Genomic DNA, 176,899 nt, shown 5'->3' with positions numbered 1-176,899 from the left:
AACAATCGGCCAAGCCTGATAAAACAAGCTGCAAAGAAAAACCCCGCCGAAAATCGACGGGGTTTGTCAGTGGTCTGAGGGGCGCATGAGAGTGCGCCCCTTTTTCGTGCCACGCCTGGCATGCCAGACGTCCGAGTGAGAATACCGCCGGCGCAAGACACGAGATCAGAAGGAACGCGATAAACGTCAGAAATACTGACTTTCTTTATTGATCGGCGGGCCCTTATATCACCGTTTCTGCGTTGACAACTGGCATACAGTATACCAATCTTGCGCTTACAAGATCGATCCTCAGCCGATCAGCCAAGGGAGGTTATTGCCATGCAAGTCGGAGATATCCTGCGTAGGAAGAGCACCCGCATCGCCACTGTCCGCATGAACGAGACTGTCGCCGTCGCGGCGCAGTTGCTCAGGACGGGCAATATCAGCGCCCTCGTCGTGAAGGACGTATGCCGCACCGAAGGCAACACCGCGGTTGGCATGTTCTCCGAACGCGACGTGGTTCGCGCAATCGCCGATCACGGCGCTGCCGGCGTCAATCGCAAGGTCTCGGATATGATCTCCGTGCAGGAGCTGATCTCCTGCCGTTCGACCGACACGCTCGAACATGTGCGACACCTGATGAACGGCCATCACATTCGCCACGTTCCGGTCATCGACGATTACACGCTGATCGGCGTGATCAGCATCCGCGACATCAGCAGGGCTCTCGACCATGAGGATGCACCGCAAGCACATGCCGCGGTGGCCTGAGGTCTAGCCTCAAACTCACTTCGCGTTTCATGACGATATCGACACGGACCGCCAGCGGTCCGTGATGCCAGTTCTTTTGCCTTGTCCGTGCTCATTGCCTTGGTGACATCTCATGAAGATCTGCATCTACGGCGCTGGCGCCATTGGTGGCTATCTCGGGGTTCAGCTCGCGCTGGCTGGCGCCGATGTCAGCCTTGTCGCGCGCGGCGCGCATCTGGCCGCCATGCGCGCGCATGGGCTGAAGCTGCTGATCTCGGGTGAAGAGCGCGTCGTACATATCCCCTGCACCGACGATCCCGCCGAGCTCGGCGAGCAGGACTACGTCATCATCTGCCTGAAGGCCCATTCGATCACCGGTGTGATCGAACAGATGCGGCCGCTATTAGGTCCGAAGACGCGCATCGTCACCGCCGTGAACGGCATTCCCTACTGGTACTTCCACAGGCACGGCAATCAGTTCGAAGGCACGGCGCTGGAAAGCGTTGATCCCGGCGGGCGGCAGTGGGAAGAAATCGGCGCCGCGCGTGCGATCGGCTGCATCGTCTATCCCGCTACCGAGATCGAAGCGCCCGGCGTGATCCGGCATGTCTATGGCGACAAGTTTCCGCTCGGCGAGCCATCGGGCGAGCGCACCGCCGACGTCGAACGATTGGCGGCCATGTTCGAAAAGGCGGGTTTGAGGGCACCCGTCCTCGATCGCATTCGTGACGAGATCTGGCTGAAACTCTGGGGCAATGTCTGCTTCAATCCGATCAGCGCCCTCACCCATGCGACACTGGACGTGATCTGCACCGATCCGGCGACACGCGCGCTGTCAAAAGCGATGATGCTGGAAGCGCAGTCCATCGCCGAGAGTTTTGGCATCGGTTTTCGCGTCGATGTCGAGCGCCGCATCGACGGCGCGCGCAAGGTCGGCGCGCACAAGACATCGATGCTGCAGGACCTGGAGCGCGGGCGGCCGATGGAGATCGATCCGCTCGTCACCGTGGTGCAGGAAATGGGGCGCCTCACCGGCATCCCGACGCCGACCATCGATTCCGTGCTGGCACTGGTCGCCCAGCGCGCCAAGGTCGCCGGCCTCTATTAGTGCAGGACGCAATAAGATGACGAACTGGGTTCGCTTCCGCCATCATGACCATATGTGTTTCGGCACACTCGCGGACGATGGCGAGATTGCCGTGCACAACGGCTATATGTTTGGCGCGGCCAAGCCGACCGGCCAGTATCTCAAGCTTTCCGATGTTGCGCTGCTGGCGCCCTGTGCGCCGTCGAAGATGATCGCGCTCTGGAATAACTTTCACGCCCTCGCCGCGAAGTTGAACGTCCCCGAGCCGAAGGAGCCGCTCTATCTCCTGAAATCGCCATCCAGCATGGCGGCGCCCGGCGCGGTCGTGCGCAAGCCCGTTAGCTACGAGGGCAAGACCACCTATGAAGGCGAGCTTGGCATCGTCATCGGCAAGACCTGCAGCAATATCTCGCCGGATCAGGCCGATGCCGTCATCTTTGGCTATACCTGCCTCAACGATATCACCGCGTCCGATGTCCTCAACCGCGATGCGACCTTCCCGCAATGGGCGCGCGCCAAGAGTTTTGACGGCTACGGCCCGTTCGGTCCCGTCATCACGACCGGCATCGATCCGGCGACGCTCCATATCCGCACCATCCTTAATGGTGAAGAGCGGCAGAACTATCCCATATCGGACATGATCTTCAGCGCGCAGCGGCTCGTATCGGCGATCTCCCACGACATGACCCTGCTGCCGGGCGATCTGATCTGTTGCGGCACCTCCGTCGGAGTCGGCGTGATGAAAGAGCCGGTCAACACGGTGACCATCGCGATCGCAGGTATCGGCGAGTTGCATAACGAATTCCACCAATAGGAATTAGGCGCCCGCCCCGCCAAATGCGCATGGCGCACCTCCGGCTGTCCGATGGACATTCCGCCGGTGCAACGGCATCCTCCGCCCCCGAAAGATCAACAAGCCACATCGGGCCCACCCGATGCGCCTGCGAGGGAACAGAGGACCAATCATGATCAAGACGCGCTTCACCAAGCTCGCGGGTGTGGAACACCCCATCGTCCAGGGCGGCATGCAGTGGGTCGGCCGCGCCGAGCTCGTCGCCGCCGTGGCCAATGCCGGTGCGCTCGGCCTGATCACCGCACTGACCCAGCCGACGCCGGAAGACCTCACCAAGGAAATCGCACGCTGCCGCGACATGACCGACAAGCCGTTCGGCGTGAATCTCACGATCCTGCCGACCATCAAACCGCCGCCCTATGCGGAATATCGCCAGGCCATTATCGAGGCCGGCATCAAGGTGGTGGAGACCGCCGGCAACAAGCCGCAGGAGCACGTCGACGAGTTCAAGAAGCATGGCGTCAAGGTCATCCACAAATGCACCAGCGTGCGTCACGGCCTCTCTGCCGAGCGTATGGGCGTCGATGCGATCTCGATCGATGGTTTCGAATGCGCCGGACATCCCGGCGAGGATGACACCCCCGGCCTGATCCTGATTCCGGCCGCCGCCGACAAGATCAAGATCCCGATGATCGCCTCGGGCGGTTTCGCCGATGGTCGCGGCCTTGTGGCTGCGCTGGCGCTAGGGGCCGAGGGCATCAATATGGGCACCCGCTTCATGTGCACCAAGGAAAGCCCGATCCATCAGCTGGTGAAGGAGCGCATCGTCGCCAATGACGAGCGCGAGACCGAGCTGATCTTCCGCACCATGCGCAACACCTCGCGCGTCGCCAAGAATGCGGTCAGCCGGCAGGTGGTCGCCATGGAGAAGGAAGGCGCCACTTTCGAGCAGATCAAGGAACTCGTCGCCGGCGCCCGCGGCAAGCTGGTCTATTCGCACGGCGATGCCGAGGACGGCATTTGGTCGGCCGGCCAGGTCCAGGGCCTGATCCACGACATCCCGAGTTGCCAGGAGCTCGTCTCGCGCATCATGCATGATGCCGAGACGATTATCCGCGCACGCCTCGAAACCATGCTTGGTGGCGGCCAGCGCCAGGCCGCTGAATAAACGGAACGGAAAGCAGAGCCATGAAAGCCTATGTCTACGGCGCCAATGGCGCTGCGATCAGTGACGCCCCGAAACCTTCGCCCGTCGGCACGCAGGTGCTGGTCAGGGTGAAGGCCTGCGGCCTCAACCGCGCCGACCTCGGCATGACCAAGGGCCATGCCCACGGCGCTGCCGGCGGCGTCGGCACGGTGCTGGGAATGGAATGGGCGGGCGAGATTGCCGAGCTTGGTCCGGAGGCCAAGGGCGTCAAGGTCGGGGATCGCGTGATGGGGTCCGGCGGGGCTGCCTTTGCCGAATTTGCCGTCACCGATCACGGCCGGCTGTTCCACATGCCGGCCAGCATGAGTTTCGAGGATGGCTGCACCCTGCCCGTCGCCATCACCACGATGCACAATGCGCTGGTGACGAATGGCGGACTGCAGCCGGGCCAATCGGTGTTGATCCAGGGCGCCAGCTCCGGCGTCGGCCTGATGGCGCTGCAGATCGCCAGGCTCAAGGGCGCCAAGACGGTGATCGGTTCATCCACCGACGCCGCACGCCGCGCCAGGCTGAAGGACTTCGGCGCGGACCTCGCCATCGATTCGAAGGATGCCGGCTGGGTCGATCAGGTGCTCAACGCCACCGATGGGAACGGAGTCGATCTCATTATCGATCAGATCTCCGGCCCCGTCGCCAACCAGAACCTGAAGGCCACGAAAGTGATGGGTCGGATTGTGAATGTCGGCCGGCTCGGCGGCACGCATGGCGATTTCAATTTCGATCTCCATGCCGCACGCCGCATCAACTATATCGGCGTGACTTTCCGCACGAGGTCGATGCAGGAAGTTCGCGACATCTTCAGCGCGGTGCGCGCGGACATCTGGCCCGCCGTCGAAGCGGGCCAACTGAAGCTGCCGATCGACAAGGTCTACGCATTCGACGACATCGGAACGGCGTTCGATCGCATGGAAGCCAACAAGCATCTCGGCAAGATCGTGGTGACGCTGTAACACGCGCTCTGCGAGTCTTCGATTTCAACGCCGCGCATGATTCTCATGCGCGGCGTTCCTGTTTCGGACTCACACAAGTGCGAACAACGACGAAACTCTTCGGTGGATACAAATAAATTCACGTTAACGTTTCGTTGACTCTCGACAGCCCTCGCAAAGTGGATTCTTATTGGTCTTGCGATTCGAAGTGGCGGGGCAGTTGTTTCGAGCGACGCGAGCGAGATTCTTCCGAGGGGGCTAAGTATGGCGCGTGCGCATGCGGACAACGCATGCGTCCAATCCGATTCGATCAAAGGATTGGCGCAGTCGATTGCGAAGCCGGCCTATCACAGGCTACTGATCGCAGAGCCGGCGCTTCGCCGGGCGGTTCCTACACTCATCATCGCTTTTCTCATTACCATCTTCTTCGGCGCCTTCGTGCAGGTGGTCGATCAGAACCGTCAGAAACAGTCGTCGATGAAGCGCGATCTCGCAGCGCTCGCCGATCTGCTCGCCGAGCGTCTCGAACGCAATGGCACCATTCGCCAGGACCGTCCTGCTGCCGTCGAGCGCCTGCAGAGCCTGTTGCCCAGCCTGATTCCATCCTGGGGGATCGCCAGCGGCCGCCACGTCATCGTGCTCGGTGCTGACCAGAGCATTCTGGCGCGCGTGCCAATCGATCTTACGCCCGGCAATGCCAATCGTATCCTCGACGTCATCAATGCCAAGCTGCCCGACAACAGCCACGCATTGACAACCCGCCGCATCGTCAAGGCGCTGCCGGGTCAGGTGGTCGTCATTCAGGAGAACGGCGAGCCGATCTGGCGGTCGGACTCCGCGCTGTCGATCACGCTCTCGGCCACAACCGGCTTCGTGGTGTTGATCCTCGGCTTTGCGTTCCACTGGCAATCGACCCGCGCCCGTGAAGGCGATGCCATCAACGATGCCGTCCGTGGTCGCATCGACACCGCGCTCAATCGCGGCCGCTGCGGTTTGTGGGACTGGGATCTGTCACGCGGTCGCATCTTCTGGTCGCAGTCGATGTTCACCATGCTCGGCCTCGATAGCCGCAGCGATCTCCTGACCTTCGGCGAAGTGAATGCGCTGGTGCAGCCGGACGACATCAATCTGTTCGAGATCGCCGATCAGTTGATCTCCTTCAAGATCGGTCATATCGACCAGACCTTCCGCATGCAGCACAGCAACGGCCACTGGATCTGGCTGCAGTTGCGTTGCGAACTCGCCCAGGGTCAGAACGACGGCAGCCAGCACCTGATCGGCATTGCCATCGACGTCACCGAACAGAAGAGCCTGGCCGAGAAGACTATCGAAGCCGATGTCCGGCTGCGCGACGCCATCGAGACCATTCCTGAAGCCTTCGTGCTGTGGGACGCGGAAGATCGCCTGGTGCTCTGCAACTCGCATTTCCAGCGCCTGCACAAGCTGCCGGACTCGGCGGTGTCACCCGGGACGTCCTACGAGACCGTGCTCGAAGTCGGCAGCATGCCCGAGGTTCACTCGCGTCTGGCGGAAGCCGGCGGCGCGGCGCCTGGCGCCCGGACCTTCGAAGCACAGATCGAGGACGGCAGTTGGCTGCATATCAGCGAACGCCGCACCAAGGACGGTGGCTACGTCTCCGTCGGCACCGACATCACCCGCATCAAGGAGCACGAGCGGAAGCTCGTCGATAACGATCTGCGCCTTCGCGCCAGCGTCATCGATCTCAAGCACTCCCAGGCCGCGCTGGAGAAACAGGCGCTCGAACTCGCCGACCTCGCGCAGAAATACTCCGACGAGAAGAACCGCGCCGAGGAAGCCAACCAGACCAAGTCGAAATTCCTGGCCAATATGAGCCACGAACTGCGCACGCCGCTGAATGCCATCATCGGCTTCTCGGAAATCATGGGCAGCGGCATGTTCGGCAATCTCGGCTCCGACAAATATGCCGAATACTGCCACGACATTCTCACCAGCGGTCACTACCTGCTCGAAGTCATCAATGACATTCTCGATATGTCGAAGATCGAGGCGGGTCGCATGAAGCTGGACCTCGAGCCCCTCGATCTCGGACAGACGCTGTCCGAAGCACTGCGTGTCGTCTCCGGGCGCGCGGACGACAAGAATCTGACGCTCAGCGCCGATATCGCGGCTGATGCGCCGGTGGTGGCGGACCGCCGCGCCATCAAGCAGATCCTGGTCAATCTGCTCTCGAATGCCGTGAAGTTCACGCCCGATGGCGGCCGTGTCACCGTGCGCAGCCGTGTCCTGCGCGACTCCGTCGCATTGATGATCGCCGATAGCGGTATCGGCATCGCCCCGCATTCGCTGAAGCGGCTTGGTCGCCCGTTCGAACAGGTCGAGAGCCAGCTCACCAAAACCTATCACGGCTCGGGCCTCGGCCTCGCCATCGCGAAGTCGCTGACCACCCTGCACGGCGGATCGATGAAGCTGCGCTCCAAGCTCGGCACCGGCACGGTAGTCTGCGTCACCATCCCGCTCGAGACCAGGCAAAAGCCCCAGCACGTAGCGGAAGCCGCCTAGCGCTCAGCAAAAAACGCTGCTGAATGCCCCTCCCGCGCCGCGCGGTTCGACAGATACGGCTACGTCTGACCTTCGACCACGGCGCGGAACACCTGACGCACGTCAGACTGCGTCTCACGCACGCGTGCCTGCAGCGAGGAGAAGTCCGGTTCGTTGCTCACGCGTGCAAGCATTCGCAACAGATCCGTGCCTGCGGTCTCCGGCTTGAACTTGTCGCTCACGCATAGCCGCAGCACCTGCGTGAGGTCGTGATAGAGCCTCACCGCCGGACGCAGCACATCGGCGGCGGATGGCGGCAGAACGCCCAGCCGCGCCGCGTTTTCCAGCACCTGTTGTGTGTTGATGCTGAGGATCTCGGGCTTCGCTGCAGCATGCACCAGCTGCAAATATTGCGCGATGAATTCGATATCGACCATGCCACCCGCGGCATGTTTCAGGTCCCAGATATCGTCTTCGCCCTTCTCCTCGGCGATGGCCTGACGCATCTCGGCAACGTCATTGGCGATGATCGTGGTTTCACGCGGACGCGTCAGCACGTCGCGGATGACCCGTTCGATCTTCTCACGGAACGCAGGCGTCGCCGAAATCACCCGCGCGCGCGTCAGCGCCATGTGCTCCCAGGTCCAGGCCTCGGTCTCCTGATATTCAGCAAAGGAATCGATGCGCGACGCCAGCGGACCGGCCCGGCCCGACGGGCGAAGCCGCATATCGACCTCATAGAGCACGCCGTAATTGGTGCGCGTGGTGAACGCGCTGATCAGGCGCTGCGTCAGCCGCGCGAAATATTGCGCGCCGTGCAGCGGGCGTGGTCCATCGGAATCCGGCGCGTCATGATCGAAGTCGTAGATCAGGATCAGATCGAGATCGGAGGCGGCGGTCATCTCGCGGCTGCCGAGCTTGCCCATGGCGACGATGGCGGTCTGCTGATCCTTGATGCGGCCATGCTGGGCCACGAACTGATCCAGCACCAGCCCGTGCAGCGTATGTGCAATGCCTTCGGCGACGTCGGCGAAGGCAATCCCCGCTTGCTGCGCGGAAACGGTGCCCGAGAGAATGCGCGTACCGATCAGGAACAGGCTCTCCTGCCCGAACAATCTGAGACGATCGAGAAACTCTTCATAGGAATTGGCGTCTTCGAGGGTCGCCGCAAGGCGCGTCGAGAGTTCGCGCTGGTCCGGCATGGCGCCGAAGAACCGCGGATCGATGAGCCCGTCCATGATCTGCGGCTGCCGCGCCAGCATGTCACCCAGACGCGGCGCCGCGCCGAGCACCAGCGCCACCAGAGCGACGAGATCGCGATGCTGGCTGAGGAGCGAGATCAGCCGGCCGCCGCGCTGCAGCGCCTGCAGAAACCGGTCGAAGGCCATAACTGCGAGATCCGGCTCTTCGGCATCGGCCAGCCCGGCGATCAGCGCTGGCACGAATTCCATGAATGCCAGCCGCGTCCCCTCATATTTAAGGGCCCGATAGTCGTCGGTCATCCAGTGTTGCACCGTCTCCGCCACCATGGCCGGCTTGCGAAAACCCAGCTTGGTGAAATGTTCGAGCAACCGCTGGTCCGTTGCACCGGCCTTGTAGTCGACAGCCGGAAGATGCGCGTCGTCGATCGGGTCCCCTTCAAACAGGCGACCGTAGTGCCCCTGCACGCAATTGAGGTGCACCAGAAGATCGCGGGCAAAGGCCTCGCGGCTCTCATAGCCGAAGAAGCGCGCAAAGCGTTCCATGGCGCCGACATCATCGGGCAGCGAATGCGTCTGCTCGTCGGCAATCATCTGCAGCCGATGCTCGACGCGTCGCAGGAATTCATAGGCGAGCGTCAGTTCGTCGCGCGCCTCGTAAGTGATCCAGTTGCTCGCAGCGAGAATATTCAGCGCCTCGAGCGTCGGCCGCACGCGCAATTCGGGATGACGTCCGCCGGCAATCAGCTGCTGGGTCTGCGCGAAGAATTCGATCTCACGAATGCCGCCGCGCCCGACTTTGACATTGTGGCCCTCGACGGAGATTTCATTCTGCCCGCGAAACGTCTGCATCTGCCGTTTCATGTCATGGACATCGGCCAGTGCGGCGAAATCCAGATGCTTGCGCCAGACGAAAGGCGCGATCTCGGCCAGCAGCGCCTCTCCGGCCTTGAAGTCACCGGCGCAAGGCAGCGCCTTGATCATGGCCGCGCGCTCCCACGTGCGGCCTTCGCGCTCGTAGTAATGCAGCGCCGACGCCGTCGAGACGGCTACCGGCGTCGAGGCCGGATCCGGCCGCAGCCGTAGATCGACGCGGAACACATAGCCATCGCCGGTGCGCTGCTGCAGCAGCCGCGACACGCCCTGCGCGATGCGCACGAAGAATGAATTCGGCTCGATATCCTCGGCCAGCGTATGCGCTTCGAGATCGAAGAAAACGATCAGGTCGATGTCGCTGGAATAGTTCAACTCGCCAGCGCCCATCTTGCCCATCGCCAGCACGATCAGGCCGCTGCCCTGCTCCGGATTCTCGGGATCCGGCGGCAGGATGCGCTTGCGTGCCGCGTCCTGGCGCAGCAGATAGCGCACCGTCGTCTGGACGGAGGATACGGCAAGATCGGTCAGTGCCCGCGTGACGCGCATCACCGGCCAGACGCCGCCGATGTCGCACAGCGCAATCAACAGCGCCGCTTCGGATTTCATCCGTCGCAGCAGATGCATGACATCGGGATCGCCCCCGGCGGCAGCGACATTCGCTGCGGTCTCGGCGATCAGGCCGGCAAGATGGCGCTCGGGATCGCAACGCAGCAGACGCAAGGCACGTCCCGCATCGGCGCGGATCAGATCAAACAGATAGGGCGACGCCTCGGCAATACCGAGCAGGATCGCCTGAGCATGCGGGAATTGCCCGGTAACCGCACGAAATGCGGCGGCATCGTCCGGAGCGAGATCGACGAGCCATTCACCGAAGCGCCGTTCGGCATCGGCGGGGGCGAACAGCTGCGGTCCGCTGACGAATTGCGCGGCCAGCGCGAGCTGGCCCTCGCCTGTTGCGGCTGAGGTCATGCCGACTTCTGTGGCACATTCCCCGTTTGGCCTGCAAGGCCTTCGGCGGCCGCCGCAGGCAGCGCCAGCGTGACCCGCAGCCCCGGATGGTTGTCGCCGAGCTGCAATTCGCCGCCATGCAGTGTGGCCACGGCAGATGCGAGGCTGAGGCCGAGGCCAGACCCCGGCAGTGTACGGCTTGCTTCCAGCCGCACGAAGCGTTCCACCGCATGTTTCCGGTCGGCTTCGGGAATGCCGGGCCCATGATCGGACACGCTGAGCAGCACCTGATCGCCCTCGCGCCGCGCCTCGATCACGATGTCCCTGGCAGCCGCAGCGCCCGCGCCATCGTTATTTTCGTCCGTGATCGCTGGTTTGCCATATTTGATGGCGTTTTCGACGAGATTGGCGAGCGCCTGGCTGATCAGCTCGCGATTGCCATGCAGCGGCGCAGTCGCGGTCTTGACGGTCAGCGTAAGGTCGCTGTCTTCAGCCAGCGGTTCATAGAGTTCGTGGATCCCCTCGGCGACCTCGGCGGCATCGAAATTGTCCATATTGCCGCGCGCCTGACCCGACTCGGCCCGGGCGATCATCAGCAGCGCATTGAAGGTCCGGATCAGGCCATCGGATTCCTCGATGGTCCGTTCCAGCGCCGCGCGATATTCGGCCTCGTTGCTGGATCGCGCCAGCGCCTCTTCCGCACGATTGCGGAGCCGCGTGAGCGGCGTCTTGAGGTCATGGGCGATATTGTCCGAGACTTCCTTCAGTCCCGTCATCAGCGCTTCAATGCGCTCCAGCATGGCATTGAGATTTTCCGCGAGACGGTCGAGTTCGTCGCCGCTCCGTCCGACCGGCAGACGGCCGGAGAGATCGCCCGCCATGATTCGCTGTGTCGTGCCGGTCATCGCATCGATCCGTCGCAGCACGCGGCTCGCAACGAAGATGCCGCCGCCGAGCCCGAGGACGACGACGATCAACACCGACCACTTCGCGGCATCGCCGACGATGTCGAACAGGCGCCGGCGCTCTTCCAGATCGTGGCCGATCAGCAGCCGGAAGCCGCTGCTCAACTGCGTCACCTTCACCAGCGCGCGATGGTTGGACGAGTCGGGATCGTCGAGCCGACGATAGGCCGTTTCCGACCAGCCCGTGGTGGCCATCACGCCCGGCGCCAGCGAGGAGACGTTGCCGGCGATGGATTGGCCTGCCGGTGTCGTGATCAGATAGAGGTTGGCGCCAGGCCGCAAGGCCCGGTTCTCAATCGCAAAAACGATGCCGCGCAAGCCGCGCCGCGCAAACAGGTCGCTCAGCTCGGTTATTTCGCCATCGACCGTGGTGGTGATCTGATCGTTGATCAGCCGGTGGGTATTCCAGGCGAAATAGACGAGCAGCGATGCCGCAAACAGCGCGAACAGCAGCAGATAGGCCAGCGTCAGCCGAAAGGCCGTCGTGCGAAACAGTTTACCGATGGCCGTCACGGAATGTCTCTGGAAGATAGGTCCCTGTAGCCCTGAAGAGCGGAGCGATATCCGGGGACCGGCGTTTCAAAAATCTCGACATCCCCGCATGTCGCTACGCTCACTTCATCCCGTCCCGGACCATATAGCCGGCGCCGCGAATGGTATGCAGCAGCGGACGCTCAAACCCCTTGTCGATCTTCGAGCGCAGGCGCGAGATATGAACATCGATCACATTGGTTTGCGGATCGAAATGATAGTCCCAGACGTTTTCCAGGAGCATGGTGCGGGTGACCACCTGCCCGGCATGTTTCATGAGATATTCGAGCAGGCGAAATTCGCGGGGCTGCAAGATCAGTTCCTGGCCACCGCGCGTTACGCCATGCGACAGCCGGTCGAGTTCGAGATCACCGACGCGATAGGTGGTTTCTTCGGCGGGACCGCCCTGGCGGCGCGACAACACTTCGACGCGCGCGAGCAGTTCGGCAAATGAATAGGGCTTTGGCAGATAATCGTCGCCGCCGGCGCGCAGGCCCTTGATGCGATCATCGACCTGCCCCAGCGCGGAGAGGATCAGCGCAGGCGTCCGGTTCCCCTTGTCGCGCAGGCCACCGATCACTGAAAGGCCGTCGCGCTTCGGCAGCATGCGATCGACCACCAGCACGTCGTAATCGCCGGATTCGGCGAGCGCGAAACCTTCCTCGCCATCACTGGCGTGATCCGCGACATGGCCAACCTCACGGAAGGCCTTGACCAGATAGTCGGCGGATTCGCGGTCGTCTTCGATGATGAGCAGACGCATCTGGGGATCGGATTCGCTGTGGATCTTGTGGGTCTCGGTCACCATGGCGCGCACTGGGCTCTCATGCAAGGTGTCGGAATGCCCCTTGGCTCTGATAGAAAATAGGCGGTGAAGCTGGGGGAAACTTCACCGCCCATTGGCCTTCCGACGGAAGGGGGCTGTTTTTTCCATCGAAAGGAAGCAGTGGGAGCGAGTTTGTGGCTCGCCCCCTGGAAAGAGCCGTCAGCGGGGGCGACTATGCCGGCGACACTCTCCGTTCATGTGCGGTGATCAGCCCTTCGCGAGAGGAACGGCGACGAACTTCGAGGAGCCGTTCGAGCGAACCCTGATCAGCACGCTGTTCTTGTTTTCGTTATGCGCGGCGACGATCGCCTCACGCACATCGCCGGGACTAGTTACGCTCTTGCCGGCAACTTCGAGAATGACGTCACCTTCCTTGAAGCCGCGTTCAGCGGCGGCGCTCTTCGGATCGACGCCGGTCACAATGACGCCGTCCTTGCCGGCGCCGGCGACGCTGCTGGCAGGTGAGACCGTAAGGCCAAGCCGTGGAACATCCGAGCCGCGTGTTGCGTTGCCGCGGTCACCGCCATCGATGTCGGCCTTCGCCTCCACCGTGTTCGGCAACTGGCCGAGGGTCATGGACAGAACCTTGTCCTCACCCTTGTGCAGCACGTTGAGCTTCACCGTGTTGCCCGGCGCGAAGCCGCCAATGGTACGGGCGAGTTCGCGCGCATCCTTCACCGGCGTGCCGTTCACCGCAGTGATGACGTCGCCCGACTTGATGCCGGCCTTGGCTGCCGGACCATCGGCCTGCGGCTCGGCGACAAGCGCGCCTTCCGCCTTCTTCAGTCCGAGACTGTCGGCGATATCCTGGGTCACCGGCTGAATCTGCACGCCGATCCAGCCACGCGACACTGAGCCCTTGTCCTTGAGCTGCGCCACCACTGTCTTCACGGTCGAGGCTGGGATCGAGAACGCGATGCCGACGCTGCCGCCCGACGGCGAATAGATCGCGGTGTTGACGCCCATCACCTCACCGGAGGTGTCGAAAGCCGGACCACCCGAATTGCCCTTGTTCACGGGCGCATCGATCTGGATAAAATCGTCATACGGTCCGTTGCCGATGTCGCGGCCCGAGGCCGACACGATGCCGGCGGTCACGGTACCGCCGAGGCCGAACGGATTGCCGACTGCCAGCACCCAGTCACCGATCCGCGGCTTGCCGTCGGCAAGCTTGGCGAACGGGAAGTCGGTGCGGCCTTCGACCTTGATCAGCGCCAGATCGGTGCGCGGATCGGTGCCGATGACCTTGGCCTGATAGGTCTTGCCGTCGTCGGTCGACACCTCGACCTTGTCGGCGCCATCGACCACATGATTGTTGGTCACGGCGAAACCGTCAGCCGAAATGAAGAAGCCAGAGCCTTGACCGCTGACGATGCCGCGGCCACCACGCGGACCACCGCGCATGCCCGGCGGCAGACCATCCTGTCCGAAGCGCTTGAAGAAGCGCTCCATCGGCGAGCCCGGCTGGAACGGCGAGTCGCTGTTGTTGTCGTCATCCTTCGATGCGACCTTCTCTTTCATGTTGACCTTGACCGAGATGACCGAGGGCTTCACGCGCTCGACGATGTCGGCAAAGCCGATCGGCTGCGCAGCCTGCGACTTCACCTGCTTGTCGACCTGCGCATGCGCAGTGGTGGTGAAGATGTCGACGGGGCCATTGGACGGCGACAGGCCGTAAGCGGCGACACCAAGGCCGGCAACGACTGACGCCATCAGCGCGAACTTGCGCGCAGAGAACAGCGAGCGGCGGGGTGCCTTGTAGGACGGCAGTTCGGAAAAATCGGTGGGGCGGTCGGACATCGAGAAAATCTCCAGAGCAACGGCGCGGGGGGCAAGGCGCCTTGTGTGGTCTGAAGATGGAGGTTTCCACCTTACCGCCGGCTGGCAGGGGAATTAAGCTTTTGTAATCTGGCGGATGCGGGGTGTGGCGGGATGACGCGGGGGACAACGCGCCTGAATTATCCCGGTATCGGCAGATACAGCGGCGGTATCAGCCGCCGGTCTTTTGACCCGTCTCCGGGAACAGACCGGCCAGGATTTCGCCGGCCATGTTGAAGGCTGCAACGCCGCGGAACAGCGCCGCGATTCCGGCGCTTGCGTGCAGTTCCTCAAGCGTGGCGCCGGCCTTGATCGCAGCCTTTGCGTGATTGGCAGCAGCTTCGGACGTCTGGACCAGCAGGATCGCGAACGACATCAATTGGACGGTCTTCTGGTCCAGCGCATCCGGCGTCAACGCCGCAATCCGCCAGTCCTCCAGCGCCGTGACCAGAGCGGGATCGACGCGCATGCCCAGTTCCAGTCGCTTGGCGATCTTCGGCGGCGTGAAGCCAATCATGGTCTCGTAGCGGGATTTCAGCTCGTCGAGTTCAGCAATTTTCTTCGTCATATGATTCCCGTTTTCAAATCGATTACGGCCCGAGGTCCTACTCGACGTTGGCACCCGCTGTCTTGACCACCTGGCCCCATTTTTCCGACTCGGCGCGCAGAAACGCGGCGAACGCGTCGCCGGATAACGTGCCGGGCTCGGCGCCTACATCGGCGAGACGCTTCACCATGTCGGGGTCCTTCAGCACCTTGGTCACCCCGTCGATCAGCACCTTCGTCACATCCGGCGGCATCTTGGCCGGCGCGACGAGGCCAAACCATGACGACGCCTCGAAATTGGTGACACCCGCTTCCGCCATGGTCGGCAGCTCCGGGAATAGAGGCGAGCGCGCTGCACCCGCCACGGCAATCGCGCGGATCGTACCGCCCTGAACCTGCGGACGAACGGCCGGCATGTTGTCGAACATCATCGGGATCTGACCGGCGATCAGGTCATTCATCGCCGGCGCCGCGCCGCGATATGGCACATGGACGATATCGATGCCGGCGCGCGCCTTCAGCAGTTCGCCCGCCAGATGATTGGTCGAGCCAAGGCCAGACGAGCCGAAATTGAGTTTGCCCGGCGAGGCCTTGGCGAGCGCGATCAGTTCGGCCACGGTCTTGGCCTTCACGCCCGGATTGACCGCCAACACGATCGGAACCGATGCGATCAACGCCACCGGCGTGAAATCCTGGGCGGGATTGAAGGGGAGTTGCGCGTAGAGCGACTGATTGACAGCGAGCGGTCCGGGCGCCGTCAGCAGCAACGTATAGCCGTCGGCCGGCGAGCGCACGACGGCATCCGCGCCAATGTTGCCGCCCCCGCCGCCACGGTTGTCGATCACCACCGGCTGTCCCCAGAGTTCCTGCAGCTTGGTGCCAAGCAAGCGGGCAACGACGTCGTTCGATCCGCCGGCGGGAAACGGCACCACGATCTTGATGCCGCGTTCGGGAAACCCTGCATGGGCAACCTGGCCAACCAGCGAAACGCTGACCAGAGCCACCAGCGCAGAAACCACGTGCCGCATGCGAACCTCCAAATAATCGATTTTTCTTGCTTCGTCGATTTTATGTTGGCACTACTTAAGGCTGTCGTCAAATCGGCTGATTGCCACCGTTTATTTTCAGCGAACAAAGATCGCTTATTTGAAGGAAGTTGCCACGATGAGTGCGCAAACGCCTGGCGCCGCACGGAAGCCCTCCCCCGGTCCCGATCGCCATCCGAAGCGGCCGGCATTCGTGATGCCGCGTGGTGCCTGCGATACCCACGTCCACGTCTTCGGCCCGCAGGCCGAATTTCCATTCAGCGAACAGCGCAGCTACACGCCCGAAGACTGCACCTATGACGATCTGATGCAGCTCCACGAAACGCTCGGGATCGACCGCGCCGTCATCGTGCATGGCGGTGCTCACGGCACCGACAACAGTGCGACCCTTGCGGCCCTCGACCTGAATCCGAAACGACTGCGCGGGGTGGCCGTGATTCCATCGGGCCTGCCACAGCAGGAGCTTGAAGACATGCACCTTCGCGGGATGCGGGGCTGCCGGATGTCCACCGTCGTGAGCGGCGGCGCATCCTTTGCGCATCTAGCGGGTCTCGCGGACGAGACGTTCGATTTCGGCTGGCACCTCGTGCTGCATTTCAACAGAGCGAGCGAGCTGGTCGATGTCGCGCCACAACTCATGCAGGTCCGTAGTCCGTTCGTGCTGGATCACCTCGCCCGGATCAGCGCCACGGAAGGCGTCGACTCCGAACCGTTCCAAACCTTGCTGCGATTGCTCGATACCGACCGCTGCTGGATCAAGCTCGCCAGTCTGTATCGCCTCTCTGCAGAGCTCTATCCGCATCGCGACATGCTGCCGATGATCACGCGCGTGGTCGAAGCGCGTCCCGACCGCATTCTCTGGGGCAGCAACTGGCCACATCCGATCTGCCCGGTCGCAATGCCGAACGACGGCGACCTCGTTGATCTCATCCCGCTCTGGCTGCCGGATTCCGAAGCGCAACAATTGGTACTGGTGGACAATCCGGCTTCGCTCTACGGTTTCGAGAGCATCGGATAAGCCATCATGAGCACCGCACGCACCACCACGGCCGCCGCGATCCCGACCACATTGTCCACCACGCTCGTCGCCCGCTTACGGCACTCCATCATGCGCGGCGACCTACTGCCGGGCAGCAAACTCAATCTTGATCGCCTGCGCACCGCCTTCGGCGTCAGCCTCAGCCCGCTGCGCGAAGCGCTGTGTCGTCTGGAGAATGACGGGCTCGTCGCGCTGATCGATCAGCGCGGCTATCGCGTCACGCCGGTCTCGGCTGACAATCTGACGGAGATCATTCGGCTGCGCGTCGAGCTCGAAGGCCTTGCCATCAAGGAGGCCATCGAACATGGCGATGTCGCCTGGGAAGGACGCGTGCTCGGCTCGCTGCATCAGCTCAGCCGCTGCAAGCGCGGCTCACGCTCGGCCGCCGAGCAGGAAGCCTGGGAGATTGCGCATCGCGCCTTCCACGCCGAACTGATCTCGGCGTGCCAGATGCCGCTGCTGCGGCAGTTCTGTGCGACGCTGCACGACCAGAGCGATCGCTATCGCCGCATTTTCCTGAAGAAACATAAGCCCGATCGCGACGTGCCTGCAGAACACACGGCGATGGCCCGTGCGATGATCGAGCGGCGCACACGCGATGCAACGCGCATCCTGCGGGAGCATATTGAACGCACGGGTCGGAATATCCAGGCCGTATTGCCGGCCGAATAGACGCCGGCAACGACCGGCCTAGGTCGACTTCGTCTCGGTCTGCGCCGCGATCAACTTTTCGATCCGCGCCTCTTCCTCGGCGGTGAGTTTCATCACGGCGTCATCGCTGTCGCCTGCACTCCCTCGCCGCCGGTTGTGCCACCATAGCGCAACACCGCCACCGATCAGCACCAGTGGCGTCAGCAGCCACAGCAGCAACGTGTGCAGATTGAGCCGCGGTTTCAGCAGCACGAATTCACCATAGCGCGCCACCAGGAAATCCAGCACCTGTTGGTCGCTCTCGCCAGTGGCGATGCGCTCGCGCACCAGGAGACGCAGGTCGCGCGCCAGCGGCGCATCTGAATCATCGATGGACTGGTTCTGACAGACCATGCAGCGCAGCTCCTTCGACAGGTTGCGCGCGCGGCCTTCCTGGGCCGGGTCCTTCATGATCTCGTCGGGCTGCACCGCATGCGCCAGCGGCGCAGCGAGCAGAAACATGACGGCGAACAGGCTTGCGACAATACGTGTCACGCCATCACTCCGCCGGCTGCAATGCGCGCGGGGCCTTTGCCGGCTTCGGTGCACCAACGCGTAGCCGCCGGTCGGACAGCGACAGCAGACCGCCAAAGGCCATCAGCACCGGTCCCCACCAGATCATCAGCACCAGCGGCTTGTGATATATCCGCACGGCAACCGCGCCACCGGCGGCCTCCTCGCCAAGCGATATGTAGAGCTGGCTGGCGCCGCGCGACAGCAGCGCGGCTTCCGTCGTCGAGGACTGCCGCGCGGTGAAGTTGCGCTTCGATGGCGTCATCTCGCCGATGTCGTCGCCGCCGCGCGTTACCCTGAAGCGCGCGAGGCTTTCACGGAAATTGGGCCCCTGCCGCTGCGTCACGTCCTTGAGGGTCAGTTCATAGCCCGCGAGCCTGGCCACATCATTCGGCTGCATGGTGCCGATATATTCGGTATTCCACGTGCTCTCGCAGACAATACCGATCAGCGCCACGCCGATGCCGGCATGGGCGAAGGCCGTGCCCCAGGCCGCGCGCGGCAATCCGCGGGCGCGCCGAAACGCAACACCGAATGGCAGACGAAACAGCATGGTGCGCTCGGCGATATCGACGATCGATCCGGCAATGACGAACACGCCGAGGCCGATCGCCAGCGGCGCCAGCGCCGCGCCGCCGGTCGTCCATGCCCAGACCAGCGCCACCGCCAGCAGCGCGGCAATACCGGCCGCCAGCAGCCGCTGTGTGACGCCCCTGAGATCGCCGCGCTTCCACGCCAGCAACGGCCCGAACGGCATCGCCAGCAGCAACGGCACGAACAGCGGGCCGAAGGTGAGATTGAAGAACGGCGCTCCCACCGAGATTTTCTCGCCGGTCAGCATTTCCAGCGCCAGCGGATACAGCGTGCCGATAAACACCGTCGCGCAGGCCGTGGTGAGGAACAGGTTGTTCAGCACCAGCGCGCCCTCGCGCGAGATCGGCGCGAACAATCCGCCCTGCTTCAGCGACGATGCCCGCCACAGATACAGCGTCAGGCTGCCACCGATGAATACGCACAGAATCAGCAGGATGAACACGCCGCGCGTCGGGTCGGTCGCGAAGGCATGGACAGAGGTGAGCACGCCGGAGCGTACCAGGAATGTCCCGAGCAGCGACAGCGAGAAGGTCAGGATCGCGAGAAGTATGGTCCAGACCTTCAGCGCGTTACGTTTCTCCATCACCACGGCGGAGTGCAGCAGCGCGGTGCCGGACAGCCATGGCATCAGCGAGGCATTCTCGACGGGATCCCAGAACCACCAGCCGCCCCAGCCGAGTTCGTAATAGGCCCAGTAGGAGCCCATCGCGATGCCCAGCGTCAGGAAGATCCACGCCACCAGCGTCCAGGGCCGCACCCAGCGCGCCCAGGCCGCGTCGATGCGCCCTTCGATCAGCGCGGCGACGGCGAAGGAGAACGCGATGGAGAAGCCGACATAGCCGAGATAGAGCATCGGCGGATGCACCGCGAGGCCGATATCCTGCAGCACCGGATTGAGATCGCGTCCCTCGAACGGCGGCTGCGCCAGCCGCAGGAACGGATTCGAGGTCATCAGGATGAACAGATAGAACGCCGTGGCAATCCAGCCCTGCACCGCCAGCACATGCGCGCGCAGCGACAGCGGCAGATTATTGCCGAAGGCGGCGACGAGCCCGCCGAACAAAGCGAGGATCGACACCCACAGCAGCATCGAGCCTTCGTGGTTCCCCCATACGCCGGTGATCTTGTAGAGCAGCGGCTTCATCGAATGCGAATTCTCGAACACGTTGGCGACCGAGAAATCCGACGTCACATAGAGCGTCGTCAGCGCGAGAAACGACAGCCCGGCGAACAGGAGCTGCGCCAGCGCCGTGGAGCGCGCTACATTCATCAATGCGGGATCGCGCAGCCGAGCACCGACGATCGGCACGGTCGACTGGATCAGCGCCAAAGCCAGCGCCAGAACGAGTGCGTAATGTCCGGCTTCGGCGATCATTGCGTCAGACTCGGCTTGGCGGACGAGGCGCCCTGCGACATCACAGGTTTGCCGCCCTCGCCTTCCTGCCAGCGTCCCTGCTTCTTCAGCGCGTCGGCGACTTCCTTCGGCATGTAGTTCTCGTCATGCTTTGCCAGCACGGTGTCGGCCTTGAACACGCCCGACGCATCCAGCGCGCCTTCGGCGACGACGCCCTGCCCCTCGCGGAACAGATCCGGCAGGATGCCCTTGTAATTCACCGGCAGCGTTGCGCCGCCATCGGACACCTTGAAGCTGACGGCCAGATTATCGCCGCGCACCAGCGAGCCCTGCTCCACCATGCCGCCCAGACGGAAGCGTTTGCCGGCAGGAATCTGCTTTTCGGCAACCATCTGCGGCGTCGAGAAGAACACAATGGAGTCGCGCAGCGCGTTCAGCACAAGCCCGGCCGCGATGGCGAGCACTACGAGCGCTCCACCGATCATCGTCAATCGTCGCTGCTTGCGCGTCATGCTTCACCTTCAAGACGCATGATGTTGTCCGAAAACTGCTTCACACTTTTCGGCATCATGCGTCTACCAATCCAGCCCCGTGTCTTTCAGGCCATCGTTCAGCTTGCGCAGTCGCTCGGCATCGGTGCCGACCGCCTCCCGTGCATCTGCCAGCGCGCTCTTTGCCTTGTCGCGCTCACCGAGCACCATATAGGCGCGCACCAGCCGCAACCATCCCTCGACGTCGCTGCCATCCTGCTTCAGCCGCGTCGCAAGCCGGTCGACCATGCCCTGGATCATCGCATTGCGGTCGCCTGCATTTATGCCCTGCACCGACGCGATCGTGTCTTCCGACAGCGCCGGCAGGTTCGTGCCTGATTTCGGAACGCTGCCGCCGACGCGCGCCAGGGCCGCCGTGACCACCGGGCGCCACGGCGCATCCGCAGGTCCCTTTGCCAGCATATCGCGCCAGATCACCGCTGCGTCGCTGCCACGCCCGTCCTGCTCGGCCGCCAGGCCCAGGAAGTAGCGTGCCTTGACCTCGCCGGCATCGAGCGCGACGGCGCGTTCGAATTCGGTCTTGGCATCCGCGGTGATCACGCCATTGGCGGCCATCGCCATGGCCTCGCCGAGATCGGCACGGCGCGCGGCCGTATCGCCGGCATAGGTGATCGCGTTGCGGAACGCCCGCACCGCATCGTCGGTACGGCCGATCTTCGCCAGCACCGGCGCAAGCACGGTCCAGCCACGGCCGTCGGTGGGGTTCTTCTCGAGATGCTGCTCAACCTGAGCGACAAGATTGTCCAGCGGCTGGGTGGGACTGGGCGACTGGTTGCGCGCGGCGAGCGGAAAGTCCGGCATGGCAGGCGAACCGAGCGGCAGATAGAAGCCGACGGCCAGCAGCGGCAGGCCGATCAACGCCACCAGCGACACGGCGCGGCGAAACCCGGGACTGCTGCCTACGGCCGCCGCGCCCTCGGCATCGACCGCGGCCAGCAGACGACGGCTGATCTCGATACGCGCCGCCTCGGCCTCGCTCGGCCCGATCAGGCCTGCGGCGGTGTCACGGGTAATTTCGGCGAGTTGATCCCGGTAGACGCTGGCTTCAGTGCCACCGGCATTGGAGCGGGTCCGGCCAAGCGGCCACAGCACAGCGAAAATCGCCGCGGCGGTCATCAAGGCGAACACAAACCATAAGGCCATCAATGGGTTCCGGCGCAATCTTTGAGTCGATCTAAACGACGTCTTTGCCGGGTTACACCATGGCCACCGACGCCGCGCAATTGACTTTTATGCCATCGCGACGTCCGGCCGCTTGTTCTGGATCAAGGATTTGGCCGATGGCGTTTTCGGGGGAACTGGATGCCGGTTCGCGCGAAGAAAACGCGTCAAGGCAAAACGGCCTAGCCGGCCCGCTTCGGCTTGCGCTCCACCACGACCATGGCCTGCTCGGCGGCGCGGCTCATCAGCGAGGCATATTCCTGACCGAACAAGACCTGGCAAAAGCGGATCGCCGCCTTGGCCTGCATCTGCCGGTAATTGCGCACGCGGGGCTCGCCGGCGCGGAGCGACTGCACCAGCGACTCCGTGGACTTCTCGACATATTGCTGCAGGTCGGAATAGGTCCGCAGCGTCACCTCGTTGATGGCGAGTTCGCTGGCATAGGTCCGGCACACCGCGACGAAATTGATCAGCGCCACGGTCTCCTCGACCTCGGCGAAATCGACCGTCGCCGTCGCGGCAATGTCCTTGTCCGGGCGCTGGCGCAGCAGGCGCCGCACCCTGCCCGGCACGCTCTCGATCTCCGACTGCAGCGTCGAGGAAATCTCCACCCGGATCGCCGCCATCTGGCGCCCCCAGGTGGAGTCGTTGCGCATGTCGAGTTCGGTGCGCAGACCGCGCACGCCGTCATGGACGACCTTGAGATGTTCGGGGACGCTGTCGAACTTGCCGCGCCTGATATCGGAGCGCAGTTCGGCCGCCACGCGATTGAGATCGGACAGCGCCATGGTCACGGCGACGCCATACGGCGTGGCGGCGACGCGGATCTCGTCGTCAGAGGCCGCAATCTTCACGGCCAGCCGGATGATCTGCCACGGCGCCGCCAGCCGTTGCATCACCAGCGACAGCGCGAATGGCAGCAATTGCGGCGTGGTCAGCGTCGGCACGTTCAGCGCGCTGTTGACCGAGGCGATCTGGGAGTCGCCGAAGCTGCGGAGCACGCTCGGCAGCTTGCCGGCAAAGCCGTCGAGTGGTTCGCGCGCCTTCAGCACCGCGCCGATGGACGGCAGGTCCTCGACGGCATGGGTCGGCCCGATGCGGGCCGCCCCGCGATTGCCCGACGTGACAGCGGCAATGGCAGCTGCTGCTGCCTGCTGGAATTTCCTGACGGCGCGCTCGATGTCCGAAGCGCCCGGCTCGGGCGATGCGGTAACGACCGCCTCGAACTCGCGCACAGCATCTGCGGCGTCGCGCTCCAGCCACTGCCAGATCGGCAGCAGGGAGGCGCGCCGGATCTGACCGGGGCGGACATTGCCGACGCCCTCGACCAGGAACGGCTCGAGCGACTTGAACACCAGTCGGCTGGGATCCTCGACCCGCGGGCGCACGGCATTCTCGTGGCCACGCACCACGCCACGCAGCAGTTCGAGCACGAAATTGGCGACCTTGACGTCCTCGCCGCGCTCGATAGCGCGCTCATATTCGCGCATCAGCAGCATCTGCGACTGCCCAGGCAGTTGCGCAAGATACTCCCGCAAGCGATCGATCGACGTTTTGTTCATGCAGCCTGAGAATTCTGTGCTTTCCGGTCGTCCTACAACCGAAAACCGCCACCGGTTTTTGTAGCAGGCGCCCCGTTAAGAAGGCGTTGAGGAACCGGGATCAGGCCGCCGCCCATGTGCCTTCAGGAGTGCGGCAGGCAGTGCCGCGGGCGGTCTTGAGGTCGCCATTCACCGTGATCGTGTGGGAAAAGCCCCGGCACTCCCGGCCCTTCTGGTTGTAGGCCGGTCCGGCGACGATGTTGCCATAGCGCCCCGAAGTGGTGTTGCGCCACGGCACCGGGGCGCCGGGCGCGCCGCGGTCAAGGGCAGTTATCTGAGCTTCATAGGCCAGCCGGCGATCCTCGTCGTTGAGCTGGGCTCCGAGCCTGGCGCCGATCATACCGCCAAAGGCGGCATTGGTCACGGCCGTCGCCGCGTTCTCCTCGGACAGGCCAACGGCCGACTTGGTGCTGGTATAGGCCCGGGCGATCGTATCGGTGCCGAGGCTCAGGCCGCCATCCGACGTGGTCACGTCACAACCACCCAGCGCCAGCGCAACAGCGACAACACAGAAGGCGTTGAACTTGAACATGGACTTTAGGCCTCGAACGCAAACCGGGACACAGGAGACGTCAAAGACGTTACGAACGGGATAATTCGGGCGAGATCGGGGCGCAAGCAAGCCGGAACTCAGACTCCCGGCAGCACCAGTTCTGCCCGCAGCCCGCCGATCGGCGCCTTGCCGAGTGCCAGGCTGCCGCCATAGAGCGCTGCCAGATCGACGACGATGGACAGGCCGAGGCCGGAGCCCGGCTTGGTTTCGTCGAGGCGTTGGCCGCGGCGGGCAACCTGGGCGCGCTCGGTGTCCGACAACCCGCGCCCGTCGTCGTCGACGACGAGCCGCAGCTTCGACGCCGGGTCGGTGCCGCCAGTGCGCTCGACCTTGACGCTGATGGTGACCTGCGTCTCCGCCCATTTGCAGGCGTTGTCGACGAGATTGCCGGCCATCTCCTCGAGGTCCTGCTTCTCGCCGCGGAATTTCGCTGATGCGTCCGCGTCCAGATCGATGCTGATGCCGCGGTTGCGATGGATCTTCTCCATCGTCCGGCACAATGCTTCCAGCGTCGGCGCGACCTCGGTGACGGTGCCGACGATGGTGACGCGCGCAGCAATCCGCGCACGCTCCAGATGATGCGTCACCTGATCGCGCATCACGTCGGCCTGCTCCAGCACCTTGGTCGCGAACGGATCGACGCCCCTGCTGTTCGCCTCGTTGACGATCACCGACAGCGGCGTCTTGATCGCATGGGCGAGATTGCCGACATGGGTGCGCGCGCGCTCGACAATGGCGCGGTTGGCATCGAGCAGCGCGTTCATCTCGCGCGCCAAGGGCGAGATCTCGACGGGGAATGTGCCCTCGAGCCGTTCGGCGCGGCCGGACCGGATATCGGCGATGGCATCGGACATGCGTTTCAGCGGCGCGAGGCCGAAGCGGACCTGAAAGATTGTGGTGAGGACGAGAACGATGGATAGAGCGGCAAAGGTGCCGCCGAGATAATAGTCGAAGCTACGCGTTTCCTCGAAGATTTCGGTGGCATCGCCGGCGACGCTGACACGGAATTTACCGTCGGCGCCGAGATCGACGGGACGCTCCACCATGCGCAGCCGCTGGTCTTCGGGCCCATCGACATAGCCCTGCCGGATGCCGGACGCCGTGAGTTCGATACCCTGGTCCTCGAGCTTCGGCAGCTTCTTGTCCCATAGCGAGCGCGACCCGCGGGTCTCGGTCTTCTCGGACTCGATCGGCGCTATTTCCCAGTACCAGCCGGACAGCGGCAGTTCGAACAGGGGCTCGCCGAGCGACGGCGTCTCGTGATCCGGCGCGTCCGGCGGATTGGCGACTTCGGCCACCAGGGTACGGAGATAGAGATTGAGGCGGCGATCGAAGGCGCGCTCGGTGGCGCTGCGATAGACCGAAGACAAAATGATGCCGGTGATCAACAGGATCAACACCACCCAGGCCGTCGCCGACAGGAACAGCCGCGTTGCAAGCGAGCTGTTGCGCATCAGGGCATGATCCCGAAAAGTGCGCAGCGGTCTTCGGACAAGATCATGCCAAAACGATCCTGACCGCGCTCACTGCTGCGGCGGCGTGAGCAGATAGCCGAGACCGCGCACGGTCTGGATGATATCGACGTCGAGCTTCTTGCGGATGCGGCCGACGAACACCTCGATGGTGTTGCTGTCGCGATCGAAATCCTGGTCGTAGAGATGCTCGACCAGTTCGGTGCGCGAGATCACGCGGCCGGTATGGTGCATCAGATAGGACAGCAGCCGGTACTCGTGTGATGTCATCTTGATCGGATTGCCGGAGACGCTGACGCGCCCGGTGCGGGTATCCAGCGACACAGGTCCGCAAGTGAGTTCGGACTGGGCGTGGCCAGTGGAGCGGCGCAGCAGCGCGCGGATGCGGGCCAGGACCTCTTCGAGATGGAACGGCTTGGCGACGTAATCGTCGGCGCCCGCATCAAAGCCCTGCACCTTGTCACTCCAGCGGTCGCGCGCCGTGAGGATCAGCACCGGCATGATGCGGTTGTTGCGGCGCCAGGCTTCCAGCACCGAAATGCCGTCCATCTTCGGCAGGCCGATATCCAGCACCACGGCGTCATAAGGCTCGCTGTCGCCGAGGAAGTGCCCCTCCTCGCCATCGAAGGCGCGATCGACGACATAGCCGGCATCTGTCAGCGCCGTGGTGAGCTGACGGTTGAGATCTGGATCATCTTCGACAACGAGCAGGCGCAACTGACTTCTCCGCGTTCATAACCCCGAATTGATGCCCGGGCGCGTGAACGCTTCATGAATGGCGGCAGCCGCCAACCTTACTTTTTCTTCACACCGTCTTTGACCAGAACCGCCTTGACCAGCTTCCCGACCATGCCGGGCGAATCCTGCCCGGTGAGTGCACTGACCTTTTCGCGGGTGCGGCCGCTGATATAGACGCCTAGCACGCCGAAACGGAACCCCCAATAGGTCACAAGCAGCGCGGTGGCGTTGACCAGCGCGGCCGCACGGCGCAGTATTCGGCGCCCAGATCGGACCCGAACCACGCCACCACCACGGCCACCCGTTGCAGGTTCGGGCACAGCCCCTGCAAATCGTCCAGCGCCGCCACCACATCGGACCGCGCCGAGCCGTGATGGCGGTTCTCCGGCGCCGATTGTCCGGGACCGAGCAGCTGCACCACCGTGGACGGTTCATAGCCGAATTCGGTGGTGCCGGGGATCAGCGTCACCGCGCGCACCATCTGTTCGAGCAGACCGATCGGCCGGATGATCTCGAAGGACAGTTGCGGAATCCGGTTGCCGAGATTCGCCAGCGGCAGGCGTTCGAACAGGACATAGGCGAGCCCGCGATAGGCCGGCGCATTGCCCGCGCCCTCCTTCGCGATGATCAGCCCATCCGGCATCTGATCTTCGGTGCCGCGATAGACGCGAAAATTGATACCCTCGAGATCGAGTGGCTTGCCGTCGGCCCAGATCCGCCCGACGCGGCCGATCACGCCCTCACATAGCCCCACTGCGAAATTCGCGAAGTAGCTGTAGGTCGTGGTCGTGGCGGTCGGCCCGCCGCCGAGGCCCTTGCCACCATCCGTCGGCACTATCTCCGACGTCCCGACTTCCTCCAGCGGTGTCGCCCAGATCACCTGCCCGCTCAGTCGCGCACGGCCATAGACGCGCGGGATCGGCGCGCCTTCGGTGGAGGCCATCACATCGAGATCGGCGAGCTGCGGACCGCTCCTTGTCTGATCGCCGGCGCCGAACAGCGCGTTGTCAATCGCGCCGCCGAGCGCCGCGCCGGCAAGCTGACCCTCGATCGCGCCGATGGGGCCGAACATGCCGCCGATGGCGCCGCCGGCCGTGGAGAGGATGAGTTGCGACATCAGCTCACTCCGGGAAAGCGGAACGCATGGGCCAGACACCGCGCGTACGCGGGCACCTGCTACAAATTCTCTCGTCTTGTTATCGGAGTGCCGACACGCGCAGTTCACCCATCAGGAGATTTCTGCACGCATGCGAAGCCCGAGGCGCGATGGACAGGCGCGATCTCTCGTTGCTCTCGGCTGGGCGGACGGGGAGCAGTTCGCAATCAATCTCCGCAGGGCCCGGCTGGCGAAGCTGCCGCCTCAGCTCTGGAGCTCAACATCGCGGGTCGGCCGCGCATGCTGGAGGGCGAGCCCCATGGCCAATACGCTTCGCACGACGTTCACGGGCACGTCTGGCTTGACGGGACGCTCATCAGGATCGAATGCGATTCCCAAAACGGCATTGCTGTCCCCGGCAGCCTGTACAGGCCAGAAGTCAAAGCGCGAGGCGATGTCCGGGTAGACGCCGCCGCGCATGGTGCCTCCGGTCGCGAGCGATGCACGCGCCGCCTCCAGTTCGGGCTCCTGCAGTTCTGCGTCGCCGGTTTTCTCAAGAAGAATAACTTTGTCACCTGACACGAGCATCACCACCACAGGAGCGTGAAACAGCGCGGCAAGAGCCCGGCATGTGAGCGAGACGATCGCTTTCACGCTGTCGGCTGCAGCGACGTCACGGCTGTAGCCTTGCAAGACGATCGCCTGCCGATTTAACCGAGATACCTCGGCCGCTCTCTGGTGAGAGGTGAAGGCCACGCCGCTTACGACAAGTCCAACGACGAACAGAAGTCCAATCGCCCAGATATTGGCCGGGTCATCGACGCTGAGACTGTAGCGAGGTTCCGTGAGAAAGAAATTAAATGCGAGAGCACCGAGTACTGCGGAAAGGAACGACGGGCCCAAACCGAAGCTCAGTCCCGCGACGATGACGGGAATGACAAATACCAGCGAGAGATTGGGTATCGCCACCTTGCTATTGATACCAACCGCCGCCACAGTCGCGAGGGCGGTCATGGCGAATGAAGCGAGATATCGCAACATCGCGGATGCTGCCGGGCCGAGAACAGGATTCGCAGCGGCCGCTGCGTCGATGTCCGTTGGTTCGATGACCGTTGGTGCGATGTCCTGGCGCATATTCGCTTCAATACCGGCCATCGGTTCATCTCCCGTTTGGTGTTCGGTAACGCCTCTTCGCACACATTGAAGCAGTCAGATCGAAATCCCGGCCCGATAAAGCCGGTATGTCGGCGCGATCTCCCTCAGAGCCGAAGCGCGAATAACAAACATGGCAATTCCCATATAGGAAATCCAGATGAGAAGACCGTGGGCGGTATAAACAAGGAAGCGAATTCGCCTGCTTTAGGCTGCCACGCGCAGGCCGTCCTGCCATCGCGCCATCCTTCCGAGCGCGGAAGGACCGGCGTCCGGTGAATCAGAGAGTGACCGCACGCCATTCAACGGAGGGGACCGCGTCGTGCGATCCCCTCGATATTCGACCTCCGGCCATCAGGCGACAAGCAGCGTGGTGGCTCTATCGAGCGATACCGGACCGTCGTTGAGCAGCAGGTCAATGGCTTCTTCTTCCCACTTCAGCGAAGCGATGTTGAGTGGCGCATTGTTCTGCAGCCGATGTTCGAGAACGAAACGTGCGAGCAGAAGGCGGCGCGCATCGCCGCCTGCCGCTGCAGCGCGCAGTCCCTCTTCAGCCATAAGCACCATGGTGACCGCATGGTACAACTGACCGGCGGCGAGACGGCAGAACCGTTCATTGTCCGGCTCGGCGGCGATTTCGGCCGCGAAGGCAAATGCCTGTCGCACGCTGTTTTCGAGGCGGGTCCGGAACTGGCCCGGAAGGCCTTCGGCGCGCTTGAGGCGGCTCTCGAGATCCTGTTGAAGGACAAGATGCGCCTGCTCCTTCTTGATCGATCGATGGATGGCATCGAGCGCGTTGATGTTGCTCGTGCCGTCCCACAGCACGCCGAGATGCGCGTCGCGAACGAGCTTTGCGTTTGGCCAATCCTCGATATAGCCGTTGCCGCCGCGGGCCTCCATCGATCCGGTCGCGACCGTCACATTGTCCCGGCAAGCGCGATACTTGCAGATCGGCGTCATGATCCGCAGAATCTTCTGTGCGTCCGGCTGGTCCTCATTGGCCGAGACCGATGCGGTAAACAGCAGTGCTGACAACGCCTGCTCGGTCGGTACCATGAGTTTCAGCAACTGCCGGCGCATCAGGGGATGGTCGATGACGCTCTTGCCGAAGGCGTTTCTGTTGCGAGTGGCAACCATTGCCTCGTTGAGGCAGCGCCGCATCATGCCGGCGGCGCGTGCCAGGTGCGAGGCCCGGCTCGAATTCACCATCTCCAGCATCTGCTTGAGCCCGCGATTGAGGTCACCCAGCTGGTAGGCGACCGCGCCCTCCAGCCGGACTTCACCGCTGGCCATCGACTTGCTGCCGAGCTTGTCCTTGATGCGGACGATCCGATAGGCGTTACGCGTGCCATCCGCGAGATGTTTGGGCATGGCGAACAGGCCAAGGCCCTTGCCGCCAGCCTGGGCCCCTTCGGGCCTTGCCAGCACCACGACCACGTCGCCGCTGACATTGGAACAGAACCATTTCTCGCCCCACAGCCGCCAGTTTTCGCCATCCCGGACCGCCGTCAGTTCGGCCGCGCCAACGTCGGAGCCGCCGGCCTTTTCGGTCATGAACTGTGCCGCACGGGACAGCTGGTTCATATCCTGCGACAGCATGCGGTCGACGAAGCGGGCACGAACCTCGTCGCTTCCGTAGCGACGAATGAGTTCTGAAGAACTGCCGGCGATGTTGACCGGGCACATCAATCCGAATTCGGTCTGCGAGAAGATGTACTGGAAGACGTATTTGACGATCGGCGGAAACTTCGCGGGCCAGCCAAGCACCCCCGGCCGATACGACATGGCATGGATGCCGTAGCGCGCGTAGGCGATTTCTTCCATGCGTTGAAAGGCCGGGTGATACTCCACCGTTTCATCGTCGCGCCCGTATCGATCGCGCTGCCGCAGGACGGGCGGGTGCCGTTCGGAGGCGTCGGCCAGATCGTGGAGCTCGTTGCCGCACAGTTCACCGAGGCTGTCGAGATGCGGACGGATGTGATCCAGCAGCGCGGCGTCGATATATTGCAGCAGCAACGCTTGCAGATTGTGATCCATGTCAAAGAAGTTGCTGCCCGCACAGTCCGGCGCAAGCTTCTTCGAGCGCTCGGCTGTGGCCTCGCGACTGGCCAGCCGCTCTGACGGCATGGAGAAATTGGACGAAGGATGCTGATAGTTCATGTCGATATCTCTTTTCTGAATTCTCTTACTGCTGTTCGAATCCGACCTGCGCGAGAACGCTGCGCCAGTGAAGCGTCTCCGATGCCATGAACTCGGCCAGATAGCCCGGGGTGAGTGACTGGGCGGGAATAATGCCTTGCTGGTCCATGGCAGCCTTGATGGCGGGATCCTTGATGGCCTCCCGGAATGCCGCGTTGAGCGTGGCAATGACCTCGGGCGGCGTTCCCTTCGGAACGACAATTCCAAAGAAAACACTCACGTCAAAACCTTTGAGCCCAAGTTCGTTGAGCGTGGGAACGTCGGGGAGCAGCGGGGTGCGCTCAAGTGTCGTGACACCGATCGCGCGAATCGCCCCGGCCTTGATGTGCGGAGCGGACGAGTAGACGTCCGAGAAGCTGAGCGGGACCTGTCCGCCCAGCAGATCGGTCATGGCTGGCGCGGCGCCGCGATACGGGACGTGCTGCAGATCGACGCCGGCTTCCGCATTGAACAGAATTCCCGACAGATGCGTCGAGGCGCCGACACCCGAGGACGAATAGTTCAGCTTGTTGCCGGCCTTGGCATAGGCGATCAGTTCCTTGAGGTCCCTGACCGGCAATCCCGGACCTGCGGAAAGCACGTTCGGGAGTTTGCCGAGCATGATGACGGGATCGAAACTCTTGATCGGGTCGTAATTGAGTTTCTTGTAGAGACTGACATTGATGGCCAGAGGCCCTGACGTTCCGAACATCAAGGTATAGCCGTCGGCCGGCGAATTGGCTGTATTCGGCGCCGATATTGGCGCCGGCTCCGCCCTTGTTTTCAACCACCACTGTCTGTTTGAGCTGGACGCGCAGTCCTTCGGCGAGATTGCGGGCCAGCGCATCGGTGGGGCCGCCCGCAGCGAAGGGGACAATGAGTTTGACGGGGCGATCCGGATATTCGGCTCTCGCCGCCGAGCTGCACGCCATTGCGAGGCTCGCAGCAACCATCGCCATGGCGAAGCCAGCCATCCTCGGTCGATTCATTCGATGTCCTCCCGGATTTTTTTGCTTTCTGGGAGTCAGTTGACCGCGGCGGACCGATAGCGTCCAATACTATTGTGTGTTGATCGATCCACAGAACATATCAATCCGCGGAGACGGCGATGGAACTGCGATTGCTGCGGTACTTTCTGGTTCTGGCCGAGGAACGCCATTTCCGGCGCGCCGCCCAGAGGCTCTCCATCTCTCAACCGCCTCTCAGTCTGGCCATCAGGCAGCTTGAGGAAAGCCTCGGCACCAAGCTCTTTCAACGCAACAGCCGCAATGTCGAGCTGACGGTTGCGGGGCGCGCACTTCAATCGGAGGCGACTTTTCTGCTCCGTCGCGTCGAGGAAGTTCGCGACTTTGTGCGAGCAGTCGACCATGAGAAAGGCGGCTTGTTGCGCGTCGGCTTTGGCGGCTCGACCCTTTATCGCGGCCTGCCTGCCATCATTCGATCGTTCCGACAGCTGCATCCCGGCATCGAGTTGCGGTTGCAGGAACTGAATACGGCTGAGCAGATAACCGCCCTCAAGCGCGACGAGATTGATTTCGGCTTTATCAACGGTCTTGAGACGCCCGATGGCCTTGACGGATTTCGCTTTTGCCGGGAGCCGCTTCTTGCCTGTCTTCCCAGCGATCATCGCTACGCCACCAAACGATCCGTACAACTCGATAAATTGGCCGGCGAGGAGTTTATCCTGTTCGGTCGCTCGGCTTCGCCCGCCTATTTCAATTCCATTCTGGAGGCCTGTCAGTCTGCCGGCTTTTCGCCGACGGTCATTCATGAGGTGCGGCATTGGGTCAGCGTGATCTCGGCCGTCGCTCACGGTCTTGGCGTCGCCCTGGTTCCACGCGCCATGACATCCGCGCATATTGCAGGTGTCGTTCTTCTTCCGCTGAAAGGCGGTAATGTCTTTTCGGAGACGCGATGTGTCTGGAAAGCCGACAGCGATCGATATGACGCCCAGAAATCATTCGCGATGCTGGTACAGGAACGTGTCGCGATGAATGAAGATGCAGCCGGAAGCGACGTTACGCGTGTGATGGATTCCGCCCCACGCGCCCGGCATCAAGTGACTCCGGGAAACCGAAACGCATAGGCCAGACGCCGCCGCCACCACGGCGTCAGCGCGACTTCGCAGACGGCGGCGCCGTCATGGGCGTGGATCATGGTGCCCTCGCCGCTCGCAATCGCCGCGTGCTTGGCCACATAGCCGTCGCGCCAGCGAAACAGCAGCACGTCGCCGGCGCTGAACTCATTCAACGCGATGGGCACCAGATGACGCAGCGCCGCCTGCGCCAGCGCTTCCTCGCCTGATGCCTCGGCCCAGTCCGGCGCATAAGGCGGCGGCGCTTCCGGCTCGCTGCCGATGCAATGACGCCAGACGCCGCGCACGAGGCCGAGGCAGTCGCATCCGACGCCCTTGAGCGACGCCTGGTGCTGATAGCGCGTGCCGATCCAGCTCCGCGCCTCGGCGACGAGGGACGCGCGGGTGATGAGTGCAGTTGTCATTGCGATGAGCCCCGGGAGGAAGCAATGCAGCGACGGCTAGCTGCGGACGAGATCGCGGCCTTGTTGCTCGAGCCAGTCGCAGAACACGGCGATATGTGGATCGGTCCGTCGCGCTTCCGGCAGATAGGCGAAGTAGCTTCGCGCCGAGAGACTGATATCCGGAAACGGCGTCATCAATCGCCCGGCCGCAAGATCATCGGCGACCAGCGCGGTCGGCCCCATCGCCACGCCGAGCCCATCGATCGCTGCCTGTATGGTCAGGTAGAAATGATCGAAGGTCAGGGATGCCTCCGGGCGAAGGGCGGGCTCCCCGGCCTCGGTCAACCAGTCGCGCCAAAGTCGGGCCATCGACGAGACATGAAGCAGCGTATGGCGCGACAGATCGCGAATGTCGGTCAGCGGCGCCCGATCCAGAATGGCCGGACTGCACACTGGCAGCCGTCGTTCCCCGAACAGAAAACGCGACGTGTAGCCGGGAAAGGTGTCCGGCCCTCCTCTGATCACGACGTCGAACGGCTCGGCCAGGGCGTCGATCGTCTCGTTCGACGTACTCAAACGGACCTCGATGTCGGGATGCTCCGCACGAAACGCGCCCATGCGTCGTAACAGCCATCGCAGACTGAAGGTCGCAAGCGCGTTGACATGCAGCACGATGGACGGCGCATCAAGCCGTCTGGTTCGATGCTGCTGCACGGCAGCCGAAATGCGATCGAGGGCCGGCCCGAATTCGGCCAGCAGTGCGGCGCCGCCAGGCGTCAGCACGACCCGTCGCACCGAGCGGCGAAACAGCGCCGGAGCACCCAACCAGTCTTCCAACAGGCGGATCTGCTGACTGACGGCGCCATGCGTCACGCTGAGCTCGACGGCCGCCTCCTTCAGACTCCCGAGACGGGCGGCAGCCTCGAAGGCGCGGACCGCATTCAGCGGCGGCAGACTACGGCGCGCGACAAAGGTGGACATGATTGAGAATTTCTAACCCATAACTTGAGTATTACTGATTTGTGACAGTCGCAAGTCTCGTTCATGGTGACTTTTAGCAGCGTTTTGCGCGTCCGACTCAAATCCGGCACGCCAATCTTCAGATTTTCTGCAACTTCGGAGCCAGCCCCGGAAGACCCATGACACAGCACGAGACCACGACCTCCGCCACGTCGGCTCCGAACCAGACACGCGCCGCGCGAACGCTTGCGCTCACCGGGCTCAATCACGCCCTGCACGACGGCTTCACCGACGTGATCTATGTGCTGCTGCCGATCTGGCAGGCCGAATTCGCACTGAGCTACAGCGTGCTCGCCATTTTGCGCGGGCTCTATTCCGGCACCATGGCGTGTCTGCAAATTCCGGCAGGGCATCTTGCGGAGCGCATCGACGCCAAAATCATTCTCTGTTGCGGCACAGCGCTGGCAGCACTGGGCTACGCGCTCGCGGGCCTCTCCGGCGGCATTGTCGGACTGTGCCTGGCGCTTGCGCTGGCAGGCGCAGGCTCAAGCACCCAACACCCTCTGGCGTCCGCCGCCGTGTCGCGCGCCTATGGGCGCGCGGCGCGCAGGCCGCTTGGCGTCTACAATTTCACAGGCGATCTCGGAAAGGCGGCCATCCCGGCGCTCATGTCCCTGCTGCTTGTCAGCGTCGCCTGGCAACACGCCGTATTCGCTCTCGCTGTCGCGGGCATCGCGGTGTCCCTCGCCATGGCTGTGTGGATGCCGGCGGTCGACAAAGGACATGCAATTGATGCGAAGGAACGATCCAGCCAGACGGGCCGAAATCGGGGCGGGTTTTATTGGCTGCTGGCGATCGGAATGCTCGATAGCGCCGTCAGAATGGGCTTCCTCGCCTTTCTGCCATTTCTACTGATTGCAAAAGGAGCGACGCTTCCCACCATCGGTTTTGCTCTGGCACTTGTTTTCATCGGCGGGGCCGCCGGCAAGTTTGCTTGCGGCTGGCTTGGCGACAAGATCGGCACCCGGCGCACCGTCCTCTTCACCGAGGTTGCTACGGCCGTTCTGATTGTCGGCGTTCTGGTGCTGCCGCTTGTCCCGGCCATCGTCCTTCTGCCGGCGCTGGGGGTGATGCTCAACGGCACGTCATCGGTGCTGTATGGAACGGTTCCCGAACTGACCCCGCCCCATCGCACCGAGCGTGCATTCGCCTTGTTCTATACGGGCACCATCGGCGCGGGCGCCGGTGCCCCCGTTCTCTATGGTTTTCTGGGCGATGCGTTCGGCCCCGCGACGGCAACGGCCGCGACCGCGATGACGGCGCTGGCGATCTGCCCGTTCGTGATCGCGCTCTCGCGGCATCTGAGCGACGACGTCGACGCGGGTGCGGCGTCGCATTCGTCCGGACAGCAGGCATGACGCTGCGGCTTCCGCATGGGTCATTTGCGCCGTGGTGCCGCAGCCGAATGCCGCCAGCGAGATCATCGGCCTGTCGCCGGCAATGTCGATCAGTTTTCACCTCACCACCATGAAGGTTCGCCAAATGGATACCGTCTCACAGGCGCCGCTCATTCTGATAACGGGTGGAAGTCGCGGCGTAGGCGCGGCGACTGCGCGGCTTGCTGCCGCACAAGGTTACGATGTCGCGATCAGCTTCGTCTCCAATGAGTCTGCCGCCCTTGCGGTGGCGGCTGACGTTGAAGCTGCTGGGCGTCGGGCTTTACCCGTGCGCGCAGATAGCGCGGATCCAGAGCAGGTCGCCCAGCTATTCGCCGAGATCGACCGTGTGTTCGGCCGGATCGATGTGCTGGTGAACAACGCCGCAATGCTTGCGCGGCAGTCCCGGATGGAGGATCTCGGATTCGAGCGGATGCAGCGCATCTTCGCCGTCAATGCGATTGGCCCTATCCTCTGTGCCCAGCAGGCAGTGAAGCGCATGTCGTATCGTCACAACGGGCGCGGCGGCGTCGTGATCAACATCTCATCGGCATCGGCCCGGCTCGGCAGTCCGAACGAATATGTCGACTACGCTGCGTCGAAGGGCGCTCTCGAGACATTCTCCATCGGTTTCGCCAAGGAAGTCGCGCGGGATGGCATACGCGTCGCATGCATTCGCCCCGGACACATCTATACCGACATGCATGCGAGCGGCGGAGAGCCCGGACGCGTGGATCGCGTCAGGGATTCGATCCCGATGGGCCGAGGCGGCCAACCTGAAGAAGTTGCGCGGGCGATCCTGTGGCTGGCAGGCGCCGAGGCGTCTTTCATCACCAACACTTTCCTCGATGTCACCGGCGGTAAGTGAGCATCAGGCTGCGCCGACGTGCCCTTCCGACACCGCCTTCCTGATCGAAACCGAAGCTTCCTCGGCGATGACTGCAGGCGACATGTGCGGCGAGCTCCCGCATATCGGCCACTCGCTCACCCGCTCATCCCACCCCTCCCCGGCGTCGGACAAACGGATCGTCGCCATAGACTCCGACGCAATCATGAACAACCGGAGCCCTGCTGCAGGCCGACCGAGGCCCATCGGGTCGGGTTGCAATCGTCCGCCCACTATCAGGAACGAGTCATCTGGAACGCAAGTTCAGCACATTAGTTGATAGCTCGAATCTCTACAGAGGAGAGCACTCGTGACTAATGCAGGTGAGCCAGGCCGGCCGATCGCGCCGTTGGTGCTTAGTCCGCAGGAGCGAGCGTACTTGGAGAGGCAAGTTCGTCGTCATCGCGCTGCCCGATCGCTATCCGAGCGATGCCGCGCGATCCTGCGATGCGCGGATGGATTGCCAAGCAAGTCTGTGGCTGCCGAACTCGGCCTCCACGAACACACCGTTGGCAACGCTTTCCGGTATTCCTCTCCCAGGAGGCGATCGCTTGTTCATGCTGGGCAGGCGCATGCAGGGGCAGGTCTGCGAAGCAGCGAAGAAAATGGATCTGTTTCTCTGGATCGATACCGATAAAAATCAATATTTCCATCTGACCGATCCGCCGCAAAACATCTTGCCACGGGACTTGAATTGTCCGGATTGCAGTAACGTCAAAAGTAAGCCCCGATAATGCTCGGAAGATTCGCAATCGTTGCTGTTTTGCTGCCTTACACCGCGACAGCGCAGGACATCACCCAACGCTCCGCTCGCTGATGAGATCTCGGGAGCCCCAGTCGGTGATGGTCTCTACGATTTCGCGCCTAACGGCACCGTCCTCATCGACTAGCGGGCTGTCGAAGGCGACAGCCGACGATCCCGCGGAACGGACTTTGACGCCTGTGGTGCAGATTGTGCTGGCGATCCGGGGCGACAAATGGAAGCCGATGTCCCGTTGAACGACACACACCACGGCCTTCAAACTGGAGGCCGGAACTGATCTTGATGGGCGCAACGTAAGACTGAACCGCATAGCGATATTGCAGGCCGGGTTACGGCCCTCGCGTGCTGGTGTGCATGACAATCCAAAAGTAGCAGCATTGCGCGACGAAAATGTAAGACGGGCGATGCTTGCATCCAGCACGAACCGCAAGATCTGCGTCAGCAGCGCGCGCCGTGTCAGCGCTTCCACATGCGCGCGGCTCGCGGCGATCAGCGCGGCGATGACGGCGTCATCGTCATCGTGCTCGACACGCAGAAATTCTCAGCCCTCGGCAAGCGACAGCGGCTCGCCGGCGCGGCACCAAAGGAATGGCGGACACGGGGAACTCCGGGATGCTCGTGTGACCAATCGGGGAATTGACATCGCGGGGCCGTGCGGCTGACATCCCCGCCATGATTCAGACAGGTTCCTGCATGCCGCCGCGCGCCGGCCCAACGCCGCGCGCTCGCGCGATCAGGCACTCTCTCGCCATTGCCCGCATTGCCATTGCCAGCAGTCTCATCGCGTCAATATCCGTGCCCGCCTCCGCCCTCGTCGGCGGCGCGGCGGTGCGCGATGACGAGATCGGCCGCGCGGTGATCACCATTGTCGGCTCGCGCGGCAATTTCTGTTCGGGCACGCTGATCGCGCCAACCCTGGTTCTGTCCGCGGCGCATTGCGTGACGCCCGGCGCCAGCTACAAGATCGTGCTCTATGACGCGCAGCGGCAGCCGCAATTGCTGGCGGTGAAACGCGTCGCCGATCATCCCGGGTTCAATGCGCAGGGCATCAAGGCGCATCGCGCCAGCGCCGATGTGGCGCTGCTGCAGCTCGCAGATCCCCTGCCCGGCAAGGCCGCGCTGCCGCTCGGCGTGCCCACCGAGCCCTTCGCCGCCGGGCAGAGCTACACCGTGGCCGGCATCGGCGTCGCCGCGCGCGGTGACGGCAAGAGCGGCGGCACCGTGCGTGCGGCGCAGCTCACCTCCACCAGCCATCCCGGCAAGTTGCAGATAAGACTGGTCGATCCCTCGACCGACAACGCACGCGAGGGCCTCGGCGCCTGCACCGGTGACAGCGGCGGGCCCGTGCTGCAACAGCAGAACGGCCGCAACGTCGTCATCGGCGTGGTGTCGTGGTCCACCGGCGCGAAGAACGCCGCCGGCTGCGGCGGCCTCACCGGCGTGACGCCGCTGACGCTGTATCGCGACTGGATCCTGCAGACCGCGCGCGCCTGGGGCACGCCGCTCTGACGGCGGCGCTCCCGAGCGCAAGGCCGCCGTCGTTAAGATCCGTGAAAGGTTCTCCGCTATGATCCGCGAATCATGGGGATGTCACAGATGCTGCGCCTGCTCACTCTCACCGCCGTCGCGATGGCCCTGACCGCGGGCGCGCAGGCGGCCGACATGGCCGGCCAGGGCCGCATCGGCCGGCTGTTCGACGAGCCGGTGGTGAAGAGCCGCCGCGTGGTGGTGGTCAAGGACGAAAGGCCGATGGAAGAACCGATCGTGCAATATGCGCCGGAGGTCTTTATCCCCTCCATCGTGCACGGCAATTACGGCAAGCCGAATTCCTATTATTACCACAACTATTACGGCACCGGATCCGAAACGATCTTCAGCCGCGCGCCCTATGGCTGCGGCTTCTACGGCTATTGCTGAGATCTGCGCCTGAGAGGCGCCGCGGAACACGTCTGCCGCGCTGCGGCATGTGTGGATTGTGACGGTGCCTTCGACTGCGACATCGCGGAGCCGGCGTCTCTCATTCTTGTGAACTGCATTTTCGAAACGCCGCCCCAATTAAAGCGGTAGCTTTCACAGGACAGCGCGGGAAGCCGGTTGTGCGAAAAGAAGAAAAGACCGAAGCCGAACTCGAGGAAATGATCGCCCAGCGCATTGTTGTCGGCGGCGTCTATGTCTCGGTCCGCAGGGATGCCGCGCTCGGCTGGCGGCCGATGGTGATCACCGCGCCAAAACACGCCACCTATGCGCAGCAGCTCGCCGACGAAGTGGCGGCCGAGCTGCGCAAGAAATTCGTGCTGAAGGATTGAACCTGTCTGCATCAAGCGTACGGGCGCATGCGGAAGCATTTCATGCGCCCGTATCGCCTAGTCTTTCTTCTCGGTCACATTGCTGATCGTCTTGACGCCATTGCTCTCGGTATAGGTCACCGTCACACGCTCGCCGGCATGCAGCGACTCCGGCACGGTGCGCAGCCTGAATTTCTCCAGCGCCCCCGGCGTATTCGCGCCAATGGTTTCCCCGGCCGGCGCCTGCTTGATCACCACTTCGCTGGTGGTGCGATCGAGAATGGTGACGACCCCCGTGAAGGTCTGGTCAGCAGCCCGGGCTGCCGATCCCGCAAAGGTCCCCATCGCGGCAATCACCGCCGCACACGCGACGCGTTCGGTCAGTCTCATTGTCGTTCTCCCAAAGCTTGCGTGAATGGAGGTAACGACGGCAGCGGGGGAATGGTTCCGTGGCTTCGTCCGATTGTCACGACAACCGTATGCGCGGCCCGCCGCTGGCGACATTGCTCATCAGGGAGGTGATGCCCACACCATGGCGTCGAGTCTGTCCGGCGACCGCCCGCTCGATAATCCCTCGACTCCGAAGCCGCACATCTCGTCTTCAAGATCAGGGAAGCAGCCGACATGCTTCACCTTGCCCTGCTCATAGAGCGCCGCCACCGGCTCGGCGCGCAGATATTTGCCGCGCGTCGCATGCACTTCCTTAAGCGGCACCGTGTGATCAACCTCGCGCAGCACCGCGCGCACCATCTCGCCGCCCATATTCACTTCGGCGACGATGTTGTTGGCATTGAGCCGGCGATACAGCGCTACCGCCTTGCTCGCCCAGGCGGACGGCGACAGCCCAACCGCAGAAGCATCTTCCAGCACATAGAACCAGCCGCTCTCGGCGCGGCCCACCGCGACGATGCCGCAGGCATCCGCGCCCTTGCGCGATGTGCCCGGCGGATCGATCGCCACCACGATGCGTTTCAGCGGTGGCGACTCCACCACGCGGCACGCCTCGATCAGCGCCCGCGACCACAGCGCATCCGGCCGGTCCTCGATCAGCTCGCCATCCAGCTCCTGCCGCCCCATCCGCATGCCAGCATAGCGGCCGACGACGGTATCGAGAAAGGTCGGTGAGAGATAATCCTTGTTGGCTGATGTCGGCGCTCGCGTCACCCGCGTGCGCGGATCGGCGAGCAGCCGCTTGATGATGGGCAAAGGCCGCGGTGTCGTGGTGATCAATTGCCGTGGTCGCACGCCGAGCCGCAATACGAATTGCAGCGTGTCGAAAGCCGCTTCCGCATAACGCCACTTCGCCAGCTCGTCGCACCATGCCGCTTCGAATTGCGGACCACGCACGCTCTCGGGATCATCAGCAGAAAACACCTGCCCGACGGCACCGTTGGGCCATTCCAGCCGCTTGCGTGTTGCAGTCCATGTCGGTCGCTCGGCGCGCGGGCCAAACCCGCTTATTAGCGTAGAACAGCAGGGCTTGGCGCTGCAGGGATCGCGCAGCGCGCGCAAGCCCTGGCGATCCACGATCAGATCGCCACGGCGGAAATCGCCGAAGGCGATGGAGAGCAAGCCGGCGGCGACATCCGGCCTCTCTGCGATACACGCCGCGCAGGTCCGATCAGCCTCGCACAAGCTCTTTCTGGCAAACATCCATCGCACAACCGTCGCCATCGCTCTCGCGCAGCGACGCCTTGATCAGAAGGAATGCCCGTCGTGCTGCGTCAGTTCGCCTTCGCTTGCATCGCTGCTGCCGTGACGCTGCCGGCGGCAGCCGCCGATCTCCCGGGCACTCCGCGCTATGGAAGTGGTCAGATGGCGGAGCCGGCGCCGCGTGTTGGCGGCGGGCGTTACCTTGCCGTCGAATCCCCGCCTTTCGACAAGGTCACCACTTATTCGTCCCCGGTCGGAGCTCCAATTCAGGTTTACCGCTATTTCGGTCCGCCGCAGGTTTTCTACTACTACAGCCACTATGGTGTGCCGCCGGAGCTGCTTGCTGGCCGCCAGCAATTTGGCTGCAACTACCGCTATTGCTGAACCATAGAGATTGATCCCGAAAAGTAGATTCCCGGTTTTCGCCGACAAACGAATTCGTTTGTCGAGGGATCATGCTCCAACAAAGAGAAAGCGGCGGGCGACGACACATCGCCCGCGCCAACCGTCCGTCTTTCAGCTCACCGCAAACTTCAGCAGCTTGATCGCGTCGAAATCCTGCACCCCGCCGCCGACCCGCTTGGTGGTGTAGAACAGCACATAGGGCTTGGCGCTATAGGGATCGCGCTGCACCCGCACGCCCTGGCGGTCCACGATCAGATAGCCCCTGCGGAAATCGCCGAAGGCGATGGAGAGCGAGCCGGCGGCGATGTCCGGCATGTCCTCGGTATCGGCCAGCGGAAAGCCGATCAGGCTGGCGCGGCCACTGGCCGCGGCCGGCGGCTGCCACAGATAGTTGCCGGTGAAGTCCTTGAACTTGCGGACGGTGGCCTGCGTCCGGCGGTTCATCACGAACTCGCGTTCTGGCGATAGCCGGCCTTCAGCGCATAGATCAGATCGACCACGCTGTCAGAGGGGTTCGACGCCGCGAAGGCGCCGGCAACGCCCGTGGCGATGGTGCCGATATTGCCCCAGCTCCACGCGCTATTCCCCACCGTCGTATAGCTCAGAAAGCCCTTCGGCTTGTTGACGCCGTCGCCAGAGACGAAGGCCATGCCCTCCTGCTCGGCAAAGACCTGATCGATCTCTCCGGCCAGCCAGTCGTCGAGATTGACGGCCGCATCGTCGAGCAGCGTCGCGGTTGCCGCCGGCATGGCGTAAAGCTCCATCGCGGGGAACGACAGCACATCGAATGTCGACGAATTGGTCTGCGGGCGCGCCGCCGTTTCGCTGACCCAGCCCGTTGCCGGCCCCGACGTCGTGAACGGCTTCCTGTAGAGGCCGCTGGAAATCCGGCGCACGCCTGCAATGCTGCGGATCGGCGAAATCATCGCCAGCCGTTCGCCAATCACGGTGTCCAGCTCGACAGGCACCAGATAGCCGCCATCGGGGTTTGACCCGATCGACATCGCCTTGGTCTCGATCTGTCGCAGCCCATCGCTCTCGCCGGATCGTACATAGGCATCGAAGGCCGACTTGTGCTCGGAAGGTTGGGGGCGCGCGGCGCTGTCCGCAGCGAGTGCGGGCCGCGCGCCCTTCAGGGACAACTGATCGAGGCGGCGCTGATGCGCGTCGAGCGCGGCATCGATACGCGCCACCTTCTCCTCGACAAGGACATCGCCCGATCGTTTCTCGATGCTGGCGATGCGCGCGTCGTTCTCGGACTTGAAGTCCTCGAAGGTGCGCATCATCGCGTCATAGACGTCCTGCGCATCGCCGGAGGGAATGCCGGCCTTGATTTCGGGCGCGCTCTGGTTGTGGTCGAAGATCATCTGCTGCTCTTGGTAAGACACGGGTGAAGGAGCGGTACGGCGATGCCGTAACGCATTGTAAAAACTGATTTTTGGGTGGGGTTTGCCGCCGCTCCGGGTTGACCGCCCGGCCGCAATGTTCTTATTTTGTTCTAATGCCGTCAGAGGGCCAAAAGAGACGTTTCCCACCGCCGTGGCGGGTCGAGAGCGACAACGCTGAGAGCTTTCGCGTGGTCGATGCCAATGGCGTCACGGTGGCGTGGGTCTACAGCCGCGACGACCTGCAGAAATACAGTTTCGGCCACGACAAGCTGACATCCGACGAAGCCCAGCGCATCGCCAAAGGCATCGCGCGGCTGCCGGAATTTCTGATGAAGCGGCATGGCTTCTATCCGCGTGGTACGGGCAGGTATCGATGGCGGCCAGATCGCCCGTATCATCGCGCTTGAAGACAGCTATGTGCGCGAGAACTGGTTCGAGATCGACGAGATCTGCAAGCTGAACGGCTTCCCCTTCAATCCCACCGGCGAGCGGATCGGCGGCAACGGCCGCTGGCGTGTCTTCGAATTCACCTGGCAGATGGATGCCATCCTGTTCTGGAATCACTTTCAGGCACGATGGCTGCGCGGCAGCGAATTCTACTTTCCGGACAAGCCTGCGGACCTGCCGCAACTGAAACTGCCGCCGGCATATCGGTTCAGCAAGCCGCGGCCGGAACGATGATGCCTCGCCGAACTGCAACATGAAATTTGATCTGGCGCATTGAACCCGTTGGCCTGAAGGGCGTTATGGTTCGGTATTCCGGTAGAGTGACAGCACGGAGCTGACGCGATGAGACATACGCGACCACCGATGACGAAATACGAGAAGTTCCTGCAACAGGCGCAGCAGGAAATGATCGCCTTCGAACAGCGCGAGTGCGAATTCCGCAAACAGGATCGCGACGAGCGCGCCGCGCGGCTGCACCTGCCGATCGATCGCGCCGAGCTGCACTAGATGTGAGCTTTCAAGAGGTTGTCCACCCGGTCCGGACCGAGGAAACTGAGGTTGCGAAGCTTCAGTGTTCAACGGAGGGACCGGATGAACATCGACAAGAATGCCCGTTTGACGCCGCTCGGTCGAGAACGATTGGTAGAAGCAGTCTTGAGCGGGCAGACACCGAAGGCCGCCGCACGTGCCGCAGGGGTCTGCCCGCGGACGGCCCGGAAGTGGGTCGAACGCTTCAAGGCCGAAGGATTGGCGGGTCTGATGGATCGCTCGTCCCGGCCGCAACGCCTTTATCGACCGACACCGTTGGTAATCGTCGAGCAAGTCGAAAGCCTGCGCCGACAACGCTTTACGGGCAAGCAGATCGCCGTAGAACTCGCGATCTCGGCCGCTACCGTCAGCCGGATCTTGCGGCATCTGGGATTAAACCGGATGCGCGACCTGGAGCCAATCGAGCCGCTGCGCCGTTACGAGCTCGCCCACAGGAACAGCGCGAGATGCGCGAGGTCGCCGCGCTCGGTGAAGATCTCGATGAGGTCGGACATGGCGGTCATTCATTCAAACAGATGCAGTCGCGCAACGCGACAACGGCAGACGCCAACAATGTCAGGAGGTCGCCTCGGGTCTCAGATCGCCGCAGCGATCATCTCGATCAGCTCCACCGGCCCGCCCGGTCGCGCGTCATCGAACACGCCGACCACCAGCCGGCCGGTTCTCCAGGCATAGGTATCGAGATTGGTGCGGCCGCCTTTCAGCAACGGCCCATCGGGATGGCGGTCATGGCCATGCACCACATGGCGCGCGCCCTCTCCTGCATCATGGCCGGATGCGTCATCATCCGCATAGCGCTTGGTCATCAGAACCGACGGATTCTGCTGCGCCAGCGGCAGCGCGGGATCGACGCCGGCATGAACATAGATGCGGTGCGCATCGATGTGCCACAGCGGCCGGCCGTCGAGCCAGTCGATATCATGCATCGGGACATACGCCGCATCACCGCCATAGGACGACAGCGCGGTATCACCGCCTTTCGCCAGCCAGTTCTCCATCGGCACATTGCCGCGCAATGCCGCAACCATCAGCGCATCGTGATTGCCCTTGAGCATCGCCACCCGCAGGCCAGGTGCCACCCCCGCCCGCAACCGCGCAATCACGCCGCGCGAGTCCGGCCCCTTGTCGACGTAATCGCCGAGCACGACGAGGGTGGCATTTTCGCCGGCCCGATGCGTCTCGATCTCAGCCAGCGCGCGATCGAGCAAATCGCGGCGGCCGTGCAGATCGGGGATGACGTAAGTGCAGGGCATCACGGAACCCTCTCAGCGGCCGACTGTCATTACGTCCCGGGTCGTTACGGAACGGGAAAAGTTCCCGGAGGCAAATCGTTTGCCGCAATCCATTCGATTCTATCCGGCAATTCGCCATCGGTCTCCATGAATTGGTTTACCGCTTTCCAGGCGATGGCAAACGGGACGAACAGACCAGAGGACATCTGGTCGCCCTGCAAAGGTGCTCGAAATCATTCTTGAGGTGGTCGCTACGAAGGTCCCGCCCCTAGCCCAGCCGGTCCCCGCCCTCCACCGGCGCATAGCCCACCGCTTCGCGCTTCTCGTTCAGCGTCAGGAAATCCGCGCAGATGACGCGCTCCCACAGCGCGGTGCGGTCCGACGCCAGCGCGTCCACGCGGTCGGTGTCGATGTCGATGCGGATGCCATCGCCGAACGCAGGCGCGAGCCATTGCGCCAGCGCGTTGCCGGTGCGCGTCGCCAGCGGCAGTACGGTCTGGCGGAAGAACACCCGGTTCGCCTCCTGGAAATTCGCGAATGTGTTGTCGCCGGGAATTCCGAGCAGCATCAGCGGCACGCCGGAGCGAGCGCGATCTAGCCGACGTTGTGCTTGGCTACCCAGCCGCAGCCCGAATTGCAGCATGTCGAAAGTCGCTTCCGCTTAGCGCCATTGCTCCATCCAGCCGTTTGCGCGACGGGATCCAGACCGGTCGCTCACGATGCGGATGCACGTTGAGAAGCCCCGATACGCCCTCGATCATGACCTCACGCACCTCGTGTTCGGCCTCACCAACCAACGCAATGCAGCCCGCCGCTTCCATCGCCAGCGGTGCCTGACCGAGCGCTTGCGCGCGCACCCATTCAGCTCCGGCGCGGGTCTTGCCCGCCCCTCGACCGCCAATCATCAGCCAGGTCAGTCATGGCGCGCCATTCGGCGCGAGGTCAGGCGGCACCTGATGCGTATGCGCAAAGACGTCCCAGCACTCACTCAGGAAATTTCACTGCGCGTCATTGCCGTCGAGAGGAACTGGCTGTCTGTCGCCAAGCCGTCTTGCAGGACGTTGAGAAATGCGTCGACGGAGTTCATCGAGATCCCGGGGACGATCGTCATCTTCGGCAGGCCTTTGATTGGTACCGCCCTGCACGTTTTTCAGTTCGGTCAATGTGCGCGCCAATGAAGCAAGCGTGCGGGCGCGGCGCTCTGCCTCGGTACGCAGCGATTCATTCACGCACGTGCGCCCGACAATCCTCTCGATCAAATCGAGTTCGCATGCGATGGCACGGGTGACGCGAACGGTGAGCGGCGCGTCGGGCGGCAAATCGTGGGGGCTGATCGACAGCGGTTCGCCGCTTTGCGCGCGGAGGTCCTGCGAAGACTGTCGTTGCCGCTATGGTCTTCTTTCGAGCATCCACGCTGGCGCGGATTTTTGCAGCCGCCGCTTCCGCGATGACTGCATCAACGGCGCTTGACGTCGCGCCAGACTTCCTTGCCTTCGGCTTGTTAACGCGTTTCCTCGCCGCAGTCGCTTTTGGAACAGCGCTACTCACAACAGCGGCCCGCGCAGGCTTTTTCGCCGGACGGGCTATTGGTTTTCGGTCCATGTCGGGAACTCGTTGCTGCAGTCAGTCGAGAGTGCCGAACTGACTGAATTGATCGGCCGATCGCCGCAGGTGATCACGTCCTGAAGAACACAAACCAGACCACGCCGAGGATCAGCACTGCGAGGCCGATGCTGATCGCCAGAAGCGCGAGGATCGACGGGCCCGGTTCGGCCTGGCGTGCCTCGGTCGCGTTTTCGACGATCGGCCCGTTTTGCTTTGTTGCCATGGCGTCCTCGTTTCGCTTGCTGTTGAATGCCTTGCGGCATCATGCAGAAAACAACGCGAGATGCGGACCGATGTTCCGACTTTACGGGCTTCACCGGATCACCGGTTAACAGACTCGATCCGACGCGCTCACCCGGCTGCCAGCTGCGAACCCAATTGTGGAGCATGCCGTAAAGCTACTTCGACAGCGCGACGCTGTCAAGGCTAAAAATCCTAAATTCAGATTTTAGTCCCTATTGCGAAACTTTGACCGCAGGATCAACGCACTGGCTATCGCGGCGGCTGCGACCACGCCGCGCCCGGCGCACCGGTGATCTTGCCGGGATAGTCGATATTGACCACGCAATTGCCGCGCAGGTCAGCCGCGGCCTGCAGGCACTGCTGATAGTCGAAGAACCGGCAGATCTGCGGCACACTGCCGGGCCCGCGGGGGCCGCCAGTCAACACGCAGAATGGCGGAATGCCGGAGCGGGCCGCGACAGATGGCCGCGCCTGCACGGGATCCGGAGCCGGCAATGTGGCCGCTGCGATTGCAATCGCAGCCAAGACCCATACGAGCCCGCGAATCCTTATCGTCATAGATGCGTCCTTCACGAACCGGCGATCGCTCAACGCGCGCGCCGGCGACCTTGTGGCGCCGCTTCCGTGGCAGCTCCGCCGCGATACTCAACATTACCTACGCAATTGCCTCGCGTACCGACTGCGGCATTGAGGCATTGCTGATAATCAGAATAGATGCAGTTGCCGACATACGAGGCCGCGCCATTGGAACCGCTCTGGGCGATGCAGTATTGCGCACCAGCCGCCGAGGCCGGTGTCGCTCCCGCGAGGACGAATGCAGCAAATCCCAAACCGGCGAATGCCGAAAGATTCAAACGCGAATTCAATATCATCATGATCATCCATATGAAAATGCGCGGGCTTGAGGCCCGCGCATGATCATATAGGTAGCAGCAGCGCAATCGACAGGACATTCACGACATTGCGTTCGACAAGACAGCCACGTCCATTATCGCTTGCAGTGGCGGAGCCCCCGGTATCGACCGGTCTTCACTGCCCTATTTCAGCGATGTATTCACGGCGGCGTAACGCCCGTTGAGCGTGGTGCCGAGACCCTGCACAGCGACGATAATCGCGAGGCTGATACCGGCAGCAATCAGCGCATATTCGATGGCAGTTGCACCGGATTCATCGTCGATAAATTTCGAAATCAAACGCAACACGGAAATCTCCTCATACGGCCGCAGATTTCTTCCACGCCGTCCCCCTGAAACTGAACTCAACCTAGACGGTAGAGGTTGCAGGAAGGTTCACCAACAGCCTCAATTATGAATTAATCATGCGGTAACTATGTGTGAGCTCGCTCCGAGCAAAGACGGGGTCGCCGCGTCCTCCTACGAGCTACCCGCGGGTCAGGCACCAAAGACAATGCCAGCGACGTGATGCGCCCGAATAGGCGGCGGCGAGACTTGAGAGTATCGTGGAGCCGGGTATCGTCTGCATCTCGGTTTGCGCTTAACCTGAAGCATTGACGCGCCCCCTGATGGCATCTGAACCTGGCGCATGCAGCCAGGCCAGCTTTCCCTCTCATTTACCACCGGCCACAACGGGAATATTGCGAGTGTGGCAGCCTCGCTCGAACCGCTTCAAGGACATCGCCTTGGCTCGCGTTGAAACGGGATATTTCTGAAGTCGGATGACGGCTTTGCTATTCCGAAACCAGTGACGGCTTCGCCTTTGCCGGCCCTGCCAACGGGCGCTCCTCCATCAGCAGCAGGAACAGTGTCGAGAGCGCCAGCAAGGCTGCCGCGGCTTCGAACACGTAACGGAAGGCGCTGACCATATCGCTGGCTGCGATCGGATGTGTGCTGGCGGCATGTTCGCCCGTGATCGAGATATCCGCACCCAGCGCCATCAGCAGGATGGTGGTGAAAGCGGCAACGGTGAACGACGCCATCAGCGCGCGGAAGAAGTTCATGGCGCCGGTCGCAGTCCCGATCTGCGGCCGCGGCACAGCGTTCTGGATCGAGACAAGGCTGACGGGAAACACCGTGCCGAGGCCGATGGAGAACAGGCCGAGCATCGTGAGCAGCGCCCACAGCGGCAACGGCGTCATCAGCGCCAGCAGCAGGCCCATCAGCGCCGACATGGCGGTGCCCGCGATCGCCACGCGCTTGTAGTGTTTCGCCTTGGTCATCATGTGGCCGGCAAAAGCGGCGCCTCCCACCGACACCGCCGCGATCGGGATCAGCGCGACGCCCGCCTCGCCTGCGGTCAGGCCGTAGACGACTTCATAATACAGCGGCATATGCACGGTGAGCCCGAGCATCGCGCCCATGGCGCAGCCGCCAGCGGCCATCGCGAAAGGCACCACCGAGCCTGACATCAGCGGCAGCGGCAGGAACGGCTCGTCGTGATGGATCGCATGCCAGATGAAGGCGAGCGCCATCACGGCCGCGGCGCCGATCATCGCGACGATGGTCGGCGATGCCCATGAGAATTTGGTGCCGCCCCATGTCAGCACCAGCATGAACACGACGGCCGAGGCCATCAGCAGCACTCCGCCGAGCCAGTCGACCTTGCGGCGGCGATGGAACACGGGAAGCTTCTTCATCTTTGGCAGCAGCAGCGCCAGCGATCCGACGCCGAGCGGAATGTTGATCCAGAAGATCATCGACCAGTGCAGGTGTTCGGCGAACAACCCGCCGATGATCGGGCCGCCGATGCCGGCCGCAACCCACACGCCGCTGAAGTAGGCCTGATACTGACCACGCTCACGCGGCGATACCACGTCGGAAATCACCACCTGCACGATCGGCAGGATGCCGCCGCCGCCGAGGCCCTGCAGCGCGCGTGCGATGATCAGCACGATCATGTTCGGCGCCAAGGCGCACATGATCGAGCCGACCATGAACAGCGACATCGCCGTGATGATCATCGCGCGGCGGCCATAGATATCGCTGAGCGTGCCGAATACCGGCGCTACCGCGGTCGAGGCCAGCAGATAGGCCGTGATCACCCAGGACAGGTTGTTCACGTCGGCGAATTGCCGGCCGATGGTCGGCAGCGCCGTCGCGACGATGGTCTGGTCAAGCGCCGCCAGGAACATGGTCAGCAGCAGGCTCATCAGGATGGTGCGGACTTCGGCGGGGGTCAGCGGCGCTTTCGCAACCGGCGGCGCATCGCCGGGTTCGATCACCTCGGTCGGGATCCGCGACAGCTCCTGCGCAACCTCTTCCGAAAAAAGTTCATTCGTCAGAGCTCCCCCGGGCAATATCTCATCATCGGCCGCTGACCGGCTCTGTCGCTCGAACTTGTTCATGAAACTTCGGATTCAAAGGATTTGGGGGCAACTTCAGGAGGTCATTCGGCACGCGGTACCGCGCACAGACTCTCCCTGGAAGAAATCTATTCTCCTGCCCCATTCAGCAACAGTTGTTTCCTTGCATGGGAGCGTCCCGCGGCGATCAGCCAGACGCCACGCGCGTAAACGGGTCGGCACGAGAGGGATTTTACGCCGGCCGCTTCTTCAGCTTGGCCTTGCGCGGCAGCAGCGTCGGCCAGGTCACGATGTGGTCCTGCAGATCCTCATCCGGGATCGTATCCTCGGTACCTTGAACCCGCCCCCGCACCGAAACACCGGCCTCGTGGACCGTCTCCCGGCTGCCCGAGATCAGCGGATGCCACCAGTAGAGATCGCGCCCCTCGGCCGCGAGCTTGTAGCCACAGCTCGGCGGCAACCAGCTCAGGGTGCGGACATTGTCCGGAGTGAGCCGCACGCAATCGGGAACATGCTCGGAGCGGTTTGGATAATCCTTGCAGGCGCATAATCCTGCATCGAGCAATTTGCAGGAGACATGGGTGTAATAGATCTTGCCGGTATCCTCGTCTTCCAGCTTCTCCAGGCAGCAGCGTCCGCAGCCGTCGCACAGGCTTTCCCATTCGGCGCCGGACATCTCTTCCAACGTCTTGGTTTTCCAAAACATTCCTTCCTGAGCGGAAGGACGCGGGGGACGCGCTGTCATGCGATTTGAATCGATCCAGTCTCGGGCGAAACGCCCTTCTAGGAGGTGCCATGCCGGCTCTGCAAGCAACATCGTGATTGCGGCTCCGCAAACAAGGGCAAAACCCGGCGAGTCGTTAGCCCTGTCGCGCAAATGATAAGCAATGCCATTGGTTTATGCGCCCTGCTCGGCTAGAACTTGAACGACTCTCCGACGGCCGCAAACCTGCCGCCGGGTTGCCGCATTATTTCAGCATGACGTCCGCGCGGTGCCCGGTGGGGTGGCGCACGAGCGCTGCAACAAACCAAGGGCCCCGGTGCCTCAGATCGTGCCATCCAGTTGGAAGACCAAGTTCCGGCATTTCCTGCTGGATCTGGATGCGCGCATTGATTCCGGCCTGTTCTCGTCCGGCCGCGGCACCCGCGAGCTCTATGAGCGGTTCTCCACCTTCATGGACCGCTTCTATGTCGGTCGCTGGAAGCGCTGGGTCTTCATCGAGCCGCTGTCGGAAATGGCCACCATCGGCCTTGGTGGTCTGATCCTGATGCTCGCTTTGGCGCAACCCGCGTTTCGCGAAACCGCCGATGAAGACTGGCTGAAGAAGTCCGACCTCGCCGTCACCTTTCTCGACCGCTACGGCAATCCGATCGGCAGTCGCGGCATCAAGCACAACGACTCCATTCCGCTGGAAGATTTCCCGGATAACCTGATCAAGGCCACCCTCGCCACCGAGGATCGCCGCTTCTACGACCATTTCGGCATCGACATCGCCGGCACCGCGCGTGCGCTCGTCACTAACGCGCAGGCCGGCGGCGTGCGTCAGGGCGGCTCATCGCTGACGCAGCAGCTCGCCAAGAACCTGTTCCTGTCGAACGAGCGCACCATCGAGCGCAAGGTCAACGAGGCGTTCCTGGCCATCTGGCTGGAAACCCGCCTGACCAAGAATGAAATTCTGAAACTCTATCTCGACCGCGCTTACATGGGCGGCGGCACCTTCGGCGTCGACGGCGCCGCGCATTTCTACTTCAACAAATCCGCGCGCGACGTGAACCTCGCCGAAGCCGCGATGCTGGCCGGCCTGTTCAAGGCGCCGACCAAATACGCGCCACACATCAACCTGCCTGCCGCGCGCGCCCGCGCCAACCAGGTGCTCGACAACCTCGTCGATGCCGGCTTCATGACCGAAGGCCAGGTGTTCGGTGCACGGCGCAATCCGGCGGTCGCGGTCGATCGTCGTCAGGAAATCTCGCCGAACTACTATCTCGACTGGGCGTTCGACGAGATGCGCCGTCTCGTCGATACGTTTCCGAAATCCTATGTCGAGCGCGTCTTCGTGGTGCGCACCTCCATCGACATGAACGTGCAGCGTGCCGCCGAGGCCGCCATCGAAAACCAGCTGCGCCAGTTCGGCCGCGACTATCACGCCACGCAGGCGGCAACCGTCGTGTCGGATCTCGACGGCGGCGTGCGGGCCATGGTGGGCGGACGGGACTATGGCGCGAGCCAGTTCAACCGCGCTGTCGATGCCATGCGGCAGCCTGGCTCGTCGTTCAAGCCCTATGTCTACACCACCGCCCTCCTCAACGGTTACAAGCCGACGTCGATCATCCTCGACGGCCCGGTCTGTATCGGCAACTGGTGCCCGCAAAACTACGGCCACTCCTATTCCGGCAATGTGACGCTGACGCAGGCGATCACGCGGTCGATCAATGTGGTGCCCGTGAAGATCTCGATCGCGCTCGGCAAGGGCGCACCGAACCCCGCCAAGGCCGGCCGCGCCAAGATCGTCGAAACCGCGCGCCGCTTCGGCATCACGGCGCCGCTGCTCGATACGCCATCGCTGCCGATCGGCTCCGCCGAAGTGTCCGTGCTCGAACACGCCGTCGCCTATGTCACCTTCCCCAACAAGGGCAAGGCGGTAACGCCGCATGCGGTGCTGGAAGTGCGCACCGGCGCCGGTGATCTGGTGTGGCGCTTCGACCGCGACGGCAAGAAGCCGCTGCAGGCGATCCCCGCCTCCGTCGCCGCCGACATGGCGGGCATGATGAGCCACGTGGTCTCCGAAGGCACCGCGCGCCGCGCCGCCCTCGACGGCATTCCGACCGCAGGAAAGACCGGCACCACCAATGCATATCGCGACGCCTGGTTCGTCGGTTACACCGGCAACTTCACCTGCGCGGTCTGGTACGGCAATGACGACTATTCGCCGACCAACCGCATGACCGGCGGCTCGTTGCCGGCGCAGACCTGGCACGACATCATGGTGGTTGCCCACCAGGGCATTGAGATCAACGAACTGCCCGGCGCCGGCCTCGGCACCAAGAACCCGGCCGCCGCTGCGTCGTCCGTCATGGCCGCCAACGCGCAGGACGCCAAGCCCGGCCCGCCGCCGGTCCTGACACGCCGCGGTGCCGACATCCTGCTGCGCGTCGAGAAGCTGCTCGACGACGCCGGCAAGACCGCCGGCCGCACATCATCCAACGACCCCCTGAAGCCCCGCGCCTCCTCCGCGCTGGCCTTCCCCGAGAGCTACGCGTCGGCCAATGATGCAGATGCAGCGGATGCCAAACCAATGACGTCCGCAACCACATCCGCAACCGCCCCCGCGTCGCGCAAGAACTGAAGCTGCTATCATGACGGTGCGTATGTGCGGCTGATCTTCCTCACGCTTCTGGCGCTCGCGATCGCCACTGCTGTCGGTCTCGGTCTGACGTGGACCACCGCGACCCGCGGTACAGACCTTGGCACACTCACCATCGGTGCATGGACTGCGCGCCCGCGCACCGGCACCAGCGAGATCGATCCCTATGCACGTGCGTCCATTGCACGGTCGGGCGAATTGCCGATCGGCACGGGCGACGGTGTCACCTTCACCGCCACCACCGACGACAAGAAGAAGCCACTCGATGGTCGCTGCGATGTCGTCGTGTCCGGCGTAACGCCTGCGGCGCGGTTCTGGACGCTGTCGCTCTATGACACCAAGGGCCGCCTCGTGGCCAATACGTTGCAGCGTTACGGCTTCACCAGCCAGGAGGTGGTGCGCAATGCCGATGGCGCGTTCGAAATCCGCATTGCTGCGCGCTCCCGGTCCGGCAACTGGCTGCCGACCAGTGCGCTGGAACGCTACGTGTTGATGCTGCGGCTGTACGATACGCCGGTGGGTGTCGCGACGCGTACGCAGAAGGACGCGCCGATGCCCGCCATCGCCACGGTGGGCTGCCCATGATCCGGCTGTTATTTGCACTCATTGCCGGTGTCGTGCTCGGCGGCATCGTGCATCTCGTCAGCGTGCTGGCGCTGCCGCGCATTGCCACACAAGATGCCTATTCGCGCCTCGCCGCGGTGACGAAGGAGAATGCGGTGACAGCACTGCCGCAGACCGAGCCATCCAATGCGCTGCTGCCGTTCATGGATCCGGCCTTCGCCATGGCTGTCTGCCGCTACGATCTGTCGAAGGGACCGATCAAGCTCACGGTGCCAGTCAGCCAGTCCTACACATCGGTGTCGTTCTATACCCGCAGCGACGTCGCTTACTACGCGATCAACGACCGCTCCGCCGGCCGCCGCGTCATCGAGCTCGATCTGATGACCGAGGCGCAGCACGAAGCCCTTCCCGAGGAAGAGGACGTCACTTCGGCCGACCGGCTGATCATCGACTCCCCGACCGCGACAGGCCTGATCGTGCTGAAGGCCCTCGCCGCCGAACCCGGCCTGATGACCCAAGCCCAGGCGTCCCTCGCTGCCTCGAATTGCCGCGTGCAGACCGATCCGCCGGCGGCACAGGTCAAGGGCAAGCGCTGATAAGCGACTGTCGTAGGATGGGTAGAGCGCAGCGAAACCCATCGGTCACACACGCTAACAGGATGGGTTTCGCGAAGACGCCCTACCCATCCTACTTCAGCCCGTAGCCAGCGGCGTGCCGATATCCGCAACGAGCTTCACGAGATCGGCCTGTCGTGACCTGCCGGTCTTGGCGTAGATCCGGTTGAGATGCGTCTTCAGCGTATTCTCTGAAATCCCGAGCAAAGTGGCAGTCTGTGACGGATTGAGTCCCTTTCCGGCGCTCACCAGCACGCGCGCTTCGGCGGGCGTCAGTTCAAACAGCGTCGTCAGGACAGCCTCCGGCATTGGAGAGGCCGACGTCGTTGTCGAAACGAAGACAGCCGCACATGCGGGGCGAAACGCGGCGCGCGCCGTACCAGCCGTCAAAGGCAGGACATAGGCAACAGCGGGCGGTTGCCCTGCCGCCGACACCGGCAGCCCGATGCCCTTGGCGCCGAGCGAGACGTCCGATGCGGCGCTTGCGATCGCCTGCAACAGTGCATCGCCCATCATTGCGTTCTGTGCCTGAATGGTTCGCCCCTGACGCAGGATCGGACCATCAGTTGCGAACATGCGTTCGGCACTTGCATTGGCATGGAGCACCGATCCGGCCGCGTCGGTCAGTACGATGGGCACCGCGAGGTTCTCGAGGGATTCGCGAAACAGATGCGCCGTCACGCGCACGTCATCGAGCAGGTCGCTGATCATCGCCGCCCTGCGCAGATGCGGAGACAGCAAGGTCAGGAACCGTTGATCCGCAGCAGATACGGCAGCCCTTTCCGCCCGGGTCGTGCAGCCGAGCAGACCGATGCGATCCGGCGTATGCACGAACTTGACGATGCACCCTTCCCGCAATCCCTGCGGCCCCGCCCAATTGCGAAAGAACGCGGTCTGCTGCAATTCACTTTCGGGCATCAGCGACAGCGTGGATACAGGCGTATCGACATCGCCGACCACGGCAGCTTTCAGGCCCGGAATATCGTCGAAACTGTAGTCCTGCAGCGCGCGCATGCGCTCGGCATCCCAGGGTGACTGGGCAGCAAACCGGCCGTGATTGTCCGACGTGCCTGCCAGGGCGATCGTGGTGTAAGCCGCATCCATCGTCTGCGTGATGCGGATGAGAACACGCAACCATCCCTCACGGTTCAGAACGCAATCGTAGATATCTCCGATGATTGAAGAGAGCACGTCATTGTCGACAACGTCCATGAACATTCCAAACCCGTGATTGCGCGTGCCCTCGTGTGGCAGGGCGAGATCGAAGTCAATTTCCGGACGCGCACACACGGCATATTTTACCACATCATACTTCGGGGTGACGACACGAAATCCCGCGGCGCTTAGCAGTGGCGATGGCGACTCCGGATTGTTCGGAGACCGCCCATCGCAAGGCCTCGCAGCCTGTTGGCCTTGCGCATCTGATGGTGCTGGAGAGCTCGATGTCGAAATCTGCTAAAATTGCATGCGTGATCACTGGCGTTCTGTTGGTATCAAGTCCTGCGCTGTCTGCGGACAATCCTGCTCAACCGTCCTACAAGGCGGTAGCCGTTCCCCTGCCGGGCTGGGCCGGTGCCTATATCGGCGGCACCGTCGGCTATCGCTGGGCCGAAAGCGCTTCGAGCATTTCGGCGATCGACACGGTCTTCGTTCCCTTTTTCCAGTCACAAGGTTCGATGCCGCGCGCACTCGATTCACGCCTGAACGGGGTCATCGGTGGCATCGGGGTTGGCTATAACTGGCAATTCGGACAATGGGTCACGGGCTTCGAAGCGGACTTCTCGTACGCTAAGTCGGCTAGTGACGCGGTCTTTCACGCGCCGCAAATAGGCGCGAATCCGGAGACCATCACCAGTCACACCACCGAATTGAACTGGTTCGGCACGGCCCGCGCGCGACTTGGCTATCTGGCGACACCGGATACATTGCTATTTGCTACCGGTGGTCTCGCTTACGGGCAGGCCAAGGTCACGACCGGTATTGTGGCGGAACCGACACAACCCTGTGCCAGAAACGTTCTCTGCTCCACTGGCACCGCGTCAGAGACGCTGGTCGGCTGGACGATCGGCGGCGGCCTCGAAACGAAGATTGCATCGAACTGGACGGCCAAGATCGAGTATCTGCATTTCAATCTCGGGACCATCGGCAATACGGCGACCACGCTGACCAGCAACACCTTTTGGCGGGGAACAAAGATGATTGGTGTCGACTCCGACATCACCGGCAACATCGTCCGCATCGGGGTGAATTATCAGCTCTAAGACGGCCTCGGCCGTGACGTTTTTCCGCATGGAAAACGTCTAAAGAGCCCTCTGGCGTAATCTGGCTGCCATCTGCCGCAGCGAAGCTCCGCATCCATCGTCGACCCACGAATCGGCGCGAATGCGGGGCCTCCATGCAACACGACCAAGAGCCGTCCGATACGGCCGTCACCCACCTCCTGTCCCTGATCTGGTGGCCGCTGCTGTATTTCGGGGCGCTGCTCGGTGCCGGCATGGCATTCGCCAGCGATGCGCCGTTGTTCTGGTTCAATACCGTCTATGCGACGCTGTTTCTCGCCATCGTCGCCCTCGAACGGCTGATGCCGCATCGTGAGGACTGGCTGGAGCATGACGGCGAGGCGCTCAACGATATCGGGCACACGCTGCTGACCAAGGGTACGGCGCAACTGGCGGTCGCGGCCACCGCGATCGCTCCGATGGCGATGGCAACCCTGACGCGCGTGAACGATCACGCCTCGCATCTGTGGCCGGCACACTGGCCGCTGATCGCGCAGGTCGTGCTGGCGCTGGTGATTGCCGAATTCGGCCTCTACTGGTCACACCGGATAGCACACGAAAACCTGTTCTTCTGGCGCTTCCACGCGCTTCACCACAGCGTGGTCCGGCTCTGGGTGGTGAATACCGGACGCTTCCACGTGATCGACTCGCTGATCAAGATGGTGCTCAGCCAGGCACCACTCTACCTGCTCGACACGCCGCTGCCTGTCTTCCTGTGGGTCGGCGCCGTGACGGCGATCACCGGCCTGCTCACCCATTGCAATGTGGAGACGCGCACGGCGCTGTTCGATCCGATCTTTGCGACGCCAAAGCTTCATCGCTGGCATCATTCGAAGACGCTCCAGGAAGGCAACAGCAACTATTGCGAGAACATCATGGTGTGGGACCATGTGTTCGGCACCTATCTCAATCCCGCCAATGCGTCGCCGGACCGGCTCGGCATCAGCGGCAAGGTTGCATCCGGTTTTCTGGGGCAGATCGTGCAGCCGTTTTCGCGCAAAGGCGCGCGGCAGATTCTTGGCCGCCAGACCGTGAATGACGTACAGACCGACCCCCGGGCCGACGACAGCACAAGCCCGGCCCCGAGCAGCGCGCAGCCCCCGTAAGCATCACCTCGAGAATTCTGGTTATCCGCCGACGCGCAGCGTCTTGCCAGGGCGAACCGGCGTGAGGCTGCCGGCCATGGCCGTGGTCTGCGCCGCCAATTCGCCGATCAGCATATCGGCGCCCGATGCCATGCCATCGGGGGCGTGGATCACCATGCGTTCCAGCGCCCACTTATAGGATGACACCCGGCGCTCCAGGCATTGCTCGACCCACTGCACGATCAGCGCATTCTCATCCATGCGCGCGATGGCGTCGGCGCGCTCCTTCGGTTCCAGCGCCGACACCAGCTTCAGACTGGCATTGCGTTTGCGATCGAGCTCGACGACCTTTGCCGCTGTCGCATAAAACGCTTCGAAACGCAGGATGTCGTCGCGCGCGTCGTCCATCAGCACGCTGTAGCGCGACGTATGCGAGCGATGCGGCTCGTCGATCAGAAGCCGGCCATAGGCCGTGCGATCGTAGGTGACGTTCTGCCGCCATGGCGATGCAATCGGCTTGTAGTCGCCGAACACACTCTTCCACAGGGGGCGCGAATGCGGCGGCTCGATCAGCGGATAAGCGAGATCGCGCATCTGGCGTTCGAGATCGGTGAGCTGGAATTCCGACGACTTCAGGCCGACGCTGCCGGTGGCCTCGACGCCGATCCAGCGATGCATGTCGTCGGTCACGGCATTGTTGCGGGTGCGACCGAAATCGCCGCCGGCGCAGCCGCCGAGCGTGCTGCCGATCAAGGTGACGAATATCAAGAATGGCGTCAGGCGCCGAAGCCGTATCCGGTTCGGATGGGATATCGCCGACATGGTGTTGGATCCTGAATCAGGAACGCGCACGGCGCTTGCGGCGGCGTCCCGGCGCAGTGCCCTCTTCCGGGCCGCTGCCACCATTGCTGTCATCGACCTGACGCTCGATACGGATCACCGGAAGGATCAGAATTTCGGCGGAGGTTTCGCGAGGAGACGGCGCCACATTCACGCCCAGCCTGCGCGCTGCCGCATCCGCCGGAAACTTGATGATGGTGCTCATTATCCGGTCTCTCCGCGCCGCTTCGCCCATTTGCCGACGCACCGTCATTAAGGACATTCATGGTTAACGGTCTGTTAACGCCGCACCTGTCGTCGACACACGGCTCGGAGATGCCGCGCGATATCAACGGACGCGCGCTCTGCTCACACCTGGATCGTTGAAACGACTCGGCGAAACCGCTCCCCTCGGCCAACGGCCCATGGTTAAACACATATTAATGCGTCTACGATAATTTGAGGCAAGGTTCCCTCAGTAAGCGTATCGCCATGCCTGCCTCACCTCCGATGTTTCCGGGTTTTGATGGATTGCTGACGCTCTCGCGTCGCGAAGGTGTGGATGTGCGGCCGACCCTGTTGCGCGTGCTGACGGATCTCTATGTCCAGGCGCCGAACCACACGATCGACGAAGAGAAGCAGTTCGTCGAACTCACCGCCCGCCTGATCGATCAGGTCGACGATGCCACCCGCGCCGCGGTGCGCGCGCGGCTGTCGATCTATCCGAACACACCGCGCGCGATCCTGAACCGTCTCAATCTGCGCCCGACCGAGCCCGGGCAACTGGTGCCGCTCGCGCAGTCCATTCCCGCGGCCGAGTCTGTTTTGGCACCGACGGTGAAGCAGCCAAGCGAAGCCCAGATGCGCGTTGCCGCCAATATGGCGATGGCGCCAAAGGATGCGACAGAGATCAGCACATTGTTCTTTGCGGCGTCGAGCAGCGAACGCGCGCAGATCCTGCATAATCTCGCCGAAACGCCGCTGCGATCGTCGGCCCGGATTCCGCAAGCGCGCGCCGCCCGCGCCATGCACATTCTTGAAATGGCCGCCTTTGCCGAAGACCGCGACAACTTTGCGCGCGAGCTGAGTGAAGCCCTGATGCTGCCCGCTGCCATCGCCGAACAGGTCGTCAACGATCCCGGCGGCGAGCCCCTCGCCTGCTGCGCCAAGGCGCTCGGCATGAAGAGCGACATCTTCCAGCGCGTGCTGCTGTTCCTCAATCCGGAATTCGGCACGTCGGTGACCAATGTCTACCGGATCGCGCGCATGTATGACGTGCTGAGCGAGCGCTCGGCACTGATCATGGTGGCCGCCTGGCGCGGCGCGCATATGGCCGCGACGCGCGCCAAATTCCGGCCTGCACTTTATGACGATGAGCGCCAGCGCGCGCGGCCGAGCGCGCCGCAGGCTCGGCCAAGCGTCCAGCCTGGCGAGGATATCACGCGCGTGACGCGGAATTCGTCGGGCCGTTAAAATTGAAGCTTTGATGGCGTCGGGAAAGATACGCTTTTGCGGCAATCTGCCCCGATGAGCGTTCTGCCTCTCCCCAAATGGGTTCGAAACACACGCAGAACTATCCTATGCGTCGGCATCGGATGGCCCGCGATTGCCTACATGACTTCCCTCAGCCATGCCGCAGGCGGCACCTGGTTCGCGATAGGCAGCATATTTCTGGCAATAATCTTTCTTCCGGGGGTCCTGCTTCTAACGTTTGTGCTTCCGACCTACAGAAGCAGGGTCATCGCAATTCCCCCGCTTCTACTTTTTATCTTCTGGCTGATATCCCGCCAGTCACATACCTATGACGGCTTCTCGCTACCGGTCCCAATGCTGCTTTGGATTTGCACTTTCATGGCCATTGCGATGCTTATTCCGCAATGGTCGAGCATTGAGCTGGCAGCTCGACGGCTTTTTCGCCGGCAAACCACTTGGTATTGAAGAGCTGATCCTAGCCCTTCGCCAGCTCCAAAAAATGCCGCCCGGCCTTGTCCTCGGTCTCGACGATCCAGACGTCGGGATCGAACGAGATCTCCTTCTGCAAACGCTCTTCGATCTTGCGTTCCTCGACCGGCTGAGGCGGCGACGGCGCGAACACGCGATCGACAGGGCGGCTCTCGTCATAGGCGCTTTGGGGTGCCGGCGTGTAGAGCATCGCGGTGCCATCCAGCAGCGCGACCTTGACGAATACGGCGCCCGCTTCTTCCGCGCCACGGCGGCGCACGGCGCCGAACACACCTTCGGTCTGGCAGCGACGCAGATATGCGGCCACCCATATTGCTGACTTCAATCTCATGGGAACCACGATAGGGCAGCCGCGGGACTGACGCTAGTCGATCGCTCGGCCGGTGACGGTGGCGAGTTCGCGCACCATGCGGTCGGACACCTGCCCGGTGACCGGCAATTTACGCTCACGTTCGAAGCGCTGAATCGCGGCTGCAGTATCCGAGCCGACATTGCCGGTCGGCTTCAACTGGCCATAACCGTATTCCGTCAGCGCACGCTGCACGGCGGCGACACGGCGCGTATTGCTGATGAGATCGCCGAGCGGATCAGTGCGCGTTGCATTCGGGATCGCCGCCGGCGGGCGCGCAACAGCGCCCGCGGTTGTTGGCGGTGAGGCCGGCGCTTTCAGGAGATTGCCGACCGGATCGGCCGCGCGCTGTTCGACAGGCCTGACCGCAAGCGACGGCTTCGGTTCATTGGCGCTGTTGACAGGCTTGGAGTCCAGCATGCGGGAATCGAGCTTGGTGTCCGACACCGCAGCGTCCAGCGGACGCGGCTTGGGCAGCGGATTGACGACGGGTGCCGGAGCCGGAAATGCGACGACGGTGCTGGAACCGAACATCGGCGAAGGATGATGGCCCTTCTGCAGGAAGACCGCATTGGCAATGATCGCGCTGACGGCGGCGAATGCGATCAGACCGGCGACCATGTCCTTCGGGCTGTGCAGCAGCACGCGCAACACGATGCCGCGCTCGGCGGGCTCATCGACGATGGCGACGGCGCGGCCGCGTTTGGACTTGGTCGCTTTGGAACTGGCTTTAGGCACTCTTCTTCACCTGATGGGCTTGGTCGATTGGCGCGGCGCGCACCGCAGGATTCAAGGTCGCGATATTGCTGGCGCGTTCGGCCTGCGGCGTAAACTCAAGCGGCAGCGCGATCGTGATGGTGGTACCTTCGTCGATCCGGCTCTGCACCTGCATCTCGCCACCATGCATGCCGACGAGGCTCTTCACAATGGACAGACCGAGGCCCGTGCCTTCGTGGCGCCGCTGATAGGTCTTGCCGGCCTGGAAGAACGGATCGCCGATGCGTGCCAGATCGTCCGATGCGATGCCGACGCCGGTATCGCTGACACGCAGCATCAAGCGTGATCCCTCGACGCCCGCAGCCACGGTGACGCTGCCGCCACGCTCGGTGAACTTGATGGCATTGGACACGAGATTCAGCAGGATCTGCCGGAATGCGCGCGGATCGCCGTTGACCTCAGGCAGATCCTTCGGCGCATCGGTGATGAGATCGATGCCGTTCTCGCGCGCCTTCAGCGCCAGCAGATTGCAGCAATTGATCAGGGCCGGACGCGGGGCGAACGGCTCCGGCGAAATCTCGAAATTGCCCGACTCCAGCTTCGACATGTCGAGGATGCCGTTGACCACCGACAGCAGGTGCTGGCCGGAATCGTTGATCAGCTGCGCATACTCCTTGCGCTTGGCCGCATCGAGCATCATCAGCTCTTCCTGCACCAGCATGTCCGAGAAGCCGATAATGGCATTCAGCGGCGTGCGCAGTTCGTGGCTCATGGTGGCGAGGAAACGCGTCTTCGACGCATCGGCGCGTTCGGCCTCTATGCGGGCCTGCGCCAACGCCTCTTCCTGCAGCTTGCGGTCGGTGACATCGCGCAGCACGGCGACGACTTCCGCATCGGCGGGCATTGACGCATCGGTGCCCTGCTCCATCGGGCGGCAACGCATTTCGACCCAGATGAATTCGGACCCGGATGGGCGCAGGCGCTCATTGCTGCGCACGACATCCCGGCGCAGACGGAATTCGACGCTGCGAGCCTCGCCGCCACGTGCGGCGTCGGACAAAGCCGTGAGATAGGCCGGGCGATCCGCGACATGCACGCGGTCGAACAGACCATGGCCGAGCAGCCGCTGCGCCGGCGCGCCAATGAGTGCCTCAGCCGCGGGCGAAATGAACTGCACGGCGCCATTGTTACGATGACGCGAGATCACGTCGCTCATATTCCGCGCCAGCAGGCGATAGCGGTCTTCCTCGACATAGAGCAGCGAGACGCTGGTACGCGCCAGCGACTCCGCCCCGAAAGCCAGACCGGCAGCATAGATGGTGGCGGAGGCAATCCCGAACGCCATGAACACACCATGGCCGGCGACACCGGCTTCGGATGCGGGCAACCAATCAAGGCTGGTCAGCACGATGAGGATGCCGACGCAGGACAGCGCCAGCGCCGAGGCAAAGGCAACGATCCGGCGCGAAGCCGAGAGTGCCGCCTCGATCGGCACCACCACAAGCCAGATCGCCGCGAACGAGTTGATGCCGCCCGTGGAGATCGCCATCATCATCACGAGACCAGCGAGCGCGATGGACGACAACACCTGTGCGCTCTCATAGCGGCCGGTGCGCGACAGAAAATACGACACGAGGATCGGCGCCATCAGCCAGGCGAAAGCCGCGACCTCGATCGCGTTCGGCGCACCGCGCATTGCGAGATAGACAGGAAAAGCCGCGAAGGCCGCGAGACTGCCGAGCAGACGCGGCGCCATGAAGGCGCGATGACGCGCGCTCGTCAGCGCATCGTAGCGCACTGAAGGGTGCAGCATGGCATCAAGGCAGTCGCGGATGATGGTCGATACTGTCACTGCTCTCGCTTCGGCTTGATCGTCAAATTCAGACGCGCCGAAACGCCTCCTTCTATCGTTGCGCCAACGTGTCAGAGCGACATTAAGCGAACGCTAAAGTGACCGCCGCGATCGCCATGCCTGATGCGCAAGCGCTGATTTAAGAGGAGTTTTCGCATTTTCATTCGGCAACGATGGTGAACGAGTAGTTTCCATCGCCGCGTCCATATGGTTTCGAAAGTGTGCATCCCCAACATCGTGTCGGAAAACGCACGAACAGATCATCAATGGAAAATTTACGCCAAACCGAATGAAGCGAATTTTCGTCGATTTAACCACATCGCAAATACTTGCAATTTATCGACTGCTGCTAACTTCGATCCCAATTGCGACAAATCGCAACGGTTCGAAGAGACTAACGGGGTTCGCGATGTTCTTCCTGCTTCGCATGGCATTCTGGCTCGGGCTCGTGCTCGTGCTGCTGCCCAGGGACAAGACGCCGGAGTCGGACAAGCTGCCGCAGATCGGCGCTTCCGATGCGGTATCGGCTGCGAGTGCGGCGATGTCCGACATGGCTCAATTCTGCAAGCGCCAACCGGCCACCTGCGAAGTCGGCGGCCATGCCGCCACCGTGATCGGCGAGCGCGCCAAGGACGGCGCGAAGAAGATCTACCAGATTATCACCGAGAAGAAGCCGGATACCACCGGCTCGATCGGTGGCGAAAACGAGGACCAGGGTGCGGTCGCCATGGTCAAGCCTGACACACTCACCCAGGATGACCTTGCGGTCGAGTGGCAGCCGCCCGCGGCTGCTCCATAAACGGCTGATTTCGGCGGATAATTACCGCAAACGACGGTCGCTTTCGGCGCTGTTGATCCCTATATAGGGCCTGACATTGCTTGCAGGTTCCGATGACCACGATTGACGATATCCGCGATAATTTCGAGCTACTCGAGGACTGGGACGACCGCTACCGGTACGTCATCGAACTCGGGCGTACTCTCACGCCGATGCCGGACGAGGAACATTCCGCCGCCAACAAGGTCAGTGGCTGCGCGAGCCAGGTCTGGCTGTCGCGCCAGGTCGCCCGCGACCACGGCGCGCCGGTGCTGAATTATCTCGGCGACAGCGACGCGCATATCGTTCGCGGGCTGATCGCGATCCTGCTGACGCTGTATTCGGGCCGCAAGGCCGAGGACATTCTGGCCACCGACGCCATCAAGGTATTCGACGAACTTGGCTTCAAGGAACACCTCACGCCGCAACGCTCCAACGGCCTGCGCGCCATGGTCGAGCGCATCCGCCGCGACGCTACCGAAACGCTTGCGGCGGCGAACTAGCTCCCGAACGCCGCATCATCTGCGAGCCAGGTGCGCACTTTCGATGGCTGCCCCCTGACCTCACTGGCGAGGCCGTAATGCCGCGCGAGGCGGTCCAGCGCGAGTTGCAACACGACCTTGGCAGAACGCGCCGGCCAGTTGCGTTCGCGCTCGATGTCTTCAAGACCGCGCAGAAAACAGCACACATCCATTAGAACCCCTGAAAACTCAGGTCCGCAGGCATCCAGCGCCTGACTGACACGTTGGCGCGACGTCACCATCATGTCCGTCATCTCGCCGGGGCTGCTGCCGGCCCCGCGTGGTCGGCCGCCGGTGGGCGCGGCCCAGTTCGCCGTCATGCGCGGCGCCATGTTACCGCACGTGAAATCGGCGCGCAGCCTTTCGCCGGCAATGAACTGATGCGGGCTGATCATGCTGCGGCCATCACGGCCCTTGCGCCGGGCCAGCCAGCCGAGCGGGCTTTCGCCGTCATTGACGAGGACGCTGGCGATGCCGTCCTCGGTGAGGATCTGCCGCGTGTCGAGCGACAGATGCCGGGCCCGATGGCCATCGATATGGCCTGGATGCTTCGTGGTGTTGCGGGATGCTTTCATGGGGGCGACTCCATTTAGGACAATAAGCACACAGCCGAGACAGAACCGCAAGCAGAATTTTAGACTTTATTCCCTCTTGGGCTTTTATTCAAAGAACCAACGACTTCGGCCAATCCCTCAAAACCGCGGCATGGTGAAAATGAAGCGGGTTGCCGGCGGCGACTGCGATTGATCCACGGCCGGCGCGCGCGGCGAGTTCATCGTCGTCCTCGGCCACGACCCGCGGGCGTCGCCCCGTCGTGCGACAGATCACTTCGAGAATTTGCGGTCCGGCACCGATGCGCTGGATGGCATCGACGTCCGCTTGAAAGTTCACGTCTCGCTTGCCTGTCTTGTCACACACCAATTGTGCGTGGCGGGAAATCTATCCCGCATCCAGACGTAGAACTTTCTTCGTCTCTGATTTGTTCTATATTGGTTCCTGAGGACGGAACCCGAATTTATTGCTTGGTTTTACTTGAGCGGATCGCTTGCCTGATCACTTCCGCCGGCGGCGCTGCTGGCCCAGCCCCATTTTCTTGGCGAGCTGCGAGCGCGCCACCGCATAGTTCGGCGCGACCATCGGATAGTCGGCCGGCAGCCCCCACTTCTCCCGATACTGCTCAGGCGTCATCGCATACTGCGTCCGCAGATGGCGCTTCAGCGACTTGAAGCGCTTGCCGTCTTCAAGACAGACCAGATATTCCGCGGTCATGGATTTCTTGACGGATACCGCCGGCTTCGCTGGCTCCGCAGCGACTTCCGGTCGGCCGCTGGATACCCGAACCAGCGCCGCATGAACCTGACCGATCAGCGCCGGCAGTTCAGCGGCCGGGGTCGGATTGTGACCGACATAGGCCGACACGATCGTCGCCGTGAGATCGATGAAGCTCTTGCCGGCGATGTCATTCATGGCGCTGTCGTCTTTCAAGGATTGGAGCCGCATTTTACTTGGTAATTATGCGGGAATTGCAGCCGCGCGGGCAACAGCAACGTATAGCGCGCCGATTTTATTCTGCACGCAAGATTAGTCGAGATCAGCTGAAAGTGAGCGCCAACGGCAGAACGGGCTGAGTGGCGTCAGCCCCTATTGTCGAGATGTTCGCGCAACTCGTCGATCGAAGCGAAGCGCATCATGCCTTCGGGCATCTGCGCCTCGATGGAGCCGTCGGAATACAGCGAATAGGCCATGCCATCGACGACGCCCGATTTCAGCACGGTGACGCCCGATGCCTGCGGCGGCTCTTCGGCCGGCGGTGGCGGAACGTAGCGATCCGGAATCAGCGCGGCATCCGGCAGCTTGTCACTCACCGAAGACGACGTACGGGCGGCGCGGCGAATCGCATCCGAACGCGACCGGTCAGGCTGCGGCCAGGCATCCTCGAAACTCTTCGGCTGCTCGGCCGGCTGTTCCGGCGTCGGCTTTGCCGCCTCCAATGCGGCAGCGGCCTCAGCCCGCTCCCGTTCGCGGCGCGACGACTGGAACAGCAGATTGCGGCGCTTCGGCTCCTCCGGTGCCGGTGCCTCGGCGGCGGTGGCAAGCCGCTCGCGGTCGCGCAGCACTTCGTCCTGCCACGGCGGCACGCCGGGCTCGGGACCGGCCGGCCGCGCGGCCGGCTGGTCGCGGCTGAACAGCGGGCCCGGCGCGGGCGCGTCATCCGCCTCCGCGGCGCCCTCCGGCGGTACTGGTGGCAGGGTCAGCTCCCGGCGCGGCAGCCGGGGCGACGGAACCGGTTCATCGATCTCGACCTGCGGCCGGAACTTCTTCAGCTCCCCGACCGCCAGCGCCATACTGACCATGATCAGGCCGGTGCAGGCCCCGACCGTTCCGGTCAGGATCAGCGTGTTCCCGAACCCGAATTCCTTGACCGGAATTCCGAAGCCGATCGCGGCAAGGCCCGCCAGAATGACCCCGATCCCGGCAATCAGCAGCAATTTCATAGTCTTCGAACTCCTCGACGGACACCTCGCGAGTCTCGTCACGGGCGCCACGATAGCGTCATATTGCGTGCACCGCCAAACGGCATTTTGCATTCATCCCTTGTACATCCGCCCGGTGGTACGTCTTGGGAGAGTTTTCTTCCACCGGAGACAACGGATTTGGGAAGCCCACGCCGCTCGATCGCTAAACGGTAAAGCTTTTACCTTGTCCTGTTTGTTGCAACGCATTAAGAAATTTCAGCCACAATTCTCAATTACTTCAAAAGAGAAGTGCGCTATATCGATGCCGGGGAAACGAGGCTCAAAGAGCGCTAAAGCCGAGCCATTGGGGACACCGGGTTATCCATCGCCATGTCATCGATTACGACTGCGGCCATCGACACGCCAGTAAGGCGCTCGGTGGAACGGACGTGTGACGACCTCGCCATCCTGGCGCTTGTCGTTGTCAGCATCGTCGCAAGCTTCACGTTCCGGGACTACGGTCTCGGATGGGACGACTATACTCACGCCGAGTATGCCGATCTTCTATTGAAGATGTACGGGTCGGGCTTCACCGACACCGGCGCATTGTCGTTTGCCAATCTCTTCATGTATGGCGGCGGCTTCGATATGGCAGCCGCGCTGCTGCACAAGATCATCCCGCTGGAGCTGTTCGAGACGCGACGCCTACTCGGCGCGATCGTCGGCATTATCGGCCTCGCCGTCACCTGGCGACTCGGCCGTCGCGTCGCCGGCCCCGTGGGCGGCCTCGCCACGCTCCTGCTGCTGGCGCTGTGTCCGACGTTCTACGGCCATATGTTCATGAACCCGAAGGATGCGCCCTTCGCCGTGGCGATGGTCATCCTGATGCTCGGGCTGGTGCGTCTTGCACAGGAATATCCGAATCCGTCGCCGCGCACGGTCCTGATCCTCGGCCTCGGCGCCGGCTGCGCGATCGGCTGCCGTATTCTTGCCGGCCTCACGCTGATCTACGCGGTGATCGGTTTCATGCCTCTGTGGATCGAGGATGTCCGCACCAATGGCGTGCGCGAGAGCGCGCATCGGTTGCTGCATGTGCTCTACGTAATGCTGCCGGGCCTCGCCTTCGGCTATCTGATCATGGGGCTTATATGGCCGTGGTCGATCCTCGAGCCCGCCAATCCGCTGCGCGCCCTAGGCTACTTCTCTCACTTCTTCGAGAAGCCGTGGAAGGAGATGTTCGACGGCGCGATGATCTCGGTGCCGGACATGCCGTGGTCCTATCTGCCGACGCTGTTTGCGCTGCAGCTTCCGGAAGTGCTGCTCAGCCTCACCTTCGGCGGCATCGCGCTGACCATCATGTCGCTATCGCGCGACAGCGTGCCGGCGCGTCGCAAGACCATTCTCCTGATGCTCACTTTCGCCGCCATGCTGCCGCTGGCGATCGCCATGGTGAAGCGCCCGGCGCTGTATAACGGCATCCGGCACTTCATCTTCGTGATCCCGCCGATGGCCGTGCTCGGCGGCGCCGCCTTTGCCTGGGCGATGGACTGGCTGCGCGTCAATCATCGCGGCGCGCAGGCGGCGGCCGTCGCCGTATTTTCCTTCGGCCTGATGCTGCCGATGGCCGAGATGATCCGGCTGCATCCGTATCAGTACACCCACTTCAACTACATCGCCGGCACCGTGCGCCAGGCCGATGCGCTCTACATGCTCGATTACTGGGGCCTCGCGCTGAAGCAGGCGTCGGACGCGCTGAAGGAGCAGATCACCGAGCGACAGGAAAGCCCGCCTGCCGGTCGCAAGTGGAAGGTCGCCGTGTGCGGCCCGCAGCGCCCGGCGCAGGTTGCCCTCGGTCCCGACTTCACCATCGGCTGGGACAGCCAGTCGGCCGACTTCGCGATGACGCTCGGCGAGTTCTACTGCAAGGGCCTCACCGCTCCCGTGATCGCCGAGATCAAGCGCGACGATGTCATCTTCGCCCGCGTCTACGACATCCGCGGCAGCAGTATTTCCAGCCTGCTGGCGATCCCCGCGCCGTAGGAAGCCCGGCGCATCAAGCGCCGGGATGACAACGCTTCACGCGGGCGTCAGCGCGCCGCCCGAAACCGGACGTCGCCATTGTTCAGGAAGCAGGTCTTGCTGAACAGGCCGAGGTCGACCGGATTGGGCAATCGCACATCCTCCAGATCGGGATATGGCTTCACCGCCGGATCGAAGGACCGGTGGATCTGCGAGATGAAGACGAAGATCAGCCCGCGCTCCCTGGCGAAAGACTGCAGTGCGCGCACCTGCACCATCAATGCCGGGTTCTCGCGTTTCTGATCGAGCAGTTGCAGATAGTCGATCACGATGAGCGAGCCGCGCGGTGCGTCAGCCAGTTTCCTGACGATGTAGTCGGCGCTGATGTCGTCGGAATTGTCGAAGTCAAACAGACCATCGAAACGCTCCCGCTCCACACCGATGGCGCGGAAGCGATCCAGCACTTCCCTTTCACTGTATTCCAGCGAGAAGAACACGCTGCGCTGGCCTGACTGCATGGCTTCCACGGCGAGCTTCAGACTCATTAGCGTCTTGCCATGGCCCGGGCGCGCGCCCATCAGCAAGAGATCGCCGGGAGACAGTTGCGCAAACAGTTTCGCCGCCGGCGTGACCGCCGACATCCGGGCGACAAGCAGACTCCATGCGCCGAAACCCTCCTGCACGGCGATCCGGTCGAGCGCCTCATGCAGTGGAATATCAGCGCTGCGGGAAAGAAGCCTGGCCTTGCGCTTCAATTGATAGACAGGCGCAGAAAGACGCATCGTGAGAACCTCCTGGTGCGAGCGTTGTCACAACCCCTCCTTATGCTTGATGCTCGAACAGTTGGTTCGGTGATGAGCGAGCCCGGTATGATGGATACTTTCCCGTTGGAGGGGGGAGGCGTGGGCCGCGCCAGAATCAGAGTGTAACGCAAACCCCTCCCCGGCGAAATTACGGACTTCCCAAATCCCCGGCCATCAATTCTCCCTCTTCCTCCGCGAATGACACGCCATGATCATAAATCGACGGACTTTGCTGGCGGCTGCGCCGGCGCTCGCAGTGTGGCCCGCTCTCGCAAAAGAAAAGGCGAAGGACGCACCGACGGCCTTGCAGGCCTATGAACGCGACACCGGTGGACGGATCGGCGTCTATGCCGAAAACCTGAAAACGGGCGCGAAGATCGCATGGCGCGCCAATGAGCGCTTTGTGATGTGCAGTACGTTCAAGGCGTCGCTCGCCGCCTTCGTTCTTGCCCGCATCGATCGCGGCGAGGACAAACCCGACCAGATGATCTCCTATGCCGCTGCGGACCTGCTCGAATATGCACCGGTCGCGCGCGACAATCTCGCCAGAGGCGCACTCTCCGTATCAGACATGTGCAAGGCCATCGTCGAACTCAGCGACAACACCTGCGCCAATATGCTGCTGGCGCGTGTCGGCGGTCCGGCCGCCCTCACCGCCTTCTGGAACAAGACCGGCGACGGTGTCTCGCGCCTCGATCATTACGAACCGCTGCTGAACCGGTCGCGTCCCGGCAATCCGCAGGATACGACCACGCCTGCCGCGATGGCCGGCAACGTCAAACGCTTCGTGACCGGCGGCGTGCTGACATCAGCCTCGCGCGATCAGCTCATCGACTGGATGATGAACTGCAAGACCGGCGACAAGCGCCTGCGCGCCGGCCTGCCGAAGACATGGAAGATCGGCGACAAGACCGGCAATAACGGCAAGGACGCCGCCGGCGACATCGCCGTGGCCTGGCCGAAGCCGGACCAGCCCGTCATCATCGCCGCCTATACGCAAGGCGGCGCGCCGACGCCGCCGCAATTGGAGACGGTGTTCAAGGCGATTGGCGAGACGGTTGGGCAGTTGGGATAGGCCGCGCAACATCCGTCCGGCGCGACATCGTTCCGATGACAATTCCGCCGAGGATCATCGCCATGGCGGCGATCAGCGACAGCTCGATCGCCTCGCCCAGCACAAGCGCGGAAATCGCAACGCCCATCACGGGCGTCGCCAGCAGTCCGAGCGAGGTAATCGTCGCCGGCAGGCTGCGGTTGATGATCACCATCGCCCAATGCGCCAGCGCCGTGCCGAAGATGCCGCCGAACAGCAGAGCGCCGACAAGTTCGCGCGTCCAGGCGATATCAGGGATACCTTCGCGCATGAGCGCCAGCGTCGTCAGCAGGACGCTCGCGAGCAGCGCCTGCCAGAACACCAGCTGGAACGGCTCGGAAATCCAGCGGTGGCCGCGCACATAGACGATATTCGCCGCCCAGCACAACGCCGCGAGCAACAGCAAGCCGCTGCCGATCAGCGCATTGCCATTGCTCCAGTCGAATGCCGCCGGATTGAACATAACCGCGATCCCGGCGAGCCCGAGCACAATGCCGACCAGGCGCTCTCGCGGGACCGGTTCGCGCAGCAGCAGCCACGCGGCCGGTGCGACCCACAGCGGCGTGGTATAGCCGAGCACGATCGAGCGCCCGACCGGCACGAATTGCAGGCCGAAGGCAACCAGCGCCGAGAACGCGCTCATATGCAGCACCGCGACACTGACGATCACAGGCAGATCGCCGCGGCGCGGCAGGATGAATTGCCGGCGTGCCAGCGTAATGGCTGCCAGAGCGAGCGTGGCAACCAAGGCGCGGATTGCCACCGACCATAGCGGCGGAAGGTGCTGCACCAGAAATTTCGTCAGCGTCCAGTTCAGCCCCCACATGGTGACCACGACAGCAAACAAGAGCAGCGCCGTACGGCGCGACAGGGGATGGTCGGACATGGCTTCATCTCACGGCGTCGGTGCATGGCGCACTCGACAGAAGCACGACACTAGGTTTTACTGGCCCCAATCAAAGATCCATTTCATGAAAAATGACTGAGCCAGTTTGATGAGCGACATTCTCGCGGGGCTGATTGATCTCGAACGCGGTTCCGCGAGCAGCGAGACATTGACGCGGCAGCTCTACGATCAGCTCCGCACGGCGATCCTGAGCGGCGCGCTGCCGCCGGGCCATCGCCTGCCATCGAGCCGCGACTGCGCGAAGCAGCTCGGCCTCGCGCGCAACACCGTCTCGGCGGTCATCGACCAGCTGGCGATGGAAGGCTATCTCGAGATCGCGCAGGGACGACGCCCCACGGTCGCGGCCGCCGAGCGCAAGGCGCTGCTGACCGGGCGCAACATTGCAGCCAAGAAAGCCAAACCCATCGGCCTGTCGCGCTGGGCCGAGCGCGTGCGAAAATCAGACTGGCCGTTCGTCAATAGCGGCCCGCCGCAGCCATTGGCCACGGTGCTGGCCGATGCCAGGCTGTTTCCCCATGACATCTGGGCGCGCTGCCTGCGCCGCGCGGCGCGACGCGCGCCGACCGGCGATCCCGCGATCAATCGCACATCGCTGCGCACCGCCCTGCTCCGCCATCTCGTTGAGCATCGCGGTGTCAGGGCCGACGCGCGGCAGATCATCATCATGCCGTCGGCGCAGGCCGCGCTCGAACTGATCGCCCGCGTGCTACTCGATGCCGGCGATCTCGCCTGGGTGGAGAGCCCCGGCTATGGCGGCGCCCGCGCGGCACTGGATGCGGCTGGCGCCAGTGTGCGCGGCATTGCGCTGGATCGCGGCGGCCTGGTTTTCAGGGGCCGCCGCGATCGTCCACGGCTGATCTTCGTGACGCCGTCGCATCAGCATCCCACCGGGCGGTTGATGCCGGTGAGCCGTCGGCAACAGTTGCTCGGTTTTGCCAATGAGATCGGCGCGGCGATCGTCGAGGACGACTACGACAGCGAATTCCACTATGACGGCCGCCCAGTCGCTGCCCTGCAGGGCCTCGATGACAATGGCCGCGTGTTCTATGTCGGCACCTTTTCGAAATCGATGTTTTCAGATGTGCGCAGCGGCTACGCCATCGTGCCGCCGGACCTCGCCGACCTGTTCGAAAAGGCCCAGCGCCACGGCAGCCATATCGTGCCGGCGCCGGTGCAGGATGCGCTGGCCGAGTTCATCGACGACGGCCACTTCGCCGCACATATCCGCAAGATGACGCGCGTCTATCGCGGCCGGCGCGATCATTTGCTGCAGGCACTGCGCACTCACGCAGGTGATCACCTGACGATCGAACCGCCGGCCGGCGGCATGCAGCTCCTGGCCTATCTCGATCCTCATCGCGACGACCGCGCCATTTCGGCGCGACTGGCCAAACTCGGCGTGACGGCCCGCCCGCTCTCGATGCATTTCACCGGACCGGCGAGCGATCAGGGATTGTTCATGGGTTTCGCCGCCTGGAACGAGCAGGAGATCGACAAGGCCGCCGCCATCATCGGGGGCGTGTTGCGCGAGGCCGCCACGGCGCGCGGCGGCGGCTCTCGGAAATGAAACTGCCGGTGAAACGGATCTCGCAACGCTGCGGCTTCGGTTCCGAGGAGACCATGCGACGCAGCTTCCTGCGACTGATTTCTGCTACGCCGCAGGACTATCGCGCGCGTTTCAGTTCCTGAATGTCGTGATCGGGCCTTTTGCCGCCCGGAAAGCATGACTGGCCCGCAAACCGGCCGGCTTGCCGCCCCGCCGGAGCGGGACTACGCTCGCATCAGCGAAACGCCAGAACACTGCCAGCCAGTCCGGGAGAACTTAGATGTCGCCAGCGGAAGCCCGCCTCAAGGAAGTCCAGTCCACCATGAGCGAGGCCGAATGGGCCCAGCGCGTCAATCTCGCCGCTGCCTACCGTCTCGTTGCGCTCTACGGCTGGGACGATCTCATCGACACCCACATCTCCGCCCGCGTGCCCGGCCCCGAGCATCACTTCCTGATCAATCCCTATGGGCTGATCTTCGAAGAGATCACCGCATCGTCGCTGGTCAAGGTCGATCTCGACGGCAACCAGCTCTCCGAAAGCGACTACAGCATCAACCCGGCCGGCTTCACCATCCATTCGGCGATCCACGAAGTGCGCGAGGATGCAGGCTGCGTGATGCATCTGCACACGCCGGACGGCACCGCGGTCGCTTCCTGCATGGAGGGCCTGCAGCCGTTGAACCAGACCGCCCAGCTCGTGATCCCCGACCTCGCCTATCACGACTATGAAGGCGTCGCGCTCGATCACGACGAGCGCCCTCGCCTTCAAAAGGATCTCGGCACCAAGAACGCCATGCTGCTGCGCAATCACGGTACACTGACCGTCGGCCGCTCGGTCGCCTCGGCCTTCGAGCGCATGTATTATCTGGAGCGTGCCTGCACCATGCAGGTCCGCACCCGGATGCTCGGCCCGACCGCCTATCCGGTCGATCAGATCGTGATCGACAAGAACGCCGAACTGGTCTCGAACCCCGAGAGGTCGGAGCTGCGCTCCACCAAGCTGGTCTGGCCGCCGATGCTGCGCAAGCTCGACCGCCGCGATCCGTCTTACAAGACCTGAGATTTGGTGCTATAGGGAGGTTACATACCTCTACACAGTGATTCAAAACGCCGTCCAATTCCGGGCGGCGTTTTTTCTTGGCATCACGGCCGCATGAACGCGAAATCCGTGTCCGGGTCGCAATTGTCGGCAACGAAACGCAGCTCCGACTGCACGTCAGTCACGCTCCTGGTTTCGAGATATTTCGAGACCACGAGATTCACCAGGGAGCGGCAGACGCTGTCCTGATCGACCCCTGCGGCCTGTGCTGCCGCCATGGCGGCAGAGAAATGGGTATTGGCGATCTCGGTTGCGGACATGGCGCTCTCTCCCTTTTTTGTCTTTCGATCAGGAAAGCCTGACGCAAGCCTTGATGTGGGTCAACGCGCAGCCAACCCTGTCATTCCGGGGCGCGAGCGCCCCGGAATGACTAACGAGCGGCTTACTTCTTCACATCCGCCAGCGCAGCAATGATCCGCGCCCACGACCTGATGCCCTTGTGGAAGCTCTTGAGGTCATACTTCTCGTTCGGCGAATGGATGTTGTCGTCGTCGAGGCCGAAACCGATCAGCAGCGAGTCCAGCCCCAGCGTGCGCTTGAAATCGGCGACGATCGGGATCGATGCGCCGGAGCCGATCAAGAGCGCCTGCTTGCCCCACTCGTCAGTGAGCGCATCGCGCGCCGCCGCCAGCGGCTTCATGTTCCAGTCGAGCGCAATGGCCGGCGCATTGGAGTGATCGAGAAACTCAGCGGTGCAGTCGCCCGGCAGTTGATCGGTCACGAATTTGCGGAACGCGTCGCGGATCTTGCCGGGGTCCTGCCCTTCGACGATGCGGAACGAAACCTTCGCAGATGCATGCGAGGCGATCACGGTCTTGGAGCCCTCGCCCGTATAGCCGCCGACGATGCCGTTGATGTCGCAGGTCGGGCGCGACGTGATCTGTTCGATCAGTTCGCGGCCTTTTTCGCCGGCGGAGATCGACAGGCCAATTGGTTTCAGGAACGTCTCCGCGGTGAGGCCGAGACCCTTCCACTGCGCCAGAATATCGGCGGGCAGATCCTTCACGCCATCATAGAAGCCGGGAATGGTGATACGGCCGTTGTCGTCATGCAGCTTGCCGAGAATGTTGGTCAGCACGCGGATCGGATTGCGCGCGCCGCCGCCATAGATGCCGGAATGCAGATCGCGATTGGCCGCGGTGATCTTCACTTCCTCATAGACGAGGCCGCGCAGCGACGTGGTGATCGCCGGGGTATTGGGGTCCCACATGCCGGTGTCGCAGACCACGGCGAAGTCGGCCGCGAGATCCTTCTTGTTGGCCTCCAGGAACGGCACGAAGTTCTTCGAGCCGACTTCCTCCTCGCCTTCGATGCAGATGGTGAGATCGATCGGCAGCGCGCCCGTGACATTCACCCAGGCGCGGCACGCCTCGACGAAGGTCGAGAGCTGGCCCTTGTCGTCCTGTGCGCCGCGCGCGACGATGATGTCGCGGCCATCGGCGTGCTTGGTGACGACCGGCTCGAATGGCGGGCGATGCCACAGATTCAGCGGATCGACCGGCTGCACGTCATAATGGCCGTAAAACAGCACATGCGGCCGCTTGCCGGTGTTGCCCTTGGCGGTGGCGACAATGGCCGGGTGGCCTGCGGTCGGCCGCACCTCGGTCTTGAAGCCCAGGGCCTCGATCTCGCCCGCAAGATGCTTTGCCGCCGCCTTGCAGTCGTCAGCGAAAGCCGGATCGGCGGAGATCGACTTGATCCGCAGCAGCGCGAACAACCGCTCCAGACTGTTGTCGAAATCGGCATCGACGCGATCGAGAACGGAGGCAAGCTGCGCGTTGGGCATGGGCAAGTTTCCTTAACTGATATGGTCCGGAACGTCAGCGGAATCTAGCAGCACCGGCGGGTGGTGCATATGCCAGATCAATCCGCCTGCGAGGATGGCCGTCGCCAGCAGATTGTTGCCCCAGGCCTGCAGCACCGGCGAAAAAACCGGGATCGACAGCGCCATCAGCACACCGACGACGCCGAGCAGCGACCATGTGCCGGTCCGCACATTCGGCCTGGGATCATCGGCAGCGCGATGCATCAGCACCGTGAGCGGCAGGAACAGCCACATGAAATAATATTGCCGCGCCAACGGCGATGCCACCGTCATCAGACAGAACAGCACGCCGAGTTCTTCGGCACGCGAGCGCGGCGTGAGTTTCGATCGCGGCAGCAATGACCAGATGAAACCGAGGCCGATCAGGCCGGAGACTGCGAGCACGATCAGGTTCGCTGTCTTGTAGCTGACATCGATCACATTCATCGTGGCCGATCCGCGCTTGGGATCGTCCTGGAAATAATCGATCGGCCGCACCAGGCGATGCGTCATCGCGATGATCGACTGATTGACCCAGGACCAGTTCTGCTCATCGCGCTGGCCGAAGCCCTTCTCCGAGCTGGAGCCGACCATTTCGGTGTACCAGGTCTTCACCTCGGCAGCGTTGCGCTCGAAGCCACGAAACGGCGCCGGCACCACGTAGAGCAACAGCAGCGTGCAGATGATCATGCTCGCCGACGCCGCCCAGTGCCGCCGCCAGATCAGATAGGGCAGCACCGCAATCGGGAACACCTTGATGGCCGTCGCCAGCGCAAACATGCTGCCGCCGAGCCACGGCCGGTCTTTCTGCATCCACCAGAAGCCGAGCAGCATCATCGCCAGCAGCACCAGATTGGGCTGGCCGAGATCGTACATGTCGAACACGAAGGTGATGGTCGCAAAGCCCGGCAGCGCCGCAAGCCACGCCGCCGGAATCTTCTTCGAGCCGGTCATGGCGTTCGACAACTGGCTGGTGATCGCCCAGGCTGCCGAATTCAGGATCGAGAGCGAGAGATAGAGCGGTATCTTGCCGAACCAGCTCGGCAGCGCCAGCAGGATCGCGGACAGCGGCGGATAGATGAAGTCCAGCGCGCCATTGGTCTTCGCTTCATAAAGCGGCGCGCCGTGCAGCACCTGTTGCCCGGCCCAGAACCACAGCGCGTAGTCCTTGGTCTTGCCGTGACCGAAGATTTCCGGGACGAGCACATCCGCCGTCAGCAGGACGCAGGTCGCAAGAAACAGCAGGTCCAGCGGCTGCCGCAAGGACGGCCACCGCAAAACCGGCATTTCGCCGTCACTTTTCGTCACTTCGCAGTCCCGCTTCAACGACGCGCCAGGGCAGCGCGTTCAGACCGCGGTGGGTAGCAGATGGCGCCGGACCTGCAAAGCCGCGGGCCGGCGCATATCGGCGTCGTGAACGGCGTTTACCGCTTCAAAATCCCGCCCAGCGCGCCGCGCACGATCTCGCGGCCGATCGAACTGCCGAGCGAGCCGCCAACCTGCTTGCCTATATTGGCAACGACGCCGCCGACAACCTTGTTGGTGACGCTGCGGGTCACGCTGCGTGCGATCACCTGGCCGGTGGAGAGCCTGTTGCGGCCGGTATTGGTGCCGAAGATCGTGCCGACGATGGCGCCGAGCTGGCCCAGCAAGCCGCCGCCTCCCGCCCCGCCGCCGGCATCGGCCGGCGCTGCCGCGGCGCCCGCGACACGTTTCTGCAGCATCTCGTAGGCGGATTCGGAATCGATCGCCGTGTCGTATTTGCCCTTTACCGGGCTGGCATTCATGATGGCCTTGCGCTCCTCAGGCGTGATCGGCCCGATCCGCGCGGTGGGCGGACGCACCATGATGCGTTCGACCATTGCCGGCGTGCCATTGCCTTCGAGGAACGACACCAGCGCCTCGCCCTTGCCGAGTTCGGTGATGACCGTGGCCGTGTCGAGTTTCGGATTGGCGCGGAAGGTCTGTGCCGCCGCCTGCACGGCCTTCTGATCGCGCGGCGTGAAGGCGCGCAAGGCGTGCTGCACGCGGTTGCCAAGCTGGGCGAGTACGCGATCGGGCACATCGATCGGGTTCTGGGTCACGAAATAGACGCCGATGCCCTTGGAGCGGATCAGGCGCACCACCTGCTCGATCTTGTCCAGCAGCGCCTTCGGCGCATCGTTGAACAGCAGATGCGCTTCGTCGAAGAAGAACACGAGTTTCGGCTTCGGCAGGTCGCCAACCTCGGGCAATTCCTCGAACAGTTCCGAGAGCAGCCACAGCAGGAAGGTTGCGTAGAGCCGCGGGCTCGACATCAGCTTGTCGGCGACCAGGATATTGACCATGCCGCGGCCGTCGCGGTCGGTCTTCAGAAAATCTTTCAGCTCAAGTGCCGGTTCTCCGAAGAATTTATCGGCACCCTGGTTTTCCAGCACCAGCAACTGGCGCTGGATGGTGCCGATCGTTGCCTTGGTGACGTTTCCGAAGCTCCCCGCCGACTTGCGGACATCGGCGAGTGGATCGACCTCGTCCTTCTTGGCGGTCATCGGCACGATCGCATCGAGCAGCGAGCGCAGATCCTTCATGTCGAGCAGGGTCAGGCCGTTCTCGTCGGCGACGCGGAAGGCCACGTTGAGCACGCCTTCCTGCACGTCGTTGAGATCGAGCAGCCGCGCCAGCAGGAGTGGTCCCATTTCAGAGACTGTCGCGCGCACGGGATGCCCCTGCTCGCCGAACACGTCCCAGAACACGGTCGAGAACTGATCGGGCTGAAACGTCAGCGCCATTTCCTTGGCGCGCTTGAGGATGAAATCCTTGGCTTCGCCGACTTCGGCAATGCCGGAGAGATCGCCCTTGATGTCCGCGGCGAAAACCGGCACGCCGGCGCGCGCAAATCCCTCTGCCATCACCTGCAACGATACAGTTTTACCCGTTCCCGTCGCGCCGGTGACGAGGCCATGGCGATTGCCGAGGGCCAGCGTCAGCCATGCCTGTTGTTCGCCCTTGCCGATGAAGATCTTGTCGTCGGTATCGCCTGACTTCAGTTCGGTGGTCGCCATCGGATCGCCTCTGTCGCGCGCATCAAGAAAAAAAATTCGAAAAATTTGCGGCTCACATGATCTTACTGCATCTTGACGAGCGATTGAAACGCAAAGAGTTCCCGCCGCGCCTGAAACCCGCCCGTCATTCCAACGGACACTGCAAGCCATTTGTTTTGCTGTTTCCAAAGTGTGGCCCTGTCGCATCTGCGAACAATTGACCAAAATTTCACGTTTGCTCTTGCATTGGTGCAACACTCGATGTGCGATTACGCTGAATCGCACGTTGGGCGGGTTGGCGTGCTTGTAATTCGAATCGCAGCGGCTCAAGATCATTTTTCAACATAAGGGCATCGGCACTCAACCGATGTGAGGCGGGGCATCATGGACGAGTTGATCAAAGCGCTGACCGCAAAGGTCGGCATCGATGAAGCCGTGGCTGAAAAGGCTGTCGGCATCATCCTGGGGTTCCTGCGCAAGGAAGCACCGGCCGCGCCGGTCAATGCGCTCATCGAAAAAATTCCGGGTGCGGACGCAGTCATCGCATCGTCAGAGGGCGGTGGAGGACTGAGCAGCCTGATGGGCGGCGGCATCATGGCCCTGGGCAGCAAGCTGATGGGTCTTGGCCTCGGCATGGGCGAGATCCAGAGCGTCGCGCGCGAACTGTTCAAGTTCGGCCGCGAGAAGATCGGCGCCGATGCCATGGACGAGATCGTTGCCGGCACGCCTGGCCTGAGCCAGTTCTCCTGACCGTCTGTTACGTCAGCAGCGCGCGTAAGCTTCAAGTATCTTCATACGTCCGAGTATCATGACATATCCCATCTCCAAGATTGACGGTTTGACGGCCTTCGCCGCGACCAAACTGAAAAAGGCAGGCATCCGCACCATGGAAGGGCTGCTGGATGCCGCTCACTCCGCCAAATGCCGCAAGGAACTCGCCGCCAAGACCGGGTTCAGCGAACAACAACTGCTCGAATGGGCGAACCTCGCCGACTATCTGCGCATCCCCGGCATGGGCAAGGCCAAGGCCGAACTGCTCCGTGCCTCCGGCGTCAATACCGTGCGCGAACTGGCCCACCGCAATCCCGCCCGCCTCGCTCTGGCGATGCGCGAGGCCAATGACAAGCGCAAGCTGGTCCGGGTAATGCCCTCCGAGAAGTCCGTTGGCGACCTGATCGAGAAGGCCCGCCAGCTGCCGCTGAAGATCTCGTATTGAGAAGGTAGCAGCGACGCTCCTCTCCCTCCCCCGCGCTTGCGTGGGGAGGGAAAAGAAAGCGTCATCGCCCTATCTTGACTCCCTCCCCCCGACCGCGCAAAGCGACCTCATGATCGCGCGTCCGACCACGTCTGCTCCGACGGCCCACCCGGTGCTGGCCGCGCTGCTGGCATCGCCGGTGCCTGCCGTGATGGGCATCCTGAACGTCACCCCGGACTCCTTCTCCGATGGCGGCCAGTTCGATGCCCCCGAGCGCGCACTGGTGCAGGCGCGACGCATGATCGCCGAGGGCGCCGGGATCATCGACATCGGCGCCGAGTCCACACGGCCCTATGGGTCCCGGCCGGTCACTGCCGATGAAGAATGGGCACGCCTCGTGCCGGTGCTGGCCGACGTCATCGCGCTCGGCACGCCGGTATCGATCGACAGCATGAAGGCATCCGTCGTCGCAAAAGCGCTCGCCGCCGGCGTGGCCATCGCCAATGACATCTGGGGCCTGCAGGGCGATCCCGACATGGCCCGCGTCGTCGCGGAGCACAATGCGCCTGTCGTCGTCATGCATAACCGCAACGACGTCGATGGCAGCATCGATATCGTCCGCGACATCAAGGACTTTTTCGCGCGGTCGCTGGAGATCGCCGCCAGGGCCGGCATTCCCGCGGGCCACATCGTTCTCGATCCCGGCATCGGCTTCGGCAAGACACCTGAGCAGAGCATGATCGCGCTGGCGCGGTTCGACGAGTTGAACAGTTTCGGCCTGCCGGTGCTGATCGCCGCCTCGCGCAAGAAATTCATATCGACCGTCGTGCCGTCGGAACCGCAGCAGCGTATCGGCGGATCGCTCGCCGCGCACCTGCTGGCAGTGCGGCACGGCGCCAAGATCGTCCGCGCCCATGACGTCGCGGAAACCGTTCAGGCCCTGCGTGTCACCGCAGCCATCGAGGAATTAAGATGAGCGACATGATCTTCATCAAGGGCGTATCTGTGCATGCGCATCACGGCGTGCTCGATTACGAAGGCGTCGTCGGGCAGCGCTTCATCATCGATATCGAACTGACCACCGATATCGATCTTGCCGCGCGCAGCGACCGGCTTGCGGACACTGTGTCCTATGCCAATGTGGTAGCCACCGCCATCGCCGCCTTCAAGGATACCAACTACAAGCTGCTTGAACGCGCGGCCGGCGCCGTGGCCGACGCCGTGCTGGCGGACTTTCCACGTGTCAGCGCCATCAAGGTCACCGTGCACAAGCCGCACGCACCGATCGCCGCGATCTTCGACGATGTCGGCGTGGTACTGAACCGCACGAGGTCATAGACCATGGCTAGCGTCCTCATCGCGCTCGGCGGCAATGTCGGCGATGTCCGCACGACGTTCCGCAAGGCGATCAGCAATATCTGCGGCATGACACAGGCCGCGCTGATCGAACGCTCGGCAGACTACCGCACGCCGCCGGTGGGCGACGTGCCGCAGGACCATTTCGTCAATGCGGCAATCGAGATCGAGACCGATCTCGATCCGCACGCGCTGTTGTTCACGCTGCACAAGATCGAGCACAAGTTCGGCCGCAACCGCGTTGCCGAGGGGCACTGGGGTCCGCGGCCGCTCGATCTCGACATGATCGCCTATGACGACGTCGTCATCGCCAAGCCGGAACTGCACCTGCCACATCCCCGCGCCACTACCCGTGCCTTCGTGCTGGTGCCGCTGGCCGAGATCGCCCCGGACCGGGTGATATCGGGCAAGACCGTGAGCGAGCATCTGCAGGCCCTCTCAACCGAGGGCATCGAGCGACTGCCGGACCTGGATTGAGCGCCGGCCTCCACCCTCTCGCCGCATTGCGGGGAGAGGGAAACAGCCCCGCTTCCTGTTCCGCGCGCCAAAAGCGCGCAGGGCCATGTCCTAAGAGGCATTGGCAACCCCTTCTCGGCATGGCATTTTCCGGTTCAACAACGAAGCAATGCCGGGAGTGAAGTTCCTAAATGTCGACTGCGACTGACGACCTGCGGCTGGCCGCCGATTTTGCGCCTGCGACCTATGACGACTGGCGCAAGCTCGTCGATGGCGTGCTGAAAGGCGCGCCATTCGAGAAGCTGATCAGCAAGACCTATGACGGCGTCAAGATCCAGCCGATCTATCCCCGCGCCCATGATGCTGCGCCGATTGCCACCCGCCCGCCCGCGGCTCCGTGGCAGATCATGCAACGGATCGACCACCCCGATGCCGCGAAGTCCAACAAGCAGGCGCTGCACGATCTGGAAAACGGTGCCACGGGCCTGACGCTGGTGTTCGAGGGCGCCAATGGCGCGCGTGGCTTCGGCCTCGTCGCCTCGCCCGAGACCATCGAGACGTTGTTCGACGGCATCTATCTCGACGCCGGCATCGGCATCGAGCTCCATGCCGGCCCGCAGTCGCGCATGGCCGTGACGTATCTGGCCGATTACATCAAGACGAAGGGCATCGATCCCGCCAAATGCGATATCCGCTTTGGGCTCGATCCCATTGGCGCCACCGCGGTGTGGGGCACCAGCGCCTATAACTGGTGGGAAATGGCGCCCGCCGTCACCGACGCCATCAAGAAACTGGCGGCGCAAGGCTTCAAGGGCCCGTTCGCTGTCGCCGACGGCCGCATCATCCACGATGCCGGTGGCTCCGAAGTGCAGGAACTGGCTTATGTGCTCGCGGTGATGGTCTCCTATCTGCGCGCGATGGAAGACCATAACATTCCGCTCGAGACGGCCCGCAGCATGGTCTATGCGCGTCTCGCAGCCGACGCCGATCAGTTTCTCACCATGGCGAAATTCCGCGCGCTGCGCCTGCTGTGGGCGCGCATCGAGGAAAGCTGCGGTCTCACGCCGAAGCCGATGTTCATCGCGGCCGATACCGCGTGGCGCATGCTCACGCAGCGCGATCCCTATGTAAACATGCTGCGCGCGACCATGGCGACCTTTGCCGCAGGTCTCGGCGGTGCCAACTCCATCTGCGTGCTGCCGCATACGCTGGCGCTCGGCCTGCCCGATGGCTTCGCGCGCCGCGCCGCGCGCAACACGCAGCTCATACTGCTGGAGGAGTCGAACCTCGCCAAGGTCTCCGATCCCGCAGCAGGCGCCGGCGGCATCGAGGCGCTGACCCGCGAACTGTGCGACGCCGCATGGGCCCAGTTCCAGGATATCGAAAAAGCCGGCGGCGCCTTCCCGGCGCTGGGCAACAACGTGATCCAGCCCAGGATCGCCGCCACCCGCGCCGCGCGCCAGGCCAGCATCGCCAAGCGGCGCGAGGTGCTGACCGGCGCCAGCGAATTCCCCAACCTGCACGAAGCCCGCGCCACCGTGCTGAAGGTGAAGCCGATCCCCGGCAAGCCCTATGGCAAGGACAAGATCAAGTTCAACCCGCTGGAACCGATCCGGCTGGCCTCGCCCTTCGAGGCGCTGCGCGACAAGTCGGATCACCTGCTGGCCCGCAAGGGTGCAAGGCCGAAGGTGTTCCTCGCCAATCTCGGCACGCCCGCCGATTTCACCGCACGCGCGACCTTCGCCAAGAGCTTCTTCGAGACCGGCGGCATCGAAGCCGTCGACAGCGACGGCTTCGCCGATCCGGCTGAACTCGCCAGGGCCTGGCAGGCCTCCGGCGCTGCGCTGGTATGTATCTGCTCCTCCGACAAGCTCTATGCCGGCCAGGCTGCGCCTGCCGCCAAGGCGCTGCAAACCGCCGGCGCAAAACATATCTATCTGGCAGGCCGCCCCGGTGATCTGGAAGCGCCCTTGCGCGCCGCAGGTGTGAGGGATTTCATCTTTGCCGGCGGCGATGCACTGGCCATGCTGGTACAGGCCCATGATCTACTAAATTCGGCCTGAGGGAGTGAGCGATGACGGCGACGGCGAGCAAGCCCGTGCTGACCGGCGGCTGCCAATGCGGCAATATCCGCTTTGCGCTGTCGGCTGCGCCAACACGGGTGAGCATCTGCCATTGCCGCATGTGCCAGAAGGCCACCGGTGCGCCGTTCGCCTCGCTTGCCGATATCCCGAAAGAGAATTTCGCGTGGACCCGCGGCAAGCCGTCGGCGTTCAAGTCATCGTCGATCGCCGAACGCGACTTCTGCGCCAAATGCGGCACACCGCTGAGCTATCGCCGCATCGGTGGCCCGAATATCGAGATCATGACCGGCGCCTTCGACCGCCCGGACCGTGTGGTCCCGACGCTGCAATTCGGCAGCGAGTCGCGTCTCGGCTGGGTCGGCAATGTGGCGAACCTGCCGAGCAAGACCACGATGCAGAATTACGGACCGGAAAAATGCGCGGAAGTGTTCAGCTATCAGCATCCGGATCATGATTGAGGTGAAGCGTTTCAACAAGGATCGTACGCATGGGCAGTTTGTTGTTCGACTTGCTGATGTGGCCGATCGCGACAGTGCTTGAGAAAGTGCTTGACGTGGTACTCTGGCGGAAAACTGAAACGCCCCCGTCCGACGACCCGACCTACAAAAAGAACGTTCAGAGACTCATCGAACGCAATCGAGAATTCGAGAAACGACCATGACCAAGATTCCAAACTTCACCGAGATCGATTTCGCCACCCGCGCGGCCGGCGCGCCGTCGCAGGGCGAACCGTGGCTGACGCCAGAAGGCATCCTGGTGAAGCCCGGTTACAGCGAAGCCGACGTCAAGGGCATCGATTTCCTCGACACCTATCCGGGCATCGCGCCGTTCCTGCGCGGCCCCTACCCGACCATGTATGTCAATCAGCCCTGGACGATCCGGCAATATGCCGGCTTTTCCACCGCGGAAGATTCCAACGCCTTCTATCGTCGCAATCTCGCCGCCGGCCAGAAGGGCCTTTCGGTTGCCTTCGATCTCGCCACCCATCGCGGCTATGACAGCGATCATCCGCGCGTGTCGGGCGATGTCGGCATGGCCGGCGTAGCGATCGACTCCATCTACGACATGCGCACGCTGTTCGCCGGCATTCCGCTCGACCAGATGAGCGTGTCGATGACCATGAACGGCGCAGTGTTGCCGATCCTCGCGCTCTATGTCGCCGCCGCCGAGGAACAGGGTGTGCCGCCGGAGAAACTCACCGGAACGATTCAGAACGACATTCTGAAAGAGTTCATGGTGCGCAACACCTATATCTATCCGCCGGCGCCCTCGATGCGGATCATCTCGGACATCTTCGCCTACACCTCAACGAAGATGCCGAAATACAATTCGATCTCGATCTCCGGCTATCACATGCAGGAAGCCGGCGCGACGCAGGATCTCGAACTCGCCTACACGCTCGCCGACGGCGTCGAATATCTGCGCGCGGGTCTCGCCGCGGGCATCGATGTCGACCGTTTCGCGCCGCGGCTGTCGTTCTTCTGGGCGATCGGCATGAACTTCTTCATGGAAGTGGCCAAGATGCGCGCCGCGCGGCTGCTCTGGGCCAAGCTGCTGACGCAGTTCAATCCGAAGGACCCGAAGTCGCTGTCGCTGCGCACCCATTGCCAGACCTCGGGCTGGTCGCTGACCGCGCAGGACGTCTACAACAACGTGATGCGTACCACCATCGAGGCAATGGCGGCGACGCAGGGCCACACCCAGTCGCTGCACACCAATGCGCTCGACGAGGCGCTGGCGCTGCCGACCGACTTCTCGGCGCGCATCGCCCGCAACACGCAGCTATTCCTGCAGCAGGAAACCGGCACCAACCGCATCATCGATCCATGGGGCGGCTCCTATTACGTCGAGCGCCTGACCCACGATCTCGCGACCAAGGCCTGGGCACATATCCAGGAAGTGGAAGAACTCGGCGGCATGGCCAAGGCCATCGAGGCCGGCGTGCCCAAGCTGCGCATCGAGGAAGCCTCCGCCAAGACCCAGGCGCGCATCGATGCCGGCCGTCAGGCCGTCATCGGCGTCAACAAATACAAGCCGGACAACGAGGCCCCAATCGACGTGCTCAAGGTGGAGAATTCCACCGTGCGCCGGCTGCAGATCGACAAATTGAAGAGGCTTCGCAGCGAGCGCAGCCAGGCCGATGTCGATGCCGCGCTGGCGGCGCTGACGCGCAGCGCCAAGGAAGGCAACGGCAATCTGCTGGCGCTGGCCATCGATGCCGCGCGGGCCAAGGCCACCGTCGGCGAAATCTCCGATGCGATGGAGAAAGTGTTCGGCCGCCACCGCGCCGAGATCAAATCCATCACCGGTGTCTACAAGCGCGAGGCGTCCACCATGAATGACAACGTCGCGAAAGTTCAGGCGCTGATCGACGCCTTCGAGGACGCCGAGGGCCGCCGCCCGCGCATCCTCGTCGCCAAGATCGGACAGGACGGCCACGACCGCGGCCAGAAGGTGATCGCCTCGGCCTTCGCCGATGTCGGTTTCGACGTCGATATCGGGCCGCTGTTCGCCACCGCCGATGAGGCCGCGCGTCAGGCCGTCGAAAACGACGTGCACATCCTCGGCCTGTCGTCGCTGGCCGCCGCCCATCTCACCGCAGTGCCCGAGCTGAAGGCCGCGCTGAAGAAGCAGGGCCGCGAGGACATCATGATCATCATCGGCGGCGTGGTGCCGCCGCAGGATTACGACGAACTCTACAAGGCCGGCGCGGAAGCGATCTTCCCGCCGGGCACGGTGATCTCGGAAGCGGCCGAAGAGCTGATCCACAAGCTGAATGCGCGGCTGGGCCATAGCGAGGCGGCGGAGTAAGGGTGTTGAAGACGTTTGCGCTGGTCGCCCTCACCTCTCTGTTCCTCGGTGGGGCGGCCCTCGCCGCCGAGCCGACACCCGACATCCAGCTCAAGGCCAAATACACCGAGGTCGCCGTCTTCTTCGATGCCGCGATCAAGGCCGATGCGCCGCTGCTGAAATATCTCACATCCGCCAGCAATGGCTGGGCTGCGAAGACGCTCAAGGAGCTGGCCGAGCAGCGCAAGGAGATGCGCGATCTCCCCGCCGACATCCGCAACCGGCCATGGGAGTCCGAGCGCTCCTATACGCAAAGCTCGCTGGTCGCGGGTCGCTATGTCAGCGTGATCCGGTCCGACTACAACTACACCGGCGGCGCGCATCCCAATCGCGCCAACGACACGCTGCTGTGGGACAGGCAGGCCGGCAAGATGATCAGCATCCGGCCGTTCTTCACCGAGCTCGCCGATGGAGGGCCGGCGATGACGGCGATCCGCGATGCGGTCGTCGCCGATCTGAAACTCGAGAAGAAACAGCGCGACAACGACAATCCCGATATGAGCCTCGTCGATGCGCTGGAGCCGAAGCTGCTCAAGATTGGGCCGGTATCGCTGGCGCCGTCGACGGCGGCCGGCAAGAGCTCCGGCCTCAGCTTCCATTACGGCCCCTATGCGGTCGGCTCCTATGCGGAAGGCGATTACGACGCCTTCGTGCCGTGGGACAAACTCAAGCCCTATCTGTCGGCTGAGGGCAGCGCGATCTTCGGCGGCGAGCGGCCGAAGGACGACGACAAGGGGCCGCAGTGACAAGAGCCCCCATCGACATCGACGCGCTCGCACGTGACCTTCGCGCTGGCAGCCGTGCCGCGCTGGCGCGCGCGATCACGCTGGTGGAAAGCCGCCGCGCCGATCATCAGGCCGCAGCGCGCGAACTGGTGCAGGCGCTGCTGCCCGACACCGGCCGTGCATTTCGCGTCGGCATCACGGGTTCGCCCGGCGTCGGCAAATCGACCACCATCGATGTACTCGGCATGTATCTGATCGAGCGCGGCCACAAGGTCGCCGTGCTGGCGGTCGATCCGTCCTCGGCGCGCACCGGCGGTTCGATTCTCGGCGACAAGACGCGGATGAACGATCTGTCCGCCCATCCCGACGCCTTCATCCGCCCCTCGCCGTCCTCCGGCACGCTCGGCGGCGTCGCGGCGAAGACGCGCGAGGCCATGTTACTTTGTGAAGCCGCCGGTTTCGACGTGGTGCTGGTGGAAACCGTCGGCATCGGCCAGTCGGAAACCGCGGTGTGCGACATGACCGACTTCTTTCTGGCGCTGATGCTGCCCGGCGGCGGCGACGAATTGCAGGGCATCAAGAAAGGCCTGATCGAACTCGCCGACATGATCGCCATCAACAAGGCCGACGGCGACAACCTGAAGCGCGCCAACATCACGGCCGCGGATTATCGCGGCGCGCTGCATATTCTGGCCCCGCGCTCGGAGCACTGGCATCCGCCGGTGGTGACCTATTCGGCGCTGACCAAAGCCGGCATTCCCGAACTCTGGGCCAAGGTCGTCGCGCATCGCACCGCCATGACTGCGTCCGGCGATTTCGCCGGCCGCCGCCGCGAGCAGCAAGTGAAGTGGATGTGGACCATGCTGGAGGATCGCCTGAAAGCGCGCCTGCGCGGCGATCCATCCATACGCAGCAAGGTCAAGCAGACCGAGCGCGACGTCGCCGACGGCAGGATGACGCCTGCCGTCGCAGCGGAAGCGATCGTGGAGTTGTTGAAGTAGCCCGCCCTAACCTCTCCCCGCGAGGGGGGAGAGGTTCGCGCGCCGTCGTGATCATGGAGGCGAATGTTGAACCGTCCCGGTACATCCCCTCGCATCCTCATCACCGGCTTTGGCCCCTTCCCCGGCGCGCCGGTGAATCCGACGCAGGCGCTGGTGCGAAAACTCGCAACGCTGCGCCGCCCCGCTTTCGCTGACGTCACCCGCATCGCGCATATTTTCGACGTCACCTACGTTACCGTCGATCGCGAGCTGCCCGAGCTGATCGCACGCCATCGTCCGGATGCGCTGCTGATGTTCGGCCTCGCCGCACGCACGCCCTATATCCGGATCGAGACGCGTGCGCGCAATGCCGTGAGCATGCTGTGGCCTGATGCCGGCCACACAACGGTGCGCCGCGCCAGCATCGTGCCTGGCGCCAGCGCGCGAAACTTCGGCCCGCACACGGCGCGCCTGTTCCAGGCCGCCCTCGCGACCGGCGCTGACGTGCGCCCCTCACGCCATGCCGGCCGCTATCTCTGCAATTATCTGTCCTGGCGCGGCATCGAGGCCACCCGCGCGCAGAGCGGCCCTCGCCTCGCCGCCTTCGTCCATGTGCCGCTGCTGGCACACGACACCAGCTCGCGGCGCATGACTTCCGACGAACTTACCGATGCAGGTGAAGCGATCCTGCTGGAAATGATCCGGCTGACCCGGGTCAAACTGCGTGACCCAGCCGGGAATTCCTGGGTTTAAGACCGCCGGGACGACGATCCACGGCTATTTTCTGAACATTAATTCACTAAATGGGGAAATCCGCCGATTTCCGCGACGCAGCCATGCCGAAAGTTAACTTGTGCATTGCAGCATGAAGACCCTAATGGCGGGAATGCTTTCAGGAACCGTTTTGTGACCGACATCAACGCCGACGCCTCGGTGGCTTCACCCGCGCATCGTCCCATGAAATTTGGCGAATTCGTCGTCGTGATCGCTTCGATCATGGCGCTGAACCCCCTTGCCATGGACATCATGCTGCCGGCGCTGCCGCATATCGGCGCGGCCTTCAAGGTCCCGGATGCCAACCGCCTGCAGACCGTCCTCTCGGTCTTCCTGCTCGGTTTCGGCGTGGCCCAGTTCGCCATCGGCCCGCTGTCGGACCGCTACGGCCGGCGCCCCATCCTGCTCGGCGGCATGGCGGTCTATTGCGCGGCGAGCGTGCTCGCGCTGTTCGCACCGTCGTTTGAAATCCTGCTGCTTGCGCGCCTGCTGCAAGGTGTCGGTACCGCGGCGACGCGCGTGATCGCCGTGTCGATCGTCCGGGACTGCTATGCCGGCGGCCGTATGGCCAGCGTCATGTCGCTCGCCATCATGGTGTTCATTTCCGTGCCGGTCATCGCCCCGTCTTTCGGCCAGGCCCTGATGGTCCTGACGGAATGGCGCGGCATCTTCGGCGTGCTGATGCTGTACGGCCTGCTGACGCTGGCCTGGAGCGCCTGGCGCATGCCGGAGACGCTGCCGGTCGCCAAACGCCGCTCGCTCGCCATTCGTGACGTGCTCCATGCCTATCGGCAGACCGTCAGCCATCGGCAGACGATCGGTTACGGTCTCGCAGCCGGCATCCTACAGGGCGCGCTGTTCGCCTTCGTATTCACCTCGCAGCAGGTGTTCACGGAGATCTTCCATCTCGGGCCGTATTTCCCGCTCGCATTCGCCTCCATCGCTTTCGGCGTCGCTGCGGCCAGCTTCTTCAATTCGCGCGTCGTCCATCGCTTCGGCATGCGCTCACTCTCCCACGGCGCCCTGCTCGGCTTCGTCAGTGTTGGCGCGGCGATGTTGCTCGCCGTGGCGCTGGGCTTCGTGCCGCTCTGGCTGTTCATCGCGCTGTCGATGCTGATGATGTTCGCCTTTGGCCTGATGTTCTCGAATTTCACCGCACTGGCGATGGAGCCGCAGGGCCACATCGCCGGCACCGCTTCCTCGCTCTACGGTACGCTGACCACGCTGCTGGGTATCGCCATCGGTACGGTCATCGGCCAACACTATGACGGCACATTGTTGCCGTTCGCGACCGGCCTCTTCCTTTGCACCCTCACTGCATTCGCGGTGGTGCTGGTGGCGGAAAAGGGCCGGCTGTTCAAGCCTCACAAGATGGTGAGCTGAACGCCCCCGCGACGTCGCCGGATGGCTGTCGCGCAATTTTGAAATGTCTGGGAATACGTCGGGGCGAACCCGACGCCGCCATGAACGTTATCAATTTTTACCGGAGCAATCCGATGCCCTATGCACTGTTCTGTGACGACGCGAAGCTGAGCAAATCCTACCCCACCGAAGCTGACGTATGGAAACTCGCCGCCGAGAGCGGCCTTGTCACCGATGTCGAAGCCAAGGACTCCAAGCCGACTCCGCGTCGCATACTCGACAATGATTACGAAATCCGCCCGTGCCAGGCCGAACCGGGTGAATGCCCGGAAAAGAACGAGCGCGACGCCCAGGCCGAGAAGGATTTCCAGCTCGCGCTGAAGGGACGATAGCGCGAGGCTACTGAACACGCTCCCCGAGAGCTTGTGCTCCCCCGGCCCTGTCGCGCAGGGCCAAACAAGGGTGACCTTGATCGGTCATCTGGGCAAGCATTCAGCAAGCCGATAAAACACCGCAGGCGGAACGTCGGGCACTGGCCCGTGCTTCCGAAAGTCCTGATGCATACCCTTGCGGACGACCGCATCGGCATCAGGCCCAAGGGTGCATCGGGCACCCGGCGTTCCGCACGCCCTCTCGCAAGAGGGCGGGAAGGAATGCGCAAAACTCGGACGCGCAAGCGCCGCGAGAATGCGAGAGCTTGGCTGTTTGACATGTGAAGCCCGAGCAATGCGCGCAGCGATGTCCTCTTGCTCTCGCTTCATACGCGGGCAGCGCACGCAGAGCATCATTAACCCTACCCTGCACATTCATCGCGGCCGCTCTCGCCTGGCAACGCAACGCGCATCATCTTGCGTTACGTCATCAGCGGACATCCACCGGGATATTGAGTCATGGACGTGCATCGCCGCCATCTGCTGACTGCGTCCGGCGCGGGTCTCGCCGCCGGCGCATTTGCCGTATCGAGTGACGCGGCACGCGCCGCCCCGCTCACCTCGACGCTCGGGCGCGACGCCACGCAATATGGCGTGCGCCCCAACAGCCAGGACGACCAGACCCGCACATTGCAACGCGCCATCGACGAGGCGGCACGCGCGCAGGCCCCGCTCGCATTGCCACCCGGCACCTATCGCACCGGCATGCTCAAGCTGGCGCGCGGCTCGCACATCATCGGCCTGCGCGGTGCAACGACACTCACCTTCAGCGGCGGCACATCGCTGCTGTCGGGCGAAGGCGCGGACTATGTCAGCCTCAGCGGCCTCACGCTTGACGGCAACTTCGCCAAACTGCCGCCGCGACGCGGGCTGCTGCACATGGTGCAGGCGCGCGAACTCCGCATCAGCGATTGCACCATCACCAATAGCGGCGGCGCGGGCATCTGGCTGGACAACACGGCGGGGGCGATCACCGGCAATACACTCACCAACATCGCCACCACGGCGATCGTCTCATTCGATGCGCAGGGGTTGATCGTCGCGCAGAACACCATCGCCGGCACCAGCAGCAACGGCATCGAGATCCTGCGCACCGCCATCGGCGATGACGGCACGCAAGTGATCGACAACCGTATCGAGGACATCAAGGCCGGTCCCGGCGGCTCCGGTCAGTATGGCAATGCCATCAATGCATTCCGCGCCGGCAATGTCATCGTGTCCGGCAATCGCATCCGCAATTGTGATTACTCGGCCATACGCGGCAATTCGGCATCGAACATCCACATCACCGGCAACAGCGTCTCGAGCGTGCGCGAGGTCGCGCTGTATTCGGAATTCGCTTTCGAGGCTGCGGTCATCGCCAACAACACCGTCGATGGTGCGGCGCTCGGCGTCTCCGTCTGTAATTTCAACGAGGGCGGCCGCATCGCGGTCGTTCAGGGCAACATCATCCGCAACCTGATCCCGAAGCGCCCGATCGGCACGGCGCCCGACGACGATGCCGGCATCGGCATCTATATCGAGGCGGACGCAAGTGTGACCGGCAATGTCGTCGAGAACGCGCCGTCCTTCGGCATGATCGCAGGCTGGGGCAAGTATCTGCGCGATGTCGCCATCACCGGCAACGTCGTGCGCAACAGCTTTATCGGCATCGGCGTGTCGGTCGTACCGGGTGCCGGCACGGCCCTGGTGAGCAACAACATGATTTCAGGCGCGCCGCGCGGCGCAGTGGTCGGCCTCGATCATGCAAGGCCGGTGACGCCGGACCTCACCGCCGATGGCGCACAGCGCTATCAGCAGGTTGCGGTGTCCGGCAACACGGTGCGCTAAAGCGCGGTCCGCAGCATCGGATAGCGCGCGCTTATCACCAGTGGATCGAGCGCTTTCTGCCAATCCAGATCTGCTGGCGTCACCGTCGCTGCGCGTGGCGGAGCCTGCCGCAACAGGGTTTCGATCGGGATCAGGTCGGGCGAAGCCGCTTCAGCCACCGGCGCGACGTCGGGCTGCAATGGCGCGGCCACGGGCGCAGCGACAGCAGCAGGCCGTGATGGTTCAGGAGCGCGCGGCGCCCGGTAGATCACCCCTTCCGGGGACAGCACGCGCTTCACGGCGGCGGTCTCGGCCTCGACCATCAGCCGCCAGCGTTCAACCGCTTCCTTGGCTTCCTGAATATTGTCGAGAAACTCGGCTTCGCTGTGAAAGCGGCGCCACCGCCCGCTCTCGAACAGTTCTGTCAGGTAATCCAGCCGACTCTCGGCAAGATCGCACCAGCGCTGGGCCAATGGCCGACCAATGCCGGCATGCGGGTAAGGAAAGTTCAGGTGAAGTGACATGGAAATGTCCGCAAGAGAAAAAACGGACGCAAAGCAACAAACGAATCACTCACCAATACTTGGAGAGTTTCTGTGGAAAAGTTCCCGGGGTCCAGCGCAATGTGGCCGAACTTGGACAGTTGCGTTGGAAACACGTGAGAAAGCCCCGTTAAACCTCAGGTATTGCAGTCAAGCCTTGCTTGAGCCTTGCTCGATGCCGGGCCATGCACCGGTAACCTATGACCTGAAGGTTAAAATTTTTGGTTAACAAAAACGAAAGACCCGTCCGGGGGGACAACCGGACGGGTCAAGCTATACCGGGCGCAGATGTTTGGGCGCACGCGCCGGATATGGCCTCGTTGGGGAGGGAATGCCGCTCCCGCATTCATATGTCCGGGACACCCGGCCAGACGTTCAACGATGGATCGATTATTTTTGCGGGCCTGATGCCATCGACGGCGACGACGCCTCGACGGCCCGCGTGGTCGGTGCGGGCGCGGTAACGGCAACGGGCGTCACCGTCGCGGGCGCCGTCGCCACCGGCGGCGAAGTCCCCTGCACTGCCGACACCGCGCTATAGGCATCGGCCACTCCGGCGCCGAACAGGTCGTCACGCCCGGGCGCGCCAAGATCACGCGCGGTTGTCATCAAGATGCTGCGGATCTCGTCCGGCCGCAGTTGCGGATGGCGCTCGATCATCAATGCGGCGAGCCCGCTGACGTAAGCGGCAGAGAACGAGGTGCCGGATGTCATCTGATATTTGTTGTCCGGCGCGGGCAGGAAGATATCGACGCCCGGCGCAGCCACTGCGATGTGGCTGCCACGGTTCGACGCGGCGAACAGCCTGTCATAGGCATCGGTGGCGCTGACGGCGATCACGCTCGGGCTGGCCGCAGGATAAAGCGGCGGCGATTTCGGCCCGGCATTGCCTGACGCTGCGACCATCACGATGCCCTTGCTGGCTGACGCTGCAATACCGCGTTCGATCAGCGGATCCTGCGGACCGGCGAAGCTCATATTGATGACCTGTGCGCCATTCATTGCGGCGTGATTGATGCCCTTGAGGATCACGAAGGACGAACTCTCGGCACCGCTCTGCGATACGCCAAAGGCGCGAATGGCAAGAATGCGCGCGCGCGGCGCGCTTCCCCTCAGCCGCCCATGCGACACGATCGCGCCCGCAATGCCGGTGCCGTGCACATGCGCGCCCTCCTTGCTGCCAAGCGCATCGAAAGATCCGACGATGGCGTCAGCAAGTTCGGGATGGGCGACATCGATGCCGGAGTCGATGACAGCAACCGTGACATTGGCACCGGCCGACAGTTTGTGCGCCTCGGGCAGACGTAGTTTTGCCAGCGCATATTGCGCGGGATCGCCCTCGTCCGGCACCGGTGTCGTCACCTGATCCTGCAGTAAATAACGGTAGTTGGGCTGCACGGCGCGCACGCCAGCCTCGGCCCGCATCTGGGTCTCGACAGTCTCGACCGAACGGTTGTCGGTGATCCGGAACAGGTTGATTGTCGCACCGATCAGCGGAAAATCCTGCGACGACAGACGCTCCAGGCGCAACCGCTGCGCCAGCGCAGAAGCCTGATCGGGCGTCAGCGCGTCGTCGAGTTCGGCGACGATCTGCCGGGGGACATAACGCGCGTTCAAGCCCGCCTGCGGGCCATTGCTGCGCGATCCTCCACCGGCATTCTGACTGCGCGGTGTCGGGCCGCCACCGCCGAGATTAGCAACGAACGGCTTCTCGTTGCATTCGCCGGATGCCGCGCGATTGGCATAGGCGCAACTGGGATATGTGTTCGGCGAATAACGCACATAGGGAATGGCCGGCAGCACGGCGACAATCTTCGCTGGCGGTGTGCGCCCTGGCCGTGTGGGTGCAGGCGGTGTCCGACTGGCTGTCGTACCGATTGTCGGCCCACGCGCACCGATACCGGTGTTACCGACCCGAATAGCTGCCGGCCCGCGGCCCGCGATCGACGGCCCACGCCCGGCCATACGGCCCGCCCCGGCAGCGACATTCGGATTGATCCGTGGCGTCGTGCTGGGCGTGATCGTGGGAATACGCGAGCCGATATTGAGGTTCGGCGAACGCATCATGCTCTGCGCGCCGGCGCCCGAAAGAGCGAACGGCCACGCCACGGCGAGCGAGAGCACAATGGCCGTGCATTTCATCATTGGCCTAGAGGCGCCACGATCATGTCTCATGGAACAGGCCTCGCACGCGCAATGCGGATCGGATCAACCGACGGCGCTACTGCGCCTGAACCGCCATGCTGACGATCTTCTCGTTCTCAAGCCGACGAACCAGACCAGCGATCTGGTCCTTGGTCATGGCGCGATTGCCGAACTGAAGCCGGAACAGTCCGTCCTTGCCGCTATCGACGATCGTGCCCTGATAGCTGTCGAGCAACGCGGTGATGTCGGACACCCGCGCGGTCGGCGCAAAACGGACGAACAGGCGCGTGGGGGCTTCTGTCGACGCCGGCGCCGGCGCGAGCGACCGGGTGACGGTGGTCGGTACACTCGCTGGCGACGGCGCGGTTTCATAGGACGCGGTCTGGAATGTACGCGTATCACGCTGCATCAACACGGTGCCAATCACGCCGGCCTGCAGCATGATAGCAAGCGCGCCGACGGCGGCGGAAGCCGCCAGCGTCCGCGGCGACAGCGATGCGAAAAATCCGGAAATCTGCGCCGACAGACCAAGCGAGGTCGCCCCGCTGCGCGCCGGCTCGGCGTCGATCGCAGCAAACAGCTTCTGCATCGCCCGCGAGGACGGCGCACCGAGGCTCTCGTTGAGACCAATGGTCTCGGCATATTCTTCCTGGATCACGGCATATTGCTTCGCCAATTCAGGGTCATTGGCGAGCGCCTCATCGACGCGGCGAGCATCACGCGCGTTGAGCGTGCCTGCGGCGTGCCAAGGCAGCAACGCCTCGATCTCGCCCGGCTCCTGGGTCGGCACCTTGTTGCTCATCGCCATCATGGCCAGCCTCGTTCAATGCCGGCTGCCTTGAGCAGATCGGCTAATTTCTTGCGCGCGTAAAACAGGCGCGTCTTGACGGTGTTCTCGGGAATTCCGACGATCTCGGCCACTTCTTCCACGGACTTCTCGTGGTAGTAGACGAGATCGACGATTTCCCGATGCTCGGGCGAAAGGGACGTCAGGCACTTCCGCAACGCGTCACCGGTATCCTTTTTCTGAACCGACACTTCGGGATTATCGGACGTATCCTCGATCGCGTTGGCCGTCTCGTCGTCCAGTTCAGCATCCTTGCGCTTGCGCAGCGCGGACAGCGCCTTGAACCTCGTAATCGCCAGGAGCCAGGTCGAGACCGCTGAGCGACCCTCGAATTTGCCGGCCTGCCGCCACACATCCAGGAACACTTCGCTGATAAGATCTTCAGCAATCTGTTCGTTCCGCACCAACCGAAGGCCGAAGCGAAACACCCGGACATGATGCCTGCCGTAAAGCACCTGCATCGCAAGACGGTCGCCCTGCGCAATCCGGGCGATCAGAACCTCATCCGATGCCGCCTGTGTCACGCTCAATGCCCGTCTCGCAATGTTGGTCTGAATGAGGATGTAAGAGGTTCGATTAACAAGGCAAAATCTTCTCGAATGGGCCGGAATATACCGGTTATGGCTGCTTTGACCGCACCGAAAGGGCTTTGGCCCGCCCTTTTATCGAGCGGACCGGGTGACAGGTAGCATAATGCTGAGGGATTTCCGACCCGGACACCAGCGATTCACGTGGCAACCTTACCAAGTCGTGGCTTCCGGAACAGCCTTGAGGCTGCGGAACCGGCATTTTTCAGCCACATCCCGAAACCCTCGTAAATGGATACCGTAACTTGTCTTGGCGGCCTGTCCGCCACATCAAGTGAACTCGCCCGAGCTCGTTCATCGGCCCGGGCATTTTTACTTAAATAACAAAGCTACGCTTGTTATCCTCTGGTATTCCCGCAGCACTCGATCCGTTAACATTTTGTCGCCGAGACCAGCGAATAAAGTAGCTGATTACCAGATTTGGCTGGTGGCAATAGATACCAAACCTAAAGGCTTTGAGCACTAGAGTTCCGTCAGTAAAACCCATCGATAGGCTCAATGACCGCAGCCGCTTTATCAGCCTTCAATCCAGTCAACGGCGACTTCGAAGCCGTCGACGGAGAGCTGCCGGCAGATATTCTGGCGCGCCGTCTGAGGCGTCGACGTCAAATGCTCGCATTGGCGGCTGCCAGTCACACCGTCAACATCGCGTTGCTTCTCGTGTTCCTCCTCGCGGGCACGATCGAGGGCATCATCGTCGCAGCCTATGCCGGCTGCGCTTTTGCCTCTGTACTGATCTTCCTCGCGATCTCCGAAAGCGGCCTGACGGACGGCTGGCGCGATCACTTCTTCACAGCGCCCTACACGGCTGTCACTTACGCACTTCAGCTGACCTTCGTTTATGCAGCGCCCAATGTCGCCGTGGTTTTTCTCTGTGCGCTCTTTCTTGTGGCCAATGTCATCGCCCTGCGCACCTCGCCCCGTGAAGGTGTCTGCGCCTGGACCGTCATAACCGGTGGCCTCGCACTGCTCTATTTTTTCGTCGACCTACCCCTGACGTTGCCCTCCGGCAACTCGATCGAGCGCTTGGGCACCTTGCTGACATTCTCGATGACCATCGCACGCAGCATGTTTATTGGCATTTTCTCCAGCTCGCTGCGCGATGCGCTGTTTCGGCGCCGCGTTGAACTTGAGGCTGCCTACAAGCGCATCGAAGAACTCGCAGAGCTCGACGAACTGACGGGATCGCTCAATCGCCGCTGCATCATGCGGCAGCTCGACGACGAAATCATTCGCGCACGGCGCAGCAACACGCCCTGCACGGCCGCGCTGATCGATCTCGACTGGTTTAAGCGGATCAACGACAATTTCGGGCATCCGACCGGCGACGAAGTGCTGCGGACCTTCGCCATCACCATCTTCGCCAATATCCGCAGCATCGATAAATTCGGCCGCTATGGCGGCGAGGAATTCCTGCTGGTGCTGCCGGACACGCCGCATGACAAGGCCGTGCATATGCTCGACCGTTTGCGGGGGATTGTCGAAGCACTGGACTGGAGTGCATTTTCCGACGGCTTGACCGTGACGATTTCGGGCGGCGTTGCGACATTGGGTCCAAACGACACACCCGACACCTTGCTCGCACGTGCCGACAGCGCGCTTTATATTGCCAAGGAGCGTGGACGAAACCGAATTGCAGGTGCCTGAGCAAATTAGACTACCCCAACTGCAGCACATTGGCAGCGGGGCACGATTGGAATTGCGGGATTTTATTTATGGCTTCAAAGTCGCCGTTCTCGGCAAATTTACTCGACGAGCTTGACGCCGCACTGGCCCACGGGACGGTCGCGCGGCGCGTGGAAACGCTGCGCCGTGTCACGGACTTGTTCGTCAACAACGCCGTGGATTACTCGGACGCGCAGATCGCAGTATTCGACGACGTTTTCGATTGCCTGCTGACGCATATGGAAGCGTCAGCAAGGGCCCTTTTGGCCGAACGACTGGCACCCATCCCTGTCGCACCGCCCCGGATCGTCCGGACCCTCGCATTCGACGATTTGATCGAGGTCGCCTCCCCCGTGCTCTCCCAATCGGAGCAGCTCGATGACCAAGCGCTGATCGAAAATGCACGCACCAAGAGCCAGGACCATCTCCTGGCGATTTCGACGCGTAAGGTCCTGAGCGGCGCGCTGACGGATGTTCTCGTCGAACGCGGCAACGACGCCGTCGTCACCAGCACCGTTAACAATCGCGGCGCCGACATTTCGGAGCGCGGTTACAATACTCTCCTCTCCCGCTCTGACGGCAACGATACGATTGCCACATGCGTTGGCCTGCGCCCCTCCATTCCGCGCCACCACTATCTGAAGCTCGTCGCCAAGGCGTCGGCCTCGGTCCGGGCGAAGCTGGAAGCCGCCCACGCACACCATGCGGCCGACATATCGCTGGTGGTCCAGCAGGTCGCCCGGCGGGTGCGCTCCGCACCTGCCGGCATCAGTCAGCAGACCATCATTGCCCATGGTCTCGTGCGCTCGCTGTTTGAAGACGGTCGGCTGGATGAAAACGAAGTGGCGAAATTCGCCGAAGCCGGCAAGTTCGACGAGGCTAACGCCGCGCTCGCGTGCCTGGCCAATGTGCCGGTCTCGGTCGCGGAAACCATGATGATCGAATCCCGCAGCGAGGGCATTTTCATTCTGTGCAAGGTCGCGAATTTCGCATGGAAGACCGTCAAGACCATCATCAACATGCGCGAGCAACTCGCAGGAGCGCAACTGTCTGACAGCACGACCGACCGCGAGACTTATGAGCGCCTCCGTATCTCCGCGGCGCAACAGGTCCTGCGCTTCCACCGCATGCAGCAGGCGACATCGGAAGCACCTGCCGCCTGAGGTTTGTCAGTCGGCGTGTTTTCACACGGGTAGCCACAGTCTGGCCATTGCGATCGAGGGCCGCAACGCCAATTGCGCTGATCTGCCATTCCATCAGCAGGCATCGACTTGCCGGGGAATGCGCTGATAGTGATGCCTCAATCACGGCGAACAACGCTGGAATGGGTTGGCATCAAGCAGGGCGGAATTCATGCGGGTCTTGATCACAGGCGCCGGTGGCTTCATCGGCAGGACGCTCACTTCTGCGCTTCTTCAGGCAGGCGCGCTCACCAATGCTGAGGGCACAGGCGAGACAATCGAGGAGCTCTTCCTTCTCGATACACATTTGCCGCCAACATCCGACCCACGTGTGAGGCACTTGCAAGCCGGCATCGACGCCCCCGATACGCTGAAGCAGGTCGCGGCGTGGAAGCCCCATAGCGTGTTCCATCTGGCGGCTGTGCTGACCAGCGCCGCAGAACAGGACCCGGCGCGCGCGCTCGCCGTGAATGTCTCGGCTCTCGCGGAATTGATCGATGCCGTCGGCGCAAAGGATGCCCCGCCCCGCCTGATCTTTCCAAGCTCAATCGCGGTGTTCGGCGGATTGTTGCCGGACAATGTCGATGACGACCACTTGCAGCGCCCGCAGACCTCCTACGGCACGCACAAGGCCATCGCTGAATTGATGCTGTCGGACGCCACGCGCCACGGAATGGTCGATGCACGTGCCTTGCGCCTGCCGATCGTACTGGTGCATCCGGGGCCACCGACCCAATCGGTATCGGACCGTATCGCGGGCATCGTTCGCGATGGCGTCGCCGGAAAGCCGTCGATTTGCCCATTGCGCGCTGACACGAAAGTGCCGGTCGTCTCGGTGGGGACCGTTGCGCAGAATTTGATCACGCTTCACAATGCGGACCCGGTCAAGCTGCGCGGCAAACGTGTGCTCAATCAGCCTGCCCTGACGATCAGCATGGAAGACATCGTTGAATCGATCGCACGTGTCACAAACACCACGCCGAACGTGACTTATGCCCTTGACCCGGATCTGAAGAAGATCGTCGATAGCTGGCCGAAAGGCTTCATTTCTACTCGCGCGCCGTCCGTCGGCGTCGTCGCCGACAAGAGTTTCGAGGACATCGTGAACCAGTATCGCCAGCACCTCGCCAAGAAATCTGCTGCGTGACCGGGCCTGGAGCCGACATCTGCATCATTGGCGCCGGTTCGTCCGGCATTGCCGTCGCCAAGGCCCTGCACGACAAGGGGCTCAATTTCGACATCTACGAGAAGGGATCTAACATCGGCGGGATGTGGCGCCACGGCAACGACAATGGCCTGTCCTGCGCCTATCGCAGCCTGCATATCGACACCAGCCGCCTCTGCCGATCGGTTTGGCGCACGAACCCGCACCCGCTTGCCGTCCAGCGGCTATGGCGTCGGCTTGATGAAGATCATTCTTCCCGGAAAGCGCGCAGCCTATACGCGGATCAATAGCGCAGCACTTTTGAACCGATGGCTGCACCGAGCGCGGTCACCAATAGCGTAGCGAGCGTGTACCAGGTCGCCACAAACAATGGCGAGTCGTCGGTGCAATGCGCGGCATAAAGCGTCGCAGCCAATCCGGCCGACATCAATCCAGCGAACGCACCTGCCAAAGCCGGGCGCGACGGTGCACCCTGACGTAACGCCAGCAGCGAGCCTGCAAGAATGGGCAAAGACAGCGCCGGCACCGCCAACATGCAGACCATCGAATTCTTGCCTATCATCCGCATCATCATCGGCATGCGCTGCGGGACCATCATCTCCGCGATGATCGCAGCCACCAAAATGAAAGGTGACAGCAGCAGCAGCCAGATCCAGCGACCAAGCGCCGCCTCCGGTCGCGACAGATGAACACTGATAACGATCGCCGGAATGGCGAGTGCTAATGTGACGGCAAACTTGGTATCGAAAAACGGATTTCGCATTGCCGACATGAAATCCGGACGGATGCCGAGCGTTACCAGCAGCATCGCCGCCGCCACCGGCAGCGCGACCAGCAAGGCCATCGCAAGCTGGGTGCTGGCGGGACGAGCACGATGATCATTATCGGCAGCCAGCGTTTGAATCAGGCGATCGGTATCCATGGTCAGTCCTTTCGCAGCTTGGCTGCGAGGCTCGCAAGCCCACGATGCAACGCCACGCGCACGGCGCCTTCGGTCATCGACAATTTCGACGCCGTGGTCTTGATGGATGCACTCTCTACCGCGATCGATTGCAACACGTCGCGCTGCCGCGGGGGAAGATCGGCGAGATGGTTGGAAATCTCGACGGTCGGTAATGTTTCAGCCGGTGGCTCGCTCGGAATCGTCTCCGCAAAATCGTCGATATTGACGAAGATCCGACGCCCGCGCCGACGCAGCGCGTCGATCAGCTTGTTGCGGGCGATCGCAAACAGCCACGGCGCGAACGGTGCGTCCGCATCCCAGGTCTGCCGCTTCAAATGGACCGCCAGCAAAATGTCCTGCACGATATCCTCGGCCTGATCGGGCGGCTGGCCTGCCCGTGACAGGCCCCGCCGCGCTCCGGCGCGCAGCACGGGCGTAACCGATTTCAGCAGGCGATGATAAGCAGCGCTATCCCCTGCATTGGCCGACCGCATCAGATCGGTCCATTCGTCGTCACGTCCGCGCACGCGCGCTCCTAAAGCCAATTCGGCGGATACTTCAGTTTGTTACGCCAGCTGAAAGGAAAATCACGGAACCGTGAAGCCTCGCCTGCGCCCCAATCCACGTCCCCAATTTCGAGCCAGGGACTTCAAAGCTATCCGGCTCATAGCATCGAACCGTCAGAGTGACATCCGTCGCCTTGATTTCAAAGGCGGATTTTTCCTGACGCCCGTGCAGACGATGACTGCGGCGACGTCCATGCCCCGTTTTTGCCGAACTCGTCCGAAGATTCCCTTTTTTTGCCCCGCTGTGAACACCTGCGCAGTCTCCTTTGCGGCCATTGGGGGCCGGTATTTTCGGGGAGATTTCCATGAACATCAGAACCAGCGGGCGCGCGGCATTGGCCATCGCAGCCGGATTGTGGATCTGCACGTCGGTGCCACTTCATGCGACCGAAAACGACGCCCAGGCTGCCGCGCCAGCCGCAACGGTCGGCAGCGCCACAGACACGTCTGCAGAGCCCGCGAAGGCCACCAAGCACCGGGCCAGGAAGACCGAAGCGAAATCGCGCAAATCCGACCGGCAGGCAACCAGGGGGTCAAAAAAGCCGACTGAGGAGGACACCGCCAAGGCGGACGACGCCAAGCCGGAACACGGCGACGCAGCAATTTCGACATCGGTCGCCAATGCCAATGCGCAGTGGCCCTCCGAGACGACAGCGACCAACACCTACAACATGACATCGCAGGCCGGCAGTACGCTTGGCCAAATCAGCGGCCAGCAGGAACAGCCCGCAACGACCACGCCGGATTCCGGCGCCAGCAATGCGCAGCTCGTTGCCGCTGACCAGCTCAACGACCTGGATCGTGCCATCAGCGAAGACAAGCCACCGCTGACGCTCGCGAAGGCCACCATCGATGCGCCAGCACAGGAAGTCACCAGCGCGGACAGCACGACCTGGGACAAAACCTCCCTCGTCGGCAAGATCTTCATCGCCTTCGGCGGCCTGCTGACTATGGCCTCCGCGGCCCGCATGTTTATGGCTTGAACCCCGTCCCCCGAGCGGGCAAATTGCTGGGGGTCGCCGATCCTGGCGGCTTCAGCAAAATCCGCGGGATGGAACATGAGCAGCTACGAACACCTCATCGTTGAGCGAAAGGGCGCGGTCGGCATCATCACGCTGAACCGCCCGAAGATGCTCAATGCGCTCTCTTTCGGCGTGTTCGGCGAAATCAAAATCGCCATCGACGAGCTCGAAGCTGACGCCACTGTGGGCTGCATCATCGTGACCGGTAGCGAGAAGGCATTTGCCGCCGGAGCCGATATCAAGGAGATGCAGCCAAAGAGCTTCATCGACATGTTCTCCAGTGATTTCACTGCGATCGGCGGCGACCGCGTGGCCACCTGCACCAAGCCGACCATTGCTGCAGTCAGCGGCTACGCTCTCGGCGGTGGCTGCGAGCTCGCAATGATGTGCGATATCATGATCGCTGCCGACACCGCGAAGTTCGGCCAGCCGGAAATCACGCTCGGCACCATTCCCGGCATCGGCGGCACCCAGCGCCTCACCCGCGCCATCGGCAAATCGAAGGCGATGGACCTCTGCCTCACAGGCCGGATGATGGATGCGGCGGAAGCCGAGCGCTCCGGTCTCGTCAGCCGCATTGTCCCGGCCGACAAGCTGATGGAAGAAGCCATCGCCATGGCGGAAAAGATCGCGGCCATGTCGCGCCCGGTGGCGACGATGGCGAAGAACGCCGTCAACCGCGCCTTCGAGACGCCGCTCACCGAGGGCCTCAAGGTCGAGCGCGATCTGTTTCATGCGACCTTTGCGCTGGAGGATCGCTCCGAAGGCATGGCCGCATTCATCGAGAAGCGGAAGCCCGTCAACAAGAACCGCTAGGCCGGGTCGCTGCGCGCGAGCGCGGCGGATACCAGCACACGATAGGCTCGTTCGGCCCATGACGCCGGACGATCGAGCCCGAGCCGCGCAAGCGCCGCTTCATCGGATGCGCTGGCTGTGTGCGTCATGCCCTGCCAGAACAACCCGGCGACCTTTTGCGGCGACGCCGATGCGGCGCTCAGAATCTGCAATGCAGGGATCAGGCGCTGCTCGACGGCGGTGAAGTCACTGCCAAACGGGAACATGGGCAAAAGACCAGCGTCCCGCGCCGGCTTGAGGGCAGCAGAGATCCGCTCGGGCACGTTGTCGCGATATGCTGCAGGAATGTCATAGCTCTTGGAGAGCTTTCCCGCATCCTTGGCCTGCTTCATCAGCTCCGGCTGAAAGCGCGAGTCGGACACCTGCAGCATTGCCGCAATCACATCCGCATCGGATTTTCCGCGCAGATCGGCGACACCATACTCCGTCACAATGATGTCGCGCAGATGTCGCGGGATCGTGGTGTGACCATAACTCCAGCGAATATTGGAGATTGGCTTTTTGCCGGCACGCGTCGCTTCGAGAGTCAGGATCGAGCGCGCGCCTTCCAGAGCGAAGGCCTGTGACACGAAATTATACTGCCCGCCGACACCACTCACGACCTGCCCGGTCTCGAGACCGTCAGAGATCGCGGCTCCCATCAGCGTCGCCATCATCGTGTTGTTAACGAAGCGTGCATCGACACGCGCACGGCGCTTGCCCTCTTCATCGCCGTAGAGCTCATTGGTGAACGACACTGGCATCATCTGGATTTTTGCCAAACGTTCCGGCGCCATGTCGCGCAGCGCCTGATAGAGTGCCTTCGGCCCCAGAAAGAATGCGCCATGCACGATGGTGCCATCCACCTCGCGCTTGAGAATGCCGGCTTCCATCAGACCGAGAAACGCTTCGAACAGCATTTCACTGACGCCATAGAGGCCGTGTTCAAACGCTGTGACTTCCTTCGGAGGCGCGTCAGGAGAAAGGCGCTGCAATAGATTGCGGAACGCCGCATTGTCGCGCTGACGAATGATCAGCCCCTGCGCCAGCGCATCGGCGACTTGCCCGATGCCGATCTGCAACGTGCCTCCGTCACGCACCAGGCCCGCAGCGTGCAAGCCGATCGCATATTTGGTGTCGTTGACGGGTTCTGACGGTGGTGCGAACAGCGGAAATTCGGTGTCCGGACTGTCAAGCACCGCGTGAAACTCATCACCTGCGAGATCGCCCTGCCCCGGCATGAATGGCAGTTCCGAATTGACCTGACCGATCAGCCTGAACGAAACGCGACCCTCATTGCGCGCGCGCAAGAGGTCCAGCGTGGTGTCGGTATTGCAGCTCAGGCTATAGCGCGCGGCCCCGTCAACGACGCGTTTCGACACCAATTGCGTGATCACGTTAAGGCCACGCGTCAGCAGATAGGACGCCGCATGGGTGTAGTTCGCTGAAATATAGTGCTGCTGTGCATCGGCGACCCGCAGCCACTTTCCTGCAAGGAAGAAGAATTCGTTGACCTGAATGTTCGGCGGAAGCTCGCCTTTGTGAAGCGCCGTTGCATAGGCCAGGTCAGGATAGCCACCGAACAAACGCTCTATCGCCGGATTGATGAAGCGTTTCTCCAGCTCGCTGGACGGCTTCGGCTTCTCCAAGGTCAGCGCGGAGAAGAAAGTCAGCTGGATGCTGCGATCGGCCAGCGCGCGCTGATAGAGCGCATTGATGATGTGGTTTGCCTTGCCAAGTCCCAGCGGCAATCCCACCACGAGCGTGGACCCCACATCGCGAATGATGTCGTCCGCGATGATGTCGGCATCGGTGAAGATCTTGGGCATGGGCATTCCGGATGGGACAAGATCGGCTGCTCCTCAACGCAATCGCGCAGCGAGGCCGGCGCAGAGTTACCATTGCGCACGGTTATTCAGAAATGTGCCCGACATGCAACACACGCGGCCGTGTGAAGCCGGGTTTATTCGCCGCATTCACGGAGCAGCTCATCCGCCCTATGGTCCTGATCAATCAAGCAAATCGGGGCAGCCAAATGCCCTGTGGGGAAAGCGCAAAAGCTCGGAGGTTCTTCACCGGATGGTTTGCCTGCAAAGGCAACGCCCTCTAAACATACGTGGGCGTCAGCGGGGGCGGACGTCCGAAGACTGCTTTGGGATAACATGGTTCGTCATCACGGCATATTTGGCCTCGTCGCAAGACGCGCGCTCCGGACAGGCATGGCCCTGAGCCTCACCGGCTATGGCATTTTCGCCGCGGTCGATGCGCGTGCCGAAACTGTCTCGGAAGCGCTTGCCAAGGCCTATCAATCCAATCCGCAGCTGAACGGCGAACGGGCTCGCCAGCGCGCGACCGATGAGAACGTCCCGCAGGCGCTGGCCGGCTACCGGCCGCAGGTTGCAGCCACACTGAGCTATGGCCTTCAGGCCGTCCGCAACCTGCTGGTGGACAACACCATCCAGGGCGCGACGTTGAAGCCATGGACCATCGGCGTCACCGTCACCCAGACGCTTTATAACGGAAACAAGACAGCCAACAGCGTCCGCGTCGCGGAATTGCAGGTGCAGTCCGGCCGGGAAGCGCTGCGGAATGTCGGCCAGGGGGTGCTGCTCGACGCTGTCGTTGCCTATACCAATGTTCTCGCCAACCAATCGCTGGTCGAAGCCCAGCGCGCCAACGTGACTTCGCTCCGCGAGACCCTCGGGATTGCCCAGAAGCGGCTCAATGCCGGCGACGTTACCCCCACCGATACGTCTCAAGCCGAGGCTCGACTCGCCCGCGGTCAGGCCGACCTGAACGCTGCCGAGGTCAATCTTGCCATCAGCCAGGCGACCTATGCGCAGGTCATCGGCACGTCACCCTCGCGGCTAAGCCCGGCCGAACCGATGGATCGGTTGCTCCCGCGCAACAAGGACGATGCGGTCAACCAGGCCTTCAAGGCGCATCCCGCAGTGCTGGCTGCCGGCTACGATGTCGACGTGGCAACCACGACGATCAAGGTGGCCGAGAGCAGCCTGTTGCCCACGCTTACGCTGCAGGGCAGCGCCAGCAAATCCAGCCAATCGGATCCGACGCTTGGCACTTTTGGCACCGACCAGGCTTCTATTGTCGGCCAGTTGACTGCACCGATCTATGACGGCGGCCTCGGTGCTGCACAGACGCGCCAGGCCAAAGAACTCTCGTCGGTCAGCCGCCTGGTGCTCGAGCAGGTCCGCAACCAGGCCCGCACCGCAGTCGTCGGTGCATGGGTGTCAAACGAAGGCGCAAAGACCGCGGTGAGTGCCGCTGAAGCCGAAGTGCGCGCTGCTGGCGTTGCACTGCAGGGCGTACAGCGCGAAGCCCAGGGCGGTCAGCGCACGACTGTCGATGTGTTGAACGCACAGCAGGATCTTGTGCAGGCCAAAGCCCGCCTGATCGGTGCGCAGCGTGACCGGGTCATCGCATCCTATTCGTTGCTCAGCGCGATCGGCCGGCTGGACGTAAAGACGCTTGGGCTGAACACGCCAGATTATCTGCCGGAAGTTCACTACCATCAGGTGCGCGACGCCTGGCACGGGCTGCGCACACCCTCGGGGCAATAAACTATCCGGCCGAGCTCTTCTTCGCCATCGCCGTGGTCATCGCAGCGACCAGCGAAGTGAGATCGTAGGGTTTGCGCACGATCGGTACGTCATCCATCGACGCGGGGATCAGGCTGGTCTCGCCATAGCCCGTGGCGAAGACGAAGGGGATGCCCCGCTCGCGCAATGCCTGGGCTACCGGCATCGAATTGCCATTGCCGAGATTGACGTCGAGGATCGCCACATCAGGCCTCATGATCGTCAGCGCGATCAATGCCTCCTTGACCGAAGACGCCGTCTCGACCGATGCCGCGCCCTCATGGGTCAGCATGGTCTCGACGTCCATGGCAATCAGAAGCTGGTCCTCGACCATCAACACCTTCAAGCCACGCATCGACGCCATCGGCTTGTTGTCCTCGCGTCGGGCGCGCAGGTTGCGCGCCGCCACCGGCGCGGGCCAGACAACGAAGCGCGCCGGGATGAGCAGCCGCACGCGTACGCCGGCCGGCTCATAGTCGACATCACTTTCGCCGCCGAGGTCATAGGGAATGCTGCGACCGATCAGCATCGATCCAAAGCCCCGCCGCAATGGCGGAGTGACAAGCGGGCCGTCGCGCTCAAGCCAGAGGATTTCGCAATCGCCGATAGCGGTTCGTTTCCACTGGAGCGACAAGCGCCCCGTGGTTACGGAAAGCGCACCATATTTGGCGGCATTGGTGGCCAGTTCGTGCAGCACCAGAGCAAGTACCGAATAGGCTCGGGCATCGAGCAAAACATCGGGCCCGGTCGCGTCGATCGCTTTCACCGTCTCGCGATACGGCGAAAATTCCGCATCGAGCAATCCCTTTAGCGCACCGCCACCGGCACCGCGGATGACCTGGTCATGCGCAAGCGACAACGCCTGAATGCGCCCCTTCAGGGAGGCGACGTAATCCTCGATGCTGCGGCCATCCTCCACCGGGTGCGAGACCAGCGATTTGATCAGCGCGAGAATATTCTTGACGCGATGATTGAGCTCTTCATTCAACATTTTCTGGCGCAGGTCGGCCTTGTGCCGCTCATCCGCCAGTAATTCATTATAGCGAAGCACCACTTTCACCAGAGCCGAGCGCGCAGCCTCTGCGGTGTCGCGCTCGTTTTGCAGCCACGGCTGGGATTGACGCCGCACAGTCTCCTTCCAGATCGCGAAGCTCTTGCGTGGCGTCAGCCGATCGCCCAACCGGCCGATTTCGTATGTCTTGTTGGGATCGCCTGCCCAGTTCAGCGTTTGCGTTACTTCGCTGCGGAAGAACAGCAGATAGTCACGCGGCAACTGGGACAACGGCACGGCCAGCACGCCGGAGACGGCAGCAGCATAGTCTTCAGCCGACGGCAATCGATCTGACAATGCGTTCGTCGCCCACACCCTGCCCTCGGCCACCGTGTTGATGAAGCCCATCAGCGCGGGCACTGCCGCAACCGGCGGCGCATTGCCGTGCGCTGTCCAGGTCTTGTTGAGATAAAGGCCGACGCCGTCACACGGCATTAGTGCGCTAAAATCGCGAATGCTTTCCTTGAGTAGACTATCGACATTGCCGTGATGCGACACATTACGCAGCAACTGATCGAGATAGCGCCGCGCATTTTCGCTGGCCGCCAGCTTACGTTTCTGAATGAGCCCGGCCAGTTGCATGGAAAAAAACTCGCCGAACATTTCTGCAGCGACGCGTTTCTCCGTGGAAAGCGCGCGCGGTGCATAGTGATGGCAGGCGATCAAACCCCACAGCACACCATCGTGGATGATGGAAATCGACATCGATGCGCCGACACCCATATTGCGCAGATACTCGCAATGAATCGGCGAAACGCTTCGCAGATATGCAAAGGACAGGTCGAGCGGTTCACCGGATGTGTCGAACTCCGGCTCAATGGGCACGCGCTCACCGCTCGCATCCGAGACGACACGCACCGGGTTCTGGACGTAAAGCGCCCGCGCCTGCTGCGGGATGTCACTGGCTGGAAAGTGCTGCCCCAAAAAGCTCTCGAGATCGCCGCGGCGCGCCTCGCTGATCACCCGACCGGAGCCATCATGAGCAAACTGATAAACCATCACCCGGTCATAGCCGAGCGCGCCGCGCAGCAATCGAGCCGCATTGTCGAATAGCACATCGAGATCGTTGCATTGGCCGATACGACCGATGAGCAGGCGCGACAGTTCCAGAGGTGGCGTCGCGTCGCTGACATTGGCAGGTTCGAACTCGATAATGTTGACGCCCTTGTGCCGGTGCACAGCGACGTTGAACACGGTCTGCGAATACGCGATCTTAAAGTCGATCAACAATCCCGGGCGCTGCTGGTTGCCCCATTTGGCGATCGCATTGCGAATGTCGTGCGCCGGCCCCTCGCCGATCAGATCATCGAGCTTGCGTCCATTGATGTTGCCTGACCCCACACCAAGCATCGTGCCGGCATTGACCGAGTGACGCCGGACCATACCGACGGAGCCATCACAGGCCAGCAGGCATCCATAGGGCTGAATGCTCCCGGGAATGTGAATCGGCTCGCGATCGCAGTTGGTCAGGTCGACGGGGTCAGCCTTGGTGAGCATCAAAAAGTCTCTGCAACGGCTTGGCGCTTTAACGGACGGCCACCAGCATGGCACGGCTGCAAGCTTGAAAAAAGGTCAGCAAATACAGCGTTCAAAAGCACCTACCGAAACGGACCGGCGGCTAAAGCAGCCGAGTGGGGAACCGATTAACGGGCGAGCGCCGGTTTTGATCCCCTGCCAATATCGATTTTCTGGGCCATAGGCGCGCGACGACCCGAGCCGGCACGAACAAGCCGGGTCATTTCGATTACGAAGCGGCTTAACGGGTCCGGCGTGAGAAGAGCGAGATCAACACCGGGAGGGTAATCAGGATCACCAGCGGCGCCAGCATCATGCCGGTGACGACCACGACCGCCAACGGCTTCTGCACCTGAGACCCGATACCCTCCGAGAGCGCTGCGGGCAGCAGGCCGATGCCCGCCACGATACAGGTCATGAGGACCGGCCGCAGCTGCAGTTCGCCGGTCCGGATCACCGCCTTGATGCGCTCATAACCCTCGTCGATCAGCTGATTGTACTGCGACAGGATCAGAATGCCGTCCATGACAGCAATGCCGAACAGCGCGATGAAACCGATCGCTGCCGATACGCTGAACGGAATACCCGTAATCAGCAGACCGAGCACGCCGCCGAAGATCGCCATCGGGATCACGCTCATGGCCAGCAACGTGTCGGCCATCGAGCCAAAGTTGAGCCAGAGCAGCACGCCGATCAAAGCGAGGCTGATCGGCACCACGATGGAAAGCCGCGCTATAGCGTCCTGAAGATTGCCGAACTCGCCGACCCATTCGGTCCGCGAGCCCGGCGGCAACTGGACCTGCGCGGCGACCTTCTCCTGCGCTTCCTGAATGGCGCTGCCAAGATCGCGTTCGCGTACCGAGAACTTGATCGGCAGATAACGCTCCTGGTTCTCGCGATAGATGTAGGCCGCCCCCGAGACCAGATTGATCGATGCCACTTCACTCAGCGGGATCTGCGCGATGGTCCCGTTCGGACCGGCTGCGCCAATGCGCAAATTCTGGATCGCCTCGGCGCTACGACGATATTCCGGCGCCAGCCGCACCATGATCGGGAAATGACGATCACTGCCGGACTCATAGAGATCGCCTGCAGAGTCGCCGCCGATGGCTACCTTGATAGTGGCGTTGATATCGCCCGGTGCCAGCCCGTAGCGCGCGGCCTTGGCGCGGTCAACGTCGATCTGGATGGTTGGCTGCCCCAACGACGTGAACACGGCGAGATCCGTCACGCCCTGCACCGTGGACAGTACGGCCTTGATCTCGTTAGCGGTCTTGGTGAGGGCATCCAGATCGTTGCCATAGAGCTTGATCGAGTTCTCGCCCTTCACGCCGGAGACGGCCTCAGACACGTTGTCCTGCAGATATTGCGAGAAGTTGAATTCAACGCCCGGGAATTTCGTCTGCAGTTCCTTGAGCAGGCGCGCCGTCAGCGCATCCTTGTCCTGCGGCGCCGGCCACTCGGTGGCCGGTTTCAGCGGCGCGAAGAATTCTGCGTTGAACAAGCCGGCTGCGTCGGTGCCGTCATCAGGGCGGCCATGCTGTGAGACAACGGATTCCACCTCGGGCTGCTGGCGAATGAGCCTGCGCATCTCGTTGACGTAAGTATTGCCCTCCTGCAGCGAGATCGTCGGCGGCAGTGTGGCGCGGATCCAGAGATTGCCCTCTTCCAGCTTCGGCAGGAATTCCAGGCCGAGCATGCGCACCATGAACCCCGTCAAGACGACGAGGCCGATGGCGAGGCCCATGACGATCTTACGATTAGCGACAGCCCAGTTCAGCACCGGCACATAGAGATCGTGCAGCTTGCGAACGATCCAGGTCTCGGTTTCCTGAACATGCGCTGGCAGGATAATGGCGCTCAGCGCCGGCGTGATGGTGAAGGTCGCGATCAAGCCGCCGGCGAGCGCATAGGCGTAGGTGCGCGCCATCGGCCCAAAGATGTTGCCCTCGACACCGGACAGCGTGAACAGCGGCAGGAAGGCTGCGATGATGATGGCCGCAGCGAAGAAGATCGAGCGCGACACGTCGGCTGACGCACTGAGGATACCGTGCTTCTTCATCCCCATGATGGTTTCGGCGGAGATGTGACTGCGCTCTGCCTCCGACAATGGCGTCGTCTGAGTGAGCCGTCTGAAGATGGCCTCGACCATGATGACTGTGCCATCGACGATCAAACCAAAGTCGATAGCGCCAACCGACAGAAGATTTGCGGATTCCCCACGCAACACGAGAATGATAACGGCAAAGAACAGCGCAAATGGAATCGTGGCGCCGACAATCAGAGCGCTACGCAGATTGCCGAGGAAAATCCACTGCAGCAATACGATCAACAGGATGCCGACCACCATATTATGCAGCACCGTATGGGTGGTGAGATCAATCAGATCCTTACGGTCATAGATGCGCTCGATGCGCACGCCCGGCGGCAAGACGCCTCCCCGGTTGATCGTCTGCACCAGTTGTTCGACCCGCGCGATGGTCGGTGAACTCTTCTCACCGCGGCGCATCAGGACGATGCCCTGTACGATGTCGTCGTCCTGATTGAGACCGGCGATGCCGAGCCGCGGCTTCTCGCCGACGGAAACCGTGGCGACGTCCTTGACCAAAACGGGGTTGCCGTTGGTCTGGGAGATCATCGTATTGGACAGATCGTCGATCGAGCGAATGAGACCGACACCACGCACCACCGCCGATTGCGGACCGATATTGACGGTATTGCCGCCAACATTGATGTTGGCATTGCCGACCGCGGTCAGCAATTGCGGCAGCGTCAGGCCGTAAGCAACGAGTTTGTTGAACTCGACCTGGATTTCATAGGTCTTGGTCTTGCCGCCCCAGCCAATGACGTCGATGACACCCGGCACCGACCTAAAGCGGCGCTGCATCACCCAGTCCTGCAGGGTCTTGAGGTCAAGCACGCTGTAGTTCGGTGGTCCCACCAGGCGATAGCGGAAGATTTCACCCACCGCCGAGATCGGCGAAATAGTTGGCTGGGCGTTGCCCGGCAACGTCCCAAGCTGCGACAGCCGGTTCAGCACCTGCTGCAGTGCTTCGTCATAGGTGTAGTCGAACGAGAACTGCAGTTTGACGTCAGAGAGACCGTAGAGCGAGATCGTGCGGATCGTTTTCAGGTTCTTGATACCTGCGACCTGTGTCTCAATCGGGATCGTGATGTAGCGTTCGATTTCCTCCGCTGACAGGCCGTTGCTCTGCGTGACGATATCGACCATCGGCGGAGTCGGATCGGGATAGGCCTCGATATTCAGCTGATTGAAAGCGAACAGACCGCCGATGAAAACGACGGCGAACATCGCCACCATCAGCAAGCGACGGTCGACGGCCAAGGCAACAAGACGATCCATCCAGATCGGACCTTTCAGAAGAGCCGAAGCTGGGGGTTAGCTGGCGGAAGCCGCCCGGTCGATGAACAGGCTGCCCCTGGTGACAATGCGTTCGCCAGCTTTCAGATTACCATGGACCTCGACAAGATTGCCGTTGGTCATGCCGGTCTTGATCTGGCGCAGCTCGATCGTCTTATCCTCGTCATGGGCAACCCAGACGCGGACCTGATCGCCTTCATAGATCAGCGCGGTCTTCGGCACGCCGATGGTCGGCCGATCGCCGGGCGCGTAGATCGTGACGGTGGCAAACATCTCCGGCTTCAGCAGACCGTTGCTATTGTCCAGCGTGGCGCGCACGAGCAGGCGGCGTGTCGCAGGATCGAGCGCGGTCGCGACGTAGCTGATGCGGCCAGTGAGCACACGGCCGGGCAGCGCCAGGACGGTGAAGCTCATTTCCTGACCGATCTGCACGGCAGCGGCCTCCGTCTCGCGCACAAATGCAGTGAGCCACACCGATGAGAGATCGCCGATCACGAACACCGGATCAGCAGCACCTGCGCTGATATATTGGCCGGGACCGATCTTGCGCTGAACTACAGTGCCCGCAAGCGGTGCATAGATGGTGGTTTCCGGATTGATGCGGCCCTTCTCCTGAAACGCCGTGATCGCTTCTTCGGAGAGGCCAAGGATGCGCAGACGATTGCGCGCTGCTTCTAGGGCCGTTTCGGCTGTGCGCTGATCGTTCAACGCCTGCAACAGCGTGGCCTGGCTCTGCTGATAGTCCTTGAGCGGTACCGCCTTGCCTTCGAACAGATCCTTGGCGCGTTTGTCCTGAATTTGCGCGAGATCAAGCTGCGACTTCGCCTTGTTGAGCGAGGTGACCGCGGCAACGAAATCGTTCTGTGCGCCGACAGTGTCGGCCGCTTCGATGATAAAGAGCGGCTGACCTTTTTCGACATGGTCGCCCGGCTTGGCCATCAGCTTTGTCACGCGGCCGGCATAGGGCGAGAAGATCGGTGTCGAGCGATCTTCATCGACCGCAATCTTGCCCTCGGTGACGTGTTCGGCACGGAAGGCATGCACGGTAACCGGTTCGATGGTCAGGCTGGCCCATTCAGACGGCGAGGTGGTGTAGCGCTGCGGATTCTTCCGGGACTGGCTCGAAACGTCGGAATGCCCCTTCGACGGGGTCAACAGCCGCGCGTAGCCAATACCTGCGGCGACCAGCATAGCAGCGATGCAACCGCCCGCGATCAGGCGCTTTCGGCTAAATATCTGAGATTGTTGATCTAAATTCGTCACTGCCAGATCCTTGGTAGGAAACGCACTTATTCCGCGGCGATTTGTCCCATTCACGCGCTAGTAGTGCGCATCTGGTCGTTCAGACAATCTAAAAACGCATGTGCACTTACGAATCTTCGTTAAAACTTTGAAATCCCGAGAGTGGATTTCAATTGCCGGTCGGCCATACCGCCGGATGGGTGCCGAGGGGCATGGCCGGACGCGCCCATGATGCTGGTGTGCGCGATAACACCGCTGCATGACAAACCGTAGACAACGTGCCGAATCCCGACGGCATATCCTCTATAAACTCTTTCACCGTCTCCCCCGCCAGATCCGCCGCAGCGAAGCCATCGGGCAGCCGCCCCATATCCCATAGCCATTTACCTGTGCGGGCAAGAGAGACCTGGACGTGCCAACTCCCCCCTTCGCGCGCCTGACGTGCACGCGCCATCATGGCCCCGAACGCCATCAGGTAGCCCGTGGCGTGATCCAGCATCTGCGCCGGCAATTCCTTGGGTCCCTCAACGCCTGCCGCCTGCCCTTCGGCATGGTTGAAGCCGGTGGCGCATTGCACCAGTGAATCGAAACCGCGCCGTTCCGCCCAGGGACCAGAGCGGCCATAGGCCGAGAGCGAGACATAGACGATGCCCGGGCTGAGCCTGGCTGCTTCAACCGGCGAAAAGCCGAGTGCCGCAAGAGACTGCGGGCGATAGCCCTGAGAGAAGATATCCGCCTGCGCGAGCAATCCTCGCAAGGTGTCGCGCCCCTGCTCGCCCTGGAGATCCACGAAGCTCGAGAGCTTGCCGCGCCCGGTGTCGATGGTGAGCCACGGGATCGCCGGCAGATCGGGGCTGGAGACCAGCATCACATCCGCGCCATGGGCCGCAAGGGTACGACCTGCGACGGGGCCTGCGATGACGCGTGAGAGATCGAGCACGCGCAGTCCGGCGAGCGGCCGGGCACCGATCGGCCACGGCTTGGGGTCGGCGTCGCCAATCCGGGTGATTTCCACGAGCGGCAGTTCTGCGATGGCTTGCGCCTGCGGCAGCGCCATCCATGCGTTATGGGACCGCATCAGCGCCACGACGCCGCCAGCTGCATAGGCCGCGGCCTCGAAGGCCTCGCCGTTCCATTGCATCAACGCCGCCTGCACGGCTTCGCGCTCCGGCGCGCATGACAGCACCTGGCAGACAGCGTCGCGATGATGCGGAAAATTGGTATGCAGCCGCACGAACTTGCCGTCACCGGTCTTGTAGACGCCTGCGATGGCATCCCAGGCGGGCGGCGGCGGATTGCCGTCGCAGCGCAGATAGCGCTCGCTGCGGCATTCGACGATGGCGTGGCGCATGTCGACAGAGACAGTCTGCGTCTGCCCGCTGCGTAGCCGCCAGATTTCGGCGGCCGCCATTCCGGACGCAGCGATACTGATCTGAGCGGCCGTGCCGACATGGAACGACGACGGCAACTGCGGCTCATGACCGGTCAACGTGACACGCTGGAGCGCCGCAATATCACCGCCGACCTGCCTCCAGAGGTCCGCAAGTCGTTCACGAATGCCGTGCATCAACGCCCCCCTTTCCCACGCCACCGATTCAGCTCACGCTTCCAGGTGACCACATCCGTCATCGCGCCATCTTGCACAAGCATGGAGGAGAGACCATGGCGATCATCGATCCATTGACAGCCGGCGCCGTAATGCTGGCTACGGCTGCCACCGACGCGGTCTATGTGATGTTCACCTCTGCGGTGGTGGCCCGCCGACGCGTACCTGCGGCCACCTGGAGCAGCGTCTGGTATCTACTCTCGTCCTATGCCGTCATCAGCTATACCGAAAACTGGATATATGTGGGTTTCGCCGCCGTCGGCTCATGGATCGGCGCCTATGCCACTATTACTTTCCTGCATCGGCCACCCGGCGGACCGCCAGTCGGCGCGTCACCTGAATAGGTAGTAGCGGCTGAATGGTTTCTGAACGGCGCTTAATGGAAATCCCGCGAGCGCGGCAGGATCCGGACATTGCGTGGATGGCGAATGCGCTGGGCCGGATTGTCGGGATGCTCGCGGCGATCGTCATTGACCGGTTCGGGGTCTGACAGCATTTGTCGGGGCCCGCCAAGCGCATCGTTGGCGAGATGTTTCAAATCGTCCGAGCGATCGACCAGCCGTTCTGCAACCAGATGGACAACCTTGTCCGGGCTGCTCTGAATCGTACCCTCGACCAGAATGAGCCTGGAGCCCATGACTTCCCTGCGAAACTGCTCCATGACTTTCGGCCACACCACGATATTGGCGATGCCGGTCTCGTCTTCCAGCGTCATGAAGACGACGCCCTTGGCGCTGCCCGGCCGCTGCCGCACCAGCACGACACCGGCACAGCGCACCCGCCGTCTGTCATTGGCATCCACAATGCTCGCGCAGGTCACCACTTTTTCCCGCGTGAAATTCGCGCGCAGGAACTCCATGGGATGTCCCTTCAGCGACAGCCGGATGGTCTGATAATCGGCGACCACCTGTTCGGGCAAAGGCATCTCAGGCAGAGGCTTCGCATTCTCGTCCGGCTGCTCGCGTGCGGTCGCGACTTCGAACAGCGGCAGAGCCACGTCATCGGGCAGTCGCCTCACCGCCCACAGTGCGGCACGGCGATCGAGCCCGATCGAGCGGAATGCATCGGCATCGGCCAGCATGATCAGCGCGCGTTTTGGCAAAGCGGTATCGCGGGCGAAATCTTCCAGCGAGGTGAAAGGCTGTCGCTCTCGCGCGGCAACGATGCGCGCGCCCCAGTCTTCTCCCGGCGGCTTGCCAGCTTTTACACGTTCGCGCTCCTCATCCGGATCCGCCCATTTGAATCCATCGATCTGGCGAAAGCCAAGGCGAACCGCGCAATAGTCTCTGCCTGGTTCTTCCAGCGTATTCTGCGAATGACTGAAGGATACATCGATCTCCCGCACATCGACCCCGTTATCGCGCGCATCGCGCACGATCTGCGACGGCGCATAAAACCCCATCGGCTGTGAGTTCAACAGCCCGCAGCAGAACGCATCGGGGTGGTAGTGCTTCAACCATGATGAAACATAGACAAGCTGCGCGAAGGCGGCCGCATGGCTCTCGGGAAAACCATAACTGCCGAAGCCCTTGATCTGATCGAAACAGCTCACGGCGAAGGCCTTGTCGTAACCGCGGTCGATCATTTTTCCGACCATCTTTTCCTCGAACGTATGCATGGTGCCGACGTTGCGGAACGTCGCCATGGCGCGGCGCAGACCGTTAGCCTCCTCCGGAGTGAAATGCGCCGCTTCAATCGCGATGCGCATGGCTTGTTCCTGGAACAACGGCACGCCGAGGGTTTTGTGCAGAACCTTGCGTAACTCATTTTCATCCCCCCCTTTGGGGTGTGGATATTCGATATCTTCCGGCTTCATCGCCCGACGCTTCAGATAGGGATGCACCATGTTTCCCTGGATCGGCCCGGGACGAACGATCGCCACCTCGATGACAAGGTCGTAGAATGTCTTCGGCTTCAGCCGCGGCAGCATATTCATCTGCGCGCGGCTTTCGACCTGGAACACGCCCAGAGATTCGCCGCGTTGGAGCATCGCGAAAACCGGTGGGGCATCCTTGGCCTCCGCTTTGATGTCCTTGAGTTCGTAGCGCTTCTCCTTGTGACGAAAGATCAGATCAAAACATTTCCGGATGCAGGTGAGCATGCCCAAAGCGAGCACGTCGACCTTCATCATTTTCATGGTGTCGACGTCGTCCTTGTCCCATTCGATGAAGGTGCGGTCGTCCATCGCCGCATTGCCGATCGGCACATAGGTGTCGAGCCGGTCCTGGGTCAGCACATAGCCGCCGACATGCTGCGACAGATGGCGCGGAAATTCGATCAGCTCGGTGGCCAGCTCGACAGCGCGCACGATCATCGGATTGGACGGATCGAGCCCGGCCTGCTTGACCTGCATCTCGTTGAGGCCCTTGCCCCAACTGCCCCAGACGGTGTCGGCCAATGCCGAGGTGACGTCCTCGGTCAGCCCCAGCGCCTTGCCGACATCACGGATCGCCGAGCGCGGCCGGTAATGGATAACAGTGGCGATGATTGCCGCGCGATGCCGGCCGTAGCGCCGATAAACATATTGCATCACCTCCTCGCGCCGGACGTGTTCGAAATCGACGTCGATGTCCGGCGGCTCAAGCCGCTCCTTGGAGATGAAGCGCTCGAACAAAAGGTCGACCTCGGCGGGATTGACCGAGGTGATGTCCAGCATGTAGCAGACCGCGGAATTGGCTGCCGAGCCCCGCCCCTGACACAGGATGTTCTGACTGCGCGCATAGCGGACGATGTCGTGGACGGTCAGGAAGTAATGCGCGTAACCGAGCGCGGCGATGAGCGCGAGCTCCTTGCGTAAGGTGGCTTCGAGTTTCGGATCATGGATGCCGGGGAAATGCCGATTCATGCCCTCCCATGTCAGATCCTCAAGATGTTGCTGCGCGCTCTTGCCGGGCGGCACAGGCTCGTCGGGGTATTGATACTGGAGCTGGTTGAGCGAGAATGTAATGCGATCGGCAAAACGGATGGTCTCGCGGATCGCATCCGGATAATCGCGAAACAGCCGCGCCATTTCAGCAGCCGATTTCAGATGCCGCTCGGCATTCATTTCCAGCACGCGGCCGGCCTGCTCGATCGTCGTCTTCTCACGGATGCAACTGACCACATCCTGCAGGATGCGGCGATTTGGCGTATGATAGAGCACGTCATTGGTGACGATCAGCGGCACGCCCGCAATGGATGCGATGCGCTGCAGCTTTGCCAGACGACGCTTGTCATCCCCGCGATGAAACGGACTGGCACCAAGCCAAATGCCTTCCGCTGGCAGGCCCGATAGTGCATCGAGCGTGCGCAGGACAAGATCACTGTCGATCCGATAGGTCGGCATTAGAACAAGCAACACCCCTTCGCTAAACTCCGCGAGATCGCCGAGCTGCAGCAGGCATTCACCCTTGTTGCCACGCAGCTTGCCCATGCTGAGTAACTGGCACAGCCGACCATAGGCGTTGCGGTCGCACGGATAGGCAAGGATGTCCGGCGTGCCGTCATTGAAGACCAGCCGCGTGCCGATCAGAAGCTTCGGTTTGTAGACAAGATCCTTGTGGTCCAGCTCGGCAAAGGCACGCACCACACCGGCCATGGTGTTGTGATCGGCAATGCCAATGGCATAAAGCCGCTCGGCACTGGCCTGGTGCACATAGTTCTGCGGATGCGACGCGCCGCGCAGGAAAGAGAAATTCGTGGTAACGCCTATTTCGGCATAGTCTGCGTCGGGCCTGCTCATGCGAACAGCCCGTGCACGAACCATTTCGGCGAAACGATGTGATTTTCCGCATCCCTGATCTCGCCATACAGTCCGTCGCGGAACAGCCAGAAGCGTTGACCTGCCTCATCCTCGACACGAAAGTAATCGCGCGTCGGCTTCGCCTCCTGCGCACGCCACCACTCCATCGACACACGCTCCGGGCCTTCCACATGAACGACGTTGTGAGACACCCGTCGCCAAGTGAATTTCTTAGGCGGCTTGTCTGGAAACTCCGCAAGCGGGACGTCGATCAGTTCGGGCTGCTCGAACAACCGTAACGGCCGCAGCGGCGGCTCGTCTTCACGCACCGGCCAAACGGCCTGCATGGCGGCGGCCAGATGATGCTGTGCCGGCACCGCCAGCATCGCGCGTTCGGGAAAGTGGCTCTCGGCTGGCAGATAGACCTGCACGCGACGTGGCCCGATCCGCGCGGCGATACGGTCGATCAGGTCAGCCAGTTCATCGTTCGCATGCACATTGGCATCGAGGTCGCGCTGCTGCTGCACGACGATCTCGGTACGGCTGGCCGACAGGCGGATCATATCGAAACCGAAACCGGGATCGAGCGGATCGGCAATCGCGTCCAGTCGTTCGCGGAACAGCCGGTCGATCACTTCGCCTTTGGAGACGGCCTGCCCGGTTTCCACCGTGATGGCCCGCACCGCGCCATCGGTGCGGAAGAACGCCGCTTCCAGCCGCCGCGCGCCCTTGCCCTGCCTGTCCATCGCATCGATCAGCGTGCGTGCCAGCTTGGCCAGTGTCAGCGTAATCACGCCATCGGTGGCGATCGGTTCGGCAAAGCGTTGCTCGACGATGTAATCCGGCAGCGGCTTGCGCGGCGAAATCGGCGCATCGCTGTGCCCCAGCGCCTGTTCCAGCAGCGTCGTGAATTCCGCGCCGAAACGTGCGGTGATTTCGGGGCGCGAGCGCGAGGCGACATCGCCGATGGTCTTCAAGCCGGCGCGGCGCAATCCGCGGATGATCGCCTCATCGACGCCGAGCGTGAACAGCGGCAGCGGCGTCACCGCTTTGGCCTCCTCGCCCGCAGCAACGATCCGGCCATGCGCATAGCGACTGAGCGTGCGTGCGCATGTGGATGTCCCCGCAATCGCTGCGCTGACGATAAACCCCTGCCGCGACAGCGTCACGCAGAGCTGCTTCATCAGCGCCGCCTCGTCGCCGAACAGATGGGCGCAGCCGGTGATGTCGAGAAACAGACCATGCGGCAGATCCAGCGCGACCAGGGGCGTGAAACGATCGCACCAGTCGGCGATGTCGGTCAGCGTCTGGGTATCGGCGACGGGGTCGGCGTCAAACACCTGGATGTCCGGACAGACCGCGCGGGCATTGGCAAGCGGCAGGCCGGGTTCGAGGCCGAGCTTCGCCGCGGCATCATTCAGCGTGGAAATCTGCAACGCATTATTTTGCTTGGCGACGACGATGCAGGGCTGCGGACTATCCTGTTCTCCGTTGCGGATACGCTGCCGCTTGATGCGATCGGTCGGCAGGCGTGGCAGCCACAGGCTGAGGATACGCCGAGATGTCACGGAATACGCATTCATCACATTTCCATTCCATGATCCATTGGCCGTTCGGGCCATGGCGGTTGCGAACCAGTTGCACGTCGAGCATTGGCGCGCCCCATGCTTCCCAGGGCCTGACCGGCGGCGAATGCGCGGAGCGGATGAGCCAGCGGGTTTCCGCCGTACTCGGCGCCGGAACACCTGCGGTCCGCAGCAAGAGACAGGTGACGCCCGAGCCACGCGCCGCCAGCGTCAGCTTGCGGCTGGCGACCAGATCGAACTGCTTGCTGTCGCCCCAGGTCTCCAGCACGACGCTGCCCAGCGCGTCGCAGGCCAGCGCATCGGCTGTCGTCCGCAGCGCCGTCTCGACATCGGGCGCACGCACGGTGACCAGCAGTCGCGGATCGAGGCCAAGCTCACGCCAGCCGCTCATGGCCAACGCGCCACATTCGCGTTCGGAGAAATCCTGCCGGATCCACAGCAGCGGCCGCTTTGCCGAGACACGATGCGCAAGGCCGGCGACAAAGCCCGTGGCCGCGGCGCTGTGACGGCCTTCGGCGAACACCTCATGCATCGTGCCACGTGCGAGCCCGCCTTGCAGCGCCGCGTCCGCCTCGGCATGACCGAGCGATACCCGATCCGGCCCGTAGGTATCGCTGTGGGTCTCGATGCGTTCGATGCTGCCGCGCAATTGCGCGAGCATGGTCATGCGTGCGCCGGTCATGCGCCGCTCCTCGAAATTGTTTTGCCGTGGCGGGTTTTTAGTGAACCCATTGCCGGCCCCCCTGTTCATGATATGTTCCAGTGTAAAGCCAACATGGCAAGCCGAGTCAATCGGGATCATCAGCCACTTTTTTAGCATTTGAAATCAAAGGGATTTTTGAACATGGACGTGAAGCGCAAGCTGGAGATCCTGGCGGATGCCGCGAAGTACGACGCGTCCTGTGCGTCCAGCGGTACCGAGAAACGGGACTCCCGCGACGGTAAAGGCATCGGCTCGACCGATGCAGGAATGGGGATCTGTCATTCCTATGCTCCGGACGGCCGCTGCATCTCGCTGCTGAAGATCCTGCTCACCAATGCCTGCAATTACGATTGCCTTTATTGCGTCAACCGGGCCTCCAGCAATGTGACGCGCGCCCGCTTCACCGTGGACGAAGTGGTGCAACTGACGCTGGATTTCTACAAGCGCAATTACATCGAGGGACTGTTTCTCTCGTCGGGCATCATCCGCAGCCCCGATTACACGATGGAACAGGTCGTCGCCGTCGCGCGGAAACTGCGCGAGGAACATCACTTCCGCGGCTATATCCATCTCAAGACCATTCCGGAAGCCGACGATGTACTAATTACCGAGGCCGGCAAATATGCCGACCGCCTCTCCATCAATATCGAGGTGCCCGAGGAAGACAGCCTGGCAAAGCTGGCGCCGGAGAAAGACGTCCGCGCCATTCGTCGCACCATGGGTCGATTGCGGTTGAAGCTCGATGAAGCCCGCGAAGAACGCAAGCCGACGCCACGCGGCAAAGTCGGGCCTCGTTTTGCACCGGCCGGCCAGAGCACGCAGATGATCGTCGGCGCCGACAGCGCCAATGATTCAACCATCATCCGAACCTCGGCCAATCTCTACGGATCCTACAATCTCAAGCGCGTCTATTACTCCGCTTTCAGCCCGATCCCCGATGCCAGCCGTTCGCTGCCGCTACGCGCGCCGCCGCTGATCCGCGAGCATCGGCTGTATCAGGCCGACTGGCTGATGCGCTTTTACGGCTTCGACGTCGACGAAATCGTCGATGACAATGACGGCATGCTGTCACTGGACATGGATCCGAAGCTCGCCTGGGCGCTCCGACACCGCGACCGCTTCCCGCTCGACGTCAACCGCGCCAGCCGTGAAGACCTTTTGCGCGTGCCCGGTTTCGGCGCCAGGGCCGTGCAACGGATCATCGAAACGCGCCGCATCTCGTCGATCCGCGTCGGCGACCTCGCCCGGCTGCATATTCCGCGGAACAAGGCACTGCCTTTCATCGTTCTTCCGGATCACCGCCCGGCCGTGAATTTTCTGGACGGCGCGAAGCTGGCGGAGCGGTTCAAACCGAAAGCAACCCAATTGGGATTTGGATTCTAGAATTTCATTTCAGGAGACCTGATGCACACCATCTTGCTGGAGAGCGACACCGACTTTGAAGGCTGGCGCAAGGCGGCACGCAAACTGGTGCTCAACGACATTGCTCCCACTGACGTGACATGGACGGTTGCAGGCGCCGAGCCTGAATTGTTCTCCGCCTCGCCGGCAACGTCGCTATCCGACGCTGCAAAAGGCACGTTCAACGTTCCGGCCAAATTCGTCGAACTCGCCGAGACCGCCATTCTGCATCGTGATCCCGAACGCTTCGCCCTGCTCTATCGTTTGCTGCGGCGGCTGCGCGACAATCCCGATCTGATCCACGTCGCCATCGACTCCGACATCACCAAACTTCAGGCCATGGCCAAGGCTGTCCGGCGCGACGAGCACAAGATGCATGCTTTCGTACGGTTTCGCGAAATCGGCCGTGAGCCGAATTCGCATTTCGTCGCCTGGTTCGAACCAGAACATCACATCGTCGAATTCGCGGCCCCCTTCTTCGCGCGGCGCTTCGCCGACATGGCGTGGTCGATCCTGACGCCGGATCTCTGCGCGCATTGGGATGGCCACGCGATTTCCATCACGCCCGGCGTCAACAAGTCGGATGCGCCGACGAAAGATCGGCTCGAAGAGGTGTGGCTGACCTATTACGCCAACATTTTCAATCCGGCGCGGTTGAAGACCAAGGCAATGCAGAACGAGATGCCGAAGAAATACTGGCGCAACCTGCCCGAAGCCGCACTGATCAAGCCGCTGATCGCAGAAGCTGGACGCATCACACGAGACATGATCGCGGCAGAAGCCGGCGCGCCCAAGAAGCCGCAACGTCGGGAGGAGACCATGGCCAAGTCGCATGCGACCAAAACGGTCGATACCGGGACGGAAAGTCTTGCCGCGCTACGCGAGAAAGCGGCCGATTGCCGTGCCTGCCATTTGTGGAAAGACGCGACACAGACCGTGTTCGGCGAAGGTCCGCAGCATGCTTCTGTAATGATGGTCGGTGAACAGCCCGGCGACAAGGAAGACCTTGCCGGCAAGCCGTTTGTCGGACCTGCCGGACAGATGCTTGACAAGGCCCTGAAGGAAGCCGGCATTGTCAGAGACAGGGTCTATGTCACGAATGCCGTGAAGCATTTCAAGTTCGTTCCGCGTGGAAAATTCCGTCTGCACCAGAAGCCGGCAACGCCGGAAATCAAGGCGTGCCGTCCCTGGTATGAGCGCGAAAAAGCGTCCGTGAAACCCGAGCTCGTCGTCGCGATGGGCGCGACAGCCGCACAAAGTGTGCTCGGCAAGATCACGCCGATCGGCAAGACGCGCGGCCGGATTATCGAGGCTGACGACGGCACACAGGTTCTCGTGACCGTGCATCCATCCTATCTGCTACGACTACCGGACGAGGATGCCAGAGCCCGCGAATATGCGCATTTCGTCGATGACCTGCGCATCGTCGCCAAGCATCTGAGCGCGGCAGCGCACGCAACCTGATCTTTCAGATTACGAATTCCCGCATCACGCGCCGCGTATCCATCTCGAATTCGAGATCGACAACCGGCGGCCGCGCAAAGTGCCAGGTCATACCCTGCCGCGACGCACCACGCTTGACCAGTTCGTCGGCCACCACCGGATGGAAATCCTGCACCGTGTAGATCTGCGTCGCGGTTGTGTCCTTCCATGAGAAGCCGAACGCGCCGAGGCGCTCTTCCATATTGCTCATGGTCATGCGCGCCTTCTCACGAAATGCGTCGGGTGAGGTTTCGCGATAGCGCGTGATGCGCTCCGGATATGTTCCAGGTCCGCCACGCGCTTCCGCGCCGCCGGCAATGACGAAGCTTGGCTTCGCGCCGAGTGCCGGCCGCGTGAAGGAGAAAGCATAGAATGACGGCTCGCTCGGCGGATCGATCTCAAGACAGACATTGCTGCGCGCCACGGGATTGTTGGTGCCGTCGAAGATGCCCCACTCTGCGAGCGTCTTGACATAGTGCTCGTTGAATTTCCGGAAGCCTGCTTCATCGACAACCGCAGGCGAGCGCAGCTCGCAGGCGCAAAACGTCGTCAGCGGACGATCGACAGCGAGAATGTAGTCGGCAATGCGCGCGAAGCCATCGGCTAGAGGCAACCATCTGTCGAAGCGAACACGCTCGATCTCGAAATCCGCATTGGCAGCAACGCCGCTCGAATACTGAAACACTGCGGGAATGTAGCGATAATTGCCGGCCGGAAAATCGCGCGTCATGGGTGGGTCCTGTGGGGTCACGCGGACCGCCAAAAGATAATGGCGGACCGCATCAAGCGATCCGCCATCCAACCTCAAACCATGTGGCCCTGCAAGCTCGGCTTCGCAAGGCCACGTCGTGCGATCAGGCCGTACGCGTGTGCTCCAGATCGAAGTCGGCAATCTGCTTGGCGCGATCGGTTTCCTTGCTGGCGCGGTGATCGGTGGCGATGGCCACATAGACCGCGGGCAGCACGAACAGCGTGAACAACGTACCGATCATCATGCCGGAGACGACCACGAGGCCGATCGAGAAGCGGCTCGCCGCACCTGCACCTGCCGCGGTGAGCAGCGGCAGCAGACCGGTGACCATCGCAGCCGTGGTCATCAGGATGGGACGCAGACGCACGCGAGCGGCCATCTCGATGGCCGAGCGACGATCGAGACCTTCCTTGAGCTGCAGCTCGTTGGCGAACTCCACCATCAGGATGCCGTGCTTCGAAATCAGGCCCACCAACGTCAGCAGACCCACCTGGGTGTAGATGTTGATCGTCGCCAGACCGAAGAACAGCGGGATCAGCGCGCCCAGGATCGCCATCGGCACCGTGATCATGATCACCAGCGGATCGCGCAGACTTTCGAATTGCGCTGCCAGCACCAGGAAGATGATGATCAGCGCGAAACCAAAGGCGACTGCGAGCTGATTGCCTTCCTGCACATATTGCCGGCTGTCGGCGAGATAGTCGTGGTTGAAGCCCGACGGCAACTGCTTGGCCGCGCCTTCGAGGAAGTCGACCGCCTGACCAACCGTCACGCCCGGCATCGGCACGGCCTGGAAGGTCGCCGAATTCAGCTGATTGTAGTGCGACAGGGCATTCGGATTGGTGCCGGTCTCGACCTTGACCAGCGTCGATAGCGGCACCTGCTGACCCGTATTCGTCGGCACATAATAGTCCGCCAGCGAATCCTGCGAGATGCGCATGGCGCGCGGCACCTGCGGGATCACCTGATAGGAGCGCCCTTCCAGATTGAAGCGGTTGGTGTAATTGCCGCCGAGCAGCGTCGCCAACGTGCTGCCGATGCTCGCCATGGTAATGCCGAGATCGTTCGCCTTCGAGCGATCGACGGAGACGCGCACCACCGGCTGGTTGAAATCGAGGTCGCTGTCGCTGACGATGAACAGGCCGCTCTTGCGCGCGGTGTCCTTCAGCTTGACCATCTCCTCATAGACCGACTGGAAGCCGTTGGTCGAGCTGATCACCATCTGGATCGGCAGACCACCGGGACCGCCCGGCAGCGCCGGAAGGTTGAATGCGAAGGCATTGACGCCCTCGATCTTGCTGAGTTCGGCCTGCACCAGCGGCTTCAGCTGCGTAGAGGAACGCTTGCGTTCATCCCATGGCTTGAGCAGCATGCCGGCGATGCCGTTGCTCGGACCATTGGTGCCGTTGATAATGAAACGCAGATCGGTCTCCGGGAACTTCTTGAACGCCTCGTCCATGCGATCACCGTAGAAATCCGCGTAGTCGATATTGGCGTATTTCGGTGCCTTGGTCACCGCGAACAGGATGCCCTGATCCTCCTCGGGCGCCAGCTCCTTAGACGTATTCATGTACATGAAGCCGACGAGACCGAGGATCACGACGGCGAACATGGCCGTGATGGGGCGATAATCCAGCGAGCGGTCGAGCTGCCGGCCATACCAGCGCGTGGTGGCGCCGAACACCTTGTCCACCTTCTTGGCAAACCAGCCCGGCTCTTCCTGCTTTAACAGCACCGAGCACATCATCGGTGACAGGGTCAGCGCGATGACGCCGGACACGATCACCGAGCCCGCCAGCGTGAATGCGAATTCGCGGAACAGCGCACCGGTCAGACCGCCGATGAAGCCGATCGGCGCATACACCGCCGCCAGCGTAATGGTCATGGAGATGACCGGCCCAACGATCTCGCGCGCACCTTCCAGCGACGCCTGAACCGGCGATTTGCCCTCCTCCAGATGGCGATGGATATTCTCCACCACCACGATGGCGTCGTCGACCACGAGGCCGATGGCGAGCACCATGGCCAGCAGCGTCAGCAGATTGATGCTGAAACCCATGACGAGCATGAGGCTGCAGACGCCCACCAGCGACAGCGGAATCGTCACCACCGGGATGATGACCGAGCGGAACGAAGCCAGGAACAGGAAAATCACCACGATCACGATGCCGACGGCTTCGATCAGCGTATGCTCCACTTCCTCGATCGACGACGTGATGAACTTGGTGGAGTCGTAGGCGACCTTCATCTTCAGCGATGGCGGCAGGTTACGTTCGAGCTCGGGGAACAGTGCGCGCACGCCCTTGACGATGTTCAGCGGATTGCCGAGCGGCGTCGACTGCACGCCGATGAAGATCGCGCGCTCACCACTGAACGCCACGCTCGCGTCCGTACTCTGGGCCGCAAGCTCGACGGTGGCGATATCCTCCATACGGACAAAGCCGCCGTCCTTGGCTTTCACCGTCATGCGCTTGAATTGCTCGACGTTCTGTAGGTCGGTATCCGCCGTCACGTTGGAGACGATGTAGTAACCCTTGGTCTGACCGGCCGCCGCCTGGAAGTTGTTGGCGCGGATCGCCGCGGCGACATCGTCCGGAGATACACCGCGCCCCTGCATGCGCAGCGGATCGAGCCACAGGCGCATCGCGAAGGTCTGGCCGCCAAGGATTTCGGCCGACGCCACGCCATCGACAGTCGACAGGATCGGCTGCACCGCGCGCGTCAGATAGTCCGAGATCGCCGAGCCGGACAGTTCCTCGCTGGAGAAGCCGAGATACATCACGGCCGTGGTCGAACCGGTCGACTTCAGGATGACGGGGTCGTTGGCTTCCTTCGGGATCAGATATTTGACCGAATTGACCTTCGACAGCACTTCGGTGAGCGCGGCGTTGGGATCGACGTTCAGCTTGATATAGACCGAGATCAGGCTCTGGCCCTGCGTCGATGCCGACGTCATGTAGTCGATGCCTTCAGCAGCCGCGACGGCCTGCTCGATCGGCGTGGTGATAAAACCCTGCATCAGATCCGGCGACGCACCAGGATATGCCGTGGTGACGGTGATCACGGTGTTCGACAGTTTCGGATACTGGCGGATCGGCAGGCTGGTTGCAGCCTTGAAACCGATCAGCAGGATCAGCAGGCTGACGACCAGCGCCAGTACCGGGCGCTTGATGAAGATATCCGTGAAGACCATTGCGGTCGCTCCGTCATCGGCACCGTCTGCAGGCCATCACAGGCCGCGCGACGATGCGAGAAAATTCATTCAAATGAAACGGGACGGACCGCATGTCGCGGCCCGTCCATCGGGTCTTAGTTCAACGGCGGCTTCGCCGGAATCTGCGGCAGCGGATCGGTCGAGATTGACACCAGCGCACCCGACTGCAGCTTGAGCTGGCCCACTGCGACCACACGATCACCAGTCTTCAGGCCCTGCGTGATCACCGCGCGGCCATCGAGGCGAGCGCCCGTGCGCACGAAGGTTCGCACCGCGGACAGCTCGGTCTTGCCATCGTCCGTCTTCTTCTCGGTGATGAGGTAAACCGAGTCACCGTACAGCGTGTAATCGACGGCGGTTTCCGGGACGGTGATGACAGCCGGCTTGTCCGGCAGCACGACAGTCGTAGTCGCGAACATGCCCGGCTTCAGGATGCCTTCAGGATTCTGCAGCGTCGCCTGGACACGAATATTACGCGTATCCGAGCTGATCTGCGGCTCGATCGTGGTGATCTTGCCTTCGAACTTGCGGCCCGGATAGGCGTCCACCGAAATGCGCACAGCCTGACCGACCTGCAGCTTGCCGGAATCTTTTTCCGTGACCGTGAAGTTGTTGTAGACGGCGGACAGATCCGTCAGCGTCACAATCTGCGTACCGGCGGTCAGATACTGGCCAACTTCCACACGACGCACGCCGAGCACGCCGTCGAACGGGGCGCGCACCAGCTTCTGCGAGATCACGGCTTCGGTCCTGGCGATGCCCGCCTGCGCCTGATCATAAGCCGCCTGCGCGGTATCGACCGTCGCCTGCGGACCGAACTGGCGCGATGCGAGCTGCTTGGCACGGTCGAGATTGAGCAATGCCACCGTGGCCTGCGCCTTGAAGCTGGCGAGATCGCCCTGCTCCGGACCGTCGAACAGCTGCAACAGCGGCTGGCCGGTCTTCACCGTCGCGCCTGCCGTGAACATGATGTCGGTGATGCGACCATTGACGTCGGAGGTGACATTGACCTGATGCACGGCGGCGAGATCGCCGACTGCGCTGATCAGGTTCGGCACCACTTCGGACTTCGCTTCGGCGATGCTCACCGCAGTCGGCGGCGGCTTCATGGTGGCGAAGAACTGCTTGATCATGTGGGCGCGGAACGCGTTAAAACCCACGAGGCCGCCCACCAAAACCGCCAGCAGGATGCCGACAATGATGAACCAACGCACCATCCGCGGACGCGGACGGGGCTTCTCGACGGTCGCGCGCGGCGCCGTAGTGCTGTTGGACTCGGTCGTGAGTGTCATGTCATGCGCTTTCTGTCGTAGTCGCTGGCATCAGGTCCGCCGGAAGCTCGCGATCGATATATCTTGCGATCGCCGTGTCTTTCAGTCCGATTCCGCGGAGAATAAACTCGCAAAGTTGCCGCTCGTTGTCGGCGGTGCTGGCATAAGGCAAACAGGGAACCGAGGGAAGTCTCGAGATCGCCGCCATCATCGCCGTGTGATGCGCAAACCAGAAAAGCCCCATCGGCTCCCTTCCGATCCGCACCGCATCGCCTGCCCCGACAGCGTGCTCCAGCGACGTTGTAAAGGTGGGGCCGATCAGTCCACCGATCTTGTCGAACAACAGCCGGGCGAATTCGCCATCCTGTAACTGACTGATCACCATCAGCCGCAGACGCTGCGCCTCTTCATGATCGGGATCGGGATCGCGCGGAATGTCGAGGAAGTGCCCGACCATGCTGCGGATCAGAATCACCAGTGTCTCGGTCGAAGCCGGCAGACCCAGCAGCTTGTTCAGTCCTGGATCGGCTTCGCATTCCTCGGCCAGGATCTCAGCATAGAGTGCGGACTTGGTCGGAAAGTGTTTGAACAGCAGGCCTTCCGAAATGGAGGCTGCAGCTGCCACGCTCTTGGTCGTGGTGCCGGCAAATCCATTGCGCGCAAAGCATCGCTTCGCCGCGCTGAGGATCAGCTCACGCCTGAGATCATGGGTCATTCTTAGTGTGCTCATAGCGTCGTGAGTAAGCACTCACCTCTATTCGTGTCAAGAAAATGGTGCGTTGCATCCTGAGAATGGCTGCAGGTGGTATCTGGCCGCCACAGTGTTGCATTCTCGCGACGCCAAAGCGCCCGAGCTATGCGGTCCCCTCAAGATGAGGGGTGGCAGCGCGCCATGAGGCGCAAAGGGTGGTTTCTGTCGCGATCCGCTCCGCCGGAACGCCGGCAAGCTGCAACCGCGCAACGCCTCACGGCGCGCCACATGCAGACAAGTTTACGCAGTCTGCGACTGCTATGGATTTCTGTCCCCGGGACCGTTCTTCCGGGCAAAGGCGCAGAGCTCCGCACTCCGCCGATCCCGGCGGTTTCCCGCCGTTCACCAATGCCACGTCCAGCCAGCTTGAGTGGTAGACCCCGTAGTGGGGGCCGGACGGTGACCCAGGACCTCCCGAGTGCGCAGGGTACGTCACCCCACGCCCGCAGGCGCCGCATCCTGTCCCACTTCAAGACGCCTCTAGAAGCGCCCCTCGTGAACCGGATGAGCGGAGGACAATCCTTCTAGGGATGTTGTCAATAAATATAGGAAAAAATGTTAACCCGTCTCTTCCATCGTCATTCCAGGGCGTGCCCTTGCGCGTCCCGGAATGACAGTCGAGAGGTTCGTGCATTTCGACACTACACCATGCTTTACACCACCGTCTTGTGCCGTTCGATGCATGTGGCCAGCACCTCGTCCATCGACTTGCTCCACCAGTTCTCCGAGAAGATCTCGATCTCGCAATAACCGGCGAAGCCCTGCGCTTCCACGGCGGCACGGGCGCCCCGGATGTCGATGACCCCGTCGCCCATCATGCCGCGGTCGTTGAGGATGTCCTTGGTCGGGACCAGCCAGTCGCAAACGTGGAAGGCGAGCAGACGGTCCTTCCCTGCCCGCGCGATCTGCGCATGCATCTCCGGATCCCACCAGATGTGATAGACGTCGAGCGCGACGCCGAGCATGCCGGTGCGGTTGGGATCGAGGCGGTCGCAGATATCGAGCGCCTGCTCCGTGGTGTTCACGCAAGCGCGGTCGGCCGCGTAAGCCGGATGCAGCGGCTCGATCGCCAGCGGCATCTTCGCCTGCCTGGCATATTCCATCATCTCGGCGATGCCGTCATCGACCTGCGCGCGCGCATTGATGATGTTCTTCGACGGCGCAGAGCCCGGCCGCGAATATTGCGGCAACCCGCCGACCACGAGCACGATGCATGGCGAGCCAAGCGCCACCGCCTCGTCGACGCAGCGGCGGTTGTCGTCGCGCTGCTGCTGGCGATGGGCTTCGTCGGACACGAACATGCCGCCGCGGCAATAGCCGGACAGTTCGAGATCATGGTCCCGCACCGCCTTGACGGCCTTGTCGAGACCAACAGCAGCGACCTGGTCGCGCCACGGCGAGACACCGCGGATCTTGTGACGCGCACAGGCCTCGGCGATGGCGACGAAGTCGCCCTGTTTGCGGACTGTCGCCGTGTTCAGCGACAGCCAGCGATGGTCATTCGAGAAGTCACGCATCTCAGGCTTCGATCCCGCGTGTTGCCATGATCGCTTTCATGCGCTGCGTCGCCAGTTCGGGATTGGCGAGCAGACCCGCCTTGTCGGCGAGACGGAACAGTTCGGCGAGATGCTGAGTCGAGCGCGTGCTCTCCTGCCCGCCGATCATGGTGAAGTGATCCTGATGGCCGTTGAGATAGGCCATGAATACGATGCCGGTCTTGTAGAACCGCGTCGGCGCCTTGAAGATGTGGCGCGACAGCGGCACCGTCGGACCGAGCACGTCGTGGAAGCCGGCCTCGTCGCCAGCGGCAAGACGCGACAGCGCATAGGATGCCGCCGGGGCGATGGCGTCGAAAATGCCGAGCAGCGCGTGCGAGAAGCCCTTGTCGTCGCCGGCGATCAGTTCGGCATAGTTGAAATCGTCGCCGGTATACATCTTCACTTTGGGATCGAGACGACGACGCATGTCGATCTCACGCTGTGCGTCGAGCAGCGACACCTTGACGCCGTCGACCTTGGCCGCGTTCCGGTTGATGACGTCGACGGCGATGTCCATCGCAGTGTCGAGGCTCGGCGTGCCCCAGTAATTGGCCAACGCCGGATCGAACATGTCGCCGAGCCAGTGGATGATCACCGGCTGCGCCGACTGCGACAGGATGCGGTCATAGACGCGGCCGTAGTCCTCGGCATTTTTGCCGAGCTTGGCGAGCGCGCGCGACGCCATCAGGATGATGCGACCTCCCACCTTCTCGATGGCTTCGAACTGCTGCTCATAGGCCTTGATCACATCGTCGATCGATTTGGCGTCTTCCACCGCGAGGTGGTCGGTGCCTGCACCCGAGAACACCAGCGCGCCGCGCGGCTTCGCCGCCGCAACGGAGCGCGTGATGAGTTCGAGCGAGGTCGGCCAGTCCATGCCCATGCCGCGCTGGGCGGTATCCATCGCTTCCGCAACGCCGAGACCGAGATCCCAGACATGCTCACGGAACGCGATGGTGCGGTCCCAATCGATGGTCTGATTGAGCCACGGATCGCACTCTGCCAGCGGGTCGGCAACGATATGCGCCGCCGAGAAGGCGATGCGATTCAGCGCGCCGTCGTGTTTGGCGGGGAACGTCCGCGACGCCGCCAGCCGATAGGTCTCGATCGAGCGATCGGCCTTCGGCAGCTTCAGCGATAGCGTCGAGGCTGTCGATGTGGGCATGACTGGCTTGTTCATAATGAACCTCAGACCTTGAGCGTGGGAACGTCGATCCAGCGGCGCTCCTTCCAGCTTTCCAGCGCGCATTCGACGAGCTGAACGCCCTTGGCGCCTTCGAGCAGCGTGTATTTGTAGGGCGCGTCCTCGCAGACGTGACGGATGAACATTTCCCACTGCTCCTTGAAGCCGTTGTCATAGACGGCGTTGTCCGGAACCTTCTGCCAGTCGGCATAGAAGTCGTGGGTGCGCTTCTCGTCGGGATTCCAGACCGGACGCGGCGTCGCTTGACGGGCCTGGATCATGCACTCGGTGAGACCGGCAACGGCCGAGCCGTGGGTGCCATCGACCTGGAAGGTGACGAGATCATCGCGATAGACGCGCGTGGCCCAGGACATGTTCATGTGCGCGATCACGCCGCCCTTCAGCTTGAAGGTCGCGTAAGCCGAGTCGTCGGCAGTGGCCGTATACTTCTTGCCCTGCTCGTCCCAGCGCGCCGGAATGTCGGTGGTGCCCAAGCACGTCAGGCTCTCGACTTCGCCGAACAGGTTGTCGAGCACGTAGCGCCAGTGGCAGACCATATCGAGGATCATGCCGCCGCCGTCTTCGGCGCGGTAGTTCCACGACGGGCGCTGGGCTTCCTGCCAGTCGCCTTCGAACACCCAGTAGCCGAACTCGCCGCGCACCGAGAGCATCTTGCCGAAGAAGCCGGAGTCACGCAGCATCGCGAGCTTCTTCAGGCCGGGCAGGAACAGCTTGTCCTGCACGGTGCCGTGCTTGAGGCCCTTGGCATTGGCCTTCTTGATGACGTCGAGCGCGGCTTCGAGATTGGTTGCAATCGGCTTCTCGCAATAGATGTGCTTGCCGGCCCCGATGGCACGGTTGAGCAGGCCCGGACGGGCCTGCGTGGTGGCAGCGTCAAAGAAGATGGTGTCGTTCTTGTCGGCGAAGGCCTTGTCGAGATCGGTGGTCCAGCGCTCGATGCCATATTTCTTGGCGAGACCTTCGATCTTCTCGGCATTGCGGCCGACCAGGATCGGATCCGGCATCATGCGGTCGCCGTTCTTCAGGGTCACGCCGCCCTGCGCGCGGATGGCGACGATCGAACGCACGAGATGCTGGTTAAGACCCATGCGGCCGGTGATGCCGTTCATGATGATGCCGAGGCGGTGGACAGCCATAGTCAGGACTCCTGGAGAATTTTAGTTTGAGAAGTATCGGATGAAGCGAGCTGGAGTGGCGACAGCGCCGACCAGTCCGGATGCGCGCCGGATGCAAATCCGGCAGAGGTCAGTGATCCCGTGAGGAGATCGCCGTCGTGAATCGACAGCCGGATGGTGTCGCCATCCCTGCTGTAGAGATCGGGATGGGCTTTCAGGAAGGACACGGCCTCGCCAACCGGCGCGGTGCCAAAACCATCGACGTAATGATGACCGTTGCGTTCGGCATGCGTCACGCCGATCAGCGCGCCGAGCGCGAGATCCTGCTGCACGCCGAGCCCGGCCTGACAGGTCAGATCCTCACCAGTGATGAAGTGATCGACGCCCTGCGCGCTCCACGCCGCGGCGCGGGTCGCGTTTGCAATCGACTTGTAGAAGCCCTTGCAGGACTTCGACGAGATGCCGCGATAGCCCAGCGCCCTGGCGGCCGGGAATGCATCCCAATTGTCGTCGGCCTCGTCGATGATGAAGTTGCGCGACGAGAGCTTGCCGAGCGGCGACGCGCGCGTGATGTCGCGCGGCATCGGCTGTTCGATATAGAGGAGCTTCGCGGCGATGGGCGATAGCGCAGCGTCATTGTCCAGGCGATCGACCAGGGCACCGAGCGTATGGAGATCGGCATATTGTTCGTTGGCGTCGAGGGTGACCTGATAGTCGTAAGGCAGTGTCGTCAGTGCCTGACCGATGCGCGTCAGCCGGGCGGCATCCGCTTCCGGATTGCCGTTCATCTTGAGCTTGAAGTAACGCGCGCCGCTGTTCTCTCCGGGGTCGGCGACCCCGCCCTCGCCTTCGATCACATCGTCGAGGCCGACGGTGTGGCGCAACGCGACGCGTGGCAAACGCTCTCGGCTCGCGAGGAAAGTCGCGATGTCGTCGGCGCCAAGGTCGGGCGCGAGGCGCGCTGTGAGCCCGGCGACATTCGCCGTCATGCCGGTAAAGAAGTCGGTGCCCAGCCCACGCAGCAGCGCATCGAGCACAGCCTTGTCGATCTCCGCCGGGCCGAAGCTTGCGGCCAGCGGTGGAATGTCCAGTTCGGCGCAGGCCTTCATCTGCTCGCCGATGCAGGCTGCATGCAGACCGAAGGCAGAGATGAACCCCGATTGCGCGCGGTAGAGATCACTGGCGATTGCGAGCGATTGCCGAAGTTCGTTCACCGTATCATCGATGGCGAGATGCGGTCGCTTGTCGAACCACTTCGGCACCATCAGTTCAGCCGAGGCGCCGACGAACACGCCCCTGCCCTCGACCTCGAGTTCGACGCGCACGAAAGCTTGCGGCGCGGCATTCACCGTCACCGCGCCAAAGCGAAACGGCCGCACGAACGCTACGTGGCGTTCGAACAGTGTAATGTCTCGCAAGGCGATCCGTGGCGACATGGAAATCGGCCTTAATCCAGCGCGCTGTTGGTCATGAAATGCTTGCGGATACGCGCGACCAGATCGGTGAAAATCGGATTCGACATCGCATCCAGCGTGCGCTCGCGGCCGAGCGGCACGTCATAGATCGCGGCAATGCCGCCGGGGCGCTCGGTCATGACCAGCACCTTGTCGGCCAGAAACACCGCTTCCGGAATCGAATGCGTGATCAGCAAAATCGTCTTGCCGGTGGTGCGCTGGATGCGCGACAGCTCGACATTCATCTTCTCACGCGTCATGGCGTCGAGCGCGCCGAATGGCTCGTCCATCATCATGATCTTGGGATCGTGCACCAGCGCGCGGCAGATCGAAGCACGTTGCTGCATGCCGCCGGAGAGCTGCCACGGCAGCTTCTTCTCGAAACCCTCGAGACCGACCATCTTCAGAAGTTCTTTGGCGCGCGGAATGTATTTCTCGCGCGACTCGCCCTTCATGTCGATCGGCATCAACACGTTGTTGATGATGTTCCGCCACGGCAGCAGCAACGCGTTCTGGAACACGATGCCCACATCACCATGAGGCTCGGTGACCTTGTTACCGTCGACATGGATTTCGCCGGATGTCGGCGCAAGAAGGCCCGAGATCAGTTTGAGCAGCGTGGACTTGCCGCAGCCGCTTGGTCCGACCACGACGAAGAACTCGCCATCATTGATGTGGAAGTCCAGGGGACGCAGCGACTGCACCTGGCCGTCGCCGGTCCCATAGGTCTTGGAGACGCCGGAGAGATTGATCCCCGACGCCTTCGATGGTGCGGACTGCTCGGATACGACGCGAAGATGCGCACTCGGTTGATCGACGCTCATGGTCCTCATCGCTGCAGTCATTACGGCTAGTCCTGTTGGTTTCGTCAGTTCGGTCGAAATAGCCGGGCCGGTTACTTCGGCAGATACTCGTTGGTGTAGAAGGCCTTCGGATTGTCCTTGGCCTTGGCTTCCAGACCGCCGTATTCGACCATCAGGTCCACCGAGTCCTTCATGTTCTGGTCGGTGACCTGGAACGGGCGCTTACCCTTGGTTTCCGGCGTGGTGTAGAGCGGGATGGTGAGTTCGAAGCCCTGGGTCAGAGTCTCGATCTTGCCGCCCTTCGGGTTGGCATCGAGAATCGACTGCGCGGCAGCCTTCGGCTCCTTCGACGCAGCTTCAACGGCCTTGGTGGTCGCGGACATGAAGCGCTTCACGAGATCCGGATTGGCCTTGGCGTAGTCGGTATTGGTGACGATGCCCGACGACACGAGGTGGATGCCGTAGTCGGCGAACTTGATCGGATACACGTCCTTGCCGGTGGCATCCTTGATCTTCATGGACTGGTCCATGACGTAGCCGAGCAGCAGGTCAGCCTGGCCGTTGATCACCGCGTTCAGCTTGGTCTGTCCGTCACCGGCGACGGTCTTGAAATCGGATTCCTTGAGGCCGGCCTTCTTGAGGAACAGCGGCCAGATCTGGGTCATGGAATCCGCCGGCGTGATCGCCACGGTCTTGCCCTTGATGTCTTCCGGCTTCTTGATGTTCTTGTCGACGAAGCCCATCACGGACATGGCCGAGGTCTGCAGCAACACGCCGGTGGCGATCACCGGGGCGCCCTTCACGGCTGCGCGCATCATGGTGGGAACGTCGACATAGCCGAAATTCACGCTCTTGGCGGCAACGGCCTGCACGGTGGCCGCCGAACCGCGACCTTCCTGAATGTCGAGATCAATGCCTTCGGCTTCATAGATGCCCTTGGCCTTGCCGTAATAGAACGGCGAATGCTCACCATAGACATACCAGTTGAGCATCAGCGTCACCTTGTCGGCGGCAACCGCCGGCGTGGCGAGTGCGAGCGTGACAGTGATCGCAGCAGTCGAAACAGCAGTAACCCATTTCAGCATGTTTAGCCTCCCATTGAAGCAGGTGATCGCGGCCCGTTTCGCCGGGCCGCTTGTTTGGAAATTGCGCGTCCCCGATCAGGACCCGATGAAGACATCCGCGCGCTGGCTGACGTGCCAGGGAATCGCAAAACGTTCGATGCGATCGACCAGCCAGAACAGAATGACGCCGAGCAGCGCGAGGATCACGAGAGCCGCAAACATCGTCGGCAGATCGAACGTGCCGATCGAGCGCTGCAGCACATAACCGATGCCGGAATTGGAGCCGACGAATTCACCGACCACCGCGCCGACGACGGCGAGCGTGACGGACACCTTGAGACCGGAGAAGATCGCCGGCAGAGCATGCGGCAGGTTCACCGCGCAGAACACACGCAGTCTGCTGCCCTTCATGGCGCGGGCGAGATCGACCATATCGGGATCGACCGACTTGAAGCCCTGGACCGCCGACACGACGACGGGAAAGAAACCGAGCAGGAAGGCGGCGATGATCTTCGGCACGATGCCGAAGCCGAACCACACCACGAACAAGGGTGCGATGGCGACTTTGGGAATCGACTGCGAGAACACCAGCAGCGGATAGACATAGCTTTCGACAGTCCTGGAGCCCGCGATCAGCATGGCGATGGGAATGCCGAACACGGCCGAGGCGAGAAAGCCGAGCAGCGTGGCATAGGTCGTCGGCCACGACTGCGCGAGCAGCTCGGGCCAATCGGTGTAAAGCACCTTCACGACATCGCCGGGCGCAGGGATCTGATAGGCGGGAATGTTGAAGATGCGGATCGCCAGATCCCAGCCGACAACGATCATCACCAGCAACAGGAACGGTCGCAGCCATGAGGCGTTCAGCAGCTTCGATACACTGCCGGGTGCTTTCTTCTCACTCACGCGTCTCGTCTCCCAGATGCCGGCTTCGCGGTCGCATTTAACTCGTTGGATAAATACAGCGCATGGCTTCGCTGTTGTCAATTGGCCGCTCAACTAGCGAAAATTACACAATGATTTCAGGCGCTTTGACGGGTCGACGTGTGGACAACCGGCGCCGGGGGCAGCTGAAATTCGGCCACGGATCGGCCGGTGAGCGCCGCCAGGACGAGCGCCACCATATGGGCCAGCCGCTCGTCCCTCGCCTCCTTCGCCAGCAAATCCCTGCCGAAGATCACGCTGAGCGTGGCGTTGTTGCCGATATAGAAAAAGCTCAGCGCGGCGATGGAAATGTAGAGCTGCACCGGGTCCATCGCGACCTTGAAATCGCCTGACGCGACGCCGCGCAAAACCACCGTGCGGATCATCTCCACAAAGGGCGAATGCATCGACTTAACCTTTGTGGAGCGCTTGATGTGCTTCGCGCGCTCCAGATTCTCGGTGTTGAGCAGCGCGAGGAATTCCGGGTTGCTGATAAAATAGTTCCAGGTGAAGGCGATCAGGCTCTCGATGGCCTCGGGCGGATCGAGATGTTCGAGATCGAGCGTGCGCTCTTCGGCACGGATCTGCTCATAGGCACCTTCGAGTACCGCAAGATAGAGCGCATCCTTGTTGCCGACGTGATAGTAGAGCATGCGCTTGTTGGCGCCGGCCTGGGCGGCGATGCGATCGACACGTGCACCGGCAAGACCTCGGCTGGCAAATTCCTTCTTGGCAGCCTCAAGAATGCGCAGACGCATCCCTTCCGGGTCGCGTTGCCACTTCAATGCTTTCTTCGGCGCTTTTTTAGTTGTTTTTGCCAAACCCGGATCCCGTCGCTCAGCGGAACTACGCAACAGCTGCAAGTCTATCGCGTGTAGCATGCGTTTGCGCGCTTGAGAACAAAGCATCTTCCGGGCCATATGCGCAAACGGGTATCGCCTTTTGCGGGTGCCGTCGCTATCACTGCCCTGCCTCAACCGGACCTGCTTGTGCCTGCCATCATCACAGACCCGTTCTTCTATGCCGTCGCCATTCCGGCGGTGATTTTCCTCGGCCTCTCCAAAGGCGGCTTCTCCGGCGTCGGCATTGCGGCCACGCCGCTGCTGGCGCTGTATCTGCCGCCGCTCGAGGCAGCTGCGCTGCTGCTGCCGGTGCTGATCACGCAGGATCTGATCTCGATCTATGTCTATCGCCGTGAGTGGGACGCCTCGAATCTGAAGATCATGCTGCCCGGCGCGGTCGCCGGCATGACGCTGGCGTGGCTGCTCGCCTCCTATATTTCCGACAATGCCGTCCGCATTACCGTCGGTTTGATCGGCCTGATCTTCGTGATCGATGTCTGGCGCAAGCGCGCCAGGATCGAACCAACGCGCATGGGGCCGGCCGGCGGCGTGCTCTGGGGCGCGGTATCGGGCTTCACATCCTTCATGACCCAGGCGGGCGGCCCGCCATTCCAGGTCTATGTGCTGCCGCAGCGGCTGCCGAAGCTGGTGCTGGTCGGGACCACGACGATCTTCTTCGCTGTGGTCAATGCGCTGAAGATCGTCCCGTATTTCGCACTCGGCCAATTCCATGCCGGCAATTTCGCGACATCGCTGGCGCTGCTGCCGATGGCCATCATCGCGAACTTCATGGGCATCTGGCTAGTGAAACACACGCCCACCAGTCTGTTCTACAACATTGCCTATGCGCTGCTGCTCCTGATCTCGCTGGTGCTGCTGTGGCAGGGTTGTTCGGTGTTGTGGCGGTAGCCAATCCGCACTGTGAGTAGGATGGGTAGAGCGCCTTCGCGAACCCCATCAACCCCACACGCAAAAGCGATGGGTTTCGCTGCACTCAACCCATCCTACTCCTCTACACATCCTTCCCCGTCCGCTCGATCAGCAGCGTCGGGATTCCGCAGGTCCCGTCGCGCAGGCTGACCACGCGGGTACCCGGCTTGCGGCCGTTCCGCACCTCCGACACGTTGACATGCGCAGCAAGCAAGCGCTCGCGGACCGCATCGGCATCGGCGACGCGCCAGGTCATGCCCCAGAGCTTGTCGCGATTCTTGTCGGCCTTGTCGTCGGGGCGGTGCACGACCTCGACGATCAGATCGCCGCAACGGAAAAACATCAGATGGCCCCAGTCCGGATTGGAGCGATCCAGTGCCATGTCGAGGCCCAGTCGCGCACCATAGAGCGCAGCGGCACGTTCCGGGTCCTGCGTGGCAACAACGACGTGATCGAGGCCAAGGAACGGCGCATTGCCCACCACGGGGGATACCGGGCGCTCGTCAGACAGTTCGAGAAAGAATTGCCGGACACCGCGTGTCGCATCGGTGGCCGCGCGCGTACGCTTCCAGGAGAGCGTGGCGCCGGTCTCGATATTCCTGCTCTCGACCTCGGCAATAGGATCAGGCTTCAGCGCCAGGCGATCGAGCCGGCGATGCATCTTCGCGATATCGCCAGTCCGGAAACAGATGCTGGCTAGCGTCGCCCCCTGTTCCGGCAGCACGGCGCGGATACGATCGGCGGCGGGACCATGGCCGACGGGCGCCATCAGCTCGACCGACATATTGGCCACCGTGAAGATCGCCATGGCCGCTCCGTCGCTGGTGCTGCGCCAGGCGGGCGCGCGGGCAAACAGGGTCTGATAGGTGGCGACCCCTGCCTCCAGGTCCTCCAGCAAAATGACGACGTGATCCAGCCCGGTGATCATCGCATCCCTCCCGTCTACGTGGCGTTGTTGTGATCGAACTATGCCAGTTTTCGAGCCGCAATGCTGAAAACCGAGTCCGCCCGGCCGCGGCATCCTGCGGCATCGCACAATTTCGGTGGTGACCTCGTCGCAACCGCTGTTAAGCTGACTGATGCCCCGTCTCCGGACGGGTGCAGCCATCCCTCAGGCGAGACGGACGGATTCATGAAGGCACTCTTTATCGGACAGACCTATATCGACGTCACGTTCATCACCGACCACATGCCGACCGGTGACGAGAAGCATGTCGCCTCCGACTATGCCGTATCGTTCGGCGGCAATGCGGTCACCGCCGCCTTCTGCTGCGCCAAGCTGGGCATCGTACCGGACCTGATCGCCACCGTGGCGAATGACTGGCTCGGCCGCATGTTCATGGACATGTCGGCGAAGTATGCCATCGAGATTCATCCGCGCAAGGTCGCGAGTTCGTCGCTGTCCTTCATCATGCCGAAAGACGGCAAGCGCGCCATCGTCCGCTGCCGCGACGACCATCACATTCACCCCTTTCCTCTCCTGAACCTCGGCGATTGCCGGGCACTGCATGTGGACGGCCATCAGCCAGATGCCGCCATTCACTATGCGAAGCTGTGCCGCGAAGCGGGCATCCTCACCTCGCTCGACGGCGGCGGCTTGCGTACCAACACCCATGAATTGCTGGAATTCATCGACGTCGCCATTGTCGCCGAGCGCCTCTGCGAGCAGATGGATCTCACGCCGGAAAAGATGCTGGACTATCTCAAGACCCGCGGTTGCCGCGTCGGCGGCGTCACGCTCGGCGAGCGCGGCCTGCTCTGGTACGACGAGGCCGGCACTGTACATACGCTGCCCGCGCTACCGATTCCGCGTGAGAAGGTGATCGACACCAACGGCGCCGGCGACGTGTTCCACGGCGCCTATGTCTATTCGTACCTTGCCAATCCCGCACAGAGCTGGGCCGAGCATTTCAATTTTGCGCGGGCCGCATCGACGTTCAAGATCCAGCGGCTTGGCAATGAAGCGGGACTACCGACATTGGCAGACATCGCAGCGGTGCGTAAGGAATATCAGGCACAGGTGTAACCACCATGGGCCAGGGCTGTATCGCTATCGCCGCCCTGGAGAGGTTACGCGTTGTCACGCCGTAAACGCTTCCACCTCATACCAGCCCGGCGACGTTTCTCAACGCGCTGGCGTCCAAAACGACAAGCATCCGATTCTCGACCGATACCCACTTGCGTTCTGCCCACACCGATATGACCTTGTTGGCGCTCTCCCGCGAAATCCCCACCATTTCGCTGACGCTCTGTTGCGTCATATCAACCACAAGCGCTCCACCCGCCCTCGAATTCCGCTCGGCCAATTTCACGATCATATGCGCGAGGCGAGTTGCGAGGCCTTGCAGGATCACCTGCTCCAGGTGCTCGCTTGTCCAGCGCAGGCGGGCGCACAGCAGGTCGATGAATTTCACTGCCAATGCCGGCTGGGTGTGGATCAGGGGGATCAGGTTGCGGCGTTCAATCCGCCAAATCTCACAATTGACGTTCGCGATTGCATCGGTCGTCCTGCCCAGACCGTCGAGAACGGCGATCTCGCCGAATATCTGACCAGCGCCAATAAGATTGAGCACGGCGCTTTTCCCGTCCGCAGAAGATGAGCTCATCCTGACGGTACCCGACACGACCCCGAACAGACTCGTTCCCGGGTCACCTCTTCGAAAAATATAGTCCCCGCGTTTGAACTTCAGGACAGAAGCGTAGCGAGCCAGCTCGGTAATCGTCTCGGGCGCCAGATCGCTAAAGATCGCGGTCTCGCCTATCGCCGCGACAAGCCTGGCGGATCTTGCTGACTTCATTTCCGGCACGGCAATACTCCCGTGCGGCGCACGTCCCGACCTAACGCCGGTTCGGACGGCCAGACAGGTCGATCCGGCCAGCCCCGATACGTAGCGCCAATGGCGAGCCCGGACCTGGTGCCTTCGTGTCACCGGCCTTCGCGATGCGCTGTACATCCGCGCGGTCGCAAGCGAGCTGTGCAATCATCAACTCCGAAATCAACCTCGTGGCCTGCGGAGCAGCTACGCTTGTTCCGTTCATGGCCACAACGGATCCACTACGCGTGCCTGCTGCCAGCAGATTCCTCAGCGTCGCTGAATCATCTGCAACCGCCGACACGTCAGGGCTTCGGATCGAAGGTACGGCGCCCGAGGTCGAGAGCCTTCCGGCTCCCGAATACTCACTTACGCGCCTGTCACTGCGGAGGAATCCGCCGACGACAACCGTATGCTGTCCCGTTGCCAACGCGTTGATGGTGCTTTCCCTGCGAACCGGGCTTGCGCCCTTATCGTCTTGCTCCAATCGTCCGGCGAGATCGAAACGCACATAGTCCTTGTCTTCGAAACGGGACTGGCGTCCCCATAGCGGATAACCGAACGGCGTGTCGCCGCGCTGGATCCATACATCGACAGTCGTAGCTGCCTGCCTGTTTTTCACTTCGATCAGCCACGTCCCGGACGGTGCCGTACGTGGCGGCTTCTTGAGATCCGCGGTCGGTGCCATGGCGAGCAAGATGCGCGGTCGCTCTCCCGTCGAGTCGTCATACGTCACGAAAAATCGAGGTTTGCCTGGCGTCGGCCACTGCCAGGTCTGGTTGGCCGCGATCCAGGGACTTCGCTCGTTCGTCGGCGTCGTGATCCTGATAGCGATCTCGGCACGCGATGTCGCCGCCGTCTGTGCGGACAGCCACAGCTCCGCGAAACTGGCGGCCTTGTTGTCAGGTTGCACGCGCCATCGCAGACGTTCAACCCGCTGCCTGGTCGTTGAAGCTTTCGGCAACTTCAGGAAAGCATGGCATCGCGCCAGATAATGGTTTCCGGCTGGCATAACGACCCTGAGCGGCGCGGAGCGTGCCGATATCAGCTGGTCGATGGCAGCCTCCAACTGCGCCGTGCCATCGTGCGGCCCGGCAATGGTCCCATAGCTCAAATTCACAACGACCGGAATTGGACCCGTTCCCTCGGCGGCCGCGATCCTGTCGGCACGACTGAGCACATAGGAGATCGCAGCATAAACATTGGGAGTCAGAAATGCGCCCGAGGTTTCTTCCGTTACCCACCTCGGCAACTGCACGCCGATAATGTAGGGCGTGAGGGAATCTCCGGGCGCCACGTCTCTGGAATCAAGCCCGCAAGCGATATCCATGACGTGAGTCCCGTGTTTGGCACGGCGGGCGACCAGTTTCTGGCCAGCCAATCGATAGAACTCATCCTCGTCCACAGATCCGGCATGCGTGCAGGACGCCAGCAACTGATTGATCTCACTGTCCGGCAGCTCGCGTCCCCAGCCGAACTCCGCCGGCGCTCCGACATTCGTCGCGTCGTCCTGATTCCAGAAGTACTTCACTCTCGACTTTCCGTTCCGAAAGCGAAATCGTTCGTGTGCGAATGCCAGTCCATCGTCGATGATGGCGATAATGGCCCGTCGCGACGGCTTTGCGGAGAGCAATGGTTGCTCTGCAAGAGGAATCTTCCCGAACAGATTTGTCGTCGGCGTTCCGAGTTCGACACGGCGGACTGAGGACAGAACGGTCGCGAGCCTTGCAGTATCGTTTCGCCTCGCCTTTCCGGAAGCCAGCGCGATAAGCGCTTCGCGTGTCGCGATCGCCATACAGCACGTGACGTCGGCCGCTCTCAGCGATGGCGGTGCGGCGCTTTCGTATATCGAGGGAATCCGCACCAGTTGTTCCAACCCGGAACGGGCGACGGACCCGGCAAATGCGTCTACCGGGCCATCGAGCTCGAGCAGAACCCAGAACCAGTCGCCACGAAGATAAGCGAACTCCGTCAGCACCGCCCATTCGAGATAGGGTGAAATCAGCTTCCGTTTCTCTGCCATCGCTCGGACCCGTCAAAGCCTGTTACTTCGCTGGCATAACGCAACGACTAGATGACCTCGGCCTGCGCCGCATCCCATAACCATTTCATGATCGGTGACACCGCTGGCGGCATCGACGCGAGCGGGTCGACATAAGGTGGATCGATCAGAGGATTCAGCTTTTCGTGCCCATTTGCTGAATCATAGAAATCGTGGAAATCGAAATCCTGATTTCCGGGATATCGCTCGCCGTCGAAGCGCCAGGCATTGAACTTCGTCCCGCCTTTCGCCCGCTGGATGAAATAGCGCGCAAGTGAGAGCCCAAGCACCTGCCCCGCAGCCGTGTCGACCGGGAAATGAACGCCGGCCACCGTGCGATTGACGGCGATCCGCGCCGCCTGTCGCATTAACTGCTCACCGAGATTGGGCTCGCGCCCGTAAAGCTCCCACAGGATGCGCGCGATCATGTGGTTTTCGGTGGAATGGCCGCTCGGAAATGTGCCGTGCCCGGGCGTTAGAATGATCGGCTGCACCTGGGGCGACAATTCATATGGCCGCCAACATGCCATCGCGTGCTTGATACGCATCTCGACTGCGTTTGCAAAACGGAGCGCCGCGTCGAGCAGCTCGATGGTCTTTTTGGTCCGGTCCGGATGCAGATTTACGACGGAACTCCAAAACGCATATTGCGGTCCGAGTTCGGTTACGATTTCCGCAAGGCGGTCCTCGCGCAAATCCGAATATTGATCCAGGAAGTCGAGCTGACTTTGGAAAACGGCCGGAGACGGACGGATGAATGTTGCAATCCGGCTCGAACGGGTTTTCGGTGCGGGATCATTCGGTGTCGTGTGCACTTGAAAGTGCCAGACCGTCACGGACCGCTCTCTGGGTGTCCTCGAAACAGTCTTCGCGTGGTCCTTGTAGGTGAATGTCTCGCGGTGGGTCGTAAAATGCAGATGCGACAGCAAGTCGAAATCGATGATTGAAGCGCGTACCCACGGCTCCCAATTTCCGAGGTTTTTCTTGTCATCCAGCGCGCGCGGGGATCGGGCAACAACCTGGCCTAGCCAACTCCCGACGATCCCGTCGCGGTGCCTGATGAGCGCATCCGCAACCAGTGGCGCCCCATAGCCGCCATACGGCGCAGCCCCGGCGCCCCCGGCGCCACCCGCGCCTCCGGCGCCGCCAGCACCACCCGCGCCGCCGGCACCACCAGCACCTCCTGCTCCGCCTTCAGGACCCATAGTGCACATGGCAACACTCCTGTTTCCGCTATTGAGGCACGCCAGCTCCTTCTAAAGCGCTGGACCAGATTCTGCCCGTTTCATATCCCCCGCTCGGATGTCGCTCGCGATACCTTGCGACCGTCAGACTTGGTTCAAGCTTCAACAGCTCGGTCACCGTCTTGCGTGCATCGTCATGCAACCCAAGCTGCCATTGCGAGATAGCCAGCGCGCGAAACGTGGACGTATGCGTGCGGTTTGCACGCAGCGAACGTTTTGCAAGATCGATGGCGCGTTTATACTGCCCGGCGGAAAGAGCGGCCGTCGCGGCCAGCGAGTCGTAGAAGTACCGGTGCGGATCCAGAGGCGACAGTTTCAGGGCATGCTGGGTGTGCTCGACCGCGAGCTTTCCCTGATCCTTGAATGCGAGAAGCGTGCCCTTCAGAAGCCAGGCCATTCCATCGTTCGGATTGACCCGAAGCGCCAGGTCGTACTGTTCCTCGGCGATATCGAGCTGCTTCAGCAGATTGGTATGAGCGAAGCCCATGACAACCAGCGCAAGAGAACACCGGGGATCCGCATTGAGCGCCCGGCGCCCGCAATCCAGCGCCAGCTGCGCATCCACATTCGGATCGTCCGCCCATCCCTGCTGGACGCGCAGCACATGCCACTTGGCCATCCATGCCCATGGCACGGCCTGCCGAGGCATGCGCTCCGTCAAGGCCTGAAGCATTTGCCGCGATCTATCGAAATCCTGCACCGACAAACGATGCATCAGCGCAATCGCCCCCATCAGCAACGTATAGCTTTCAACGGTGGGAAGCGGTTGGGACTGGGCACGCTCAAGTTCGCGGGCCATGATCGCCATGCTGACCGCAGTCACGACGCCCGCAACGGCGCCGTCTTTTCCGCTGATCAATACCGTCGGGCTGCAGACAATCGAATCCGACCAGATGATCGTGAGATTTGAGGACGACGCCAGCTCGAAATTTATCCGCAGCTTGCTTCCGGCCTTGCGGTAGGAGCCGGAGAGAACGTAGTTCGCCGTCAGATAGCCACTGATCTCTTCGATCGAAGCCTGTCGCTCTCGAAAAACCGTTGTCGACAGCCGCGAGATCACGTTCAGCTCCGATGACCGCGACAGCGCAGATATGATTTCGTCGGCGAGAACTTCGCCGATGACATGATGTTCAAGACTACCGTTGTGTTCTGTGAATGGAACGACTGCGACCGTTGGCCGGAGCTGCGGCATGGATACTGGCCCCGGCTCGATCACCGGCCGTGGTCCCGGCGGACCAACGCGATAGGCGCGGACGGGTTCATGCACATGCTTGAGGTAACAAGCTCCCAAGTCCTCGATATCGGCATCCAGCACCGGCGTGAGCTGGTCGCGAACATCGGCCGACACAACAATCTCGCCTGGCCCCGCCAGAGTCGTAAGCCGGGCCGCGAGATTAACACCTGCCCCGTAGACATCATGCTCGTCGGCGAGAAGGTGTCCGACATGAGCGCCCTCGCGGACAAGAATATGCAGATCTTGCGGGACGCCATCGTTGATGTCCGAACACGCATTCTGAACGGCAAAGGCAGCTTTGACTGCGAGGGGCGCATGAGCAAATTCCATGAGCAGCCCATCACCGAGGCTTTTTACGAGCCGGCCCTGGTAGCGCGGCAAAATGTCTTTATCCACTCGCCCGACGAGCTTCCGCCATCGCTGGACCGTGCCGGTCTCGTTCTCTTCCATCAAGCGCACAGACTCAACGATGTCCACAAAGAGTAGTGTGCGCACTACCCATTCCGGATTCTCCAAGGCGAGTGGAGGGCTTCGTTCAACCATCAGCCACGCCAGTCACTGTTACGATCTGCGCCCACTGTGCACTAATACGCACAACCTCAATATTGCGCTGAGGTGAACACTCGAAACCAGATATGCAGTATTAGTTAGAACAGGCGCAGACGGTATCACGCTTGGGCCGTTGTGACAGTCGGCTTGTGCTCACAGTCACCCCGGACGAGATAGTCAACTAGACGTGAACAACGGCTATTTGAGGACAGTCCTACCGAACTTTCAGCTCGTAGACACCGGGTTGAGCGATGCCGCTGCGTATGGTCGGTAGTATTGTCTGAAATCGCGATTGATCGATGCGTTCCGAGTCACGGACCATGAGCCTTTCTGCCGGCAGTTCGGAGCTGCTCTTATCGATCGCGATTCTGTTGGGGCTGACCGCTGCATGTAAGTGGCGATCGAACCGATCTGGTTCATGATCGCCGAAGCAACGGGAAAGTTACCGACAGCAAAGAAGACTCCACACGAGAGGACGGCACATATCAGCCAGATCCCGACGATCAAGCGATGGTACATGCGACGATATGTTCGTTCGAGTTCGTCTGCGGATGCGCGCATAGCTGCCTCCTAGGCAAGATGCGCAGCTCTACCGCGTCTCGTCGCCGGGCAATGTGAGCTGCATCACACAACCGGATGATCGCGCAGGCTCATCACGACTTTTTGCTTCGATTAGCCCTTCCCCTTCGCCGTCATGAAATCGAAGTCGCAGCCGTCATCGGCCTGCAGGATCGTGGTATGGAACAGATGCGCATAGCCGCGCTTGGCCCAGTCCGGCGTCTCGGCTGGCGCGAGCGCAGCAGCCCGCTTCGCGAATTCGGCTTCGTCAATCAAGAGATCGATGGAACGCTTCGCAACGTCCAGCCGGATCATGTCGCCGTTCTTCACCAGCGCCAGCGGCCCGCCTACAGCACTCTCCGGCGTGATATGCAACACGATGGTACCGAACGCCGTGCCGCTCATGCGCGCGTCAGAGATACGCACCATGTCCTTCACGCCGGCGCGGGCGAGCTTCATGGGGATCGGCAGATAGCCGGCCTCCGGCATGCCCGGTGCGCCCTTGGGACCGGCATTGCGCAGCACCAGCACGTCATCCGCAGTCACATCGAGATCGGGATCGTCGATGCGGTTGGTCATGTCCTCGACGGACTCGAACACCACGGCACGGCCGGTGTGCTGCATCAGTTTCGGCGACGCGGCGGAATGTTTGATGACGGCGCTGCGCGGCGCCAGATTACCGTGCAGGATCGCCAGTCCACCTTCGCGCTTGATCGGATTGTCCTTCGAGCGGATCACATCCTGGCCCGGTACATCCTCAGCGTTGGCGACGATCTCGCGCAGCGTCTCGCCGGTGACAGATTTCGCGTCGAGATCAATGAGATCGCCGAGCTGCTGCATCAGCTTCGGAACACCGCCGGCATGATGGAAGTGCTCCATATAGTGATCGCCCGACGGCTTCAGATCGACCAGCACCGGCACGTCGCGGCCGAGCTCGTCGAAGGCGGCGAGATCAATCCGGTTGGGCGTGCGGTTGGCCATCGCGGTGAGATGAATGAGGCCATTGGTGGAGCCGCCGATCGCCTGCAGCACCACCTGCGCATTGCGGAACGAGCCCGGCGTCAGGAATTCGCTCGGCTTCGGTCCCTTGTTCTTGGCGAGTGTTGCGGCAACCTTGCCGCTGGCTTCGGCCGAGCGAAAACGCTCCGCATGCGGCGCGGGGATCGTGGCGCTCATCGGCAGCGACAGGCCCATCGCTTCGGTGATACAGGCCATAGTGGAGGCCGTGCCCATCACCATGCAGGTGCCGACCGACGGCGCGAGGCGCGCATTGACGTCGTCGATCTCCTGCTGGTCGATCTCACCGGCGCGGAACTTGCCCCACATGCGCCGGCAGTCGGTGCAGGCGCCCAGCACTTCGCCCTTGTGATGGCCGACGACCATGGGCCCCACCGGGATCACGACGGTGGGCAGGTCAACCGACAGTGCCGCCATGATCTGCGCTGGCAGGGTCTTGTCGCAGCCGCCGATCACGACCACCGCATCCATCGGCTGCGCCTTGATCATCTCCTCGGTATCCATCGCCATCAGATTGCGCAGATACATCGAGGTCGGATGGGCAAAACTCTCGCCGATGGAGATGGTCGGAAACACCATCGGCAGCGCGCCGGCGAGCATCACGCCGCGCTTCACCGCCTCGATGATCTGGGGCGAATTGCCGTGACACGGATTGTAATCGCTATGGGTGTTGGTGATGCCGACGATGGGTCGGTCCAGCGCATCGTCGGAATAGCCCATGGCCTTGATGAAGGCCTTGCGCAGGAACAGCGAAAAGCCCGCGTCGCCGTAACTGGTCAGCCCCTTGCGCAATCCGTCGGCCATGTCGCGTTCCCATTCCAAGCTTGTTTTGAATGCTTCTTATGAAGCGGATGGAAACGTTGTCAATCGCCGCCGGCCGCAGGATGGGTAGAGCGAAGCGAAACCCATCACTCCGGGGCGCGATAGTGATGGGTTTCGCTCCGTCGCCAACGCGCCGGCGCTCTACCCATCCTACAGGCAAGCGTTCTATTTCGGCTCCCACACCTTGCTGAAGTCGCCGGCGAATTCGGCGCTGCAAAATGCGCCGCCCTGATAGAAATCGCCGACCGGGTCGGGCTTCATCTTGGCCTGTTCCGCCATCGCATGATCGCGGTGATCTTCCGCCTTGCCAGTTGGGCGGTAGCCAAGCTCATAGGCGCGTGAATTGTCCCACCAGGCGCGCTCATTATAGGAGGCACCGTACAGCACCTCGAAATGGATGGCGGGATGTTCGAGCCCGATCTGGCAGAGCTGCACCAGATCCTCGGGCTTGAGCCAGATCGACAGCCGGCGCCGGTCCAGCGGACGGTCGCCGAAATTGCCGATCCGCAGACATGTCACCGACAGCCCGTATTTGTCGGCATAGAGCGAGCCCACCGCCTCGCCGAACACCTTGCTGACGCCGTAGCGACTGTCCGGCCGTGCGGTGACATCGGGCGAAATCTTGCTGTGGCGCGGATAGAAGCCGACCGCGTGGTTCGACGATGCGAAGATAATGCGCTTGACGCCCTTCTTGCGCGCGGCCTCGAACAGATTGTAGCCGCCGATGACATTGGCCTGCAGGATGGTGTCCCATGGCCCTTCCACCGAAAAACCGCCGAAATGCAGGATGCCGTCGACGCCCTCGCAAATCGCCTCGACTGCTGCGAGATCGGCCAGATCAGCCTGCTTGAAGTTTTCGTTCGGCTTGAGATTAGGCGGCGGCGTCAGATCGCTCAGCACGAGGTCCGGATAGATCGGCGGCAGCAGTTCCCGCAAGCGCGTGCCGATTCCGCCCGATGCGCCCGTCATCAAGATCCTCATTCCGTCCCTCGCCATGTTGTCAGTTGTCAGACAAGTATGGCGCGGTACCGGCGCAACGGCAAGGCGAGCAACCGGCATTGCTTGCCGCTCATCCTCGCCGATGTTAGCAAACACATCCGAGGAAGCGACAGAGAACGAGACGCCAATGTCCGACATATCATCGCGCGGCTGGCAGCCAGCGACCTATTATCCCGACCCCGCCATTCACGCCCTCGATCCCCGCTTCGAAAAATACTGGATCAAGCTCGGCGCCGTCGAGCGTATCGCCACCGGCATGCGCTGGGCCGAGGGGCCGGTCTGGTTCGGCGACGGCCGCTATCTGTTGTGTTCGGATATTCCCAACAACCGCATCATCAAATGGGAAGAGGAAACCGGCGCGCTCAGCGATTTCCGCAAGCCGTCGAATTACGGCAATGGCAACACGCGGGATCGCCAGGGACGCCTGATCACCTGCGAACACGGCCGCCGCATCACCCGCACCGAGTATGACGGTACGATCACCGTGCTGATGGATCATTTCCAAGGCAAGAAACTGAACTCACCGAACGACGTGGTGGTGAAATCCGATGGTTCGATCTGGTTTACCGATCCTCCCTTCGGATTGATGAGCGATTACGAAGGCAACAAGGCACCCTCGGAAATCGGCCAGAACATCTACCGGATCGACGGCGATACGTTGAAATCCACGATCGTTGCCGATGACGTGCTGGGCCCCAATGGACTGTGTTTTTCGCCGGACGAGAAGCTGCTCTATGTCGTGGAGTCCCGCGGTGTACCGAACCGCAAGATTCTCGCTTACGACGTTGCTGCCGACGGCAAGACGCTCAAGAACAAGCGTGTGCTGATCGATGCAGGCCCGGGCACGCCCGATGGCATGCGTTGCGATATCGACGGCAATCTCTGGTGCGGCTGGGGCATGGGCAAGCCGGAGCTCGACGGCGTGATGATCTTCGCGCCAGACGGTACGCCCATCGGCCGCATCGCCCTGCCCGAACGCTGTGCCAATGTCTGTTTCGGCGGCGTGAAACGTAACCGGCTGTTCATGGCCTCAAGCCAGTCGATCTATGCGGTCTATGTGAACACACAGGGTGCGCCTGGCGGTTGATCGTAGGATGGGTAGAGCGTAGCGAAACCCATCATGACAATGCACCTCGGCTGATGGGGTTCGCTTTGGCGCTTCACGCCTGCGCTCTACCCATCCTACATCTCAACAAAAACGCCGGTGCAGTTTCCCGCACCGGCGTTTTCCGTCATGAAGCTCGCGCTTCGACGACGCGTTCTTAGGCCGCGTTGTAGCCGGCGATCGCCTTGACCTCGAGGAAGTCCTCGAGACCATGCTTGCCCCATTCGCGGCCGTTGCCGGACTGCTTGTAGCCGCCGAACGGTGCGGTGCGATCGTTCGGAGCGCCCTGCAGGTTGACATTGCCCGCGCGGATGCGACGGCCGAACTTGCGGGCGTTCTCGACCGTGTCAGCCGAGACATAGCCAGCGAGGCCATACGGGGTGTCATTGGCGATGCGGAGCGCATCGGCTTCGTCCTTGGCCCCCATGATCACGAGCACCGGCCCGAAGATTTCCTCGCGCGCGATGGTCATGTTCTCGGTCACGTCGGCGAAGATCGTTGGGCGCACATAGAAGCCCTTGTTGACGCCTTCCGGCAGGCCGGGGCCGCCGGCGACCAGCGTGGCGCCTTCCTCGATGCCCTTCTGAATCAGGCCCTGGATCTTGTCCCACTGGCCACGATTGACCACCGGACCAATGACAGTGCCATCGGCACGCGGATCGCCGGCCTTGGTCTTGTCGGCCTGCGCTTTCGCGATGGCGGCGATTTCCTTCATCTTCGCCTGCGGCACGATCATGCGGCTCGGCGCGTTGCACGACTGTCCGGAGTTGTTGAACATGTGCGCGACACCGCCGGTGACGGCCTTCACGAAGTCGGCGCCGTCCAGAATCACGTTCGGCGACTTGCCACCGAGTTCCTGGCTGACGCGCTTCACGGTGTTCGCAGCGCGCTTGGCAACGTCGATGCCGGCGCGGGTCGAGCCGGTGAAGGAGATCATGTCGATGTCGGGATGTTCGCTCATGGCGACGCCGACGTCCGGGCCCAGACCATTCACGAGGTTGAACACGCCCTTCGGCACGCCGGCTTCATGGAGGATTTCCGCGAAGATCAAGGCCGAGGTCGGGGTGTATTCCGACGGCTTCAACAGCATGGTGCAGCCGGCGGCGAGCGCGGGTGCGACCTTGCAGGCGATCTGGTTCAACGGCCAATTCCACGGGGTGATCATGCCGACGACGCCAATCGGCTCCTTCGTGATCATGGCGGCGTTGTGCGCCTCGTCGAACTTGTAGGTCTTCAGTACGTCCAGCGTGGCGACGAGGTGGCCGAGGCCGGCACCGGCCTGCAGCTTCTCTGCCATCGGCAGCGGAGCACCCATTTCGTCGGAGACCGACGCGCCGATATCCGACATGCGGGTCTTGTAGACCGCGATGATCTTTTCAAGCAGCGCGATGCGTTCTTCACGGGTGGTCTGGGAGAACGTCTCGAAAGCGCGCTTGGCAGCGGCGACAGCCTTGTCGACGTCGGCCTTGGAGCCCAGCGCAATGTCATACATCGCATCTTCGGTCGCCGGATTGACGACAGGGGTGGTCTTCTTGACGACGGGATCGACCCAGGCGCCATCGATGTAGAATTGCAGGCGATTGACCATTGGTAGCCTCTTTGATTTCGGGAACGTCTGTCGTCAGAAAATTCTGTGCAGCCGGATGTATCTGGGAAGGAACGACATGTCCGGCAAGCACCCTTGCGCGGTCATTTCGCCTCATGAGCCCGTCATGCACGGGATGCCGCGTGAAAGCAGCAAATGCATATAAATCCAGCCGCGTGGCAGGAGCAAGGCCCTGTGATTTTGCGCGCGTTCTAAAATCGGGATGCCGCAATTTGCCACTAAAACACGGTGTGCATTGCAGCAAAATTGAACAAGAGATCAGCGCGACTTGACGCGAACGGCGATGGGCGCATCCGGATCGGCCTCATCATCGGCCATGGTGGAAATCGGCGACATCGGTGTGTCGCGCAGCCGCTTCAGGCCAAGATGCCGCTCGCGCAGGATGACGAAAATGCCGGCCCCCGCGACGATCACCGCGCCGCCAACCACATAGGGCGTCGGCACTTCGCCGAACATCCAGAAGCCGAGCAGGAAGGCCCACAGCATCGCCGTATAGTCGAACGGTGCCAGGAAGGACGCCGGCGCGTAGCGATAGCTCTCGGTGAACAGCATCTGGCCGAGCCCGCCGGAAATGCCGATACCGACCAGCAACGCCAGTTCGAAATCCGTCGGCCAACGCCAGCCGAATGGCGCGGTCAGCAGCGATGCCGTCATCACGATCAGCGTCATGAAGATCACAATTGCCGAGGACGACTCTGTCGCGGTCAGCCTGCGAATCTGGATGGTCGCGCCGCCCGACGAGAAGGCGTTCAGCAACGCCAGCGAGAGACCGACGATCATCGATGTGGTCAGTGCCGCATGGTCGTGGAAATACGGCGACAGCATCAGGATGACACCGGAAAAGCCGATCGCCACCGCCGACCAGCGATAGGCATGGACCTGCTCTTTCAGGAAGATCGCAGCGAACACCACCGTGATCAGCGGCGCGATGAAGGCAATGGCGGTGACATCGGCGATCGGCAATCGCGCCAAGGCGCCAAAGGTGCAGAACGTCCCGACCACGCTGAACGAACCGCGCACCAGATGCGCGGAGGCGCGGTTGGTGCGCAGCGCCCCGCGCAACTGACCGCGCCAGCCGAAGAACAGCAAGATCGGGATCAGCGCGAACAACCCGCGGGCAAACACGATCTCGCCAAGCGGCACGTCGCTGCCGAGATAACGGCCCTGGGCGCCCATCATGGTAAACGCCATGGTGCTGGCAATCTTCAGCGACACGGCTTTGAAGATGTTCATGAGATCGGGGAAATGGAGATCAGGGGAATCGCGGGGGCGTTCATATTGCAGCACACAATCACGTGAGGCTCATCACGAAAACCGCCGATGCGACATGGCTTGGCGGGTTTCCATGCAGGGCTGCACCCGCCACAACCCCACCTTGCGCGGGCAGTTTTAGCCCTTCTTGGCAGGCCGCGGCGGCCCCTCCACCGGGGGCAGCGACTTTAGATAGGTCGCCATCGCCGAGCGGTCCTCGGCGCTCAACTGGGAAGTATTGCGGATCACACGGGCCATGGAGCCACCGGCGGTGTCGCCCTCCGGCGTCTGTCCGGTTTCGAGGAAATAGGCAATGTCCTTCTCGCTCCAGTCGCCGAGGCGCTTCTGGGTGATGTTCGGCACCCAGCCCTCGCCGTCCGGATTGGGTCCACCCGCAAAACGCTGCTGCGTAACGATGCCGCCCAGCGCGTTGCGCGGGCTGTGGCACTCGGCGCAGTGACCCAACGCATTGACCAGATAGCTGCCGCGATTCCACTGCGGCGATTTCGACGCATCCGCCACGAACGACTTGCCGTCGAGGAACAGCCATTTCCAGACGCCGAGGTTGCGGCGGATGTTGAACGGGAATGGCACGGCATGATCCGGCGCCTTGCTCGTAACCGGTGCGAGCGTCTTCAGGTAGGCGAACAGATCGCGCGCATCCTCCACCTTCATCTGCTGGTAGGACGTGTAGGGAAAGGCCGGAAAGTAATGCGAACCGTTCGGCGATGTCCCCTCCAGCAGCGCCGTCACGAAATCCGCCTCGGTCCAGCGGCCGATACCGGCGGCAGGATCAGGCGAGATGTTCGGCACATAGAACGTACCGAACGGCGATGTCAGGGGCAGCCCGCCGCCGAGCTTGAGCCGATCCTGCTGCGCCGGCGTTGCATGGCAGGACGCGCAGCCACCGGCATTGAAGACCACCGCGCCATTACCGGGATTGGGCGTGCGTGCCGGGAGCGTGCTTGCAGCCACCGTTGCGGGAATCGTCAGCCACCAGAACACGCCAAGGCCGATGACGGCCGCGACAAATGCAAGAATCAAAAGCCGTTTCAGCACGTGCATGTCCCATCGGTATCCTGGTCAAACTTCAGCAAATGCAGCGCGTCGAACAGCCGCTACTGGAACGAAACCGTGATCCGTCCCTTAGTCCTTCAGGGGAAAAAATTGGCGCCTCGGATGTTTCCAGCCATGACGACCTCACCATTATCAGGGAGAAAACCATGTCACCTCGTTCGATCATGCTCGCGTCCCTCGCACTCGGCGCCAGCATCGCCCTCGCCGGCCCCGCTTCCGCCGATAAGATGAAGGCGACCCTCGACGGCGCCTCCGAAGTGCCCGCCACGACCAGCGCCGGCAAGGGCACCGCCGATATCGATTTCGATCCCGCCACCAAGAAGCTGACCTGGAAGTTGACCTATTCCGGCCTCACGGGCCCTGCGACCATGGCGCATTTCCACGGCCCCGCCGAACCTGGCAAGAATGCCGGGGTGGCCGTACCGATCACACCAGCCACGTCCGGCTCCGAAGGCAGCGCCACGCTGACCGACGCGCAGGCTGCCGACCTGTTGGCCGGCAAATACTATATCAACGTCCACACCGAAGCGAACAAAGGCGGCGAAATCCGCGGACAGGTGACGAAGTAACATTCGTCTGATTGCGATTTAAGAGCGAGAGCGAACGCTGCCGCGTTCGCCCTTTTTTGCGAGACGCGGTCGAACTCAGATCTTCAAACGAAACGTCTCGTGGCAGCCACCGCATGCCTTGCCGATGCCGCCCACATTCGCCTTGAGGGTGTCGAGATCCTTGATCTTGGCCTTGGCATCGGTGACGACCTTGGCGAAGGTGACGATGTGGGCATCGAAACCGCCCTTGTCTTCCCAGACCTTCGGCGACGTCGAATAGTCACCTTCGGCCTTAAGGCCCTTGGTGCTGTCAGGAAACAGCGTCGGCAGCTTTTTGGCGGTGTCGTCCAGCACGGTCAGCGCGGCTTCGACCGCAGCCTGATCATAGGGCTTGTCACCCTTGGCCATGGCACTGAGCGTGCCGCCAAGAGCACGACCATTGGACTTCATCAGCGTCTGGCGTTCCTTGACGATCTCCTGCTGGGCCGAGACTGCCCCCACACCCAACAGCAAAGCTCCGACAACGAGAAGCGCACGTTTCATCAACCAATACCCCTGTTTGGAATTCGATTAGGACAATTTAGCAACAACGAGATGAACCCGGCCGCCATTGAGCTATTCCTGGCGGCGGCGCTTTACAGCGTATGGAGCCGTTCGTGCTCGCGGATCGCCATCCACACCCGCTCAGGGGTTGCAGGCATATCGATGTGCTCGATCTTGTATTCGCGATAGAGACCATCGACGATGGCGTTCATCACCGCGGGACAAGAGCCGATGGCGCCGGCCTCACCGGCTCCCTTCACCCCCAGCGGGTTGGTGACGCAGGGGATGTTGTGGGTCTCGAACGAGATCGGCGCACCGTCGGCCGCGCGCGGCAGCGCATAGTCCATGAAAGTGCCGGTGACAAGCTGGCCATCCTCGGGATCATAGATCGCCTGTTCCATCAATGCCTGACCGATACCCTGCATGGTGCCACCATGAACCTGGCCGGCCAGCAGCAACGGATTCAGCGTAACACCGAAATCATCGACGATGACGTAATTGACAATAGCGATCTTCCCGGTCGCAGGATCGATCTCGACTTCGACCAGATGCGTGCCGTTCGGGAACGTCCCGTCCGCGCTGCTGAAGGTCTCCGATGCACTGAGCTTCGACGGATCGGCCTTCCTGGCGAGATCTGCGAATGACACCGAGCGATCGGTGCCGGCGATGCGGACAACTCCTCCGTCGATCTCAAGGTCTGCCGCGCTGGTCTCCAACACGTCGGCGGCGAGCTCCTTCAGATTGAGGCCGAGCTGCCTGGTGGCACGCTGTACGCTGACGCCGCCGGTCGGGATCGACGCCGAGCCGCCCGTGCCGAGACCGGTCGCCACCTTCGCCGTATCGCCCTGGACGATGTGGACGCGATCCGGCGTCACGCCGAACTGTTCGGCGACGATCTGGGCATAGGCCGTGTGATGGCCCTGCCCAGTCGACTGCGTGCCGATCAGGATGGTGATGTCGCCATCGGCGCCAACAGCAACATTGGCGGTCTCATCGCCCATGGTGCCGCAGACTTCCACATAGGTGGCCATGCCGATACCGCGAACCAGACCATCCTTCTTCGCGGCTTTGGCGCGCTTCGGAAACTCCTTCCAGCCTGCGACATCCATCGCGCGTTTCATATGCGCGGCGAAATCGCCGGAGTCGTACACTTTGCCCGTCGCGGTCTTGTACGGCATCGCTTTCGGCGAGATGAAGTTCTTGCGGCGGATCGCATCCGGCGACATGCCGAGCTTGCGCGCGCATTGATCGACGAGACGCTCGACGACATAGGCCGCCTCGGGACGGCCGGCGCCGCGATAGGCATCCACCGGCACGGAGTTGGTGAACACCGTGCGCACGCGGCAATGGAAAGCCTGGATATCGTAGAGACCCGGCAACATGCCGGCACCGCCATGCGGGATGTACGGCCCAAAGGTCGACAGATACGCGCCCATATCGGCCATCAGGTCGACATCCATCGCGAGAAACTTGCCATCCTTGTCCAAAGCCATGCGGGCATGGGTGACGTTGTCACGGCCCTGCGCGTCGCCGAGGAAATGATCGGTGCGGTCCGCCGCCCACTTCACATTCTTGCCGAGCTTCTTGGCGGCAAAGGCCACCAGCGCATATTCGCGATAGGGAAACAGTCGCGTGCCGAAACCGCCACCGACATCGGGACAGATCACGCGCATCTTGTCCTTGGGCATCTTCAGCACGTTGTCACAAAGGATATCGCGCAGACGATGGCTGCCCTGACTGCCGATGGTCAGCGTCATGTGATCGCGCTTGGCGTCGTATTCACAGATCGCCGCACGGGTCTCCATATAGTTGATGATGACGCGCGGATTGACGATCTTCACTTCGGCGATCACGGGCGCCTTGGCGAAGACGGCATCGACCGCCTTCTTGTCGCCGATCGGCACATCGAACAGGATGTTGCCGGGATGTTTGGCCCACACCTGCGGCGCGCCCTTGGCGACGGCATTGACCAGACCATTCACTGACGGGAGCGGCTTCCAGTCGACCTCGATCGCCTCAATCGCATCGCGCGCCTGCGCGACAGTCTCCGCAACGACGAAGGCCACGGCGTCGCCGACATGGCGCACTTCCTTGGCGGCGAGGATCGGATAATCCGGTCCGGTGAAAGGATGATCTTCGAGATTGAACAGACACGGCAGACCGCCAAGATCCTTGGTGTCCTCCCCCGTCAGGATCGCGGCGACGCCTGGAAGCGTGCGCGCCTTGGTCACATCGATCGTAAAACTGGCGTGGGCATGCGGCGAGCGCAGCACAAGGGCATGCAGCGTGGCGGGCGCGTGATCGTCGGTATAGCGGCCACGGCCCCGAATGAGGGCGTCGTCTTCTTTACGCAGGACACTCTGTCCGACGCCGAATTTGATGGGGGCCATCGTTCCTCCGCTTGCAGTTTAGACTCAATCTACACTGCGGGAGGATGGCGGCAAGTGGTACGGGGCGCCGCCCTGCTCGACTTTGGACACGATGAAGCGAGCTATCTGGCGCGCAGCAGCGTGCGCAGCCAGGTTTTGCCGAAAAGCATCAGGACCAAAGCCGAATAGACCGGGACGGTCACGATGATGAGAACGCCCAGCGTCGCTTCGTCGCGGAGGCTGGCGAGGCCCGCAAACTGCTCCGCCGCCAGGCGCCCAGCCGCCCACAACACCGCGGCGAGGACCACGCCAGTCAACGCGAATTTGCCGAGTGCCAGCAGGAACGCGCGATCAAATTCGAGATAGCCGGCGCGCATGGCGAAGAAGATGACCAGCAGCAGATTGATCCAGGCACCAGCTGCGGTGCCAAGTGCGAGGCCGATCTGCGCCAGAGGCCCCATCAGCAGAATCTTCAGGACGACGTTGACCGCTATGCCGGTCAGCGCGGCGATCATCGGCGTCGTGGTGTCCTTGCGGGCATTGAAGGTCGCCACGGCGCTGCGGATCATCACAAAGGGGATGAGCGCAATGGCATAGGCGGCGAGCGTCGCCGCAGCGACTGCAGCATCCGCCTTGGTGAAGGCCCCGCGGGCAAACATCGCGCGCATGATGATGTCGGGCACCACGAGGAATGCGGCGACGAAGGGCAGCGAGAACAACAGCGTAAACAGGAAGGCGCGGCGTTGCGCGCCCATGGCGCCGACGTGATCGTCTGCCGCCATCCGCCGCGACATTTCCGGCAAGAGCACCGTGCCGATGGCAATGCCGATCACCCCGATCGGTAACTGGTTTAGACGGTCCGCATAGTACAGCGCCGACAGCGCGCCGACCGGCAGGAAGGTCGCGATGATGGTGTCGGCAAACAGTGCGACTTGCGTGCCCATGGAGCCCAGCGTCGCCGGGCCGAGCGCGCGGAAGAAGCCGCGCACGTCCTCGTCGAGACGCAGCGGCGCAAAACGTGGCAGCCCACCATGGCGCTGCAAGTCTCCGGCGAGCAGGAAATATTGCAGAAAGCCCGAAATCAGCACGCCCCAAGCCGCCGCGTGACCCGCACTCGGAAAGAATGCAGCCAGCGCCAGCGTCGCCATCATTGAAATATTGAGGAAGATCGAGGCCGCCGCCGCACTGGCAAAGCGCTGCATGACGTTCAGCATGCCGCCATAGAGCGTCACCAGCGTGATCAGCAGCAAATAGGGAAAGGTGATGCGTGTCAGCTCGATGGCAAGATGACGTTGCACGGGATCATCGGTGAAGCCCGGTGCCAGGACGCTCATCGCCTGCGGCATGAACAGGATGGCCAGGATGAGCAGCACGACCTGCGATGCAAAAAGCAGCGTGAAGATGCGGTCGGCGAACAGATGCGCCGATTGCGGGCCGCCCTTCCCCGTCACATGGGCGTAGGCCGGGACGAAGGCGGCATTGAACGCGCCTTCGGCGAAAATGGCGCGGAAATGATTGGGCAGTCGCAGCGCCACGAAGAAGGCGTCCGCCACCGGCCCGGCGCCAAGGATCGCCGCAAGCATGATGTCGCGCGCAAATCCAGTGATCCGCGAGAGCAGCGTATATCCGCCGACGGTGAAAATGCGTCCCAGCATCAGCCGCTTCTACAGCATGAAGCGGCGGTGCAAAACGCTCAACTTAGGCCGCCAGCGCGTCGCGCACAGCCTGGATAACGCGGTCCTGCGTGGCTTCGTCGAGATAGGCATGCACCGGAAGGCTGATGACATCGGCCGACAGCGCCTCGCAGACCGGCAGACCGCCATCGACGACCGGATAATCCTTATAGGCAGTCTGCATATGCATCGACTTCGCGTAATAGATCGCGGTCGGCACGCCCTGCGCCTTCAGCTCATTGGCAAAGGCGTCACGGTCCGTGCCCTCCGGCAGGCGGATCACGTAGCAGGCCCAGATCGACGTATTGCCCTCGGCGACCCGCGGCACCGTGACAAGGTTGCCGAGGCTGCGGGCGTAGCGGTCGGCTACTTTGTTGCGGGCGGCGATTTCGTCGTCGAAGATCTTCAGCTTTTCCAGCAGCACCGCGGCCTGGATGGTGTCGAGGCGCCCGGTGATCCCCAACCGGACATTGTCGTATTTGTCCGAGCCCTGACCGTGGATGCGGATGCTGCGCAGGTCCTCCGCAAGCTGGTCGTCATCGGTGAAGATGGCGCCGCCGTCGCCGAAGCAACCGAGCGGCTTGGCCGGGAAGAAGCTGGTGGTGGTGGCGAGCGCCGAGGTGCCGACGCGCTTCCCCTTGTAAGTCGCACCGAAGGCCTGCGCGGCATCTTCCAGCACGAACAGGCCCTCAGCCTCGGCGATGGCAGTGATCGCGTCGAGATCGGCGGGCTGGCCGAACAGATCGACCGGGATGATCGCTCTGGGCGTTAGGCCGGCCTTCCTGGCTGCGGCAATGCCACGCTTCACGGACTCAGGGCAGATGTTGAAAGTGACCTCATCGACTTCGACGAACACGGGCGACGCGCCGACCAGTGCCACGGCCTCGCCGGTTGCACAGAAGGTGAAGGATGGGCACAGCACGGCATCGCCCGGGCCGATCTTTTTAGCCATCAGCACCATCATCAGCGCGTCGGTGCCGCTGGCGCAGCTGATCACATGTTTGGCACCGCAATACCTGGCGAGCTCGGCCTCCAGCTTGGCGACTTCCGGACCATTGATAAACTGGCAGTGATTGAGCACGCGAGTGACCGCCTCATCGATCGACGTACCCAGCCGCTGACGCTGCGCATTGAGGTCGATGAAAGGAACGGGGTCGATGCGCGTGTGCTGGTTCATAATGCCTGGCCTGCAGAGTGTCGTGTTGAAGTCTGGATATTGGACGCCGGCGCATGCTTGCGCCGGGTCGCACTTGCGTCAGCCGACCACCTTGCGGGGCGCCGGGTGTGATGCTGTGGCCGCGCGCTTCTTCGGCGCTTCCAGGCATTGGATCGCGATCTCGAGGGAGGCGACGCCCTCCTCGCCGGTCACAGCGGGCACGCCGCCGGTCCGCACCGCATCGAGAAACGCCATCAATTCGGCGCGCAGCGGCTCGTCCTGTCCGACCGGCAGATGACGCATCGAATAGCTGCCGTCGGTCTTGAAACCGAAACATTCGGTGACCTGACGGGTCAGCAGATCGCCCATCACATATTTTCCGCGCGTCGCGACAGTGACCGTGCGCGCCTTGAATGGCGTCAGCCAGTTGGTGTTGATATGGGCGAGCACGCCCGACGCCGTGCGGAACTGCAGCAGCGCGATGTCTTCGCGCTCGGCGACGGCGGAGGCCAGCTGCGGCTGCACCTCGACGATATCGCTTTCGGTGAACCAGCGGATCAGGTCGATGTCATGCACGGCGAGATCGATGACAACGCCGACATTGGACATGCGCGGCGGAAACGGGCCGACGCGGGTGATGCCGATGGAGAGAATGTCCTCGCCTTCGATCGCCTTCTTGATGGTGGCGACCGCCGGATTGAAACGCTCGACATGGCCGATCATCAGCGTGACCTTGGCGTTGCGCGCGGCCTCAACGATCTCGCGTCCCTCTTCCACGGTCGATGCTATCGGCTTCTCGACCAGCACATGGATGCCCTTGGCGATGCAGGCCAGCGCGACTTCGTGATGCAGGTGGGTGGGCGCAGCAATGGTCACGGCATCGACGCCGGCGGCCAGCAGCGCGTCCAGATCCACGAAGGTCTTGCAGCCGATCAGCTTCTCGGCGCGGATGCGATGTTCGAGCATGGGATCGACGATGCCGATCATCTCGATGCCCGGCAGCCCGGCCAGCACGCGGCCATGATTGGTGCCCATGACACCTGCACCTACGACGCCGACACGCAGCGTGCGAGCCGCATCTTTTGCTGCGGACATTTCTTTCGACACCATTCAATAAACCTCGAAATTCTTAAGGGCACGCGGCGATTCACCATACCGGCGCCGTGCGTTCTCCTAGCATGCCCGCCACAGATGTGGCGATTGCCCCGCGGAGCTACCCAAACACGTTTTGATTCAAAGAATTACAAGGCAAAACGAGAACGATAAACAAAACATAAACTCGAATTCGTCCTGCCAAACCGCGGGCGAAATCCAACAGGCAATTGATTTTATTCTCATGCCTGCAACAAGCTTGGCAATTCTTCCAGCGGTCCGCGATGCATCAAAGCTTGAGGGAACGCTTAGGATCTAAGTGCCCAGAGGGAGCAGAATCTCCCATACATGACATCGCCTAGAATCACGGCATGTCGCTCGACCCTTGATGCCATCAAGAATGAGCCGGTTAATTAGATTAGATAATGGTTAACATCCCGACCATTTGCATGAAATGAAACTCTGTAAGGATTCAAAGAGGTATTAAAACACCAAAACCAACCTATTCTGATGCTAATTTGCCACAGAGAGAAACTCTTGGAATTATCTAGATTACGCCGCAATTCGCAATCCGCTACACTTTGTGAATTGGAAGTGCTGTATTTTGATTTTGCACGATCAGTTTCGTCGGGGGGACGGTTTAATGCGGATCTTGGCTGTAGCCTGTAGTGCAATTGCCCTTAGTTGCGGGGGGGCATTCGCTCAGGCACCTCTGACAATCAACGACGCGCTGAAGCAAGCCATCCTTACTCATCCCGGTATTGGTGAAGCGGCCGCCAACCGTCGAGCGACCGAATCAGAATTACGGCAGCAGCAATCGACATTGCTCCCGCAGGTGCGGGTCGAGGGCCGGACCGGCCCGGAGCGCTACACCCAGGACGTCACGCCGCCGCCACTCGGCAACGACCAATGGGTCAACGGTCGGTCAGTTTCGATTTTCGGCCGACAGCTTATTTTCGACGGATTTACGTCGATTAACGAAATCTGGCGACAATCGGCACGTGTCAATGCCTCCGCTGCCCGTGTCCACGAACGAACCGAATTGCTCGCGCTCGATGCAGCGGAAGCCTACGTCGACATTACGCGCTACATGCGGCTGATCGCGATTGCGCAGGATAACGTGCGTGTTCACCGTAACCTGTTCTCCAACGTTCAGTCCCGCTTCAGTGGAGGCCGCGCCGGCGAAGGCGATCTTGAGCAAACCCGCGAACGAGTCGAGAATGCAGTCGCGACGCTCGCCGGCTTCCAGCAGAGCCTGGATGAGGCGCGGGCCAAATATCGCAAAGCTGTCGGTCTCGAGCCCATCAACCTTCGCACGCCGGGCCGGCTAGGCGGATTGCCCCGCACCAAGGACGAATCGCTGGCAACAGCTGTCCGATTCAATCCCACCATCAAGGCGGCCGAGGAAGATGCCCGCGCTGCGAAATACGGATTGGACGCTACTGCGGGCGCTTTTGTTCCGAATGTCTACCTTGAAGGGCGCGCATCGCGCGGGATCGATTCCGATAGCTATCTTGGCCGTCGCGACGTCGTGAGCGGTAAGGTTGTCGCGAGCTGGGATATCTTCCGCGGCGGACAAGACAGTTGGAAGCGCAGCGAAATGTCTGAACGCTATGTCGAAAGCACGATGCGGCATGCCCGTTTGCAGCGGGATGCCGTCGAATCGATCGACAAGGCTTGGGCTGCACGGACGCTGACTGCTGATCGGATCAGCGCGCTGAATCGCCAAATTACATCCGACCGCAAGGTCATTGTCGCCTATCAGAAGGAATATGAACTGGGTCAGCGGTCGCTGGTCGACCTGCTGAATGCTCAGAACCAGTTGTTCAACGGCTTGGTGTCGCTGACCTCGACGCAAAGCGTAGCGGTGTTCGCGGACTATCAGTTGCTCGCCGCGATGGGCGGACTGATCGAGTACGTGAAGGCGCCACCGCCCGCCGACGCGGCGCCGCTGGAACCGGCACTTTTCTTCAATTTGCTCCCCAACAAACTGCCGCCGGTAATCTGGAACGCGCCAGTGTCGGGTCCGGAACCACTGCGGACAGAGCGTGGGGTTCCCTATTCGAATTACGCTTTCGCGAGCGGACCCAGCGCGGTCGCCGCGTCGGATGGCGGGTTCTCGGATCGGTGGCAGACGCCGGTCAGTCCGGCTGCCGACCTGATCAACAGGGTGGCCGATTGGCGCTCCATGCCCGGCAAAGGCGCAGCCGCAAATTGATCCATCCCAAGAGGTGCTGCGGCGATTTCCTCTCACGACGCGACGTGAACGTCATTGTCGCCGAAGCAAGGCTTCGGCAACTGAGCTGCCTTTGACTACTCTTGGACCACCGATAACCGGCAATATGACCGGCGGGGCGGCTAGTGTTAACGACGCGGTTGATTAGCGTTACCAAGAGATAGTCCCGTTTCTGCGCATGAACTGCGCTAAACGTTTGCATCTGATATTTTGCATACTGATGTTTTCCATGACCGCCCAAGAGGGCCTGATTGTGAATATGCACACTGGCACCACAAATTCCCAGACGACGACAGCTGCTCCATCCCCGGATAGTTCGGACCTTGGCGATCCACTCGCGGAGGCGCTCATCTATGTCGCCGCCCATTACGGTCGAGCTATTAGCCGGAACGCACTCATTGCAGGGCTACCGCTGGTTGACGGGCGACTGACGGCAACCTTGATGGAGCGCGCTGGGCAAAGGGCCGGATTAGATATCAAGCCCGTTCAGCGCCCGATCGCGCAGATACCGGCATTGGTTCTTCCAGCTATCCTCATCATGAAGGACGGCACGACGTGTATCCTGACACGCTGCGCGATGGGAGACGAGACGATCGACCTTGTCGATCCCATGACCAAATCTGCACCGATGCGCGTCGCTCTGAAATCGCTCGAGACGCGTTATTCGGGATATGCGTTATTTGCACGGCCCGAACCCACTGCAGACGCGCGAACCGTTGCCGCAGGCGACCTGCCACGAAACCACTGGTTCTGGTCCACCGTCACGCGCTTCTGGCCCAATTATGGACACGTTGCGCTCGCCGCTTTGCTAGTCAACCTGCTCGCGCTGGCAGCGCCCCTCTTTACGATGAACGTTTACGACCGCGTGGTGCCGAACGGAGCGGTGCCGTCGCTGATTGCATTGGGATTGGGGCTTGGGCTGGCGATCGCTTTTGATTTCATCATCCGCATTGTTCGCAGCCGGATCATCGATCACACCGGCAAGAAAATCGACGTGGTACTGGCGGCGAAGATCTACGAGCATGTCCTTGCTATCAAGATGGCGAACCGGCCGACCTCGGTCGGCATCCTCGCGAATCAAATTCGGGACTTCGATTCGGTTCGAGACTTTTTCACGTCCGGCGCCGTCGTCGCTGCTACCGACCTCATCTTCGCAGTAATCTTCATCGGCGTGCTCTTCCTGATCGCCGGCCCGCTTGCCTGGATTCCGTTGCTGATGCTTCCGCTGGTAATGGGACTGGGATTTCTCCTACAGCGCCCGCTCGACAAAGCCATGAAGCGCCTGCAAGCGGAATCCGCGGCGCGGCATGGCGTGCTGGTCGAATCGCTGGCCGGGATCGAGACCGTCCGGGCGACCGGAGCAGAATCCCGCATGCAGATGGTGTGGGAAAGATCGGTAGCGGCAACTGCGCGATCCGGCGAAGCCGTACATTTCTGGTCAACGCTTGCGCTGACGATTTCCAGTTCCGCTCAGCAAATCACGAGCATGTTGCTGGTCATCATCGGCGTGTTCCTGATCCTCGACGGCAAGATCACGATGGGTGCACTGGTCGCAGCCAACATGCTTTCCGGCCGCGTGCTTGCTCCGATTTCGAGTCTGGCGTCCATCATCACCAGAGCCACGCAAACGACCAGTTCCCTGCGCGCCATCGACCGCCTGATGGGGCTCGAACGGGAGCGCCCGCCCGGCAGGGCCTATGTGAGCCGCAAGATCGAGAGCGGCGACATCGCGTTCGCAGGCGTGAGCTTCAATTATCCCGGCAGCAAGGAATCCGCTCTGCAGGAGGTCTCGTTCCAGATCAAGGCCGGAGAGCGCGTAGCCATCATCGGCCGGGTCGGCTCCGGCAAAACCACCATCGGACGGCTTCTCTCCGGCTTCTACGAACCGTCCGCCGGCAGTATTGCCGTCGATGGGATCGACTCGCGGCAATATGACCCGGCGGATCTCCGCGCCGGCATAGGTTTCGTCATGCAGGATACTGACTTGTTCTTTGGCAAGCTGCGGGACAACATCACACTGGGCAAACCGGCCGCGACCGACGAGGAAGTGATCAGCGTGGCAAGGCTCGCGGGCGTCGAGGATTTCGTCGCAATGCATCCACTCGGCTACGACATGCCTGTCGCCGAAGGCGGACGCAGTCTGTCGGGCGGCCAGAAGCAGGCCATCGGCCTCGCCCGTGCTCTGATCAGGCAGCCCAGGATCATTTTCATGGACGAGCCGACGGCCCATTTCGACGTCCGGACTGAAACTGAATTTCTCGAACGCCTGAGAAACATTGCTCGGTCTGATATGACGATTATCGTTTCGACCCATCGCCCGTCGCTCTTGGCGCTGGCTGATCGCGTCCTTGTCTTCGATCGCGGACGCCTCATTGCCGACGGCCCTCGCGAAGCAATTCTTGCCAACCTTCAAGCCGTCGCGCAGCGGCAAGCCGTGCCGATCAAAACCGAACTCAAAACCGGTCCCCGCAATGCAGCCGTCTGACTTCGCCTTCGCCAACGATGTGCGCGCCGCAGCCGAACTGCGGACGCCGAAGACCTCGCGGCTGGTTCTCTTCTCGACGCTCGCGCTGATGGTTACCGGTTTGATGTGGGCGCATTTTGCCGTACTCGACGAGGTGAAGCGAGGCAACGGACGCGTGGTGCCGAGTCGGCAAATCCAGGTCGTGCAATCGCTCGAAGGCGGCATAGTCGGCGCGATCCTCGCACAGGATGGCGCCATCGTCGATCAGGGACAGCCGCTGATGCGGATCGAGGACACCAAGTTCGCGTCGGAGTTCGGTGAAATCCGGGAGCGCAGCGCCGCAATGGGCGCAAGGGTTGCGCGACTTGAGGCGGAAGCTCGTGGCGTTACCGATCTGACCTTTCCAGCCGACCTGACCGAAGCCGCGCCGCGCGTTGTTGCCGGCGAACGAAGCGTATTCGATGCCCACCTGCGCAAACTCGCCCAGGACCTCGAGGTCATCAGCCAGCAGGAGACCCAGCGCAGGCGTGAACTCGATGAGTATGCAGCGACCGAAACCAAGCTGTCGGACACCCTGAGGCTGCTCAGCCGGGAAGCCGACCTCACGCGCAATCTTTACAAACAGAAGGTCGTGCCGGAGATCGAGATGCTGCGGATCGAACGCCAGGAGAGCGAGGCCAAAGGCCAACTCCAGGTCATTCGCGCATCGAAGCTGAAAGCCCAGGCTGGCATCCAGGAAGCGCAAGCCAAGAGTCAGACCGCTCGCGCCGCGCTGCGATCTCAGGCCGATGAAGATCTGGCCAAGTCGAGAGGCGATCTCGCCGTTCTTGAGGAGAACATCAAATCGGCGAAGGATCGGGTGTTCCGGACCGAGTTGAAGTCGCCGGTCCACGGCATAATCAACAAGCTCAACGTAACGACCATCGGCGCCGTGGTGCAGCCCGGCGCCAACCTGATGGAAATCGTGCCGCTCGACGACACCCTTCTGGTGGAAGGCCGCATTCGTCCGCAAGACATTGCCTTCATTCGCGCCGGCCAGGACGCGGTCGTGAAAGTGACTGCATATGACTCGTCTGTTTACGGCTCGCTGAAGGGAAAGGTCGAGCGCATCAGCGCCGATACTATCGCCGAGGAAAAAGCCGACCGCGGCAACGAAAAGACAGACGTATTTTACCGAGTGATGGTGCGAACCGACAAGAATTACCTGGGTCCCGCCGAGGCGCCGCTTCCTATCATCCCCGGCATGGTGACGACCGTCGAGGTGTTGACCGGCAAGAAGACGGTTCTCGACTACCTGATGAAGCCCGCGCGGTTGCTGAAAGAAGAAGCTCTGAGGGAGCGCTGACGCAACGCCGCGCTTAATGATTTGAGATGGGCGACCGGGCGATCACGGTAAAATCAATACAAAATCAATCTTAACTGCACATTACAATTCCGTCGAATTTGATGGACTTGCTTTTCGCCTGTTTCACCGTGCCGCTCGTAATATCCGGGAGGCACTGTTCCGTTTAACCGAAATCACAGTCGGACATCGAATACTCGCGCCTGAGCACGGGATGCAGATTGGCACAAGCCGACACACGCACCCGGCACAGAGGGGTGTAAGATGTTGGCCGTATCGGGAAGCCGAGTTACGCGCGTCGTAGCTGCAAGTGCCGTCATGCTAATCATGGCTGCCGGGACGCATGATGCTGACGCGAAGCAAAAGACACCGCACAAGCCGATCTTCGATGAGTTGGTCACGCCGTCGATGCTGGCGCCTGTGACTGCGCCGCAGCAGCGCTCGGCCAGCGGCCCGCGCTTCTTTTCCATCAACAGTGTGCTCGCAAAACTGGACGGCAAACCGAGTCCTGAAGCGGCAGTGCGCATCGCTTCTGCCAAGAGCGATGACGTCATGTCCGACGCCACCAACGCGATGGGATATGGCGCATCCGCAGACGCAGAACCGTTTGGCCTGGTCAGCTTCAGAGCTCCAGAAGGCTCGCTGTGGCGAAAATGGAAGGACCTCGGTCGGCAGATCGAGACTGACGTTGCAACCCTCGCTGCATGTCGATCCGAGCGATCGCAATGCGCAGGCGCGGCATCGCGCTTTGCCGCGATCGTCGATGAGGTTCGCGCTGGTCGCGGTAAAGCCCAAATCGAAATCGCCAACCGGCTGATCAACCGAGCCGTCATCTATACGAGCGACCTCATACAGCACGGCGTTCTCGACCGCTGGAGCGCGCCACTCGAAACCATCAGCTCCGGACGGGGCGATTGCGAGGACTATGCCGTAGCGAAATACATCGCGCTACGCGAGGCCGGCGTCGCAGAGACCGATCTCCGCATTTTGCTCGGCAGGGACAAGACGGCGCGGCAGGACCACGCCGTACTGGCCGTTCGCAGCGATGGAGCGTGGATCATTCTCGACAACCGCTGGCTCGCCGCGAAGACAGATGCTGAAACATCGCAGTTTACGCCGCTCTACGCGCTCGACCGCGGCGGCGTGAGCCTCTTTGCCTCCCCATATTTGTCGAGTCTGTTCCGCGACGCTGCCGGCATGGCGCCCGCATCGGCTGGCACCGACGTCGAAGCCAACGATACCGGGACGATGTGGAATGACGCCGATAAGGCGAACGCGCGGGAGCCGGCGATGATGCCAACCTCCAATGGTTCACACGAGCCGGCCAATCCGCTTTTGCTCTGATCACCGCTGCGCGCACCTCCTCTGCTCCAATAGATCAGGCGTGCAGGAGGTGGCCCGGGGATCGAGTACAAATATCTGGGTGTTGACGGCGGGCAGCGCGCAATCCGTATTCGATACCGTGATACACTGACCGGGTCTGGTTCGAAGCGGCCTTCGGTACCTGGTTGGCAGCGACGATCGTCAGGGATCGTTTCAAATGAGAGTGCCTGCATTTTTCGCCACGATGTGCCTGGTCGCCGGCGGCGCCCTACTGGGCATTGTGCAGCCCGTTGCGGCACAGGAAACCACCGTCGAGCGGACCGCTCGCGGCCTGCCCGCAAAAGATATCCAGGTCGGCATCTATCTCAACGTCCAGCCGGATTGCACCGGTGGCACCCTGCCGGCCATTCGGCTCGTGAGTCCGCCGACCAATGGCACCGTCAACATCAAACGCGGCAAGGTCGCGGCCACCAACTACAAGCAGTGCCTTGCGCTGGAAGTCCCCGGCTTCATCGCCTTCTACAAATCGAAGCCGGACTTCCTCGGCAATGACACCATGACCGTCGAGGTGAAGTATCCCGGTGGCCGCACCGAGATCCAGAAAATCACGGTAACGATCGATGGCGACCCGGGTGGACGCAAGATCTGAGTGGCCGTCTGCCGCCATTCGGGTCGGCACTTCCTTCCGAAAGATCAGTCGAATTGAACGCAACTGCAACAAAAGCCCGCCGGATTGCTCCGGCGGGCTTTGTCATTTTGATCCTGTCGATCTCGAAGGATCAGACCTTGTGGACATCGCTCGCGGTAATGGCCGCGTGGTTGTCCAGGATCGCAAGCAGCACGCGATTGGCACTACCGCCGCCATCGCTGTCGTAGAAGAGTTGGCCGGTCGACTGCTGGTAGGCAAAGTGAGAGCCTCCGATGTTAATCGTGTTTGGATCCTGCACGTTGCTGACGCCAAACAACTCACCCGTAGTAATCGCTCCCGTACCTCCCGAAAGACCGGTGAAGGCCGACAGCAGAACGTCAATCGAGTCGGAGCCTGACACAAAATCAGTGATGTGGTCCGTTCCATCCGTTGGCGCGTTGTAACGGAAGTGATCCACACCCACACCGCCGGTCAGGGTGTCGTTCCCGGCAAGCCCAATCAGGGTTTCTCCACCGTTACCGGCCACCAGCAAATCATCGCCGGATGTCCCGGTCATCGTGGTTGTAATTGGCGTTGTGGTGACGTTGATTACGCCAGTCGATGTATCGCCGTCGGCATCCGTCGCGGTCAGATTGAAATGCAACGGCAGATCGTGCCCTGCATTGAGTTGCAGGTAGCCGACATTCGCAACCGAGAAAGTACTACCGCTTACATAACCAATCTCGGCACGATCATAACCGTCCGCAGTATAGACCGCGATGACATCGCCGTTATTCGCCGAAACAGTAATCCCGCCATTTAACGTCGAGAAAGCCGTCAATACACCGTTCTTATAGACCGAAGTGATCGTATCGGCAGGATCGTTGGTGAAGCTGGAATCGTTGCCTGCATCGTAGACTTTCACAAAAACCGTCGTCGCGCTCCCGTTCTGAACGGTAAATGCAAAGCCATTCACGTCATAGTGGGGGCCGTAGGTAAAGCTGTTGTGCGAACCATTTCCGCTGACAACAACATTTGAGGCGAAATCGAACCTGAGAGTTTCGCTTGTGCCAATTGAGGGGTTTCCGACGCCGAAGCTCGTGACGCCGCCGCCGTTACTGCCATTCACAGTATCGCTGCCCGATATGAGGATGTCGTGATTCAGAGCTGTCGTATCGTCAACGACCTTGTAATCGCGAGCGGCAGTATCAGTAAAGTTCGATGGCGTAATCGTGTTGCCCGAGCCGTCATCAAGGCTGCGCAGGAACTGAATGTTGTAGAGATCCTGAGTTTCATTCAGGGTATTGGGCGCCAGCGTCACGGTAAATACCGTGGTCTCATCGCCATTTGCGGCATTGCCATCGAGATCTATCTTGCCCGAGAGCGTCCCTGTTCCAAACCCATACAGATGAACGGTCTTCCCGCCAGACGTAACAGGCGAGATTCCGCTTGTCAGCGTCGAGCCATTCGTCCCGGTGAAAACAACTGAGCCGCTGTCGGCCCCAATGCTCTCGTAGAAATTCAATGCTCCGCTACCGACCGCGTTCGAACCGTTTTCGATCACCATCGACTGGGCGGTGAAGTTGACCGGAGCATCGTCGACGATCGTCGTGCTCACTGTTCCGGCAACCTCGTCCCCGGACGAGTCGGTGGCAACCACCTTTACGCCATTGAGGATGACATCGAGCGTGCTCGGCGAAACGAGATGCGAGAAATGGTCCACTAACGTTGCCGTCACGGTGACGAAAGCATCCGACCCTGCAGCAGCGCCTGTCGCTCCAGATAATGCAAGGATCAATGCCGCCTGGCCACCAAACGACAGCGTCAGCGTCCGGCCATCGCCAGAGAGCGACCATTGCGGTGTTCCGCTTCCCAGATTCGCAAAGGTTGGCGTGGCATACGCATCGGCCAGATTGTTTGGATCGGCGAACTTGATCGAAACGATGTTTTCGCCGGTCGCATGGAACTGCAGCCCGTTGGTATCGATAGAGGTTTCCGCGGTGGACGATGGGTTGGTTCCGAGTTTAACGCCCGCTGCCAGATCGTTGCCGTCCTGAATGCGATCGAGAGCAGATTCCAGGACCGTCATACTCGACAATCCATCGACCACCTGAGGCACCGAGTTTTCGATGGTGATCTTCAAGGTGGTGGTCGACAAGTCGCCGTCGCCATCCCGGATCGTGTAGGTGAATATATCATCGCCAATCGCCCCCACATTCGCGGTGTAGGTATATTGGCCGTTCGTTCCCAGCGTCAGCGTACCTTTTGCCGTATTGATGGTGCCACCCGCAGACGCAGAGCCCGCCGTAATGCCGGTGACATCACCAACAATCGTACCGGCCACAAACCGGCTCACCGTCGCTCCATCGGCTCCAAGGACATCGATTCCAGCGATGCCGCTGGTCGTATCGACACCGGTCAGGACGTTGCCGTCGGTCGAAGACGAGCCGCTCGTCACGCTGTCCGTGTCGGCATGTGCCGTCGGTACGTCGTCGATGATGGTGATGTTGATGGTCCCGGTCGTGGTGTTGCCGTTCGCATCCGTC

Annotated in this window: 154 protein-coding genes and 7 pseudogenes; 67 read left to right on the top strand and 94 right to left on the bottom strand. The window is 62.1% G+C overall.

Going from position 1 to position 176,899, the window contains the following annotated elements; translation table 11 throughout:
- Positions 1–321 precede the first annotated feature (321 nt).
- The 6 genes from AC1RLZ_RS18030 to AC1RLZ_RS18005 all read left to right on the top strand — a co-directional run bounded on the left by AC1RLZ_RS18030 (position 322) and on the right by AC1RLZ_RS18005 (position 7,289).
- The gene (locus AC1RLZ_RS18030) at positions 322–753 is read left to right on the top strand and encodes a CBS domain-containing protein (RefSeq protein ID WP_493189725.1); all 432 of its coding nucleotides are present in this window, start codon (positions 322–324) and stop codon (positions 751–753) included.
- 112 nt (positions 754–865) lie between these two features.
- Positions 866–1,840 (top strand): 2-dehydropantoate 2-reductase, encoded by a 975-nt coding sequence (locus tag AC1RLZ_RS18025; RefSeq protein WP_493189724.1) that lies wholly within the window; start codon positions 866–868, stop codon positions 1,838–1,840.
- 16 nt (positions 1,841–1,856) lie between these two features.
- A complete protein-coding gene (locus AC1RLZ_RS18020) occupies positions 1,857–2,633 on the top strand; it encodes a fumarylacetoacetate hydrolase family protein (RefSeq protein WP_493189723.1) in 777 nt (258 codons plus the stop codon).
- 151 nt (positions 2,634–2,784) lie between these two features.
- Positions 2,785–3,780: an NAD(P)H-dependent flavin oxidoreductase gene (locus AC1RLZ_RS18015; RefSeq protein ID WP_493189722.1), complete on the top strand. Its 996-nt coding sequence runs from the start codon at positions 2,785–2,787 to the stop codon at positions 3,778–3,780.
- A gap of 20 nt (positions 3,781–3,800) precedes the next feature.
- On the top strand, positions 3,801–4,769 hold the full coding sequence (locus AC1RLZ_RS18010; RefSeq protein WP_493189721.1) for a zinc-binding dehydrogenase: 969 nt from the start codon (positions 3,801–3,803) through the stop codon (positions 4,767–4,769).
- A 243-nt stretch (positions 4,770–5,012) separates the two neighbouring features.
- Positions 5,013–7,289: a PAS domain-containing sensor histidine kinase gene (locus AC1RLZ_RS18005; protein WP_493189720.1), complete on the top strand. Its 2,277-nt coding sequence runs from the start codon at positions 5,013–5,015 to the stop codon at positions 7,287–7,289.
- A gap of 59 nt (positions 7,290–7,348) precedes the next feature.
- Here the strand turns inward: AC1RLZ_RS18005 and AC1RLZ_RS18000 are convergent, their stop codons facing one another.
- The 6 genes from AC1RLZ_RS18000 to AC1RLZ_RS17975 all read right to left on the bottom strand — a co-directional run bounded on the left by AC1RLZ_RS18000 (position 7,349) and on the right by AC1RLZ_RS17975 (position 16,005).
- On the bottom strand, positions 7,349–10,312 hold the full coding sequence (locus tag AC1RLZ_RS18000) for a bifunctional [glutamine synthetase] adenylyltransferase/[glutamine synthetase]-adenylyl-L-tyrosine phosphorylase (RefSeq protein WP_493189719.1): 2,964 nt from the start codon (positions 10,310–10,312) through the stop codon (positions 7,349–7,351).
- Positions 10,309–11,769 (bottom strand): sensor histidine kinase, encoded by a 1,461-nt coding sequence (locus AC1RLZ_RS17995; protein ID WP_493189718.1) that lies wholly within the window; start codon positions 11,767–11,769, stop codon positions 10,309–10,311. Before AC1RLZ_RS17995 ends, AC1RLZ_RS18000 begins: the two co-directional genes overlap by 4 nt.
- 100 nt (positions 11,770–11,869) lie before the next feature.
- Positions 11,870–12,550 (bottom strand): response regulator transcription factor, encoded by a 681-nt coding sequence (locus AC1RLZ_RS17990; protein ID WP_149530879.1) that lies wholly within the window; start codon positions 12,548–12,550, stop codon positions 11,870–11,872.
- A 270-nt stretch (positions 12,551–12,820) separates the two neighbouring features.
- Positions 12,821–14,413 (bottom strand): Do family serine endopeptidase, encoded by a 1,593-nt coding sequence (locus AC1RLZ_RS17985; RefSeq protein WP_493189717.1) that lies wholly within the window; start codon positions 14,411–14,413, stop codon positions 12,821–12,823.
- Between the two features lie 190 nt (positions 14,414–14,603).
- On the bottom strand, positions 14,604–14,999 hold the full coding sequence (locus AC1RLZ_RS17980; protein ID WP_231080980.1) for a carboxymuconolactone decarboxylase family protein: 396 nt from the start codon (positions 14,997–14,999) through the stop codon (positions 14,604–14,606).
- 37 nt (positions 15,000–15,036) lie between these two features.
- Positions 15,037–16,005 (bottom strand): Bug family tripartite tricarboxylate transporter substrate binding protein, encoded by a 969-nt coding sequence (locus AC1RLZ_RS17975; RefSeq protein ID WP_493189716.1) that lies wholly within the window; start codon positions 16,003–16,005, stop codon positions 15,037–15,039.
- A 136-nt stretch (positions 16,006–16,141) separates the two neighbouring features.
- On the opposite strand from AC1RLZ_RS17975, the gene AC1RLZ_RS17970 reads away from it, so the two are divergent.
- Both AC1RLZ_RS17970 and AC1RLZ_RS17965 read left to right on the top strand, forming a co-directional pair.
- A complete protein-coding gene (locus AC1RLZ_RS17970) occupies positions 16,142–17,041 on the top strand; it encodes an amidohydrolase family protein (protein WP_493189715.1) in 900 nt (299 codons plus the stop codon).
- Positions 17,042–17,047: 6 nt separating this feature from the next.
- Entirely contained in the window at positions 17,048–17,734 is a 687-nt protein-coding gene (locus tag AC1RLZ_RS17965; RefSeq protein ID WP_493189714.1) for a GntR family transcriptional regulator, read from the top strand.
- 18 nt (positions 17,735–17,752) lie between these two features.
- Here AC1RLZ_RS17965 and AC1RLZ_RS17960 read toward each other — a convergent pair whose 3' ends face one another.
- From AC1RLZ_RS17960 to AC1RLZ_RS17900, 13 genes and pseudogenes are all read right to left on the bottom strand, one after another.
- The gene (locus AC1RLZ_RS17960; protein ID WP_493189713.1) at positions 17,753–18,247 is read right to left on the bottom strand and encodes a cytochrome c-type biogenesis protein; all 495 of its coding nucleotides are present in this window, start codon (positions 18,245–18,247) and stop codon (positions 17,753–17,755) included.
- A 4-nt stretch (positions 18,248–18,251) separates the two neighbouring features.
- The gene (locus AC1RLZ_RS17955) at positions 18,252–20,234 is read right to left on the bottom strand and encodes a heme lyase CcmF/NrfE family subunit (RefSeq protein WP_493189712.1); all 1,983 of its coding nucleotides are present in this window, start codon (positions 20,232–20,234) and stop codon (positions 18,252–18,254) included.
- Complete coding sequence (gene ccmE / locus AC1RLZ_RS17950) at positions 20,231–20,725, bottom strand: cytochrome c maturation protein CcmE (RefSeq protein ID WP_493189711.1); 495 nt, start codon at positions 20,723–20,725, stop codon at positions 20,231–20,233. Before ccmE ends, AC1RLZ_RS17955 begins: the two co-directional genes overlap by 4 nt.
- 63 nt (positions 20,726–20,788) lie before the next feature.
- Entirely contained in the window at positions 20,789–21,907 is a 1,119-nt protein-coding gene (ccmI, locus tag AC1RLZ_RS17945; RefSeq protein WP_493189710.1) for a c-type cytochrome biogenesis protein CcmI, read from the bottom strand.
- 200 nt (positions 21,908–22,107) lie between these two features.
- On the bottom strand, positions 22,108–23,487 hold the full coding sequence (locus tag AC1RLZ_RS17940) for a hypothetical protein (protein WP_493189709.1): 1,380 nt from the start codon (positions 23,485–23,487) through the stop codon (positions 22,108–22,110).
- Positions 23,488–23,587: 100 nt separating this feature from the next.
- Positions 23,588–24,058 (bottom strand): RT0821/Lpp0805 family surface protein, encoded by a 471-nt coding sequence (locus AC1RLZ_RS17935; RefSeq protein WP_493189708.1) that lies wholly within the window; start codon positions 24,056–24,058, stop codon positions 23,588–23,590.
- 98 nt (positions 24,059–24,156) lie between these two features.
- Positions 24,157–25,533, bottom strand: coding sequence for a sensor histidine kinase (locus tag AC1RLZ_RS17930; protein WP_493189707.1), 1,377 nt, complete (start codon positions 25,531–25,533; stop codon positions 24,157–24,159).
- Positions 25,534–25,602: 69 nt separating this feature from the next.
- A complete protein-coding gene (locus AC1RLZ_RS17925; RefSeq protein ID WP_371420543.1) occupies positions 25,603–26,268 on the bottom strand; it encodes a response regulator transcription factor in 666 nt (221 codons plus the stop codon).
- A gap of 77 nt (positions 26,269–26,345) precedes the next feature.
- A complete protein-coding gene (locus AC1RLZ_RS17920) occupies positions 26,346–26,501 on the bottom strand; it encodes a hypothetical protein (RefSeq protein WP_493189706.1) in 156 nt (51 codons plus the stop codon).
- A gap of 26 nt (positions 26,502–26,527) precedes the next feature.
- Positions 26,528–27,406 (bottom strand): annotated as a pseudogene (locus AC1RLZ_RS17915) (baseplate multidomain protein megatron); the annotation flags it as partial.
- A 243-nt stretch (positions 27,407–27,649) separates the two neighbouring features.
- Positions 27,650–28,540 (bottom strand): DUF4118 domain-containing protein, encoded by an 891-nt coding sequence (locus AC1RLZ_RS17910; protein WP_493189705.1) that lies wholly within the window; start codon positions 28,538–28,540, stop codon positions 27,650–27,652.
- A 351-nt stretch (positions 28,541–28,891) separates the two neighbouring features.
- Positions 28,892–30,697: an acyl-CoA dehydrogenase family protein gene (locus tag AC1RLZ_RS17905; protein ID WP_493189704.1), complete on the bottom strand. Its 1,806-nt coding sequence runs from the start codon at positions 30,695–30,697 to the stop codon at positions 28,892–28,894.
- 25 nt (positions 30,698–30,722) lie between these two features.
- A complete protein-coding gene (locus tag AC1RLZ_RS17900; RefSeq protein ID WP_493189703.1) occupies positions 30,723–31,427 on the bottom strand; it encodes a Bug family tripartite tricarboxylate transporter substrate binding protein in 705 nt (234 codons plus the stop codon).
- A 25-nt stretch (positions 31,428–31,452) separates the two neighbouring features.
- Here AC1RLZ_RS17900 and AC1RLZ_RS17895 point away from each other — a divergent pair, with 25 nt between their 5' ends.
- Positions 31,453–31,764, top strand: coding sequence for a hypothetical protein (locus tag AC1RLZ_RS17895; protein ID WP_493189702.1), 312 nt, complete (start codon positions 31,453–31,455; stop codon positions 31,762–31,764).
- 59 nt (positions 31,765–31,823) lie between these two features.
- Positions 31,824–32,801: a LysR family transcriptional regulator gene (locus AC1RLZ_RS17890; RefSeq protein WP_493189701.1), complete on the top strand. Its 978-nt coding sequence runs from the start codon at positions 31,824–31,826 to the stop codon at positions 32,799–32,801.
- On the opposite strand, the gene AC1RLZ_RS17885 is transcribed toward AC1RLZ_RS17890, so the two are convergent.
- Both AC1RLZ_RS17885 and AC1RLZ_RS17880 read right to left on the bottom strand, forming a co-directional pair.
- Entirely contained in the window at positions 32,771–33,214 is a 444-nt protein-coding gene (locus AC1RLZ_RS17885; protein ID WP_493189700.1) for an NlpC/P60 family protein, read from the bottom strand. The two genes, AC1RLZ_RS17890 and AC1RLZ_RS17885, sit on opposite strands and share 31 nt — an antisense overlap.
- Before the next feature lie 36 nt (positions 33,215–33,250).
- A complete protein-coding gene (locus tag AC1RLZ_RS17880) occupies positions 33,251–34,174 on the bottom strand; it encodes a LysR substrate-binding domain-containing protein (RefSeq protein WP_493189699.1) in 924 nt (307 codons plus the stop codon).
- A gap of 158 nt (positions 34,175–34,332) precedes the next feature.
- Here AC1RLZ_RS17880 and AC1RLZ_RS17875 point away from each other — a divergent pair, with 158 nt between their 5' ends.
- The 3 genes and pseudogenes from AC1RLZ_RS17875 to AC1RLZ_RS17865 form a co-directional block, all read left to right on the top strand.
- A complete protein-coding gene (locus AC1RLZ_RS17875) occupies positions 34,333–35,571 on the top strand; it encodes an MFS transporter (protein WP_493189698.1) in 1,239 nt (412 codons plus the stop codon).
- A 124-nt stretch (positions 35,572–35,695) separates the two neighbouring features.
- Complete coding sequence (locus AC1RLZ_RS17870) at positions 35,696–36,457, top strand: SDR family oxidoreductase (protein WP_493189733.1); 762 nt, start codon at positions 35,696–35,698, stop codon at positions 36,455–36,457.
- Between the two features lie 328 nt (positions 36,458–36,785).
- Positions 36,786–36,989 (top strand): annotated as a pseudogene (locus tag AC1RLZ_RS17865) (helix-turn-helix domain-containing protein); the annotation flags it as partial.
- A gap of 661 nt (positions 36,990–37,650) precedes the next feature.
- On the opposite strand, the pseudogene AC1RLZ_RS17860 reads toward AC1RLZ_RS17865, so the two are convergent.
- A pseudogene (locus AC1RLZ_RS17860) lies at positions 37,651–37,800 on the bottom strand (head-tail connector protein); the annotation flags it as partial.
- Between the two features lie 188 nt (positions 37,801–37,988).
- Here AC1RLZ_RS17860 and AC1RLZ_RS17855 point away from each other — a divergent pair.
- The 3 genes from AC1RLZ_RS17855 to AC1RLZ_RS17845 all read left to right on the top strand — a co-directional run bounded on the left by AC1RLZ_RS17855 (position 37,989) and on the right by AC1RLZ_RS17845 (position 39,544).
- Complete coding sequence (locus AC1RLZ_RS17855) at positions 37,989–38,747, top strand: S1 family peptidase (protein ID WP_493189732.1); 759 nt, start codon at positions 37,989–37,991, stop codon at positions 38,745–38,747.
- Positions 38,748–38,819: 72 nt separating this feature from the next.
- Entirely contained in the window at positions 38,820–39,155 is a 336-nt protein-coding gene (locus AC1RLZ_RS17850) for a hypothetical protein (protein ID WP_493189697.1), read from the top strand.
- Between the two features lie 179 nt (positions 39,156–39,334).
- On the top strand, positions 39,335–39,544 hold the full coding sequence (locus AC1RLZ_RS17845; protein WP_371420521.1) for a hypothetical protein: 210 nt from the start codon (positions 39,335–39,337) through the stop codon (positions 39,542–39,544).
- 57 nt (positions 39,545–39,601) lie between these two features.
- Here the strand turns inward: AC1RLZ_RS17845 and AC1RLZ_RS17840 are convergent, their stop codons facing one another.
- Both AC1RLZ_RS17840 and AC1RLZ_RS17835 read right to left on the bottom strand, forming a co-directional pair.
- On the bottom strand, positions 39,602–39,913 hold the full coding sequence (locus tag AC1RLZ_RS17840; protein WP_493189696.1) for a copper-binding protein: 312 nt from the start codon (positions 39,911–39,913) through the stop codon (positions 39,602–39,604).
- A gap of 76 nt (positions 39,914–39,989) precedes the next feature.
- Positions 39,990–40,969, bottom strand: a pseudogene (locus tag AC1RLZ_RS17835) (DNA-packaging protein); the annotation flags it as partial.
- Between the two features lie 261 nt (positions 40,970–41,230).
- Between AC1RLZ_RS17835 and AC1RLZ_RS17830 the strand changes: the two are divergent.
- The gene (locus AC1RLZ_RS17830) at positions 41,231–41,560 is read left to right on the top strand and encodes a hypothetical protein (protein WP_493189695.1); all 330 of its coding nucleotides are present in this window, start codon (positions 41,231–41,233) and stop codon (positions 41,558–41,560) included.
- A 132-nt stretch (positions 41,561–41,692) separates the two neighbouring features.
- On the opposite strand, the pseudogene AC1RLZ_RS17825 reads toward AC1RLZ_RS17830, so the two are convergent.
- Positions 41,693–42,948, bottom strand: a pseudogene (locus AC1RLZ_RS17825) (phage major capsid protein).
- Between the two features lie 209 nt (positions 42,949–43,157).
- On the opposite strand from AC1RLZ_RS17825, the gene AC1RLZ_RS17820 reads away from it, so the two are divergent.
- From AC1RLZ_RS17820 to AC1RLZ_RS17805, 4 genes and pseudogenes are all read left to right on the top strand, one after another.
- A complete protein-coding gene (locus tag AC1RLZ_RS17820; protein WP_493189694.1) occupies positions 43,158–43,376 on the top strand; it encodes a hypothetical protein in 219 nt (72 codons plus the stop codon).
- Entirely contained in the window at positions 43,309–43,650 is a 342-nt protein-coding gene (locus AC1RLZ_RS17815) for a hypothetical protein (protein ID WP_493189693.1), read from the top strand. Before AC1RLZ_RS17820 ends, AC1RLZ_RS17815 begins: the two co-directional genes overlap by 68 nt.
- 108 nt (positions 43,651–43,758) lie before the next feature.
- The gene (locus AC1RLZ_RS17810; RefSeq protein ID WP_493189692.1) at positions 43,759–43,923 is read left to right on the top strand and encodes a hypothetical protein; all 165 of its coding nucleotides are present in this window, start codon (positions 43,759–43,761) and stop codon (positions 43,921–43,923) included.
- An 84-nt stretch (positions 43,924–44,007) separates the two neighbouring features.
- Positions 44,008–44,397, top strand: a pseudogene (locus AC1RLZ_RS17805) (leucine zipper domain-containing protein); the annotation flags it as partial.
- 143 nt (positions 44,398–44,540) lie between these two features.
- On the opposite strand, the gene AC1RLZ_RS17800 reads toward AC1RLZ_RS17805, so the two are convergent.
- The 10 genes and pseudogenes from AC1RLZ_RS17800 to AC1RLZ_RS17755 form a co-directional block, all read right to left on the bottom strand.
- Positions 44,541–45,218 carry a metallophosphoesterase gene (locus tag AC1RLZ_RS17800; protein WP_493189691.1) on the bottom strand — a complete coding sequence of 226 codons (678 nt, stop codon included), beginning with the start codon at positions 45,216–45,218 and terminating at the stop codon, positions 44,541–44,543.
- Between the two features lie 247 nt (positions 45,219–45,465).
- Positions 45,466–45,777 (bottom strand): annotated as a pseudogene (locus tag AC1RLZ_RS17795) (phage portal protein); the annotation flags it as partial.
- A 34-nt stretch (positions 45,778–45,811) separates the two neighbouring features.
- Positions 45,812–46,102, bottom strand: coding sequence for a terminase large subunit domain-containing protein (locus AC1RLZ_RS17790; RefSeq protein WP_493189690.1), 291 nt, complete (start codon positions 46,100–46,102; stop codon positions 45,812–45,814).
- A gap of 93 nt (positions 46,103–46,195) precedes the next feature.
- A complete protein-coding gene (locus AC1RLZ_RS17785; RefSeq protein WP_493189689.1) occupies positions 46,196–46,516 on the bottom strand; it encodes a hypothetical protein in 321 nt (106 codons plus the stop codon).
- 356 nt (positions 46,517–46,872) lie between these two features.
- Positions 46,873–47,025 (bottom strand): hypothetical protein, encoded by a 153-nt coding sequence (locus AC1RLZ_RS17780; RefSeq protein ID WP_371420503.1) that lies wholly within the window; start codon positions 47,023–47,025, stop codon positions 46,873–46,875.
- 269 nt (positions 47,026–47,294) lie between these two features.
- A complete protein-coding gene (locus tag AC1RLZ_RS17775) occupies positions 47,295–47,603 on the bottom strand; it encodes a DUF3551 domain-containing protein (RefSeq protein ID WP_493189688.1) in 309 nt (102 codons plus the stop codon).
- Positions 47,604–47,632: 29 nt separating this feature from the next.
- Complete coding sequence (locus AC1RLZ_RS17770) at positions 47,633–47,917, bottom strand: DUF3551 domain-containing protein (protein WP_493189687.1); 285 nt, start codon at positions 47,915–47,917, stop codon at positions 47,633–47,635.
- Positions 47,918–48,082: 165 nt separating this feature from the next.
- A complete protein-coding gene (locus tag AC1RLZ_RS17765) occupies positions 48,083–48,247 on the bottom strand; it encodes a Flp family type IVb pilin (protein WP_093759013.1) in 165 nt (54 codons plus the stop codon).
- A 485-nt stretch (positions 48,248–48,732) separates the two neighbouring features.
- Positions 48,733–50,346, bottom strand: a complete 1,614-nt coding sequence (locus AC1RLZ_RS17760) for an MDR family MFS transporter (RefSeq protein WP_493189686.1) — start codon at positions 50,344–50,346, stop codon at positions 48,733–48,735.
- Positions 50,347–50,536: 190 nt separating this feature from the next.
- A complete protein-coding gene (locus tag AC1RLZ_RS17755; RefSeq protein ID WP_493189685.1) occupies positions 50,537–51,049 on the bottom strand; it encodes a YcgN family cysteine cluster protein in 513 nt (170 codons plus the stop codon).
- A 295-nt stretch (positions 51,050–51,344) separates the two neighbouring features.
- On the opposite strand from AC1RLZ_RS17755, the gene AC1RLZ_RS17750 reads away from it, so the two are divergent.
- From AC1RLZ_RS17750 to AC1RLZ_RS17740, 3 genes are read left to right on the top strand one after another with little or no spacing between them, the layout of a single operon-like run.
- Entirely contained in the window at positions 51,345–53,651 is a 2,307-nt protein-coding gene (locus AC1RLZ_RS17750; RefSeq protein WP_493189684.1) for a transglycosylase domain-containing protein, read from the top strand.
- A gap of 24 nt (positions 53,652–53,675) precedes the next feature.
- Positions 53,676–54,254 (top strand): DUF1214 domain-containing protein, encoded by a 579-nt coding sequence (locus AC1RLZ_RS17745; RefSeq protein ID WP_493189683.1) that lies wholly within the window; start codon positions 53,676–53,678, stop codon positions 54,252–54,254.
- A complete protein-coding gene (locus tag AC1RLZ_RS17740) occupies positions 54,251–54,829 on the top strand; it encodes a DUF1254 domain-containing protein (protein WP_493189682.1) in 579 nt (192 codons plus the stop codon). The genes AC1RLZ_RS17745 and AC1RLZ_RS17740 overlap by 4 nt, the downstream gene beginning before the upstream one ends.
- A gap of 96 nt (positions 54,830–54,925) precedes the next feature.
- Here AC1RLZ_RS17740 and AC1RLZ_RS17735 read toward each other — a convergent pair whose 3' ends face one another.
- The gene (locus tag AC1RLZ_RS17735; protein WP_493189681.1) at positions 54,926–56,059 is read right to left on the bottom strand and encodes a helix-turn-helix transcriptional regulator; all 1,134 of its coding nucleotides are present in this window, start codon (positions 56,057–56,059) and stop codon (positions 54,926–54,928) included.
- 212 nt (positions 56,060–56,271) lie between these two features.
- On the opposite strand from AC1RLZ_RS17735, the gene AC1RLZ_RS17730 reads away from it, so the two are divergent.
- Together AC1RLZ_RS17730 and olsE are read left to right on the top strand one after the other, a co-directional pair.
- Positions 56,272–57,108, top strand: a complete 837-nt coding sequence (locus AC1RLZ_RS17730; protein ID WP_493189680.1) for an outer membrane protein — start codon at positions 56,272–56,274, stop codon at positions 57,106–57,108.
- A 134-nt stretch (positions 57,109–57,242) separates the two neighbouring features.
- A complete protein-coding gene (gene olsE / locus AC1RLZ_RS17725; RefSeq protein WP_493189679.1) occupies positions 57,243–58,232 on the top strand; it encodes an ornithine lipid hydroxylase OlsE in 990 nt (329 codons plus the stop codon).
- Between the two features lie 21 nt (positions 58,233–58,253).
- Here olsE and AC1RLZ_RS17720 read toward each other — a convergent pair whose 3' ends face one another.
- Together AC1RLZ_RS17720 and AC1RLZ_RS17715 are read right to left on the bottom strand one after the other, a co-directional pair.
- Positions 58,254–59,033 carry a hypothetical protein gene (locus tag AC1RLZ_RS17720; RefSeq protein ID WP_493189678.1) on the bottom strand — a complete coding sequence of 260 codons (780 nt, stop codon included), beginning with the start codon at positions 59,031–59,033 and terminating at the stop codon, positions 58,254–58,256.
- A 16-nt stretch (positions 59,034–59,049) separates the two neighbouring features.
- On the bottom strand, positions 59,050–59,256 hold the full coding sequence (locus tag AC1RLZ_RS17715; RefSeq protein ID WP_493189677.1) for a hypothetical protein: 207 nt from the start codon (positions 59,254–59,256) through the stop codon (positions 59,050–59,052).
- A 266-nt stretch (positions 59,257–59,522) separates the two neighbouring features.
- On the opposite strand from AC1RLZ_RS17715, the gene AC1RLZ_RS17710 reads away from it, so the two are divergent.
- A complete protein-coding gene (locus AC1RLZ_RS17710) occupies positions 59,523–60,503 on the top strand; it encodes a DUF2336 domain-containing protein (RefSeq protein ID WP_493189676.1) in 981 nt (326 codons plus the stop codon).
- A 475-nt stretch (positions 60,504–60,978) separates the two neighbouring features.
- On the opposite strand, the gene AC1RLZ_RS17705 is transcribed toward AC1RLZ_RS17710, so the two are convergent.
- The 3 genes from AC1RLZ_RS17705 to AC1RLZ_RS17695 are packed head-to-tail and all read right to left on the bottom strand — an operon-like array spanning position 60,979 to position 63,910.
- The gene (locus AC1RLZ_RS17705; RefSeq protein ID WP_439085670.1) at positions 60,979–61,323 is read right to left on the bottom strand and encodes a DUF1491 family protein; all 345 of its coding nucleotides are present in this window, start codon (positions 61,321–61,323) and stop codon (positions 60,979–60,981) included.
- A 33-nt stretch (positions 61,324–61,356) separates the two neighbouring features.
- Positions 61,357–62,079, bottom strand: a complete 723-nt coding sequence (locus AC1RLZ_RS17700) for a peptidoglycan-binding domain-containing protein (RefSeq protein ID WP_493189675.1) — start codon at positions 62,077–62,079, stop codon at positions 61,357–61,359.
- The gene (locus AC1RLZ_RS17695) at positions 62,072–63,910 is read right to left on the bottom strand and encodes a PAS domain-containing sensor histidine kinase (RefSeq protein WP_493189674.1); all 1,839 of its coding nucleotides are present in this window, start codon (positions 63,908–63,910) and stop codon (positions 62,072–62,074) included. The genes AC1RLZ_RS17700 and AC1RLZ_RS17695 overlap by 8 nt, the downstream gene beginning before the upstream one ends.
- A 409-nt stretch (positions 63,911–64,319) precedes the next feature.
- Between AC1RLZ_RS17695 and AC1RLZ_RS17690 the strand changes: the two genes are divergently transcribed.
- Both AC1RLZ_RS17690 and AC1RLZ_RS17685 read left to right on the top strand, forming a co-directional pair.
- Positions 64,320–64,709 (top strand): DUF5330 domain-containing protein, encoded by a 390-nt coding sequence (locus AC1RLZ_RS17690; protein ID WP_493189673.1) that lies wholly within the window; start codon positions 64,320–64,322, stop codon positions 64,707–64,709.
- 92 nt (positions 64,710–64,801) lie between these two features.
- Complete coding sequence (locus tag AC1RLZ_RS17685; RefSeq protein ID WP_493189672.1) at positions 64,802–65,230, top strand: SufE family protein; 429 nt, start codon at positions 64,802–64,804, stop codon at positions 65,228–65,230.
- Here AC1RLZ_RS17685 and AC1RLZ_RS17680 read toward each other — a convergent pair.
- From AC1RLZ_RS17680 to AC1RLZ_RS17665, 4 genes are all read right to left on the bottom strand, one after another.
- Positions 65,227–65,823: a DUF6456 domain-containing protein gene (locus AC1RLZ_RS17680; RefSeq protein ID WP_493189671.1), complete on the bottom strand. Its 597-nt coding sequence runs from the start codon at positions 65,821–65,823 to the stop codon at positions 65,227–65,229. The two genes, AC1RLZ_RS17685 and AC1RLZ_RS17680, sit on opposite strands and share 4 nt — an antisense overlap.
- An 88-nt stretch (positions 65,824–65,911) precedes the next feature.
- Positions 65,912–66,139, bottom strand: a complete 228-nt coding sequence (locus AC1RLZ_RS17675; RefSeq protein WP_493189670.1) for a hypothetical protein — start codon at positions 66,137–66,139, stop codon at positions 65,912–65,914.
- Positions 66,140–66,301: 162 nt separating this feature from the next.
- Positions 66,302–66,715: a Ros/MucR family transcriptional regulator gene (locus AC1RLZ_RS17670; protein ID WP_371420482.1), complete on the bottom strand. Its 414-nt coding sequence runs from the start codon at positions 66,713–66,715 to the stop codon at positions 66,302–66,304.
- Positions 66,716–66,882: 167 nt separating this feature from the next.
- On the bottom strand, positions 66,883–67,743 hold the full coding sequence (locus tag AC1RLZ_RS17665) for a hypothetical protein (RefSeq protein ID WP_493189669.1): 861 nt from the start codon (positions 67,741–67,743) through the stop codon (positions 66,883–66,885).
- 351 nt (positions 67,744–68,094) lie between these two features.
- Between AC1RLZ_RS17665 and AC1RLZ_RS17660 the strand changes: the two genes are divergently transcribed.
- Complete coding sequence (locus AC1RLZ_RS17660) at positions 68,095–69,744, top strand: glycosyltransferase family 39 protein (protein ID WP_371420480.1); 1,650 nt, start codon at positions 68,095–68,097, stop codon at positions 69,742–69,744.
- Between the two features lie 47 nt (positions 69,745–69,791).
- Here AC1RLZ_RS17660 and AC1RLZ_RS17655 read toward each other — a convergent pair whose 3' ends face one another.
- Positions 69,792–70,505 (bottom strand): DNA helicase, encoded by a 714-nt coding sequence (locus tag AC1RLZ_RS17655; RefSeq protein WP_493189668.1) that lies wholly within the window; start codon positions 70,503–70,505, stop codon positions 69,792–69,794.
- A gap of 229 nt (positions 70,506–70,734) precedes the next feature.
- Between AC1RLZ_RS17655 and bla the strand changes: the two genes are divergently transcribed.
- On the top strand, positions 70,735–71,601 hold the full coding sequence (gene bla / locus AC1RLZ_RS17650; protein ID WP_493189667.1) for a class A beta-lactamase: 867 nt from the start codon (positions 70,735–70,737) through the stop codon (positions 71,599–71,601).
- Here bla and AC1RLZ_RS17645 read toward each other — a convergent pair.
- Entirely contained in the window at positions 71,564–72,505 is a 942-nt protein-coding gene (locus tag AC1RLZ_RS17645) for a DMT family transporter (RefSeq protein ID WP_493189666.1), read from the bottom strand. The two genes, bla and AC1RLZ_RS17645, sit on opposite strands and share 38 nt — an antisense overlap.
- Before the next feature lie 109 nt (positions 72,506–72,614).
- Here AC1RLZ_RS17645 and pdxR point away from each other — a divergent pair, with 109 nt between their 5' ends.
- The 3 genes from pdxR to AC1RLZ_RS17630 all read left to right on the top strand — a co-directional run bounded on the left by pdxR (position 72,615) and on the right by AC1RLZ_RS17630 (position 75,132).
- Complete coding sequence (gene pdxR / locus AC1RLZ_RS17640; protein ID WP_493189665.1) at positions 72,615–74,093, top strand: MocR-like pyridoxine biosynthesis transcription factor PdxR; 1,479 nt, start codon at positions 72,615–72,617, stop codon at positions 74,091–74,093.
- Complete coding sequence (locus tag AC1RLZ_RS17635) at positions 74,090–74,215, top strand: hypothetical protein (protein WP_493189664.1); 126 nt, start codon at positions 74,090–74,092, stop codon at positions 74,213–74,215. Before pdxR ends, AC1RLZ_RS17635 begins: the two co-directional genes overlap by 4 nt.
- A 137-nt stretch (positions 74,216–74,352) precedes the next feature.
- On the top strand, positions 74,353–75,132 hold the full coding sequence (locus AC1RLZ_RS17630; protein WP_371420474.1) for a class II aldolase/adducin family protein: 780 nt from the start codon (positions 74,353–74,355) through the stop codon (positions 75,130–75,132).
- 83 nt (positions 75,133–75,215) lie between these two features.
- Here the strand turns inward: AC1RLZ_RS17630 and AC1RLZ_RS17625 are convergent, their stop codons facing one another.
- The 4 genes from AC1RLZ_RS17625 to AC1RLZ_RS17610 form a co-directional block, all read right to left on the bottom strand.
- Entirely contained in the window at positions 75,216–75,431 is a 216-nt protein-coding gene (locus AC1RLZ_RS17625) for a hypothetical protein (protein ID WP_493189663.1), read from the bottom strand.
- A 122-nt stretch (positions 75,432–75,553) separates the two neighbouring features.
- On the bottom strand, positions 75,554–76,957 hold the full coding sequence (locus tag AC1RLZ_RS17620) for a M20/M25/M40 family metallo-hydrolase (RefSeq protein ID WP_493189662.1): 1,404 nt from the start codon (positions 76,955–76,957) through the stop codon (positions 75,554–75,556).
- A 12-nt stretch (positions 76,958–76,969) separates the two neighbouring features.
- Positions 76,970–78,262 (bottom strand): glycosyltransferase family 87 protein, encoded by a 1,293-nt coding sequence (locus AC1RLZ_RS17615; RefSeq protein WP_493189731.1) that lies wholly within the window; start codon positions 78,260–78,262, stop codon positions 76,970–76,972.
- Between the two features lie 137 nt (positions 78,263–78,399).
- Entirely contained in the window at positions 78,400–80,016 is a 1,617-nt protein-coding gene (locus AC1RLZ_RS17610; protein ID WP_493189661.1) for a helicase HerA-like domain-containing protein, read from the bottom strand.
- 363 nt (positions 80,017–80,379) lie between these two features.
- On the opposite strand from AC1RLZ_RS17610, the gene AC1RLZ_RS17605 reads away from it, so the two are divergent.
- The 14 genes from AC1RLZ_RS17605 (at position 80,380) to AC1RLZ_RS17540 (ending at position 94,038) form a co-directional block, all read left to right on the top strand.
- Positions 80,380–80,745 carry a DUF2267 domain-containing protein gene (locus tag AC1RLZ_RS17605; RefSeq protein WP_493189660.1) on the top strand — a complete coding sequence of 122 codons (366 nt, stop codon included), beginning with the start codon at positions 80,380–80,382 and terminating at the stop codon, positions 80,743–80,745.
- Positions 80,746–80,803: 58 nt separating this feature from the next.
- Entirely contained in the window at positions 80,804–81,211 is a 408-nt protein-coding gene (locus tag AC1RLZ_RS17600) for a DUF4332 domain-containing protein (RefSeq protein WP_371420470.1), read from the top strand.
- 109 nt (positions 81,212–81,320) lie between these two features.
- Entirely contained in the window at positions 81,321–82,166 is an 846-nt protein-coding gene (folP, locus tag AC1RLZ_RS17595) for a dihydropteroate synthase (RefSeq protein WP_493189659.1), read from the top strand.
- Positions 82,163–82,528: a dihydroneopterin aldolase gene (folB, locus tag AC1RLZ_RS17590; RefSeq protein ID WP_371420468.1), complete on the top strand. Its 366-nt coding sequence runs from the start codon at positions 82,163–82,165 to the stop codon at positions 82,526–82,528. The genes folP and folB overlap by 4 nt, the downstream gene beginning before the upstream one ends.
- A gap of 3 nt (positions 82,529–82,531) precedes the next feature.
- The gene (gene folK / locus AC1RLZ_RS17585) at positions 82,532–83,023 is read left to right on the top strand and encodes a 2-amino-4-hydroxy-6-hydroxymethyldihydropteridine diphosphokinase (RefSeq protein WP_493189658.1); all 492 of its coding nucleotides are present in this window, start codon (positions 82,532–82,534) and stop codon (positions 83,021–83,023) included.
- A 170-nt stretch (positions 83,024–83,193) separates the two neighbouring features.
- Positions 83,194–85,065, top strand: coding sequence for a methylmalonyl-CoA mutase family protein (locus AC1RLZ_RS17580; protein WP_493189657.1), 1,872 nt, complete (start codon positions 83,194–83,196; stop codon positions 85,063–85,065).
- Between the two features lie 11 nt (positions 85,066–85,076).
- The gene (locus AC1RLZ_RS17575; protein ID WP_493189656.1) at positions 85,077–85,544 is read left to right on the top strand and encodes a GFA family protein; all 468 of its coding nucleotides are present in this window, start codon (positions 85,077–85,079) and stop codon (positions 85,542–85,544) included.
- 199 nt (positions 85,545–85,743) lie between these two features.
- Positions 85,744–87,897 carry a methylmalonyl-CoA mutase gene (gene scpA / locus AC1RLZ_RS17570; RefSeq protein WP_493189655.1) on the top strand — a complete coding sequence of 718 codons (2,154 nt, stop codon included), beginning with the start codon at positions 85,744–85,746 and terminating at the stop codon, positions 87,895–87,897.
- A gap of 2 nt (positions 87,898–87,899) precedes the next feature.
- Positions 87,900–88,682 carry a DUF3298 and DUF4163 domain-containing protein gene (locus AC1RLZ_RS17565; RefSeq protein WP_493189654.1) on the top strand — a complete coding sequence of 261 codons (783 nt, stop codon included), beginning with the start codon at positions 87,900–87,902 and terminating at the stop codon, positions 88,680–88,682.
- Positions 88,679–89,662: a methylmalonyl Co-A mutase-associated GTPase MeaB gene (gene meaB, locus AC1RLZ_RS17560; RefSeq protein WP_493189653.1), complete on the top strand. Its 984-nt coding sequence runs from the start codon at positions 88,679–88,681 to the stop codon at positions 89,660–89,662. The genes AC1RLZ_RS17565 and meaB overlap by 4 nt, the downstream gene beginning before the upstream one ends.
- A 63-nt stretch (positions 89,663–89,725) precedes the next feature.
- Complete coding sequence (locus AC1RLZ_RS17555) at positions 89,726–90,394, top strand: pyroglutamyl-peptidase I (RefSeq protein ID WP_493189652.1); 669 nt, start codon at positions 89,726–89,728, stop codon at positions 90,392–90,394.
- 153 nt (positions 90,395–90,547) lie between these two features.
- Entirely contained in the window at positions 90,548–91,798 is a 1,251-nt protein-coding gene (locus AC1RLZ_RS17550; protein WP_493189651.1) for a multidrug effflux MFS transporter, read from the top strand.
- 113 nt (positions 91,799–91,911) lie between these two features.
- On the top strand, positions 91,912–92,169 hold the full coding sequence (locus AC1RLZ_RS17545) for a hypothetical protein (protein ID WP_493189730.1): 258 nt from the start codon (positions 91,912–91,914) through the stop codon (positions 92,167–92,169).
- Between the two features lie 498 nt (positions 92,170–92,667).
- Positions 92,668–94,038, top strand: a complete 1,371-nt coding sequence (locus AC1RLZ_RS17540) for a TIGR03808 family TAT-translocated repetitive protein (RefSeq protein WP_493189650.1) — start codon at positions 92,668–92,670, stop codon at positions 94,036–94,038.
- Here the strand turns inward: AC1RLZ_RS17540 and AC1RLZ_RS17535 are convergent.
- The 4 genes from AC1RLZ_RS17535 to AC1RLZ_RS17520 form a co-directional block, all read right to left on the bottom strand.
- Positions 94,035–94,541, bottom strand: coding sequence for a TIGR03809 family protein (locus AC1RLZ_RS17535; protein ID WP_493189649.1), 507 nt, complete (start codon positions 94,539–94,541; stop codon positions 94,035–94,037). The two genes, AC1RLZ_RS17540 and AC1RLZ_RS17535, sit on opposite strands and share 4 nt — an antisense overlap.
- Before the next feature lie 408 nt (positions 94,542–94,949).
- Positions 94,950–96,704 (bottom strand): S8 family serine peptidase, encoded by a 1,755-nt coding sequence (locus AC1RLZ_RS17530; protein WP_493189648.1) that lies wholly within the window; start codon positions 96,702–96,704, stop codon positions 94,950–94,952.
- Between the two features lie 76 nt (positions 96,705–96,780).
- A complete protein-coding gene (locus tag AC1RLZ_RS17525; RefSeq protein WP_493189647.1) occupies positions 96,781–97,515 on the bottom strand; it encodes a hypothetical protein in 735 nt (244 codons plus the stop codon).
- Positions 97,512–98,081: a sigma-70 family RNA polymerase sigma factor gene (locus AC1RLZ_RS17520; RefSeq protein ID WP_371424126.1), complete on the bottom strand. Its 570-nt coding sequence runs from the start codon at positions 98,079–98,081 to the stop codon at positions 97,512–97,514. The genes AC1RLZ_RS17525 and AC1RLZ_RS17520 overlap by 4 nt, the downstream gene beginning before the upstream one ends.
- Before the next feature lie 555 nt (positions 98,082–98,636).
- On the opposite strand from AC1RLZ_RS17520, the gene AC1RLZ_RS17515 reads away from it, so the two are divergent.
- From AC1RLZ_RS17515 to AC1RLZ_RS17500, 4 genes are all read left to right on the top strand, one after another.
- A complete protein-coding gene (locus AC1RLZ_RS17515; protein ID WP_493189646.1) occupies positions 98,637–99,785 on the top strand; it encodes a GGDEF domain-containing protein in 1,149 nt (382 codons plus the stop codon).
- Between the two features lie 68 nt (positions 99,786–99,853).
- Positions 99,854–100,966 carry a DUF2336 domain-containing protein gene (locus AC1RLZ_RS17510; protein WP_493189645.1) on the top strand — a complete coding sequence of 371 codons (1,113 nt, stop codon included), beginning with the start codon at positions 99,854–99,856 and terminating at the stop codon, positions 100,964–100,966.
- Positions 100,967–101,156: 190 nt separating this feature from the next.
- The gene (locus AC1RLZ_RS17505) at positions 101,157–102,131 is read left to right on the top strand and encodes an NAD-dependent epimerase/dehydratase family protein (protein WP_493189644.1); all 975 of its coding nucleotides are present in this window, start codon (positions 101,157–101,159) and stop codon (positions 102,129–102,131) included.
- Positions 102,128–102,439 carry an NAD(P)-binding protein gene (locus AC1RLZ_RS17500; RefSeq protein WP_493189643.1) on the top strand — a complete coding sequence of 104 codons (312 nt, stop codon included), beginning with the start codon at positions 102,128–102,130 and terminating at the stop codon, positions 102,437–102,439. Before AC1RLZ_RS17505 ends, AC1RLZ_RS17500 begins: the two co-directional genes overlap by 4 nt.
- Here AC1RLZ_RS17500 and AC1RLZ_RS17495 read toward each other — a convergent pair.
- Positions 102,433–103,071 carry an NrsF family protein gene (locus AC1RLZ_RS17495; protein WP_493189642.1) on the bottom strand — a complete coding sequence of 213 codons (639 nt, stop codon included), beginning with the start codon at positions 103,069–103,071 and terminating at the stop codon, positions 102,433–102,435. The genes AC1RLZ_RS17500 and AC1RLZ_RS17495 overlap by 7 nt on opposite strands.
- A 2-nt stretch (positions 103,072–103,073) precedes the next feature.
- On the bottom strand, positions 103,074–103,619 hold the full coding sequence (locus tag AC1RLZ_RS17490) for a sigma-70 family RNA polymerase sigma factor (protein ID WP_493189641.1): 546 nt from the start codon (positions 103,617–103,619) through the stop codon (positions 103,074–103,076).
- Between the two features lie 344 nt (positions 103,620–103,963).
- Between AC1RLZ_RS17490 and AC1RLZ_RS17485 the strand changes: the two genes are divergently transcribed.
- On the top strand, positions 103,964–104,641 hold the full coding sequence (locus AC1RLZ_RS17485) for a hypothetical protein (protein WP_493189640.1): 678 nt from the start codon (positions 103,964–103,966) through the stop codon (positions 104,639–104,641).
- A 75-nt stretch (positions 104,642–104,716) separates the two neighbouring features.
- Positions 104,717–105,496: an enoyl-CoA hydratase gene (locus tag AC1RLZ_RS17480; protein ID WP_371424118.1), complete on the top strand. Its 780-nt coding sequence runs from the start codon at positions 104,717–104,719 to the stop codon at positions 105,494–105,496.
- Here AC1RLZ_RS17480 and AC1RLZ_RS17475 read toward each other — a convergent pair.
- On the bottom strand, positions 105,493–107,343 hold the full coding sequence (locus AC1RLZ_RS17475; protein ID WP_493189639.1) for an acetyl-CoA hydrolase/transferase C-terminal domain-containing protein: 1,851 nt from the start codon (positions 107,341–107,343) through the stop codon (positions 105,493–105,495). The genes AC1RLZ_RS17480 and AC1RLZ_RS17475 overlap by 4 nt on opposite strands.
- A 390-nt stretch (positions 107,344–107,733) precedes the next feature.
- Between AC1RLZ_RS17475 and AC1RLZ_RS17470 the strand changes: the two genes are divergently transcribed.
- Positions 107,734–109,095 carry a TolC family outer membrane protein gene (locus AC1RLZ_RS17470; RefSeq protein ID WP_493189638.1) on the top strand — a complete coding sequence of 454 codons (1,362 nt, stop codon included), beginning with the start codon at positions 107,734–107,736 and terminating at the stop codon, positions 109,093–109,095.
- Between the two features lies 1 nt (position 109,096).
- Here the strand turns inward: AC1RLZ_RS17470 and AC1RLZ_RS17465 are convergent, their stop codons facing one another.
- From AC1RLZ_RS17465 to AC1RLZ_RS17450, 4 genes are all read right to left on the bottom strand, one after another.
- Positions 109,097–111,661, bottom strand: a complete 2,565-nt coding sequence (locus AC1RLZ_RS17465; protein WP_493189637.1) for an HWE histidine kinase domain-containing protein — start codon at positions 111,659–111,661, stop codon at positions 109,097–109,099.
- 259 nt (positions 111,662–111,920) lie between these two features.
- Positions 111,921–115,043 carry an efflux RND transporter permease subunit gene (locus AC1RLZ_RS17460; RefSeq protein WP_493189636.1) on the bottom strand — a complete coding sequence of 1,041 codons (3,123 nt, stop codon included), beginning with the start codon at positions 115,041–115,043 and terminating at the stop codon, positions 111,921–111,923.
- Between the two features lie 36 nt (positions 115,044–115,079).
- A complete protein-coding gene (locus tag AC1RLZ_RS17455) occupies positions 115,080–116,252 on the bottom strand; it encodes an efflux RND transporter periplasmic adaptor subunit (protein WP_371424132.1) in 1,173 nt (390 codons plus the stop codon).
- 220 nt (positions 116,253–116,472) lie between these two features.
- Positions 116,473–117,870 carry a CoA transferase gene (locus AC1RLZ_RS17450; RefSeq protein ID WP_493189635.1) on the bottom strand — a complete coding sequence of 466 codons (1,398 nt, stop codon included), beginning with the start codon at positions 117,868–117,870 and terminating at the stop codon, positions 116,473–116,475.
- Between the two features lie 95 nt (positions 117,871–117,965).
- Between AC1RLZ_RS17450 and AC1RLZ_RS17445 the strand changes: the two genes are divergently transcribed.
- Positions 117,966–118,253: a hypothetical protein gene (locus AC1RLZ_RS17445; protein ID WP_493189634.1), complete on the top strand. Its 288-nt coding sequence runs from the start codon at positions 117,966–117,968 to the stop codon at positions 118,251–118,253.
- A 32-nt stretch (positions 118,254–118,285) separates the two neighbouring features.
- On the opposite strand, the gene AC1RLZ_RS17440 is transcribed toward AC1RLZ_RS17445, so the two are convergent.
- The 3 genes from AC1RLZ_RS17440 to AC1RLZ_RS17430 are packed head-to-tail and all read right to left on the bottom strand — an operon-like array spanning position 118,286 to position 123,898.
- The gene (locus tag AC1RLZ_RS17440) at positions 118,286–121,630 is read right to left on the bottom strand and encodes an error-prone DNA polymerase (protein ID WP_493189633.1); all 3,345 of its coding nucleotides are present in this window, start codon (positions 121,628–121,630) and stop codon (positions 118,286–118,288) included.
- A complete protein-coding gene (locus tag AC1RLZ_RS17435; protein ID WP_493189632.1) occupies positions 121,627–123,213 on the bottom strand; it encodes a Y-family DNA polymerase in 1,587 nt (528 codons plus the stop codon). Before AC1RLZ_RS17435 ends, AC1RLZ_RS17440 begins: the two co-directional genes overlap by 4 nt.
- Positions 123,107–123,898 (bottom strand): ImuA family protein, encoded by a 792-nt coding sequence (locus AC1RLZ_RS17430; RefSeq protein ID WP_493189631.1) that lies wholly within the window; start codon positions 123,896–123,898, stop codon positions 123,107–123,109. The genes AC1RLZ_RS17435 and AC1RLZ_RS17430 overlap by 107 nt, the downstream gene beginning before the upstream one ends.
- Before the next feature lie 162 nt (positions 123,899–124,060).
- Between AC1RLZ_RS17430 and AC1RLZ_RS17425 the strand changes: the two genes are divergently transcribed.
- Positions 124,061–125,302 (top strand): putative DNA modification/repair radical SAM protein, encoded by a 1,242-nt coding sequence (locus AC1RLZ_RS17425; protein WP_493189630.1) that lies wholly within the window; start codon positions 124,061–124,063, stop codon positions 125,300–125,302.
- Between the two features lie 21 nt (positions 125,303–125,323).
- Entirely contained in the window at positions 125,324–126,784 is a 1,461-nt protein-coding gene (locus tag AC1RLZ_RS17420; protein ID WP_493189629.1) for a UdgX family uracil-DNA binding protein, read from the top strand.
- A gap of 4 nt (positions 126,785–126,788) precedes the next feature.
- On the opposite strand, the gene cnbZ is transcribed toward AC1RLZ_RS17420, so the two are convergent.
- From cnbZ to AC1RLZ_RS17360, 12 genes are all read right to left on the bottom strand, one after another.
- A complete protein-coding gene (cnbZ, locus tag AC1RLZ_RS17415; protein ID WP_493189628.1) occupies positions 126,789–127,532 on the bottom strand; it encodes a 2-amino-5-chloromuconate deaminase CnbZ in 744 nt (247 codons plus the stop codon).
- 124 nt (positions 127,533–127,656) lie between these two features.
- The gene (locus AC1RLZ_RS17410; RefSeq protein ID WP_493189627.1) at positions 127,657–130,746 is read right to left on the bottom strand and encodes a MexW/MexI family multidrug efflux RND transporter permease subunit; all 3,090 of its coding nucleotides are present in this window, start codon (positions 130,744–130,746) and stop codon (positions 127,657–127,659) included.
- Between the two features lie 116 nt (positions 130,747–130,862).
- Positions 130,863–132,059, bottom strand: coding sequence for an efflux RND transporter periplasmic adaptor subunit (locus AC1RLZ_RS17405; protein ID WP_493189626.1), 1,197 nt, complete (start codon positions 132,057–132,059; stop codon positions 130,863–130,865).
- 1 nt (position 132,060) lies between these two features.
- Positions 132,061–132,768 (bottom strand): TetR/AcrR family transcriptional regulator, encoded by a 708-nt coding sequence (locus tag AC1RLZ_RS17400; protein WP_493189625.1) that lies wholly within the window; start codon positions 132,766–132,768, stop codon positions 132,061–132,063.
- Positions 132,769–133,442: 674 nt separating this feature from the next.
- A complete protein-coding gene (locus AC1RLZ_RS17395) occupies positions 133,443–134,306 on the bottom strand; it encodes a sugar phosphate isomerase/epimerase family protein (RefSeq protein ID WP_371426292.1) in 864 nt (287 codons plus the stop codon).
- Between the two features lies 1 nt (position 134,307).
- Positions 134,308–135,507 (bottom strand): dihydrodipicolinate synthase family protein, encoded by a 1,200-nt coding sequence (locus AC1RLZ_RS17390; RefSeq protein WP_493189624.1) that lies wholly within the window; start codon positions 135,505–135,507, stop codon positions 134,308–134,310.
- Between the two features lie 8 nt (positions 135,508–135,515).
- Positions 135,516–136,667, bottom strand: coding sequence for a Gfo/Idh/MocA family protein (locus AC1RLZ_RS17385; protein WP_493189623.1), 1,152 nt, complete (start codon positions 136,665–136,667; stop codon positions 135,516–135,518).
- 2 nt (positions 136,668–136,669) lie between these two features.
- On the bottom strand, positions 136,670–138,082 hold the full coding sequence (locus tag AC1RLZ_RS17380; RefSeq protein ID WP_493189622.1) for a hypothetical protein: 1,413 nt from the start codon (positions 138,080–138,082) through the stop codon (positions 136,670–136,672).
- Positions 138,083–138,093: 11 nt separating this feature from the next.
- Positions 138,094–138,945 carry an ABC transporter ATP-binding protein gene (locus AC1RLZ_RS17375; RefSeq protein ID WP_371426284.1) on the bottom strand — a complete coding sequence of 284 codons (852 nt, stop codon included), beginning with the start codon at positions 138,943–138,945 and terminating at the stop codon, positions 138,094–138,096.
- A 50-nt stretch (positions 138,946–138,995) separates the two neighbouring features.
- Positions 138,996–139,988: an ABC transporter substrate-binding protein gene (locus AC1RLZ_RS17370; protein WP_371426282.1), complete on the bottom strand. Its 993-nt coding sequence runs from the start codon at positions 139,986–139,988 to the stop codon at positions 138,996–138,998.
- A 75-nt stretch (positions 139,989–140,063) separates the two neighbouring features.
- On the bottom strand, positions 140,064–140,795 hold the full coding sequence (locus AC1RLZ_RS17365) for an ABC transporter permease (RefSeq protein WP_493189729.1): 732 nt from the start codon (positions 140,793–140,795) through the stop codon (positions 140,064–140,066).
- Between the two features lie 194 nt (positions 140,796–140,989).
- Complete coding sequence (locus AC1RLZ_RS17360; protein WP_493189728.1) at positions 140,990–141,649, bottom strand: TetR family transcriptional regulator; 660 nt, start codon at positions 141,647–141,649, stop codon at positions 140,990–140,992.
- 231 nt (positions 141,650–141,880) lie between these two features.
- Here AC1RLZ_RS17360 and AC1RLZ_RS17355 point away from each other — a divergent pair, with 231 nt between their 5' ends.
- Complete coding sequence (locus AC1RLZ_RS17355) at positions 141,881–142,642, top strand: sulfite exporter TauE/SafE family protein (protein ID WP_493189621.1); 762 nt, start codon at positions 141,881–141,883, stop codon at positions 142,640–142,642.
- A gap of 103 nt (positions 142,643–142,745) precedes the next feature.
- Here AC1RLZ_RS17355 and AC1RLZ_RS17350 read toward each other — a convergent pair whose 3' ends face one another.
- Positions 142,746–143,591 (bottom strand): VOC family protein, encoded by an 846-nt coding sequence (locus tag AC1RLZ_RS17350; protein ID WP_493189620.1) that lies wholly within the window; start codon positions 143,589–143,591, stop codon positions 142,746–142,748.
- Between the two features lie 204 nt (positions 143,592–143,795).
- On the opposite strand from AC1RLZ_RS17350, the gene AC1RLZ_RS17345 reads away from it, so the two are divergent.
- A complete protein-coding gene (locus AC1RLZ_RS17345; RefSeq protein WP_493189619.1) occupies positions 143,796–144,689 on the top strand; it encodes a sugar kinase in 894 nt (297 codons plus the stop codon).
- A 76-nt stretch (positions 144,690–144,765) separates the two neighbouring features.
- Here AC1RLZ_RS17345 and AC1RLZ_RS17340 read toward each other — a convergent pair whose 3' ends face one another.
- The 7 genes from AC1RLZ_RS17340 to AC1RLZ_RS17310 form a co-directional block, all read right to left on the bottom strand.
- Positions 144,766–145,461: a Crp/Fnr family transcriptional regulator gene (locus AC1RLZ_RS17340; protein ID WP_493189727.1), complete on the bottom strand. Its 696-nt coding sequence runs from the start codon at positions 145,459–145,461 to the stop codon at positions 144,766–144,768.
- 40 nt (positions 145,462–145,501) lie between these two features.
- Positions 145,502–147,499, bottom strand: a complete 1,998-nt coding sequence (locus AC1RLZ_RS17335) for a S8/S53 family peptidase (RefSeq protein ID WP_493189618.1) — start codon at positions 147,497–147,499, stop codon at positions 145,502–145,504.
- A 47-nt stretch (positions 147,500–147,546) separates the two neighbouring features.
- Entirely contained in the window at positions 147,547–148,446 is a 900-nt protein-coding gene (locus tag AC1RLZ_RS17330; RefSeq protein WP_493189617.1) for a phosphatase PAP2 family protein, read from the bottom strand.
- Positions 148,447–148,541: 95 nt separating this feature from the next.
- Positions 148,542–148,739 (bottom strand): hypothetical protein, encoded by a 198-nt coding sequence (locus AC1RLZ_RS17325; RefSeq protein ID WP_493189616.1) that lies wholly within the window; start codon positions 148,737–148,739, stop codon positions 148,542–148,544.
- An 11-nt stretch (positions 148,740–148,750) separates the two neighbouring features.
- Positions 148,751–150,490, bottom strand: a complete 1,740-nt coding sequence (locus tag AC1RLZ_RS17320) for an adenylate/guanylate cyclase domain-containing protein (RefSeq protein ID WP_493189615.1) — start codon at positions 150,488–150,490, stop codon at positions 148,751–148,753.
- Between the two features lie 726 nt (positions 150,491–151,216).
- A complete protein-coding gene (locus tag AC1RLZ_RS17315; RefSeq protein ID WP_493189614.1) occupies positions 151,217–152,923 on the bottom strand; it encodes an IlvD/Edd family dehydratase in 1,707 nt (568 codons plus the stop codon).
- A 183-nt stretch (positions 152,924–153,106) separates the two neighbouring features.
- Positions 153,107–153,910, bottom strand: a complete 804-nt coding sequence (locus tag AC1RLZ_RS17310; protein ID WP_493189613.1) for an NAD-dependent epimerase/dehydratase family protein — start codon at positions 153,908–153,910, stop codon at positions 153,107–153,109.
- A 157-nt stretch (positions 153,911–154,067) separates the two neighbouring features.
- Here AC1RLZ_RS17310 and AC1RLZ_RS17305 point away from each other — a divergent pair, with 157 nt between their 5' ends.
- Complete coding sequence (locus tag AC1RLZ_RS17305) at positions 154,068–155,027, top strand: SMP-30/gluconolactonase/LRE family protein (protein WP_493189612.1); 960 nt, start codon at positions 154,068–154,070, stop codon at positions 155,025–155,027.
- A 175-nt stretch (positions 155,028–155,202) separates the two neighbouring features.
- On the opposite strand, the gene AC1RLZ_RS17300 is transcribed toward AC1RLZ_RS17305, so the two are convergent.
- The 3 genes from AC1RLZ_RS17300 to AC1RLZ_RS17290 form a co-directional block, all read right to left on the bottom strand.
- Positions 155,203–156,633 carry an aldehyde dehydrogenase family protein gene (locus tag AC1RLZ_RS17300; RefSeq protein ID WP_493189611.1) on the bottom strand — a complete coding sequence of 477 codons (1,431 nt, stop codon included), beginning with the start codon at positions 156,631–156,633 and terminating at the stop codon, positions 155,203–155,205.
- Positions 156,634–156,909: 276 nt separating this feature from the next.
- Positions 156,910–157,884 (bottom strand): DMT family transporter, encoded by a 975-nt coding sequence (locus AC1RLZ_RS17295; protein ID WP_493189610.1) that lies wholly within the window; start codon positions 157,882–157,884, stop codon positions 156,910–156,912.
- Positions 157,885–158,040: 156 nt separating this feature from the next.
- Entirely contained in the window at positions 158,041–158,961 is a 921-nt protein-coding gene (locus AC1RLZ_RS17290; protein WP_493189609.1) for a c-type cytochrome, read from the bottom strand.
- Positions 158,962–159,125: 164 nt separating this feature from the next.
- On the opposite strand from AC1RLZ_RS17290, the gene AC1RLZ_RS17285 reads away from it, so the two are divergent.
- Positions 159,126–159,548, top strand: a complete 423-nt coding sequence (locus AC1RLZ_RS17285) for a CHRD domain-containing protein (RefSeq protein WP_493189608.1) — start codon at positions 159,126–159,128, stop codon at positions 159,546–159,548.
- A 75-nt stretch (positions 159,549–159,623) separates the two neighbouring features.
- On the opposite strand, the gene AC1RLZ_RS17280 is transcribed toward AC1RLZ_RS17285, so the two are convergent.
- The 5 genes from AC1RLZ_RS17280 to AC1RLZ_RS17260 all read right to left on the bottom strand — a co-directional run bounded on the left by AC1RLZ_RS17280 (position 159,624) and on the right by AC1RLZ_RS17260 (position 166,363).
- The gene (locus AC1RLZ_RS17280) at positions 159,624–160,070 is read right to left on the bottom strand and encodes a c-type cytochrome (protein ID WP_493189607.1); all 447 of its coding nucleotides are present in this window, start codon (positions 160,068–160,070) and stop codon (positions 159,624–159,626) included.
- 92 nt (positions 160,071–160,162) lie between these two features.
- The gene (locus AC1RLZ_RS17275) at positions 160,163–162,460 is read right to left on the bottom strand and encodes a xanthine dehydrogenase family protein molybdopterin-binding subunit (protein WP_493189606.1); all 2,298 of its coding nucleotides are present in this window, start codon (positions 162,458–162,460) and stop codon (positions 160,163–160,165) included.
- A gap of 101 nt (positions 162,461–162,561) precedes the next feature.
- Entirely contained in the window at positions 162,562–164,094 is a 1,533-nt protein-coding gene (gene murJ / locus AC1RLZ_RS17270) for a murein biosynthesis integral membrane protein MurJ (RefSeq protein WP_493189605.1), read from the bottom strand.
- A 43-nt stretch (positions 164,095–164,137) separates the two neighbouring features.
- Positions 164,138–165,289, bottom strand: coding sequence for a DegT/DnrJ/EryC1/StrS family aminotransferase (locus tag AC1RLZ_RS17265; protein ID WP_493189604.1), 1,152 nt, complete (start codon positions 165,287–165,289; stop codon positions 164,138–164,140).
- A gap of 78 nt (positions 165,290–165,367) precedes the next feature.
- Complete coding sequence (locus AC1RLZ_RS17260) at positions 165,368–166,363, bottom strand: Gfo/Idh/MocA family protein (protein WP_493189603.1); 996 nt, start codon at positions 166,361–166,363, stop codon at positions 165,368–165,370.
- 640 nt (positions 166,364–167,003) lie between these two features.
- On the opposite strand from AC1RLZ_RS17260, the gene AC1RLZ_RS17255 reads away from it, so the two are divergent.
- From AC1RLZ_RS17255 to AC1RLZ_RS17235, 5 genes are all read left to right on the top strand, one after another.
- Complete coding sequence (locus AC1RLZ_RS17255) at positions 167,004–168,578, top strand: TolC family outer membrane protein (RefSeq protein WP_493189602.1); 1,575 nt, start codon at positions 167,004–167,006, stop codon at positions 168,576–168,578.
- Between the two features lie 238 nt (positions 168,579–168,816).
- Entirely contained in the window at positions 168,817–171,081 is a 2,265-nt protein-coding gene (locus AC1RLZ_RS17250; protein WP_493189601.1) for a type I secretion system permease/ATPase, read from the top strand.
- Positions 171,068–172,405 carry an HlyD family type I secretion periplasmic adaptor subunit gene (locus AC1RLZ_RS17245; protein ID WP_493189600.1) on the top strand — a complete coding sequence of 446 codons (1,338 nt, stop codon included), beginning with the start codon at positions 171,068–171,070 and terminating at the stop codon, positions 172,403–172,405. Before AC1RLZ_RS17250 ends, AC1RLZ_RS17245 begins: the two co-directional genes overlap by 14 nt.
- A gap of 315 nt (positions 172,406–172,720) precedes the next feature.
- On the top strand, positions 172,721–173,746 hold the full coding sequence (locus AC1RLZ_RS17240) for a transglutaminase-like cysteine peptidase (RefSeq protein WP_493189599.1): 1,026 nt from the start codon (positions 172,721–172,723) through the stop codon (positions 173,744–173,746).
- A 196-nt stretch (positions 173,747–173,942) separates the two neighbouring features.
- A complete protein-coding gene (locus tag AC1RLZ_RS17235) occupies positions 173,943–174,374 on the top strand; it encodes a hypothetical protein (protein ID WP_493189598.1) in 432 nt (143 codons plus the stop codon).
- A gap of 130 nt (positions 174,375–174,504) precedes the next feature.
- Here the strand turns inward: AC1RLZ_RS17235 and AC1RLZ_RS17230 are convergent.
- Positions 174,505–176,899 (bottom strand): beta strand repeat-containing protein (locus AC1RLZ_RS17230; protein ID WP_493189597.1); only part of this gene is annotated, 2,395 nt, incomplete at its 5' end.

The sequence above is a fragment of the Tardiphaga sp. GW822-FHT04G09 genome (assembly GCF_058800725.1).
Note: the sequence above shows the minus strand (reverse complement) of the source record. Positions and strands in the feature narration are given on the sequence as shown.

Bases quoted from the DNA above. Each gene is read 5' to 3' on its own strand.
- folB (WP_371420468.1), top strand. From the start codon at position 82,163: ATGAGCGACATGATCTTCATCAAGGGCGTATCTGTGCATGCGCATCAC.
- AC1RLZ_RS17295 (WP_493189610.1), bottom strand. From the start codon at position 157,884: ATGAACATCTTCAAAGCCGTGTCGCTGAAGATTGCCAGCACCATGGCG.
- AC1RLZ_RS17605 (WP_493189660.1), top strand. From the start codon at position 80,380: ATGGACGAGTTGATCAAAGCGCTGACCGCAAAGGTCGGCATCGATGAA.
- AC1RLZ_RS17395 (WP_371426292.1), bottom strand. From the start codon at position 134,306: ATGCGTGACTTCTCGAATGACCATCGCTGGCTGTCGCTGAACACGGCG.
- AC1RLZ_RS17635 (WP_493189664.1), top strand. From the start codon at position 74,090: ATGAAACTGCCGGTGAAACGGATCTCGCAACGCTGCGGCTTCGGTTCC.
- AC1RLZ_RS17850 (WP_493189697.1), top strand. From the start codon at position 38,820: ATGGGGATGTCACAGATGCTGCGCCTGCTCACTCTCACCGCCGTCGCG.
- AC1RLZ_RS18030 (WP_493189725.1), top strand. From the start codon at position 322: ATGCAAGTCGGAGATATCCTGCGTAGGAAGAGCACCCGCATCGCCACT.
- AC1RLZ_RS17770 (WP_493189687.1), bottom strand. From the start codon at position 47,917: ATGATATTGAATTCGCGTTTGAATCTTTCGGCATTCGCCGGTTTGGGA.
- AC1RLZ_RS17910 (WP_493189705.1), bottom strand. From the start codon at position 28,540: ATGGCCGGTATTGAAGCGAATATGCGCCAGGACATCGCACCAACGGTC.
- AC1RLZ_RS17775 (WP_493189688.1), bottom strand. From the start codon at position 47,603: ATGACGATAAGGATTCGCGGGCTCGTATGGGTCTTGGCTGCGATTGCA.
- AC1RLZ_RS17790 (WP_493189690.1), bottom strand. From the start codon at position 46,102: ATGATTGGCGGTCGAGGGGCGGGCAAGACCCGCGCCGGAGCTGAATGG.
- AC1RLZ_RS17535 (WP_493189649.1), bottom strand. From the start codon at position 94,541: ATGTCACTTCACCTGAACTTTCCTTACCCGCATGCCGGCATTGGTCGG.
- AC1RLZ_RS17540 (WP_493189650.1), top strand. From the start codon at position 92,668: ATGGACGTGCATCGCCGCCATCTGCTGACTGCGTCCGGCGCGGGTCTC.
- AC1RLZ_RS18000 (WP_493189719.1), bottom strand. From the start codon at position 10,312: ATGACCTCAGCCGCAACAGGCGAGGGCCAGCTCGCGCTGGCCGCGCAA.
- AC1RLZ_RS17365 (WP_493189729.1), bottom strand. From the start codon at position 140,795: ATGATCGTTGTCGGCTGGGATCTGGCGATCCGCATCTTCAACATTCCC.
- AC1RLZ_RS17690 (WP_493189673.1), top strand. From the start codon at position 64,320: ATGTTCTTCCTGCTTCGCATGGCATTCTGGCTCGGGCTCGTGCTCGTG.
- AC1RLZ_RS17670 (WP_371420482.1), bottom strand. From the start codon at position 66,715: ATGAATGACATCGCCGGCAAGAGCTTCATCGATCTCACGGCGACGATC.
- AC1RLZ_RS17305 (WP_493189612.1), top strand. From the start codon at position 154,068: ATGTCCGACATATCATCGCGCGGCTGGCAGCCAGCGACCTATTATCCC.
- AC1RLZ_RS17345 (WP_493189619.1), top strand. From the start codon at position 143,796: ATGAAGGCACTCTTTATCGGACAGACCTATATCGACGTCACGTTCATC.
- AC1RLZ_RS17375 (WP_371426284.1), bottom strand. From the start codon at position 138,945: ATGACTGCAGCGATGAGGACCATGAGCGTCGATCAACCGAGTGCGCAT.
- AC1RLZ_RS17385 (WP_493189623.1), bottom strand. From the start codon at position 136,667: ATGGCTGTCCACCGCCTCGGCATCATCATGAACGGCATCACCGGCCGC.
- AC1RLZ_RS17735 (WP_493189681.1), bottom strand. From the start codon at position 56,059: ATGGACGTTGTCGACAATGACGTGCTCTCTTCAATCATCGGAGATATC.
- AC1RLZ_RS17885 (WP_493189700.1), bottom strand. From the start codon at position 33,214: ATGACAACTGCACTCATCACCCGCGCGTCCCTCGTCGCCGAGGCGCGG.
- AC1RLZ_RS17615 (WP_493189731.1), bottom strand. From the start codon at position 78,262: ATGCCGGTTTTGCGGTGGCCGTCCTTGCGGCAGCCGCTGGACCTGCTG.
- AC1RLZ_RS17265 (WP_493189604.1), bottom strand. From the start codon at position 165,289: ATGAACCAGCACACGCGCATCGACCCCGTTCCTTTCATCGACCTCAAT.
- AC1RLZ_RS17620 (WP_493189662.1), bottom strand. From the start codon at position 76,957: ATGCCCAACGCGCAGCTTGCCTCCGTTCTCGATCGCGTCGATGCCGAT.
- AC1RLZ_RS17890 (WP_493189701.1), top strand. From the start codon at position 31,824: ATGGAACTGCGATTGCTGCGGTACTTTCTGGTTCTGGCCGAGGAACGC.
- AC1RLZ_RS17665 (WP_493189669.1), bottom strand. From the start codon at position 67,743: ATGAAATTGCTGCTGATTGCCGGGATCGGGGTCATTCTGGCGGGCCTT.
- AC1RLZ_RS17715 (WP_493189677.1), bottom strand. From the start codon at position 59,256: ATGAGCACCATCATCAAGTTTCCGGCGGATGCGGCAGCGCGCAGGCTG.
- AC1RLZ_RS17965 (WP_493189714.1), top strand. From the start codon at position 17,048: ATGAGCACCGCACGCACCACCACGGCCGCCGCGATCCCGACCACATTG.
- AC1RLZ_RS17485 (WP_493189640.1), top strand. From the start codon at position 103,964: ATGAACATCAGAACCAGCGGGCGCGCGGCATTGGCCATCGCAGCCGGA.
- cnbZ (WP_493189628.1), bottom strand. From the start codon at position 127,532: ATGACGCGCGATTTTCCGGCCGGCAATTATCGCTACATTCCCGCAGTG.
- AC1RLZ_RS17360 (WP_493189728.1), bottom strand. From the start codon at position 141,649: ATGCGTCTGCGCATTCTTGAGGCTGCCAAGAAGGAATTTGCCAGCCGA.
- AC1RLZ_RS17530 (WP_493189648.1), bottom strand. From the start codon at position 96,704: ATGATGAAATGCACGGCCATTGTGCTCTCGCTCGCCGTGGCGTGGCCG.
- AC1RLZ_RS18025 (WP_493189724.1), top strand. From the start codon at position 866: ATGAAGATCTGCATCTACGGCGCTGGCGCCATTGGTGGCTATCTCGGG.
- AC1RLZ_RS18005 (WP_493189720.1), top strand. From the start codon at position 5,013: ATGGCGCGTGCGCATGCGGACAACGCATGCGTCCAATCCGATTCGATC.
- AC1RLZ_RS17275 (WP_493189606.1), bottom strand. From the start codon at position 162,460: ATGGCCCCCATCAAATTCGGCGTCGGACAGAGTGTCCTGCGTAAAGAA.
- murJ (WP_493189605.1), bottom strand. From the start codon at position 164,094: ATGCTGGGACGCATTTTCACCGTCGGCGGATATACGCTGCTCTCGCGG.
- AC1RLZ_RS17450 (WP_493189635.1), bottom strand. From the start codon at position 117,870: ATGCACGGCATTCGTGAACGACTTGCGGACCTCTGGAGGCAGGTCGGC.
- bla (WP_493189667.1), top strand. From the start codon at position 70,735: ATGATCATAAATCGACGGACTTTGCTGGCGGCTGCGCCGGCGCTCGCA.
- AC1RLZ_RS17460 (WP_493189636.1), bottom strand. From the start codon at position 115,043: ATGGATCGTCTTGTTGCCTTGGCCGTCGACCGTCGCTTGCTGATGGTG.
- AC1RLZ_RS17340 (WP_493189727.1), bottom strand. From the start codon at position 145,461: ATGAAGTCAGCAAGATCCGCCAGGCTTGTCGCGGCGATAGGCGAGACC.
- AC1RLZ_RS17525 (WP_493189647.1), bottom strand. From the start codon at position 97,515: ATGATGGCGATGAGCAACAAGGTGCCGACCCAGGAGCCGGGCGAGATC.
- AC1RLZ_RS17235 (WP_493189598.1), top strand. From the start codon at position 173,943: ATGAGAGTGCCTGCATTTTTCGCCACGATGTGCCTGGTCGCCGGCGGC.
- AC1RLZ_RS17610 (WP_493189661.1), bottom strand. From the start codon at position 80,016: ATGGCGACCACCGAACTGAAGTCAGGCGATACCGACGACAAGATCTTC.
- AC1RLZ_RS17655 (WP_493189668.1), bottom strand. From the start codon at position 70,505: ATGCGTCTTTCTGCGCCTGTCTATCAATTGAAGCGCAAGGCCAGGCTT.
- AC1RLZ_RS17780 (WP_371420503.1), bottom strand. From the start codon at position 47,025: ATGGCAACAAAGCAAAACGGGCCGATCGTCGAAAACGCGACCGAGGCA.
- AC1RLZ_RS17515 (WP_493189646.1), top strand. From the start codon at position 98,637: ATGACCGCAGCCGCTTTATCAGCCTTCAATCCAGTCAACGGCGACTTC.
- AC1RLZ_RS17755 (WP_493189685.1), bottom strand. From the start codon at position 51,049: ATGACAGCGCGTCCCCCGCGTCCTTCCGCTCAGGAAGGAATGTTTTGG.
- AC1RLZ_RS17425 (WP_493189630.1), top strand. From the start codon at position 124,061: ATGGACGTGAAGCGCAAGCTGGAGATCCTGGCGGATGCCGCGAAGTAC.
- AC1RLZ_RS17455 (WP_371424132.1), bottom strand. From the start codon at position 116,252: ATGCTGGTCGCCGCAGGTATTGGCTACGCGCGGCTGTTGACCCCGTCG.
- AC1RLZ_RS17930 (WP_493189707.1), bottom strand. From the start codon at position 25,533: ATGCGCAACAGCTCGCTTGCAACGCGGCTGTTCCTGTCGGCGACGGCC.
- AC1RLZ_RS17740 (WP_493189682.1), top strand. From the start codon at position 54,251: ATGATCCGGCTGTTATTTGCACTCATTGCCGGTGTCGTGCTCGGCGGC.
- AC1RLZ_RS17970 (WP_493189715.1), top strand. From the start codon at position 16,142: ATGAGTGCGCAAACGCCTGGCGCCGCACGGAAGCCCTCCCCCGGTCCC.
- AC1RLZ_RS17495 (WP_493189642.1), bottom strand. From the start codon at position 103,071: ATGGATACCGATCGCCTGATTCAAACGCTGGCTGCCGATAATGATCAT.
- AC1RLZ_RS17430 (WP_493189631.1), bottom strand. From the start codon at position 123,898: ATGACCGGCGCACGCATGACCATGCTCGCGCAATTGCGCGGCAGCATC.
- AC1RLZ_RS17315 (WP_493189614.1), bottom strand. From the start codon at position 152,923: ATGGCCGACGGATTGCGCAAGGGGCTGACCAGTTACGGCGACGCGGGC.
- AC1RLZ_RS17405 (WP_493189626.1), bottom strand. From the start codon at position 132,059: ATGACACTCACGACCGAGTCCAACAGCACTACGGCGCCGCGCGCGACC.
- AC1RLZ_RS17680 (WP_493189671.1), bottom strand. From the start codon at position 65,823: ATGAAAGCATCCCGCAACACCACGAAGCATCCAGGCCATATCGATGGC.
- AC1RLZ_RS18015 (WP_493189722.1), top strand. From the start codon at position 2,785: ATGATCAAGACGCGCTTCACCAAGCTCGCGGGTGTGGAACACCCCATC.
- AC1RLZ_RS17250 (WP_493189601.1), top strand. From the start codon at position 168,817: ATGTTTTCCATGACCGCCCAAGAGGGCCTGATTGTGAATATGCACACT.
- AC1RLZ_RS17935 (WP_493189708.1), bottom strand. From the start codon at position 24,058: ATGTTCAAGTTCAACGCCTTCTGTGTTGTCGCTGTTGCGCTGGCGCTG.
- AC1RLZ_RS17730 (WP_493189680.1), top strand. From the start codon at position 56,272: ATGGTGCTGGAGAGCTCGATGTCGAAATCTGCTAAAATTGCATGCGTG.
- AC1RLZ_RS17660 (WP_371420480.1), top strand. From the start codon at position 68,095: ATGTCATCGATTACGACTGCGGCCATCGACACGCCAGTAAGGCGCTCG.
- AC1RLZ_RS17335 (WP_493189618.1), bottom strand. From the start codon at position 147,499: ATGGCAGAGAAACGGAAGCTGATTTCACCCTATCTCGAATGGGCGGTG.
- AC1RLZ_RS17645 (WP_493189666.1), bottom strand. From the start codon at position 72,505: ATGTCCGACCATCCCCTGTCGCGCCGTACGGCGCTGCTCTTGTTTGCT.
- AC1RLZ_RS17580 (WP_493189657.1), top strand. From the start codon at position 83,194: ATGTCGACTGCGACTGACGACCTGCGGCTGGCCGCCGATTTTGCGCCT.
- AC1RLZ_RS18020 (WP_493189723.1), top strand. From the start codon at position 1,857: ATGACGAACTGGGTTCGCTTCCGCCATCATGACCATATGTGTTTCGGC.
- AC1RLZ_RS17630 (WP_371420474.1), top strand. From the start codon at position 74,353: ATGTCGCCAGCGGAAGCCCGCCTCAAGGAAGTCCAGTCCACCATGAGC.
- AC1RLZ_RS17810 (WP_493189692.1), top strand. From the start codon at position 43,759: ATGAGACATACGCGACCACCGATGACGAAATACGAGAAGTTCCTGCAA.
- folK (WP_493189658.1), top strand. From the start codon at position 82,532: ATGGCTAGCGTCCTCATCGCGCTCGGCGGCAATGTCGGCGATGTCCGC.
- AC1RLZ_RS17830 (WP_493189695.1), top strand. From the start codon at position 41,231: ATGCCCGTCGTGCTGCGTCAGTTCGCCTTCGCTTGCATCGCTGCTGCC.
- AC1RLZ_RS17600 (WP_371420470.1), top strand. From the start codon at position 80,804: ATGACATATCCCATCTCCAAGATTGACGGTTTGACGGCCTTCGCCGCG.
- AC1RLZ_RS17990 (WP_149530879.1), bottom strand. From the start codon at position 12,550: ATGCGTCTGCTCATCATCGAAGACGACCGCGAATCCGCCGACTATCTG.
- AC1RLZ_RS17975 (WP_493189716.1), bottom strand. From the start codon at position 16,005: ATGCGGCACGTGGTTTCTGCGCTGGTGGCTCTGGTCAGCGTTTCGCTG.
- AC1RLZ_RS17400 (WP_493189625.1), bottom strand. From the start codon at position 132,768: ATGAGCACACTAAGAATGACCCATGATCTCAGGCGTGAGCTGATCCTC.
- pdxR (WP_493189665.1), top strand. From the start codon at position 72,615: ATGAGCGACATTCTCGCGGGGCTGATTGATCTCGAACGCGGTTCCGCG.
- AC1RLZ_RS17880 (WP_493189699.1), bottom strand. From the start codon at position 34,174: ATGTCCACCTTTGTCGCGCGCCGTAGTCTGCCGCCGCTGAATGCGGTC.
- AC1RLZ_RS17900 (WP_493189703.1), bottom strand. From the start codon at position 31,427: ATGTTCGGAACGTCAGGGCCTCTGGCCATCAATGTCAGTCTCTACAAG.
- AC1RLZ_RS17475 (WP_493189639.1), bottom strand. From the start codon at position 107,343: ATGCCCAAGATCTTCACCGATGCCGACATCATCGCGGACGACATCATT.
- scpA (WP_493189655.1), top strand. From the start codon at position 85,744: ATGACCAAGATTCCAAACTTCACCGAGATCGATTTCGCCACCCGCGCG.
- AC1RLZ_RS17310 (WP_493189613.1), bottom strand. From the start codon at position 153,910: ATGACGGGCGCATCGGGCGGAATCGGCACGCGCTTGCGGGAACTGCTG.
- AC1RLZ_RS18010 (WP_493189721.1), top strand. From the start codon at position 3,801: ATGAAAGCCTATGTCTACGGCGCCAATGGCGCTGCGATCAGTGACGCC.
- AC1RLZ_RS17440 (WP_493189633.1), bottom strand. From the start codon at position 121,630: ATGAGCAGGCCCGACGCAGACTATGCCGAAATAGGCGTTACCACGAAT.
- AC1RLZ_RS17435 (WP_493189632.1), bottom strand. From the start codon at position 123,213: ATGAATGCGTATTCCGTGACATCTCGGCGTATCCTCAGCCTGTGGCTG.
- AC1RLZ_RS17410 (WP_493189627.1), bottom strand. From the start codon at position 130,746: ATGGTCTTCACGGATATCTTCATCAAGCGCCCGGTACTGGCGCTGGTC.
- AC1RLZ_RS17445 (WP_493189634.1), top strand. From the start codon at position 117,966: ATGGCGATCATCGATCCATTGACAGCCGGCGCCGTAATGCTGGCTACG.
- AC1RLZ_RS17245 (WP_493189600.1), top strand. From the start codon at position 171,068: ATGCAGCCGTCTGACTTCGCCTTCGCCAACGATGTGCGCGCCGCAGCC.
- AC1RLZ_RS17420 (WP_493189629.1), top strand. From the start codon at position 125,324: ATGCACACCATCTTGCTGGAGAGCGACACCGACTTTGAAGGCTGGCGC.
- AC1RLZ_RS17815 (WP_493189693.1), top strand. From the start codon at position 43,309: ATGGCTTCTATCCGCGTGGTACGGGCAGGTATCGATGGCGGCCAGATC.
- AC1RLZ_RS17840 (WP_493189696.1), bottom strand. From the start codon at position 39,913: ATGAGACTGACCGAACGCGTCGCGTGTGCGGCGGTGATTGCCGCGATG.
- AC1RLZ_RS17480 (WP_371424118.1), top strand. From the start codon at position 104,717: ATGAGCAGCTACGAACACCTCATCGTTGAGCGAAAGGGCGCGGTCGGC.
- AC1RLZ_RS17260 (WP_493189603.1), bottom strand. From the start codon at position 166,363: ATGTCCGCAGCAAAAGATGCGGCTCGCACGCTGCGTGTCGGCGTCGTA.
- AC1RLZ_RS17870 (WP_493189733.1), top strand. From the start codon at position 35,696: ATGGATACCGTCTCACAGGCGCCGCTCATTCTGATAACGGGTGGAAGT.
- AC1RLZ_RS17955 (WP_493189712.1), bottom strand. From the start codon at position 20,234: ATGATCGCCGAAGCCGGACATTACGCACTCGTTCTGGCGCTGGCTTTG.
- AC1RLZ_RS17575 (WP_493189656.1), top strand. From the start codon at position 85,077: ATGACGGCGACGGCGAGCAAGCCCGTGCTGACCGGCGGCTGCCAATGC.
- AC1RLZ_RS17555 (WP_493189652.1), top strand. From the start codon at position 89,726: ATGTTGAACCGTCCCGGTACATCCCCTCGCATCCTCATCACCGGCTTT.
- AC1RLZ_RS17720 (WP_493189678.1), bottom strand. From the start codon at position 59,033: ATGTCGGCGATATCCCATCCGAACCGGATACGGCTTCGGCGCCTGACG.
- AC1RLZ_RS17875 (WP_493189698.1), top strand. From the start codon at position 34,333: ATGACACAGCACGAGACCACGACCTCCGCCACGTCGGCTCCGAACCAG.
- folP (WP_493189659.1), top strand. From the start codon at position 81,321: ATGATCGCGCGTCCGACCACGTCTGCTCCGACGGCCCACCCGGTGCTG.
- AC1RLZ_RS17940 (WP_493189709.1), bottom strand. From the start codon at position 23,487: ATGAACAAAACGTCGATCGATCGCTTGCGGGAGTATCTTGCGCAACTG.
- AC1RLZ_RS17300 (WP_493189611.1), bottom strand. From the start codon at position 156,633: ATGGTCAATCGCCTGCAATTCTACATCGATGGCGCCTGGGTCGATCCC.
- AC1RLZ_RS17980 (WP_231080980.1), bottom strand. From the start codon at position 14,999: ATGACGAAGAAAATTGCTGAACTCGACGAGCTGAAATCCCGCTACGAG.
- AC1RLZ_RS17350 (WP_493189620.1), bottom strand. From the start codon at position 143,591: ATGATCACCGGGCTGGATCACGTCGTCATTTTGCTGGAGGACCTGGAG.
- AC1RLZ_RS17545 (WP_493189730.1), top strand. From the start codon at position 91,912: ATGCCCTATGCACTGTTCTGTGACGACGCGAAGCTGAGCAAATCCTAC.
- ccmE (WP_493189711.1), bottom strand. From the start codon at position 20,725: ATGACGCGCAAGCAGCGACGATTGACGATGATCGGTGGAGCGCTCGTA.
- olsE (WP_493189679.1), top strand. From the start codon at position 57,243: ATGCAACACGACCAAGAGCCGTCCGATACGGCCGTCACCCACCTCCTG.
- AC1RLZ_RS17240 (WP_493189599.1), top strand. From the start codon at position 172,721: ATGCTAATCATGGCTGCCGGGACGCATGATGCTGACGCGAAGCAAAAG.
- AC1RLZ_RS17985 (WP_493189717.1), bottom strand. From the start codon at position 14,413: ATGTCCGACCGCCCCACCGATTTTTCCGAACTGCCGTCCTACAAGGCA.
- AC1RLZ_RS17505 (WP_493189644.1), top strand. From the start codon at position 101,157: ATGCGGGTCTTGATCACAGGCGCCGGTGGCTTCATCGGCAGGACGCTC.
- AC1RLZ_RS17255 (WP_493189602.1), top strand. From the start codon at position 167,004: ATGCGGATCTTGGCTGTAGCCTGTAGTGCAATTGCCCTTAGTTGCGGG.
- AC1RLZ_RS17390 (WP_493189624.1), bottom strand. From the start codon at position 135,507: ATGAACAAGCCAGTCATGCCCACATCGACAGCCTCGACGCTATCGCTG.
- AC1RLZ_RS17470 (WP_493189638.1), top strand. From the start codon at position 107,734: ATGGCCCTGAGCCTCACCGGCTATGGCATTTTCGCCGCGGTCGATGCG.
- AC1RLZ_RS17705 (WP_439085670.1), bottom strand. From the start codon at position 61,323: ATGAGATTGAAGTCAGCAATATGGGTGGCCGCATATCTGCGTCGCTGC.
- AC1RLZ_RS17710 (WP_493189676.1), top strand. From the start codon at position 59,523: ATGCCTGCCTCACCTCCGATGTTTCCGGGTTTTGATGGATTGCTGACG.
- AC1RLZ_RS17800 (WP_493189691.1), bottom strand. From the start codon at position 45,218: ATGCCCTGCACTTACGTCATCCCCGATCTGCACGGCCGCCGCGATTTG.
- AC1RLZ_RS17760 (WP_493189686.1), bottom strand. From the start codon at position 50,346: ATGAACAAGTTCGAGCGACAGAGCCGGTCAGCGGCCGATGATGAGATA.
- AC1RLZ_RS17685 (WP_493189672.1), top strand. From the start codon at position 64,802: ATGACCACGATTGACGATATCCGCGATAATTTCGAGCTACTCGAGGAC.
- ccmI (WP_493189710.1), bottom strand. From the start codon at position 21,907: ATGGCCTTATGGTTTGTGTTCGCCTTGATGACCGCCGCGGCGATTTTC.
- AC1RLZ_RS17465 (WP_493189637.1), bottom strand. From the start codon at position 111,661: ATGCTCACCAAGGCTGACCCCGTCGACCTGACCAACTGCGATCGCGAG.
- AC1RLZ_RS17625 (WP_493189663.1), bottom strand. From the start codon at position 75,431: ATGTCCGCAACCGAGATCGCCAATACCCATTTCTCTGCCGCCATGGCG.
- AC1RLZ_RS17510 (WP_493189645.1), top strand. From the start codon at position 99,854: ATGGCTTCAAAGTCGCCGTTCTCGGCAAATTTACTCGACGAGCTTGAC.
- AC1RLZ_RS17280 (WP_493189607.1), bottom strand. From the start codon at position 160,070: ATGAAACGTGCGCTTCTCGTTGTCGGAGCTTTGCTGTTGGGTGTGGGG.
- AC1RLZ_RS17370 (WP_371426282.1), bottom strand. From the start codon at position 139,988: ATGCTGAAATGGGTTACTGCTGTTTCGACTGCTGCGATCACTGTCACG.
- AC1RLZ_RS17285 (WP_493189608.1), top strand. From the start codon at position 159,126: ATGTCACCTCGTTCGATCATGCTCGCGTCCCTCGCACTCGGCGCCAGC.
- AC1RLZ_RS17905 (WP_493189704.1), bottom strand. From the start codon at position 30,697: ATGAACTATCAGCATCCTTCGTCCAATTTCTCCATGCCGTCAGAGCGG.
- AC1RLZ_RS17380 (WP_493189622.1), bottom strand. From the start codon at position 138,082: ATGTCGCCACGGATCGCCTTGCGAGACATTACACTGTTCGAACGCCAC.